Raw genomic sequence first — 230,686 nt, 5'->3', positions numbered from 1 at the left:
AGTTCCTTTTGAGCTAAACACTGTAGTTTAATAGCGGTGTGTGCAAATTTAATAGCTTCAACAAGCTCAGCTTCCTGAATTTCTTTTGATTCGCCTTCAACCATGTTAATGTCATGCTCGCTACCGGCAACAATAAACTCTAAAGTAGCTTTTTCTAACTGGCTTAAAGTTGGGTTGATAACTAACTGACCATCAACTTTAGCTACACGAACTTCAGAGATAGGACCATTAAAAGGGATATCAGAAACAGACAAAGCCGCTGATGCTGCCAAACCGGCAAGGCAATCAGGCATAATATCTTTATCTGCAGATATTAAGGAGATCATCACCTGGGTATCAGCATGATAATCTTCAGGGAACATTGGGCGTAAAGCACGGTCAACCAAACGCGAGATTAAAACCTCATAGTCTGATAAACGCGCCTCGCGGCGTAAAAAACCACCCGGGATACGACCGGTGGCAGCATATTTTTCTTGGTAATCAACAGAAAGGGGTAAAAAATCAACTCCCTCTTTCGCCTCGGGCGATGATACTACAGTAGCCAGTAACATGGTATCACCCATTTTAATTACTACAGAGCCATCGGCTTGTTTGGCCAGTTTACCGGTTTCGATCTCAATGGTGCGGCCGTCACCTAAATCAATAACCTTTTTAATTACGTTTAAACTCATCTTTTTTTGTTTGTGATGCACTTTTCATCTTTCGGAGCGCATCGGTTTTATGTGTGTGAATATTGTTTCAAAGTAAAAAAGCCATCCTCTTAATCAGGATGGCTTTTAAATAAAAAAGGAGAGAATTACTTAATGATATCCCTTAGCTGTAGCGCTTTGATGATAGCACGGTATCTTTCAATGTCTTTTTTGTATAAGTAAGCCAATAATGCACGGCGTTTACCTACTAATTTTTGAAGTGATAACTGGGTCGAAAAATCATGTTTGTTTTTTTTCAGGTGACCAGTTAAATGTGCAATACGGGTTGTAAATAAAGCTACCTGTCCTTCTGCAGAACCTGTGTCTGTAGCTGATTTACCGTGTTTTGCAAAGATCTCTGCCTTTGCTTCTTTACCTAAATACATTACTTGAATAATATTAAAGCGTGAATGATTAATTATTTGAGGTGCAAAGATACAGTTAGTGTTTCATATTTGCAAGGGATTTAGCAAGTTGAATTAGCGGATATTTACTTAATTACCTACCCAGCTTTTATAAATAGCCGCCTGCAAAGAGTCGGGCTTGGGCAGCGGACTTATCTTAAAGGTTTTCTCTTTTTTGGTTCCTAATACAATAGCAACATCTTGTTTTACCAATCCTTTTTGCACTGTAAGCTTCAGGGTATCGCCGTTATTTTTGGATTCAAATGAGTGATAAAGTAGCTGTTGTGTTGCAGGACTACCGTCTATAGTCAATATGATAGTCCCTCCTCTTATATTTTTGTTCCAGGCCGGCGAATTGGGTTCAACCGTAACTATTTTCAATGTATCTCGCTGCTGCCTTACGTTAATACCGATCCAGGAGTTAAGGGTCCTGGTTGCATTGGTATCTATGGACAGGCCACCGTAAGCAAAGTATTTTGGATAATCGGGTGGTTTAACGGTCGAAGCATATTCAAACAATTCAGGAAGCGGTATGCCGGCTATCTTTTCGCACCCGTTCCTAAACTCCTGCTCTGTAAAACCACGTTTTAACTGTTTATAGTATTTAAAATAAAGCAGGCGCATTACATCATCAAGCGTTTTTTTATTTTTGGTAGCATGACGTATGCTAAAATCAAGCATTAATCCAAGTACCGGCCCCTTATCATAGTAAGAGATGGTTTTATTAATATCTTCATTTACACGTCCGTTTGGCCCGTCGTTCCAGGTATTGTAGCTGGCCTGCGTAGCCGACTGGTAAAAATGCCCGGGCTTATTTTCATAGTTTTGAATATTGTTGCTGAAATCTCCCAGCATATCTTCATTACTCATTAAACCGGCACGCCTAACTATCAGGTATTCATAATAAACTGTAAACCCTTCAGATACCCAAAGCATATTGGTATGGTTTTCTTTTGAGTAATCAAAAGGGCCCAGTTCAATTGGCCTTATGCGTTTTACGTTATAATGGTGAAAATACTCATGCGCAATAAAATTGTACAGCTTTTTTCTGGCCTCCGGCGAATTAAAGCCTTCGCCGCCGCTAAAGCTTAATGAGGTAGAGTTTAAATGTTCAATTCCGCCGCCGCCTGCCCCTATTGATAAAAATGTGTAATGGGTATAAGGTATTTCGCCAATAATGTTGCTGCCTGTTTCCACAATCTTTTTCAGATCATCCATGAACGCCTGCCGGTCAAAAGCCGGAAGCTGATAGCCAATAAAATTATGCGGCTTATTTTTCACGGTAAACGGAGGCAGTACCTCCAAATTACCCATCAGAAAGGGGCTATCATATAATACATCAAAATCATCGGCTTTGTACACATGGTATTTGCCTGGGATGGTATCAAGCCCGGTTGCTACCCTATCTGCCCATTTGCTGTATGGTTTCATTGCAATAGTAACCGGGTGCTGCAGTTCCTGATCAAGGTACATGAACAAACCTCCGGGTGTGATGTATCCCCTTGTTTCATCAAGGTACACATTACCCACAAAGGCAATTGTAGCCTTAACATCGTATGAAACTTTTACTATACCTGTGTTATTGCGGTAAACACGCCAAACGTTTTTAGATGGTTTTTCCCACTTTAGCCCGGTGCCTTTAGCATCAGTAACATTGAAATTTTGAACAGCGCCTGCAAAATCAAGCAGTTGGTAGTAACCAGGTGTCCAGGCGCACATTTTAAAGTCGAGTGTTTTCCCCGGGGCCTTGCTTATTAGCTCCACATGGTAAAAATGGTCAGCCGCTTTTTCCATAGAAACGGCATATTGCATGTTTACCGGTTTTTGCTGTGCCTGTACAGCAAAATGTAATGATAAAAAAGCAAGTGGCAATAGTTTACGCAGTATTTTCATTGTAGTGATGAGAGTTTGTTCCGAAGATAAAAAAACCGAATAGATAAATAGAGATTAGTAAAGGAGATTATAAAAAAATAGCCGTTCATTGATCAACCACTCACTTAATAAACCAACTCGCTATCTTTGCCACATGAATACTCCTGCTTATTCCACTTTCGAAACCGAATTTCGTGTACGCCCTGATGATATTGACATGTTTCAGCATGTGCATAACAGTAAATATTTTGATTATGTACTGGCCGCCCGATATGATCAGATGGAACGTTGCTATGGGATGGCCATGGAAAAATTCATGGAGCGTGGCTTTGGCTGGGTAGTAAGTACGGCTCATGTCCACTACAAACGCGCCTTAACTATGGGCGACTATTTCATCGTAAAAACAGGTATCGAAACCATTGACAGCAAAGGCTGCCGGGTAAAATTCAGCATCACCAACAAAGCCACCAATAAAATTTGCTGCGACGGGTGGTTCGATTACACCATGATAGATATGGCAACAGGCCGCGGAGCAAAGATCCCGCAGGATGTAATTGATCAGTATTTGATATAGTAAGCTGTAATACTTACAATTCAGGTGGTAAAAAAAATTCTGATATATTACTAACTGGTATTATTTCGATACCGATCTTTTGCCAATCAGGTAGAATTGACAAAAATCTTGATTTAATATCTTCAGGATTACAATCTTGGATATAAATCTTTTTAAGATTAGTCATAGGTCTAATAATTTTCCTATCGACTTCGCGATTAAAAAATGGAAAAGAATATCCTATTACAACTAACACTCCCGTATCGTTAAAAAACTCTAATGCTTCATTGGAATGATTGCTGTACCATGCAAAATTAATATTTATATTTCCGTCATAAAAACGATTTTTCAACTTGACTTGGCTATATCCAAAAGACAATGCAAAATCTAAATCATCAGATTTACATTCGGGATCTAAAATATTTGTAACTACTGGATAGACTCTGTCAAATTTTCCTTTAAAATTACATGAACCATTAATTTTTAATGAAATAAATTTATTCCTTTCAAAATCCCTTAACTCTGTATTAAATAAATCAAAACTAACATCAAAGCTTCCTCTATTATTGATTTTTTCGTGAGCTATTTCCATTTGCAAATCATAGTTCCATGTTAAAAACTTCACGTTAGCTGGAAATTTATATGAATTTGAATTTAAAATTGATACTAAAAATGTGTCATACCTTGGGTCTAATCCAACAATTTTTTGTTCAATATTAAAATATAAAGCAAGAAAAAAACATAATTCGTTAACTTCTGATGACCTACTTGTTATATGAAGTTTTTTTGCGTAGGTATCAACAGTTGAATGATTTTGTGAATAAGTATATAACTTATCTAATCCCTCAAGTAAATAATTCTTTGCATCATTCTTTTTGAATTGCAAAGAATTAACCGTCAAAACCTCATCGTTTTCAAAAATGTAATTATTTTCAACAAATTGCCTTACGACTTTTATTCTTTCGGGTAGTCCCTTAATTGTTGGTAATGCTTGAGCACTTGCCCCAGCACCGAATAAGTATGTGACTTTAGGTAACGAGTCGTCCATTTTCCTTTAACAACTTTATTTTTTAGTTAAAACACTATATGCATTAATAATAGCTAAAATATTTGTAACCAAGTCGATTAAATAATAATCAATAAGATTAATTACTCATAACTTAACTCTTCTTACTCACCATCCCCTGATACCTGTAATAGTTATTATAAAAAAACAAATAAGCAATAACCAAATTCAGCGGTATCAGCAGCCATAATAAGTAGAACATAATAACCCAAAACAGCACCATAAACAGGCCGAGGATCCATTGCAGGTATTTATCCATATCCAAACCAAACCAGTACAGCAAACAATGAAACAGCATAGCTATGCTTAAACCGGCCAGTAACAACTCTGCAGCCATCAACGGCTGAAACCTGCTGAAAAGCCATACCCCCTCGGGCAGCAGCAAAAAGAAATAAACGCCAATAAAATTCAGGAATAGCCTGTATCTGCTATAAGGCAAATTCCTCGAAAAGCTTAGCAGGGTTTCCTCAAAACGGCGTTCCTCAAATATTAAAACAACATGCGCGGTTATTACCGCCAGGATAGCTATGCCCGCCACCCGCAAATCAGTTTTAACATCAGCAAACAAATAAAACACCCCGCTGATAATTAACCACGACAAGCCTTTAGTGATCAAATAAGGTACTTTTTTACTGTCGAAAATATGATAAATATACAGGCTGAAATAGGGTTTACGCCATTTACCGCTTAGTTTCAACAATAAGGATTGGTTACTGCCATCAACCAAACGGTTAACCATGCGCACATATAATAAAGCGCTGCACCAGATCATGGCTGTTAAAAACACCAGGATCACCAGAGGCAATATATAATAATGGTGTGATACCCCCACCATTACCGCCAGTAAAGCATAAATAATAACAGGCGCCAAAATAACAGCCTGCACATAATACCAGCTTTTACGCTGGGCCGACCGGCTTAATGATGTACTGCTATAAAATAAAAATTGCTTATCAGGCGCGTAAAACTGCCCAATAATGTAGTGCCAGCTTTTTAGAATATATAACAACCATACACCAATTACCAAAAGCAGCATCATGGGGCTGCTGGTCATGGCCAGCATTAATGATGAGTGATAGGTTATCAGCATATTGCCGGGCACCGTACCTACCATTACAAAAAAAACAAAAAACAATATGCCGGCATGTACCTGGTAAAAGCCGCTGGCAAATACTTTGAGCAATACTTTGGTTAGGGGCTGCTGCATCAGGCAATAAATTTCAGGGTTTGCTCCTCAACCAACAGTTCATGGGCTACAGGCAGTTCTGCATGTTCCAAAGCCTGGTGCGATGACAGCAAGAAACTTGTGCCCTCCTGCTGGTAACGTTCGGCAATCCAGCTGTTGAGTATTTTCAGAGATGCAGTATCAATAGTGATCAAAGGTTCATCCAACAGGATCAACTTTGGTTTACCCATAAATGCCAGTACCAACGATAGTTTTTTAAGCATCCCGCTGGAGTAGGTACCTACCGGTCGGTCCACATAGGCCTGCATCTGCATGGTTTCTATATAATGCCGCTCCTGCCCTGCCGGCGCGTCTTTGGCCTGTGCAAACAATGCTATCAGTTCCTTACCAGTTAAAAACTCGGGAAATATGGGCTCTGCTTCGGCAAAGTTCACCAGCTTGCGGTAAGCCACTGGCTGCTTTTTTATGCTGATGCTATTGCTCAGCAAAATATCGCCTTCAAAGGACAATATACCGGCAATAGATTTAAGCAAGGTACTTTTACCCGAACCGTTCACCCCTTTTATCCAGTATACTCCGGGATCAATGGATAGTTCATCAACCTTTAGCGCCGGGAAACCACCATATAATTTTTTGAATTTTATAAATTGAAGCATTGGTGATTTGATGCTGAAAGGATTACCATGTTACATTTTTATTTATTTATAAGACAACGAATAGACTCACCCCGTCTGCGCTTTGCTGGACGATCCTCTCCTCGCCTGCGGCGGAGGGTTGAGGAGAAAAATAATTTTGTCATGCTGAACAGCGTGAAGCATCTATTCAACACCACGTTAATTCGCGAATAGATCCTTCGCTATCGCTCAGGATGACAAAACCCTCCCCTCTTTCCGCCGCACGCGAAGAGAGGGAGACCAAGCGTAGCGATGGTTGGGTGAGTCTACTTTACACCTAATAAATCCAAAATCGAAATCCCAAATCCGAAATCAAATCGCCCCTTCTACCAGCGCTCCATAAAATTCGCCCAGATCCATGCCTGCTGCCCTTACCTGCTGCGGTATCAGGCTGTTGGACGATTGTCCCGGGGTGGTATTTACTTCGATAAAATAAAAATCATTGCTGCCCTCCAGCAGGATAAAATCAACCCGTACCATACCTTTGCAGTTAAGGCGCATGTATACTTCGGTCACAATATCAGCTATACGCTCATTTTGCTCTGCCGACAGATCTGCCGGGGTTACTTCTTTGGTTACGCCTGATGTGTACTTGGCCTCATAATCAAAAAAGTCTTTGGAGGTGATGATCTCTGTAGCCGGTAAAACGGTTATTTTACCATGCAGCCGGGCTATGCCAATGCTAAATTCACGGCCTTTTATAAATTCCTCTACCAGGATCTGCTCATCCTCATGAAATGCTTTTTTAAGCGCCTCGGGCAATCCGGCAACATTATAAACTTTGCTCATACCCACGCTACTCCCCCCGTTATTGGGTTTAATAAACAGCGGGAATTTTAAGGTAGCGGCAACAATAGCTACATCGTGCATATCTTGTTCAAACAGGCGCATGGAGTGGGCTGTATGCAAGCCATGAATGCCATTTACTATGGTTTTAGTATAAGCCTTGTTCATGGTAATGCCCGATGTGGTAGCATCGCAGGTATTATAAGGTATGCCCAGCATATCAAAATATCCCTGTAGTTTACCGTCTTCGCCTGGGGTGCCGTGTATGGTGATAAAAGCAAAGTCGAACTTTATTTTTTCGCCATGAATGCCGATCGTGAAATCATTTTTATCTACATCTACAGGGCCATTATCTGATTCATAAAACCACCTGTCGCGATTGATGAATATGGTATAAACCTTATACTTATCGGCCGATAAATTATTAGCAATATTTTTGGCGCTATTTACAGATACTTCATACTCGCCGGTAAAACCACCGGCCAAAAGGGCTATGTTCTTCTTCATATTTCGGATTTCAGATGTTCGATTTGGGATTTGTTTTTTCAAATGCCTTATTCGATTTCGAAATTAGAATAATAGTCTTAAATATTCTTAATCGAAATCATAAATTCAAAATTTTTAAATCCGAAACGGCAAAGCCATCCTGAGTACCTTGGGGATCAACGATCGTGAAAAATCGAACATCTGAAATCCGAAATCCAAAATAATCACTATGTTTGATACTTATTTGACTATAATTATCCTTACATATACTGATGAGCAAATTTGGGGCTTACTTAAAAACAAAATCATTTCGGACTAACATTATCATGGCTATTATTACGGTAATAGTTGTGGTTTTAATAGCTTTTTATAGTCTTGGATATTATACCAATCACGGATCGGGCATACCTGTACCAAAACTGAAGGGACAATCTGTTGACCGTGCTGTGGCACTGTTAAAAGAACAAGGCTTTGGCTATAAAATCGACTCGGTGTATGTACAGGATGTTGCTCCCGGAACCATTGTTGAACAAGATCCTGACGCCGGTACCAATGTAAAGGAAGGCCGGGTAATTTACCTGACTATGGTAACCCTGCTGGCCCCCAACATTTCACTGCCCGATCTGGAACAAAGCAGTTACAGAGAGGCTACTGCAACCTTACAAAATTATGGTTTAAAGGTTGGGGATACTACCTACCGCTCAGACATTGCCCGCGACCGTATATTGGAAGTGCGCTTTGGCGGCCAGGTAATTAAAGCCGGTACCAAAATACCAAAAGGATCACGTATTGACCTGGTTTTAGGTGATGGCGAAGGTGCCAGCGAAGTGGAGATACCTGAATTGGTAAACCTTGATCTGGATGCTGCACGTTTTGCCATCAAAGGATCGGGCTTAACTATAGGCACCATTACCTACCAGGGCACCATTACCGACTCGACCAATGTGGTTGTAACTGCACAATACCCTATGCGTACAGACTCGTTAAGCAAAACCAGTATTGGCACACGTATAAACATTACGGTTACACAAGGTACAAAAACAACAGATGCCCCAACAAATTAATGCAGCCGACTTGCTTACCCGCCTAAACAACGGCGAGCAATTAAACTTGATTGATGTAAGGGAAATCATGGAATACCACACCTATAATATAGGTGGACAAAACATTCCATTGTCAAAACTGGAGCAAGGCATAAATGAGCTGGGTTACAACAAAACCGACGAGATAATCGTTATTTGCAAGGTTGGTTTACGGAGCGAAACCGCTCAAACTATATTACAGCAAAATGGTTATCAAGATGTTAAAAACTTAGCAGGCGGATTAATTGCGCTCCAAAAACTAAAATAATCATTAAACATTCTATTTATTATGACTGAACAAAAGGCGCCGTCAAAGGGAATATTCAAAAAATTCATTATAGCCCTGGTGCTTCTTATTATTGTTTTACTGGGTTTTACAGCGGTAAACTATTATTTTAAATATTTTGGTCCCAATGTAACCAACAAACAGGAATATTTATACATACACACCGGTGCCACTTATGATGAGGTGCTAAAAACCATACAACAACAGGATATAGTTAAGGATACCGTTTCATTTAACTGGGCGGCAACCAATATGAACTATGTAAAAAGGGTAAAACCTGGTAAATACCGCCTGCACGCGGGTATGGGCAACCGCAAACTGATCAACATGCTGGCATCAGGCACACAGGAACCTGTACAGCTTGAATTTCATGGCTTAAGGCAAAAAGAACAGTTTGCCGGCTTTGTATCTAAAAAGATCGAGCCCGATTCAACTTCAATTATCAACCTGCTTGATTCTGCAAGTTATGTTGCCCAATATGGTTTTACTACCGATAATGTGTATACCATGTTTATGCCCAACTCCTACCAACTGTACTGGAATACATCGCCCGATAAATTCTTTAAAAGGATGTATGCCAACTACGAAAAATTCTGGACCCCGGAGCGCAAACAACAGGCTGCGGCTATTAACCTGTCGCCACCAGATGTATCTGTTTTAGCCTCTATAGTTGATGCCGAAGCCTTACATGATGATGAAATGCCCGCCGTGGCTGGTTTGTACCTAAACAGGCTTAAAAAGGGCATGAAACTGGAAGCCGACCCTACTGTTATCTTCGCCCTGAACGATTTTACCATTAAAAGGGTTTTAAATCGGTATCTGTCATACAATTCACCTTATAATACCTACCTGCATAAAGGTTTGCCCCCCGGCCCTATCATGATGCCGTCGGTTAGCGCAGTAAAGGCCGTACTTAACTATCAAAAAAGCGATTATATTTATATGTGCGCCAAGGCAGATTTTTCTGGCTATCATGCTTTTGCTACCAATGTTGCAGACCATTTGGTGAATGCGCATAAATTTCAGGAGGCACTTAACCAAAGAAACATCAAGCGGTAATGTTTGAGAATACCACCAAAATAAGGGTGCGGTACGGCGAAACCGACCAGATGGGCTACATGTATTATGGCAACTATGCCGAGTTTTATGAGGTTGGCCGGGTTGAAATGCTCAGGAGTCTGGGGTTGACCTATAGCGGCATGGAACAATCGGGTATTATGATGCCAGTATTGGAGCTAAAATGCAAGTATTTAAAGCCCGCCCTGTATGATGAGGAGATTAGCGTTAAAGTGATCATGGATAAAATGCCGGGCATACGCATCCATTTCAGGTATGAGCTTTATAATGAAAAAGCCGAACTGATAAACCAGGGTGAAACCCTGCTGGTGTTTATTAATATGACAACCAACCGCCCCTGCCTGCCACCGCAGGATTTCATAAATAAATTAATACCATTTTTTGAGTAAATTTGGCTTAAATGAAATGGCTACATCATTTTTTGCTCAGGTTTGCTTTTTACCGATACCTTATTGACTGGACAAAATTCATCATACTTCCAGGGTTTCGCCCGCTACCATTGTATACAGTTATTGATTTTTTTATTAAAGAGGTAAGCAATAGCTCATTAGTTAACCGGGCTTCGTCATTAGCTTATAACTTTATGCTGGCCGTGTTCCCGGCAACTATATTTTTATGTACGCTTATCCCTTATATACCCATAGATGACTTTCAAAGGGAATTATTGCGCGTATTGGCAAGTATTATGCCCACTAACGCTTATCTGGCGTTCAGAGAAACCATCATTGATATCATCAAGAACCAAAACGGAAAACTGCTATCGTTTGGTTTTTTGACAACACTGTATTTTGCTACCAACGGCGTAACTAACCTGATGAAAGCCTTTAATAAATCATCGCTCATTACAGACAGGCGCAGCTGGTTAAAAAAACGAGGCGTAGCGCTTGCGCTTACCGTAGCCATCAGTTTCGCGCTTGTGGTAGCAATAGGTATCCTGGTAGCCGGCCAGGGCTTTATAAGCTTTATAAAGCACCATTTTGCAAGCAGAAACTTATTCTGGTATTATTGTATATTATTATTTCGCTGGATTGTTAGCTGGCTTGTTATTATCATTATATTTTTTGCCACTATATCTGTTTTATACCGTTACGGACCGGCGCACAAAAAAAGGTGGAAATTTATAAATCCGGGATCAATTTTGGCAACAGGGCTGGCAATATTAACCTCATTAGGGTTCTCTTATTACATTAACAACTTCTCATCATACAATAAGGTATACGGCTCGATAGGAACATTGATCGTAGTGATGATCTGGATGTATTTAAACTCGCTGATTTTGCTCATCGGGTTCGAGTTAAACGCAAGTATTGAGCTTTCCAAACGCAATCTCAGGATCGTAAAACCCCGTTTTAACAGCTTTAGGAGCAAAAAAAATGATATTTCAAAAAATTAAACAACTGGCTCTCAAACGGTTATTAGCTAATATTAATTAAATGAAAAAAAACGGTAAACAGATTTGTCAATTCGGTTCAGATTTGTACTTTTGTCGCCGGAGAGCTGGCAGAGTGGTCGATTGCGGCAGTCTTGAAAACTGTTGAACTGTGAAAGGTTCCTGGGGTTCGAATCCCTAGCTCTCCGCCAAAAGGCAAACAAGAAAAATTACGTAATTCGTAGCGTACTTCTTTCAAAACTTGCTAAAAACAGCGTCAGTAAAGCGTAGAGGCACTTTAGTTCTAAAACTAACCCTTCGCAGAAGCATTTTAAAAGTGTAAAAAGCCCCATAATTGTGAAATTATGGGGCTTTTTCTTTTCCAATACCTACCAAAACTCGTATACAATCGCAAAACTCTATTGCGTCATTCGTTGCGTCTTTTTAAAATCAGTCAAAAAAATAAAAAGACGCAATGAAAGTCATGTAACAAACTGTATTACAGCATGTTTACGCCGTGGACATCTTGTTGTACAGCAAGCACAAACGTACTTTTGTTTAACTTTTTATTAATGTGTTATGTTGGAAAAAAGCTTTGGATTATTGTTTTTCTTAAAACAAACAAAAAGTCAAAATGATGACCTGATGTTCATCTATTTGAAAATTACCGTAGATGGTAAATCAACCGAACTATCTACAAAGCGTAAATGCGCCCAATCGCGATGGAATCCCGGTGCAGGAAGGGAAATCGGAAACAAGGAGTCAACTAAGGAACTCAATTACTACCTGGACAGTTTAGAGCAATTGGTTTATCAGGCTAAGAGGTCATTATTTGATACCGACAAGCCTATAACAGCCCAAGCTATTAAAGATGTATTAAATGGTGTAACTGAAAAGCCAAGGATGATCCTGGATGTATTTAAACACCATAATGACCAGATGAAAGCTTTAGAGGGAATAGACTTCGCTCCGGGAACGATCGGCCGGTATGAGATCTCTAAGCAGCATACCAGGGATTTTATCAAATGGATGTATAAGATGGACGATAAGCCTATCAAAGAATTAGATCATGAATTTATTTCGCAGTATGCATTTTGGTTGAAGACTGTAAGAAAGTGTAATCACAATTCGACAATGAAATACCTGGCTAACTTCAAAAAAGTTGTCTTGATCTGTGTAAAGAATAGATGGTTGCCTGGAGACCCTTTTGCAAACTTTAAGCTAACGAAAAAAGCAGTTGAAAAAATTGCGTTAACAGAGTCGGAGCTAAAACGGGTAATCGAAAAGAAATTCGATACGGAACGCCTAATCCTGGTGAGGGATATCTTCGTATTTAGCTGCTACACCGGACTTGCTTATGCCGACGTCAAGAACTTAAAAAGGTCAGATATTAAAGATGGTGTAGATGGTAAGGAATGGATATTTATTAACCGTCAAAAAACAAACTCAGCATCTCACCTACCGCTTTTAGGTCAAGCAAAAACGATATTGGCAAGATACGAAGATCATAGCAGATGCAGCGATTCAGGCTATGCGTTGCCTGTTCTGACCAATCAAAAAATGAACGCTTATTTGAAAGAGATTGCCGACACCTGCAAAATAAAATCGGAACTCACCTTCCACATTGCCCGGCATACATTTGCAACAACCGTTACCCTTAATAATGGCGTTTCGATGGAATCCGTATCTAAAATGCTTGGCCATTCTTCGATCAGGCAAACCCAGCACTATGCTAAATTGCAAAACTACAAAGTAAGCCAGGATATGCTGTTGCTGGAAGACGCTTTATCGGCTAAAAGCTATTAAAAATCGAACATTATAGGGTTAGCAATACAACACTGGCCCTATAATTTGATCTCAACTAGAGTTCCCTAATAGCAACTACCAAACATAAAGCAATACTAAATGTAGCTTCATAACACCGCCCTGTAAATTTGCTTTTAGCCGTGTAATTTGACCTTTAAATATATGGGCCTACTACACGTCAGAGCGCGAAAGAATTGCGACAACCTAATTGGTGTTTTTGACACACGCCACTATAGCCGCCTTATTCCGCATCGTTAGTATCAAAATGCCGAACAAATTGAAGTCTCTTTCGGGTTCGGGTGCGCCGACAAGCACAGTTTTCGCATGGCGAAAACTGTGCTTGCTGGTATCGCATTGAGGATAAAGGTTTACGCATGATATGAATAAAGATATGGGAACACTCTCTTTGTTTGGACTTCTGTTAACCCGCAGAGAATTACAATGATCGTATTATTTCAGAGCTGCTAATACTACAAATGATAATGTTCAGTTATCTGTTGTTGAATGCAAAAATGTATAGTTCGCCATTCATCGATATCGAATCATTCAGGAAAAACAATAGTTCGAGCCCAGTATTGAGCGCCTAACTGGGTGCTTATCGAACTATTCCATAGGAGATTTTAAAGAATCGCAGTAATATTAAGATTTAACATTCCGTTAATTAGTTCGAATGCCTTATCTACTATCCAGCTAAGTGGAGATTAGGTCAGTTTAAATGCTAAACAAATCCATGTGTTGAATTGGCCTATCAGCATGTTGCTGGGTTCGAGTACTGGTGAGTTATATCTTTTTGTTGTAACAAGAGTATGCCCAAAACACAGCGCAATTAAATATATGTAGAGGCTATGTTGTTCATCATCCTGCCTGAAAAAAAACAGTAGGCTAATTTTTATTTGATCAATTTTCTGACACGGTTGAATTTGATTGTCATGACGCTAGCAAAACTTTGGCATAATCAATAATAATATGCCAAAGTTTTGAAATGTCGGTTTCATTTTCTACTATTGTACAACCAGTAGAGAACCTAAAATTGAAAGCCACAATTGAACTTGACATTTTAACGAAATTTGCCAATAAAGACATTTTCACTAAAAGTGATTTAGAAATGTATTTAAGGCAGTATTTTCCGACCGCATCGGGAAGCACAATTTCGTGGCATATTCACAATCTTAAGTCAAATGGAACCATATCTCATGTTTCCAGAGGAGTATACTCCCTGGATAATAAGCGGGATTTTCAGCCTGAGATATCCAACACCCTTAAAAGAATAAATAATAAAATCAAAAAGGAGTTTCCTTTTATTCAGTTCTGCGTTTGGGAAAGCAAATGGTTTAATGAATTGATGGTGCATCAATTATTTAAAAACTATTTAGTTGTCGAAACTGAGAAGGATGTTATGGAATCTGTTTTCAATTCACTAACTGATTTCAGCAAAAAAGTATATCTAAACCCCGATCATGAGATTTTCGAGCGCTACATCGCCAATTTTAATGAAGTCATTATTATTAAACCAATGGTTTCCGAGGCGCCTGTCAACATTGATGAAAAAGGCCTGCACCTGGCCGTCCTGGAAAAATTACTTGTTGATGCCCTCATTGAAAAAGACCTTTTTGCGGCACAACAAAATGAGCTGGAATATATTTTCAAGACCGGTTTAAAAAAATACAAGCTCAATATCAATAAACTTAACAGGTATGCCAGGCGTCGCAATCAACTGGATGAACTCGGCAAGTATACAACCAAAACTTTGGCAAAATCACTTTAAATATGCCAATATACTAATATGATAAGTAAGAGGAATTTTGAACTGGAGTGGATTAAATCCGTTTCTGCAAAATTGGGGAGAAAAGGCGACCCAAAGATGTTAGAAAAGGTCATCTACGCGCTGTACTTATTAGAACAGTTAAAAGCTAATGGATTAGATTTAATTTTTAAGGGGGGGACATCATTATTATTAGTAACAGATCCTCCGCGTCGGTTTTCCATAGACATAGATATTATTATTACTGCCAACATATCTGAAATTGAAATGATAATAGCTAAAATTATAGCACAGGGGCAATTTACAGGCTGGGAATCAGATAACGAACGTAAACACGTAATTGATGCACCGGTAGCGCATTATAAATTATATTATAAAAGTCAGGTAAACCAGCATTTTGGTGAAGAGCCTATCTTGCTGGATATTTTATTTGGCGAGAATCCGTACCCCACCTTGCAAGAGCACCCAATTGCACATTCCTGGTTACATCAGGATGGCGAAGCAATAACAATACGCTTACCATCCTTTGAATCTATCCTGGGTGATAAACTAACTGCATTTGCGCCCAATACCACAGGCATTTTATATAGTAAAAATCGTCCTGTAGAAATTATCAAACAGTTATATGACATCGGTTTTTTGTTTGATCTTTCAAATGACCTCGCCACGATTAAAGCCAGCTATCGGAAGATAGTTCAAGATGAGATCGCAATTAGGAAACTGAAAATAGATTGGCAGGGGCCGCTTGAGGATACTATTGAAACTTGTTTTCTACTTGCATCACGTGAAGCAAAGTCAAAAGAATTTGGACAAATGCAAACGGGTATTCGCAATATAGTAAATTTTATTATTGACCGATTTACAATTGATGAAGCCGTTCTCGCGGGGGCTAAAACGGCCTACCTATGCTCTGTAATGATCAATGATGACGATAGCCTAAAGCGTTTCTCTTCTGCCGAACAGATTAGAGGACTGGAAATCACAAATCCCAGGTACAGTAAACTAAATAAACTAAAAAAAACAAACCCGGGGGCCTTTTTCTATTGGCAACAGGCTTTAAATAAAATCAAAATTGCATGAACGAAAAAGCATTAATTCAAGATAACAATATTTCTGATGATATTATCTTAGGAGACGGCCAGCTCGTCTGCGTTCTTACTGGGGAAGTCAAAATGACCAGTGGGAAAGAAATAATTTTGCAATCTGTTGCCCGAATGTTAAATGAGGAATATGGCTTTGATATATCAGATATGGAACGCGAATTTACCATAACAGGATATGATCCCGATTCTGGAAAACAAAAAAAACAAAAAATTGATATTGTAATTTTTGAAAAAGACCTAACACACCGGCAAAGTAATATTATTCGTCTCTGCATTGTTCAGGATGAAAAGACTAAGGAAAATGATAAGAAAAAGGGCGTAGAGATATTATTGCAAAATGCATTAAGTTCGGTAGACGGTTGTGAGTTTGGTTTGTGGACTAATGGTGCTACTTATAATTTCCTACAAAAAGAAGTAGACGCTTTTGACAATTTGCATTTTGCGGATCTCTCCGATTTTCCTGGTGAAGGCCAAACCATTGCAGATCTTGACCGTTCGGATAAAATTATTGCACGTAACCCTGCAAATGATTCACTCATTCGTGTTTTCAAACGTTGTCATGACTACATCTATGGCAATGAAGGCATGAAGAAAACCGCCTTTTGGGAGTTGTTAAATCTTATCTTCTGCAAAATTTACGATGAAAAACGTCGCTTTACATGCGCCGAAAACGGCGAAAGTTATCGGAGGGAATTCTGGGTCGGAGTAAAAGAACAAAATACACAAGAAGGCCGAGAGCGAGTAGCAAAAAGGATAAAAAGTATTTTCGAAAAACTCAGAAAAGACGAGATTTTTTCAGAGGTTTTTGACGGTAATGAACAAATAAATTTAACAGAAAAAGGACTTGCATTTATTGCTGCCGAATTATCTAAATATTCATTTCTAGAAGCTACGGTAGATGTAAAGGGTGTGGCCTATGAAACTATTGTTTCGAACACGCTAAAACAAGAGGCTGGTCAGTTTTTCACTCCACGAAATATCGTTAAATGCATGGTAAGTATGATGGACCCAAACGAAAATCAACGAGTACTAGACCCTGCATGCGGATCTGGCGGCTTTTTGGTCATGGTGCTTGATCATGTCAGGCGCAAATTTGCGAAACAATTATTTCCCGATTTAGACGGGGCGTGGTTGGAGGAAAAATTTAATTCCCTGGAAGTTAATAACCTAGTTAAAGATTATGCCGAGCAGTATCTTTTTGGGTTTGATTTTGACCCGGATTTAAAAAAGGCAGCTCGAATGAACATGGTAATGGCAGGTGACGGCCATGCAAATATTTTTCACGCTAATTCGTTAGCGTATCCTAACGGGGATAACGAGACAGAAATAAAGAAAATTAACGACGCCGTTCTTAAAAGTATTAACAATGGTTATGATGCAAGTTTCCCGTTTGATCAGCATTATAATGCGCTCGGAAAATTCGACCTTATATTTACTAACCCGCCTTTTGGTGCTAAAATACCCATTAACGATGTCGAAATACTTAAGCAATATGACCTGGGACACAATTGGAAGAAAAACAATAATGGGCAATGGCAAAAAGTTGGGATTAGTGGTAGTGAGCCCCCAGAAATCTTATTTATCGATCAATGCTATCAATTTTTAAAGCCGGGTGGAAAAATGGCAATCGTATTACCGGATGGAATTCTCGGCAATCCCAATACTGAATACGTTCGTTCCTGGATATTAGATAAATTTAGATTACTAGCATCAATTGATTTAGCCGTCGAAGCATTTCTTCCTCAAGTCGGGGTTCAAGCATCGCTTCTTTTTCTCCAAAAGAAAACTGAAGAAGAAAGATCTCTTGCCCTCATCAATAATGAAAACTATGATGTGTTTATGGCTATAGCTGAAAAGCTAGGTAAAGACAGGAGAGGAAACCAGATCTACCTACGGGACGATGAGGGCGCGGAACTTCTTTTTGACGAAGTAAAATCCTATTTAACTTTTAATAAGAAAGAAGGCAAAATATTGAAAGAAAGAAAAGAAAAACAAAAACGTTTGGACGACGATCTGCCCCTCATTGCCGCAGCTTATAAATCATTTTTAAATAAGGAAGTTTAAATGAAACTACTCACCATAAGCAAAAAATGGCTAATTGATCCAGGTTTACGCCTTGATGCTGAATACTATTTAAGCGAGGGTTTACTTTCAAAAAAAAGGTTGGAGTATTCCCCATTCACTGTAAAGACACTTGAATCTGTAACTCATAGAATCTTTTCAGGAAATATATTCAAGCGAACCTTTGTTGATAAACCTGAATTCGGTTATCCATACATTACAGCATCCGACATGAATAATGCTGATGTAATTGCTGATAAATATATATCAAAACGATATACGAATCAAAAAGAAAATCTTGAAATAAAAGATGGTTGGATTCTGGTTTCTTGTTCGGGAACATTAGGCAATACAGTTTTTACCACTAAAGATTTTTTAGGAATGGTTGGCACACATGATTTAATAAGAGTTATTCCAGATGAAAACAAAATAAAACCCGGCTTTCTGTTTGCATATTTAAATTCAAAGTTCGGCAATTCACTGTTGACCCAATCAAGTTATGGCGGTGTTGTTAAGCATATTGAACCTCATCATATTCAAAAGCTGCCGGTACCAATATTTACAGATACTAAACAAGCTGAAACCCATGAATTAATACTCAAAGCGTCATGGTATCGGGAGCAGGCGAATAGTCTCTTAAAGAATGCCATTAATCTTTTCGAGTCAAAAATACCACCAATTGATGTAAAAGGGGTTTATAATATGAAAGTGTCATTAATAAAAGATAATAACACTCGAATGGATGCCAGATCTTCTGTACCAGCAATTAACTCATTTTACAATCAAATTGCCGAGGAATATAGGTGTGAACTACTACAAGATTTGGCGGAAACTATATTTACTCCCGCAATTTTTAAGAGAATAAGAGTCGACAATCCGAAACAAGGTATCCCATTCCTAAGCGGTTCTGATTTGTTACAAGCAAGACCACCCTTTAATTCTTACTTATCGAAGAGTATGAAAGACATTGACAAATATATTTTAGAAAAAGGGTGGATTGCAATACAAGACGCTGGTACAATTGGGTATGTTTCAATTATAAATTCTTACTTACATGGTGTTAGTGCAACAAATAATTTAGTAAGGATAAAACCTTTGAAAGACATAAATTATAACCCATATATCTTTATATTTCTCAAAACGGCACAAGGGCAAACAATTTTAAAATCATTACAATATGGGTCAGTACAAAAGCACATAGATTTTTACCAAATCAGGGAATTGAAGCTTCCAATCATAGACGAAATTATGGCCGAGATAACGGAGAACGGAATCCAGTATCTTGAAAAAATGTCGCTGGCATGTAACTTCGAGAGCCATGCGATCAAACTTATCGAAAACGAAATTGAATCATGGCAAAATTAATGCATTGTGGTAATCATCAAGGTCCTGTTAATTCGGGCGAAGAACGCTTGTTGAAATACCTGGAAGTCAACCTTCCTGATGATTATCTGATTTTATCAAATATTGAACTCGCCTACCTCAACCCCAAGAATCACCAGGTTCAGTATTTGGAATATGATTGCATTATAGTTGCGCCACACGCCATATTCAATATTGAAAACAAAGATTTTAGTGGCCGATTAGAGGGAGACGATAATTATTGGTACTTGAATGACCGGGAGACTCGTAATCCTCATAAAACATTACGCTTCAAAACTTCGGTATTAGCTAGTAAGCTAAAAGAGAAAAACGCTTCCTGGAGCAAAGCCTGGATCCAATCTATTGTAAGCTTATCACACCCATACCAAACCAAAAAAGGGCTATGGGGTGCGCACATCAAAGCCACCTACATTCTTGATCAACAATTCATCGATAACCTAACCCAACCGGAACTTATTGGCCGCGAAAAAAACGAGCTTATTAGCATTTATCAGGATATAGCGGCTGAAATCTGCGGCACCGCAAGTCTGAAGACTGCAAACAAAAAGACGGAAGTCGAAGGTTATCAAATTATAGATATTCTTGATCAGGAGCCAAATTATACAGAATATTTAGTTAAACCCAAAGGAGTAACGTCAGCTATTAGAAAGCGAATAAGGGAATATGCTTTAGACGTACCTAATTTACCTTTAGCGCAACGCGAAAAGCGGAATCGCCTGATTCAAAATCAATATAACGCGCTGAATAAGATAAAGACAAATCCCTTTATTTTAAATGTACAATTTAAGCTGGATCAGGAAAATCATATCTTCTATGAGATCACAGACTACCTGGATGAAAACTCCTTACGAGCCGAATTAAAAAGAAAAACATTTACGATAGAAGAAAAAATAAATATCGTTTTCAATCTGATTAGCGCACTTAAGGCGGCACATGAGCAAAATGTTTTTCATAGAGACATTAATCCGGAAAACGTTTTTCTCGCTGGCGGATATGCCTGTTTAGGCAATTTTGGGAAATCCTATTTTGCAGATCACCAGGATGAGGGGTATACTGTAATGCCTACCATCAATGAATCAAACGCCACTCCTTATCATGCTTTAGAACTAAGTTTGCGGGATGCGTCGCGCGCATCGGATATCTATTCGTTGGCCATTCTTACCTATGAATTATTTGTCGATAAAGTCCCTATAGAAAGTCCATTTGAGCTTAATCGACTTGGGGGAAAACTCCCCCCTAACAGAAAAGCAACCCATGTGAAGCCAGGTGTGCCATCTTGGTTAGATGATTTTTGTGATCATACCATCTTAACTGATCCCGATGACAGGTGGGATAATCTGGAAGAAATGGAAGCATTTATCAAAAAGGCAACAAAGGTAGAAGAGGCATCCTCTGGCAGCGTTCTGCCCAAGCCGGATAATTGTGACTTTGAGATCGGAAGTAAGGTATCTGATTTTACGATATATCAACATCTGGGCCAAGGAGGCTATTCACAGGTTTACCGGGTGAAACATAACCTGCAAAGCAAGAGCGATTTTGCCATGAAGGTCTTTAACGAAAGTGTACACGGCTCCTCCGTTACCGATGAATATAACGCGCTGACGAACCTTAACCACGACAATATTGTAAAATTTAGATGGAATGGTATTCTACCTTCCGGACAATTTTATACATTGATGGAACTTCTGGAAGGTGAAAACCTTAAGGAGTATGCCAAGGGCGCAAAGAATTTACCTGTCTATAAAATATTTCAGGTTGCCAAGGATATTCTAAGTGCCTTGACTTATATGCAAGCGATTAGTCCACCGATTTACCATAGAGACATTAAACCTCAAAACATTGTCTGGGATAAAGGAAAGCGATTTGTTCTTATTGACTTTAATGTTGCTTCAGTTGTTGAAAATAACCTGGACTATGTGGGTACGAACCCCTACCTGGCGCCCGACTTGGTAATGGGAAACAACCGCGTAAATTGGGATGGATCGGCAGATACCTTTGCCTTAGGTATCACTCTTTATGAGCTTGCATGTAAAGTTTATCCCTGGTCAGGTTCGATGAAAATGCCCCAGGTTGGAAAACCAGCCGATTCGCCGCAAATTCATAATGCCAAACTTTCCAATGCGTTTTCTGCGTTCCTCTCAAAATCAATCGCTACCAAAAGGGAAGCTAGGTTTCAATCGGCTAAAGAGATGCTTGATGAATTGCTGACCATCGGCGAGCATAATTTACTCCAGATTGAAATGGAGACATCGTCGGTTTCCTTGGTAGCTAGTGGCGGTTCAGATCAGAACATTGTAAATTATATTAATTCTCTTTATAGTCAATCTCGTCATGGAAATGTTGGAACTAGAGCAGGAGATAAAAATTCCCTATATGATAGTTTAACTTACACCGAAACCAAGCTTGACAAGCAACTCATCCCGGATATTTTAGATGGGCGATACAGGTTAGTTATCATAACTGGTAATGCTGGTGATGGTAAAACAGCATTTATCAGAAAAATTGAAAGTAAAGCTAACAACGTAAAGAAACTTATAAATGGTAATGGCGTAACATTCGAAATTAACGGGACTATTTTTCAGAGTAATTATGATGGGTCCCAGGACGAAGATCAAAAAGCTAATGACGATGTGCTTTCTGCCTTTTTTAAACCCTTCGAAAATTTAACCGATTATAGCCTTGCCACTCAGGGTCGTATTATTGCGATTAATGAAGGCCGCTTGGTTGAGTTTCTTCATACTGTTGCCCCATACAGGCAGTTAGCCGACACCATTGAGAATTATTTTTACACCGAGGGCAAATCACAATTACCGGATGGCTTGCTTATAATTAATTTGAATTTACGTTCAGTTGTCGCCAACGGACATAATCAGGAAAGCTTGTTCAAGCAGCAGGTAAAATTGTTAACCCAGAAACCATTGTGGGCAAACTGTCAAACCTGCCCCGTAGCTGAAAATTGTTTCATAAAATATAACGTAGCATCCTTGAACGACTCTGCCGTAGGTAATGAAATCATTGACCGGATGGAATGGCTGTTACGCACGGTTAGCCTAAAACGGGAGTTACATATTACCATGCGAGACTTACGGTCGTTCATCGCATTTACACTAACCCGGGATTATCAATGTTCAGAAATTAAACATCAAATCGAAGTCGGCGACGAGGATTATTTGAATTGGTGGAAACATTACTACTTTAATATTAGCGATAATGCAGCTAATGACTCAGCACAATACGACCGCCTGATTAAGTTAGTTCGGGAGACTGATGTTGCAGAGACTGCTGTTCCCTCTTTAGATCGGGATTTGTATTTCGGAACACATCTACCGGAACAGTTTTTATATTTTGAAGAACGTAAGGAGCAGTTATTGAGCCAATTTAATGAATTCAAAATAAAAATACCCCTTCATGACCAAACCGAAGAAATTCAGCGAAGGATTTTGACTACCCAAAAGATTTTAGTGCGCCATCAGTATTTTGAAGGCAATATAAACTATCGTGCGCGTTTACCTTATCATTCGGTTTTTGATTTTCATGATCTATTGATCGGCATAAGTGCAAATAAAGAAGTCATGATGAACGACACGAAGCAAAGTATTGCAAAGGCGATCTCATTAAATGAAGGCTGCAATAACGAGGGAATCTACTCTAAAAACCTGGTGTTGTCCTCTGCTCAGGTGAAAGACCCCATTAGTAAGTCCTACAGACTATTCGAGTTGGCCAGTTTCGAATTGATTATAAATTCATCTGCACACCTGACAAATTATTTAGAGTATGAGCCTGACAGCTTAACGTTTAGAAGTTTAACAGATAAAAAAGTATCATTGACGATCTCGCTTGATCTTTTCGAAATGTTATATTTTATCAGTCAGGGATATAGCCCATCGCTTAACGACATTAGGGGCAGGTTTGTTGAACTTCAAATTTTCAAGAATTTACTGGAAAATCAGGAATACAAAGAGGTTATCGTGACTAGCGATAATGAATCTTTCTTTAGCATAAAAATAAATGATCAGTACAAACTGGAGTTGCAACCGTTAAACTAAACCTATGGCATTAAAATTAAACTCCGAAGAAACTACGTTTAGAAACGAACTCATTTTTGCGATTGATGCAAAGGCAGTTAACATGGACAATGTATTATTGAATCTATTCATGTTATTGAATCATAATGGTGTGAGGCCGAAACAACGCGCGACTAGCCTTGATAGAGGTGAATTGACTCTTGAAAAACTAAAAAACAACTTTTTGACACTGGAAAAGAAGCAGGATGTTCAAGGGTTTGCCACATATCCTCATGCAGCGGAATTATGGCTGAGAAGCAACCTGGTTAATATGGTGAATCGTGGTAACCCGGATAAAGAAAAGATATCGTCTTTACGTCCCATCCATCTTGAAAGCTATAGACTACGTAATGCACCTAATTCGCGTGATTATAACACTGCCGACCAGTTATATTCAATGCTTGGAGTAAATACAAAAACAAAAGAAGAACTTAAGTCCTTTTTGGCTGAGGGTTGGGATCGCACGTCCAAACGGATAACCAATCTCAAAGGATTGGATGTGGACAGTCTGGGCATTTTAACGCTGATCAAGGACATTGATCAAGGCGTTTTTAACAGCATAGAAACCATTAACCATATTGGTCCATTATTGAAGAAGCAAGCCGAACTTTTTTGCGAAGATATAAATTGCCTGTTGGCATATAAAAGAAGCATACCAAGAAACGTCTTGCTGGATTATCTTAAAACGTTAGTATCCTTTCACCTTTCGATTTATCTTCAAAAACTCATCTATCTGCTACCTAAAATGATTCAAGCCGGCACAACCGATGTTCCGGATGACTGGAGCGTTGTATTGGACGTTACTGGAAAGCTTGATAGCAAAGTGAGTATGTTAGCAATTGCTGATGCAGAAAGGATGCTTAATAGCCTATACGACTACATACGCGCAACCTTCAAGATAAATGCTGCATTGAAAAAACTTGGAAAACCGAGAACCAACTCCAATGATGTCAATTTTGCCTTAAATATCTTAAAAAATCCGCCGCAAGACTTTGAACCGTACTTTCAGGCGCGCTGGGATATTATGATCGATCAGATAGATGCGGAGGACAGGGAATGGATCGAAGACTTCGCAATGTTTGAACCAACTTATTTTGCTAAATACATCGAATTGGTGAACAATCAAAAAGGGAATTATCAATACCGATACCATTTTCAATTGATCGACAATCTCGCTCAAAAGAATTCCGAACGAGGCTTTATAGCTCAGGGGAGAACCAAAAAAAATCCACGGAGATTTGTATTAGGTACACGCTTGTTGGAAACCCTGGTCCAAATACTCCTGTTGAAATCAGACGGAAATAAGTTTACCACGCAGCCAATTTCTATCGAAGATTTAACAACCAATTTGCGTACCAGGTACGGGCTTATCATTAATGGAGTCGAAGAAACACGATTCGAAACAGCAGATTTAAATGTGAATCTCGCATTTAAGGAAAATGTCGAAGCCTTTAAAAATAACTTAAGGCAAATTGGATTTTACAATGTGTTAAGTGACGCTTACATCATGCAAAAAATACGGCCCCGCTATGAACTTTAACCAATATCATTTTATATGATCAACACTTACTTTCAACATATCATCGATATAATAATCGATAAATACGCCAGTGAATTTGAAAGCGCCTTGCCAGGGCACTGTATGAAAATTACCGGATTGGCGAAAGATCAATTAAATGTTTTGTTGTCAAAGGTCAGGATTCAATTTCCTGATTTAGAGACTTATATTCTTTCGGATAAGGAGGTTGGGCCGGATTATATTTCAGCGACAAAGTTGATCGAAATGCGCAATGAGGAAACCTCAGCATTACTGATTCTTATTCCCTCAAATAGCCGCACTGCAGCCGAAGATTCTTATGGAAATGCCACATTTAAGGATATTAACCTATCTGGTATTGAAAATTTATTATTGAGCAGATTAGTTGCCCAGATCCCTGCGGAATATAAGGCCTATATGCAGGAAATATTTAATTACACAAACTCCTACAACTTAAAAACCAATCAGGCAATTCAGTACCTCCTGGCGCTGGAGCAATCCTCCTATTCCAAGGAAAATATTGGGAATCATTTACACTTTTTAGGCATGATCCCTGATGAAGCTCTCCTAAATGATTTTAACAAAATCAGAGCCCGTCTTAATTTTAATCTTAATAGCATCGCAATTCTTTCGGATTATGGAAAATCGATCTACGAACGAATAAAACAACTGCCAATTGAAAAAAAATCTATTCAAAGTGAGATAGTTCTGTTTTTAAAAGGCTCAGAATCGATTAAAAACAGTAAGGAATTAGTTAATAGTATTGCTGAAAATGCACCTGCATTAAATTTTAAAAACTGGCTGATCCCCGACTTAAATCAGATTGATTTTAAACTATGGGTAACAAATATTAGCTGTCCCGAATTGAAATATAAAGACGGAGATACTTTTATCACTGCTAATCCTAATAAAAATGTTAAGGTCAAGGTTCGTATCCATACGTTACCGAAACCTAAGGATGTATCAGAATTAAAAAGCTTTCGATTATCCTTGTATTCCGTGAATGGTCATGCGGGTGAATTTGTTCATGATTTAAGAATTTGCAAGAACACCGGCACTGATAAACCGTATCGTGATCTAACAGTTGAATTAAATCCTTCCATTGTCGAAGAAGGAAATTACTTTATTAAGGTCCAGGCTGAAGATGAAAACGGCATTTTACTCAATGTTGATGATGACTTCAAAAGTGCTGACATACAGGAATATTGGCTGTCAGTAAAAAACACCGATGACGCTCCGGATAAAGCGTCATTAAATTATAAACTATCCAGCGACTCTATTGATTTCTATTTTAGTATCGGCGAAATAGAAATCGATGATAGTATACGAAAGGACAAATTGAGTAATGTTACTCAAGCCTATTTTAAGTGGCGGATCAACCAATTGAAAAACGCCATTCTGCCATCCATACCTGTGCCTGAAAACAACTCGGCAAATTGGCTGGATGATACGTTTAAAAAGACAAATTTAACTTTTCATATTCAGTATAGTTCGAAGGATAATTACCAGATAAATTTGAGTAGTAAACTAGTATCTCTGGAGCACTTGATACTAAACCATGGCGACACCTTAGGTTACGCCAAAGCCCATTTAGACTCAAATTCGGCTAAAATTGATTTAAATTCGGCGACATATATAGCCGCTTCTATCAATGATTTAGCCTCAGATGATTTAAAAAACTGCCGGACAGAATTATTTGAAGCGCTTTTAGCTTCTGCGCCTAATCGGACCGGCGTCTTCGAAACGACATCGAGTTATGAACTTGTCGATCTTGTGAAGAATTACCTGTGTAGTTTCGATGCATTCCTTAAGCATTTAAACAAACGTTTTGACGAAATTCCGGCAGAAAATATTCAGGAAAAGAATGAACTTCAGGAATTATTAACAGAACTGCAAAATCTCGATCTAATTCAGGTCAGTAGCAAATTGCCAGACGGTAAATCTTTAAATTTTCAATTACTTTCACCATTACACCCGTTGAGGCTTGCCTGGTTTTTAAATCTCTTTGATCTTTTCGGGGATTGGGAGGAAAAAACCATTGGGTATGAAGGCTATAAAAAAGATTGGTTTAAAAATCTTGAGAATTTCTTTCTTGGTGATTTGATGCCCGATAATAATTTGCCGGTAATTGTTGAGCCTGACACGCTTAAAAGTTTCCAATACGCGGGCGAAATTACTTATGGTTGGGGCATCTATTTAATGCCCTCTTCACTTTCTGAAACTGAGACCTTAACTTCTGTTAATCGTTTGGTAAAGGGTTATGTCTCCAGACTACTAAATATTGATAAACCCAATAGGTTAGATGACGAAATCAGCCAGGGGCTTATCGAAAGATATTTATTGAACTATATTAGACAGCACCCATATGCTGATAAAATTGTAATCAATCTTTTCAATGCAGGGGACGCGGTCACTTTTGCCAATGCTTTAGTTGAATTGGAAAAGAATCCTTCGTTTCAGAATCTCAAATATGAAATTCGGCTATTTAAAGGGAAAGAAACGATTATCGAACAGGGCGAAGGTTTCAAAAACCTATTAAATCCGGAATATACCGTAAGCGAACAAGCAGAAGCTTTTTCAAGGCCCTCAGAAAATCGATTATTTCCAAAATTAAGATTTTCAGTAAACTCTATTAAAAAATATCTGGAATCACCAGAAAGCTACAGCGCACATCTCAGCTTCTTAATAAGTCCATTTTCTACCAAAATAGAATTGTTCAAGCCCGTGTCAGAACGAAATTCCTTCTTCCTAAACGGTTTGATCTCAGAACCAATAACAGAAGTAAAGGAAACCGGTTCGGAAATTCGATGGGATAAGTTTGTAAACTATGGGGCGCAGGTAAGGCCAATAGGCGAAATTGCTAAATATTCCGTCAGTTTATTTTGTTACCTGCAAAAATTCGTTTCCAGTTCTTTAGCGGGAAAAACCTCCGACTCTTTACCCTCAATATCCCTGGTGCTTGGTGATGTAGACAAGGTTTTGATCAATAATGTGCATGATAATAGCGACTGGGTTATAACTTTTGATAAGCACCTTGGCCCCGAAGTCTTTGATTTACCTGGTAAAGACGGCAATATTCCTTTTTTACTTGACTACATTCCAAACGAAGAACTTTCCGGCATTTCAAGTTTTCTTACAACAAGGCCTAATTCTGAAATAATCGGTCTATTGGGTCCTCACTTCCAAGAATTTGATATCCCATTTGACCCGCTGGCTAATGATTTAACGATCACAATGTTATTGGAAGATTTACGCGCGATAAGCAGTTCGTTGGTGATGCAATTGAACTCTGGAAAGAATAAGGCTTTTGAAGTGATCGGCGCTGCTTTTACCAAGCGCGTTTTAGAAAAGAAAAAGATCCTGGAAGATGCATTCTTGATTCCGATTGACTTACATCAGGATCTATTTAAAGCACTTCCAACAGATGATAAAAGTCGTGCAGATAACATTTTGGTTAGAATAAACCCCGATAAAAAAATAATTGAAGTTACGGTTATCGAGATTAAATGCCGGAGGGCACTAACAGATGTGGATAGGGCTAGTCTAAAAATTAAAATGAAAAGCCAGATTGATAACACAATTCTAGCTTTAAAAACACACTTTGATCCTAATAATAATTTATCCTTCGACAGACTTGACCGCCAAATAAAAAATAAAGAGTTAAAATCTTTACTCGAATTTTATATAAACAGAGCTAAACGCTATGGTTTCCTCGCGGATAACACTTATCAACACTATATATTCTTCTTACAATCATTGGACAATGGCTTTTCAATCGAATTTAAGGAGCTTGGTATCATTTTCGATTTTGCTTCTGCAATTCGGCACAAAAAAGAGACTGTTGATTCTAACCTGACGTTTTTCACTTTTGGGGGCAAATTGATTTCAGACATCATAGATCCTAATTCAGACTTGAATACTTACAGATTAGAGAAAGTCGACGAGGATGCAGAAATAGTAGCTGCATTTGGTGGTAAAAAAGAACTTTCCCCCTTCGTGCGCCAATTTAAAATGTCAAAAGAGCCGGCCCCGGTCATTGTTAAACCGCAAGAAACAAATGAGCCGGAGATGGAGTCCAAGGGTGTAGAGACAGAAGGATTGAAAAAAGAGAACCGTGAAAATGAAGAGCCAGGAGATTCCCTGCCCCTTGCTGCTGAACCGATAGAACCCTATTTACCTGCTTCAAAAACTATGGCCCCTGATTATGATATCATGATTGGCAAGAATTCCGAAAGTCTCCAATATGGCATACTTGGAAAGACCATACATGGCAAGAAAATTGCTATTGATGCTAGCGAAACAAATACCATCAGTCTCTTTGGTGTACAAGGAGGTGGTAAAAGCTACACGATTGGCACCATCACCGAAATGATGCTCAAGCAGTATAATCAAGTGAATTTATTACCGGCTCCGTTGTCCGGCGTAATATTTCACTATAGCGAAAGCATGGATTATGAACCGGAGTTTACCTCCATGATATATATCAATGACCAGGAACGCGAAATAGCTCTGCTGAAACAGCACTATGGTGCAATGCCGGACAAATTAGAGGATGTCATACTTTTAACGCCTACTGATAAACTTGAGGACAGAAAGCGCGATTTCCCCTCAATTCAAGTTTATCCAATAAGCTTCAATTCGAATGAATTAAGTGTTCAGGACTGGATGTTTCTGTTAGGGGCAGTCGGCAATGATGCCACTTATGTTCGTCAATTAAAGGCTTTAATGCGTGAGAATCGAAATAACCTAAGTATTAATGGCTTGATCCAAAGCGTAAACGATTCACTTTTGCTTTCGAACGCACAACGTAGTTTAGCCTTACAACGACTGAATTTTGCGTCGCAATATATCAACGATAAAGATTTTTTAAATGATAAACTTAAACCCGGCCGATTGATCGTGGTCGATCTCAGGGATGAATTCATTGAAAAGGACGAGGCCTTAGGATTGTTCGTAATTATGCTTAATATTTTCTCCGGTGTTAAGGAAGTGAATGGCAAATCATTCAACAAGTTCATCGTTTTTGATGAGGCTCATAAGTATATGAACAATAAGGACCTTACAAATTCCATTGTGACAGCAATCAGGGAAATGAGGCACAAAGGCGTAAGTATTCTGATTGCCAGTCAAGACCCCCCAAGTTTACCTAATGAAATTATAGAACTTAGCAGTATTGTACTATTACATAAGTTTAATAGTCCACAATGGCTTAAACATATTCAAAAATCCATTACCCCCTTACAAGCATTAACCCCAGCTGATTTATCATCATTAGCGCCGGGGGAAGGTTTTCTATGGGCTACCAAATCAACAGACAAAGGAATTACAACAAGGCCGGTGAAAATCAACACGCGTCCAAGAGTTACAAAACATGGGGGAGCAACACTTAAAGCAATATAAAATTGAATACCAACAATTTTCTGAAATTGGCAAAAGGAAGAGTAATCAAGACAAGATTTCAGCACTCCAAATAAATGATGAAACTTCGTTATTTCTGGTAGCCGATGGAATGGGGGGCTACAGCTATGGGGATTTAGCAGCAGAGCTCGTTATACAAACACTAAATGAACAATTCAGTTATCAGTTAAACAATGCCAAAGATGACGAATTGCTCTCATCCGCGGTTTCAACCGCAAATGAGCGGATAAAAAAGCTGGTTCTTGAAAAGGGAGCTGAATCTGGTGCAACCTTAGGCGGCATATTAATTCATGGCTCAAACACTATTGTTTTTTGGGTGGGTGACGTCAAGTTAATGATTTTAAGAAACAATAAAATACATTTTAGCTCGGTATCTCATACGCTTGAAAATGAATTAAGAATTAACAACAAGTCCAAAGAAGTATATATAAATTCATCCGTACGCCATGTAGTGACCAGGAGCATTTGTGGGAAGGATAAAATTTATTACCCGGAGATCAAGCAGATGGAACTTGCCTACGGCGATAAGGTATTGGTAGCATCTGATGGATTTTATGAATTGTATACCGAAACTGAAATACTTAGGATCATTCAATCGGATAAAAACTGGTTATTAAACATAGTCAGTGGAGTTACCCTAAAATCTGCAGTCGGCAATGACAATTCTTCAGGATTTTTGATCGAATTAGGTTCTCCATTTAATTAATATTGATTATTAAACGGAAATGACTACAAAAAGAAGCACCAACAAACCCATTGAAAATCTTGGGGTGGAATTTATTAAGTCAATTGTTAAAAGCCACAACTGCATATATCAAGCAATAAGCTTGAATAATGACCAAGGCAATGACTGCTTCATCGAATTTATAGATAATAATATTGCGACCAGCTTTTGTGTATTTGCTCAAATCAAGAGCGGTAAAAGCTATAAAGATAAAACAGGATATAAAATACCAGCAGACCTTGATCATTTGCAATATTGGAATAATCATCTTTTGCCAATCGCCGGAATAGTTTTCGATGTAGAATTGGAAAGAGCTTACTGGGTTAACATAACTGAATATCTTAAGATCAACCCTCAAATTTTGCTAAACAAATCACATAATATACGGGTAGATAGAAACAACGAACTTTCGCTGAAAACCTTTCCGTTATTCAAAGAACATTTTACCAATTACAGCCGGGATTACAAAAACTACGAGAACTTTGGTAGAAGCTTGGAGGCATTTACAAATCTTTCTCAGCCAGACATCTGTTATACAGGGTTAAAGTCATTATTTGCAAACCATAGGGAAAGACAAGCATCTTGGTATTACATCATTTTAAATTTTGCTAACATTAATGAAAAAGGCATTCAAATTAATATACTTGGGATGCTAAGTAATTATTTGGACAATTCAACCGTTTTTTGGAATTCGGAGGATTATTTGCATTATCAAGCATCAAGCATTCGACTTAAAATTGCAGAATTTATCAACGAATTATTTACCCCAAAAGCTGTGGAGGTATCACTATGTTTTTTGAAAGATGGTATCGCGCAAGGTTCGTTTACTTACCTGGTTTTTTTAGTACTAAACCAATTAAATGATATTCATGATATTGTTTATCAATTTGCTTTGGCGGAGAATATCGAACTTGATGAACGAAATAATTTATTTTGGCTTTATATTCATTTCGCCCAACATCGCTCAGTAGATAAAACAATCGCTGCCATAGATGATTTTTTAATTAGGTATCCTAATAATGATGAAGCGTATTTGTTTGAAGGAATTAAAGAAACGATTCTTAAAGAAGGCTATATACAAACTGGATAAACAAATAAAGATTATAAATAATACAATACCGGCTCATGAAGCCTAAAGCTTTTCCTGTCTGAAAAAACTTGCCACTAAGCCGAATGGGGATCACGCAATGGACCTGTCAGATCATGTAAAAGCAATTGGCGTTAATCTAAACCTCGACAGAAATACTAATGGCCGGGTAAATGTCTTTTCCCGGCCATTGTTTAAGTCCCGCTATAATAGAAGCTTTTTCGCATCAATTAGGGATCTACGAAAAGCCTTTCGGCGCCAGCAAACCAACGTCACCAGCTGCAATGGCGTCGGGGAAACGATCAGAGATCAGCGGCAACTGGTCTTCGACGCCCCATTCCTTCAAGATGGCCTCGCAGCTTTGAAGGGTCTTCGAATTGCCATAATAATAGGGTGCGGTCCGGTCATCGAAATAAAACTCCCTATCGCTATAGCTGGTTTTCGCTGCCGGATCGATCCGTTCTATTAAACCGTCTTTGGATTTTGACCAGATCGGCGTGTAATCCCGGTTGAATAAGACCTCGCGGCCATCCTCACAAAACCACTTACCATACGGTACATAAAGTCGCTTTGGTTTGAATGCGCCAGGGTCAACGATATCCTTAACCGCAATTACCTCGTGGCGGCCTGCTACGAAATAGCCGGCATCGCTGAAACCCTCAATAACATTCCGGCTAAAGTTATGAGCGAATACCATGATCAGTTTTTTACTCCCTTTTTTGGTCACAAATGAACCAGCAGGCAACCGGGACTTCCTTTCTTTATGAGCAGGCAATTTAATGCTGGCCGGCCATTTGTCCATCATCTTCAGCGCTAGGTCAAATCGACCGAGCAGTTCCCGTACCGGCGCACAGTCATGGTAATTTTGTTCAATGATCACCCGGCCTTCACGAAACTTTCTTTTTAATCGTAATTGATCCCGCCGCCGGGTGACCAGCGTTAAGATCAGTTCCCGATGCCCGAGATAGATCTGGTTGAACTCTAGGGTCGGCAATTCGTCCTCGTTATACTCGTAACCCATCCAACGGTCCATGAGCAGAATGATCTCGTTAACGACTTTGTTAGCCCGCTTATGATAACGGGTGTAGTTCAATACTTCTTGCAACACCAGGCCGAGCGAACGGTGTTGTGAAACAGGCATCCGGGCGTTAGGCCGTTTACCCAAAGACTTGCCTCCAAAAGTGTCATAGCAATCAACTACTGCGGGCTTAGGCAGTGCCGGTCTGAGAATTGTTTCGGTCTTTTCAGGTGGACGGTCCGGATTTTTGAGTAAATGCTTCCAGTGGGCAAAGCCTTGAGTTACAGCCACACGGTCGAGTGCAGCGTGATAAGTAATGTCAAGCTCTTTTTGCAGTTTTCTGGCCTGGTGTTTAAGCGTGTCGGCACTAAGGCCATTAATTTTGATGGTCATCGATCCTCTAAACTCCCGTAGAAAAACGTCATTCGCCTACCGTTTTTCGAAACGAGAATAAGGGTTTCGATAAAGGTTAATTGTTAAAAGCGGCGCTATGGAGGGCTTAACTGAGACGAATGGGAAGCTTCCGCTCGAAGCTTTGAACAAATATAGCATTCATAACCTATCAAACAAAAAAAATTAATCTTGATCAGGGAGTGGATTTTTCGACGCTTTTCGTAATTGCTTCTGCTCGTGTTCTTTTAACAGCCGTTTAAACTCTAAACTATGGGCTGTTGCAAAGTCATTATTTGGATTAACGCTAACATTTTCGTCATTCCTGAATTCTGCACCATCCGACCAGTTATAAGAACCCGATACGACCACTTGGTTGTCGATCACACAAAACTTATTATGCATGATCCCTCCCCGTGAGCCCCGCATTTCCACAACATCAAATCCGGTCAGATCAACACCGTGCCTTTTATTAACGCCATCTTTAAAGATGATAATCCTGATTTCTAAGTCTTCCTGCAATTTCTGTAACAACTTCTGTTGCAGGCGTTCGTTGGTAAACCAGGCCATTGCCAGCCAGATCGATACTTTAGCCTTGTCCAATGCGTCGAGGACTTTTGCTTCAATTTGCTGAAAATGTACTTGGCTTGGCGAGATGCCTACGGGCGCTGCCACGTTGCCAAGGATCACATATTTGCCGTCTTGCGAACTGACAGAATAATGATCTTTCAAGATCAATTCATTGATCTCTTTTACCGTATCTTCACTTTCGGCTTCATTGACCACCATGGTCAAAAGCTGGATGATCGCTTGCTCATTGATCAAGTCCAGTCTTGAAGCGACATAATCTTTTTTATACATCGGTTGTTCACGCCCAGGGTAAAAAGGCAAAGTGCCTTTCCAGGCATCGCGTACACCCAAGTTTACAAATATATCTAAGAGCGCCCTTCCCTTTCGTTCCTCAGCATTCTGTTTGCCCATGATGTAGGGTATCAATTTTTGTTTTGTATCGTCTTTAAATGGCATATTGTCTGTTTAAGATCACTAAGTTAACAGCTTTGTTTCAGTATTAACCCATCCACGCTTTCCCCTCATCTATGTACTGCGTCAGCAACTAGGCTAACGCTGGAACTGGCTTCGGGACGTTTTAATATCGGAAATTTGCTTTTGGCCCAATTTCTCTTTGCTAAAAAAACCAAGCTAAGTCAGCAAGCCAATTTTTGGCCTGGCCAAAACGGCTTTCGAGAGCTCTCGAAGTGAGTATTCCACTATGTTAGTATTCAATAGATTATTTTTACGCATGAAGTGTATGGCTAGCAATAAACAACGGATAACTATTTATTATCACTTATAGGTGCCTACCTTAGAATTTCAGCTTTGAAGGATCTGTAATGATGATTTCGGGTTTTCCTCTATAATCGATCACCTCGCCTTCCACGGTGATTATTTTGTCACCGAGTTGATTTCCCAACTCCTTGGCTTTTCCTTTGAGTGCCACGGTTAGTAATTGGTTAGGATAGGCAGCACCTAAGTTTACCAATATCATACTGCCAATATCTTTGCTGCTGAAAACCTTGCCTTGTACCTTAACAGTTTTTCCAATTGCATTTTTAATTTCTTCCAGCTTTACTGAGGTAGCATTTTGCGCTATTGCAGGTGTCACTACAGGAGTTTCAGGTGCAACTTTCGCCTGCTCATTGTTAAATAATTTATTGAGTTCGCCTGCCAGACGGATACCGGCCTGATCGATACGCCTACGAATTACCGATATGTACTTTTGATAGTAAGCTTCATCAATTACCTGGCCCGGTTTAACCTGTGCATAAAGTTCGCTGCTAATCTGGTAGCTTTCCCAAATCCATTCCATTGGGCTATCCGATTGCCACTGCTTGATCTGTGCAGTTGTGGCCACGTCGTAAGTTTTGGCAATTTCCGGCTCGCTTAGGCCTTCATGGTCGACTAATTTACTGTCCCACAGGCTGTGCAGGTTGGTTCCTTTGTTGTCAAAACGTACCTGTATGGTATTGCCTCCCTTGTCTTCTTTACGGCTAATATGCATTGGCTGATGCGCATCCCCTACCAGATGAATCAGGTATTTTAGGGCCTCGTTCTTTTGATCGGGCGTTAAACTTTTATCTCTTAAGCTTGCTTCTGTTTTTAGGATAGCACTGTAAACATTATTGTCGCTTTCACTTACAAACTTTACAAATTGTTCATGTGTTAGGCCCAATGGCAGATTTAAAAAATGCCAGGGTGCAGTTTTATTATTACGATTCTCATCTGCCCAGGTTGCAATATCAGCCATGCTTTCACCTTTTAAGTAAGCTGAAACAACATAGGCTGTATTGCTGGTCAGGTGTTTTTGTGCGATGGTCGCGATTGCGCGGTGACCTTTAAAGCCCCACGATACCAGTACTACGGAAAGGGCTATCAAGCAAAAAATAAACAGTTTCTTCATGTTGCGAATATATGTGGAGGATAGTTTTAAAATTAAATAGTGTTGGTAAATATCAGATCACAACACGGAAGGTCAGGTTCACCCGGGCTTTCATGGGTTTAACCGACTTGGCAATGCGGTGCTCCCAGTGCTCCTGCAATCCACCTTTCATCAGGAGAAACGAGCCATGTTCCAACCGTACCGAATATTTTTCGTTATGGTCTGTTTTGTTGCGGATATCAAAGCTGCGAACCTGTCCGAAGCTCACCGACGCGATCACCGGATGTTTGCCCAGGATGCTTTCCTTGTCACTATGCCAGGCAACAGAATCATTTCCATCGCGGTAATAATTTAATAACACGCTGTTAAACTGAGTACCTGCTAAAGGCTCCACCATTTTTTTAATCGCCAGTAATTCCGGTGTCCATGGGGTTGGGTTAGCTATTCTTCCGGGATGGGAATAATCCGTGCCCAAGTCACCGTACCATGCGGTTAAGCGGGGCGTAATCACCTCTTTATCGTACATTTTTTGCACCGTTTGTTTCCAGGGTGCTGCCGCGATAAATTTTTGCAGAAAGAAGTCGCCCTCCTCCTGGCTAAGCAGTCCCGGAAAGTATTCTAAAAAATCAACAGGCAGGCCTTTACTCTGCCCTGCCTCCGGAAAAAAACATAATTGCTCCATCATCTTTTATAATTCACTGATCAGTTTATCCATCTCTTTATGATGACCGCTGATAAACCCTGCTACATCTTCCTGTTCATCTACGGTCAATACATTCCCGTCATAAATCCAATTATCATCAGCATCGAACAATATCCGGCCGATCGGAACCTCCCGTAAAACATCATATAGCATGTAGCCATCGCCTTTGTCCGGCATAACGCGCACCCATCTTTCATTACTTATTTTGGCCGTTTTCGGCCTCTCTTCGAACAGCTTACTTCTCATGAAAACAAAAGTGGAGAAAAAAATGTATAAAAGAGTGAGGTAATGCTAAAAATATTAGCATAACTTTATGATCTTCAAATTTGACAAGCATGGTACCATTTAATTTACAACTCGAAATCAATGCGCGGCTTTTGACAATTTCAGTCGAACAGCTCGACCAACTGGCTGATAACGTCGGTTTTATGCGCTATCAAATCAGAAGCTTCAATCATAACACAATGATTTTCGTGAACACTGAAGAAGAGCAGCTTCCGCCTGAAGAAGTGATCGGCTTTAGTGAAGATGATGTTTTTACACTGGATGAGGTTAAAGTAATCGCGGCGGCCATCAGGCAATATAATAGCGGCCGTAAACTCACTTTCGACCAAATGACATTTGACTTTTAGCGCCGTACCATGCAACCAACAAAACAAGATATCATTAGTAAGCTCCGCCAGGACATGATCCGCTGGGAAGGCTTTCGTCCCCCCCAGCCTGGCACGAACAATGACCTCGGCCTTGGCCCGGTAGCGGCGGCTTTCCCTGATGGGGTATTTCCAACCGGTGCCATCCATGAGTTTATCAGCAACAGTCCGGAAGCGACAGCAGCCTGTGGGGGATTTATCGCAGGCCTGGTTCAAAAATTATTGAGCGATGGCGGTGCCTGTCTTTGGATCAGCTATACCCGGCGCATTTATCCGCCGGCGCTAAAGCTCTTTGGTGTCGATCCTGACCGCGTTATTTTCGTGGACGTGCCGATGCAAAAAGACGTGCTTTGGGTGACCGAAGAAGCACTGAAATGCGAAGGTGTGGCTACGGTGATCTGCGAAACCAAAGACCTCAGCTTTACCGAATCTCAAAGGCTGCAATTAGCAGTTGAGAAAAGCCATGTGACCGGCTTTATACTGCGAAAGGATGTAAAAAAAGCCAATACGACGGCTTGTGTTACGCGCTGGCAAATCCGCCCTATGCGTAGCCAGTTAAGAACCGGCATGCCCGGCGTTGGGCATCCGCGCTGGCAGGTTGAATTACTCAAGGTCAGGAATGGCAGACCCGGAAGCTGGATAGTAGAATGGAAAAAGCAAAGTTTCCAGACAATCGTCACACCTCAAATTAAGGAACAAACCCGACAGTATGCCTAAGCGTTTTGCGTCCATATGGTTCCGACATTTACTCACAGACCAAAAGGCGATCCGCCAGCCTGGTCTGAAAGGGAAAGCCTATGTCTTCGCCGAACCCGATCATGGCCGCATGCTGATCACTGCGTTAACCGAAGAGGCGCGTAAGTATGGGGTGACGGAAGGCATGACCGTGGCAGACGCCCGCGTCATTGCACCCGACCTCCAGGTTTTTGACGGCAAACCCGGCCGTAACGTGAAGTTACTAACTGGCCTTGCCGAATGGTGCCTGCGCTATACGCCGCTTGTTCAGCTGGACCCGCCTGATGGTTTATTACTCGACGTAACGGGCTGTACGCATTTGAAAGGCGGGGAAAAAGCTTTTTTGCAAGAGATTGTCTCCCGCTTAAAAACCATTGGCTATGATGTTCGCCCGGCAATTGCCGATACCATCGGCACTGCCTGGGGTGTTGCCCGCTGCGCTTCCTCCGGCCTCATTGTAGCCGAAAGCGAACACCGCAATGCGCTTATGCCATTACCACCGTCCGCACTGCGTTTACCCTTAAACCAGTTATTAAAATTGCGAAATCTTGGTTTGCACCAGGTCAGCACTTTTATTTATATGCCGAATTCGGTACTGCGCCGCCGTTTTGGCAAGGATATGGTTCTTCGTTTACAACAAGCACTCGGCCAGGAGCCGGAATATTTATTTCCGCTTAAAGAGCCCGTACCTTACAATGAGCGGCTGGAATGCCTGGAAGCGATTAAAACAAGACCGGCCATCGAGATCGCGCTGAATAACCTGTTGGAGAAACTTTGCAAGAGGCTTTACGGCGAAGGACTGGGCTTGCGTTTGGCGATGTTCACCTGGTACCGTGTGGATGGTAAGAACGGTAACATCACCATTGGCACCAATCACTCCAGCAACCGGGTACAACACCTGTTCAAGCTTTTTTTTAATAAACTGGACACTGTTGCCCCAGGCCTTGCTGGTATTGAACTGTTTACGCTTGATGCGCTGAAAACCGAACCTGTCAGTGATAAGCAAAGCGAAATATGGTCGGCCAAAGGCGGGATCGATCACGAAGAAGTCGCTGAATTGCTTGACCGCGTGGCGGGACGCATCGGCGCAGCTAATATCCATCATTATCTGCCCGGCGAACATTACTGGCCCGAACGCACACCGAAACTCAATACCGATATTAAGAAAACGCCCGAAAGCGAATGGTGTACCGATAAACCGCGGCCTATGCAGCTACTGGATACACCGGAACCCATTGAAGCGATGGCGCTCACGCCTGATTATCCGCCGAAGCTTTTTATCTGGAAAGGCGAACAGCATGTTATAGTCGGTGCCGACGGACCGGAACGTATAGAACGGGAATGGTGGCTTGAACCGGGCGAACACAGGGACTATTATATAGCTGAAGACGAAGCCGGGCAACGATACTGGCTTTTCCGCTCCGGGCATTATAATGCGGAGAACAATCAGCACTGGTATTTACATGGATTTTTTGCTTAACACCGCATATGAGTTACGTCGAATTACAGGTGACCAGCAATTTCAGCTTCCGGCGCGGCGGCAGCCATCCGGAGGAACTTGTCGACCATGCGGCCGACCTGGGTTATGACGCTATTGCCCTGACCGACCGTAATACCTTTGCCGGTATTGTACGTGCATACCAGGTCGCAAAAGACCGTAACATCCGATTAGTTCCAGGTGTGCGTCTCGACCTGCTGGACGGTCCAAGTTTACTGGCCTATCCTACCGACAAAGAGGCTTATGGCCGGCTATCCGCGCTGCTTACCCTGGGTAATCTCCGGGCTGAAAAAGAGAAATGTCATATCTCTAAAAGGGACGTTTACCAGTATGCCGAAGGCAGCTATTTCATCATTATCCCGCCTGCCAAGATCACGCAGGATTTTGAATTTGAACTCGTTTTTACCCACCATGTGAAAGAATACAGGCAAAATTTGCCCAACCTCTATCTTGCGGCAACCAAGTATTATACCGGGGATGATGCGAAGCGCCTGTTCTTGCTGGCAGAATTGAACATTCCGCTTGTCGCTACGAACGATGTACATTATCACAACGTGTCAAGAAAGGAACTTCAAGATGTTTTGACCTGCATCCGGGAAAAATGCACCATTTTCAATGCCGGTTATAAACTGCATCAAAATGCGGAGCGCCATCTTAAAGAGAAACCGGAAATGGAGCGTTTATTCCGTAACTATCCGGAAGCGCTCACCAATGCCCGGGTTATCGCTGATTCCTGCCGATTCGACCTCAAATCACTGAAGTACAAATATCCCAGTGAACTGACCACGGATGGGCGTACGCCTCAGCAACAATTGGAATACCTGACATGGAAAGGCGCGAATAGCCATTATTCAAGCAATATCCCTGCAAAAGTTAAAAAAGCCCTCGAAGACGAACTGGAGATCATCGCGGAACTTGATGTGCCTGATTACTTTTTAACCGTTGAAGATTATGTGACCTGGGCACGCGGTCAACATATTCTTTGCCAGGGAAGAGGCTCGGCCGCTAATTCCGCTGTTTGTTTTGTACTCGGCATCACCTCGGTGCCGCCGGATAAATCTAATTTACTTTTCGCCCGTTTCTTGTCGAAAGAACGCAATGAACCGCCTGACATCGATGTGGACTTCGAACACGAGCGGCGCGAAGAAGTGATCCAGTATATTTATAACCGCTTTGGCCGTGACCGTGCCGCTATCCTGCCAACGGTATTCACCCTTCATTACAAAGGCGCGGTAAACGACGTCGGCCGCGCCATGGGCCTTTCGGTCGATATCGTCAAACAACTTTCGGACGCTTATGGAAACCTTTCTGATGAAGAAATTACTGCTGAGCAAATCGGTGCCTTAGGGCTTAATTTCCGAGATCCGCATTTGCTCAAAGTGATTGAATTAACCGGCCTCCTGATTGGTTTTCCACGCCAGCTTGGCCAGCATACCGGCGGCTTCGTGATTACCGATGGGAAGCTCAGCGACCTGTGCCCGATCTTTCACGCCCGCATGGAAAACCGTACCAATATCGAATGGAACAAGGATGATATTGATGCGCTCGGTTTTATGAAAGTGGATGTACTGGCTTTGGGTATGCTGACCTGTATCCGAAAGGCTTTTGATCTGGTGCAAAATCATTACGGTGTTAACCTGACCCTGGCCAATATTCCGCATGATGACCCAAAAGTTTATGAAATGATCACTGCAGCTGATACGCTCGGCGTTTTTCAGATCGAGAGCCGCGCACAAATGTCTATGCTGCCGCGTATGAAGCCCACCTGTTTTTATGATCTCGTGATCGAAGTAGCTATTGTACGACCCGGCCCGATACAGGGCGATATGGTTCATCCATATATCAGGCGACGGAATGGCGAAGAAGCGGTAGATTATCCATCCGAAGAGATCCGTTCCATTTTGGAACGAACACTTGGCGTGCCGCTGTTTCAGGAACAGGCGATGGAACTGGCTATTGTGGCGGCAGGGTTCACTCCCGGCGAGGCTGACCTGCTGCGCCGGACGATGGCTACCTTTAAGTTCAATGGGATGGTCAGCAAGTTCGAGCATAAATTAATTAATGGGATGACCACGCGCGGTTATAGCGAAGAATACGCACGCCGGATCTTCAAACAGCTGGAGGGATTCGGCAGTTATGGCTTTCCTGAAAGTCATGCGGCCAGTTTTGCCTTATTGGTTTATGTTTCCTGCTGGCTGAAATTTTACTATCCTGAAGTATTTGCCGCGGCCTTATTGAACAGCCAGCCTATGGGCTTCTACCAACCGGCACAAATCGTGCGCAATGCGCGGGAGCATGGGGTAAAAATGCTGCCCATAGATGTTAACCTCTCGCAATGGGACAGTACGCTGGAAGCTAAGCAAGGTCAGTATTTTGCGCTGCGCTTAGGCTTTCGCGAAATCAACGGCATTCACCAGGAAGAAATGGAAAAACTGGTTACCGGGAGAATCAAACCCTACACCGCTCCCCATCAAATTTGTGATGCAGGTGTCAGCGTTGCCACCGTGGAACGCCTCGCTAATGCCGATGCTTTTCGATCCATGGACCTTGACCGAAGACGTGCCCTTTGGGAAGTTGCCGCCCTGCATGACCGTCCGGTACAGCTCATGCAAGGCCAGCCGTCGGAAAGCTTACACGAGCCGGAAGTAGATTTGCCGGCTTTACGTTTGTCCGAACACGTCGTGCAGGATTACGCGACAACAGGCCTCTCGATTAAAGGCCATCCACTCAGCTTTATCCGGCATACGCTCGACCTGCTGCATATTAAAACAGCGAAAGATGCAAACCAAACAGAGAACAAGACAGTTATTAAAACCGCCGGACTGATCCTTGTCCGTCAGCGGCCCGGCACCGCCAAAGGTGTTTGCTTCATAACCCTGGAAGATGAAACCGGTACGACCAACCTGGTTGTATTCCCTAAGCTATTTGACAAATACCGTAAAGAGATCTTACATGCCCGCTTGCTGATGGTTGAAGGGGTAGTCGAACGTACTGAAGTCACGCATATTATTGTCAGACGTGTTTTTGACATCACCAAATTATTAGGTGATCTGACGGCAATCCGGAATGAAAAACAACCGGTGCTCACCCTATCGCGGGCTGATGAAAAGGCGTCACCATTCGTGCCGCTGGAAAAGCCGCTGAAGACACAGCAGCCGGAAGACCATTTCTTCAAGGGGCGGAATTTCAAGTAATTATTTATTTTGAAAATCACCGTCGATGAGCAGTCTTTTTAGAGGGATTCTGGTAACTGAAATGGCCGATCAAATTGCCGAACTGCAACCAGACCAGTTATTTACCATCATAAGAGACACCACGCGTCGAACCCGCCCAAAGTGCGAACGATCCGTCAATCTGACAATCAGCAGCGGTTATACCAAAACCGAAGATATCTTGAACACGAACTAAGCCAATACTTCTTCGGCCGGCCAATGATTGAACTGAAGTTCTTCCGCGGCATCCAAATACGTCATATCTAATGAAGCCAGTTCCGGGTAATCGCGCGGTGTAGCTTCTTTAGCTAAACGATAGTCAGGATCAATGGTACAAAAATCCAGCATTCTTGAAGGTATTTGTGTCCGTGCGATTTCGCTAAGGCGCTCTTCACCCGGCCTGCCCAACAACCATTCGTAAGCCAGATCTTCGGTAAGTATGGTTGGCATACGCAACTTGGAATTGTGAATTTGCCTCATTAAACTATTCGCTGCCGTTATCCCGATAGCTACAGTATTCACAAACTCGCTGGTCTCCGGGTCTAACCACTCGTTATACAAAGCAGGCATGTAAAAATAGTCACGACCTTTCACGGTTACGAAATAAGGATATTTGATCATTTCCTTTAATTCCTGTCCCTTTTTCCCGATTTTAGGAATATGCCTGGATTCGACGATACCGGTTGATAATACCAGGCAACGGCGGTTCTTGGCGGCATCGGCCCACATTGACCGTTTGCCGTCCTCTTTTACAAAAAGATTTTCCGATTTAAAGTTGAGTGTGGTATACTTCGCCCTGAAAATATTAGCCTCTGCCCTTGTCTTCACGAATCCGGGTACATAGCCCCATTCGGCCTGCACGATTTCAAAATCCTTTCCATCCGCTGAAGGAATCAAGATCGCGCAAGGCGCGTAATTGAAACCATTGTGAACGCCAACATTTAGAAAATTGTAGCGGCGAACTTCCTTTTCGAGATTTTTCAGTCGAATAAACTCGGTGCGGGTAACTTTTTGACCGTTGTAGTAGCACATATCTCTTTGTAATTTCGAATGTAAGTGGCAATAAGCCTGCCAACTTCGGCCGCCAGTTCCTGCCGTCCCTCAGGTATGGATGTCCAGAATTTTTTGTCTTCTGAATCGTGGGCGACGGTAACAACTAAAGGTTTTAAGGAGGCATCAGTAAATTCGATACGAAATACCCTGCCGTTTCGGAAACTGTATTCTACTACATTCGCCGCCGAACCGTTGTGGATGATCTCAAATCGCTGTTTAACTGCCATTTAAAGTTACAATTTATTTTACAAAACAAATATGCTAAATATTTTAGTAAAACAAAAAAAATATATGACTTTTACGATTTGATAATGGGCCACTGAATAACGCATGCTTTGCGATGAATTATTTAGGCGGGTGAAATAGAACGATTAATAATATTTGATGGAAATAAATTGAGGGAATGGTTGCCGGAAATGGCAATGATTTATAAATTGGGGGCATCTATGATTATACCAACTATTTGCCTGCAGAAGGCAAACTTCAGTGTACATCCATTTGGGGCGGATGATTTTTTGCGCTATGAGGACCTGGCAAAAGAGATTTACCAGATCCTATCTGATGAGGAAACGTTATATTTTATACCGGAAAAGCGACTGGTAAATATTGAGGATGCCAAGAACTGGCTTAACGGCGCAATCCTTAATTTTCATAATGGGAGGAACGCGGTTCATTTTATCACTTCAAATAGCACAGGGAAATTGGTGGGCATCATTGATCTAATCCCCCCTGCCGTTGCGAGGGAACATTACAGACTTGAGGACTACCCCTACTTTTTGGAGTTTTACCTGATTGGCGATGCGAAAGGTCAATCTATAATGACCAATTTATTACCTGCCATTGTGAAAAATCTCAGATCAAATGGTATTAAGAAAATAGCAGCAGTTGTAAATCGTAAAAATCATGCAGCAGGTAAAGTTTTGGAAAGATCTGGTTTTATACTGCGAAATAACTTCGACCCGTTTCAGGACTTATATGCGTTATCTGCTTGATGAGCTACCGCAAGCTATAAGATCAATTCTATGATACTGCCCTGGTAAGCATCATAAGTCGGCAGATAAATAATATATTCGAGTTCTTTAAGCTTGCTGATGCATTTATGGTAGGTAGTTATGCTGCTAAAATGTGCGCCCTTCATCAATTGTTTCCGCGATACTTTTAATTGTTTTTTATAGCCGCTTTTTTGCCAAAGCGAAAGAATAAAAGTATACAAGCTGATATGCCAGACATTGACGCGCGGATCATCGGCAATTTTTGAATATAGCAATAAGGGCGTTGATGTCTCTGGTTTCATAGTTATTGTCTTTTACCGCTGAGCATATTTTCAATATCAGTGAGTTTATAAAAATGGATACTGCCAACTTTCCGCGATTTGAGCTTTCCGGAGATTCTTAAATTTTGGACTGTACCAGTGGAAATTTTGAGGAGTCTTCGGACATCGGCACATCTGAGCCATTCTTTATTCTCGGGCTTATTGTTGGCTAACAAATCCTGGATGTCATTGAGTAATGATCGTCGAAATGCTTCTAAATCATCTTTGGTGATAACTTCTAACGGCATGGAATATAAATTAGATAATGGTATTCGCGAACAGGAAATGCTGTTCGCTCTACGGGAAGGGTTTCTTGAAACAAATACAGGTGTTGACCTTGCCCACAGACGGGTGAGCGGTAATACAGATTACGTTTAGGTTTTTTTTGAGAAGATTTATTCTATGGGGCTTAAAAATAAAATCCCCTGAGCGCTTGCCGCCAGGGGATTTCAACCTAAACCTTATCACAATACAGACGAGTTGTCTGCAGATGGCGCAAATTAATATTTAATCTTAAAAACGGTGCATCGTGCGCGCATTTTTCCGCATATGTTCATTAAACAAACGTTCCGCGTGGTTACGTTCATTTCTTCTCCTGTTCAGGATTGAAACCCGCCACACACAAAGTGCCCAGGCGGCAAAAGCCACCGCAAGACAAACCAATGTAGTCTTAGTGTCCTTAGAACCCAATGCGCCAAATAGGGCAAAGGTGGATATTAATGCGGCTAACAAGACGTTGCGAACCATAATTTTGTAGATTAATTTATGATTTAAATTTACTAATTCTTTTAGTAGCATGCAAGAATATCTAATTTATTTCATAGATACGGTTATCTTTTCTTGCTTCCTGCACATGCCCCCTGATCGTATCGATCAAATCGGATCGGGGAATACCGGCCAGCCAAAGAATTGGATTTTCAGGATCTGTGCTTTTCAAGGTTACGTTCATCAGACTAAAAAGTTGCAATAATAATGGCTGCGTAACAATGTAGTCTTTCACTCTGTACATTTCAACCTGGTCAATTCTTTTAAAGAATATCCCCCGACTAATCCGGATAACTTCCGGCGTAATGATATAGAGACTATTTCTAATGTACATAAAGCGATACCAAGCAGCTCCGATAGCGGCTATACTGAAAAAAAGAAAAAAAGGAGAAAGCCGCCACGCGAGTAGCAGGAAAGCGCCCCCCAAAAGTATTAGCGGCAATGACTTCACAAAAGCGAAGATCATAGCGGGTCTGAGTTCTATTTCAGGATTTTGCATAGTGTTTCAATTGATCTAAAAAAGTCTCAAATTCTTTGGATTTTGCGGTTCGTACCCCAGTTCTGATACCGGTCGCTTTTTCAAAGCTGTTTAAGGAAATTGTTTCCTGGTCAAAACGATAAACCTGCTGACCGCATAGAATCTGGATTTGTATTTCAGAGCGCAGCAGGCGGACAGGTTTATAAAACAAACCTGCCGCAACCCGTATATCGGCCAGTTTGCCCAATAGATCTTTACCAAAAACGAGCGTAAATTTCCGTTTAGGAAAGTGGGTTTTGATCCAGGTCAATTGTCCGGGGTGCGGCAGGTTGCCGATAGCAATAAAAGATAGCGATTGCAGATTGGGGTAGCTGTTCAGGTTAACGGTCAAATAGGCTATCGCTTCCATAGCGGTGGAAGCTATGATTACTTCACGGGTAACGGCACTTCCGGCAAGCCACAGGTTTTTAGTGGTGGGTACCCGGTGAAAACCCTTGCCGTAATGCTCAAAGTGTTCACCATAACTAAATACCAGTTCATCAATGTCAAAGAATTCCTGAACTGCGTTTGGAACACCCAGTGCTGTGAGCAGCGCATTCACTACCGGGAAGTTACGGGCTTCGCTTTGCGAAGATTATCGGAAAAGTCCGGGCGCTGGCTTTCCATTTCTAAAACAGTGTTGTAATAACCCTTACTTAGCGATTTGGCTGATTTCACATCAGGTTTCTCACCGAACATCGCATTAAGTCCGGTATATAACATATAAGAAATACCACCATCAATGATAATAGAAGCAATAAGCGCCAGCTTATTAGACCGGATACCAATCACGTCTTTGCCGGAGTAGTTGAGTTTGGTATCGTCCGTTAAGGCGACTTCTTTCCCTTTCCGGTAATTCTCCTTTTGCGCCGGTGTTAGCTTTTCGCCGTTGATCATATCAGGAGCCATGATCTTCTCCGTATCAGAAATAATAAATTCCCGTGTTTCCGGGTCGTATTCCACCAATACCTCTTTGGTATCGCCTTTTCTATCCTTGGTTACCTTCAGTAAACTGGCCACCTCTCCTTTCTCTAATTCTTTAGCTTCGAAATCTTCCAGAAAGTCCGGTGTCGCCGGCTTTCTGTAAATAGGATGCACCAGCAACTCTGTTTTGCCATTGCCTGCCGGTTGAAGAGATATTTTGGCATCGAGCGCTTTTATTTTGATATTTTCAGCTTCGAGGTTTTTAAGGTTGAGCAGGCCGGTTCGGCGACCTGAGAGCAACGCCTTCAAATCCTTCACATTGATCAGAAGCTGACCTTTTTCGGCCAGCCCTATCGTTTCCAATTCTTTCATTGGAAGATCTTGTTTATTATATTGGATCAGGTTCATGTCTATCTTCCTATTTTATTGGTTTGACCTTGCTCTTGCTCTTCAGAGATCACCATTTCCGGTTCCCTTGGGTTTGCTTTTGCTTCCAAGAGAGATTTATAAAGCACATCAGTTGGCTTGCCATTGATGCGCCCGCCGGTAGCATCCTCCACCTTGATATTTTTGTTTTTATAAGTTTCCAGCACTTTGTAGGTCGTATCTAAATAGGCGATCTCGTCGCCTTTTTTAAACCCGACCTCGACCGCTGCGCCTTCCTTAACTTCCTTCTTTTTACCAACGCCCAATAAGGTTGAGGCAATCCTTTGTGCATCATTTGCAGCTTTTGAAAGTTCATAAGGATCATCCTTTAAGGTTTTTGCCCAATTGGTTGCGTGGGCAGCATGCGGGCCAAAGTTGTGGCCAATTTTTAGCTCCCCGCCGATGAGCATGGAGGCGATTGCAGCGCGAAATTCTTCCCTTCCGTATTCCAGTGAGCCAAATCTTCCTTCCATCGGACGGTTCTGACGACTTTCGTGGCCTGTCCAATGTGCCAGTTGGTGGATCGCGGCCTGCAGGTATTTGGTTTCATTTTCAAACTGATCTTTCTCCGGCAGGTGGATTTCATCTTTGGCCTTATCGTAAAATGCTTCCTGACCGCCGTGAATAATGATGGCTTTGCTGTCGGCGATTAATTTTTCCGCTCTTTCCACCGGTGATAAAGGGTGCGCTTCCTGCTGTTTTTTCAGGAAATCATCCAGTGGCGGGTAGTCTTTGATCTGTTCTGCGTTGAAAAGGAAGGCAACCCCTTTTTCAGCCTTGGCAAACTCCACCGTTCTCGTTTGCGTTTTTCCATCTTCACCGACAACTTTTGCGCCATCAGGCGTGCGTATGGCCTGGATGTCACTGGTTTTCGGAAAATTGATTAGGGTTCCCTTTGCGCCTTCTTTAACATAATTCCCGGCGTAGCGTGCGGCCTCCGCTGACATCCATCTTGGGTCATCGTGACCTTTCAACGCTAACGAGATGGCATTTAAGGCGCTATAGCCTTTCCCGGTAATCGGGTTGATCGGGGTTACAAAAGCAGGCATCCCATTTTCCTTAATGGGTTTCTGCAAAGGCGAGGTACCTGCCCTAAGTTCTGCTGACAGCTTTTCTGCAAGCTGTTCAAACAGCGGTTTGAATTGTTTACTCATGATGATTTTTAATAAGTGTTTCGTATAAAAATTTAATTGGGTTAATGTATTTGCAGTGATCCCTGATGGCCAGGTGAAGATGTTCTCCGGTCACGCGGCCTGTTGCACCCGTAATTCCGATTGGCGTTCCGCTGCTTACCGTATCGCCAGGCAACACAAATACCTGACTGAGGTGTCCATAAATAAATTGGAGGTCGCCATGATCGAGTTTGATGTGAATGCCGAGATCTGGGTAATAGCCTGTTTCGCTGATCAGGCCATCGATGATGGCGAATACTGTATCGGCGTGGGCGTGAAAGTCCACGCCAGCATGAAAAGCGTATTTTCCGGTAACGGGATGGATACGGTAGCCATAGGAAGAATTCAGGCGAAGATTTTTAAGTGGCAGGCAAATCAGGCAGCAAGCTATCCAGGCTTTCACCTGCCAACGAATTGATCCATTTTTAATGGAATGCTATTTTCGACAGGCACAAGGCTCCGGCTCCATATCGCGGGGTTGTTTCCGGCAATTTCCAAAGCGTTCCAGATATCGATATTTCTGCCACGATCCTGTAAGAGGCTGATTTTGTAGAGGTCTTTATAATCCTCGAGATTCATCGATGCCGCTTCCTCCATCATTGCAGGATATAATTCACTCCGGTCTTTTAGTTGCAGCAACGCATTCGGGGAATATTTCCCTTCGGTTTGGTTATTGTCGAAACTGACAAATATTTCGTCGCTTGAATCTACATAAGTGAGGATGCCGACCTTTCCCTGTTGGCCGGCAGGGTCATTTTCAAGGCCGGGATGTACGAGCACAAGGGTGCCGTGAAGCTCATTCTTGTTCATCATATTACATTTAAAGGTTTGAAACTTGGGTTAATTAAGGGCTGCTCAGGCTCACCTTCCGCGGCTTTGCACCGTTTTCAGGTCGAGGCTATTTTCCAGTGAGATGGTGCCTATGGAGCGTGCTAACGCGCTTTTTTGAGCGATCTCAAATACCGTAGGGATTTGTTCGGGATAGCCATGTTTTTGAAGAAGCGCCATATTAAAAATGTCTTTGTAGTCCGACCAGTTTAGTTGAGGGGCATGCTGCTCGAGATAGCTAAATATCTTTTCAGGTTTTTGCAGGACTAAAAGCGCGTCAGCAGAGTAGACACCTACCTGGTTATCTTCAAAACGCACTTGAAAATTATCCTGCGCTATATCGGCAGCTTCAATCGTTCCGATTTGCCCGATCTTGTCAGCGGGATCAGCGATTAGTTCGGGATTTACCATGACAGTGCTCCCTGTAAGTTCGTCTTGCTGTGCCATCTTATTGATTTTTCATGGTTGCTTTTGGTGGTGTTGGTTTGGCTTCGGGTTTGAACAGCAGTACGATGTCCTGAATTTCCTGGCCGATCCTGAAAAAGTTCTGCGTGAGCTTTGCATCTTTTTTGCCGTCAAAGTCATAGTAAGTAGGCAGCACTTTATATCCCTTTTCCTCTAAAGCGATCTCTTTCATATTCAGGTTAATGCGGCAGTTAATGGCCGAAGTCTCGAACTGCCCGGTGAATTTCTCCTGTGCGTCGGCGGCTATGACGCCGACCATTTCCCCAGCGCTGAGCGAGGCAATTTTGCCCGCAGGTATGAGGACTTCCAGTTTCTCGTTCAGTGAGGTTGATGTTTTGTTCCGGTCAATAGAAAGGCCTTCGCCAAGTTGTTTTGATTTGCCGAAAATGCGTTCCAGCCATTCCAAAGTTTCCTTATTTCGTACCGAGCCGGATAGCACATTGCCGATAACCGAAGTAATTGTCGCAGCGGTATCTTTCCCATATTGCTGGTTAAACTGGGGCAATTCCTGCAGGCCCATCAATACAGCTACTTTATTACTCCTGGCGGTCGCAATCAAATTTTCAACCTTATGAACAAAAAGGGTGGGTACTTCGTCGACAATGAGCGCAGATGGTAAGTTACCCTTCGTGTTGATCAGCTTGGTCAGCCGGTTAATCACAATAGAGTAGCATGCGGAATTGATGTTTTGGGTATTGGGATCATTAGCCAGTACCAAAATTCCAGGTGAATCCTTACCGGATATTTTCAGGTTAAAATCATCACCGGAGAACACCCAAAAGGTTTCTTTCGTGGCCAAGCGGCTGATAAAAATCTTCAGCGTGCCTACCTGCCCTTCAAGCTGATCGAATGCTTTGGCATGAAATGCGGTCATAAAGGGAGATAGCAGGGATTTTAGTTCCGGTTCGGAAACCAGCGCATTAAATATTTCTTCGTAGGATCTGTTCAGCAGCGCGAGTACATGTGGCAAACTTGAATACCGGCCATCGGCATGTTTGCTGAGGAAATAGATACAGGATGCGAGGAAGTTAATGGCGGACTGGGTAAAAAACTGATCGCTTCCCCCCGACCGGTCCCCTTTTTTTAAGGCTTCAACCAGCGCTTCGGCTGTTTCTGCTGCATCTGCTAACGAACGGATATAGTCGGCCCGCCAGGGGTTGATACGGCGACTTTTTTCAATCTCATTCAGATTCAGCACATGAAAAGTGTAGCCTTTCATTTTGCCGGCCTGTTTGGCAAGCAGGTAGTGGTAATAAGCGATATGCCCGAGGTCGGGAAACTTAAAATCGTACAGGCATACCGCAAACTCTTTGGCGATCAGCTGCCTGATAAAGGGATTTACGATTGAAAAACTTTTGCCAGAGCCGGGAGTACCGATTACAATGGTCCCCCGAAAAACATTACAGATATTGATCCAGCCGTTTCTGACTTTGCGGTCATGATAAAACAGCATCGGAATATTCACCGAATAAGGGGTTTCTATCCGTTTAACGGGCTGCATGAAACTTTCGGCTTCGGTATTCCACTTATCCTTTCCAAGACCAGATTTAATCATTTTGGAGATATTGTCCATGGAAACACTAATCAGCAATGCGCCTAAGAAAGAGCAGATCAGGTAAAGCAGGTTAAACCAGCTGGTGTAAGGCAATGCTATGGGCGAAGCCCTTCCCATGTAAACGATACTGCCAAAAAATAAGAGCAGACCGAGGGCAAGCGGGTAGACAATATGCTTTTTTACATCAAGGTCTGTTTTCTTTTTTGCCAGTGTCCCTATACTGACTAAGCAGATCAGTAACAGGGTGGTCAGTTTGCTGAATATCAGCTGTTGATAAATGATGATGTGCCCGATCTTATCGAGGGGATTAATAAAAACGCCCCAGAAAGGGGCGTCGTGATAAATAGAGATGGCAGCTTCTAAAAGAATGGAGATATAGATGGCACATTGCAAGAAGCCGTGCAGCTTCTGCTGTTCTCGGGTCTCTTCCATACATATGGGGCTTAATGGCGGCGGGTGGTTGCCCGGTTTTATTTTTTCTAAAATCAGATAGCTGCCAGTGTGGCTATCTTAAAAACTTATCAGCGCTTGGGCGCACTGTAAACAACTTGTTCGGCTTCCTGATCTTCCGGCAGCAGGTCAATGGTATCGGAGGCAGTTTGCTTGTCAAGTATTGACTTGCTAATGGCTTTTTCAAGCCCTTCCAGTTTAATTTTCATTTCAACCAATTCGGCCTCATTATCGAAAGTTTTGAGCGTAAGTTCAAGAAGCTGCGGCATCTCTTTTTCGGCCTCCTCCAATTGTTTGGTATACTTTTCTACGAGCGGCACTACCCTATCGATTGCGTTCAGGAAATACCTGGCGGCAGCTTTAGGGTTATCAATGTTTGGTGCGCCGTTGTTAAGCATGTATTTGATACCGGTTACCGGGCTTTCGGCGTAAAGTGAAGTAACAAACTCCACTCTGGCCGAGGAGTCGTCCAAGCCGGAAAGCTTCCTCCGGATATACAGCTCAAAACCGTAAAGGAAGCCAAGTTTCCTTTCTGTGTTCTGCGGACTGTCCGGTGCCCAGTTTTTATATAGGTCAATCAATTTATTACCTATAATTATCGGGTCAGCTTCTTGAAAATCAGTTAGCTTCAACAGGTTCATCTTGACACCGTCCGGATCATGTTGCAGTACTTGCTTGTAGGCTTTTTCATCCATCAGCATCAGATCGAGGGTAGCGCGGGTATTGACGACTTTCCGTTCGAGGGATTCTAACCGGATTCGGTTCCTGCTCACGTCTTTGTAGTGTGCAGACCGGTAACTTTCCAGCACGGCTACCTTTTTTTCCAGTTTAGCTTTTTCAAGCAGCGAAGTATCTCCCGAAAGAATGGCGATATACTCAGAGAAATTCATGCCGCTTTGTTCGTCCATAGCACCCTCGTCGAGTGTGCGCACGCTGAGTTCCGAATTTTTCATCTGACTGATAAAAATCTGTTTATTTCGCAGCAGGTTAAACTTGTAGTTATCAAGTGACTTTTCAACGGCATAGATAAATACGCGCACCTTGTTCCCAAAGAACATTTTCGCCAGCCAGTTGCCCTGCCGTGCACCCCGGCCATCGCGCTGCTCCAATTCAGAAGGTTTCCACGGAATATCCAGGTGGTGCATAGCAACAACCCTTTTCTGAACATTTAGCCCGGTCCCGGCTTTTTCCGTACTGCCGATCAATATCCTGATTATCCCTTCATTCATCAGGCGAAACAGTTCCGGCTTTTGCTTATCGCTCCAGTCGTGAATAAATGTTATTTCAGAACGAGGAATGTTAAAGTCATTTACTAGTTTATCCAGTAAGGCGTCATAGATATTAAACACATTGGGCTTGGGCGTGCCGATATCGCTGAATATGATCTGCGTCCCACGGTTTTCCGTACTTTCCCGGTAAATCTCGGCAACGTTACGGCTGGCGATACTTACTTTATTGCCAGGATGATCGCCATAAGTTTCCTCGTCAACGAGCCGCATATCTACCGCCATCTTTTTGGCATAGTTGGTAGCGATGAGCATCCGTCCGATATCTTCATCCGGCGTAAGCGGCCTGCGGCCGATCAATGTAGCATCGCCGGTTTTTGCAAATGCCATTAGCCGGTTGATAAAGTCCTTCTGTTCCTCAGTAGGCGGGATATTGATCAGTTTTTCGTCTATTTCCGGTTTATCGAGATTAATGTGCTTGGCAGTTTTATAGTCCGTTATCTCGTTGTAGAACAAGGCAAGTTCCGGCACTTTTATAAAATGGCGAAATCGCTCTTTGGCCCGGATCTCGTTAGTGACCGTAAATTCAAAATCGACCGTTTTCCGGGCGAACACGGCGGCCCAGGCATCGAAATTACTGATACCCTGACGTTCCAGTTCGTTCGGACGGAGATACTTGAAAATCAGGTACATTTCCGTCAGGCTGTTCGAGATCGGCGTACCGGATAAGAAGGTAACGCAAAGATCAGCCTGGAACTTCTCTTGTAAGGTACGGATGGCAAAGAGCATATTGAGTGCCTTTTGGCTTCCTGCCATGTTGCCTAATCCCGCTACCCGGGTATGCCGGGTGGTAAAGGTTAGGTTTTTAAACTTGTGAGATTCATCAATAAAGAGATGATCCACGTTCATTTCCTTGAAATTGATTCCGGTGTCCTTCCTGTTTTCGAGAGCGTACAAAATACCTTTTAGCTTGCTGTCCAGGTTCTCTTTCCTGATCTGCAAGCCTTTCAGCATCGCCTGGCTGATCTCGCCGCCGAGTGATTGAAGTGTATCCAAATCCCTTTCGACATTATCCAGTTCAATGGTCAAAATTTGTTGCTGGATCTCCGGTGACTGCGGGATCATGCCGAATTGATCGTGCGTGATAATGATACAGTCCCAGCTATTATTTTTGATTTCGTGGAACAGCCTTTTCCGTTTAGCGGGCAGATAGTCATTTTCACCGGGAGCCAGTAATCTTGATTTAGGGTAAGCTAACCTGAACGTGTCCCTGATCTGGCCGATGTTAGCTTTCAGGGCCAGGATCATTGGCTTGCTGACGATGCCAAGGCGTTTCATCTCCATGGCTGCAACGATCATGGTCAGGGTTTTCCCTAACCCTACCTCGTGATCGATGAGCGCCCCGCGATTTTGAATGATGCGCCAGGCGGCATTTTTTTGTGAACTGTACAGGCCTTCAATTTTCAGCGCCTTCATGTCAAGGCCCGGAAACTGTAGATGGCTGCCATCATATTCCCGGAGCACGTAGCAATTGAACGTATCGTTATACAGCTTCTCTAAAAGCCGCTTTTCGGCGGGCGGCAAATCTAATAGCCATTCGTTATAGCGGTTTCGGATGGTTTCAATTTTCCGGTGTGCGGATTGAATAGCCTCGGTGTCCGGTACTCTTACTACTTTACCGTCCCTTTCAACCGGATAGGTAATATTCGGCGAAGTGTTTTCAAGTGCGTGTTCCAGCAGTGCATGCGCCAGAATTTTATTACTCGATTTCGGCACCACAACAAATTCATCCTTGGTGGTCGGATTACCCTTCTTAATTTTGACTTTAAAAGTGTCAACGGAACCAAAGTAATTGATGGAGGTTTCCGTTTTAAAGAGCTCCGTCGCGAAACGCTCATAAAAATCAAGTGGCACCCAGCGTTCACCAAGGTTAAAGTCGAGTAATTCGAAAGCTATTTTCTCGGGCTGCACCCGCCTGATAGCGGCAAGGCTTCGGGCAAATTGCAGATTCTCCGGATCGTTTTTTACAAACTCTTCGGCGGTCTTTAATTTAGCCACTACATTTCCGGACAAATAGTCATCTGAGGTTTCCCATATTTCCGTTTGCGGGTTATAGAGGATTTGCTTTTCAAGTCCGATTACTACATCTTCCTCGGTAAGGCCTGTCGCAGCAGCGATCATTCGAAGGTCAACACGACCTATATCGTTAAGTGTAATCGCCAGCGCCTCGGCAGGGTCTTCGGTTTTAAACTGTTCCGTTCTTGGAAATATCGGGCCCCGGAATATATCGGACTTGACAAAATGACTATCCTGCCTCAGCTCTAAAGAAGATATTGTTTTAAAGCCAAAGGCGGCATCATTCAGTATCCGCGCCCGGTTCTTACTGCTGTTTAACTCGCCGTATTTCGCTAAAAAGTTCCCGTAGGAAAGATTTAAGGAATCGCGCAACTCCGGAAATTGAACCAGATGCTCTGCCTCAAAACCGGAAAGCTGCAAATAGGTATCACGAAGCGTGATATAATCATTATAAAAGCCAACCTCTTCCTGAATTTGCAGCGGATTAAATTCTGCTTCATAATTGCGTACCGGGCCGATTAGTCCAACCCGCCCCTCAAACACGACAAGTGTATCTTGCTGATAATAGGGTCTCAGGTCTGTAAAAGCTTTAGGCCGGTCCGGCGATAATTTAAAAGCCTGTTCTAAGCTGGAATCGCCTTCGTAACGGAAATCGTGACCAAATCCCTTAAGCTTGGCAGCCAAAATATCCAGCTCATGTCCTAAGGAAACCCCGTTCAACCATTTGTTCGAAAAGGTAATCTCTGCAACATTGCTGTAAAGCTTGTACAGATACCTCGAATTAGGCTTCGCTTTGGCGGTAACCAGTATGATGCTATCATGTCCGGGTTTAGCAGTCGTTCTGATCGCACTGATTAATCTGGCTGAATTACTATCAATAACAGCTTTGTCGATATCCGTTAAATAGGCAGCGGCTTTGTTTGAATTTGCCGGGCCACCGGTATCGAATAACCCCAGCTGACCTACCGACGGTGCCGCAGCTTTTAATTGCACGGGCACGGGCAGGAACGTGAATTGCTTTCCAACGGCCTGCTGCTCGGTAAAACTAATGCCTTTCCATTTTTCGGCATTGAAGTTTGCTTTGATGCCTTCGCTGATCAATTTCCGCATGGGAGCAGCCAGATCTTCTATTTTTCCGTTTTGCCAGACTGTTAGCGTTGGATCGCCGTAAGCGTTGGTGCTTTCAATAATTTCATCCCCAAGTACGAGGTCGAAGCGATTGTCGAGGTAAGCATTGATGTGATATTTCCCGAATTCGTTCTCTTTTTCATTCGTATCGATCAGCAGGCTTTCCGCTTGGGACAATGTTTCCTTATTGTTGTTTTTTTGAACGATGAGCAAGTGCATGCCGACTTCCACCCCTGAACTTTCCTTCATTAAGTTTGCGGGAAGCACTGAAACGCTGATCAGGTCGGCAGAAGTAAAGAGATATTTCCTGGCTGTCGCATTGGATGGGCTGTTCAAAAAGGCATCAGTAGTCAGATAGCCTAATAATCCGCCATCAGCTATTTTGTCAAGACCCTTTGCAAAGAAATAATTATGTATTTTAGATACGACCGCGCTGCCGTTGTAAGCCGGGTCAAAGACCGAAAATTTACCGAAAGGAATATTGCTTACAATCAGGTCTGATCCTGCTTTTTCCGATGCGTCCGTTTCTTCCAGGCCTTTGATGGCGACTGTTACAGGTAAGCCCAAACCTGCACTTAGAGCGGTTAATACTTTGCCGGTTAAGACATCCTTTTCTACTGCTTTAATCGTTATTCCCGGAAACGCTTTCGCTGCACTGGTCACGAACACGCCAGCGCCGGCGCTGGGTTCGTAAAGCCTCCGCGGGCTGATGTTATTCTCTTTGAGAGCGGCATAAATCAAGTCCGGAATGAATGCGGGGGTGTAAAATGCCGTAAGCCTGCTCGCCATTACCGAATCAAATGCGACCCTGTAGTCTTTTGCAGAAAGTTTATCTTTCAAAAGCAGATGGAACTCCATGGCTTGCGGATGAAGCTTTAAATCGGCCTTGGAGGCATTCGCGGCTTTCCAGCCGTCAATCGGCCCGGGCTTGTTCAGGATTGCTTTAATTCCGCCGAAGCCGGCGTAGCGGCTTAGCGTTTCCAATTCTGCGGGAGTTAGCTGCTGTCCACTAAACTCCAGCGCAATGCGAATGGCCGATATGTTATCAGCCAGTTTACTGCTGGTGTTAAATGCCATTTTGTTATTCCTCCTCTAAATAAATTGCGATGGTGCCGACGATCTCATATTTCAGGTACCGGTCGTCTTCGTCGAGTCCCTTGAGTAGCGGGGCGCAGACCTCCAGAATGTTCGTTAGCTCGTAATGAAGAATGCCGTGATTGATAAACCGCAGGTAGGTTGCCAGAAACTCCTCTTCCAGTACCAGCCTAACATAATCGTAGGCGAGTAAATCTGTCATAACCATTAGTTTGGAAGTGTGTCGGCCGTAAGGATATCTTTATAAGAAATTTTAAGAGTGATCACCCTGCCGGAAATTTGTTTTTCACTCAGCTCAGCAAGAAACACTTTGTTTCCAGGAAAGGTCATTTTCTTGAAGACGAATATGTTCCGGTAATATTTGCCGAACGCCGGCACTTCCTGTAAGATGAACTCCGGCTTTAATTCTACTGACTGCACATTAGACGCTTTGGTAACTTTAGTATCCTCTACCTTAAAATGAAATTCGTCTATATCATAGGTGAGGCGCGTCTTGTTCTTATAGCTGATATCTAAAAAAATGTAGTCACCTAACGTATAAACATGATTCAGGTGGCCGGTCATGCCAAAAGCTTTCACCTTTTCCCGGTGTCCTTCGGGGCCCTTTGCAATCAGGTTGAGTGACATCGCCCTGAGTTGGTTTTGTGAAAAGCCAATGCCGGAAATATCCAATGGCTTGGTGTCAGCGGGCATAATATTGATTTCGGTTGGTACAATACCCGTGGATGGTATGATATGGTATTGTGCAATAAATTTCTCCCCTGCGATTGTGATAATGGCGTCATCAAACACTTTGCTTGAATCTTTTAATTTGATACGCAATACGTTTTTGAGAGGCAGGTCACCTTCCAGTTGTTTGGTTGAGATGTCAACATATTGGATTGGCTCCGGCGAAATGAAATGAACGGTAAACTTTGGTGAAAGTAAAACGGTGGGTAATGTATCTTGTGCCTGCACATGGATCGTTACCATCAGGGCGATGTAAAGAAAGATCTTTTTCATGTTGATTTTGTTTAATAAGTTTTTTGAGCGTTTTGTAGCGCATCGTTATCGATGAGATAGATATAGGAGTTGTATTTCATCTTCGCTTTGTTTTTGCGGATGAGATCGGCGATGGCGGAGGATGTAGACTGAAAGATTTTTCCGACCGAACTCATAACGAACTGGCTTCCGGAAGAACTGTTATCAATCGTAATCCCCTGAACGGAATTGGCGCCAAGGTCTTTGGTGAAATCGCGAAAAGCAGAAGAAGGAACATATAATCCGGGCATGCCGTCCAGGTCAAAGACTTCCAGTTTCACCGGCATGATCTTACCGTCGGTCAGGATACTGGTAATAACCAAGGTAACCCGCTGTTCCGAAAACCCGTTGATCAGGGCATACAAGTAGGTTCCCTTCCTGATGAGCGTGCTGCCTGCCCTGATGTCTTCCAGCAACCGCAGGCGTAATCTTGAACCGGCATAACCGGTAGTATTTTCATCAATTACAGCCATTATAAATTTTTCATTCGACGGCGGTTTTAGTGTATTGAAGTCATCTGAGGGGCCATCCGCTTTGACGACGGTAAACCTAATTTCCTTTGATTTTTGCAGGGCCGATTTTTCTGCGGCCTCCTTTTTCAACTTTTCAGCTTTATAGGCCGGATCACTCATTTTACTTACACTGTCCATATAGGACATTTGCTGTTTGAAAACCTCCATCGGGTCTTTGTCCTTCGGCTCCTGCTTTACAGGCGCAGCTGCCCGTTGCCGCTTACCTATATTATTGATTTCGCTGGTCAGTTGACGGTCGTGTGCGGAGGCCTGCGGCTGTGCATATTTGGCCTTCATTGCGCGGTCTATTGAGTCAAGGGTTTTCTTCTCCTGATTGCTATAATTATCCTTAAAGGAGGCATTGCTGGAATTCTCTTTTGGGATTACGTTGACCGCGGATACTCCACCAGCATCTTTATAGGCATTGCGATACGCGTCAAGCTTATCAGTAAGCTCTTTTTTGCGCACACCTTTAGACACGCTGCCGACGGTGCCGTTGAGGCCCGCTGTCTGAACTACTTCAGGTTTTGGCTTGGAAAAGCCGCTGTGCCAGGCATAAAAGAAAAGGCAAAGAAAGGGCAAAGCGATGACTGGCAGCACATATTTGGGCTGTTTATAATTAATTTCCATGATGGTTTGTTTAATGATTGGTGTTAATTCGCTGTAGTTGGCTAAGGGCGGTATCGAGCGTCATGCTGTCCGCCTGGGTAAGTGACCGGCGGCTGGTGATGCTGTCGACCAAATGCTTTAACCGCAGCGTTTCTTTAATTTTTGCAGTAGCTTCAAGGATCTGGTCAAAACCTTCATGTACAGGTGCTACCGACTCTCTCAACCCAGGTGCAGGCTGCCTGAACTCCTCGGGTTGACGGAAAACCGTAAAAGACAGCACCATAGATACCGCCATGAGGAATACCATTGCCCAATAGAAAAACCGTGGGTTTCCGGTTAATACCTGTTTGCCGTAGTTCGCCAAGATAATGAAGTAGGTTCCGAACTCTTTTCTAATTTCGCTTAACAGCGTATCCCTTGGATCGCGGTTAGAATGTATTCTTCTCCACATCTTCCAAATCTTTATTTTCTAATGTTTTCCAATTGGTTATCAGTACGCCGTGAGGGTTGTTATCGCTTCGGGGAATATCCTTTAAATAGCCTTCAGTAATCAACGAGCGGACAACCGTCGAACTTCGCCGGTCGATTTTCAACTTCCCGTAGAACCTGAAATACTTTTTGGTCACATCGAGCGAAATGGAGTCCGTTTGCAGGGTAAGCACGGAACTTGACGAAAGGATAGAGTTAAAAAAACCTTTTTCTTTCAGGTCGTTATACTGCTGCATTCCGGACTCGTCAACCAGGTACATGGCTTTTTTCATTTGATATTCCATGTAGTTATCATCGGGCGTTAATGAAAAGAACAGGGAGTGGAAAAGGTCGATATGCGCCCGGTATTCGGCTGGCCGGTTCATTTGCATATCGGTTTGCTTAGCAAGTATGGGTACATTGTTGTCCAGAATATAAATGCTCCGCTGCGCATTCGAGACGAGCCTGTAAGCATAAAAACTATTAATGGCGACAATGATAAGCGAGGTAACAAAACTGCCAATTGCAATAAAGGTCGCCAGCCTGATTTTTGCTTCGATATTTTTGATGATCATAAAATTTGGATTTAAAAAGATGGCCGGCCAAAGAATTGGTCAGCCATCTTAAACAGGAGAAAGGAAATGGATTAAAAGAAGCTGCCGGTCGCTGTGCGCGCAGCTGTCATCACCGTACTGGCACTGCGCCCGAATGTTGAGGTGGCTGAGCTGATCCCTGAAGTAGAAATGATCCAGGTGGAGATGCTTGGAACGGTGAACATGCAAATTGCACCGATCATAAATACGATAATGACCGTTCCGAATGACAAGATGCCGTTACCGGCAAAAAAAGCCATTTTCTCGATGTTGGCGGCAGTACCGTCTTTTCCAACCAGTTCCTGGTATTTGCTAATCTCTGAGGTCAGTGCATATTCCTGCATCAGGCCGCACAAATACATGATGAGATAAGCAATACCTGAATAAAGATTTACAGAAACGAAGCGGGCTATCCAGGTGCTGAAGCTATCCCGGAAAGCGGGCAGTATGCTCACGGCCACAGCGAAGGGGCCAAGAATCACCAATATGGAGGAATAGATAATTTGAAGCATGAAAATGATATACACCGCCAGTCTCAGAATCCATATTCCCAGCAGCTCCAGCAGCTGGGTCATTAGTAATTGCAACCCAACAGTGAGCCGGTTTTTCAATTCAATCAGCGGCGAAACTACGCTGCTGATCCCTTCTTTAACGGTACTGGTTACGGAGTTCCAGGCCTGCCCGTACCATGTATCGCTTTCTTTTTCTGCAACTTCGGTTTGGGCCTGAAAAGTGTAGAGTGAGTTCGCCACAGCTAACATTAAATTGCTTCGATTCATGCGCAGGTTGTTGACGGTGGTCTGCTCGCTACTGAACATCAGTTCGGTTTGGTTGGCGACCAGGTCTGTCGGAAAAGCGACTACTTTTACGAAAGTGCCCCACCACATGATGATCATCGCCAGGCCAAATGGTCTTAATAACGGCATAATCTCCATTCGCTTATCTCCTACCATCATTTCGTATGACTTGATCGCAAAAAAGATGATCATAAAAATGGCAGACAGTGCCTTAGCATCCGTGATAAACAAATCGAAATGTGTCCAGACGGAATTTTTGAGGCCTTTAAGAAATACCATAACCCCGGTTTCGTAAACGCCGTCACCCTGCAGATATTCCAGGGTCTTCGTATTATCAATTGCCGGTGCCGGGGTTTGGGAAAATCCTGCCGCTGCGATGAACAACAGCAGGAGAATACTGCATATTTTCTTTTTCATTGGAGATGTTGTAAGACTTTGTTAGCGATATCGATGTCTGTTTGCGGCGTCCATTGGGGAACGGCAACCTGCCCGGAATTGATCCTTTGCTGCTGTGCGGCCTTGGTCAGCGTCGACTGGGCGGTAGATGTACGAATCGCCCAAACCCCTGAAATGTTCCTGTAGTCTTGCAGGAGTCTGTAGTAAGCGAGGATGCGGGAACCGCGATCCATGTTGGTGGTGTGGGCACCATCAATGCGTTCTTTCAGCATATCGAGTTCATTTTTGTACCAGTTATAGGTACCCTCGGAAATGAGTTTGGTAACTACGTGCGGAGATAAACCGGCCAGGATGGATGTGGCAGAATTATTTAACACTGGCTTGAATTCATTGTTATAATAAAGGAGCCATAGCGGATCAGCATCTGAAATGAGACCTGTCTGTGAAGAAAGCTGCGACAAGGCGGTGTTTCGTACGGTATCGGATTGCAACTTATACTTGTCATCAGTTGAATTCATTGCGGCAACTAAAGCCAGCCTTTGTGTTTGCGGACCGCTTCCGCTCAGCGGCCGGAGATCTGTTTTGTGATAATTCGGATAGAAAAAACCCCAGGTTAGCCAGTAATATGGATTAAGTCCGAGGAAACCGGATGTGGGCTTAAATTTCTTTTGATCCCACTGTTGGTAGACCATCCGTTGTTCCTGATACCGGAACGCTTCGTCGTTGGTTTGGCTTTGCGCAAAGCAATTACTAAACAAGAGCAGTGGTGACACGATCATTAAGATTAAATATTTCATTGTCGTAGGTATTTGGCGTTTTGAATAATTTGAGAGACAAATGTTTTGTCCTGGTTAATAAAGTTCTGGAAGGGGTTCAGCGATGCGATAATGCCGCGTTCCTTTGCCCAGTACATGGCTTTCCAGGCGCCATAGGCAAGGGCATCAAGAATTTGTAACTGGGTAATGACCTTATGGAGAAGTTCGTCCCGCGCGTTGTAGTCGGCCAATACATTGCTACCGCTCTTCAGTACGAAATCGGACACATCAGTGACCATGGTTAACGAGCGGGTGCGCATTTCACCGGCAATGTTTTCGGCGAAGATCAGTAAGTAAGGATCGCTCCTGGCCATCGCGATAGCCTGGTTGATATATCCGGTCATATCTGCAATGATCACCGCCATATTTTTCACAGCAAGGCCATCTTTCAGCGCCGAGTTTACATTGGATAAGCCTTCGTATATCAAGGTTTGTGCAAGAACGACTGAACCAACATTGGTATTCAGGTTATTGATGTCGGTATTGATCTTACCTAAATATTGATCATGGGTGCCTTCTGCTGCGCTTCTGACAGCACCGTTACTGGCGACGGCAGCGAACCGCTGCGGGTCGAAAACGTAGGATTGGGCCAATAGCGTTAAAGGAAGCAGATTTAAAAAGAGTAAAGGAAAAAAAAGGAGATTTTTCATTGCTTCAGGTATTTAGCGTTTTGAATAATGTCGCTGGCGATTGATTTATCAGCATCTATAAAATTTTGAAATGGGTTTGCGGCTTTGAGTAAAGCCGCGAGATTGGAATACTGCATCATGTTGAGCATATTGCCCGAGAGATCCTGGATGATGCTCAATTCCGACAACACATAGTCGAACAGCGATTTTCGGTCTGAAACCCTCATTTGATTAACGTCCCCAAAAGAAAGGGTCAACCCGGCCACATAGCCGATCAGGCTTTTAGCCTTCTCCGCAAATTGAACTTCCGATTGGTAGCCGATGGCAATCAGAGCCGGCGTTTTTTCGGCGAGCTGAATAATCTGTGCCTGATTACTAATGATTCGTTGAACCATGGGAGTAGCGTAGATACCGATATCAGCGATATTGATGGCCGTTCCTAATGCATTATAGCGCTGTTGTAACGTTCGATAGGTTGCCTTCAGCTTTGCCAGTAATGTGAGGTTGGCCTGTTCATTGGTCGTGGCAATGGATTGCTGATTTCTCGCTTTTACCTGCAGCTTATTTTCTGAAATGGATTGCTCTACCAACTGGTGGATGCCGGGAATATTGAGGGTTTTCGACTGGCCGTAAAGGTCAGTTATCAGCAAGACGAGGCTAAGGGTGAGTAAAAGGCGGATCATGGTTTCAGGTATTTAGCATTGGTGAGTACATCGTTGGCGATGCGAATATCCTGGTTCTGCCATTCCGCCCAGGGGTTCAGGGACCGGAAAACACCATTGATCTTGGCCCAGTACATCGCCCGACCCATACCATACGCGATGCCGCGGAGGATACGCATTTCCTCAGCAATGTGGTTAAGCAGCCTTCCCCGTTCCCCTGAATCCATGAGGTTGTTTGTACCTCCTTTAAGTATAAATGCGCTGACGTCTGCGGCTAATGTGGTAGCCCTTGTTTCAAAATCTCTCGCGCCCTGCTCGGCAAAAAGCAGCAGCACCGGGTTAGATTTGGCGAGTGTAATGGACGAAGAAACATCGGTCACGATATCGCCGGCGCATTCTGCGATTTCTTTGATCGTGGTCAGGTTGTTGAGCACCGAAGCCACCTGGCTCAGTCCCGTATAGATTTTACTTTGCAGGTCATTGACGATCAGCAGTTGCCCGGTTACAGCGAGTTGCCCCTTTTGAATAAGGTCGAGTTTATTGTTGGTGGTGTTCAGCTGGCCATTGATAATACCGGCATTGACCGCGATTGCTGCCGAAGTCGCCGGATCAACAACCAGTACCTGACAGAAACCTGCTTTACAGACAAAGCATAAGCACATTATGATAAAGATTTTCATTGGTATTGCTTTTGATTTACTTGGTTAATAAATGCCGGAAGAGACATTTGACTGCTTTTAAAGTCTTCGATGAAGGCATCGAGTCCGTCAGCGTAAGAGCCATAACGAAGGGTATAGGATTCAACGGCAGATTTTTCCGGCTTTTCAGTGGTATAAGTGAGGTATTGCTGAATAGCCACCTCTACACCATAAACTTCACCGACAGCACCCCTCCGAATGTAAACCTCTTTAAAGCGGCCCCGGCTATCGGTGTTGTCGAGCTGATTGATCGTAAAGATTTTCCGACGTTCGGTTTCATTGATCGATAGCAGCGCGGCGATATCATTGTAATTATCTTTAAACTTGGTTTGATCAAGCAGACAGATGGTATCCGAATTATTAATGATACTGTCCTTTACGACGGCGTTACCGATGATGTCGCCTAATTCCTGGGTAACTACAATTGCTTCGCCCCAAAACTTCCGTACTGTTTTGTACAAATACAAAAGATACCCTGCCATCAGCGGGCTGGCGATGGCCTTCCACGCCTCCTCAACAACGAGGGCCTTGCGACGGTCAGACCGGTAACGCATCTTCTGGATGAATACGTCCATAATCGACAGCGTGACGAGGGGAAACAAAATTTTATTTTCCTTAATCGAGTCAATTTCATAGACAATGAAGCGCTCCGTGAAAAGCGATTTATCTGTCTCCTTGTTCAGGATGCTGGCAAATTCACCGCCCTTGTAAAATTTTTTAAGCACATAGCGGAATTCATCAAAATCGAATACTATTTTTTCTTCTGCTTTGATCTCCGGCACTTTGACCAGGGCAAACTCATAAAATGTATCAAATGTCAGCTCGCCATTATCCGCGAAGAATTTGCTGTAGTAAGCTGATATAACATTAGCAACGACATCTCTTTCAACTGGTGTAAACACCCCCTCCGCTCCTTTCCAGGCAACGCCGATCAGCGTACATAAAAAGTCTTTTTTCTCAATGTTATATTCCTCTTCCGAAATGCGAAAAGGATTCATAGTTATCGGGGTCTTATCGGTATAAGTGATGTATTTCCCCTTATAATAGGAACATAGTCCTGAATAGGAATGTCCCGTGTCCACGATGACGATGTCCATGTTGTAGAGCATGTACTGTTCGATCAGCGCATTCATAAAAAAGCTTTTACCAGAGCCGCTCGGGCCAAGCACGAACTTGTTGCGGTTATTAATCCTGCCTGTCCGCATCGGCAGGTCGGCGGGGTCCATGCCAACTGGTATGCCCTGGCGGTCTGTAAACCGAATCAGAAAATCGGACGGCTCATCTTTTGGCAGGGACTCTTTAAAAAAAAAGCAGGCGGCAGCATCACAGGTGGTCAGGAACCAATCGTAAGTTTTGAGTTCAACCGCATTACCGGGTAAAATAGTTCGGAATAGTTCTAATTGGTTATAAGCATTTTTACTGGGTATGATCCCCAATTGAAATAAGGAACTTTCCACGAAGTTTGCGGCCTTTTGTAAGGCCTTCTCCGGCGCGACAACGACAATATTAAAATGGCAGTTAACCAACATTTGATTATCCCTGGCCACATCATTTAACAACAGGTCAATGTCTTCCACACAAAGCTTATTGGCGGGATCAGGAATACCTGAATGACGTTTTTTCTTTTGTTCCAGCTTTCGCAGTGTCCCGACCTGGTTGGGTATCTCGATGACCTGATTAAAGACGATCACTTCACACCCGGGAACCTTAAAAAGAAAAGAAAGAAAGTCTACCGGAAACCCGCGCATGCTCTCCTTATCGTTCATTTCGATATGGGTGCCAACTTCCGGCGGCAGATCAATGCTATCAATATTGACCAGGCTGATATTTTTGAGTAATCGCTGCCCTATTTTAATTTCGTTGTCAGAGGGTGCCAGATTATTTAAGCTGATGTGCTTACTTTTAAAATCCATGCTGAGCATCTGCAAGACGAGCTGGTTGATCTGGCTTTCTTTGAGAACCTTTGCCGATGGTATAATGTCTAAAATCTTATTAACAGCCTGGCCGAAATCACGCAGCGTTTTGGAGTCGTATACATAGAACGCGCCTTTTTTGACCTGCCGGGTAATCGTAAGGTAAGTTTCGACGCGCAGGCACTCCCGCCCGTCGAAATGATCATTGTACTTCTGTTGAAGATATTCTGCTGCAGGCTTGCTTTGATAAGGTGAGCGGCTGATGATGTCCTCTTTTTGAACGATATAGCCATCGCCGAGAACTTTAACGATATTGATCAAAAGATGGTGAAACTCTTCGTACCCTGCGGGATAAGCTGAAAAGCGGATAACAGGGTTGGTCATTTGGATAATGACCGAACATTCACCCTGCAGGCCGATGAGAAAATCGAATTCGCCGTTTTTGTCCACCCCGGCATACGGGATGTCAAACATTGTTTTTGCGGCCATAATGATTGAGGATGTAAATACATTTGGCGCGGCTCTTATCATGTAAGCCGCCTTTTTGTTTTCCGGCGGTGAAAAGCAGGCCGCCGACGATGCAGCCAACGAGGACAATCGCCCCGAGCCACATATTGATGAGGGACATGGTTAAGGCTCCGAGGACAAGGCCGCTTAACAGCGAGCCCAATCCCCAATAAATGAATTTACCTTTGAAGCCTTTGAATATAAGGGGTCGCTGAAGCCCCTTATAAACAGCAAATTTCCTGGCCATTACAAGCCGAAGAAGGCTTTGATTACCAGTGCAGAAACCACGAGAAAGACGCAGCTTCCTCCCCATCCCATAAGCTCTTTGTTGATGTCTTGATCTCCGCTATTCCATTTTGAATAGACGCGAATGGCACCAACGATGCCGACGATACCGCCGATCACCAGGGTGATGTTGGTTACCGGAGCGACATAAGTTTTAAGTGTTGTGGTTGCGGTGTTCAGGCCATTGACGCCACTTTGCGCAAAGGCAGAAACTGAAAGGGCCATCAGGACTGCTGAAGCCAATAATTGTTTTGTTTTGTTAAACATTAATCAGGAAATGAAGAATGAGGCGGAGATCTTTTAAAGGCAATCGGAGTGGCTGCCTGGGTATGTTGAAGAGGCGTTCAGATCACGAACAACGCCTTAGCTTTACACCCGAGGGAGATTGCCGGGGAATGATGGCCGGCAAAGGATAGATAATGATAGAGAATCGTAAGACAGAGATCTTTTAAACGCCACCGGAGAAGTGGCCTAATCAGTAAGAGCGTTCAGATCCCGAACAACGCTCTTAGAAATGCTCCGGAGAGCACCATAAATAAAGCGGCAAAAAACCAAGCCGCTACATCGGAGTCAATGCGATCTTTACCCATCTGCCAGTTATGGTATATTTTAATGGCACCGGTCAGGCCTAAAATTGTGGCGATGACTAATGAGCAATCGAAGGCAGAGAAGAAATCATCAGATAGCGCACTTTGCGCCTGTTGCATTTCGGAAATGCCCGGCTGGGCGTTGGCGATCAATGGCAACAGGAGAATTCCCCATGCCATTAGCTTTTTCATGTACTAAAAGCTTACCGCACGGGTAAATTCGATGGCCTCCTCCCGGGCCAGCGAAAACATTTGTTTCAGGGTGACGCCGCCTGAAGACATTAATGACGAGCCTTTATATTCGTTTACGTCATCGCTTTTGAGCTTGATAGGTTCGACATCTTCAACAAATGTCAACTCGCGGGCTTCTTTGGTTTCGGGCGTTCGCCCGTTTCGGAGATAGTCCCAAATGATAATGATGGTATAGTAGGCAGCATAAATGCCGCACAGCCAGATGGCAAATTTAATCCAGGTCATAATTCTGTGTTTTGAATGAATTGTTTAATAATTGCTTTCAGTTCCGGGTTGGTGTCAAAAAGATGCTTGACAGCAAAAGAGACCAGCTTGGTGACATCGGTGCCTGTCGCCATTTTAAATTGGTTCATTAACCGGACGGTATTACCGTCGAAACGTACATGAACAAGGCTTTTATTAAGGCTGTTATTGTACTCGTTGATTAATACCAAAATGGCGGCGTCGATTTTTGGAGGTTTTGCCTTCTTCACAGCAACTCGAACAATTCCTTTAGCTTTTTTATTCCCCGGCTTAACCAGTTCCTCCCGTAGCTGGTCTGCCAGCGATTTCATATTTTCCATATAAGTGATCGATATAGATTTGTTCAAAAACAGGTATGATTACAGGCATCAGTGACAGTGGTGTCTGAAAGGTATTGGTACGTTGGAAGTCCACACGGTCAGGAAGAAATGAAGTTATCTTTCCAAATTTTGATAGCTGCTCGTTCACCTCCTGCATGATTTCAAATTTTGCGTTGGCTTTGATCCGGTTAGGCACAAATACCATTTGCATTTTCGGGTTGATCTTTTTGAGCACAACTGTAAAAAGCACGGTCGATTCAAAGCTGAACTCATCGTAGGCGAATGGGCATATTACCAAATCCGCGGAGTTGAACACCGGGATGAGCCCATCATCATCAAGTTTGCCCGGCAGGTCAATCAGAACGATATCATCTTTATTTCGGCTGAGAATTTCTTTAAGCACGGGATAGCTTTCGAGGCTTGCCGGTAGAACCTGGTAGGGTTCGGCATTTTCAAGAACTTTGGCTTTATCGAATTTCTGCGCGATTGATTGCTGGTAATCCATATCAATAACGGTTACGGTACAATGCTTTGCCAGCGTGAGGTAGTTGGCCAGCAGCAGCGTAAGCGTACTTTTTCCTGCGCCACCTTTTTGGTTGCCGATAATGATGATCATAAAAGTTGGGTGTTGGTTAACGGGTGTTGGTTCGTGCTTTCTTTTGGCGCCTTCGCCTCATACCGTGAATTTGCTGGTCGTCCACATCGTCAGCGATCCAGATCGATTGAATAGCGGCAGAGTGATAGCTTTCAGCCCGCTCTGCGGTTTCTTCAGTTTCCAAAAGTAAATCGCTGTTGGTTTGCGCTAAGAGTTCTTTAAGCGGTAAAACCTCGCTGCCTTTAAAAACCCGGAGGCTTTCATTGTCAATGATGGAATAACCGTAGGGCTTTTTACCCTCTGACGCATGAAAGATCAGTTCTATTTGGTAATGCTCTTTCAGTATATTACGGAAATCCGGTTGAAATTTGAATTGCTGAAACAGTTGCCTGATCTCGGCGGCGCGCCTTTTATCTGGTTGGTACTTGTCGATTCGTTCTTTAATTTCCGCTTCATCAGGATCGATGCCCTGGAAACCATTTGCTTCCAATACCATCAGAAACTGCGCGCGGGTGCTGAACTTATATTGAAAACCAAGATCGTAACCAAGAACTTTAGCAAGGTTCTGCACAGCACGGACATGTTCAAAACCGCTGTTGATCTTCCGGCCTTCCCTATCTACACGGGTGGTAACCATGTGCACATGGTTGTTACCGGTGTCTTTGTGGTAGACGATAAGATAAGGCTGCGCTCCATATCCCATCTCTTTTAGCCAGGCTTCAGAAATGGTGGTGAGTGTATGTTTATCATACGATTTGCCTTTGGCGGATATAATAGCATGAAATTGTGGTTTTTTTATGTTCGTGTTAAGTGAGGTGACCATTTTCAAGTAATTGATATAGTCCTGCGGCGTTAGCTTACCGAGGCGTTGCAGCGGTCCGAAGTTCGCCACTTTCATCAACTCGCCCCGGTTACGGTCAACCTTGTTGGTATTGTACCGGACACCGCCGAACGACGCAGTTGGTTTTAAGATGCGAACAATCATGATAGCGGTGTATCAAAGTAACTTTGTAACAATAGATCAGAATATGCGGCAGAACATGATAGCGCTCTATCGCTGTAACAATAGAACCGTATAGCTTTGTAGCAGTATAATGATGGAGACTTGTAGCGTTGTAGCAAGGCAACTTAGTAACAACCTATGTTTATAGCCAAGAACCTATAGAGCAATGTAGCTGTGGAACTTTATAGACGGATTAGCGACCACGTGCAAAATCATTTTATTAATGGTGCATAGCGTTCGACACTTGCGATTGTATCATGAATTGCACCGCCATGGCTGAACAGCGCTATTCGTTCCAGTTCAAATTTTCTGCCTTTACCCATCACAATAGAATGATAACCAAAAGTGATGGTTTGGCCGCCCGGCAATAAACAGTTTTCAATCTCGTCTTTAAGCTGCCTAAACGGGCTGCAAACGATGCCTTTATACAATTCCATACTTTTTCGGTATGCGTATGGAGGATCAAGCAAAATTGTTTGAAATGGAGGACCCTTCCAAGTTCTTAAAAATGTTAACGCATCGATATGAAAGTCTGCCGGCATTTCCGGATCAAGATCGTTGCGGGTTTCGGTGACGTTGAGCTTCGTTTGACCAGCAAAGAGATTCAGTACCGTTCCCTCACATGACTTTTCTACCCAATCCCGTATTGGTTTGACTGTGAAAGTGTACCGGTGCAGCGGGCAACGAATATGTTCGAAAATAACCATGTCCATTATTTTGAATTAACTACCTGAACAGTAAGTTTAAACATGCGTGCGCTACTCATCATCAGCATCTGAAGTATCGGGAAAGAGCCTTAGTTCACTGAATGGCACATCAATCGTTTTAAGAGAACCCTCTAAATCTTTGTAAAGGATTTTACGAAGTCCGTCAGGTACGTTCTGGAAATCGGGCCCGGTATAAATCAGTACTGTATCCCCTGTCAGACTAAACAGTGCCTTTTCGCAACCATCGGGTTGATCGATCAACCTATTCTCATATATCTTTGGCATATCGGCAACCGGGCTGAATGCTGCCATATCGGGCTCGTAGCTTGTATTCTGCCGCTTTGGATGATCAAAGTGAACTGTAAGGCCTATTGTCAAAGCGACTACGGGCAAAAGAATAACCGGAAGGTTGATTGTTCTGTAATAATGTTTGTTTCGATATTTCATTTTAAATGGTTTTTTAAATGTTGAATGGGATAGCTGTGTAGCTTTGGATCGCTGTAGCTCTGTAGCGATAGAGCGTTGTAGCTGGATAGCCATACACCTTAATTTCCAATGGCTCGAATAACCTTACGCAAGGATATTTGAAGCTCCTGCTGAATGCTGATATAATCCGCCAGCAACTCATTGAACTTAATAGCCACGGATGGCGGCACGGCACCCTGCAGTTTCAGCACATTAGCGTGCTTGGCCAGTTGATTAATGTTATTGCCCGAACGTCCCATTTCCGCACCTACCGCATCGAGTAATTGAATGAGATCACGGGAATTGATGACCATTTGCCGGGCGCCATTAAGCACCCGCATGCGGATCAATTCGGTTTTGCTGATACCCAATTCCTTTTCCAGCGCAAGCACCCGGTTATATTCCTCCTCGGTAAATCGCGTATCAATTTTTTTACTGCGTTTACCCTCTTTCATTTCAGGCCTGCCGGCCAATTTTTGAGACTTAACCATGTAAAAAAGGAGTTGCGAGTTTTTTCAAATCACCCCGTAGGGCAAGATTCTTTTTGGAAGGGTGAAAATTGCGAAGCCAATTTTTGTCCGACAAAAAGACATCTTGCCCTTACAAAATCAAGGTGATTTTGGGTTATTGAATTTGAATTTTGGCAGTCAGAAATAGGTCAATGCCAGGTAAAAGAAACCTAATGATCATCTTCTGGTACCTCTTTTTATGACGGGCTCAAGAATGCCGGATTCTTTCGAATCCTTTAATGTAAAAATCAACCTATCATTATAATCGTTGAATTTTTCATAGATCGCTGACCGGTCAATGGCATAAGGAAGTTTCGCAAGCAATTCTTTGCTTGCAGCGTGACCGCCAGCGTCCCTATCGAAATACATATTGATTTCGGTAAATCGCTTGGCCTTTTCTATACCTTCTGCTAATAATGAAAGTGTGTTTAAAATAATGATAGTGTGATTTGCTGAAGGGTTTTCTGATTTCCAGCTGAGGTAATTCATAAATCCCTCGAACATCGATACCTTTTTCGGATCGCCTGCGATCGTAGTGACTTCTTTTGTGCCAAGACAGCCCTTGAAATATTTATTTCTGACCTCCCAGCTTCCGTTATCGTTTTTCCAACCCGCTGAGTAAAAATGCTTCGACACTTTATCCTCACCTTTGACTGTATAGTACACTTCGCTCAACATGCTCAGCCCAATTTCGAATACACCTCGGCTTTGCAAGTACTCGGTTATTGCAGGATGAGTTCCCAACGGTTTTACACTTGTAATAATATATGTTGGTATTTTTGGTGATTTCTTGGCTTTTCTTTGATCCGCACGCTGATCTCCAGCGGTTGAATGGAGGGTGTGGCTTAAATAACCATTGATTTTAGTAACGACTTCTTTAAATGTATCGTTCGGCCAAAATTTGAGGCCAAAGTCGATGATGTTGCCACCCTCGCCAATACCATGATCGTACCATTCGCCGGATTTATCATCGACAGCAAACGAGGGTGTATGATCATTATCACGAAGCATGCTGTAAAACATCTGCTCCTTACCGGATTTTCTTTTGGGTTGATAGCCAAGTTGACTCAGGAGTTCCAATAATGACGCACTTTCCTTTAGTTCCTTTGCGTTAAATGTTTTCATGGTAAAAGAATTAAGGTGAACGTGAACTTGGTAGATTATTCATTTGCATAATTGTATACTTAGAACCAGCAGCGGGTAACGAGCCCGAAAATTCATTTCTGCCGGTTAAAAAATTCGGGACTACTTACGTCGGTTCCTACGAACCGGGCTCTCGCCTGCCAATGCGTTTTCGCTTGTTGATATAATCTCAGCTTCGCAAAATTTCCTGTGGCTTAACAGGATAATGCTTCATCCCCGTATGTCAAAGAGCGTAGCAAGCAAACGCCTGCCGTTTTCTAAGACAAAACTTGGATTTTAGGACGCGCGGAAACAGGGGAACAGGGTGAAAGAAGTTCTTCACCCCCTAACGGAGATTAAGGTAAATAATTGAAAATGAGTGATATAAATTACACAGTCGGAAAGTTCAGAATTTCTGAAAACTTATTTTTTCATTTATTACTAAAAAAAATAGTTCGACATATTTATAGAAGCTTCTTAATTCTTGCTTTAAAGGGCTTATGGGGTATGTCTTTGATAGGTAATATTAAATATGAGAAGTTGCAAAAAAGACTATTTTATCTGTTTTATACATAACTTAATAGCGTAAGTGAGGCCTAACCTTAGGTTAAGACCCTAAATCGCATGCGGTATGAAAAATAAAGAGCAAACAAAACGGAAGCTGATCCGGGCTGTTGGAGAGATTATAAGAAAGGAAGGGTTTGCCAATCTTAAGATAAGCCAGGTCGCAAAGCACGCAGAGGTAGATCGGAAGTTGATTTACCGATATTTTGGTAACTTGAACAGACTTGTGGAGGCGTATGTAACCGAGAATGACTATTGGATGATCTTTGCGGATAAAGTGCAGGATTTGATTAAAAAAAATCAATACGGAAGTATTCAACTACTTATTACTGATGTTTTGAAAAACCAATTCAAGTTTTTCTTTAGTGAGAAAGAAATGCAAAATCTTATTCTATTGGAACTCACGGGTGCCAACCCATTAATGAAAAGTATACATAATGCGCGGGAGAGTATGGGACAGACTTTTCTTGAGCTAACTGATCCCCATTTTCAGGGAAGCCGGGTAAACTTTCGGGCTGTTTCCGCGTTACTTGTTGGAGGAATTTATTATACGATATTACACACGGTATTCAATGGCGGCAACTTTGCTGATTTGGATATTAATTCTGAAGATGCAAGAGAAGAGCTTATACGCACCATTGAACAAATCATAGATTGGGCGTTCGTGGAAGCTGGTAATTCAAAAATTGACTAATGTCGATTAGCCAAAAATAACGCAGGGTGTCCTATTCTGTCGGAAGAGTTATGTCTTTATAAAGTTCATTTAAAAGATCGCCAGGAGGCACATTTATAGAAAGGGCAATTTTATAAAGTTCTAATGCCGTTACTTTTGAAGTTTCATTTAAAGTTAACTCCGAAATACGTTGCTTACTAATTCCCGAGCGACGGGAAATTTCCGCTTTATTTACAGAGCGCTTTGCTAAATATAAACCTAAGTCCGTCATTAATTCCGATATCCTTTACACTTATAAAGAATTAATGTACATCTGTAAATTTAATCTTAACAATATTTCTGAATTTGAACGACTTTTCCGTATACTTGTCAATAATTTCTTAACAAATAGTTTCATTTCCATTTTCTAATTTTAAAAAACCCTAATTTACTTTGAAATGGAAACCCCCTCAAAACCTACCAATCCTGACTTTAGTACATTAACTGGCATTATGGATCATTTCCAAAACGTCCCGTTCGAACAGTTTAAAAACGATTTAGATAATTGGTTTAAAACGGAATGGGCAGAAAGGCGTCAGACGTTAGCAAATTCTGCTGATTGCTCGTTACCTGACAATTTCGAAGAGTTTATTAAGAATATATATATGCTGGCTGAAAGAAAAGAGCAGCAGAAATTAAACTAAAGCCTTTTACGAGGCCTTTTCTTTTTCACCTCTTCAGACGACCTTTGTACTTTGTGATAGATTGCTCGGTTCTGGCGTTGATCAGATTGAGAAGGAATAATGCCTTGATCAATTTCATATTTATCGTCAGCTAACTTTACACTCATTTGTCTACTCCCAAATGTCATCCCGTTCAACGCTGCAATTGCACGCTACGAACCTGCTTTGTCCGTCATTGTGATAAATCCATAACCTTTGCTGACACCGCTATCCTTGTCTGTAATTATTGTTATTGAGTTAACCTGGCCATGTGCAGTAAATAATTCCACTAATTGTATCTCATCCATTTCGCGGGGAAAGCCAACGATAAAAAGTTTAGCCATTATTTTTTGAATTATCCACAATTGTGGGATTGATCAAATTTGAAATGTTACGCTTCTTGTAATTTTGTGATGCTTGCTTTTTTACAACTTTCCAAATTAATTCTATGTCTGTGTTTGATACGTCAGCCAGCTTAAACAAATCCTCGATAGTGAACTTTTCAGGGGCGTTAAATTTTGTGACATACCCATTTGATCCAATTCCTAAGGCGGCGATCAAACCAGTTGTGTACATGGAGCCGACTTCAGACATTTTTGAAATTTTCCCAGTTTCAAATCTCGATTGAATTGAAATTAACGTGCTTTTTAATTTCTCTGGATTAACCCGCAGTTTCTTAGCCATATTTTTGATTGTTATTCAAAAATCCGACTCATGTCAGTTAAATAATTCAATTAACACTATAGTGATTGATTATAACACTAAATTAGTGTTATAAAATTTGTTTTCGATGTTATTTATATTTAGTTTTGAGTTGTAAAGAGATAAAACGATGGAATTTCACATCTAATTTTTTTCTTTTCGCTTAATAGACTATTTAATTATAGAATATCGAAATAAGCATTTGAATTTTGAATCTTGCTTTGAAAATGTAGGAATTTTAGAAGTGCAAGATACAGGAGACAAGTGCCCATTCATTATCTTTGCGATAATGGTGGGCTCACTCTTGTATGCACTTCAGCCTCCTACAGGCCTCAAAGCGTACTCGGGTGAGTTCCATCATTATTGAATTCGCCCATAAATTGATTCATAATTTAGATAAAGTTATTATTTGAGTTATGTATCAAAATCAATGTTTCTCTTTTAAGCTAATAATTTGCGCCCCCGAATAAGGTCTCTCGACTAAGGTTCGATTAGAGCACATGTCTATTCAATTAGATTACCATTGCATCAATCGAAGAGAGGCTTTGGAAGTGGTTTACTGGGGGAATTTTCTCAAAAGAGTAATCGAGTTACGACTTAACTGAGAATCAATTCAAACAATTGTTGAGCAATTTAACAAACTACCTACGCTACCTACCGATTAACAAATTTACAGAACGCACAGATACCGAAATAACAATGGTGGCCTTCATGCTTATTAAAACTGTTCAAAATTGGTTCCTCCTAATCTCCCCTCCTGAATGAATATAGGGATGCGGCAATCTATCAGTTAATAGTTAAATTAATGATTGCCGCTATCTCTTCTTGATTATTCCATCCAAAAACTTAAGAGAACAAATGAAAAAACGAATAATTTATATCGTATTGGCTACGCTTTGCCTAAATTTTAATCTTAAAGCACAAGAAAAAATTACGATTTACGGTGTCGTTCTAGATTCGATAAGTTCTAAACCGATCATAGGTGCTACTGTGAAAGTTATAAACTCAAAAATATTAACTCAAACTGATGCTTCTGGAAAATTTTCACTTTCTATAACTGCCGACCAAAGTAAATTGCAAATAAGCACCATAGGCTTTAAAAGTCGGATGGTTGAATGGGAAAAGTCCCAAAATCATTCTCTACAGATCCTACTATCATCTGATTTAAGTGTCCTCAAAGAAGTAATGGTAATTTCTACCGGATATCAGTCACTATCAAAAGAGAGGATCAACGGCTCGGTAGTTCAAATAAATAATGAGTTATTAAATCGGAGTACGGGTGCCAACATTCTAGATAGGCTAAATGGCATTACGAGTGGTTTAAGGTTCAATGGGACAAATTATGGCAATATTGCAACTGGGGCTGGTGACCGCCAACTTGGAATAAATATACGGGGAGAAAGCACACTGTCTTCAAATGTTAGCCGTGATCCATTAATTGTATTGGATAATTTCCCCTATGAAGGCAATATCAATAATATAAACCCCAACGATATCGAAAGTATATCAGTACTTAAGGACGCTGCTGCTGCAAGTATATGGGGTTCTCGTTCGGGAAACGGAGTCATAGTGATTACAACAAAAAAGGGCGTTAAAAACAAGCCTTTAGCAATAGATTTTAGTGCAAATGTAACGGTCCGCAGAAAACCGAATTTATTTGCGGACCGAAATTACTTACCATCGAACGACTATATAAATGTTGAGACAGCACTCTTTAAGAAAGGTTATTTTGACTCATTCCTCAGCGATGCGCAAGATCAACTACCCGTATCACCAGTGGTGGACATCTTGGACAAAGAGCGCCAGGGATTGATCAGTAGTTCAACAGCAAATAGTCAAATCGACGCTTTCAGGCAAAAAGATGTTAGAAATGATTATACGAGATATTTATATCAAAACGCGGTAAAGCAGCAATATTCATTAGGATTAAGAGGCGGTAGTGAGCATAACAGCTATACTTTCTCTGCCGGATTTGATAGAAATCATGATAATTTGGTAAGAAATGGATTTGACAGGCTAACTATCAATGCATTGAATTTTTATAATCCGATCAAAAACCTTGAAATAACAACTGGAATAAATTACAGTGATAATACAACAGCTTTAAATAATAATTTAGGGTATGCAGGAAGTCTTAATGTTGGAGGTCCGATCACCGGAATATATCCCTATGCTGAATTTGCCAGCGCATCCGGCACTCACTTACCAATTGTAAAAGACTATCGTGCGGCTTACGCTAATAACGCCGTTGCGAATGGCTTTACCGATTGGAATTACAGACCGTTGGATGAACTGAACAATGCTGACAACACGACTAAGGTCAACGATCTGCTGCTTAAGGCCTCAGTAAAATACAACATAACGAATTATTTAAACGCGGAGGCACAATATCAAAATGAAAGGCAAATTGTCGATACCAGAAATTATCAGAATTCTGCAACTTATGCGGCAAGAAACTTTTATAATCAATTTACCATTGTCGATCCTGCAACGAATGTTGCTACCTATCAAGCTCCCAAAGGAGGGTTACTCAACCTCGGTAATTATGAATTATTGTCGCAGAATGCCAGGTTGCAGATAAATTTCCACCAGCTCCTGGCAGGTTCACATGAAATCACCGCATTAGCAGGTTCTGAGATCAGGCAGTTAAAAAGTACAGGAAGTAGCAAAAGCGCCCTTGGTTACGATGATCAATTTGGTACAGCACCCTCCAACTTAGATTATGCAAACTACTTTCCAATAAGTCCCAATGGATATGCGAACTTTCCAACACCAAACGATGCCGTTAGTGGTACACTTAACAGGTATGTTTCCTATTTCGCGAATGTTACTTATTCTTTTAACGATAAATACGCTCTGACTTTAAGTGGTCGAAAAGATGGCGCAAATATCTTTGGTGTGAAGACTAATGATAGAGTAACGCCTTTATGGTCAGCCGGATTGGGTTGGGAAATTAATAAAGAAGCATTCTACCAGATCGATTGGTTGCCTTATCTGAAAGGACGGTTTAGTTATGGATACAACGGGAATGTTTACAATGGCTCTGCGTATGTTACTGGAAATTACGGTAATTCTTCGTTAACAGGTGCCCAGCAAATCGCGAATTTAACAGCCCCAAATCCCGAATTACGATGGGAAAAAGTAAAAAACATTAATATTGGAATTGATTTTTCTACGAAAAATAACCGCATCTCAGGTACGATAGAATATTATGTCAAAGAAGGCAAGGATCTTGTAGAAAACATTCCGCTATTTACGTCAACAGGCTTTTTGTCTTTCTACGGAAACGCGGCAAGTACAAAATCCAGAGGATTTGACATCACGGTAAACAGCAAAAACTTAAATGGAAAATTAAAATGGAACACCATTTTGCTGTTCAGCACCTTACACGATAAAGTCACGAAGTATGATGCCCCATTTACTAATATTTCTATTCAACAAGGAGGTAGTCAAGGTATCCCGTCTGTCGGCAAATCGTTGTATGGGATTTATAGCTACAAATGGTTTGGCCTCGATCCTGCAAATGGCGATCCTCAAGGATATTTGAACGGGAAAATCTCGAAAGACTATACCGCCATTATCAATAATTACAAGCCTGATAGCCTGGTATATAATGGCTCAGCACGCCCAACTATTTTTGGATCATTGAGAAATGAGTTTTCATATTGGAACATTTTTTTTTCAGCGAATATTGGCTATGAGTTCGGTTATGTTTTTAGAAGAGGTTCAACAAGTATTAGTGAATCAGATCTGATTAGCGCCAATTACGGTCAAAACGTAGATTATTCGACGAGGTGGCAAAAGTCTGGAGACGAAGCCCATACAAATATCCCTTCCGTTATTTATCCTTCTGATCCAAACCGCAATACATTTTACCACTATTCACAGACATTGGTCAGCAATGCGGCGAATATTCGAATTTTAGATTTAAGGGTGGGTTACAATTTGAATAAAACCAATTGGCGTACGATGCCTTTCAATTCGCTTCAAATATTTTGCTATGCAACCAATTTAGGAATCGTTTGGAGAGCTAACAAATATAATATAGACCCGGATCTTTCGGCGTTTCAATCGCACGCATTACCCAATCCCCTATCAATCTCCTTAGGCGTTAATGGTCATTTTTAACTTTTAAAATCATGAAAAATTTAAATTTTAGTCAACATTATATTCTGTTTGCCATAGTCTTATCGATATCAATTGTTTCAGTGAGTTCCTGCAAAAAACAAGACAATTTCTTAGACGTCAAAAGCAATAAAAGCGATGTAACTCCGAAGACGTTGCAAGACTATCAAAGCATCTTAGACAATACTCAAGTGATGAATGGGTATGGCTCTATATTAGGGTTAGTCGGAACCGATAACATATATATCCCGGACGCGAACCTTGACGGATCAGCGCAAACGTCACGTAATTCTTACCTATGGCTGCAGGACATATACCAGGGCGGTATTGCGTTTGATTGGTACTATGCCTATCAGGAGGTCGAATATGCAAATATTGTATTGGACGGTTTAAAGAGCATTTCGAATAGTGAACAGCCGGCAATCTATAATAATATCAAAGGTTCGGCCTTATTTTATCGGGCGTATGCATTTTATCAGCTTTCCCAGTTGTATTGCAAGCAATTTGATTCCAATTCCGCTGCACAGGACCTCGGTATACCGTTAAGAACCTCGTCTGATGTCAATGCGAAGTTTACCAGAGCTACCGTAAAGGAAAGCTATGCACAAATTATAAATGACTTGCTTGCAGCGGAACAGCTGCTGCCAAAAGTTCCATTATTTAAAACGCGTCCTTCCGGACCGGCATCAGATGCATTACTTGCGAAAGTTTACCTATCAATGAGCGATTACACCAATGGTGGCATTTATGCGGACAAAGCCCTACAAGTCAACGCTAGTCTACTAAATTATAACAACCTCGTAATTGGAAGGGCCAATCCATTTCCAACCTTTCAAAAAGGAAATCCTGAGGTAATATTTCATGCTGCTACTTACGGATTGACGGAAGTTATCGGAGCATCCAGTGTTAAGGCCCGTGTAGATCCAGCACTATTTGAAAGCTACGAAAATGGAGATTTGCGAAGGGCTGCATTTTTTGTTGCCGATGGAGCAACAGGCCTTTATAAGTTCAAGGGTAGCTATACTGCCACGCCATACAATTTTTGCGGAATCGCTAATGATGAACTGATTCTAATTCGGGCAGAATGCTCGGCCAGAACAGGCAACCTTTCAAGTTCGCTTTCCGATCTCAACAAATTATTGCAGAACAGGTACACACCTTCAACCTTTGTCGCATTTAGCACTACAGCCAGAACAGAACTGATCAGTAAAATCATTACGGAGCGCCGGAAAGAAATGCCTTATACCGGAAATATTCGATGGGATGATTTAAAACGGCTAAACATGGAAACCTCGTATGCAAAAACACTGAACAGGACAAGTCATGGAATACTTTACACCTTAAATATTAACGATCCGCGGTACATCTATCCACTTCCAAACGACGAAATCCAATTGAATAAATTAATCCAAAACGCTAGATAAAATCTATTATGAAATACTTTTTTACTGCCCTAATTATATTTTTAGGGATCAATAATGCAAAAGCATTTAATACTATCGAAAAACTTAAAAGGACAAAAACTCGGGAAACTATTATCCGTATTTTTTATCCCAATACTACAAATGAAGACACCTTAGTCATTTACCAATCAGCATTGGGAGGCATTTTGGTTGATATTCAACACCTTGAATTAATGAAATCAGTTAAGTCAGGCCGGGACAAGCGTGGTTGGTTTAACTTCAAAATAACACCATTGAAGTCTGATGTCAGCCCATATTTTTATGTTTGTATCAGCCAACTACCCAGGAGAAAAATTGAATTACAATCAAAAAACACAAATTTTGGTTATGAAATGATACCCTTCTTTCTGCTTAAAAACGGCGACAATATCGTGATTCAAGTAACACCAAAGGCTGTTCTCGATTTGGGTCGTGGGTATAGGCACAATTTTTCGTACCGCATCTCAGGGAAAGGCGCGCTTATGCAACGACTTCGAATTTCATTAGATTCGATACAATATCACAGTTCACCAGATGTTTTGGTTGATTCGAATTTAATTTACAATAAGCAAAATTATGCAAATAAAATAATTGACAACTCGCTTTCCTATTTGAAGAAATATCAGCATGAGCTAACAGTAGCCGACTATGCACAATTGAAAGCATATTGTGTTTTCAGCAACAAGAGCCAGGAAACATTGTTGTTGCGACATTTATATAAAAAAGATTTCGCAAAAGCTACAGATAAACAGAAGAAAACCTTTTTGAACTCCTATGACAGCACCTATGATGCATTAAAAGGCCAGATAGCGCCAAAAACCTACTTTCGCTCGAAGGATTTCATAGAATCAGAATTCGAGAAGGTCATATTTCATTCCAAAGTGATGAATGGTGATCACTATCTGGATAGCCTTTTCAAACTCATAAAAAAGGAAAATAGCGGAGAAATACGGGATAGATTATACGTGGAATATCTAAGTTCTATTTATGGCACTGATATTCGACCTGAACAGCTCGAAGAGGCTATTATAACCGCGTCTAACCCAATTTGTAAAAAATATTTCATGCAAAGAGCTAAACGAATCCCAGGAAACTCAGCTTACAATTTTAATTTGCAAGACTCTAAAGGCAATATGGTAAAGTTGTCAGATTTTAAAGGCAAAGTTATACTCATTGATTTCTGGTACACGGGATGTAGTAGCTGCATCAATTTTTATCAAAATGTTTTATCCAAGGTTGAAGCAAAATTTGAATCAGATACGAATGTTGTCTTTATAACCGTATCCATTGATAAAGTCAGAGAAGTTTGGGAGAAAACCCTTATCAAAGGACAATATACATCATCAAAAGTCATTAATTTATATACCAATGGTCAGGGTGTAGCAAACGATGTTATTAAATATTACGGCATACATAGTTTCCCTCAACCCATTTTAATTGGAAAAGATCAGCGATTGAAGGTTTTCGATAGCACTCTTCGCGTGGAGGAGAACATTATGAGCGCTATAGGTAAAGCCAAAATGGAATAAGATTAACAACGGGGGAATTTCTATTCCCCCATTGTTTAAAGCTACTTCTGAAAAGCTCCATTCTCTACAGTACTTGCTCCCGATTTAGGTATTTGATGTGTTGTCGGGTCCGGGGTTGCTGTTGACTGAACTTTACAAATCCTGGTAGCAGCTACACAAAAAGAACCGGATGTTACTGCCGTAACCACATAATTATTTGCGTTGGTCTGCAAAACTCCCCAGGTTTGCAGGGCTTGAGCTTTGGGCGCGTTCATTGCGAATGCACCGCCAACGCTCATGATCGTTACGATGGCTACCATCGCAATACGTGCTCGTTGTAAGAGACTTTTTTGATTGTTTAACATATTTTATTTATAATGTAGACGCCTACTCTATTCCAGGTTTTCGGCTTTTCCTGATTCATTTGCGCATAGAATATTATTAAAGGCTGGACTCAGCCTTACTTGTCGATATCTTAACCTTTGCATTCAGCCCTAATCCAATAAGGGCAATTAAAGTAAATGCTATATTGAAAAGGAGATGCTCCGGCCATGTCATGTGTTTGAAAACACCGGCACAAGCGCAAGGTACTCTTGGAAAAAAATGGAAAGTCACCAGGCCCACATATATAGAAAACGTAGCCATCAAAATGAAAGAAAGCCATAATCCTTTAAGCCTATATTTGAAACGAAGCAAAAGAAACGACGCTATGATTTCTATTGTGGGCACTGCGATTATTAATATTGAGGCGAACAACTTGTTAAATACCTGATTGTTCATTTCTCTTACAAAATGCCTGAAATCCAGAATTTTACTCAATGCGGTAAAAAGAAACAAAAGCGCCAACAAGTAGATGCATAATTCATACAGCCATTCCGACTTCTTCATGGGTTTCAAGTTTTAAGTTTTCTAAATAATCAATAATGGCAGATTCTATCTCCGTAATTTCCGGTCTATCATTTCTTTTGATTTGGAGGCATCGATTTACGGTCGATGCCAAACTTGTGCTTCCGGTAAGCCTCGCCAGCTTTGCTTTTATATTTTGCGGAGTAGTTGCCAGGAATTCATGGGGTTGACAACCCGATAATGTAAAACTGAGTAATACCCCCAGTGAATAAATATCTTCCTTAATATCTGGCTTGGCATACTGCAATTGTTCGGGAGCTGCATATCCATAAGTACCCAGCAAAAATGGTGGATTCGGTCGTTGCTCAAGCAAGGAATACGACAACTCAAAGTCTATTATACACATGCTACCGTCAGCCATGACCAAAAAATTACTGTCGGTTATGTCACGATGAACAAAATTTCTTTCATGGATACTCTTAACAATCTCCAAAACCATTAAGTAATTCTCTAATAATGTTATTTTATTACTCTTCTCTAATTTCTTCCATTCCGTGCCATTTAAAATCCCTCTCACAACATGTCCAAAGGACTCGCCTTCTACAAAATTGAGAATAAGGTAACAGGTGTCATTTATTTCAAAATAGTCAACAACGCCAGGAGTTGGCACATCGGATTTGAGTGCATTAATGACCTCACGCTGCCACAATAAGCGATCACGCATATCCCTGTCGAAATGATCATCCAAAGCCACAGGTTTGCCTTCCTTAATTAAACACCAGTCGAATGCAAACCTTTTGAGATTTATCGCTTTCAATATATCTCCTTTGGGCGAAGACCTTATCAATTGTATGGGAACATAATATTTACCGACGATGGATTTCTTTCTTTTCCTTGTTCGGAAACGTTCAGGAATTGCGAATGGCAGCCTTTTCAGATCTGGCACTTTGATTTTCAATTCACCAGAAAATGTTTCAACATATTGCAAATAGAGAATTTCCCCTATTCTAAGTGCATTAGGAACGACAGGACCTTTGAAATTTTCGGAAATTAAGACAACCTCATTACTCACAGCTATCGCTTGTTCCACCGATATTGGGAAAATACTTAATACTTTCCCGACCTCGCTTTCACCGAATGAACCCGAATTAAGCCTGTATTGCTGAACCTGATTTTTTATTAGCCTGAATGAGATTGCTTGTTTTTTCAGCATTGGCAGTACCAGATCTAAAAGTCTAACGGTATCCAACGTTCTGCAGGATATCATGAGTAACCATCCGGGTTTGGTATCTGCAAGACCAACAGTTAAACATTTATCATCTTCCCGAAAAGATATCCGATAATTTTTTAGGATGGATGCATAAGAAACTAAGTTGACAGTGAAGGCTTTTTCCATTAGGCATTGTTTAAATAGTCAAAAGAGGTCATCAAACGATATAATCCTATTCCTGATTGACCGTAGTAAAATTATAGGTTGTAAACTGTTCCGAGTTGTGACCATAGCCACAACTTACCATCTCGAATGGCACAACTTTTAACAATGTTTCACGCAATTCCGTTGTGCGAAAAGCACACTATGAAGCTAAATCCTTATCGTTTGGCAATCAGGCGGGTTAAGGTCTCCCTTCCCATATGCAGGTAGGAAGCCAAAATTCTGGTGGGTAATTTCTGAAAAAGATGTGGTTTATTTTTTCTGATGATCTGGTATCGCTCTTCAACCGGCAAATCAATCAGCTTCTGTTTTTCATTTTCTTCACTTTGATATTTGAGGAGCATAAATTTGATAAGTACAGCAACCTCGCTATATTTTGAATCCAATTGGTGCAGGTTGAGGTAGCTCAGCGTGATCAGTTTTGATTCCTCGCGGATCTCCGTATAAAAACAGGATGGCACGTTGTAGTAGCCTTCGTAAGAAAAAATGATTTCACCGGGTTGCCAAAATCGGACTGTGTGCTCGTTGCCGTGGCTGTCGAAGTAATAGTTTCTCGCAAAACCTGACACCATGAAATAAATCCGGTTATCCAGCTGCCCGGCTGCATGGATAATTTGCCTGGCTTTAAAGATCTCCAAATGAAGATGTTGTTCCAACGAGTCTTCAAACTCTTTCGTGAGCGGTGTGATGTCGGATAAGAACTTATGAAGTTTGTCTGCCCACATATCAAATGGATTAAGTAAATACTGAGGTTCAGATTGCCGTTAAGAATATCATTTCCTATCCACTTCGACTAAAGTTTGCAAAGCTAAGGGGACATTTTCGCAAAAGTTGGGACATGCAAATTTATTTCTGAAAACTCAAGTTGCTCGTAAAATAATTTTACATGTCCCAACTTTCAATTTTTTCGTGACCTAAATTAGAGCACGTATGCATATAACCTTACTAACATGAAGTATGAAAATTTGAGTTTCAAAGACTTTGAAAATATCCAGGGGCAGGATATTTTCACCACCGCCGGACAGTTTAATAGCTACCTTGCTTATTTGCAGGGTAACGGCCATCTAAACTACCGGATCGAATCCCTAACCCCGGTCGGCCCGGAAATGAATTTGCTGATGCCTGGGAATAAAATTCCTCAATGGGCAGTATGCCTGGTTTCAAACGATTATTTAGGCTTTAGCCAGCATCCCAAAGTGAAGGAAGCGGTTATTCGTGGAACTGAAGTATTCGGTACCGGCTCCGGTGCATCTCCTGCTATCGGCGGACATTTTGTGTACCATCGCCAGTTGGAACGCAAGATCGCCGCTTTTTACAAAAGGACAGATGCCATTCTTTATACTACCGGGTATACCGCCAATAGCGCCACTTTCCAATGTTTGTTGCACAAAGAAGATATTGCCATTCTGGATATGGCGGTACACGCCAGTGTGTATGAAGGTTGCTTGGCAACAAACGTAAAAACCTTTCTGCACAATAACCTGGAACAGTTGGAACTGGTACTAAAAAATGCCCAGCACAGCTATCGCACTAAAATGGTCATTGTCGATGGCGTTTACAGCCAGGATGGCGATTTGGCCGACCTCGCGAAGATCGCCGAACTCACCCATCGTTATGGCGCTTACCTCGCCGTGGATGATGCGCATGGCGTCGGTGTAGTTGGGGATACCGGCCGCGGAGTGATTGAAATGTATGACCTTTTCGATCAGGTAGACATAATCACGGGCACATTCAGTAAGGCTCTTGGCAACATGGGTGGGTACGTGATCGCCAGTCCCGAGCTGATCCTATATCTGAAATATCAATCGAAACAGCATTTATTTTCAACGACTGCCACACCGGCCATCGCCGGAATTTTAAAGGCAATTGAACTCGTCGATGAAGAACCGCAATGGCGTGATGAACTATGGAATAATATCAATTACCTCAAAGGTGGATTGATCGACCTTGGTTTTGATGTCGGCACGACAGCCTCAGCCGTCATCCCGGTAAAAGTAGGCGATATAGCCAAAACGCTGGAAGCAGGCAAGCTGCTTCTGAAAATGGGCATTTTCAGTAACCCGATTATGTACCCGGCAGTCTCAAAAAAGAACGCAAGGATCAGAATGAATGTCATGGCCACGCATACCAGGGAGCATCTTGATAAGGTACTGAATGCATTTTCGGACATCGACCAAAAGTTGTCGATCTCTAAAAACAAGCTCGCCAGCTAATTACCCTTAACTAAAAAGAAACAGTGCAAAATGCACTGTTTCTTATCGATGAATCAATATCCTACAGTAAGTAATCAAGAAGAATTAATAGCAGATGAAATTATTATTAAAAACATTTTATGAACGTAACCACAGCACTCCAGCTTTTTGTGCGCGATTCCATAAATCCGCTGAAATTAGCTGACCAGACAATATCGAAAGAAGAATTTTCGAAATGGAAATCTTTCCTGATCGGCGAAACGGCGACAATAAAGTTGAATATTCAAACGCTCAATACCGTCCAGCACTACAAAGAAGTAAGGGAAATTCAAACATTGGTTTCCCAGGCCGGTTTGCTCAGCAATACTGTTAGCCGATACATGACCAAATACTTGCCAGTTTGGGAGAAGCATGCGCAGGCGCATGAAATAAAGGTGCACTACCTTTTGACCTGTACAGCAATAGAAGATCTGCTAACTGCTATCTACGAATTGTATCCGGCAAACGCAGCAAAAGCGAAAGTTACCTTATTTGCCCTTCCCCAGGTGAAAATGGAGATCAGACAATCACTATTCAGACTTTGCTTAAACTTTAAAGCGGCACCGGTTGATCCGGAATTGGAAGATCTCGTTTTAACAGGTATCAGTCAGCTCATTAACAAAAAGAACCTGGTCAACAGCGACTGCTCCTATCTGGTAAACTTACTCGGCAAATTGCTGACCCTGACGACCGCTGACAAACAGACCACCATCGAAATATTGATCCTCAACAATTTTAACCTGCCGGAATTTTTTTTGTATTGTGTGAATAACTGGCAAAGAGCCATGGCGGAAATACCGGGGCTGCACGAGCAAAAAGAAATGTTGCTGCGGGAAAAGAATAAGCTTTACGACTTGCAATTAAACAAAGCAAGAGCGGCACCAGGCACCTCGGAACTCTACCAGGATCTTGATCATTTCCTGAGTGAAAAATATGCTTTTGTAAAAGAGTTGGTAAAACTGCGTCGCGAGGCCGTGAAAGATCTGGCAGCTGCAAAGGCCGGGGCGCGATACCAAATCAATCTTCCCGTGCCCCAGTTTGGATTATTTATCAGGATGCAGATCGAGAGAGGTTTATTAGTCAAAGAGAATATCGGAGAACTATTCGGGTTTTTCGCAACGCATTTTTACACCGCCAACGCACCGTTTATTTCTGCTGAAAGCCTGCAAAAGAAATCTACTGATGTCGAGTTCTCGACCGCCCAGAAAATGAAAGGTCATTTAATAGGCATGCTGAATTGGTTAAACGCAAACTATAATTTATCGAATTACAACTGACCTTCCTGAAACTGACGGAGTAGGTTTTGCTCCTTTAAAAGGTTCAGCATATCTGCATACCAGGTATAGCTGAAGTGTTTGTCTTGCTTAAGTTTGGCGAGATTAACTTTCATGATGTCATTCAGATTGAAAATCCGTAAGCGTTCCGCCTGCTGAATAAACTGTGTATTCATGCCTAATTTTGTAAATGAAATTAACAAGTTAGCTTCCTCAACCATGACGTTTGCCTACCGTAAATAATAAATACAAATTAGGAATTAAATATGGTAAACTCAATTCAAGTTGCTAACAAAATTCAGGAAGTAAAAGTAACGATCCGGCGTTTGGCAGTCCGCGCTTATTCGTGAAATGACCAAATCTGAGATTATTTGGGACATCTCCATAAATAATTTTGAAAGAAAACTTTTAACTTTAAGGAATTAACCAACCTTAAAACATGCCTATGTTTGGATCACGGAAAGAAAAAATTCTACGCAAACTTCGCCGGAATGGTTATAACGAGCAAAATGGGCCGGACGAACTTTTCATCATGGATGTTTTAAGGAATACCGCTGACCTTGGCGAATTTATAGAGATCAGCCGGGTATTAGGTAAATCAGGCGGGTTGTTTTGTGTTCCTACACTTATGGCATTTTCAGTTGAAAAAGACTCGCCTAAAGCGATTCCGGCGTTTCTTGCCATCGCCGAAATTTATAACCGGGTTGACAAAACAGAATTAACCGAGCTTACTGATTTCTTCTCACCCGGATGGTGGCGACCAAGGTGGAAAGGCAGCCATAGCAAGTTCATCAGCTATGTGGCCTGCATCACAGAATTGGCCAATAACGAATCAATAGGCCATCCGGACAACTTCGACAGCATTGGTGAAAAAGTGCTCAAAGAGATAGATTTTAATATATTCCCTTTTGAATCTTTTCATGAGCTTCGCCTGTGTACATCGGGATGGGACGCGAAAGGTGATGTTAAAAGAATATTGGGCGAGATCGCAGCGGATACACTCATTCAATCAGTTCACGATCAAAATATTCCAAGCAGCAGTGATACGCTATTTGAAGAAAACATGCTGAATATGCGCTGTGATTATTTGTTGACGAGACTCAATTTAGGGACCCCCTACGAGCCGCTGCGTTACCTGCTGAAATCTGCCGAGGTATTAAATACCGCCAATATTTAATCCTGCCGCCCTTACCAAGTCGAGTAAAAGTCAGCAAAGCTATTTGCGCATGAAACATTGCAAGGTTGAGCAGTTCAGTCCGTACCTTGCAAAAAAAGCAAAACAGAAACGGTCCGTGCTACATGCATAGCCCCAAAATAAAAGACACTGATCCCTATTCTTTCAATCACAACTCCTATCCCACTCATGAACTGGCTGAAAAAACTACTAAATGCAATAACACCTGAAAATAAACTAAAAATAGAAAATGAAACTGAACAGGAAAAACCAAAAGAAGAGGATACACCTCAGCCGGAAAAACCGACCGTAATCAGGCCGACATTGTATGATTGCATTCATGAAAGCGGACATTACCTGGTTTCTCTCCTGTTTCCAAACGAGATCAGGATCAATTCGCTTAATCTTGATAAATCACAGTTTAAATCTGAGTGGAATGGTCAACTGCATATCACCAGGACAACACCCTACGAAAGTACTGACGATTCGGAAAAGCTGATGCTGATCTTCTGCGCTGGCATGGTGGCAACAACCATATTTTCTCACGGCAAATCATACGTCTTGGCCAATCTCAGCAACTTTCCGCGCAACCCGGCAATGATGCACACAAATGGCGGTGACGACGATAACATAGCGATCAGAAATCTTTCGGCAACAGTGGGACGTGACGCCAGGTTTCACCTGCAAGGCCGCTGGGTAATGTGGAACGGGTATCAGGCCATCTTCAACTACCTGATGGAACCTGCAGTGTGGAGTTCGGTCGAGCTGATCGCGCAAACACTATTTGAAAGCGACGCCTTTAAAATGTCGCATGACGAAATCCAGGCTTTGCTGGCTGATCATGGTAAATTGGAAGAACTCAATGGGCCGACAGCGGCATTCCTTGCAGCCCGTTACCCGTTGACCAAAACGAAACTTTCGCAGATGATATAAGACTTTGCAGCATTGCTCTGGACGCCGACCCGTAATAAGTGGTAATCGATATTATATTATCGTTAAGTACGACTAATACTAAATAAAACTTATTATTTTTATAATCAATTACTTACCACCCACAAAACCTTATTGACATGTCACCACTACCCTTTATAAAACCGACTGCGGTAACGGTCAAAGTCAGCTTTGCCAACAACTGCGACGATGTTCAGCTTACCTGGAGAACTTTAGATGGCCAAGACAAAGACAGTCCTGTTGAAGGCTGTATCGGCTTCATGATCGAACGGCAGCGCAGGATCGGCAGCGCCGATTGGACAGCTTCTGAAATCCTACGCAACCGTGTCGGCTTTGATGCCACCGGTATTGACCCGAATAAACCTGAAACGCTGTCACAACCTTCCAATGTATGGCCCTTTCAGCGTTATGACTGGACTGAGCATGGTGCCAACAACAATGAAAGTGTTCGCTACAGAATTTCCTGTATGGGCAAGAATGCCGCTAGTGCGATTGGAAAAACAGTCCTTGACGTGATCGCGCAGTCGCAATGGACGAATGAAATTAAGATAAACGCGATGGCGGATGATGATCTGGAGGTATATTTTAACCGTGGAGCGGTCATGTCGCAATATGTCGCACGTATTGCGCGTGAGAAAAACTGGAGCGCTGATGATATTTCTAAGAACGTCAAAATATTGCAGGAACCGCTTCGAATTTTTCTGTCAGGTGAACTCAGACTTGCCATCCTGCGATTATTGGACGCAGCCATCCAAAATCCGTTCTTGGACATCCATGCGTCTTTATTCGAATTGGGCGACCTGGAACTAATTAGTAAATTGAAACTACTCGGATCACGTGCCCATGTGATCCTTACCGATGGCTCAAATTCAAAAAAACAAGATGGACATACCATCTATATTGATGAAAACGAAGAAGTAAGGGGTGAATTAAAAATAGCCGGTGTGGATGTTTATGATCGCATACTGGCCAAGCTCGGCCTCGGGCATAACAAAATGCTGATTACCGTAGATAACCGGACAGATAAGGCAATCTCTGTGTGGACGGGCAGCACGAACTGGACACCTACCGGCTTATGTACGCAGCTGAATAATGGCATATTAATCAAGAATACGACTGAAGCCGGCCTTTATTACGAATACTGGAAGGAACTCAAAGCTGCCGGAAGCGATTTTCCTCCGGCATTGGTCACCTTCAACGGAAACCAACCCAAATTAGAGGGTAATATCCAAACCTGGTTCACGCGCACCGAGAAAGCAGCAGATGGGGTTACTCCTGTCGATATTAAATTTCTGCAAAACCTGGTGAACAACGCCAAAAGTTCCATTCTGTATGTGATGTTTCAACCGGGCGGCGAACCGCTGGGCAGCATTGTGGCGCAAAGTAAAAAAGCAGGCATGTATGTGCGCGGTGTTGTCAGTACGGTCATAAAAACCAATGAAGAAAATTTCAGCCTTAATGACGAACAGGGACAAAAGCCATATACCACTGATTTGAAGCAGCCTGACGGTATTGCCAAGGATTTTGCATGGTGGGTCAAGGAAGTCACCCGAGGCATTTTTATAAGTCAAATCGGTTATGCCATTACCCATGCAAAAATGATTGTAATCGATGCATTTGGTGACAACCCCATCGTCGTGACCGGATCTCACAACTTTTCTAAAAGCGCGAGCCAGGGCAACGATGAGAACTTTGTCGTGATCACCGGCAATAAAGCATTGGCAAGGCATTATGCCGTAGCCTGTATTTCCACATTTGAGCACTACCGCTGGCGGGCGTATAAGGCGGACAAAAAGGCTGCCAATCAAAACGTTTGGAGTCATTTGAATCCCGATCCCGCGTGGCAGCAAAGCTATTTGAAGAACGACCGCTTAATAAGGCAACTTCAGGAATGGTGTTAAAAAAAGAAGCGCTGCAGAATGCAGCCTTCCTTTTCTCAAATCCGGATTGTCTTTTAACGATAATATTGTCGATTTTCTAATTTCCCGATCGGGGTAATTGCTTATTTTTATTGTTAATATGACCATCCAGTATTGCTCCGATCTCCATTTAGAATTTAAAGAAAACGCCGCGCATATCAAAGCCCATCCATTGAAGCCGACCGGCGAGATCCTCGTACTGGCCGGTGACATTGTGCCCTTAGACCAGGTTGAAGCACATCACGGTTTTTTTGATGCGATCAGTAGGGATTTCCGTGAAGTTTATTGGTTACCCGGCAACCACGAATTTTACCATAACGATATCAGCTTATATTCCGGTGAGGTATTGGAAGAAATCAGGTCGAACGTTTATTTGGTCAATAATACTGCTTTCGAATGGGGCTCATTCCGTTTGATATTCTCTACGATGTGGTCTCAAATAAATTTGGCAACAGCCTGGCAAATAGAGCGCAGCATGAATGATTTTCATCTTATCAAAAACGATGGACAGCCTTTCACCACACAAAATTTCAATGACCTGCACAAAGAAAGCTTAACCTTTTTGGATTCGGAATTAGCAAAAGAGTTTAACGGAAAGACGGTCGTCATCACGCATCATGTCCCTACCCTGCAGCACTATCCAGAAGAATATAAAGGAGGAATTTTAAACCAGGCATTCGCAGTGGATTTGGATCAATTGATCGAAAAATTCGCGCCCGATTACTGGATATTTGGGCATCACCACAGAAACGTGGGAGATTTTAAGATTGGGGAAACTCAAATGCTGACCAATCAGCTTGGGTATGTTCATTTAGGAGAGAACAGAAACTTTGATAGCGGCAAATTGATTACTGTTTAGCTATCTCCATTACAGTTTGCTCTTATGGCACAAAAAATCAGGCTATATCCAGCTTAACCATTCGTATTCAAATTAAAAGAGCCTGTGTTTTGACGAAGCGAACGTGGCGAGAGCCAGCGGAAGATTGGGCGAAAGTCAGGCGCTCACCCAACGCTGAACTGCCTTTTGCGGATGAAAGCAGCAAGTGGCGGAGAGGCCGCGATTTTTTTAAAAGAGCCTGTGTTTTGACAAAGCGAGCGTGGCCGCGGCCGGCGGTCGATTTGGCAGAATTCAGGCTACAACCCAATGCCGAGCTGCCTGTTGCGGATGAAAGGAGCAAGTGGCAGGGAGGCCGCGATTTTTAGGATGGCCCGTAAATCGCTATTTGCATATCCAAATCTCCTATTGCGTTTACTATCATTGGTTTGACGATCTGCCAATCCAGTCCCCCATTTTCACAACCCAAAGCAGGAATTGCGATGCTTTTTATTTTTGTTTCGATCATCCAAGCCCTCAACTCAGCGAGGCCGGTTTCGATGTACCCGTATCTTGACGGATTGCGCCAAAGAGTTTTTGTTGGAAAATTAACAATGACTTTTTCACCATATAGCAAGCTAATATCCTTAACAGCTAGTATAGAACCCATGAAAAATGCGCCATTATTACAAGCATGTTTATATTGTGCATAATTATGAGGAAAAGCGTTTTTAAAGGCAAGGGCAATGCCCTTACCCATTACCCCTACTGTATTGACTGTGTTAACCAAAGCTTCGGCTTCGTCAGCCAATAGGTTACCTTTCTTACAAATTATCATATCACAAAATTTAAGCGGCCTGTTTTTCAGGTTCGTTGTACATGTTTACCACAGGCGCTTCGATTTTAATCGGTTGGGTACGGAACTCTTTCAGGTTCAGGAAGAACCCGTTATTAAATATCATCCCCTCCCTGAAAAGTTGCCAAAGCAAGGAAGAACCCATGTTAGCTAGCGTGGAATTGATGAACAAATCCTGTTTGGTCAATGCCTCCGCCAAAGAACAGCTTGGCGTATCGTCGGTGCTATCGGCATTCTCAAGCAAGCCTTTAAATTTATCAGTAACAAAGGGCAAGTCCTCGACAGGTGTAAACTTAGTAGATTTCGGCTGTTTTCGTTTTCCGATGGTCGATAACAGCACCTGTCCTGTATCCTTGCTGTTACCCAAATCAAGCCAGTAAAGCGGTTTATTACGGAGGTAGTTTTGCAGGTCTTTAAACTGTTTCAGCAGGTCAGCAATAGCAAAACGGGATGCAGCAGTATCTACGCAGGAAATAAAAATATTGGCGTTTCCATCATTTATCCCGCCTGAAAATACCTTACTATCAAAGCGTTTGGTCACTGCTTTCCAGTTCGTACCAAAAAAACGGTTGATCCTATTAATGAGTGCGGATGCCTTGTATAAACCGACTTCCGCTTCAGCAAATAATTGCCTGCCCAGATTGGCGGGGCTCACGGTATCATCATCATAAACCGTGACTACGATGCCGGGATGGTTGAGTGCAAGCATAGCCTGGTTCATTCTTGCCAAACAGGTTAGCATTTGGCTGCCCGTACCCCCTGCCCCAATTAGTGTGACGGTTATGGGATTGGTTGGATTAATTAAATAACTATCTGTAAAATGTACGGCGGTTGGATTTTTCATCGGATGAGGTTATTGAGTTGTGAGCGGTTATTGATTAATACATCAATCGGAAATTCTTCGCCCGTGGCGACAAGGTTTTGCCACAGCTGCACAATGTTGCCTTTAACAGGCTGGTGCTTTTCAAACAGGTGGCTGAAATAACTGTTAAAAAAGTAATCCTGCCATAATTCGATAAACTGCTCCAGTCCGCAATCTTTCGGGATACGGATTTGTACATTTCCCATACAAACCCTGCCATCCTCGTAAACGTTAAAAAACGGTGCATGGCAAAGGGGCGTGTCCTCGAAATAATCAACCTCCCTTACAGCAAATATTTGCAGGCTGTTTTTGCCTGCCCGCCAAATCAGGGCGGGCAGACCTGCCTCCCCCGATTGGATTGCGAGGGATGGCGTAAATAGCAATTTTACTTTTTGGGGTGGCGTGTGCCAAACGGCATAACCGTCTGCGGTGCTTTTCAAAAACAGCACATTTTTGGGTAATAACCCTTTTGGATTTAGAAAACCCTGCGGTTTCTTTTCGTTCGCCTGCAGCGATTTAGCCAGTTTTCCCGCTTCGTTAACCGACAGGGGGTGCGCATTGAACGGGCTACCCTGTTCGTCAATGTCAAAGCTTTCGATGTAATAATCATTTTTCATATTATGTTGGCTTTTCTGATAAATCAGCAAGGCTTTTACGGGATGGAATAAACTGCCAAAACTGTTGGTTAAATCTTTCATGGCTGTGTATAAAAAAGGGAGCATAAATCGGTTATCAATTCGAGCAACTGGTCTTCGCAGGCTAGTTGGTCGGCATATTGCGGTAGTTTTTCGCCAAAGCGGGTGGTTATTTCCGGCTCTTGAAAAGATGGTCTTTCATTAAAATCATCATTCACCATCCGGAATAAGGAGTCGCTCAGCACATCGGTTTCACTGGCAACAAAACCGATGTGTTCGTTCATACCGACATAATTGTTATCTGCATAATAAAAATCGTCGGCATCCTCATCATCAAGATTGCAGGGATTACTGGCATGACTGTACAGGGTGGCATCGGGATAAGTTTGCCATATTCGCCATGTATTTTTAGCGATTGCTAAACTTAGCGTTTCAAAATCCGTGACCGCCCTAAAATTATCAATGAGGGTATCAAGGCTGTGGCGAAAACCTTCGGCCATCATTTTCTGTTGAACAAAATCCCCGACTAAGTTTGCCGTATCAACGGCTTTTTTTTGATTTTGATAATCTTCTTCGTCTGCGCTGTCTTTATCATCTTCTACCCAGTCCGCCAAAATTTCGTAGTTGTAAAACATGTAAGTATCCTCGTCACGGTAATAGCTTAACCCTGCCTCGATATATAAATAGGCAAACACGGCGGTTAAAAGTTCCGCACAACTTTGTTGTTCAGGGATTTGCCACATTTTGTAAACAGGCAGTACCGGAATATAATACAGGCTGAACTCCCTGCGGAGGGATTCTTTGACAGTAATGGTCGTTTTTTCATTCTCCTTTACAATGAATAATTCCCTAAACCTGTATTCATCTTTCAGTTTGGCATTTAACTCCTGCCCTGCCATTAAGATGTTAAAAGGGTAAGGCAGCTTGCGGTAAGCAATCATATCAAGGGAGTAATGTTTTTTCAGAATGGAGAGGGACTTAAAAAAGTCCCCCTCTGTCTCCGAACGTTTGGGCATCTCCGCTCCTGTTTCGTACATGGGCGTAAAGCATTGCCTTAAAAAACCATCGGTACTAATTCCGGCGGTGCCGAGCGCGGGCTGCTCCGTCTTACTTCCTGCGCATCGGGCAGCCTGTCTAAGTCTTGGGCGAATTGGGCGATTTGCTGATGTATTTTCCATTGTGGTTGGGTGCGTTCCTTAATTAATGCTTGATTTGATTTTCTCATGGCTTAACCTTTTGTGCCGATGGTGGATACAAATTCGTATTCCCTGCAATCCCCGTTTATTTCGGGGCCTTTGATTTTGGCGGTGGTCAGTATGGCATACAAACCTGCGAAATGGTTGCAAACCGCTTCGGGGCTAAAATCTTCGTTGGGATCGGTTAAGACTATTCTTTGACCGTTTTCGGTATGGATAAAAACTCGTGGTAATTGTGTTGCTAACATGGCTTTGGGGATTAGGCGTTATAATTGGCAAATGCTTTCTCGTAGAAATTGATTTGTGTTTTTAAGAACTCCGTTTTCTTTTTGAGTTCGTTTTCCTTGTTGGGATAGTCTTCAATCACAGGCAGGATGGCAAGCGCATCACTAAACTTTAACTTTTTAATTAATTCATCTATTTGCAGCATGGTATCGTCGTAAGCTTTTTTCTTATCCTCCTTGCTCACTTTTGGTTCCGGTAGTTCCACACCATCCGTTTTCTTAGCGGTGGTAGTTGCTGTTGCTTGTGTCTTTTCTTTATTTTTTCTGTCTTGCTCCATTTTGGAGGCAAGTTTGGCAGCCTCTATACTTTTAAGGTGTGCTTCCAAATTGGATTGCAGGCCTGCGGATTTTGCAACGGGTGCGGTTATCATATCGAACCAACCGTTATCTAATTCCTCGGCTGTACCTTTCAGGGTGTAAGGGATAATCGTCTTGACGGCTTTGTCGCCACAGGTGGCGTTAAAGAGTTCGGAAACGGTAAGATTACCCGCTTCATCTGTGGTAATTACAATATTCCATGTGCCTGCAAGGTTCAGGCTTGCTATATTTTGAAAGAAATTAGTTGTCATTTTTAATATTTTATTGGTGAATTATTGGGGGATGTTTATTCGTCTTTCAGGATGACTAGGGTATTTCCTTTCATTTTGTAGATAAAACCGCCGTTTGATAAAATGCTCCTGCGGATTAATTCCGTGCCTTCGTCGTCCCATTTAAAATCGGGCTTGCTGTTGGCACGTTTGATTAATTCCTTATTGGAAAGATGCTTGAACATTTTTTTAACAGCCTTGCCCGATTCGTTCTCTATTTTTTTGAGGTATGAGATATAACGGCCAGTGAGATCTAGCCCCTTTTTAAAGGCATCCTTACTGTTGATATAATTTTCCTCATATAAAGTGATTTTTGAATTGGGCAGGTCGATTTCATAACGGTATGTTGCGTTAATGCGCTGTTCGTCCATGGTGCAATGCTCCCGAATGAGTGCTAATTCCTTTACCGCATCTTGTAAATTGAGCAAAGGCAGAATTACATTTTCGACGAAATAGCCTTGTTCGGGTGCGCTGCTGCTATCGGCAACGCAATTGAGATAGTCCCCGTTACTCAGGGTGATATGAAGATTTGAACGTGTCATGTTTTAATTACTAAAAGGTTATGGATTAAAGAATAGGTCAACCGCTGTCTTAAATTTCGGGTCGCTGTGTTTGCCTTTCGCGGTGTAGGTGGTCAGGCAATGGTGCAGGTATAATGCACCGTAACCCTCGAATAACTGGTCGGCAAACACGTTGCTGCTTTTCTCCAGTTGCTTACCGTACCGCTTTATTTTGCGGTCGGCATCTTCGGCAAGCTGAAACCAAAAGTCAACGCCAAACAACTGATTTTTCCAAACCTTGCGCACCTCATCAGGGTTGTCCCTCATGTAAGCGGACAGTGCTTGCGTGTGGGCTAAAAAGCCGGGTATTTCCTGTATAAAAAGGGCATGTATTAATTTTGCCTTATCGACGTTGGTGAAAGATTGCAATGTTTTCATGATATGATTAATTAGTTTGAGGAATGTAGGTGACCATTTTGCCTGTGATATTATCATGGTGGGAAATGGAGGTATAGCCGTGCCTTTCCAAATCGTCCAGATGGCTTCGAATAACCGCAAATTCATATTCGATGCCCCGCCCCGTAAACCTTTCAGATTTGCGGTATTTATAGGCGAACTCATACACATCTTTGCAATCTGCTACGGCCATGACGAATACCCATTTTGGGATTCTGTTCTTAGATTCCATTGCTATTAGGAATTTGGATAAACGGGGGAATTGCTCCCCCGTCCGGGTTTAGTTAAGTGTTAAAAAATTGGTGGTTAAGTGTTTGGAGAAGTCGCTGCACAGGTCAAAGGCGGTTTGCGCTCTTTGCTTGGCTGTTCCCTCGATGATGGACTTAAATTTTGCTTCCCCGTCTTTGTAATTGCGGACGTTTTGAAAATAGCCTGTGACCGAACTATATGCCCCAAACAGAGTTCCCGCTGTGGTTTCCATTTGCTGGGTTGGACTGCTCATGGCATATTCGTACACCTTGTCTACTATGTTGGTATAGGTTGTGGAAAGTTCATCGTTCTTGCCTGCCATCAGGTTATTTAAAACTTCCTTATTCGGCACCATAGCAACCTGTATCAGTTTTTTCACCTCGGCATCGGTAATGCGCACCTTTGACCAATGGTTGAAAACGTCCTTCAATTCATCGGCTAAATTGTTGCTGATTCCCATAAGTTTGTGCGCCTGTTTCAGGCGGTCGTTTGCAGATGCGGTATGACGAATTTTAATGGCATCAGTGTGGTTACGCATGGCAGCGTTAAGGGTATTGTTGCATACAATTCTAATCGGTGTAAATGCTGCGGTGATTGAGCCGAAACCATCGTGAGAGGTGGTTAAAAAAAGGTATTTTTCAATAAAGTCATCCTTGCCAACACGGATGTAACCCGGTAATTTAGCGGTGATGAAAATGCGTTCCCCGTTGCCTAAAGCACCTGCTGTTTCGTATAAAATACCATCACCACCGCCTACGATAGCATCAAAAAATTCAAAGGCATCTATGTTTTGCACGATTTGGTAATCCTTGCCAACTACCCCTAACACTTTTTCGGTGTCGGTTCTAACGTTGGCGAAATAATTAGGAACTTCGATTTCGGGTATTAAAATATCGGAATCGGGGTCGCCTGTATGGTTTTCTGTGTCGAAAGTGAAAAGCGGTCGTTTTTCGACGGTGTAGTCCAGTCCCGCATATTTGATGGCTTCAGCACTGGTCGGGTATTGCTCTACGATTTTTCCTAAACCGTGCCACGCCCTTTGCTTTACACTAAAAAAGGCGTATTCGTTGTTGTCTGCGTTGAAATTCAAGTTATGTGCCATAATCTTTTTGTTTTTTGCTTGTTGAAAATTTGGTAAGTAGATGGGATTAGAATGGTAAATCGTCGTCGTCGTCCTTTCCGGTGGTATCGAGGGCAGCAGGGGAATCGATCATAAATGTGCTTATGTCTTTACCCCCGGTGCTTGATTGCTTTCCCTTTTCGCCTGTGCCTGCGGGAGTGCTGAACAGGTTGATGTCGTTAACGGTGCAGTTGAGCCGGCCCCGCAGCTCCTCTTTTTTGTTTTGGTAGGCCTGCGCCTCCACCCATCCCGAAATTTCAACGATTGCTCCTTTGGTGAGATAAATTGCCAATTTGGGGTTGACCCAATAGGCGCAGTCCACGAATACGGATTTCTCCTTTTTTTCGCCTGCTTTGGTTTTGTAGCGTTGGTTGAGTGCTACGGTAAAATTGGTTACTGATTTGTCGCCCTTAACCGTCTTGACTTCTGCGTTTGCGGTTAACCTTCCTGTGAATAACATACTTTTAAGATTTTGAATGAATTAATTATTTGTTTGCTTTTCTCTCGCGCCCCTGCCCTGATTGATTATTTTTAAAAGAAAAAGGGAAAAAAGAAAGCAAATCGTAAAGCCCGGCAATGGGCAAAAGGAAACGGAATAATTGGAGGGGACCCTCTGGGGAGGCAGCCGTTTATGCCGTAGTCTTTTGCAAACCCCACGACAGTTCCGGGCTTGATTTTAGCTGCGCTTTTTACCCGTTTCGCCTAAAAATATTCATTGATTTAATAAAAAAATGCCGTTGGAGCCGTAGGCGATAAGCACTGCCCAAGAGCCAGAAAGATTAAACATCATTTACCTGAATAGCCTCCGGCTGCAGGTAATGTATTACCATTCACTTTTCGCAACAGCGATAGTGGGCATCGTGCGTTTGTGGATATTACCGGAAAGCCTGGCCTGAAGGGGTTGCCCTATTGCATATTATTTTTTATCTCATCATCGCTTTGAGATTTGCGGCCTAAATTAGAGAGCCACCAGTTATTTGTTACCCTGCACTTGTCCGACCCATTTGACCAATTCCAAAATGATCACCTTAATTGTAGCGATTGAACACTGAAGTACGTATCACATAAAAAGCAAATTACATTTACCGCTAAAAAATCTGTTGTATGAAAATCAGAAAATTACATAATTTGATATTGCTGTGTGTCTTAATTACCGCCGCCAACAGGGTGAATGCTCAAACGAAAGTTGGTATAAAAGCCGGGGTCAACTTTTCGAATGTAACGATGAAAGACGAAAACGGCAATCAGATAAACACCCAATCAGTGCCGGGTATTCTCCTTGGTCTCACGGTTGATATTCCTGTTAGCGGTAATTTTTATATACAGCCGGCAGCTCAATATTCCCGTAAAGGGTATAAGCAGGAAACCGGCGGCTTTTATGGCTCCGCCAGCAACTTTAAAGTTAATGCTTCTTATATAGAATTACCGGTCAGTTTACTGTATAAACCACGTCTAGGTGGCGGCAATCTACTGCTTGGTGCCGGGCCTTATATTGGCTATGGAACCGGTGGTAATTGGAAGTCGGACAGTGATGCAGCTATTGGGGATATCGTTGTAGGAAAAAAGGAGACGTTATTTTTAAAAACAATGCGATGGATGGCGGGGATATTAATTCATATATCTATGGAAAACCACTGGATTATGGATTGAATTTTTTAGCGGGGTATGAGTTCTTCAATAAACTAGCTGTTCAATTGGGCGCACAATTCGGGTTGGCGAATTTGCAGCCGCACATTGATGGTGTAGAGCGGGATGGCAAGCTCAAAAATTCAGGTCTTGGTATCTCGCTTGGCTACAAATTCTGACAGGAAAGTCAATTTTACTTTGCATGGGTCGCCCCAACCCATAATGGCTCAATAGCTGGTAATGCCTTCAGTTTGAATTTCACCAGCGCAGAGCCATTATTTCTCCGTGAAATGTATTGTTGTCACATCGTACTTTTTAACCGGGATAATAATTTTTGGCTTTAGCGTTGCGAATGTTTACCGGTAGTATCTGTATTGATTTCGTTGCTTGTCTTGTGAAAATAGTTCATAAGTGAACTATACCCATTGAGTTCTTTCGTTTTATTTTTAAATAACTTATTGAAAGATTGCGGGTATCCGAAGTTAAGTTGATAAGCGATTTTGCTTACTGTCTGGTGGGTTGTCGCCAACGGGCTTTTTTGCTTTTTTAATGGCAAAATTAAGGACGTGTTGCTGGATGCTTTGCGCGGAGGTCGCGCAGCAAGTCACTTAGGTAATAGGCCGATAAATTAATTATCTTTGACCGGTATTACAACATAGGGCGTCCTTTTTGCAATAATTCCGCATCGTAGTAATATTCCGCAATCAATTGCTCCAGCCTGGAAAGGATATCATGCCTGCCGCTCAAAAACTTGGCGCGACACTGAGCGGAATAGGCCGATCATCTTTCCTAGTGCAGAAAACCGGCAGTGACCGCGACTTATCAGCCTTATACGAAGCAATGGAAGGTCCGCATTTACTCGCTTTTTGCAAAAACACATTGAGGCCCCCCAGAAAACCGGTGCCGCAATAAAGCTATATTTGCCTTATGTCTGAAGACCAAAAGAAATTAAACCTTACACTGAAGGCCATAGCAGAACTCGTCAATAAAGCAGCTGAATATCCTTATATCCTGGATATCATCCGAAAAATGCCAGAAAACGATATTCGATTTGTGATGGATTCTGTCAGCGATGAAGACATTGGCGCTTACTTGGCTTGTTTCGAAGAACTAGATGAGTTCGAGTGGTGCCGCGTGATCCATTTAGTAATGGAAGAGCGACAACAAACTCAATAAGGTTTTTGGGTAGTGTTGTCAAAAAACATATGTCTATTTTTTGTTTGGGGGTCCAGGTTCTGGTAATAGGTTTCGACGAATGGCCGTCCGGAGTGGTTGAACTTGCAATAAAAGTGCGGGGACGAATAATGCTCATCGCCATTCAGGTCGTACTGGAGGATGTCTTCAAAAGCAACGACCTCAATTCTCGCTGCTTTGATAGTCATGGCTTCTTCAAGCGGCTTTTCGCTCGTCCATTGGCCGTCCTCGAATAAGTAGATATTGACGATGCCGGTCACAAAGCCCAGCCCATTATGACTCAACCTGCTGATCTCACCGCCGAACCATTGGGGTTCTTCGTAGGTATTGTAAACATGAGCGGGATAATATTGGTCGTCAATGGAGTGGATGATCATTTTGGAATTTCGAGTTCGTTTGCCGGTATCAAAATTCAGCCAAAGGCCAAAGTCACGCTCAATCTTTTGCTTCATTTCGACCCGGTACTTGATCAGGTCTTCCCGCGGTGCAGCGTAATGGGCATAATTCGGGTAGTAGATTTTGATCGTAGTCTTGGTATTGGCCAGCTTTTTCTGAATGGACTCCCAACCCCAGAAGATAACGGTTGGTTGAAAACCTTTCTCCAGCCTGATAGCTTCACAATATTCATCAAAATCAGGGTCTTCGCTTAAAGTAGTTACAATATATAACGTATCATAACTGAGTGTCGGCTGATGCCCCATCAGCTTATTAATCGTATCTTCAATATCCGCGAAAAGTTCCCTTTTGAGTATAGCTCGGTTCCTCGTCAGGTCTTTCAGTTTACACTGGATCACCGATCGCATGTGATTGGAAAATATATCGATACCCTTTTGCTGATGTCCGTTTTTACCGAATAATTTATAGGATGGTATATCCGTATTTTCATTAAACAGGTCACAGATCAAACTTTCGAATAGTTTAGGATCGTTTAACGGCGGAAGCTGGTAGTCGGGTGTCATGGTTGATGTAATTGTCTTTTTTCAATGATGCGTTCCAGTCGGTTAAATTTACGGACGTGCTCCGGACCCACCTCTTTGGCGATCAGGGCCATAATTTCCAGGTGGTGCCTGGGTAACCACATTTTAATGGCCTTGGTCATCTCCTTACCTTCTAAAAGATCGTAAGCATAGGTGTCATCGATGGGGTCGCCCTCGTAATTGAGGCTAAATATAATAACGGCGTTATGCGCATTGAAAAGTTCGATATACGCGTATAATAATTTGTAATAGGTATCTCCTTTGATATGGATTATATGGGAAACCTCCTGGTCGCCGAGATCATGTATGACGTAATGTTTCGGGTAATAAAAATAACCAATATCATTGAACTTTTTCTCGCCTTTGATGTAAGCCGTAACGTCCTGGCAATAGCTTAGGTCATAACCTTTGCTTAAATAATAATTAAGGCACATTTTCGCTGCCGCCCTGAAAAATTCCGGGCCACCGAACCAAGTGTTGCCTTCGGCATCTGACAAGCTGTTTTTGATCCGGTATTTTGTTTTATCGGGCTCGCGGATGTATTCCTCATCTTCTACCTTGAACTTTTTACTCAGTTCCTTTTTCTTACGATTTTTCAGGATCTCATAATTGGCCTCTGATTCAAAAAGAACAACCTTTTTATCGCCGGTGTCTAATGAAAGCTCATGCCATGGCTCCATGTTTTTTCCAACAACTTTAACAATTCCCGTGTCAGAAATCATTTCGATCCTTATTTTCCGGTCCTTGTTTTCGCGGTGCCGCTTGATACCCAGCAAATCTGTGACCTGACCGATCTGCTTTTCGATATCACTGTCAATGCCATGGCCGAACCGATCATTGCAAGGTTTGCATAGCAATTCGTGCGAGGTCAAATGGCCGCCCAAAGCATTGTTAATAATATGCTCTTCCGACCTGTTGGCATCAGTTAGCTCAGTTTCGCAATTATAACAACGCATAAACAGTATTTCCCATCGTAATATGTAAAGATGCAGGATAAAATGTATTTTTAGCTGCAATGAAATTAAATAAACTTGTAGAGAAGGGTTATTTTCCGGAAGAACTACCTCCACCCTTTAATACAAAGGGATACGCTGCGATCATCAGCATGCTTCTCCCGGATATGGATACTTTTGATCCGGTAACTAAAACACCAGCTAAGAAAAAATCAGGGACACTCACTAAGTACAGTCCCTATTCGATCCCAAAATCCAAATCATACCGCCGGAGTTTGGCTATCGTTCACCCCCTGAGTTTTTTGCGCCTGGCCCAGACGGTCTGTGACGGGTGGACAGATATCACTGCATTAACGGCAAAGTCTAAGCTATCCCTTTCTCCATTAAAGGAGGCTGCAACTTACCGCGCGATAGAACAGCCCTCATTTGATAAGATCACGAAAGAGCGGATACTGCGGGCAACAGGCAGGCGTTATGCTTTAAAAGTAGATATCCAGCGTTTCTATGGCAGTATTTACACGCACAGTATTCCTTGGACGTTGCATACTAAAATTGCCGGTAAAGCAAAAAGAGCCAGATACGAATTAACGGGGAACGCTTTGGACGAGGATGTGCGGAAGATGCAGGACGGTCAAACGATGGGGATTCCCATTGGGCCGGATACCAGCCGTATTTTATCAGAGATCATTTGTTCTTACATCGATCGGCACTTGCAAGATAAAATTGCCGACTTGAAAGGCATTAGAGTTGTAGATGATTATACGCTTTATTTTAAAAGCCTAAGCGATTTGGAAACAGCGAGGGCCGTCCTTTTTAAACTTTTAAAGGATGTTGAACTTGACCTTAACCAGGCCAAGGAAAAGATCATCGAACTTCCGGAACAAATCGAAACAGAATGGTACAATGTTCTCCGGGAATATCAATTTCGCGAAGACAAGGAGTTGCAGCACAAAGACATTATCGCTTATTTCGACAAGTTGTTTTTTTATGCCACCAAATTCCCGGACGATGCAATTTTAAGTTATGGCCTTTCTAAAATAAGCGCGACTATTTTTAAAGAAATTAACTGGCCGATACTGGAAGCTTTACTGTTGCAAGCCATTGTTAAAGATTCTAAATGCTTGCCTTATGTTGTAAAACTGATCATTAGTCATAATGATGAAGAATATGATTTGGATTTTGGGCTGATCGGCGAAGCGTTTCATGAATTTATCATTTATCACCAGGATCTCGACAACCATTATGAAGTGTCCTGGTCGCTGTGGCTTTTTAAAACGCTGGAAATAGACTTGCTGGAAAATGGGGCAAAAATCATCAGCGCCAGCCAGAACGCCGCGATAATCCTTACGGCTCTGGATATGAAAGCAGCCGGTTTAATCCCGAAGGGATTGGACACGACAGGATGGGAAAGCTTATTGGTGGCAGAAAACCTTTACAATGAATTTTGGCTGGTTGCCTATGAAGTAGCCAAAAAGAAATGGCTGCCGGTAAAAAAACCTTACCTACATACGGACCCTTTCTTTAAAATATTGAAAGATGAAGATGTTGAATTTTATGACATGTCACTGAGCATAGATACCTCCAGTGTAAAAATCACATCCTCAGAGATGTCTTTGGTTTCCATTAAATCATCGGCTAAAAAATCAAAAGGCCTGGATGAAGATGCGCTGGACAAGCTGATGGCTGAAATAGAAGACCGGGACACAATTGACCCAGATTATGATCTTGGGGACGATGATATCCCGTTTTAAGTAACCGTTTTTTTGCGATACACTATTTATTCTTTAACATTGATTTTTTATTTAAGTAACTTTAGATAAGCGAACTAGCCCGATTGATGAAAGCGTACTATCTTTATACGGACCAGGAATTTCGCGAACCTTTGCGTTCGGGGGATCAGTCTGCTTATACGGAAATCTATCACCGCTATAAGTTCATTTTGCACCAGCATGCCTGGAATAAGCTGCGGAACAAGGAAGAGGCGCAGGATATTTTACGGGAGGTCTTTACCAACGTTTGGCTGAAACGGGAAACCATTAACATCAGCAGTTATCTTTCGGGCTATTTGTACAGAGCGGTGCGTAACCGCATCGTGGATCATTTTTCGCATAATGAGGTGAAGCTGAAATATGTCAATAATTTAAAACCGGACCTGAGTGACGCGCCTACCGATCACTGGGTACGGGAGAACCAGTTAAATGCAATTATCGAAAAGGAGATCGCCGAACTACCGTCGCGGATGCGGGAGGTTTTCGAGATGAGCCGCAAGCAACACATAACCTATAAAGAAATTGCGGAACAATTAGGCACGTCTGAGGAAACCGTTAAAAAACAGGTTTCCGGCGCGCTGAAAGTACTGCGGGTAAACTTGGCATCCTGGCTTATATCCTCTTGTTTATTCATTATTAGCTTTAATGAGTTTAGCCGTTAAGCGAGCCGGTCCGGTAACCGTGCTGGAGTGGCGGCATGAGCCGACGGAAAAGTTTCTGGGCGCTAACCGAAGTCATATTTACTATGAGATCGGGCTGGCCCGGCCAAACGTGGACAGTACGTTTGATTTTGCAGTCAGGGTCAATATGGTTTATGAAAACCAGTTTAATGGACAGGTTTTTCATAGCCGGATAGAATACATTTTTAATATCGATTATCGGTACGAAGCGCCAACGGTGGAATTTTTATTTCCGCTCATTGACCAGGCAACTTTTGCCTTCGCGCAACTTTTTCATGAACGCGGCAAAGCGACCAATTTGCGTTTTCACCAAGTTCCAAAGCCAAAACTGGCCGATATCCGCGAAACCTTGCAGGAGTCGATCGACCGCTGGGATGCCTCGGCGAAGAAATTCAGGGAGCGCGGTGGCTTCCGGCTCGAACGGTTCAAACATCTACCTGCTATTCCGGAACATAAACAGTATGGTGAACAATACGCATCGACTAATGAACAACGGCTTACTTATAAGCTTTTCCGTAATGAACCGCTGGAAGCCGGCGAGATGGAGATTATTGCGTCCCTCGATGCATTTTACCAGGAATTGAATAAAGGATTAGCTTCGCTTGACTATTCGGCATTCAGCTTGCAGGATTTTCTCGATTTCCGGAACTATATCCACTTTGCCTTTAATTTCCATTTTTTCATCACAAACGAACTGGAAGTAACGTATGAATTATACCGCCTGGTCGTTAACGAAAGTGTTCTACTGCACGATGTCAGCATCACTAACCAGCGTTCGCTAACTTATCCCCCTTTAGCAGTGTTGCAGCGAATCGGTAAGTATAACCGGGCCAGCACCAAAGACAGCACTTTGCTTTACCTCACAGAAAGCGTGGATACTGCGTTAAAGGAACTCCGTCCGCCCGAGGGTAAATTAGTGACGGTTGGGATCTGGAGACCCAGGGAGCGGCGGAAATTTGTTTCCTACCCGATCGAGCACAACGTGGAAGCCGCCGCAGTGAACAGCGAAGTAGCGCAAGGCCGGTTTGCGGTAACCGCCCTAAGTCAGCATCAACATCCCCTTGGCGCACGTTACATGAATAATTATTTTGCATTACTGGCGCGGGAATTCTCCAAACCCGTTAGCCACCATTATGAATATCTTTTATCTGCACTCTTGTCTGAAAATATCTTTGACCTGGAAGACCCTAATCCAGATTTTGATTATGAATGTATCGTTTACCCCAGTGTCGGCAACCGGTTCAAAACGCGTAACCTGGCAGTCAAACCCGCTATTGCCGACAAGGAATTTCAACTGGTTGGGGCTATTGAGTTCCGGGTCGAACAAGGTCTTTATGACCGCGAGCCCTTGCTTACCGGGAACCCGGCCAGCATTTCCGTTGCAACTATTACCAGTTACCGGGAAACGAGAAACGTGAACAAGTCCGGCGATATTTTATGGTAAATCAGTAGCTTTGGTTAAAACCAGGCCTGCATGTATATTTCACAGTTTTTTGCATCCAATTACCGTAGCCTCAAAGAAGTTACGGTACGCTTTGCTAATGGCAAAAATGTCATCGTCGGTAAAAACAATTGCGGGAAATCCAATATCATTAAAGGTATTGAGATCCTGGTTGGCGAGAAGTTCCCTACCTTTCAACCTATCGGGGATAATGATTTCTACACGTATGAAAGTGTCGATGAGGACACGGGTGAGGTCAGCGAGGTGCCGGCTGAAAACCTGTTTCTGGAGGTGACGCTGGAAGGCCGAGATCTTGACCGGGATTTAATTCTCAGCATTAAAAAGCAATCGGCATTTTCGCGCATAAGAGGGCCTGGAGATTTCTATCAAAAAGATCCGGGCACAGGCGCAATCATGGTTAACTATGATTTGTTTCAGAGCTTGGACGACCTGGAGAACCGGCTCGAGGTCGAAGTAATCGATACTTTTTCAGGCGGCCGACAAAAAAAGACACAATGGATGCCGGCTGCGCAGCTGTATGCTTTTATACAGAGCGCGAGAAGATTAAAGGTTTTCTTTTGCAAATCGCGGGTCGATGAGGAAAAAATGGGATTTGGCCTAATCGTCCAGTGCGCGGACGGACATTTCTGGCTAAGCCATTTCCTGTCAAAAAAGTTGCGCGATTCTTTACTAACTACTACGGTGATCAGCGCGACCCGCAGCCATAAAACAGAACTCCGACTGGTGCACTATACCTGGTTTGGTAAACTTGTGGCCGGTATATGGAACAAAAACAAATCGCAGGTCGAAGAAGCGTCCGGTAAAACCTATGAGGAACTGATCAGGCACAGTGCCGAGGAAATCAAAAGCCGGGTGGATATCGTTTTTGCCAGTAACATACAGCTGGTCAAAACACTACTGGAAGGCGCCATTGCCCATAAAGCCATCTCTTTCAAATTCCTGGATAATGCCAAGGATGAACTCTATAAAAATGTCCAGTTGTTTGTCAATGACGGCATCGACCGCCCGATCCATGAAAAGGGAACGGGTATTCAAAGTGCCGTCATCATCGCTTTATTCTCGCTCTACTGTAATGAATACCATAATAATAGTTCGCTGCTGATCGCGGAGGAACCGGAACTATTTCTGCATCCGCAGGCCCGCCGGGTGATCTCCGCCGAGCTGAACAAGTTCCTGAACGGTTCGGAAACGCAGGAACGCCAACTGATCATCAGTACACATTCGACCGAATACTTAAAGCACGTCGATCTTTTTAATATTACGAGAGTATTTAAGGATGCAGCCGGTAACTTTACGATCGCTAAACAACTCGACCGGGATACCTCCGGGCTAGTGACCATGGAGCTCAAGCGTTTTCTTTGGTCGAACAACAGTGAGATCTTTTTTGCTGATAAAGTTATCTTGGTGGAAGGTGGTGAAGTTTTCCTGATACCGGCCATTGTCGATAAAGTCAGCGGCATCCGGCAGAAACTCGACTATGATAATATTTCCGTGGCCCGGGTGAATGGTAAAGGCGCATTTTTGATCTACGCCAGGATGCTGGATTGTTTCCAGATCGATTACCTCATCGTTGGCGACCTGGATTGTTTCAAAGACGAAGTGCGTAAACTGGCGGATCATCTCAAGTTGACCACGGTGGTGGAAGATATCGGGCGTATCAAAACTGCTATCGGTCAAATGGAGGTTGATTACCAGCGTATCGACGACAGGATCAAGAATGTCGAGAAGAATTTTGACGCGCAGGTATTGAAACAATTGTTCGAGCAAGTTCTCGACGGAACGGCCGATCCCGCCAGTACCGAACTATGCGATATCGTCAGTTATATGCAAACCCGTTATACCAAAGGCGACCGTGAAAAGGTCATTATCGACACTATGGGTGAAGAAGCCTTTGTGAGGCTACAGCAAACATTACGCGATAACAAAGTCTTTATCTGGTCAAAGGGTGAACTGGAGCAATATTACCAGCCCGGGGCCAGGCAACTGATCGGCAGTAAGGACATTAAAGCGCTGCAATTATCTTATATCCTGAATGAAGATGAACAACTCATCGAACAACACATGACCCATATCGAAGAAATCAAGGAACTGGTTGGACATATCCTTAAAAAGTAAGGCAGATGAATTTTTCGATCAACAATGGGAATGCCTTTCCATGCGATACCCGGGCTCGTATTCGCTGATCTCGACATCTCCAAAATCGACCTTTCCTGAATTATACAGAATATGGAGTGAAGGATTCGTATTCGCGGACACCATTTGCTCAAATTTCTCTTTGCCCAAGTCGGTTTTATTGAAAAATGCAAAAATTCCATACAACCTGTCATTGCCGTTACTCCTGGCACGAACGATATTTTGAAGCCGGCTGATTTTGTCAAGATCAGCCTGGTAAGTATTCACTTCTTCGTCCTGAATGCCCTTCGTATTCCGGCAAAACTTCAATTCAATGATGATCGTATGGCCGCCAAGTTCAAAAGATTTGGACGGAAGCTTGCCGAAATTACGGTTCCTGGTCGCCTCGATCTTAAATTCAACGGAGTGAAAAATACTCAGGTGCCGGGGATGAACAATAGTAATATCCGGTACCAGCGTTAAAAATCCTTTCTCGTCATAGAACTTGACTTCAGTATGAATGGGGCTGCCATAATTATCCTTGTTTATCGTTGGCATGCGTGAGGGCATCAGTGGTTTCAACCTTGCAAATAAGTTACATTTCAAATCATCTTCCGTCAGGATCATCGCCTGGTTGGACTGATATTCAATTTCAAGCAGCTTGATTTCTGTCAGGATTTTCGCTACTAAGGCTTCATCTATTTCCATGGCTAAATTTAGGCCTATAGTGCATTAACAAATCATTAATTTTATTTTAATTCCCGATACCCCACTCTATCAGCGCTTGCCGTTTCACTTTTATGGATGAGCAATGTAAATTCATCAGATCGACAAACGATAGGGGTGCTAGGGCAGTTCCCGTTCGCATTTGGGGCAGGTCCAGCTCGTAGTTTAACACGCATCCAGGATAACTATCCATTTGTTATCATCATCGAGCGCATAGGTCAGGCCATCGCTCATTTCGTAAACATGCCGACCGAATTTTTCGCTGTGAAAGCTTTTAATTTCGCGGATGATCTGACCGTTATTTTCCTGGCGGAGATAGAACAATAAAGCGCTCAATGAGGGCGACACGTCGTTCAGTTTTTGGTATTCCCCTTCTTTTACAAATGCTGAACTCATAATTTTATTTTATAATCATTAAACAGTATGCGCCTCGATGTTTAAGCCGATCTGGAAGATGACCTCTTCGTCGAGCCCGCCCGGATTATCGCATACGTGCAGGTATTCTTCCTCGTCCGGTTCAAATACAGCAACCAATGTGCCGTTCTCATAGACCTGATAGGCGCAATGTTCCTGCCGCAGAATACGCACCTCAAAATAAAAGACATCTTCTGCACCGTTGACCCTGATCTCAAACTTTTCCATCAAAAGATAAAACCCATTGATATTGAATTTGTTATTCTTCTAACTAAAAAAATTAACTAATATGGCAACAAGAGGCGCAAAAGTGGAAAGGAACTCCGTATCGGAGCAGCCGCACGAACTGAAATACGAAGCAAGGAAAGAAGGCACGACAGCGAAAAACGTAGAGGCCGCGAAAAAAGCGACCGGCAGCAATAAGCGCGCTGCGGTTGAAAAGAAACTTGAAGGGAAAAAATAACAAAGCGCTTTTCCGGTAAGGCCCCGCAAGGGGCTTTGCCATCTAAAAAGAAAGCCATGAAAGACAAAATTAAAAATCAGAGTCAGCACAAAAACCCGGCGGATAAGGACGAGCTGTCACAGAAAGAGCTGATCGCAGGCACCAGTACGTTTTCGTTGACTGGTCCGCCTCATGCCGCGCTCGAAACGCCTGATGGCAAGAACAATGGCGCGGAACCCGCCGTTTACCAAAACTAGCGCAAGTCCCAAACCTGATGTACGATGGCCGAACTGGAACAATACAAAGCCAAGCGGAATTTTAAAAAGACCGCGGAACCTGCCGGCGGTAAGGCCGGCACGGATAAGCTTTTGTTTGTCGTCCAGAAACATGACGCCTCGCATTTACATTATGATTTCAGGTTAGAAGTAAAAGGCGTACTAAAAAGCTGGGCGGTGCCGCGCGGCCCATCGATGGACCCCGAGGAAAGAAGGCTTGCTATGCCGGTTGAAGACCATCCCTACGATTATAAAGATTTTGAAGGCATTATTCCTAAAGGACAATATGGCGGGGGTACGGTCATCGTCTGGGACGAGGGCTGGTATGAACCGGCTGCGGATGAAAAGCTGAAAGATAAGGCCGCTAAAGAACATTGGATGATGTCCAATTATTATAAGAATGCGCTGAAGATCACCCTGCATGGTCATAAGCTCAAAGGCGACTTTATCCTGATCAAATTTAAAGAAGACAAATACGAAGGCGGCTGGCGGCTGATCAAAGCGGACGATGAATACGCCAGCAAACACGATATCCTTTTGAAGGACAAATCGGTCGTGTCTAAAAAGACGGTCGAAGAAATGGCCGGCGACCAGCAGGCTGATGTCTGGCAAAGTAACCGCGCGCCCGAAAAAGCAGAAAAGCCGACCTCTGGCATGGACGACCTGAAAAAACAAGGCATCAAAAAGATAATGCCGAAATCGGTCAAACCGATGCTATGCACCCTGACGAAAGAAGTTGTGCCGGATGCGGATTATTTGTACGAGGTAAAATGGGACGGCTACCGTATCATCTCTTACATTGAAAAAAAGAAAGTCCGTATGGATTCCCGCAGCGCGCTGGACTATACCAAAAAGTACCCGCCGGTTGCCAAAGCGCTGGAAGAATTTGGCCATGATGCGGTGCTGGATGGCGAGGTGGTGGTTTTTAACGAAGAAGGCAGGCCGGACTTCGATGCCCTGCAAACTTTTAACGGACAGGATACGCCCATCAACTATTGTGTTTTTGATATTCTCTGGATCGATGGTTATAATTTAATGGGTTTACCATTAACGGATCGCAAGACAATTTTGAAGGAATTGCTCAAAGGCAACGAAGTGCTGCGCTTTAGTGAATCGTTCGACGATGGCGAAGCGCTTTACCAGCAGGCGCTCGACCTCGACCTGGAGGGTATTGTTGCCAAACGAAAGGACAGCCCCTATGTGCCCGGCGCCCGCGATACCCGCTGGCTGAAAACGCCGACGCGAAAGCGGCAAGAGTTTGTGATCGGCGGCTGGGCGGAATCGGATAAAGTGAGATCATTCCGGTCACTTTTATTTGGCGCTTATAACAGCAAAGGAGAACTGGAATGGATCGGCCGTTCGGGCGGCGGCTATAAGCAAAGCGAAATGCCGGGTATCCTGTCCCAATTGCAAAAACTGGAGCAGGACAAAACACCCTTCATCAATAAAGTACTGGATACGAAGGGCGCCAAGATCCATTGGGTAAAACCTGAACTGGTCGCTAACTTCGAGTTCGCCACCTGGACAAAGACCGGGCGCATCCGCAAACCCGCTACCTTTCTCGGCTTTCGGCTGGATAAAAAAGCCTCCGCAGTAGTACGGGAAATACCACTCTCCGATGAGCAGGAACAGGAAATTATCGAGGAACCCAAAGTAAAAGAACCGGTAGTAGCCTCCGCGGACAGCAACTGGCCAAAAATCGAAAACAAAAGGATCGAATCCGAACGGGATTTCGAATTCGCCGGACAAACGGTGACCATGAGCAATATCGGCCAGGAACTCTGGCGCGGCGTTACCAAAGCAAGGCTCATCACGTATTACCACAGCATCTGTAATTACATCCTGCCTCACCTAAAAGACCGACCGCTTTCCCTCCATATCAAACCAGATGGGGCGATGGCACCCGGATTTTACATCAAGGACATGGAAGGCCACGAACCAGATTATCTGCATATTTTCACTGACCAGCGCCGGCATCCAAAAAGGGGTAAACGTAATGAGATCGATTACGCCGTCTGCGATAACGAAGCCGCACTGCTATACCTTATTAACCTCGGTAATATCGATCTTAACCCCTGGAGCTCGCGCATTAGCAGCCCGCAAGAGCCGGATTTTATCAGCATAGACCTCGACCCGTCTGATGAAGATTTCGGCAAGGCGATCAAAACGGCACAGGCCGCGAAAAAGGTCTTCGAAGAATATAAATTACAAAGCCTGGTCAAAACCTCCGGCAAAACTGGCATCCATTTGTTTTTGCCCTGCCAGGGTTTTACTTTTCCGCAAGCCCGCATTTTAGCTGAAAAGATTTGCCAACGAATTGCTGACGACGTACCGGACATTGCCACTACCGAAGTAACGATCGAACATCGCGGCACTAAACTGTTTGTAGATCCCAGCCAGAATGACTACGCGGATACTTTAGCCAGCGCTTATTCGGTGAGGCCCTATAAACACCCAACCGTTTCCACGCCGTTGGAATGGAAAGAGCTGAAAGACAAGGTCGACCCTTTTAGGTTTACGATGGATACCATACCCGAACGCCTGGAAAAAAAGGGCGACCTGTGGGTTAATTTGCTGAATAAAAAGATCCGGACAGCCAACAGTAAAGTGCTACTAAAACTGTAAGGTTATTCCTCGCCCTGCGCGCCATGACGGTGATGCTGTTCATCGCTTAATAACACAGACCCGTGCTTAAGGAACACATCATTATACCAACGGCAATAAAAATTAGCGGTCGCAGATAAAGCCGTCGGTTCTTCGGCTGCGAGGCCTTCCGAAAGGTTCGCGCCATACTCAATAAAGATCATTTCATCCTCAATCCAGCTGCGAAATTCTGAAACCGGTACATGGAGCCGTTCAGCGATTGTATGTAAATCAACCTGTTCTTCCTCCTTTTCCACCACCGCATCACGCTCCGGGCTCTGATCGATGATATGTTCCGGATCGAGTACCTCCGCAAACGCGTCATTCGCCAATCCGGTCAGCTCACTGGCCTTTATCCGGCTGATGCCCATCATCCGGCCGACATAGGCCAGTACATCGACGTTCGCTGCCATCACAGATCGAGGCTTTGATTAGGCTTATTTGTATCCTCGCCTTTATTTACATTCCGGTTCGGATGCCGCTCCGACACATTTGCCGCGGGTTCTTCGTTATCATCGGTATACCGGTCGGCTATTTCTTCTTCATTTTCCAGGTTCCGGCCGCCAAGGTCTTTTTCACCTTGCTGGTCACGTCCGTTACCGGACGGATTGCCTTTCGGCGGCGTAAAACCGCCATGCGCTGTCTTTGCCATAACATTATTGTTTACAAGGTTAACAATTGGTGGTGCCGTCGGTTTAGGATTTTTTGAAAAGTTCATTTTACTAATTTCAGGCAAAACGAAATTCCGGGGCAAGCGTTATCATCATATCAAGCCCCTTTTTTTACTTGCAAACTGCTCATAAGTTGATCGTAGAGATCATCACTTTTAGCCGCTTTCGGTTTCAGTTTTTTAATGGTCGGGCGTTTGCCTTTAGCTTTTTGCTCAATGATGTTCATCAGCTCGGTGTGATACTCATCTTTGTATTTCGACAGATCAAGCGGCTCGGCATATTGATTAATGAGCGCCAGGCCCATATCCAATTCTTTTTTGCTAACGGCAATATCATCATCCAATTTCAGTTCGCCCTGGTCGCGGATCTGTTGCTGAAAACGGATGCGGGTAACCACGATGTCCTTCTCTACCGGGTGAACGATACACAGACTTTCCGTACTGCGCAGGACAAACCTAGCCAGGCCGGCTTTACCGGATTTTTTCAAAGCTTCCAGGAGCAAGGCATAGGCTTTATTTTTTTTGGTAGCCGGTTCGGTGTAATAGGACGTTTCGTAATACATCGGATTAACTGAAGTGACATCCACGAAACTTTCGATCTCGATCACCTTGCTTTTCTCTGGGGCTGCCGCTTCAAAATCCGCATCTTCAATGATCACATAATCATCATCGTATTTATAACCTTTAACAATTTTATCATACGGCACTTCCTTTTTAGTATTCTCATTTATCCGTTGGAACCTGATATGCGCATGATCGCGGCTGTCCAGCATGTCCAGGTCAAGCCTGGTCTCCTGAACTGCGGAAAATAATTTGATGGGTATGCTCACCAGGCCGAAACCGATGGAGCCAGTCCAAATGCTTCTCATTTCTTTAGCTTTATAATGTTATCATTAACGCCGTGCGGGTGATGCGCTTCGATTTTATCGGCCAGCAAATGAAGGATATCCTCGGCTATTTCGCCGGGATTTTGGCAGATATGCAAAAAATCATGATTGTCGGGTGTAAAACTGGCTACATATGTGCCGTTCTCGAATACCCGGAACTTGCATTTGCCATCTTCGTGATGGGCGTACTCGCCCACTTCAAAATGATGCACTTCTTTATCCCTGGTCACGGTGATCGTGTAGTTTTCCATACCTATACAACTAATTGACCTCCTTATTGTTTATAGATATGCGCGCGAGGCTTAGCCGTGAAGGCTGCATTAAAAAATTGAGCACTGGGGTAACAAGCAGACGGAAAAATAAACGCTCGCTTATTTTATAAGTATCGGGGCCTGAAGATTGATGCTCAATTCGCTATTCAATTGTTTAATAATGTACTCGCACATTTCAGGGCTATTGTTCTCGTCTAGCTGGTGCACGAAAAACCAAACCGTCTGTAATCCCTTTTCTTTCCAGCTTTTGATCTTTTGCACCCATGCGTCCGCACGTGTGTAATCAGTCTGGTGTAGATTGCTTCCCACAAAACGGATCATCGTGTGGGGGGTTGGTAACTCCATGTGGACACAATCCCTCCGACCGGCGCTGTCGGTTATCACAGCACCGATTTTTAAGTTGTGCAGCGTCTCAAATAGTCTTTGCCTGGCTTCGCCGTCCTTAAACCAATCTTTATTACGGACCTCCAGGAATACGGGAGTGCTTGTTGGCAGTGCTTCCAGGTAGCTTTTCAGATTATTAAAGCTTTTGGGGCTAAAGTTATCTCCAAGTTGTAACATTAAAGCACCAAGTTTGTCACCAAACCCGTTTATAGATTCGTAGAACTGGGCCGTCTGCACTTCGGCATTTGCAAGCCTGCGTATATGTGTAATACTTTGAGGAAATCGGGGGCAAAACTTAAAATCGGGTCTGCCGACTACTTGCTCACACCATCTTTTTACATCCTCTGATTTGGGTATAGTGTAAAACGTAGCGTTAAGTTCCAGTGTGTTAAATTGTTTACTGTACTCATTCAGAAACTGTTTTTCGTCGGTTTTAGGCGGATATAATCGACCTATCCATCCCTTATTCCCCCATTTCGTACATCCAACATGAATACCTAAGCTATCACTAAGTTCGGATGCTGCAAGGGTTTTATTGGTTAAATCAGAATCAACCGGTAGCCCGAAGTCAATTTCCGCTAATTCTAAAGGGTCAACTCTGCCAAATTCCATATTGCAAAGTAAAGAGTAAAGAACACAAGTTGTACAATGAGTTGTTTTATATTTAACTTTATGTGGCTGCATAATATTTGAGCTATCGAATGAAACAAGTTCGTTTACGCCATAGTTTATGCTTAAGCAACCCGCAATTGCAATTGTGGCTGCAAATTTTTATTTTGGCAGTAATGGCAAACCCTGTTATTGGATTCGGGATAGTGTATGGCGATGAAATGATCTATTGTGAGGCAAGTATGGCCGAACGGAGTTATGACATATATTTTGATGGGACGTGGACCGCATCAGTTGCCTATACCGACCAATTCCATTGGATACAAGCGTCAGGGGTAATATTACCACAAAGTATTATCGACGAAATAGGGCAAAGAATCGAGAGCTACTATAATTAAAAGAAAACAGTAACCTACTATCAATTACATTTATCATATGCCGGAAATTCCAGACTTAAACATATTTGGTAAAAATTTGACCAAACGCCTTACAGGCAAACGGCTTAGAGAGATCAACATCCTTGTCCCCAGGAAACTTAAGGTTCCGGAATCCGATCTGAAAGAAGCCTTCGAAGGACAAACTTTAACAGCGATCACCAGGGAAGGTAAAGAGCTACATTTCGCATTCGAAAACGGGCATGTATTAGGCCTTCATTTGATGCTGCATGGAACGATGTATTGGTACAACGGCAAGAATGAAAATAAATTTACCATCGCGGAGCTCTTGTTTGCTGATGGGACCGGACTGGCCATTACGGACTGGCAGAAAGCGGTGATATTAACGCTCGACCCAAAACCCACAAAGGTTCCTGACGCATTAAATATCCCGGAAGGTTACCTGATTGGAGCATTAAAAGGTACGTCACACCCTATCAAAACAGTTTTAACGGAAGGAAAGGTGGTGCGAGGTATTGGCAACGCATATGTGGACGAAATCCTCTATGCAGCAAAGATATCACCGTTTTCTAAAGCGAATAAAATTCCCGAAAACAAAGTTGAGGTTATTGTCAATGCTATTAAGACTGTTTTAGCAGATGCCGAAAACCATATATCCAAGGTATTCCCTGATACCATCACGGAAAAGGAACGCGATTTCCTTCAGGTGCATCTACCCAGACATCCGCTGACACCTACAGGCGAAACTATTCTAAAGGCCGAGATAAATTCACGCAAAACCTATTACACAGAAAGTCAGGTACTCTTCGAGTAAATTGTATGTATCTGGAGGATGTTGAAGTTCGCCATGTAATAAAACAAAGGCAATTGTGCATTGTCTTAATATTAGATAACAATTAAGAACATGATCATTGCTACATCCTCACTCGAATTGATACGCGCGGACGGAACCAAATTATACATCGAAATAGAGCCTGTCACCTATCAGGAAGAAGGTAAGTATGTTTATACCGGTGTTTATCAATTGCAGGCGACGCGTCACAACGACCCGGCCGGTGAATATACTGAAGACAACCCAGGCGACACCACGGAGATCGGTTCATTTGCTCACAAACAGGACGATAAATACGAATGGGCTTATATAGGGGATTTTCTGGATGAGGAAGAGCAATCACAGATTGCAGATCATATCCAGCGTCTCGAAGATACGGACGCAGATACAGCCAGTTTTTATGTGCAGGCATTTTATCATGGGGGCATGAATAGCTTTGAGGTGAAAGCGCAGGAAGGCAGCTATACTGTTGCATACGACGGAAACGTGATCGCAGAGCTGCAGCATAACGAGAAATGGGAACAAGTGAATGGTGATCCCTTGGAAGAAGATGTTTTCGTTTCCATCAAACATGCGATTGAAGCAAAATTTGAATAAACAAAGGAGGAAGAATTATGCCCTGGTACAACGGCGAATTCCCGCCATCATATAAGAACCAACCCAAAAAGATTAGGGATAAGGCTACCGAAATAGCCAACGAAGTGTTAAAGACCACCGGTGACGAAGGTGAAGCCATCGCAACCGGCCTTAAACAGGCGAGATTACATTTCGCGAACCTTGAAAAAAAGAAAGAAAAAGATGAGTAACGATAACCTCAAACGCTTTTTAGATGCTCAACAACGTGATTACGCCACCGCTTTAACAGAAATAAAGGCTGGACGCAAGCGCAGCCACTGGATATGGTATATCTTTCCGCAGATTGGCGGGCTGGGTTATAGTGAAATGTCGAAGCGTTACGCGATCAGTGATCTGCCGGAGGCTATGGCTTATCTCGCCCACCCCATCCTGGGTAAGCGCCTGATTGAGATGGCAGCTGCCTTGCTGGAATTAAAGTCTATGAGTGCAACTGGTATCATGGGCAGCCCTGACGATTTGAAATTGCGTTCATCCATGACGCTTTTTGCACAAGTACCCGGAGCAGATTCTGTTTTTGAAGCAGTGCTTAAAAAGTACTTCCAGGGAGAAAAGGATAAGGCAACTTTGCAGTTACTGTAAATGAGTGTAGGATCAAAGATTGTTCACACTTTTTATACTTTGTATGACCACTCCGATCAATTTACAAATCAAACGTGCCGATAATACCTGAAATATTATCGAAGCTGGGCCTTGCTGAGCACCTTTAGGAAAGAATATGCTGAGCCTGTGATCAATTGCAACGGCATTTCCGGCAAAAAAAGAAAAACAAAGCGCCAAAGCCCAAACGGGCGGTTCAGCCGGATCAATCCATTCGAAGTTTTTTTTCAACTGAACCGATCAGCTCGACGCAAAATAGATATTATTGTCTATTTTAGGTCAAAAGGAACGGTGACTCGTGCTTATGTTATTATCTTGATAAATCTTTAATTACTATCGCAGAGATTTGATCTTTTCACATTATACACAAAACATCCAATATGGAATACAGACAATTAGGGGGATCGGGTTTACACGTGCCCGTACTGAGTTTTGGCACCGCTACCTTCGGAGGTGCAGGCGAATTTTTTAAAGCTTGGGGAAATACCCAACTCGATGAGGCAAAAAAACTGGTTCACCTCTGCCTTGAGGCGGGTGTTAACCTTTTTGATACTGCCGATGTATACTCCGGTGGTAAGGCGGAAGAAATTCTGGGCCAGGCACTGCAAGGCTTACGGGACAAAGTGCTCATTTCGACCAAAGCCACTTTTAAAACAGGTGAGGGGCCTAATGATTATGGATCGTCTAGATACCATTTGGTCAAGTCGGCTGAAGACAGTCTTCGACGTCTAAAAACCGATCATATTGACATTTACTATATGCATGGTTTTGATGCAGTAACGCCTGTTGAAGAGACTCTGCGTGCCCTTGACGACCTGGTAAGCAGTGGGAAGGTCCGATATATTGCAGCATCTAATTTTTCGGGTTGGCATTTGATGAAATCGCTGTCAGTTGCTGAACGTTATGGCTGGTCGAGATATGTTGGTCATCAGGCCTACTACTCGCTCTTGGATCGTGAATTTGAGTGGGAATTAATGCCGCTTGGAATTGACCAAAAAGTAAGCACCATTGTTTGGAGCCCATTGGCGTCTGGCCAATTGGGTGGTAAGTTCCGTCGCGGAGCGCCTATCCCACAGGATAACCGCCGCAGCCAGGGCGGTAGCCACGGTCCGGAAACAGATTTTGAACGCCTTTATACAATTGTAGAAGCTCTTGATGAAATAGCCGAAGAAACAGGCAAAACAGTTGCCCAGATCTCGCTGAACTGGTTATTACAACGACCGACTATCGCGAACATCGTCATCGGAGCCCGTAATGAGGACCAGCTGAAACAAAATCTTGCCGCTGTTGGGTGGAATTTGACTACCGACCAGGTTAAAAAACTCGATGCTGCGAGTGAGCGAGAACCTGTTTATCCGTACTGGCACCAGCGCCAGGATACCCGGCTTAATCCCCTCCCAAAGTTTTACTAATAAAAAGAGGCTGTAGGGTCAGCCTCTTTAAAGTTTACCTGTTAAAAATACAGCAACGAACCCGATCCGATAAGACAGCTCACTGTAAAAATAACGAGGGAAAGATAAAATCATCTTTCCCTCGTTCATATATTGCTGTTTACATAACAGCCATTTACATCATTACTGTGAACTTCTCCTGTGGACCAGCCACCGCTTTGTTACAGAACATAGGATTTGTTGCGTCTCCCGCAGTTACAAACATACCGTTGGTTCCACGTAACGATACCGTTCCGTCTTTATTGATCACATAATCAAATGCTTCCCAGGGACCAATAGCTGTCCGGTTGCAAGTTAATGCCGAAGCCCCGTTCTCAGAAGACACATATTTGCCCATGCTTCTTAAAGCGACCTTGCCGCTACCAACATTGATGACCGTGAATGTTTCCCATACATCGCCATGGGGCACGTTGCAATACATCGGGCCGTTGCCGTTTTCGCCGCCAACCCAAAGCTGGTTATAGCCGATTAATTTGATGTCCTGGTTATACGGAGGCAAATTCGAAGGCCCTGCCCCTACCACTGGTTCTGTCGGTCTGAGTGTAGTTAAAGGAATCAGTTTTTTAAACATTTTAGTTCCGTCACTCGTCAGCCGCAGATAATAGTCAGCCGAGCATTTCACGCCATCTTCGTCTAATGCCTGTAAACCAAGGCCAGCAGGCTGCAGCGAGGCATTTTCCGCAGTTTTAGCGATTTGATTCGCCTCATTATACTCGTCGAACATAGAGATATAAAGCCCCTGGGGGCCAAGCTTCGTCATATTATAAAACTGGTGCCACATAAAATCGCCATGCTGGCGCTGGCCGATTGACAGGTCACCCGGCAAGATACAAGGTTGATAGTCAATACCATTCAGTTTACAATAAGCCAGATCGGGCGTATTGTATGAATTAATAAAATCATCAGAAGTATGACTGTTACCAACGGCACCAACCATCCAGGGTGAGATCATATTCAGGGCCTTAAACATGGGTTCAAAATTCTTCGGCCCAGGTTGAATATTATCGTGCCACTGATGAGGAACCCCGCCAATAACGTAACAGCCCTGGCTTTTAAACCAATTCACCACGTCAAGCTCCGCTTCCGGCGTTTGAGCGCGGTCCGCGAATCCCAGGCCCCAGATACAAACAACCGGTTTGCCGTTTTGCATGGCATAAGCCTTAGATTTCGTGAATGCAGCCATCTGGGTTGTCCAGTCAGTCTTCATTTCCGTTTGAAAACCTTCCCATCCGCTGATATCATACATGATATAGAATTTGACATTATGCGCTTCGGCGGCCGTTTTAACTTTTGCCGTGATCATGGTACGCTGGTCCCTATAGTCCTCAAACCGCTGTAAAGCGGCCACTTCGATACCATTTTCCTGCATCCAGCGGAAATGAGTATCCACAGTTTGATCGCTGTAAGAGGAAAACAGCTTCGTTGGCTGTCCGTTACCCATTGCCGGCAGTAGCGACGGAAACAAGGTGGAATACTCCCGCATATCCGGCCAGGACTTCAGGTGATCGGAAATCGTTGGCGACTGGTTGCTTCCAGACCAATGCCACCAAATCGGACCTCCTAAGCCATCGCCTGGGACACTGAACCAGCCCTGGTAACCTACCGCCACCTTTCCAACTACATCTCCTGGTGGAGAAACAGCGCTGACCGCCCGGTTCCTGTCGTTGCTGACGGCCAGTAGCTTGCCATCTGGTAATTCCTTTTTTGCGCAACCCGCCAGGAAGATCGCCGTAACGAGTGAATAACGTTTCAATTGCTTGTTGACGTTTGTAAACATAAGATAGATTATAAAATAGACAAAATTATCTATTTCGTAAATCTAAGATTGAAAATTAATTAATCAAAGGAATATTTAGCTTTCATCGTATTAATTGAGAGTTAAGGTCTCAGGAAGGTAATGGATTGTTCCAAACAAAATGTTCTAGCTTAATAAAACAAATTGTTCCACCTTTAAAATTGCAACGCCGTTTTATAATGCTGCGTGAAATTATATGTCGTGGATTGTTCCAAACAAGTTATTCCAGATTAATAAAACAAATTGTCTACGTTTAAGATAAACCCAGAAGCAATAGCCTTTATAGAAATTGAACATTAACCCGTAGTCGTTGTAAGCAAAGCATCATCCCATTGAGAGTATTCTTTTTTGAATATGGCAGCACCAATCAGGGCCACAACAATTCCCAAAAGAACACAACTCAAAAAAGCCACTCCCGAATTTATGACCGCAAAATATTTGTGGCCAATTTCCAGCGCTTTATCTATTTGCTCCTGGGATAATCCCTGCTCTGCCATTTTCAATCGAGACGCGGCATAGGCTTTACCAATCATTTGCGGACTTAATATTGCATAATATACATAAGTGAATACAGCGGATAATAAACCTACGAAAATAGCATTCAAAAAGCCTGAAAGAAAACCTTTACCAAAGGTCATATGGCCGCCAAGCCGCTCCTTGTACTCTTTTTGCGTTAAAAGCAGGAAAGCGATAAATGGTATTAAATTTAAATACTTAACTGGTGAAGTAAGATCAATATTAAGAAACTGGTAAGCATATGTTAATACTATTGTAGTTACCAAGCCAATTAATGCCCATTTGAATGCAGGTTGCGAAGGACGTGCTTTTTTTATTTCCATGATTAATGGTTATGAATTATTAAAACTAAGATTATATAGGGAAATAAATCATATTTTATCTAATTATTACTGCGTGAATGAATGTTTATTTTATACTAATTGATTCATTGGAATAATTTGTTTTAATAACAATCGAAAATATTTCTAAAAAGGAATGATTTGTTTTCGACACACAACAAATCAAAAAGCCGGCTATAGGCCTCGTATAACTTTTTTTATTTGAAAATCGGCAATTTAAGTATTTGAATAACTTGTTTGGAACAATTCAGTAAGAACCAGCTTATTGGGCATCAACACTAATGGTTAATGTCAGTGAAAACAAGGTTCTCCCGCCTACCTGACTCTTTAATCAAGCGGCGAACTTTGTTTGGCCATGGTTTTGACCTGCTCGTAGCGCGGCAGCTTAAGCTCGGTTGTTTCTGCTCCAAGACAATCTTTTAAATCTTCACTGTCGACCCAGCCAGCATTTTCGGGTATCAGCGAAAACTGTTTGAGGTGATGAGAGAAATGCTTGTCCTGCCAGATGAACCACTCCCATTCATTAAGCGGACCGAACCTGGGGTGCATTTCCTTTTGCAGATCATTTTGGAAATGCCGGTCAAATTGAGTTAACTCTTCCATCAGCTGCTCAACGGCGTCCTCCAGGCCTATGGAAAGATAATGCTCCGGCAGATCACCGGCATAGAAATTCTTTGGCAAAGCGATGTCTGAGTGGATCATTGCATTTTTGTTACGCTCTGCCTGCTCCGCGCTGACGATACATGTGCAGGGACGCTTTCCGTTGCTCCATTTCACCTCATCCACTAAATGCGCCACCATCTGTTGGGGCTTCATCTTTCCCCAAAGCGGAAGATGGGCCGGCTGAAGCTGCATCAACAAATGACGGAGCTTTATTCTATCGATCACATATGCTGTTACGTGTTTCATTTATAAATAATTGATATAATTTAAAGTAATCACCTTAATCACGGGGTCGATCCCCTGCTTTAGCGGATACAATAGACTTGCCAAATATTAAATTATTCAACATCAATCACTTAAATAAATATATCTACACCTAAGAAACTGTATTTCGTGAAAATCAGCACCCCAGTAACGGCATTTAGGAAATCATGAACCGGATAGGTTAAGCCGGTACACGATGAACGAAAGTCAATCAGGAAGAGTCTTAATGAAATAACGCCAGTAAGATACCCGCGGAAAAGATGGATTCAAAAAGCACCGGCAATAGGAATCGGGTTAATGCCCGTCCGCAGATTCAGGACAAATGAGAGTTTTTTTGGAAAGAGGCCCCAAGCCGTTGACCACAAAATTCCAATGCGCGCCGGGCGTAAGCCTGCCGCTACATTGAAACCTGCAATTATCTCCCGGTAGTAAGAAACTACCTTTAAAGTACTTCAAAAATACTGTAGGTCGGGCCGGTAGGCTGGCGGTCGCCGATACCAATGGCTATAATATTGTTTAACCAGGAATACTTTTCCGAAGCGGTTTCAAAAACCGGTACGATACGCAAATAATACTCATCCGGACCGATAGGCTCCCCTTTCTCCATTTTGGAGAGGACAGCCGGCGGGTTTACCCGGATTCCTTTATATTTAATAGCAATAAGTTCGCCGTCGGTTGTTTTGAGGATCAGGCGGCAATCCATCAGGGTGCCGCCGTTCGTCCCGATCGCCTGCCAGTCGCTTCCGCCTGGCAAGACCTCTCCGGATAGGCGTTCGCCTTCAAAGCTGCCGCTTTCCGCCACGCCGACCAGGCGATTCACGTGCGGCCCTTTGCCAACGATCTGGGGTTTGGCTATAGAAAGGCGCAAAACAAAAAGCGGTTTAGTTTTCACCTCCTGCAACAAAACAGGTAAATTCTCTAAAGTTTGATTTGACATGATTAAATAAATAAATGATGGAAAATTTAGAGGAAAAATCACCCAGCGCTGATAGTTTCCAGCGCTAAGTGATTTCGTTACGGGCATAATCTGATTAAATGCCCGATCAGCAAATGATATGAACATGGCCACAAATCCTTGGAGAGATCTGTTTTAAAAGCATTAGTCATTGGAACATACCGGTGTCATAAAGGGTTAATATTGAATTACAGGATTAGAACCAGCAAGCAAATGATTATAAGCAATTGCGTATTCTGATGCCGATTGCTGATTTTGCCCGGTTATCAGTTTACCTGTTACGATCACGTGCAAACCCCAGGGCTCAACATGATCATAAAGGATACCTGCAGCTTCCATTACCGGCTGCGGGAAGTTTGGTATAAAATTAAGCCCGTAAAGTTGCTCCACCTGTGCGTCTTCCTCCCTTGAAAAGCCGGTGGCATGTACACCAGCAACTTTATCGGGTATATTCGCTAATGCGATCGAGCCGTGGCAAATCGTTCCGATAAATTTATTGGCCGTCCAAAAATGCTCCAGAATCCTTTTCACATCTTCGTTTGGATACAGATCGACCGCGGCACCACCACCTCCAACAATATGCACACCGTCATATAATGTTGGGTCAATATCCTTTAATGCGATCGTTTCTTCAATTTTAGCTACGAGCGCTTTATCTGACAAAAAACCTTTGCTAACCAGGTCATTTTTTTCCCAGGATGATTCAAAATAAGGATCGCTTGTCGGATCTATCGTTGTTTTGCCACCCTGTGGGCTCGCGACATCTATCTCGTGTCCGCGCTCTGATAAATGCCAGTAAGGATGTGTTAGTTCTGCCAGCCAGAATCCGTTCTTTGCAGAACTGGCGATAAAAAGAATTTTCATAAATGTTTTTTGTTTAGTTAAAGATTGTTCGTTTCAACAATCACTCAATGAACAAAAGTAGAACGCATTTCTTTCAAATCCACTTTTCTTTTTATCTAAATAGACATTATTATCTATTATTACAAAATCATGACAGCTTAACAAGACCGGAAATAGCTTTGTGTAAGAATGTATATTATTAACAAAAAAGCTAATACGATTTATTGTGACAATTGAAAAACAGGCCCCGCTGTCGCTTCCTTTACCCTTTTTAACGATTTAGCCAGAACAATGTCATTAAGCTGAACTTTTACTTGATTAAATGCCTGAACAATTCCTAATAAAGATATTTTTGTCTATTTATGCACTTCGCTACATGTTATACATGAATAGTATATGATGTTCAGGGATTAATCGGTTAACGATCAAATCACCATAATTCATGTTTGTTTATACCATTCTGACAAAGCGTGCAGCAAAATAATTATATCAAACTGAAGGCGTGACAACACCAGTTAATTCCAATTAATGATTATGCCTTTTAAAAACAAAACATCATGAAAGCTATCGTATTTGACCATATCGGCGCACCTGCTGATGTACTCTATTTAACCGACATTTCTTTGCCTGAGATCAAAGATGATGAAGTGCTTGTCCGTATGGTGGCATCTTCCATTATTCCCGGAGATTTCCTGTTCATTCAAAATATGTACCCCGAGCCAAAGAAACCTGTTTTCCCCCAACAGATAGGCGGAAACCACGGATCAGGGATCATTGAAAAGACAGGTAAGGATGTACGCCTACCTGTCGGGACATTTGTTTTCTTTACATTTTACAATTCATGGGCAGAGTATGCTATCATACCGGAAAAATGGCTCATCGAACTTCCACAGGCTTATCCCGCTTTAAAAGCAAGTCAAATGGTCAACCTGATTACTGCCTGGGATCTCCTTGAACTAACGGGAGTAAAAAAAGATGGCTGGCTTGTGCTCACGGCAGGATATTCATCCATATCACTATTGGTAGCACAATTCGCAAATACACTCGGGATCAAGATCATTTCTATCGTAAGAAAATTGAGAACTGGTGACAGCCATGACACGCTGCACGCCGATGCCGTTATAGACCTATCCGTTTCCCAGCAAACATTAAGAAGCGAACTTCTGCAACTGACAGCTAACCAGGGAGTCAATGGAGTTGTTGACAATGTGGGTGGGAAAGTACTGGAAGAACTAATCAGAACTACAGCCTTTGGCAGTAAGGTGATCATTAACGGAAATATGAGCGTTGACAAATTCGAGCTGCATAATAATGATATCCTTTTCAATAGCATAGAAATCAAGCCATACATCTACCGGTACCTTCTTGCCCCGCCGAAACCTGAGGACAAAGCATTTCTCGAACATATCATCCGAATCACTTCAAGCAGAGACTTTCATGTGAAGATCGCTGTGACCCATCAGCTGAAAGATTACGAGTTGGCAGTATCTGCGTCCCTTTACAAATCCGGGGACGGCAAGCATGTATTTATCTTCCCTGGCGACCACTAACATACTAACCGTCAGGGCCGGGCTTACCATGAGTTTTTATGGAAAGCATCATCGACTTGGCAGTTAAAAAGAACATGGCAATTGCCATGTTCTTTTTATTTACAGTACCCGGTCCCGCTCTTGCAAGTAGTTCGTTAAACACGCACCACCAAATAATCCAAGGTCTTACCATCCTTACTTTATATCGGTAAACAAAATTAAATTAACCGATATATCGTAAACCACACCAGGAAAATAATACCCAACTAACTGTTTTACAGCTGCTTAAATACAGGCACAGGGATTGAAATCAATACGCAATAGTTTGCCGGAATTGTCGATCCAACTTCAACCCTTCTCCGGTCTGCATTTTATAGTAATACGATGTCAAGAACAACAATGAATGAAAAAAAATTGATCCAAAAAAGTCGAAAATTCGTAACGCTGCGTTTCTCAAATTCTACTGCGCAGGGCTTGATGTACCATAACCTTGAACACACGTTATATGTCGCCAAGACCGCTGTAAAGATCGCCAGAACCTATAACCTGGGCAAAGAGGATCTGTGGACACTTGAAGTAGCAGCATTGTTTCATGATACCGGGGTAACAGAGCAGGTAGAGGGGCACGAAGAAATCAGTGTCCTCGTCATGAAAGCTTTTCTGGAAAAAGAACAAGTTGGAGATGGGCTTATCGCCAAAATATCTGCCCTGATCCTGGCTACCAAACTACCTCAAATACCAACAGGTCTCCTGGAAGAGATCATTTGTGATGCCGACCTCTCCCACCTGGCGAAAAAGAGCTTTTATGAAAAATGTGAAAACCTCAGAAAAGAACGCGAATTCATCCAAAAGAAAAGCATCAATCATAAAGAGTGGCTGAGTGCCACACTGGCTTTTATGGAGCAACACCACTATCACACGGTATATGGCATTTCAGAACTGGACCCCGGCAAAGCAAAAAATGCAGCGCAGATGGAAGAAAAGTTGAAAGGGATGGAAAAGCAAAGCACTGACGGAACAGAACAGGGTTCTGAAAAAAACCTGGAACCCCATAAAGAAAAAGACAGGGATAAACCAGAAAAAGGAATTGAAACGATGTTCAGGATCACCTCCTCCAACAACCAGCGGCTGAGCGATATGGCCGATAACAAGGCCCATATCTTAATAACTGTTAACTCGATCATACTTTCTGCGATCATCAGCTTAGTTTTAAGGAGACTTGATGCCTATGGTTACCTCGCCTACCCAACATTCCTTTTGCTGGCGGTCAGCCTGGTAGCGATGACCTTCTCTATCCTTGCCACCCGTCCGTCCATTCCGGACGGGACCTATACTCAGGTTGATTTTGATCTTAAGCAGGTCAATCTGCTTTTTTTCGGAAACTTCTATAAAATGCCCTTAAGCGAGTACATGGCGGGAATGATGAAAATAATGGATGACAAGGACTTTTTGTACAATACCCTGATCAGGGACGTATATGGACAGGGAGCGGTACTCGGAAAAAAATACCGGCTGCTCAGAATTGCTTACAACACTTTCATGTATGGCCTGATCGCATCAGTCCTTGCCTTTATCCTGGTTTCGGCTTTTCACGGCGGACAAGTCCCCCGATCCACTGCCATCATTCCGCTCACACACTAAACGCCAATAGATCAAAAATGAAAAAAAACAAATTCCTATACATTGTACTATTGAATATCCTGGTATCTACAACAGGTTTTGCACAGAACTGGAACGTCAACCTGCTGAAAAGTATCAATCCCGCACATCCGGATTCAAAATACTGGAAAAACACCAGCAAATCGGCGTTTTGGTTACCAGGCATCGCTTCTGTTGGAGGCCTCATTTATGGTATCGCTGCAAATGATGAAACCGCGCGAAACAATGTATACGAAGCGGCAATAAGTTTTGCCGCAGTCGCATTGACGACAGAAGCAATAAAAGTACCCTTCAACGAAAAGCGTCCGGAAGAGCGCTATCCGAATGATATCCATGTGAATGCTCCAAGCCGCGGTCACTCTTTTCCTTCGGGACATACCGCACTGGCCTTCTCCGCTGCCACAACCATTTCGTTGCAATACCATAAATGGTATATCACAGCCCCAGCTTATTTATGGGCTAGTTCTGTTGGCTACTCCAGGATGTACCTGGGAAAGCATTATCCTACAGACGTTCTTGCCGGGGCAGCCACCGGTATTGGTACAGGATATCTGAGCCATTGGCTTACCAAACAAATTTTTAAACCATACCTAACAAAGAAAACTAATGAATAGATTATTTACCTGCCTGTTTGTTACCATATTTTGCGCAGGCGAAGTTCAGGCCCAGGGGCCTGCAACCCGTGTGGAACATATCCCGAAAAATGCAGACAGCGTAAAAACAAGTGTGCATCCTTCGTATAATAACGTCAGCAAAACCCATAAAAAGTTCTTTGGTGAAAATTTCCGGAAAGAATGGGCGGCAAATGTTACGTTGCCCGTGATCAGGATCGATCAGGTCTCCGGAGGCCTGAAAGTTCTCCAAAATGGCGGCGGAATGCAAACCAAATCAGTCAGGCTGCAAGATAACAACGGCAAAGAATGGGTGATCAGGAGCGTTGAAAAAGCACCGGATAAACTGATCCCGGAAAACCTGAAGGGAACGTTCGCAGTGGATTGGGTCGACGACGAATATAGTGGACAACACCCCTATTCAGCGTTGATCGTTCCGCCACTTGCCGATGCGGTTAATATTCCCCATGCTCACCCGGTTATCGGTGTTTTAGCACCCGACCCCGATCTGGGCCAGTTTGGCGTTGATTTTGGCGGACGTGTCGTCCTGATGGAGGAGCGGGAACCAACCGGCAGTTCCATCAATACCTTAAAACTGTTCAGGGAACTCAAGGAAAGTTACAATAACCGCCTGGACGGGAAAGAATTCTTAAAAGCAAGAATGCTGGACCTGTTGGTCGGTGACTGGGACAGGCATGAAGACCAATGGCGCTGGACAGTGAGCAAAGAAGGGAAAGAACGCATCTATGCAGGTGTTCCCCGCGATAGAGACCAGGTTTTTCACGTTAACCAGGGGCTGTTTCCACATATTGCTTCGCTACCGTGGATCAACCCGGTACTGGGTAACTTCAGCAGCGATATTCCTCATGTTAAATATTCGCTGTATAAGACAAGGTTCATCCAGCAATTTATGGATTCGCAAATTCCTTACGATGAGTGGATGGCTATCGTCAAAGAATTTGTGACCGCAGAAAACGATGCCGTCCTGGAGGCGGCGATCAACAGGTTGCCCAAAGAGCTCTATGGCATTCGCAATAAAGAACTAATCGGCAAATTGAAAAAACGCAGGGATTGCATTCCCGCCGCCATGTCGGAATATTATCATTTCATCAACCGGATCGTGGACGTCAGGACAACGGATAAAGATGAATTTGTAACTGTGGTAAGCGGCAATGACAAGACCATGCACATTATCATTCAAAAGCAGGGTAAAAACGGAAATGCCGGTGATACGGTTATGAAAGCAGCATACCGGCCGGATATTACAAAAGAGGTCAGGCTTTATGTTGCAGGGGGTAATGATCATATTGTCATCAAAAACGCAAACTCCCCGGTCAACTTACGTATCGTCGGAGCTGATGGAACAAAAATCTATGACATACAGCAAGCCTATAAAAAGATCGATATCTACGGCAAAAAAGATAGTGTCACCTTCACCGGTCTAACCGGCAGAGTCGACAAGCACCTGTCCAGTGATACATTGAACACCCGGTTCATAACCAGTAACCCGTACAATACCTGGACCCCGCTTGCCACAGGAACACTCAATAAAGATGATGGATTTTTGCTGGGTCTTGGGTTCAGATATATCGGAAGAAGTGGATTCAGAAAACTTCCTTACTCAACCGTACAGGAATTTATGGTAACCCATTCATTTGCGACCAGTGCATTCCGTATGAATTACTACGGTCAGTGGATGCAGGTATTTGGCAAGACAGATTTCACGATGAAGGCGATGATCAATGCGCCGGACAACACGATGAATTTCTTCGGCCAGGGCAACCAGACGTCTTTGGATAAGACGGGCGACTACCGGAAATTTTACCGCACAAGATTTGATCTCTACCAATTTGACCCGGCGTTTCGCTGGCGGACCGGCGCAGGAAGCTTCATCAGCGCCGGGCCTTCTGCACAATTTTATCATTTCGACGCCGCCGGGAACGCCGGAAGATCCATTTATCAGCCTGGATTAATAAAAGGCTATGACAGCGCCAGCGTCACCAGTGACCGGGTGCATGTCGGCCTTGTTGTCAACTATACCAGCAATACCAAGGACAGCCAGGTATTACCGACAAAAGGATATTCCATAGATGTTAAATTGCAGGGCTATGTAGGATTGAATGATAATTCAAAATCCTTCGCGCAATTAAAACCGGAGTTCACCTACTTTCAAAAGATCGACCCGGATGCCCGTTTGGTGCTTTCTGACCGGATCGGCGGCGGAATCAGTTTAGGTAATCCAGCTTTTTATCAATCAATGTTCCTTGGAGGCCAGGGCAACCTATTGGGTTATCTTCAAAACAGGTTTACCGGTCAGCAAATGGCATTCAACGATTTCCAGGCCAGGCTGAAACTGGCCAAACTCGGAGGCTATATATTACCCGGGCAATTGGGCCTGACCGGCTTTTACGATATCGGTCGGGTATGGATCGATGGGGAGCATAATAACACCTGGCACTACGGTACCGGCGGTGGGATATACTTTGCACCGGCAAGCCTGACCGTTATACAGGTAATTGCGGGGCACTCCAAAGAAGGCTGGTACCCTTACATTGCCTTTAACTTCCGTATCTGATAACACATCGTTTATTCTATTCATAATCAAAAACGACAAAGCTCATGGAAAACACAGCAAATGACAACTCCGCAATGGCTCACATTAAGAAGCTTACTGCCAAAGAAGAAAGCCTTTACAGGAACGGGGACCATTCTAATGAAGATGTAAAAGAATTACATCATATCAAAACTGAACTAGATCAATACTGGGATCTTTTACGTCAGCGCCGGGCGCTCCGAAATGCCGGAGAGGACCCGAAGGAGGCAGAAATACGTTCTGCCGAAACCATTAACGATTATGTAAAATAAAGCATCGGGCATAAGGTCTGATAAGAAATGAATCAGCCGCACAGATGGAGATGATATTATCTACAGGTAAGATCTTACGATCAGGCGCTTCCATTACGGCTAAATTTAGGAACACCATTGCTATAGACCCGGCAGGCTCAATTTGATGACGCCTGGGGGTTTATAGTATTACTCATAAAAAAATGAAAGAACACTTTTGCGATCCGCTTATAGCGTACATCAGGAAAACTGTTGATCTGGGAGACAACGAGGCTGAACTCATCAAAGCGCAGTCGCGCGAGGTGACTTTTTCAAAAGGAAATTTACTTACACGAGACGGGCTTCATTCCAGGTACACTTATTTTATATTATCGGGCAAGGCCCGCTCCTATTATATTGATGATAACGGAAAGACGACCACCTGGTTCTTTCATTTCAATGAGCCCTTTAGCTGTGCCAAGAATTTTTTTGCAACTGATTATAAAAGTTTTCTAACCAATGCTCCGGGAAGTTTAACGATCGAGGCACTGACCGAGATCAAAGCTATTCAATGGAGCGCACCGAATATCGATCAAATGCTGGAGCGTATTCCGGTATTCGGCACCTGGATGCGGAAACTTGACGAAAGCTTTTTCCTCATCATCTATGACAGGATGTTTACCCTGATGACTATGTCCGCTCAGCAGCGTTATGAAAAAATGCTCAAAGACGAGCCGCATCTGCAACAGATGTTTTCCAACGATTATGTAGCGTCTTATCTAAGCCTGGCACCACAGTCGCTGAGCAGGATAAAAGGAAACGTCAATCATTCACATCTTGCCGTTGCCGTTTGACACCGGCAGGCAAAACAAACCAAACTCTTAAAAAAATAAAAAAATGGAACCAACGCAATTTACAGTAATCGCTGAATTAACCGCACTGAAAGGATTTGAAGATGAAGTTTTAGAATTAGTCAGTACCCAGGTATCGTTATCACGGAAACAAGAAGATGTAATTTATTATTCATCCAGTGAAGTAATCGGTGAAAAAGGAAAGTATGTTTTCTTCGAAGTATACCGAACGAAAGAAGCTTTTGAGATCAATAAAGCATCAAGCCATACCCAGGCCTTTTTCAAGGCAACCAATGGCAAATTAAAAGGAGACGGCGTAAAAGCCACCTTCCTGAAAGAGGTTAATATATAGATTTCTTTTAGCTTTATCTGTCAGAAAGGACAAAATCAGGAAACCAACCATTCCTGCTGGTAAATCAACCTGCTGCCGGAGTGGTTTTACCAGTTATCGCAGAAAAAAATGAGCACCATAACATTAAAAAGCACCGAAGGAAAATGGATCATGGTGGCCACGGTCCTCCCGTCGTCTATGGCGTTCATCGACGCTACGGCATTAAATGTCGTATTGCCATCTTTGCAACATCAATTAAAAGCCAGCGGAAGTGAACTGTTCTGGATCTTAAACGCCTACCTGCTCATGCTTGCTTCTTTAATGCTTATTGGCGGCTCACTGGGTGACCGTTTAGGCCATAAAAAAGTATTTATGTATGGGATCATTTGTTTTACCATAGGGTCTGCGACCTGTGGATTTGCTGCAGATGCTACGTGGCTGATCATATGCAGGCTTTTGCAGGGCGCAGGCGGCGCGTTTATGATCCCCGGAAGTTTGTCGCTGATATCGTCCTCGATCAACGAAAATGAACGGGGTAAAGCGATAGGTACCTGGTCATCATTCACTACACTCGTGATGTTAGGCGGCCCGATACTGGGTGGTGCGCTTGCAGATGCAGGGTTATGGCGATATATTTTCTTTATCAATGTCCCGATAGGAATTGCGGCCCTTCTCGTGCTGTGGCGCTATGTCAGGGAACCCGAAAGAAGTGCCCCTACCGGAGCGCTCGATGTAAAAGGTGCGCTAACCATTGCCGCTTCACTCGCCACGCTGACTTACGGAGCACTGAGCAGCGCCTCAGCAACCGGCAATCATTTACAAGCCTGGGGATCAGTGCTTTTAGGCATCGTGTTATTAGCTGCCTTTGTTGTGATCGAGAACCGCAGCAAGTCCCCGATGATGCCCCTGAACCTGTTTTCTAACCCGACATTTACCGGCGCAAATTTGCTGTCATTTTTCCTCTACGCGGCATTAGGCTCGGCCATGCTTTTTATCTCCCTGAACCTGGTTCAGATACAGGGATACGACCAGCTGCAATCCGGCCTTTCCTTTTTGCCCTTTACGATACTGGTTCTCCTGTTTACCAGGTTCTCCGGTTTCCTGTCAGATAAATTTGGCCCCCGTATTTTCCTGACTTTTGGCCCGCTGGTAGCGGGTGCAGGCCTTTTCTTCCTTTCTTTACAGGGACAAACCAAAGGGCCCGCCGATTATTGGGGAACTTTTTTTCCGGGCATGATCGTATTTGGTACCGGAATGGCCTTCACAGTTTCACCGCTTACCAGTACAGTAATGGGCGCGGTACGGAAAGAGCTTTCAGGAATAGCATCCGGGATCAATAATGCCATAACTCGAATTGCCAATGTATTCGCCTATGCGATATTCGGGGCGCTGGCTGTACTATTTTTCTCTACGCAATTGCGTAAAGAAATAAAGGCCGTTCCGCTTTCAGCGACGGAGACAAAACAGGTGATCAAAGAAGCCGAAAATCTTGGAAATGCGGCAGTGCCCGGCGTAATAACCGGAGTGAAGGCAACATCAGTTAAAAAAGCATACCATACCAGCTTTATCCATTCCTATCAACTTATACTTCGTTCATCTGCGGTACTTGCGCTGGCAGCGGCATTGATGGCTTTCCTGATGGTAAAGCCGGGAAAAATCGAAAGCAGCGAATTGACCCGGAATCAAAAAGTGGAATAATCAATCAAATTGTAAATGTTATTCTGCGAATTGTCTTCGCTTTTAAACTGTACAATATTAAAACAAGTTAGATGCGGCCCAGAAACTATGATCAACAATAGTAAAAAAAGGTATCTCGAAGCTGCGATTGAATACGAAGGAAATAACAGGTTCAATAATCATGGTAAAGCAATACCAATCCCGGGTTAAAAGTCGACCATGTATTCAGCATTTAAAATACAGATACCTTTAAGGCCAATCCATAAGATTTGCCTTTTTTTATTTTAAAACCCTGCGTCTTATTGATGACTGGAATCTACCTGGCGGTGATCAATTGCGTTCCTAAAACAAAAAATGGAGGCACGCGCCGATATTAACCCAGGTTAAACTTTTCCGGAGCGGCAGTAGCGACATTTGTATTATTAAATATTAAAGCGAAATCAAACATGAAAAATTTACAGATAGGCGATACAATCCCGGATTTTACACTACTTGACCAACAAGGAAAATTATTTAGATCAAGCGAGATCATAGGAAAGAAAAAATTAGTGATCTATTTCTATCCAAAAGATGAAAGTTCCGTTTGCACCGCAGAAGCGTGCGCTTTCAGAGATAGTTTTACAGACTTTACCGATATAGGTGCAGAGGTAATTGGTATCAATTCAGGCTCAGTAGAAAGCCACCATAAATTCTCGTTAAAAAACCGGTTGCCATTCCGCCTGCTAAGCGACCCTGAAAACCAACTGCTTAAAAAATTCGGTATTAAACCCTGGTTGTTTCTTACCGGCCGGGAAACCTTTATCGTAGGTCTGGATGGAAAGATAGTGTACAAATACAGAGCTTTCCTGGATGGCAACGGTCACTCCGGAAAAGTCATGGACTATTTAAAAAACAACTAAAAAAAGCCTCCTCAAAGTTATTTTGATAACGATGAGGAGGCTTTATAACAAATCTTAACAGACATTCAATTAATTAATGCATGACATTAGAGTTGGGCCATGTGAGGAGTTCCTTAGCCTTAGCAGTGCACTATCTTTTATCCGGCGGGTATGTTCAACAGAAATGCCCAGCTTACCTGCTATTTCCTCCAGCGGAATAGGGCTGGCTATATCCAGCCCAAAATACATAGTTAAGATCTGACGATCCCTTGGATTTAAGATAGCCATAGATTGCCTGATCACCAGCTGCCTGGAATCAGTGAGCAGCTCCTGATCGACACCATAATCCGGGGTAGAAATAATATCGTGAAGCGTCTGTCCGACCTCGCTGGTCAGCGGCTTATCCATAGAGATCTCGCTACCGGAAAAGGCAACAACGTCTGCCATTTTTTCGGTATCCAGATTCAGGTAACCGGAAACTTCCTCAAGTGTTGGCTTCCTTGCGAATTTTTGTTCCAATTTAGAGACTCCTTTATTGAATTTACCCATTACGGTCGTAAAATTGTATGGAAGATGAACCATACGTGACTGTTCAATCACTGCGGTGTTGATGGCCTGGCGTATCCACCAGATCGCATAGGAAATAAATTTACAGCCATGATTCTCATCAAACCGCTTCGCGGCAGTGATCAGACCAACATTACCTTCATTTATGAGATCACTGATCGACACACCGCGATGCTGGTATTGCTTGGCTACGGAAACAACAAAACGCAGATTTCCGGTAACCAGGCGATTAAGGGCATCCAGCTCGCCTTTCTTTATCCTGGAAACGAGTTCAGTCTCGTCTTCCGCAGATAATACGTCAATTTTTCTAATATCATTAAAGTACCTGTCCAGAGAGCCATCATCACGAACCGTAATGGACGGAGATATATTAAATGCTTTCATAATTGTTTATACTGAATTCTTTCTGCTTGCTTTAGTTGTACTGACTAAAAGGCAATGACCCGCATATTCTGCAATACATTTACAGGCCATTGCGGTTATTCATTCACGCAGGTCATTTAATTTTGTCACAGCCAGTGATTAAAAAAAATCTGTGGATTTTTCTTCCGGGGTGCCGACGATGTAAACGATGGCAATAACACAAGTCACCAAAATTGTTTTCGTGACGTAAAACACCAGTAGTTCCATTTGTTTTCCGTTTAAAATGAATTGACCTCATTGACAATCGTATAATATATTTCAACTACAATACCAATTATTAACTATTTAAATATCAACCTTTTATCCACAAGCTTTAAATATAAAAACATGGTATTTCGTGATTTCGAAATATAGATTACCGAAATAAAGTATTTGGAAACACCGTTAATCCGGATGCAAGCGCGTAGAAAAAATGAGATACTGAAGTTCCTGGGCTATATCTCTAAACATTTATGGATCAACAAGTTTCACACGGGCAGGATTACCTGGACCAGTAAAGCCCGCAGAGTCTTATTAAGCAAAATGGAACATTTCGAATAAAACTTCGGAGCAAGTCAACATGAAAACCGTTGCGAAACAAAAAAGGCCTGTCATACCCGAATAAATTTCTATCGGGGCATAACAGGCCTTAAAATACTTCTTCTTCCAAAAGGAACTACCGTTTTCCTAAAAGCACCTCAGCCATAAACTCGGCTATCATCAATGTAGGCGCATTTGTATTTGCGGTAGGTATCTGTGGCATCACGGAGGCGTCAGCGACCCGAAGACCACGGACGCCATAAACACTTAACTTTTCATTGACCACTGATTCGGACCCGTCGCCCATTGCGCAGGTTCCAGCCGGATGAAAGTAGGTTCCGCAGGCATCTTTGATATAAGAAAGCACTTCTTCCCTGCTCAGCGGCTTTGCAGGGGCTACCCATTGAGCGATCTGTTCTGCCAGCGCCGGTTCCTGGGCCAATGCCATACCCAATTCAATTGCACCAGCCAAAGCTTCCAAATCTTCCGGGTCTTTTACGAGATTGGGTTGAATCTCCAGCGGGCCATCGTATGCCATCGTTTTCATTTTTACATAGCCCTTGCTCTTAACACCAACAAGACCGACAAAAATACCAAACGAATATTCGGGGATGGGATGAGTGGCTGTGATCTCGCTACTTTGAACCGGAACTTCTATCGGGATCAACATGACATCAGATTTGATCTTATCCTCATTACTTTTCCAGTAGATGATCGTACCGCCGAGGTTATTGGTTAATTTTCCGATCGGTTGTTTTGCCTGAAAGGTCAACTGCAGCAAGGGATGATCCTGGAGGTTCTGGCCGACACCCGGCAAATCCACCAGGCATTGGATTCCCAAATCTTGCAGATCTTCTTTTTTACCAATACCGGAAAGCATCAGGATCCTTGGGCTTTCGAAAGCACCTGCGGAAAGGATAACCTCTTTCGCCGCCGTCGCACGGAAGGTATCGCCGTTCTTTATGTAATTAAGCCCGGTACATTGATTGCCTTCAAAATTCAGTTTAGTAACCGTGGCACCGGTAGACAATGTCAGGTTTTTATGTGTAAGTACCGGCTTCAGGTATCCCGAAAAAGCACTACACCGGATGCCATCTTTTACGGTCGTGCTTGTCGGGCTGACCGAGCCGGGCGCCCTGCTGTTCATATCAGGTTTAAATGGTATTCCGTAAGAAATGGCTGCTGCTGTGGAAGCTACATCTATGCGGTGCAGTTCTTTGGGTTGAGAAATATGAAGCGGTCCCCCGGTACCGTGAAAATCCGATGCGCCAGCGAACCAATCTTCTATTTTCTTAAACAGGGGCAAAACAGATTCAAAATCCCAGCCATTGTTACCGGCATCTGCCCAACTATTATAGTCATCCTCATGCCCTCTTGCCCAGATCATGGCATTGATACTCCCGCTTCCACCAACCAGTTTACCTCTTGGCGCATATATCGCGCGGTTGTTCAGGAGTTCCGATGGTTGATAAGGATAAAGGTAATCATGTCCCGATCCAATGTTTTCGATCCATCGTAAGGGGTTGTCAATCACATCCGCTTTTTCCTGCAGCTCACCTGCTTCCAGCAGCAATATTTTGGCATCAGTTTCATCCAGCAGGCGTCGTGCAATAACACAGCCCGCTGATCCGGCACCAACAATAATATAATCATATTGCTGATCTTCCGCTTTAATGCTCTCTTTTCCTTTTAACTCTTCAACTTCACTCATGACTTTTCAATTTTGATAGAAGCCAAAAGTCCGTCCTGATCCTGGAAATTACATTCACCTATGTTAAAAAAGACAAAATTATCTATTATGACAGGATAGAAAAATCGACTGCCGCAAATTTAAAGCGGGACCTTAACAAAATCACCGATAAGGGTCAATCCAATTTGACATTGAAATTACGACGCGGGCTGCTGCAAACTTTTAATTTTCTCTTCGGCTATGATCTTTTTGCGGTGATTACGACCCCATGTTTCCATTTGTTCGATCAGGTCTTTTAAGGTAGTTCCATAAGGAGTTAACTCGTATTTGACCATAACCGGCCTGCTGTCAACGACAGTTCGATTGACCAGCCCGTTCATCTCGAGGTCTTTTAGCTCCTGCGCGAGCATTTTAGAACCTATGCCGTTAACCCTGCGCTGCAGTTCCATAAAATGAGTTCCTTCAAAATACAGGATTGCCAGAATTTTGATCTTCCATTTTCCGCCCATAACATCCATCGTGTCCTGTACGGCCTGCATTTGTTCCCTGCAATGGGCGGATAGCTCCATGGGTTTTATCATAATAGATAGTTTCTCAAAAGTAAGTACTTCCTAAAAGGGAACTACTTTCAAAAGTAAAGGTATTTACCAAGATTTGCAAACACAGCATTTTGCTGTTGATAAATAATTAAACTTATGAAAAAAGTAATCTTAATTACCGGCTCCAGTACAGGTTTCGGCGCATTAATGGTCAAAACATTTTCCGGGGAAGATCACACTGTCATCGCGTCGATGCGGGACGTGAAGGGCAAAAATGCCGGAGCAGCTGCGACACTTTCATCTCTTCCGGGAACTGAAGTTGTCGACCTGGATGTAACCGACGAAGATTCTGTTCAAACGGCTGTGACCCGGATTATTTCCGCACATGGCAAAATTGATGTGGTGATCAACAATGCTGGAATTTACGGTGGTGGACTATTGGAAGCCTTTTCCGTATCGCAGGTACAGAAACTATTCGATGTCAACGTTTGGGGCGTACTAAGGGTCAACAATGCCGTATTACCGGCAATGCGGGCTGCTGGAGATGGTCTTATCATCAACATATCAAGTGGCGTGGGCAGAATCTCCCCTCCTTTCCAGGCAGCCTATAACGCCACTAAATTCGCATTGGAAGGATTGATTGAAGGCTCTTACCATGAACTGACAGGGCAGGGAATTGAAACGGTGTTGATTGAGCCGGGAGCCTTCCTGACGGAAATCATGGGCAAACCCGGAACAAATGCAGACCGGGATGGTATCCAGGAATCATATGGAAGCCAAACCGCCGAAATGGCCGCACATATCCAGTCCCTGTTTGTAAAAATCTTAACGGATGCAGCACCCGACCCTCAGCTGGTCGCCGACGCAGCCCTTTCACTGGTTAATATGAAAAAAGGAAAACGACCTTTCCGAACACCGGTTGACCCTAATGCAAAAGGCATGGATACCGCGTATAACAATGCTACTATAGAATGGAAAGATCGTTGGATGGCGGCTTATGGCTTTTAACTGATTAAAGATCAGGAAAAGGATCAGTCGTAATTGGCCTTTTCCTGAACTTTTTAACTTTCAGTAAAGGAACGTTAACGATCATTAATAAAGCCCACTCATCTCCAACCAGGTATATTTAAGATATTTTTATCTATTTATACGCTCGCTTCCTTTTACCACAAAACAGATTCATAAGTCATATCAACGTCTAATTATGATTATATAATCATTAGCGCGCTTTTTAGTTCTAATTTTGGTGATGCTTAATAAAGCTAAAGACAACGAAATCCGTTATCTCACTATTAGAAAATAGACATTTTTATCTTTTTTAGAATTCATCAATGACCACGCAGCGCTACTATATTTTAATATTTATCCTGGGGGCTTTAACGGCACTCGGACCTTTCTCCATTGATATGTATTTACCCGGATTTCCAGCAATAGCGAAAAGTTTCCATATCACAACAGCTGAAGTTACTTTAAGCCTTTCCAGTTTTTTTATCGGAATATCACTCGGACAAATCTTGTATGGACCGCTTTTAGACCGGTATGGAAGAAAAAAGCCGCTTTATGCCGGTCTGGTTTTATATCTTGTGGCATCTGCAGGTTGTTATTTCGCGCCCTCTATCCAAGCGCTTATCGCGCTTAGATTTATTCAGGCTATCGGAAGCTGCGCTGCCGGCGTAGTATCCATGACAATGGTACGTGATCTGTTTCCGGTCGAAGATAACGCTAAAATATTTTCATTGCTGTTACTGGTACTTGGCGCATCGCCCATGATCGCTCCTACTTTGGGTGGTTTTATTGCTTCGGCTTTTGGATGGCAAGCTATTTTTGTGGCCCTTTTTCTTTTAGCGTTTGTGATTTTGATAACGGTGATCATATTCCTGCCAGAGTCCCGGCAACCTGATAAGTCGCATTCTCTCAAAGCCAAACCAATATTATTGGGTTTTTGGGAAGTGATTCGGGAGCCCCAATTCATTACTTACGCGGTTGGCGGCGGCATCGCGTTATCGGGTTTATTTGCTTACGTTACTGATTCTCCGATGATTTTCATGGAAGGTTACGGCATATCAAACCACACGTATGGTTGGATCTTTGCCATTCTCGCCATGGGTTTTGTTTGTTCCAGCCAGCTCAACCGGATATTTTCTAAATATTATCAGCCTGATCAGATCGTTGGCGGCGCGGTGTCACTTATGGTTGCCATCAGTATCTTGTTTTTTGTAGGCTTGAACTATGGCTGGTTTGGTATAGGGGGAACAGCAGTTATCATTTTCATCTTTCTCAGCTGCATCGGCATCTTGAATCCGCATGCCGCCGCATTATCTATGGCTCCGTTTGAAAAAAATGCTGGTACGGCCGCATCACTGTTCGGACTTCTTCAATGGGGAATCGCAGGTTTATCCGCAATTGCAGTGAGCATGTTTAAAAGTACGACCCCTATCCCGCTGGCGATGATCATGTTTATATCTGCCCTGCTGGCATTGGTCATATTATACATTGGTGGGCGGTCGCTAAAGAATCACCCCAAAATGTCGCAGGGAAGTAACGTCCGGGTATTGCATTAAACCGATAGCAAACGCGAATCCTGAAAACTAGTTGCAGGATATCGGGATTCATTAATTAATTCAATTGATTAGATTTTAAAAACAAGATTAATATACTTCAAAACAATAAAATGTCAACACTCAATGGAAAAATAGCCCTGGTTACCGGTGGTAGCCGCGGAATAGGAGCAGCAATAGTCAGTAAACTGGCATCAGAGGGCGCAACGGTAGCCTTCACTTATGTGAATTCACCTGAAAAAGCCGAGGTGATCATCTCCGGGATAGAAAAGAGCGGTGGTAAAGCGCTGGCTATAAAAGCGGATAGCGGCAATCCAAAGGAAATCGCCGCTGCAGTTAAAAAGACGGTCGATCATTTCGGTGCGCTAGACATCCTGGTCAATAATGCAGCCCTTTTTGTTACCGGCCCCATTGAACAGGCCGATGAAAATGCCGCCCAGTATGACAAACAAATAGATGTTAATATCAGAGGTATTGCGGCAGCTATCCGCGAGGCTGCCAAATATATGGGTGACGGGGGTAGGATCATCACCATCAGCTCTGCGGTTGCAAACCACTTAGGTACCGCTTACCTGACAGATTATGCCGCTACCAAAGCTGCCGCGTCAGCCTATTCAAGAGGTTATGCATGGGATCTTGGCTCAAGGGGAATTACCGTAAACACAGTTCAGCCCGGCCCTATTGATACAGACATGAATCCTGATTCTGGAGAGTTTGCCGACTCATACCGTAAAAAAATCGCTTTGGGCCGATACGGTAAAACAACGGAGATCGCTGCCCTGGTTAACTTTTTAGCAGGCCCTGATTCAGGTTTTATAACCGGCTCTACACTTACTATCGATGGCGGTTTAACCGCTTAATTTCCCCTGTAATGAGCAATGGTTGCCCGAATATTTCTACACGGGCAACCATTTTATTATACAAAAAAACAAAAGGGAGCTGAGTAATGTGCAGGAGACCGGTGAGGATAGCTCCTTTTTTATACTTTTGTATCTATTATTGCCAGACTCATTTAAGAAACATTTTCGACCGCTTTTTTCATTGCATCTACAGCGCCCTGAAAACGTTTGCTTATCCTTTCACGTTCCTGCCCTTTTGTTTCTTCATCTAATAAAGCTTCATTATAGCTTAACGTGTATATGACCCTACAGGTTGATTCACCGGTCTCTTCTACCACGATACAGCCATGGTATTGATAAGGCGCCATGGGGCCTGCGACTTGCGCATAAGTGTAGGAATGCCGGCCGATCCCTACGAGCACCTCGAAAATCTCTTCACCGATCTGGCGAATGGAACCCAGGCCACCGATGCCGGATATCATTTTATTTATTACAGGAAGAAATTTCCGTGTGTCCGAAAAATTGCCGACGACCGACCAGGTTTCATCGGCTGACCTCGCGATCTCAGCTTTTAAAGCAACGGTAGTAAAATCCCACGCTGCAGTCGTTTTATTGATGTTGTCCATATGATATAATGTTAAATATTTAGCTTCGGGAATCGGGCGCGAAATGCTGCGGTGAATAATCGCCCGGTTTACCAAGCGCTATATTTGAAATAAATACAGCGCCATTTTGGTGTAAGGCATGACCCTGGAACCCGTTATCCAGTTCCTGTTTTAAAACTTGCACGTCGTCATAATCGCCGCCGTTTTGAGAACGAAAAGGAATAGGTTCTACCTGGTTTGCTTCAAGGAGATTTTTAATGTATGCCTGCGCCATTACCTCAACAGCTGCGTCATCGGCTTTTCCAACCTCATAAAAAATTGCTGGTGGTATAACAGTAAAACCTGGGTAAAATAAAAGTCCGTGCTGAATTGGCCAAAGCACATCATCCATCGCGCCATTGACGCCGCGGGGACCATAATGGGCCATTCGACCGCCTACGGTCATGGCTACCATTGCGCGGCGGCCCTTCATTACGCCCTCGCCAAAACGGTCTCCCCATTTATTGCCGCCGTGTTGGCCTACGCCATAGGCAAACCCATTAGCGTATACACGATCGAACCATCCTTTGAGAATAGCAGGCATACCATACCACCAGATCGGAAACTGGAGGATCACCACATCCGCCCACAGGAGTTTTTGCTGTTCTCCGGCCACATCAGGAGATTGGGTCCCTTCACTAAAAGCTTTACGGGATGCAGCAGCATAATTAAGCGGAGAGCCTGTATCGGTTTGCCGCCTGGGAAAGTCATTTTCATCGGCGACCGCCTTCCATTCCATCGCATAAAGGTCAGACACGATAACCTCATGCCCCGATGCCTGGAGTGACTGAACTGCCCTGGCCATTAAAAAGCCCGAAAGAGATGTTGGCTCCGGGTGCGCGTAAATAAAGAAGTATTTCATTTTTTGATGTAAATTTTGCTTGTGAATGATAAGTTCCTGCTATTAATTTGAGTTTGAAGCTGCAGCCAGTTGCTCTTTATGGATAATGGCCCACTCCCTGAACCGCAATGCCGGTTTTCCGGTGACAAAAGGCACATCATTCCGGATCGTTCCGATATACCCCATTTCACCGTTACTCACCTGCCTGGTAAACTCTATGGCGCCTTCTGCATACCAGCTTTCAACCGGTACAGTTCCACTGGTAAAAACCGCTTTAAACTTATCATGCGATTGTACTTCTCCAATTATTTCCTTTTCAAGTACTTCGCTAAGAATCCCGGCAATGTCTGAAGCATCCAGCACCTCGGTGCTCATCCAGTAATCTTTGCCAGCATGTTTTAGCGGCCCATCGTAGAGAACTTTTGATGCAACAGCTGCGATGTCATGTCCCGCCACCCAGCCCATCCGCTGATTTCCCCAATAAGTTGAAAATTTGCCATTCTTCGGAGCAAAGAAAGCAAGGACATTTTCCATAAACATGTTGGGATGCAGGTTTGTCCACACGATACCACTTGTTTTTATATAACTCTCTATTAACTGATGCCATGCGAAATGCGGGTCTGTACAATCCCATTCACCGAAGATACCCAGGTGCACAATATGTTCTACACCAGCCTTTTTGGCGGAATCAATTAATATTTTACTTTGAGTCAGCATCGCTACCGAATATCCCGTTAACAGGAAGACCCTGTCAACACCGGCAAGGGCCGTTGCAAAAGTTTCCGCACGGTCCAAATCAAGATAAACAACGTCTTCCCCATTGTCTTTTAAACGTTTTACTTCCTGGGGATGCCGGGATGTTACCCGGACATTTACGTCGTCCAGCGTATGCAGATTGTTTACGATTAGTCGGCCTATCTGCCCGGAAGCGCCTAAAACCAGTATGGTTGGTTTATTCGATGAAATTAGCATATTGTGTAATTTTTTTCGCTAACCAGTCTTTCCGAAAGGTTAGCTATTTAAGAATTTGGTGAAATGTATGCCCCACATTTGATGCGGAACGTCTGGGTACTAATCCGTAAAAATCATTAATCAAATTCTCTTCCGCATTCACCTATGTTAAAAAATGACTTTCGGTCAAAAATAATTTAAACCTCACAGACCATCAGTCCGATGGATGTCATAAAATAGATAAAATTATCTATTTTATGGAAATTGTAAATAACTTCGTTCGAAATAAATTCCGGTTATCTCCCAATTCTCTCACTAAACGAAAACTCATATGCCTTCAGAAAACAAGGTTCGTCAATACGAAAACTACACCAAAGCAAATACCGGCTTATTAATCATTGATCCTTATAATGACTTCATGACGGAGGGCGGTAAGCTTTTTGAACAAACCAAAGAGGTACGTGAGAAAACCAATACGCTGGAAAACATGAAAGACATTATTTCCAGGATCAGGGAAATCGGCGTTCAGGTGTTCATAGTGCCTCACCGCAGGCCAACTACTTCAGACAGGCAATTCTGGAAATTCCCTAACGCTACCCAGTTGAAAAACCTTGACCTGCAGATCTTCGGCAAGGGTACCTGGGGAGGAGAATTTAATCCGGAATACGGCCCCAGAGCGGGCGACGTTATTGTTCATGAACATTTTGGTCAAAGCGGTTTCGCAAATACAGATCTTGACCTACAGCTGAAACAGCATGGTGTATCCCATATCATTCTAATCGGCATGCTGGCCAATTCCTGCCTGGAGTCAACCGGTCGTTATGGAATGGAGCTTGGTTACCATGTAACGCTTGTCCGGGATGCTACAGCAGCATTTTCATTTGCTGGCATGCAGGCGGCGCACGAGCTGAACGGGCCAGCGTTTGCACATGCTATTTATACGACAGCAGAACTGCTCGAAAAACTACCCGAAAAGCTAAAAAAATAGCGTGACCTGTATGCTTTAGGAAGATATGCAGAGGGCCCCGTGATATTGAGCTAATAAAATTGACTGTTATAGGCGGTAAGCTTTCTTCTTTAATGATAAAAACTCTTTTATGAAAAATAACATCCAAATCGCAATACTTGATGACTATCAAAATGTAGCCCTAACATGTGCTGATTGGTCGGTTTTATCGGAAATGGCCGGTATAACAGTTTATAACGACCACCAGGATCAGGAAAGCGCTATCGTCGCCCGGCTTTTACCTTTCCAGGTCATCTGCGTCATGAGGGAAAGAACACCACTCAGCGGCAGTATGCTCAGGCAATTACCAAACTTAAAACTCCTGGTTTCCACCGGGCCCCGCAATCATTCCATTGATCATGAAACAGCCGCTGAGCTTGGGATAATCATCAAAAACACCGGGTATGTAAGTTCCGGCGCCCCGGAACTTACCTGGGCATTGCTACTCGCTGCCGCACGTCACATCCCGCAGGAAACCCATAATTTAAGATCAGGAAAGTGGCAGTCAACCATTGGTAAAGACTTGAGCAGCCGGACGATCGGCATTATCGGGCTGGGCAACATCGGCGCGAAAATAGCAGTCTATGCTCAAGCTTTTGACATGAAAATACTGGCTTGGAGCCCAAACCTGACAGAAGACACCGCACAAGCTGCGGGAGCATTGAAAGTTACTAAAGAGCAGTTATTTTCCGAATCAGATTTTATAACCATTCATGTACCGCTGAATGCCAGTTCCCGGGGATTAGTATCTGTTACTGAACTCAACTTAATGAAGCCTGCGGCTATTCTGATCAATACTTCCCGGGGGCCGATTGTAAATGAAGCCGCGTTGATCAATGCTTTAACGAACAACCAGATTGCAGGAGCTGTATTGGATGTTTTCGACGTGGAGCCGCTCGATGCGGGTCATCCATATACTCATTTACCGAACGTTATCGCGACACCACATATCGGTTACGTAACTGAAGACACCTATCAGGTTTTTTACGGGGATACGGTAAAAGCCATAACGGAATGGATCTCCGAAAATTAAGCCTATGAACGAGACATTAAGCAACATGGAAATTACGATTCCCAGAAATCAGACAATCCGAACTGTTTTATCTTTTGCACTGATCCCATTATCGGGTTTTGCCACTGACATTTATGTTCCCTCTCTTCCTACGATAGCAACCCAGTTGCACGTGCAGGCTTCCACTGTTCAGCTGACGCTGGTGGTATTTATGATCAGTTATGGACTAGGCCAGGTCTTTGTTGGCAGTCTTTTAGATAGCTTTGGACGCTACAGGCTCGGTACAGCTTCACTCCTTTTGTTCAGCCTCGCCAGTTTTGCGATAGCCTCTTCACATGACATTAACCTGATCCAGGTTATGCGTGTGCTGCAAGGCATCACTGCCGCACTTATTGTCGTCAGCAAAAGGGCCTTTTTCATCGATACTTTTGCCGGTGAAAAGCTTAAACATTACACAAGCCTGTTCTCCATCATCTGGGCGACAGCACCCATTGTCGCCCCATTTGTTGGCGCTTATCTGCAGAAACTTTTTGGCTGGCAATCCAACTTCTATTTTTTGGGTGCTTATACGTTGATCGTTATGTCGCTTGAACTGAAGTATGGCAGAGAATCTTTAATTGTGCGACATCCATTCAAAGCCCGGTCCATTTTGGCGGCTTATCGTAAGGTGCTGACGACTACTGATTACAGCTTAGGGCTTATCATCGTTTCCCTCAACTATTCCATGTTGGTTATTTACAGCATGAGCAGTCCTTTTATCATTGAACACCGTTATCTCTTATCTCCGATAGTGACCGGATACTGCTCGCTACTTTCAGGGATCTCTTTTATGGCAGGTGGTATCATTTCAAAATTACTGATCACCCGGCCATTCCTTAAAAAGCTGGTCGTAGTAATATTGCTGCAAACTTTGTTTGCCGTTGGCATGGCGGTGGTATCCCGCTACAAGAGCAATATTTATCTATTCATGGGTTTCACACTGGCCATACACCTGTTATCCGGATTTATTTTTAATAACATTTTCGCGTACTGCCTGCAGCGGTTCACTAAAAATACCGGTATTGCCAGCGGAGTAACCGGCGGGGGCCTATATTTTTTAACATCAGTATTCAGTTATGGACTAGCCACGATCTTCCTCATCAATGACCAGATGCTTTTGGCATCGGCCTATATCGCTTTTGCAGTTTTAACCTGTATCAGTTTCTACTTTTTTGGCGTGGCCCGAAAAAAAATTTTGGCAGCCGGATAGGTATTTGATAGTGTTGGTTTTATTGTGAAGTTCAAATTAAAAGCAAGTAAAAGCCTTTGACCTGGTTAATTTTAAAATGGCGCAGCGGTTACAGGGATATCCCGGGCGATTCAGATACTCATAAATTCATCTCATCTAATCATGAAGAACATCATAGCATTACTTATCATATTACTACCGGCAATAACTTATAACGGACATGTAGCCGCGCAGGATAGAAAGTTGAGGCTTGTCTTTATACGGCACGCGGAAAAGCCAGCCGATGGTGATAACCTTGACTGCCGCGGGTTAAACAGGTCTATGCTGCTCCCCACGGTTCTATATAAAAAATTTGGCAACGCCTCCGGGATCTATGTGCCCTCTCTCAAATCAGGTAAGTCTACAGGTCGCGCCAGGATGTTGCAAACCATAACGCCCTATGCAGTTAAATACAATCTGAATATTAACTCAAAGTACGCTGAGGAAGACGATGAAGGCGTTGCTCAAGCGCTTTTGGGAGAAACCGGAACGGTTATCATTATTTGGGAACACCATGCGATATTACCGGTATTGAAAGCGCTTGGCGTTAAGAAGACCAAAACAATGGTCTGGAATGATAGTGACTTTGACAGCATCCTGATTGTCACTTTTGCCGACGGGAAAGCAATATTGACCAAAGATCAGGAAGGAATCCGGCCCGCTGACGGATGTCTGTTCTAAACCTTGTTCTGCGATCTTTCCACCATAGCTATGTTTAGGGAATTTCAGAACAGCAGCATATGAAAGACAAGGAATTACTTGAATAACCAAATACCTTAATCGTTTTTTTATTGAATTGAATATGAAAAACATGACGCTTCCAGAATTCGAAGATAATCCTTTCCAGATCAGGCTCTCGTTTCATAAAATTATCGAACACCTGGAGCTAGCATATTCCGAAAAAGAAGATTCCGCAACCAGGAAGCTGCTTGATGAAATCCGTGAACACCCGGAACTCAAAGATGGGATTACCACCATTGAACAAATTGAAGATAATTCAGCATTGATTGCCAAAATTTCAGGGGTGCTTTTTCCTCCGTTACTGACCAATAATGAGATAAAGGCTTTAAGTATTCCCTATCAGGGATTGATCTTCAATTATTCGAAACGTTTCCGGGAGATCATCCAGGCTGCCGGGGATAATTTCGAAATCGCTATCCGCAATTTTGATGATCACCAGTTTTATGTTTTCAGCTGCTGCCTTATTTTAAATCAATTTTACGGAACCAGCATTGACTTCGCAAAACCATTATTTTGCGATATACCATCCGGAAAAGGCTATACCCGGCATTTTAGAATTCTATATAATGCTGATTTTCTGGAGATCGTAGCCATCAAAGAGACGCCGGTATTAACTAAAAAAGACATTAAAAGATTGTTAAACAATTACGATGATCTTGATTTGTGGAAAGAGAAGTTCCCACGTGAAACCTGGCTAATGAAAGGGTTTGCACTCATGAGCCTGATAGACGTAACGACTGAAAATGCGGTGTCGCAATTAAAAGGTGACCTCCTGGGAAATGGTGATGACCCGGAACTGCATTTAAAAATGGAATCTGTATTCAGATCCATCTTCAGGATCAGTGAGGTAAAGATCGGGTTTACCTCCTACGACGAAATAAACGGCAAATTCAGAAATATTACTTTTGGTCAGCAGATCCAAAGCTTTCTCCTCGCGAATGGCAATAACGAGGCCCTTACCCGGAATTTATTTAAAGAGGCATATGAAAAACTTGTGAATGATAACACGTATTTTGCGATCGCTGATGTAAGCGAATTTATACGTCACATCCCCGGCAGCGCCGTAGCAAAGAACTTTAAATCTTTCAAGATTGCAAGTTTCATCCTCGCTCCAATCGTTAAAAATGGCAGTATTCTGGGTTTCCTGGAATTAGCCTCTCCTCATAGGAATGTCTTCAACAGCGTCAATGCGAACAGGTTGGAAAATTTAATGCAATACCTGACAGACACAATAGATCGTAAGATTGCAGAATTCAGGAACCGGGTACAGGCTGTCATTCAAAATAACTACACCACGCTGCACCCTAGCGTAAACTGGAAGTTTGAACGGGAGGTTCACAATTTTATCCGAATAACGGCTTCTGGCAAGGGTTACGACTTGAGGGAAATAAAATTTAAAAATGTATATCCGCTCTATGCACAGTTAGACATTCAAAATTCATCCATAACGCGAAATAACAGCACACTAAATGACCTGACGGACCAATTAGGGCAACTAGCCCGCCTTTTTACCCTGGTCGGATCTGAAAATCATGAAGCGCAGGTCACGCCGGCTTTATCCCGTATCCAACTGATTTTGGATGATCTGGCATCCGGCTTAAAATCTGATTCGGAACAGCATATTCAAAAATTACTGGAAACTTTCTTTCATCCCTTATTGACTCAACAGCGAACATCTTCCCCGAAAACAACTTCAGTAATTGATGCCTATCTTGATCAGGCCGGTTCAGTTAGCGGAGCTTTTTCCATTAACAGGAGGAATTATGACAGGACCTTAGCTGATATGAATGGTATACTGGTAACGATATTAGATAAACGCCATGAGGAAATACAGCAACTTTTTCCTCATTATTTTGAAAGATTTAAAACCGATGGCGTAGAGCACAACCTGTATATTGGTGAATCTATTTATCCGGATCATGAATTTGCGGAAGCCGAACTGGAAAGACTCAGGATGTGGCAATTGCTGGTAACGGCAGAGATGGAAACAGCGCAGCGAAAACTAAAGAACACACTACCCTATCCCCTGGGATTAACTGCACTGATCCTCGTTTACAGCACGCCAATTAACATTCGGTTCCGGATGGATGAAAAACATTTCGACTTAGATGGTGCCTATGATATACGTTATGAGATTGTAAAAAAACGGATCGATAAAGCGCATATTAAAGACACTTCGTTACGTATCACAGAAAAAGAAAAGTTAACCATCGTTTACGCAAAAGACGAAGAGCGCGAGTCTTACTACCAATACATTAGTATATTACAAAACCTGGGCGTATTTTCGGGATCGGTTGAGGATTTAGAAATAGAAGACCTGCAAGGTGTTTCCGGTTTAAAAGCCCTCCGGATCGGGATCGGCAATGATAGATCAATAACAAGTTATGACGGCCTGTACCAAACCGCCTATGATATGCTTTCAAAGAAACCGGGCTGGAATTGATTTTCAAGAAATGAGCGCAGGCTTTGGAAAGCTATCTCCTGTTGAACCTGAAGTTTAATACCCGGTCATTTGGTTATCGGCATAGCAGTACAGCCATCGTTCGCCCGGCTCTGCTGAAATAACAACGGGATGTCCCGTATCTTCAAAATGCCTGGTCATATGCAAATTTGGTGAACTGTCGCAGCACAGTGTAGTCCCGCAGGTCTGACAGGTCCGCAGGTGCACCCAGGAAGTTCCATTTTCCATACACGTTTCACAGGCGTATGCCTTGGGGCGTATCAGGTGGTTGATCTCTTTGAGATGTTGGCAAATGTTTTCTTCCATGACAATTGGTTTATGGTCGCAGTAAAAATCGTTAAGTTTTAAAGGCTAAATTCCCGACCAGGCCACAGTTCTTCACCGGCTTGATCGGGAATGTATTGAGATTATTTCAAATGTGACCTTAACATCCAGGCCATTTTCTCATGAATTTCCATCAGTCCTGTTAAGAAATCGCTTGAACCGGTATCCTTGAGATCGATCGCGAACAAGTTGATATTTTCCCGGAGATGAATGATCAGGCTTTCATGATCCGTAAGCAGTTCCTTAATAAAACCAGCACTGTCGTTCTTTTCGTGAAGCTGTTCAGAGAAATGCGTCAGGGCTAAAAATCCTTTCAAAGACCCTGGTGCATAGTGACCCAAGGAACGAATCCTTTCCGCCACGTTATCCACCAATTCATCAAGCTGACCGAACTGCCCTTCGAAAAACAAATGTTTACTATGAAAATCCGGTCCCTCAATATTCCAGTGGGCGTTTTTTGTTTTAGTATACAAGACATACTCATCCGCCAGAATTTTAATCAATTCTTGTGCTACTTTGGACAGGTTCTCCTGTGTGATACCAATCTTTGCTTCCATTTTATTTGAATTATTTTATTATGTTTTTGCCTTATCATGGCTAATATGATACCATAAAGCATCCTGATCGTTATCAAACACTTAGCGCTGGTGCAACGCATTCAAATTATTTTATATCGTTAATTTTATAATGCGTTACCGAGATAAGGCAAATTTGAACTTCGGTTATCGTGCACTGATTAATTATATTTCACCTGTTAAGCAAATTGAAATATTTGTTTCGTCAACCGTAAAATACTGCAAGTCGTCATACTGAAAATACGACTAGATCCGCCCAGCCAAATTTTCCTGCGCTAACTCGGACGCCGCAGCAAAACAAAAGACTACCCCGAAATAAATCTGAATAGTCTTTTGTACCTAACGGTTACTGAGCACAGCGGCTCACTTTCAGTTAATTGTTCCGCGGATCGGGTACATTATGCCTGATTAAGGGTTTGGAAAGCTTCGGTTGGGTTGGAGAAAAAGAAATCGCGAAAATCTTTGGTCTGACCAACATGGATCTCATAAACATCATTTTCGATACCGTCAACAAGCGCCTGAGCAACAGTGTTAGAAGGCATTCCATTTGCTTCGCCACCAATATCTTTGGAAAACGCAGTATTTACCAAAGGAGGCATCAGCTCAAAAACTTTTACATCCGTATCTATAGCCAGTGTGTGCCTTAAGGTAAGCGTATAAGAGTGTAACGCAGCTTTGGTATCCGAATAGGTAGGGATAACTGTTACAGGAGCAAATGCAACTAAAGAAGTTACATTAACAATCGCTGACTCAGGCTGGCTTTTAAGCAATGGCAATAAAGCCTCGTTCAAACGGATAACAGCTAAATAGTTGGTGGACATCTCTTCGCTGGCCTTATCAAACGATAATGATTCCGCCGAATGTTTATAGACGTTTGCCGCTGCAGCGTTGTTGATCACTAAACTAAGGTCCCCAAAATCCGCTGTAATTTTTTTCACCAGTCTGAGGACATCCTTTGCGTTTGTGATATCGGCCTCAAAAGTGGAAACATTGCTTAGCCCTTCAGCAGATTTCTTTAGTTTATCACCGTTTCTGCCGATAATAAGCACGTTGTTTCCTTTGGCGCTTAGCAATTTGGCGGTTTCATGACCGATACCTGATCCCCCGCCTGTAATTAATACAGTCTTCTTTGAAATTTTCATTGTTGTTAATTTTAAATTGTTGTGCAACTCTTAAAATAGACAAAATTATCTATTTTAGAGAAGGTCTTTGTAATGGATAAATTACCTATCCTGTATATTTTTATGGCTGTTTTTACCGACGGACAATACAGCCTTTGTTTTCTTTCTGGTATCCGGGCGGCTTCCCGCAGCTCGCCTAAAAGTGTTTATGAAACGATCAATGCCGGTGAGGACTAAGTCTAGCTTCTGCTAAGTCAATCTGGGTTTCTTCCTTACGGATAGCGGCATCGCTAAAAATCTTTTCTTTCCGGATCAGATAAAGCTCGCTTCTTTGCACGTGATATATTTCTTTCAGCGTTTTATTATAAAATTCCAATTCCGATTCCTCTACATCGTCCCCCAACAATGATTGTAATTTTTCCGACGTCACAGTGACCCGTCTTTGCAGATCACTTCTCAATCCATTGATAAACCTATTGTGGTCTGCTTCTAAATAATAGCTGTCTTCGATTTTCTTTAGCGCGACATGTATAAGCCGAAGTTTTATGCCGGCCTCCTCTTTTTCGTCAGAAGCCACCGGATCAATTTCTTGTATCTTGATGGCCTTTATCACAAACGGAAGGGTAAAACCCTGTATTACCAGGGTAACCAGGATAACAACGAACGTTATAAATATGATCAGGTTACGGTGCGGAAATGGCTGTGCCTGGTTAATTACCGTCGGCAGGGAAAGTGCGGCAGCCAGGGATACTACACCCCGCATACCTGCCCAACTGAGTACAAATGGTCCTTTCCAACCCGGGTTGGCTTCTGATTGCCTGATACGCTTGAAAAGCATTCTGGGAACAAAAGTCCCGGGATAGATCCACAGGAAACGCACCAATACGACGATCAGACTGATAATAACCCCATACCGCCACGCCTCGGCTACCGAATAGCCCTGCAAGCCCTTGATAATGACGGGAAGTTCCAGCCCTATCAGGATAAATACCAACGCGTTTAACATAACCACCAGTGTCGACCATACGTTCACGGTCTGCAACCTGGTTTGTCCACTGGTAAATATTTCATGAGACCGGTAAGAAAGGAATAGTCCACCGCTAACGACAGCCATGACACCGGAAAAATGAAACTGTTCTGCAAGAAGGTACATAAAATATGGGGTGACCAGGGTAAAAGCGGCATCAATATTTGCCGTGGTGGACAAATACTTGTGTTTTAAATAAATAAGCTGCGCTACGACAAGACCTGTGGCTATCCCCATGAACGTAACCACCAAAAAGCTGAGTGCGGCCTGATGAAAAGAGAATTGACCAGTTATCACAGCCACCAGCGCAAACCGAAAAACGATCAGGCTGGACGCATCGTTGATTAGACTCTCTCCTTCCAGGATCGTTAATACCCGCTTGGGGACCTTCAAATTTTTCAGGACAGACGCTGCCGCAACCGCGTCCGGAGGCGCAACGATCCCGCCCAGTAAAAATCCAAGAGGCATTGTAAAGCCCGGAATGAAATAGCAAGCAGCAAACGCGACAATACTGGAGGTGCAAATAACGAGCCCGAACGATAAAAGGCCGATTGCCCGCTTCCATTTAAAGAATTCATTCAGGGATGTATACCAGGCAGCTTCATACAATAACGGTGGCAAAAAAATCAGAAATATCATATCCGGATCTATTGAAACTACAGGAATTCCGGGAATATAACTGATTACCAAGCCAGCCAGCACCAAAAATAAAGGATAAGAGATCCTTAGTTTTTGCGCAAGGATTATCAAAAAGAAAGCGCCGGAGAGCAAAACCAGGAATAGCAATAAATTATAATGCATATCTGAAACTTTAAATAAATAGCTAAACCTTATTCAACCATCCCGGCGTGGTATAAGCCCGCCGTAACCAAGTCATGAAATCCGTTATTAAAAAGACAAATTTATCTATTTTATCGACAACGACCGATGATCTGGAAGATAAATATGTAGAATAATTTAAAAATTTGAGAAATTTTTAAACTTCAAAAACATTTCTGTCTATATTAATAACCGTTCATCTGACTTATAAATATCCCTTCTGCATTTCATTTTTCTTTATTTAGTAAAACGCAGATCTAATTCACGATATACCATTAAATGAACGACAGGATATTTTTTCCATGTACTTGTAAATTAAGCGACTGACTTGCGGCATATCGATTGCAACTCCGTGTTTTTAAATTTAAAACACGTAATCATGAGTAATTTTCAAGCTGTATTTGACAAACAGAAGGCTTATTTTAATTCTGATATCTCTAAATCATATGAATGGAGAATAGACCAGCTTAATCGCATGGAAGCGATGCTGAAAGAAAACTTCCATGCCTGGTGCCAGGCACTGGGGGAAGATTTCAAAACAGGCAGCGCGGAGCAGGTGTCCGAATTAAACGGATCCATAGGTGCCATAGGTTATATCCGTTCCCATTTGCAAGAATGGATGAAACCAGTCGAGGTCAGTATTCCCAGGTTCCTATCCGAAGAAGGTGGTAAAGGAACGATATACCGTGATCCTTACGGGGTGGCACTGATCATCGGCCCTTTTAACGGTCCAATTATTTTGTTGGTCGAACCAGCGGCGACAGCGCTGGCTGCCGGAAACCCTGTCATGCTGAAAGTAAGTTCCGGCATCCCTGCAATCGCGGGTTTATGGATGAGCCTTATTCCAAGATATTTTGAACCGGAAGCGGTAAGCGTCTCTGATGGTGATCGCGAAGCAGTTACTGAATTACTGAAGATCCCATATAACTTTATATTCTTTACCGGCAGTGTCGCAGTTGGTAAGGTAATCATGCGCGCAGCTGCCGAAAACCTTACTCCAGTGCTCCTGGAATTGGGCGGTCAGAACCCTGCGATCGTTGACCAGACAGCCAATATTGCTGAGTCAGCCCGCAAAATTATCTGGGGTGCCATGGCCTGGGGAGGACAGTGGTGCACCTCGCCGGGATATGCATATGTTCATGAATCTGTCGTGGATGAATTTAATGCTGAAGCAAAAAAAGCGATCATCGAAATGTACGGCGACGACCCTAAAAGTAACCCTGATTTTTCCAGGATCATCAATTCGAAAGCCGTTAGGAGACTGGCGTCCTTAATTGACCCGGCCAAAGTTATTGCAGGTGGGGAATTCGATGAAGAGGCTAAATATCTTGCACCTACCCTGATATACCCCGCGAGCTGGTCTGACAAGATCATGGAAGATGAAATATTCGGTCCGATCCTGGCGATCATGCCTTACAGCGACCTAAAAGAAGCTGTGGGTAAGATCAAAGAAGCCCCCAAACCACTTGCTGCCTATATATTCAGTAAAGACGAGGCCACAATCCAGTATCTGCAGCATACCCTTTCATTTGGAGGAGGTGCTATAAACCATGTGAATATCCACCTTTATGTACAAACCTTACCCTTTGGCGGCGTTGGATCTTCCGGAATAGGAAGTTACTATGGCAAATTTGGTTTCGATTCTTTAACACATGCAAAATCGGTGCTCACAACACCTGCAGATTTTTCGATCGAACACCTGTATCCACCATATACCCCTGAAAAGATCAAAGCTGCTGACACCTGGGGCGATTATTAATTATTTAAAAATAAGATGGTGAAAGAAGATGCCCGCATTGCATTTTCGAATAGCGTCGTAAATGATCATAACAGCCTATATAAAAATAAGCTGTTATGATCCGGCGACAGCGCTAAGCGCCGATTGGCTCCTTCTGTATGATTCCATATTTCAGTCTTCCCGTTCCAAATGAAACTCCAGGTAAGATAACTTTAACACCGCCCGCATGACTATTACAAATAGTAAATGGTTTGCATTGACCATACTAATGGCTGCACCATTACTTTCCGTCCTTGACGTGTTTATAATCAATGTCGCCATCCCCTCCATCAAGCGTGGTATTCATGCCAAAGACGGAGAAGTCCAGTTGGTCATTGCATTATACCTGCTCGGATACGCATCTTTCCAGATCACCAGCGGACGTGCAGGTGATTATTTGGGACGAAAAAGGGTTTTTATAGCCGGAATGTTCTTATTTACTTTTTTTTCCTGCCTTTGCGGTTTTTCGCATACTCCTGTTGAACTCATAATTTTCAGGTTCTTCCAGGGCGTAAGTGCCGCGATCATGACACCACAAACGATTGCAATGATGCAGCTTATTTTTCCTGGGCCAAAAGAGCGGACAAAAGCGGTAGGCTTTTATGGCATGGTGATGGGACTGGCGACGATCATGGGACAATTTCTGGGTGGCTTCCTTTCCGACAACCATTTCTCCATTCCTGGGTGGCGACTTATTTTCTTTGTCAACTTACCAGTTGGCATAATTGCCATCGTTGCGGCAGCTATATTTCTTAAAGAAACGACAAAGAACAAGAACGACCAGCCGGATTATTATGGAGCGGGCATCCTGACTGCATGCTTATTTTCCCTGATCATCCCTTTAATTATCGGCAGGGAGCAAGGTTGGCCATTGTGGAGTTTTGGTTTATTGGCTTTCTCCCTCCTGTCATTCTGTTATTTCATAAAAGATCAGCAGGATAAACTAACAACAGGACTTGCGCCGCTGGTCAATATGAGTCTCTTTAAGATCAAAGACTTCAACAGGGGAATTATCACGGTAGTGTTTTACTTTACTATGCATACCTCCTATTTGCTGATGATCAGCATTTATCTTCAAAATGGGCTTCAGATCAATGCTTATCAAAACGGGCTGTTTTTTGTTGTATTCGGTTTATCTGCAAGCGTATCTTCATTCCTGTCCATCCGGGCGGTATCGGTATATGGAAAAAAGGTACTCCAGGCCGGCGCGGTGATGATGCTTGTTTCCTTTTTCTTGCAGAGTGTTTACCTCAACAAACAATCCTCCTACCTTAATATTTTTTTTCAAATGGGATTTTACGGCTTCGGTGGTGGAATTGTATTGCCGTCCCTATTAAATATGGCGCTCAGAAGCGTCCCTTTAAAATTCGCAGGGGCTGCATCCGGGATATATGCTACTGTTCAGCAAGCTTCTTCCGCTCTCGGGATAAGCATCATCGGCGGGATCTTTTATCATATTTTGGGCAATGCCGGTGGCAAAAGTGCCAATTACAATAGTGCATTTCATTATGGCCTTGCTGCCGAAATAGGCTGCATTCTCGTTGTGAGCTTTTTGCTGTATAAACTTCCACAAAATGAAAAATCAGCTGTAACCGATGCTACGAAAAGTGGGCAAAAAATAACTGCCTTAAATCATTAACTCTCTATCACATTTTAATTCATACATATCATAATTTATAAAACAATGGAAAATCAAAAAGTGGCTCTTATTACCGGGTCAAACCGCGGGTTGGGATTCGAGACTGCAAAACAGCTCGGAGAAAAAGGAATAATCGTTGTTCTTACTGCCAGAGACCAAAATGTTGCGGACGAAGCTGCAGCAAAGCTGACGAAAATTGGCATCAAGGCTTATGGCATTAAACTGGATATTACAAATACATCAGACAGGTCTGCAGCAGCGAAATTCATTCAGGAAAAATTCGGAAAGCTGGATATTTTGATCAATAATGCAGGGGTTGGCCCCAAAGGTGACTTCTTTGTCAATAAATCTGTAGAAACAGACGAGGATGAGTTCCAGTATGTTTTCGGGACTAATGTCTTTGGTCAAGTTTACTTGACAAATGACCTATTGCCGCTTTTGAAAGCAAGTGGTGCTGCAAGAATTGTCAATCTATCCAGCCGTTTGGGTTCATTGGGGACGCATGCGATTCCAAACGGACCGTTCGAGACTGTTAAAAGGCTATCTTACAACGCATCAAAAACTGCGTTAAATGCAGTTACAATACACCTCGCAGCTGAACTGAAAGCGTTTGGGATCAAGGTGAATTCAGCCGACCCGGGCCATGCTAAAACTGACATGGGAGGCCCTAATGCACCGATGGAGATCTCAGAAGGTGTCAGAACGAGTGTAGAATTAGCGCTGATCGGGGAAGATGGACCGACCGGCAAGTTTATTCATTTAGGTCAGGAAATACCCTGGTAGCCAAAAGACAGACCGTCTTATCAAAAGATGCTTTTATCAGTTTAATTGCGAATTATTAAATTAGAACTCAAAAAGAAATCATGCTGCCGATGCTGATCTTTAAATATTCGCTTTGGGCAAGCATATTCACTCACATTAAATAAAATGTCATGCAGGAATTTGAAGTATTGAAAACACATATAGAAGGCAAGATACTTTTCGCAGCGATAGACAGCCCGCCAATCAATCTGCTGGGCCCCGGCCTGGTTAGGGATCTTGTAGCACTCATACAACTTTTGGATAAGGGGGAAGAATATAAGGTGGTTGTTTTCTCCAGTGCTAATCCGGATTACTTTATCCCTCATGTAGATGTGACGAAGATCGCAGAATACAGGGAGATCGCAGGACAACTTACCGGAGAACCGTCCCTGTCATTATTATACAGGCGGCTAAGCGAAACAAAAGCTATCACCATTGCACAGATCTCGGGTCGTGTACGCGGTGCAGGCAGCGAATTTATCCTGGCCTGCGATATGCGTTTCGCATCCAGGGAACGCGCTGTTTTCGGACAGCTTGAGGCGGCTTTTGGACAAGTTGCGGGAAGCGGCGGTGTGCAGCACCTTACCCGGGCCATGGGCCGGGGTCGTGCATTTGAGGTTTTAACAAGCAGCCAGGATTATGATGCCGATCTGGCCGAACGATACGGCTGGATTAACCGGGCGCTCCCGGATGCAGAATTGGAAGCCTTTGTTACCAACCTTGCCCGCAGGATCGCCAAGTTTCCACACCAGGGGCTGCTGGATATCAAGGAGCGCATCAACGCGATCAGCCTCGCTCCCGTTGAAGATTACAGGAAAGACTCGGACCTTTTCGGAAAAGCGACGCAGAACCCTGAAACCAAAGAGCGCTACAAAACGATCCTGGAAAAAGGGTTTCAGCTTCCCGGAGATACGGAACTGAACCTCGGCGAAGTTTTAGGAACATTATAGCGGTATTTAAGCCCAGTATTAAAATCAATGTTTTAAATATCATAGCTTATAAAATCGCAAAAGGAAACCTGTTGAATATTATAGCAGGTTTCCTTTGTGGTTATGAGTTTAATCCTCGTTCGGAACCGGAATATCATAGGCATTAAGTAAAACGGAAATCAAACAATAGCATCCGATTAAATGAATAAGCTCGGCAAGCCCGTTATCCCCAAACTTATTTTTGGCCAGCCCGTAAAGTGACTCCGGTAATTGCGCACCTTTCGTTAAAACGGATGCGACATCGTGTGCCAGGCTTTCTTCTTCAGTAAGATCATCCGGGCGTTGACCCGCATTTATTGCGGCGATCTTATGCTCGGACATCCCCAATAAACGGGCTATCTTTTCATGAGCGTAAATCTCATAACGCGCAGTAAACCTTGCGCCTACAACCAGGATAGCTACTTCACGTACTATTTTCGGCAGCGTAGAATTAGTCGATAGTGCGATATTATACGCCCATAAAGCGCTGCCGAACTGCGGAAAATGAACCATTGGATTAAAGGGGCCTAAAAGGGCACCGTCCTCCCGCTTAGCAACAAAGCCTTTGAAGTTTTCATCGATGCCTTTATAAATATGGACATATAAACTGTGTTGTAATGCATCCAGCCCGTCTGGTTTAATTGGAGTTAGTCTCATTATTCTTTTTTTTAGGTTTAATAGAAATTGTTTAAAGCCGGCAATTATTGTTTTTGGTGAAGTTCCGTTCGATCAGCTGCTTTCTTAGTTGACTCAGGACGATATATCATCCTTAAAGATTGATCTTTCGAAAGATAAGCCACAACCCAACTCACCAAGGTTCTGAATTTATTAGCGGCATTCATCAAAGAAAGCAGATGAACTGTCAGCCATGCCATAAGTGCGATAAGGCCTTTTAAGTGATACCGGTGCTTAAAAAGATCAACCACCGCATGCTCCCGGCCGATAATGGCCATTTCCCCTTTATCGTAATAACTGAATTTTTGAAGCGGTTTATTGTCGGCCATCCCGGAAAGATTTGAAGCCAGCTTTCTGCCTTGCTGAATAGCGACCTGTGCCAGTTGGGGATGGCCTTTCGGGTATTTAGGATCATCGGTTTGAACGCTGCAGTCACCAATTGCAAATACACTTTCCATCCCATTAACCTCATTAAAACTATTTGTAAGTATCCGTTTTCCCGGGCCAATACTGGTTTCCGGGATTCCCGGGTAAATCGTAGCGGTTACTCCGGCGGCCCAAATCAGGATATTGGCCGGTATGATTGTCCCGTTTGAAAGAATAACCTGGTGGTCAATGAATTCATTTACGTGAGTACCCAAAATAACTTCGACATCAAGCCCCGTTAGTATTTTGTAGGCCTCCTCATGTGACTTATTACTCATCGGCGACAAGAGATGCTGCCCGCCATCGACGATGTAAATTTTGGAAGGGATATTCTTCAGTTCGGGATATTCCTTCTGGAATATATTTCTTTTGATCTCCGCAAGCATACCCGTTACTTCCACGCCAGTAGGACCTCCGCCGGCCACAACAATGTTTAGCAGCATCTCCTGTTCTGACTTGTCGGTCGAAACAGAAGCCTTCTCCATTGTTTGATAAAGCACGTTTCGCATACGCAGGGCATCATCAACCGTTTTCATAGGAATGGCATTTTCTTCAATACTTTTAATGCCGAAAAAGTTCGATTTCACGCCGGTAGCTAAAACAAGAATATCGTATGTGACCATTCCATTGTCCAGGCATAAAGTTTTTTCTATCGGGTCTATTTGGTTAACCGCTGCCATCCTAAAAGAGATGCGGTCGTTTCGAAAAAGTTTACGAAAGGGATAACTGATACCAGAAGCATCCAGGAATCCGGTTGCTACCTGATACAGCAGCGGGGGAAAATAATTATAATTATTCCGGTCAACAATAGTAATAGCGAATCTCCTATCATTCAGCAAATTTTGCGCGAGATTAATCCCGGCAAATCCACCACCCGCGATCACTACCCTAATCTTTCCGGAAATTTTTTCGTTGTTAATATTCATGCACTTATGAAGGTTAATATAGCTGTACACCTGTTCAGCGATATTTATTAATGCAGCGAATTAAACAATTGAGATACCACACTATACTGACCTGTTTACTAAAGCTTTAATACAAATTAAACTTTTGTATTTTTCTAAATATCGTTGATTTAAGAGCCTATTTACGATATAACATGAACGCTCGTTGTATTTCATCTTCACACGATGTCGAAATAAATAAAATACAATAATTCGCAAATTTCTTTGGGTGAAATCAGATCAAACTCCCAAAATGCCCGTTCCCATCAGCCTGCGGGATTGTTTTTCTATATATAGTTATTGAGACTTAAAATTTACGAAATCTAGTGAATGAGCAAGGTGAGAATATTCATAATTAGTTGATTATAAAATAGGTATCCATTGGCTTTAGTATTGCTAAACCTCTATCAAATTTTAAAGTTAATATTATGAATACAACAAATGAGCCTTTATCAGTAGAAAGGATGCCTGGGGCACCGCTGATAATTACCAAGCACAGCGCTTCTTTTTGGAGGGTGACGCTGGATAACCCGCCAATCAATTTAATGGGTCCCGACATGGTAGCAGGACTGCAGCGCCTGATGGACATTATTGAAGCAGATACTCAACTTAAGGTGATCGTTTTCGACAGTGTAAATAAAGATTACTTTGTATCCCATTTTGATGTGGTTAGAGGCGGTGAGCTGCCGCAGGTTTCCGGCAAACTTGGAGTAACACAATGGGTCGACGTCTCGAACCGGATTCACAATGCGGGCGTGATCAGCATCGCTGTAATTCGTGGCAGAGTCAGAGGTATCGGATCTGAGATGATTCTGGCTTGCGACATGCGCTTTGCCAGTAAGGAAAATGCCGTATTTGGTCATCTGGAGGTAGGAATGGGCCTGTTACCCGGAGGCGGCGCGGCTGAATACCTGCCGGCGCTGTCTGGTTACGCCCGGGCGATGGAAATTGCGGTGGGTGCCGACGACTTTTCAGCCGAGATAGCTGAAAAATATGGTTGGATCAACCGGGCGTTTTCAGATGCTGAACTTGATGCTTATGTGGATAATTTGGCCACCCGCATTAGCGGATTTGAACTGCCCGCCTTGCAGGCGACCAAACAAACCATGCTTAAACGCATAGGCGGCGGACCAAATCCGTTCGAAATTCAGGAATCGAGTAACAAGTTTTTTGAGCTGTACCAAAGGCCGGAAGCGCAGGCTTTGTTGGCAAAACTGATGGAAATTGGCTTCCAAACGGAAAGTGATACAGAATCAAGGCTGGGTCATTACCTGGGAACGCTTGCGACCAAATAAATTCAATTAACGCTTCATTTATTAATTATATACAAATATCATGATCACATCAACAGGAATATCTACCTGGAAAGGTAGCTGGAAAGAAGGAAACGGAACGATCTCAACTAAAACAGGTTATTTAAAGGATGCCCCGGTTAGTTATTCCAGCCGTTTTGAAGGGACAACGGGTGCAAGTCCGGAAGAGCTACTCGCAGCTGCACATGCCGCTTGCTTCAATCAGGCAGTCGCAAACAACGCCGTGATGAAGAATCTGGAAACAACCAGTATTTACACTACTGCAGACATTGTTCTTGGTTTCGACGAAACCACCGGATATCCACAGATCAAAAGCCTACACTTTAACGTGGAATCAGAAATTCCCGGTGCCACTCAGGAACAATTCGAGTACTTCTTAGAACGCGCCCGTGTAGGCTGCACTATTTCCAAGATCATCAACCAGGACGTATTGCCCCTAACAGTTAGCGGTAAGCTTATCAAAAGCTAAGTTAAATATCCAAAGTTGCAGGGCAAATAGTTGGTTTTTTCCTTAGCCGCTGACATCACTACAGCGATCTGTTGATGGTTAGTTTCCACTCCATTAATAGCAATAGTTAAAGGCAAAACAAATCCGGGAAGGTTCAGACATACTGTCTTTCCGGATTTTTTATGCCAAATGCTTTGCAGAAATCTACTTCTTGTTGAGTCGCTGTATGGGTGATCTATTTACATTTTGGTTCCTGTTGGCGCAATAAAATTACTTTCGAAAGTACTGCGATCAATTTATAATCCCCAAAAATGAAGCGTTTGAAAATTGTTTATCAAAGTATCTTATTCTCCGGTGTACTATTCAGCAGTATCAGTAGCCGCGCACAAAACACTCCTACAGCTACCTGGTTAATGCCAGGTGTTTCTTATCAGGCATCTTCAAAATGGCGATTGCTTGATCAATTCGGTATCAACCCATCTCAGCATTCACAATTCAATTTCGCACAGGGTTTTTATGATTTAAATAAAAACTTAAGCCTCAATGCCGGTTATTTCTTATTCAGGGCGTCGTCAGTCAATGGCCGTAGTTATGCTGAGAATGATGCGCTCCTCGGCGCTACCTATAGTGCATTTGCAGGGAGATTTGTTATTGATGACAGAAATATGCTGAATAGCGTATTTCCCAATATAAGCCAGCAAAAAAAATTTTACAGGAATCGGCTACGGGTTACCTATCCCTTTTCCTTCTGTTCTCACATTGCCAAAGTCTATGTGTTTGATGAAGGGTATTTTTTCATCAATAAAGGGCAGTGGTCGCGTAACCGGTCGGCTGCAGGAGTGAATTACAGCCTTGACAGATTGGTAAGTCTGGATCTGTCTTATTGGAGACAAAGCGATCATTATTCCGGAAACATCAATTTGTTTTTTGTTCAGCTCACCCTAAACTTATTTCATAAAAATATTCTTGATTAGCAAACTCACAGCGAATAAAGTGCCTCGGTAATGCAACCGCCCGGAATAAATGTCTATGGTTCGATTTTGGCGGATCTTTCAGCGTATATCCGCACTCCATCATGTAATACTTTGACCAGGAGAGCCGCCGCGACAAAGATTCCTAACAAGATGATATAGCCGGTTATTTCCTTGGCAGCGGCCATTGATGCCTGAGTTTGCATCGCGGTATAAAGATCTTTGGTTCCTGATACCGAATTAGTATTTGCGGAATCCGTTAGGCCTCCTAAATAATTAAAATGCCGTGTTTTTTGTGTATAAATAAAGTAGTTATAAATAGCGGTAAATACAGCAGTACCCAGGAATGACCGAAACAGAAACGCTACGCCAACGACGGTCAATACATCTTTAATCGTATGGGTACGGGTGATATAAATGCCAATCGCGATATATAATATGCCCAATCCGAACCCTTTAATGAGCGAAGGAAGCCAAAACCCGTTCATTTCAAACTGGTTTCCAAAGCTGTTATACATGATAATTTCATAGAGAACTATGGTTGAAAAACCGACGAGCATCAACAACTGATCATGGTATCCCTGATAAAACCAATAATAACAAAATATCGCTCCGGCGGTTACACCAGGTATTAAGTAAAGTGATAATTCTGCGTTCCTGTAATTTTCATAATGAAGCGTGCCGCCGCTGAACGACACCTGTAATGTGGAGGGTACGTAAATTCCTAAAAGAAAAATGTAAAAAAGTCCCAAACGGAAATTAGTAAGTTTGAACAAACCTAAGGGAAACACAGGCCTTTTAAAATTGAGTTCACGCTGAATAAACAGCAGCAGTGTCACTAATGCACTAGTTATAGCGAGTTTGATTGACAACGAGTTCGTCCAGTCCTCTACTTTTCCGTATACAAGGATGTAATTAACCAGCATCATAAATATTAATAAAAGAAGGATCCCGGTCCAGTCCATTTGGTAAAGGGGAACTTTTCTTTTTAAAGGATGCCGTTCTATGAACAGGACCGAAAGGATGATGCATAATGACAGAATCATAATAATGAAAATGTATGCATATCTCCAGTTATAAATAAATGAAAGTTTGGTGGTGAGCCATGTCATGGAATAAACACCGCCTAAAGCGATAAAATAGACAAACGGATATAACCGGCTGACGTCAAGCTTTTTGCTCCAGACCTGCAGCCATACCAAATATATTTCAGTTGATGCGGCAACTTTGCCCATACCAAGTAATAAACACGCTAAAATGGTGAGGTAAGGATTATTGGTGGTTGCACAAACGACGTTCATGACCAACATGACCATAAAGCCGGACAACACGAGAGATTTTGCTGAGAACCGTTCTCTGATCCTGATATTGGTCATACTGCCGATTCCCATGCCGATATACATAGCGTAATATGCCATGGTATAGGGCTCTGTATAAACGCCGAGGCTCGATGACATATCACCCGTATTTCCGATGTAGACCCCATTTGCGGTTAGCAATACCAGGTATAATAAAGTCAAGACAGGCACTTTTATGTAAAGCGGCACCCATTTATAAAACAGTTCGTAAAACTCCATAACTATCCTTAAAACTAATTTAACAGGCGGACGACGACATTCATGCCCGCTCTCAGTTGTGTGATCACCGGTTCGTATGCTTTTGCTTCTAAAAATTCTATGCGAACAGGCACGCGCTGTCTGACCTTAACAAAGTTGCCAGTGGCATTATCGGTTGGAATTGCCGAATACCTCGAGCCGGTAGCCTCGGAAATCGCTGAAACCTGACCGATAATCTCCTTATCGTCAAGGCCGTCCACGGTCAGCTTTACTTTTTGACCGATGTGCAGTTTTGCGACCTGCTCTTCTGTATAATTTGCGATCACCCATTTTTTATCGTTCCTAACAAAGGAAAGCAGTGTTTGCCCGGCCTGAAGGAGTTGCCCTTCCTGTACGATCAGACGTCCCGTTGTGCCATTATAGGGAGCTACGATAGTGGTGTAAGAAAGATTCAGGGCCGCCATATCCATCATGGCACGGGCGCGTTTAATTTCAGCATTGTTCACTAATATTTTTTTCGAAGTTTCATTTGTGGAAAGGTTCACCGTGTTCTTCTGTTCTTCCAACGCACTTGTTTGAGCGGACATAGCATCGTAATCAGATTTGACCTGGTCAAATTGCTGCTGTGTTGCGGCGCCTTCCTTTAACAGGTTCTCGTAGCGGACGAGGTTCTTTCTGGCATTGAGCAGTCTGGCTTCATTGGCACGAATATTGGCATCCGAAACGCTGATATTGCTATGGACTGTATTTACAGAAAATGATGTGACGTTTTTTGTCGCAAGTGCGGACAGGTAAGTGGCTTCGGCCCCCTCTAATTGAATTCTATATTCCCGGTCATCAACCGATATCAGCGTGTCACCTTTTTTTACCCGCTGATGTTCTTTAAAATATACTTTGCGAATGTATCCCGGGATTCGTGTATTCACGGGGTTGATATATTCTTCAACCTGAGCGTCGTTCGTATAAAGACCGTCGTTCAGGTTAAAATAGGTAAGTATCCCCCACCCGATTCCGCAAAGCGCGCCACATATCAGTAAGATATTCACTACCCTGACCATCCATTTTCCATCCGGGGAAATGTTAAAAGAATTTTTTTCACTCATATTTTCTATAATTTAAAGCGTTCCTGTAATGTGTAAAAGTTGACAATAGGTATATACGACATTGATCTGCGCCGTCGTAACTTTAAGCTCCGACTCAATTTTGGTGTTTGTAGCGTCGATCATATCTGTCAGTAAGGCAAGCTGATTGAAATACTTTTTTTCAACCACCCTGTAATTCTCTTCTGCTGACCGAAGATCTTTAGTTAATGTTAAAAGATCTTCTTTCGCCTCATTATACTTGATAAAAGCGGCGTTTATACCGACTCCCAGATTTTGTTGTTCTAGTGTTTGCCGGTCGCGAGCCAGCTGTAGCTCTATTTCACCACTTCTGATCTTTTTCCGGGCCTGATAATTAGAGGAAATATTATAATGTAAGCCGATCCCGGCCTGCCATATGTTTGAATAGATATCGATAGCAGGCACGACCGAAGTAAAAGGACGTTGAATATTTGATCTTGCATAAAGAAAGACCTGAGGTAACCTGTCACTTCCAAGCAACTTGATGTTGGTCTCTGCGATCCTGTTATTCACCGCTGAGATCTTTAAATCCTGGTTACTGTTTTCAGCTAGTTTCAGATAGTCCGCCATTCGTTTTTCCTGATGGTCTTTCGTTAGAAGCAGACTGTCAGGAACAAGCAACACGGAATCTGGCAGGCCAGTAACAACATTTAATTGCTTATTCAGTATGACGATATCATTCCTGGTTCTTCGTAAAGCAAGCTGGAAGTCGGATATCGTTAAGTCTGTCCGCAAAACATCGTTTTGGGTAACCATACCCTGTTTTTGCATAGTCAACACATTTTTAAGCCGTTTTTGGGTAAGCAGTATATTGTTTTCATAGATCTTCTGCTGGCTGATCAGCCTATAGATATCCAAATATTTAGCAGATACCAGCAACTTCACATCTTCTACATTCTTTTCATCAGCAAGGCTGGCCACCTGCTCCCGTAGTGCAGACTTTTTGATGGTGTTCTCAATTTCCCCGCCCTTAAAAACCACTTGCGAAGCCTGTACCGAAAACGCTGTAAAATGATGTGGTATGAGCGATGTCCGGTGGTCAGAAAAGAATGGACTCCAGCTATCTGCATTACTGAGGTATCCGTAGCTAAGATCAGAACTCAATGCAGGCAATCTCTCTAACTTGGAAATTTCTACCTGTTGCTTCGCATTTAATAAATTCTTTTCGGTAATTTTTAACTGGTAGCTATTCAATATGGTCAATTTATACACGTCTTCCAACGTTAATTTTCGATAAATAGGCGCGTCCTGACCATTTGCTATCTGTGAATAAAAACAGCTTATAAAGAATAGCAGCATAAAAACACTGCATCTAATCTTTCTATTTCCCGTACGAGGGTCAGGCTGGCCATATGGGCCAGGGTCTTTGTAAGATAAACCGGGAGTTCTAAATTTCATTTGTTCACAATTGAATTGACATCAAACAGAATTCAGTGCATTGTCTGAATTTTCTATTGCATCAATTCAATTTTGAGACCATCGTATAAATTGCTATTTGTCAACCATATGAGATAAAAACGGACATATAAATCAACGATATTTCGGAAATTACAGAAGCCATTTCCTATATAAAATAAATGGGTACTGAATGGGCAGTCCAAATTTGATTATACCGGAAGATAACTTACTCGCACCACAACGCGGCCAGTCTATTGATTTGCCGGCGATATTGATTAAAATCCTTAATCATGAAAAAGTCTTATCCCTGAAGCTCAATTTAATAGTTGTTCCACTGCTGTTCTCAATGGAGAAAACACCGTCGAGCTGATCGGTGAGCCCTTTGATGAGCAGCATACCAAATGACGACCGGTCGTCAGCACTGAATCCCTCCGGAAGCCCCCGGCCATTATCCTGAACTTCCAGGCATATTTCATTTGGTGAGGAACTGAAAAACTTGAGTGTTATACAGTCATGTTCCGAAAAAGGGAAGGCGAACTTCAGTGCATTCGTCAGGATTTCATTAAGAATGAGTCCGACAGGAACAGCATGAACCATCTGCAACCTGATTTCGTCGATCTGGAGATCACAGGAGATAATATCCTTACTGTTAAAACTGTCCATCAGGTAACTTACAAGCTCAGCTATATAATCCGGCATAAACACAGTGGCTAAGCTATCCGGCTGGTAAAGCTTTTTGTGAATCAAAGACATGGCCTGTATACGGTGCTGGCTTTCCATGATCGCATTGATCGCAGCATCGTCCTTTAGATAGGATGACTGAGAATGAAGCAGGCTGGTTACGATCTGGAGATTGTTCTTTACCCGGTGGTGAAGTTCCCTTATGAGCCATTCATTTTCCTTCAACAATTGCTCCAATGTGACGTCTTTGGACAAGAGTTCGTCCTGTTTTACCTTTAACAGCTTTTGGTTCCTGCTTTTTATCAGCAAGAAAAAGACGCCAAAAATGATCAATAGCGTTATCGCAACGAATGCTACCGTCGGGTAGATCAACCTGGAGAATAAGAGCGGCAACTTTGCAATTTGGTTTACAAAACGGAGATCAGCTTTTAAAATGTAAATACAACGCATGTGTTGGTTATAATGTACTGTTACTGAAAATTATACTTCCAGACAATTCCAAGTTTTCTCATTCTGGATGATAGTACTGCCGGTGTCATGCCCAGTATTGATGCGGCACCACCTGTTCCTGATATTTTGCCGTTGGTTTTTTTTAGCGCGGATTCTATTTTCTCTTTTTCGTTAGCCGCTATATCTTGCTCGGTTAGCTTTTTGGGTTTTTCAACGATCAATTCATCTTTTGGCAAGTCTATATCGGTGATGATCAGATCGCCCGTCATCAATACCTGTCTTTCGATCAAATTTTGTAATTCCCTGATATTACCTGGCCAGTTGTAATTTTTCAGCTGCTCCATTACCCCGGGCGATAGTTTCTTAGGCTTGCCCCCGGATGATTCTGCCGATTGGCGAAGAAAATGATCTGCCAGCAATGGAATATCTTCTTTCCGCTCTCTTAAGGGCGGTAAAAGTATCGGGAATACATTAAGCCTGTAATAAAGGTCAATCCTGAAGCGTCCGGCGGCAACTTCCATATAAAGATTACGGTTTGTTGCGGCAATAATACGGACATCAACTTTAATCGTAGTCCTGCCACCAATACGCTCCAGCTCTTTTTCTTGCAGTACCCTTAGGAGTTTACTTTGTACATCCAGCGGTATTTCCCCTACTTCGTCCAGGAATATCGTGCCGCCATTGGCCTGCTCAAATTTGCCGACCCGTCTTTCCGATGCTCCGGTATAGGATCCCCTTTCATGACCGAAAAGTTCTGATTCAATCAAACTTGATGGTATCGCCGCGCAGTTGATTTTAATAAATGGCTTCGATTTCCGGTCTGACAACATATGAATCCCGTTGGCCAGGCCTTCTTTACCGACACCTGTTTCACCGGAAATCAGTACCGTCGTGTCAACTGGAGCCACCTGACCTACTAATGCTAAAACTTCCAGTAATTTGGCGCTCTTGCCTACGACGCCTTCAACCTGGGACTGTTTCGGTGCATTGCGATTTACCTGTGATACCTTGTTGCCGGTAGGTTGCTTCCCTCCAGCTGTATCGATATGTTGTATGACATCCTGAAGAACAGGCAGCACTGACCTGGCAAATTCAATATGATCGTTATTAAAACCGTTGTCAAGCGTAGAAAAAAAAGAAATATAGGCCATACTATCGTTCTTACCTAATACAGGAATGTAAAGGCTGGACAAAACCTTATATTTTTCTTTGAGTTTATTAGGAAATACCCCTACAGCGTCACGATCATCACTGCTGAAATAGCTGTCAGTACTAACCTGATCCTGATCAAGGATGGCTTTTCTGAATTTTATATATTCCTTTGAATTTAAGGATACCTCCTCTAAAACATCCCAACCACTCATGAGCTTAAATTCATCGTAACCAGATCTTTCTAAAAGCCATGTACCTCCCATGCTATCTTGTCTGATGTTCAGATCCACCATCATAAAGCATAAGGGGATGATCGGTTCAAATGCCTTTGCCAATTGAATCAAATTATCTTCCTGACTTTCGTTTGAGGTGGTTATGTTTTGCAGCATGTTTGATAACCACTGTTCCTGCCTGGCGATTAGCTCACGTTGATTTTTATATCTATATCCCGCAATGTCAAGAGCGACAAGTATATCCCTTTCCCGGTATGGTTTGACTAAAAAACCGTAAGGCTGGGTGGCTTTTGCGGCTTCCAGCGTAGTTGCGTCAGAGTTCGCGGTGAGGTAGATAAATGGTATACGCATAGCTGCAAGCGTTTTTGCAAGGTCTATTCCAGTGAGGTCACCCTTTAGAAATATATCCAACAGCACCATATCAGGCCTTTCGTCATTTAGAAGCCTGATGGCCTGATCCACAGACTTCGCTATTCCTGTGACCGCAAAGGCAGAACTTTCCAAAATGATCTGTAGATCATTTGCTTCAATCCACTGATCTTCAACAATCAATATTTTATCACCCATTATCGTTACTTCCGAATATTTGATTTATCTTTTTAGCTTAGCCGTCTTCGGGCTTTATCACCAGCAAATGCCATACCTTTATATAAAATATTGATAAACAATAATTTATATAAATTAAACTATTTATTCTTAACGATAAATCGTTAATTCAATTGTTATTTACGAAATATAGTTAAGAACCGTATCCATCCGGTTTATTTCACTTCGGATAAGTACTGGTGAACAAAGCTGATGGCCATGGAGCCTTCACCAACAGCCGAAGCTACCCGGTTCATCGAACCTGATCTGACATCCCCGGCGGCAAAAATGCCCGGGCAACTGGTCTCCAACAGATACGGATCGCGGTCTTGTTTCCATATTTTATCAAAGGATGCATTTTGTTTTACGGCGTTGCCGGTTTCCAGGAATCCTCTTTTGTCTTTCATTATGTCCAATGCTATCCAGTCGGTGAATGGCTTAGCGCCGATAAATATGTACAATGCGCCAGCAGCATGGGTTTCATTCTTTAGCGTCCCCGTATCCTGGATAACCAGTTCTTCCAGTCTACCCGATCCCCTGGCTTCTATTATTTCGCATTTCCCTTTTACCCGGATATTTTTTGTTGCCTCCAACTGATCGATAAGATATGCAGACATGGTACTTACCAGATTTTCTTTTCGAATAATGATATATACGTTCTTTGCGAATTTTGACAGATACATAGCAGCCTGGCCTGCAGAGTTTCCGCCCCCAACAACATATACGTCCTGCCCATTACATGCAGATGCCTCCGTCATTGCCGCGCCGTAATAAATTCCTGCCCCTGTAAAATCGTTAATTCCTTTCTGCTCCAGCCTGCGGTAATTCACACCGGTGGTCACAATAACACTCCTGGTATTGATCGTGGCCCCATTATCCAGTAACAAAGACTTATAACCGTTATTGTTTTGGATCCCAGTAACGCCCACGGGTGATATGATCTCCGTCCCTAAACGAATGGCCTGCGTTGTCCCCCGCTGCGTGAGTTCTGCACCACTTATCCCCACCGGAAAACCTAGGTAGTTTTCTATCCTGCTACTGGTTCCTGCCTGCCCGCCCGGTGCGCGCCGTTCAATCAGTAAGGTCTTCAGGCCTTCTGATGAGCCGTAAACGCCGGCTGCCAGACCAGCGGGACCCGCACCGATAATAACCACATCATACATATCAAACTGGATTTGAGGGGTCAGACCGGCTTTTGCTGCCAGCTCCACGATTCCTGGCTTAACGATAAAAGTTCCGTCATCAAAAAACACGACCGGCAGATCTTCTTGACTTAAGCCGTTAAGATGCATCAGCTTTTCTGCTTCCTCGGTCACCTTTATGTCAAGCCATTGATAAGGCACCAGGTTCCCTGCCAGGAAGTCCTTTAAATTATAAGATAGTTCCGAATATTGATGGCCAATGATCTTGATACCACTGAACACGGGCCTGAAAGTATTCTGCCAGTCGTCCAGCAAGCCATCGAGCACAGGGAAAAGTTTTTCCTCAGGCGGGTCCCAGGGTTTGATCAGGTAATAATCGAGCCGGACAGCGTTTATCGCTTCAATAGCAGCACGTGTATCAGCGTACGCCGTTAACAGGACACGTTTTGCATCCGGAAATATTTTCATCGCCTTTTCCAGGAATGATACGCCCTCCATTTCGGGCATTCTTTGATCGGAAAGGAACAAGGCAATCGTTGTTCCCTTATTTTTCAATTCCAGGAGGCTGTCCAGCCCTTCGGCAACTGAGGTTGTACTTAATATCCTGTAGTCGCTGCGATAACGACTTCTCAGATCCCGCGTTAATGCTCTTAATACCTGGGCATCATCGTCAATACAAAATATAATAGGTAGGCTCATCTTTACGCATTTAATTTTTAAAAACAATTAATTAACCATTGATTGGGAAACAGACAAAAAAAACAGTGTTCCCGGCGACGGATTCAATTTTGACCCTACCCTTATGTTGCTTCAATATGCGCTGAACAACATCCAGGCCGAGGCCGGTTCCTTTTCCTACTGCCTTAGTTGTAAAAAACGGATCGAAAATTCTTGAACAGATTTCCTGAGGAATACCCGTTCCGTTGTCTCTGACCGTTACACAAACCAATTCATCCTCCCGGAATGTACTGATTTCGATCTCCCCTTTTTCTACATCCTCAAGAGCATCTATGGCATTATCTATCAGGTTCGTCCAAACCTGGTTCAATTCTCCGATCATGGCTTTCACCTTCGGCAGAGCATTGTCGTAATTCTCAATGACTTTTATTCCTGCCTTTTGAATCTTGTAATTCAGCATGGTTAGTGTATTTCTCAAACCATGATGAATATCCGCATACTGTTTTTCTCTGGCCTGATCCATATGCGTAAAGTTTTTCACAGAACCCACTATCCCGGCGATCCTGCTGGATCCCTCTTCAATGTCCTTTACGATCTTCTCTGAAACCAAGCTGTTGCTGAGCCAATTGAAAACAGCTGACAGCGTGCCGGCGGAAAGATCCCCGCTGATCTCTTCCGCTTCAGCTATCCCTATATTATAATCAACAAAATTCGATGCGACATCATCCGTATTTTCGATTTCCAGATCGTCAAGCCAGTCCCGGAGATCATCTTCCATGCGGCTTCTTTCCATCATGGTAATCGGTTTTATATCGTTGTTCCCTACAATTTCATCTAAAACACTGTTGATCCGCTCGATCTTTTGGGGACTAACCCCCAATCTGACAATGTTCTGAAAAGAAAACCTAACTTTTTGGATATGCTGTTTAAGAGACGTCGCCCCTCTTACAACAGCGGACACTGGGTTATTAAGCTCATGTGCAAGCCCTGCGGACAATTTCCCCAGGGACATCATTTTTTCATTCTGTTGTTGTAACGTGGTATAATCCCGGATCCTGGTAGTCATGACATTGACAAGCGCCTGAGTCAAGTCATAATGGTGACAGATCATATGGTGAAATTTTTCAGATGGCAGCGCAAGTATCTGGGTGTCAACACCGGCTTCGCCATGTGTCGTATTTGTCCATCCTCTGGAGAACGGTAAGTTACCTGTCACGGAACCGGCCTCGAAAGTGTAAAGATCAAGCATTTCGTCACGCTGAAGCAGATAAAGCCTTACCTTTCCTTCAATAATGATGTAGGTATCGTTAACGTCCTTTCCCGGCATAAAAAGAAACTCGCCCGCCTCCAAAAGAATTTCATAACTATTTTCGATAAGCCATTGCAGCTGTAATTCCGGTACTTTTTGAAAAGCCTCTGTAAGCTTCAATAACCCGGGAGTAACCTTCACTAAACTCATATTATATTTAATTTGCATAAATGTTCCTGATACCGCTGAGCGGTTATCATGGTATCGTCCCTGATATAATCAACAAGACGGCAACACATTCATACAGCAAACATGCCAGTAGATAAACGACTATATATTAAGAAGTTACAGATAAGCAGATATGATCCATTTACGACATTTCGGGGATTTCAATAGACTATTACGATATATAATTGGCTATGTATAAAGTATCAGATGATTCCCTCAGTAGTTCGCAGTTACGATGTTTTAAACCCTTTTCTTTGCAATAATGGAACGCTCTCAAAATTAATTGTCAGCGTAGTTCCCTTATTACTCGAAATAGTTAAATTCCCGCCAAGGTCTTCGGTAAGCCCACGTATCAGTTTCAGACCAAAGGATTTAATTTTTTTCAGATCAATATCCGGAGGTAGCCCCCTCCCATTGTCACTAATGGTCAATGATACCCCTAAAGGCAATTTCTGTGACAGTTTTATGGTCAGAACATCTGCTTCAGCAAATGGAAACGCGTACTTAAAAGCATTTGTAATGGCCTCATTTAAGATCAGACCAACCGGAACTGCCTGCGAAACGTCCAGGCTTATTGGCGCGACATCCTGATCGATGTAAACACTTTTTGCCGTTCTAAAGCTATCTTTAAGATAACCCACCAGATCACGAATATAGTCAGGTAAAAAGATGGTTGACACGTCTTCATTCCCGTATAACTTTTGGTGAATAAGCGACATAGCCTGCACCCTCATTTTACTTTCTAAAACCGCGTTCAGCGCCACTTCGTCGTGCAGATAGGCAGACTGAGAATTCAACAGGCTAATTACAATCTGGAGATTGTTTTTTACCCGGTGGTGCACTTCCCTCAATAACCATTGGTTCTCATTTAAAAGGTGCTCCAGTTCGTTGTTTTTCGCTGTTATCAGTTGTTGCTGACGTTGTAGTTCCTGGTTACTTTTGATCTTGAGCCGGTAACGACTGTAGCCGATTACAAGAAGTAAAATGAGTAAAATTGCGCAACCCGTTATCAAATTTCCCCTTAACTGACTTTTTTCTACCTGATAGTGTTCCAGCTGGTTTTGTTTGGTTAGCAACAATATATCCTTTTTCTGTAGTAATATATTTTTAGACTGAACTTGTATATCTCTGTCTTTTGCTTCTGTTTCAAACCGGGCCTGCAACGACGCCACCTCGTTGATCTTTGAGGCGTTAAAAACCGAATCATTAGTTCTTTCATATCGCTGATAATGCCGGATCGCTTGTAAATAATTACCGGAGGCAGAGTCTATTTTAAAGCGCAACAGCTGCCATTGCGCGAGCTGAATCGAACTGACCAGTTTCTTTGGCGATTTCTCCAATACATGCAAATAATACGCCGCCTTCTTAAACTGCCTGGTTTTAATATAAAATTTACAAATTAACTGGTAGGTTTTCACATAAACCTCCACTGGTAAGAATTTGCTTTTGAAATTCAGGTCATTGAGTGCAATCATCCTGCGGTATGCGTTCTCCGCCCTGGATATATTGTTCAAAGCCCAGTAACAGTCACCAAAAGCAGCGTACATTTGAGATTCGTCGAATGAATTTGCAGGCGGGTATTTCTTTTTGTACGCTGTCACAAATTCCAGGGCAGTGACTGCCTTTTTCTGAGCGATCATGACGCTGACAATTCGGTATACCGTACCATAAACGATGTCCCTGGCGGAATGATATTTATATAACGCTTCTTTATAACTGGCGAGGCTATTGTCCAGCATCCCAAGATCCAGATAGCAGTCGCCCAGTTTAGTGATCAAAAAGGCGGCGTCTGCAGTGTCCTTTGTCGCTACGATGCTTTTCTTTGCCTCAAGATCATAATAAAGCTCGCCCTTTAAATCACTGCGAAGTCTGCTTATTGCAGAAAGAAGAAAATAGGTATGATGAAGTTTTTTAAAGTTGATCGCCTTGTAATCAGTGAGCACTTTCAGCAATTCCTTTTCCGCAAGATCGAGCAAGCCTTCATTCAGATGTACATCGGCAACCTCCTTAAAAGCCCCGATCTGTTTTTCCTTGTTGCCTGTACTTGCGAACAATCGGCCGGCAATTGCAAAATCACTTTTCTTTTCACTGCGCCATCCGACGGTTTCAACCGGAATGACCAGACCAAGATCCCACCAAACCTGTGCCTCGTTATTAGTTTCCCCAACCTGGTGATAATAATTGGCAAGCTTCAGGTAACACGCTTTGCCCTTTCCAAGGTTACCGGTTAAAATAAAATAGGTTCCTTTAAATCTCAGGCAGGCCCGCTGCCACTTCTCCGAACGTAACTTATCAGCTAATAATTCAGCGCGTTTATAGAGAGCCCATGCACTATCTACTTCTGCCTCATTTCTTCCCCACTTGTTTAAATAATAATCACTGAGCTTTAGCAATATTTGTATGCGATTAGTATCGGGAAGGCTTCTTCCCAACTTTTCATATAATGGACCTGGAACATCCACTAACAATCGTTGGGATCTGGAAACTTCTGCCCAGAGTATCAGAATAAGAAAAATGGAAAGCCTTTTCAACATGTTTTTGATATCCAAACGACGTGGCGCATCTGCCAAAGAACAAAAATATAAAAACCTCCATTATCACTGCTATAAAAAAGACAATCTCGTCTATTTTTTTCATAAAACATCATCTCTCTGCAAATAGTCTTAAACATCCTTGAAATGTGGTTTCCAATAATCGGTTAAAAAAGTGTGTTTTAATTTAGTGCGAAGACATTAAATTATTTCATTTCGTTAATACTTTATAAAATTCCCGAAATATCGTCGAAGAAAAAACGATCAATAATTTATCTATCTGTAGATCAAGTTATTATTTACTGGCATCAGTTTTATCCTTATAAAGGATTGACGCATAAACTGAAAACACCGCTTAAAGTTGATGAAATTCGCATTTTAATTTTTATAGGTGTCATGGCCAATTGAAAAGCCTGATAACCTATAAAGAATCCGAAGGAGTAGCATAAAATATTTACCGGTTACTACATTGAGAGGTGTGAATTTTTTGCAGCAACAAACCAAATAGAATAAACAGTACATAATTATACACCGGATAAATGTGGTATTACTTTACCACGATATTTAGCATTACCAAACATTATGAATAAGTCAACCTGGAGATTTTCGGCTAAAGATTCTGCCATTGAATTTAAGATCAAATATTATAAGATAAGCAGTCTTACAGGATATATCAATGATTTCTGGGGAAATGTAACTGCTAATGATGATTTCTCCACCGTTGACATTAATGTCTCTTTAGAAACCGGATCGATCAATGCGAATAATGTGCTCAGGAACAAAAAGCTTAGGTCTCCGGATTGCCTCCATGCCAAAAAATATCCTAACATGGAGTTTACAGCCATCAATGGATGCAGGCTTAGCGAGGGAAATATCAGAGAAGTCAAAGGCAATTTGACCATAAAGGACGTAACTTCAGAAGTAACACTAGTAATCAACTACACACATGCAAAAAAGGGTGCCCACTCCCCGGTGATGGTACTTGGTCTTTTCGGCTGTATCAGCCGGAAAGACTTTAATTTACACCTGGAAGAAGACAATTTGGATGATGAAATTCACCTGACAGCAATGATCGAACTTAGCCGGTCCGAAACTGAATAACTTACGACATTTAGCGATCAAATAGACGATATATAGTTATATATTTCGACTGAATTTCGTTGTAAAATGAAATTTTAACTTAATATCGTAATTTTTATTGTCTTTAATAATTGTAAATCACTGATTTATAATTAATTATACACTGGCACAATAATAGCATATTGGGTTTAAATAAAAACTGTTAAACCAGGCTGCATGCTCACCATTGGAAAGTCACGTCACTAATCTGCAGGTGAGCCATTCGGTCCGAAATTTAAATTTAAATTCATTATGCTAAGTGATCAAACGCTTCAATTACAAGAAGACCTGACAGATGATCAGTTTATGTCCCAGGTCCTGTTATCCATCAGCAACGACATCGCAGCGACCCGCACCAAGGACGACCTCATAGAGGTACTTTTGGAAAGGTTTAAGGCCCTTGTAGCGTTCGATGATATACACCTGATGCTCTATGAGAAGGAAACTCATGCACTCTATTTTTGGGCGCACCGTTTTTATACAGAGCGTTTGATCCATGCTGATTTTGATCTTCGGATCGCGTCCGAATATCCGATCGATGACGGCATTTTAAATATTATCCATGCCCAAAAGGAACCCGTGGTTTTTGATATAGAAGATTTATACAATAGTGGTGAACCTGTTCCCGATTATGTCCCCTACTATAACAGTACTGGCGTTAAAGAACTGGTCGGTGTTGTCATGCGAAGCAATACCACAGATGTAGGCGGTTTCTTTTTAACAAGTACTATAAAGGGAAATTTCAAAAAGGAGCACCTGGCCATTATTAAGGGCATTTCGAGTCAGTTATGTATTGCTGTTTCGAATGTCCTGGCAAACGAAATTATCCTGAAACATCAGGAGGAAAAGTCCATCCTTTTAGATCTGAGCAACGCGATCTCCACGGTGAAAGCAAAAAAAGATCTGCTGAATGTTGTTCGTGCAACGCTGGAGATCAACCCGGCTTTTTCAGAAGTTATCGTTTCACATTATGAACCTAAAAACAGCAGGCATTATATCTATAACAATGACACAGGTTCGTTGATAGATAACCATACGGAGCCTGGCGGAATTTTGCCGGCTGATGAGATCTTTGGAAAGGAGATAAATGAAACGATCGTACACAATAGGAAGCCGGTCAGTTTCGACATAGCTGAACATCTAAACAAGGGACAGGCCACGCCATACATCGAAAGGATTTTCGAAGATGGGGCCAGGGAATTAACCGGTGTTGCAATGAGAGCCGGCGGTATGTTATTGGGCTGCGTTTACATGGCAACGAAAAATGATCCGCGATTCAAGAAGGATGATCACGGATTCATTCAGGGAATTGCAGACCAGCTGACGATCGCTTTGGTCAACATCAATACAAGCGACGAAATAATGGAACGTGAAAAGGAAAAGTCGATTTTGTTGTCAATAAGTAATGCGATGGCGGCTATACGTAACAAGAGCGATCTGCTTGTGATGGTGCAGGAACGACTAAAGAAATTATTCTATTTCAGTCACGCAGTAACCGCTGTTACAGATCTGGAAACCCAGACCTATAAAAGCCTGGTCGTGGATCCGGGATCAAGAAGCAAGAACCATGCGGAATTTCACAGGATCGCCTATGCTGAATATCCTTTAAATAATCCCCTTATAAAAACGGTTATCGCCTCCAAAGAGCCCGTTATTTTTAATTTGCAGGAACTTGATTTTTCCAAAGACATCCCGGAATGGATACTGATGAATTATCGATCCGGGATTAAAGAAATGGTAATGTCACCTTTATTTAACGGGAAAGACCTTATTGGAATCGTGATCGTATTTTCTGATCTCGAACATTTGCTACAGGAAAAAGAACTCAGACTGATACAGGGAATAAGCTGGCAGCTTTCCGTAGCCGTTGGTAATATACTGGCTAATGAGCACGTATTGGAGCAGGATAACGAAAAATCTACATTGATCGACTTAAGTAAAAACTTCGCGGTCATACGGAATAAAGATGAACTTCACCAGATCATTAACTTAAAGCTAAAAAAGTTACTCTCCATTAGCCATGTCATCACCTTTACTATTAGCGATGACGGAAAATGGTATACAGTTTATTCTCTTGATCCTAATTCTGCTGCAAAAGCCCATAAAGACTATGAAACGATAACCACCAGCCGATATGCCGTAAAAGATGGAATTCTTGATGTAGTTCTGGAATCTGAAATACCAATTGTATATGATCTTGATGAAGTTTTAGAGCGGCCATTTGTACCAAAATACCTTCGGATGAATTATGATGTCGGTATGAGGGGGGCCGTAATGGCACCGCTAAAGGACGGTGATAAAAAAAATGGCATCCTTGTCATTCTATTGAATGAAAAGAGTAAATTGAACAAGAACTACATCAGTCTTATTCAAGGGGTCTCCGATCAACTTTCTATTGCAGTGGCCAATATTAAGGCAAACGAAAGAATCGAGCAACAGTTGGTGGAGATCAACCAGTTTAAAAAACAACTGGAAGAGGAAAATCTTTATTTACAGGAAGAGATTCAAACAACAAATAATTATAGTGAGCTCATCGGGAACAGCGTTCCAATGAAAAAGATATTTGAGCTGGTGTCCAAAGTTGCCGAATCAGAAAGCTCCGTGCTGATTCTAGGTGAGACAGGTACCGGAAAAGAATTAATAGCCCGAGCCATTCATAGCACCTCGCTGAGAAAAGACAAAGTAATGATCAAGGTGAATTGTGCTACCCTGCCCGCCAATCTGATTGAAAGCGAACTGTTCGGGCACGAACGTGGTAGTTTTACCGGCGCTACAGAAAAGCGGATCGGAAAATTTGAACTTGCAAACAACAGCACACTATTTCTTGATGAGGTCGGCGAATTGCCTTTGGATCTTCAGGTTAAATTGTTACGAGTGTTGCAGGAAAAGGAAATTGAACGGGTTGGAGGCAGGACAACGATAAAAACAAATGTCAGAATCATTGCCGCAACCAATCGCGACTTGCATAAGGAGGTTCAAATGGGTAGTTTCAGAAGCGATCTTTTCTTCAGGCTCAATGTTTTCCCGATCAATATTCCCGCTTTGCGGGAACGTAAGGAAGATATTCCATTATTAGCGAGCCACTTCCTCGCCAAACATGCCAAGAAAAGCATGAAATCAAACATGACTTTATCGGGTAAAGTGATTCGGGAAATTACCTCCTACGAATGGCCTGGAAATGTCAGGGAATTAGAGCATTTAATAGAAAGAAGCGTGTTGCTTTCTAACGGCAGAATAATAGAACAGGTATATCTGCCAGCCGCCGTTTCTGAAGACGAAAGCCTGCTACCGGGCAGCCATGTAAAGACCATTGACGAAGTTGAAAGAGAACATATTATCTCGATATTAAAAAGATGCAACGGAAAAGTATCCGGGGCCGGCGGAGCCGCCGAGTTATTAAAAATTCCTGCAACGACACTTAGCTCCAAAATGTTAAGATTAAAAATCGGCAAAGGGCTCGCATCAGAAACAAACAATTAATTATTCTAAAGGTTAGGCCTGGCACAGATCTGCCTGCTACACACTGAAAGAGATTATTTATAACATCAGGTTGGACTTTAGCATCCTGGGGATCTAAGGGACACAGGGCGGTGGCGACCATCGCACAAAAACACCTGACCAGGTCATTGAGCTCAAAGCCGGCGCTGTTCTTCCGTTGTTCCATTCATATCGTGGCAAGCAATTTTACCTTTCGAACCAAATAAACGGCTATAGGATAACTTAATGATCTGACGAAGCCGGATTCTCCCTGTAGTTGATCTGCACATTAGGTAGGTCTGACGTGCCTTTTTCGGCTTAACGTGATATATAGTGTTTCTTTGACAAGGCAAAGGCTGTTATCATACATTTGATAACAGCCTTTGCTTTATTCGCCTATCTGGTAGCGTCCTGTAAAGCAGGCGATGAAAAAACGACCAATTAATTTAAGACTGTCCATCTTTCCTAACCCGCAACCCACTTTCAAGAACTTATTTACCGTAGGTGATTTTCAGAAATTCCTTTAATTCCATTGGTTTTCTTCCCAATAAATTTTCAAGATCACTGCGGTTCGTATCAAATTCACCATTTCTTATCGCTGTAGCAAACGCGCTTAAGAATCCAACAACCTCTTTCGGAACGCCGGCCTTTCCAAGCGCTTCGGCATAAGTATCAAGATCAGGATTAAGATACTTAACCTTTTTACCGGTAATATCTGATAGCATGCCTGCTATATCTTCAAACGAATAAGCGTTATTGCCGGTTATCGCGTATGTCTTATACTCATGTCCGGGAGTGGTAAGAACCACAGCTGCGGCTTCCCCAATATCCGTCCTGGGAATAAAGGGAACCTTTCCATCACCGGCTGGGAAGAAAATACCGTTTTCCAAAAATCCTTCTCCGGCAAACTTTCCTATCGAATCTGCGTAAAGCGTGTCGTTAAATATGGTAAAGGCAATCCCGGTCTTCTTAAGATATTCAGCTGTACCTCGATGAACCTGAATTACGAATGGAATGGCTGTTGTCTCATCATCCTTGATTTCCTGACTTATATAAACGATGTGCTGAACACCATTCTCTTTAGCGGCGTTGATGACATTCTTATGTTGCAAAAGCGTATCTGCCGCCACATCATTAGAAGAGATCAGAAAGAGTTTATCTACGCCCTCCAAGGCATCTACAATGGAGTTATAGTCATTGTAATTCCCTGTTTTTAATTGAACACCCTGTTCACTTAAATTGGCTGCTTTTTTTTCGTCTCTTACCAGAGCCGTAATTTCATGGGCGGGAACACCTTTTTTTAACAGTGATTGGATTGCTGTATTTCCTAAATGCCCTGTTGCACCTGTTACTAAAATCATAATTTCTTTAATTTATATTTAATAATTACATTTGTTACTCAAAGTTACCAATGATGATTTCAAAAAGTAACTGTTACCTTTTGGTAACAATGGAAAATAGTGGTAACCTAAATGTGACTAATGGAAAATAAAGTTGAAAATAAGCCTTGCCCGGTTACGGCTACGATAACTTTGATCGGAGGAAGATGGAAACCGATAATTCTTTATCATCTGTCGGACCATACCAGGCGCTTTGGCGAAATAGCCGCACGGATGCCGTCTATATCCCGAAAAGTGTTAAGCGAACAACTAAAGGAACTGGAAGCGGATGGATTAATCAATCGTCAGCAATTCAAGGAAATCCCGCCCCGCGTAGAATATTCTTTAACCGAACTGGGAAAAAGTGTGAGGCCGTTATTAATACATATGGCAACCTGGGGCCAGGAAATGGTATTAAATGCCCGATCGATCAATGTTGGATAATTGTTTTTTTTCAATACAATTTAATTTATATTCTGAACGGTTAAAGCTCGATACTATGGGAAACACTTGAAAAAGCATTTTTAAAGAACGAGGGGTTAATGTGCCGGAAAGACATCATAACCCCTCGATAACTGTTAAAGTTTAATGAACTGCCGTATGCAGGCATGAACGCTGACGCGACAGGGCAGGTAATGAAACAATCTTAGCTTCCCACCCGATTGATGATGATTTTATTTCGCAATCCTTATCAGCAGCGTGGTGACAGAATCCGGTTTGGAAATAAACGGGCTATGGCTTGTATTGAGTTGATACACAGATTTAATTCCTGCAGCAGCAACCATTCTATTCTGAAGATCAGGTGATATTGCGTGATCCTGTAGGGTATGGATATAATATTTGTCCACAGTGCCGTAGTTAGCAGATGTCAGGGTTACAGGTTGTCCGAATGGTTGACCCGGTTCAACTTTGTAATCGGTTAATAACTGGTTCTTTTCAGCATCAGTACCATCCTGAATAAAAATATTGGTGATCTTATCATGTTGGACATCCAGTGTATATGGTGTCGGCATTGATAAGGCGGGCGAAAGCAATGACCCAGGGTCTGTTTTGGCAAGGTCGATCAAACTTTGTCCGGAAGCCGGTATATATGCCGCCACATAAACCAGGCGTTTGATCTTTGCGGGGATTTTCTCAGCTACGGCTGAAATAACCATGCCACCAAGACTATGACCGACAAGAATTACTTTACCGCTGACACCGTTGATCGCTTCAACTACCTGATCCCTGTACACATCCATTGTTATTTTAGAAGGATCTGTTTGGTCTTTCTCGTGACCAGCCAGTTGAATTAAGATCACCTTTTGTCCCTGGGTTTCCAGGCCGGCTTTAACTTTCAACCAGGCTGAAGGCCCCTGAAAAGCGCCGTGTACAATGACGTAGGTCTTGGAAATAGATGGAGGGTTGACATGGTCTTTGGAGCATGATGACAAAACGAAGGAAACGGTTATCGCAAATAGTGCAAAATAAATTAACTTTTTCATGATTGTAATGCCTAATTGTTTAGACGCTCAAAACTATCGGCATCCTTCCATAAAACATTTCACCCAGGTTAAAATCGGCAGGTCCGTTAGAATTTTTACATAAATCAGTCAATATTTATGTTGTTATCTTTTTGAGTTCATTTCTCGAATACAAACGAAAAGCATCGGTCATTTTACATTCATTTTATTCAGTAAATGGTCTCTATAATTTACGAAATTTCGTTAAAAATTAAAGACTAAAAATTCACAAACGCTTAATTATCAATAAGTTAATCTTTGGTCTGAATATTGAAAACTGATGATTAAATTACCAGGATGCCAAAATTTCGTTAAAAGCGATCTGTTTTTTCCGGTAATCATTCAGTCAACTTAAAACATGGATATGTGTTTACAAAACGGTAAAACCAGGAAAGTAAATTACACACTTACCAACCTGATCATCAAACTGCACGATCGTGGTTACACAGAAGACTTTGTGACCAGGAGGCACGAAGGAAGGTTGGCTTTGGTATCAGATAATGATCGGCTGATCAGCGATTTTCAAATTTCCATTATCAACCAGTTTTTTGACAGGCTCGATTTAAAATTCACCTATCTACACGCGATAGAAACCAATTGCGGGCTTCGGGGGATCGTCCTTTCAAATGATGTGCTGTTTGCCAGTAACGTACAATATGTGCGCATGGAATCAACCTATAAAACGGAAACACCAATCCATTCTGCTATTAAACAACCGCTGCCGAGCACATTGCTAAACAGATTGTAACCCGATAATTATGCCGACAAAAACACAAAGCTTCCACAATGCACCAGGTACAAATTTCTGCCCTGATCAGCTCACTATGGAATTGATTCAAACACTTAAGCGGTTACTGATAACCAACCAGTATCTCACTTATAAAACAGCTTACAATACTAAAGATGTAAGGCATGAATTAAATATTGAAGGACAACTGGATTTTCATTTCCATCAGCCCATTGATAAAAACAGGATACATGCTATACGCCAGGCGAGCGATGCATGGAACAGCCTGGAATTAATATATCGTCTAACGGTGCTTGATGCCTACGCTACACTTTTCCGGGAAGTGCTGAACGATTATGACCCAGTCGAAAAAACAATATTGTTTTGCCAGATTTTCGTTAATGATTTTGTGGGAGTGATTACGAGCCACTGATACCGGTTGAGGGAAGCTGACAACGCTGCCTGAGTCCGACTTTTTATTAAAGTGAGCATAATTTCAAACTTCCAAAAACCGCTTTACTGTTTTGTTGAAAATAATTGTTAGATTCAACTATAGATAGTAACGGATATTTATACCAAACAATGTCATTAACCGTTACCGAATCAACATTAAATATGCCGACAAGCTTAGCTGAAGACAAATTAATTCATATTGATGCGGTTACGCAACAGGTTTTTTCAACCGTTTTTGAATTAACCGGTCGTGAAGGTGACAAAATACAGGAGAACAGGCCGGAACAAAAATTCCTTAAAGGCCTGAGTGTTAGCCTATCCCAGGTAAGAGATTGCTTGCAAATTGCGCAGGTTATCCATAATTCAATGGATGACCTGCCTTATTTTTCCGATTTCCTGATTGTGAAGATTCATGGAGAAACCCGTACAGTCGAAGAATTGTTAAGTGGTGGTCACCTGGCCAAGCCTGTTAAATTTAGACTTAAAGTTCGTGTTAAACTGCCTGATAACGACCCCTTTCTTTATTCGCTGATCACGGCTAATCAAATATCCGAATATAACGTTGAAGAGCTTCCACCAACATCATGGCTTGCAGAAAATCTAAGCAGATGGATCCAGCCAGGTGTAAAAAAAATGGTTGTCTCCAGTTTAAAAACAGCGAATGAATTTAACGGCTTGATTTTCTTCTTTTCAAAAAGTCAGGACACCGAATTAGCGCCCTATTATAGCCTCGTAAGAGGCATTGCAGCACAAATTTCAGTAGCATTCACTTGCTTTACAGCCGTGGACAAAATGAAGGTCATGGAGTGCCAGCAGGAAGTAGGTATTTTCCGACAGCAAATACTCGACCGGGACAGAGATAAATCCACGCTGATCGAGATAAGTAATGACATGTCCGCTATCAGGGATAAAAACGATCTGTTATCCGTGTTACATAAGAGGCTCAAAAAGCTATTTAATTTCAGTCATACGCTAATGACGCTGACGAATCCTGTTACCAAAACTTACACGGGATTAATTTTCGATTCGAAGTCCGCAAGTAAAAAGAAACACCCGGATTATAAACGTATTTGTGATGCCCATTATTCGATCAATGACCCTGTCATGGCTGCGGCATTTGCATCGGAAACGTCGTTAGTATTTGATCTGGACAAACTGATGCTGCATCCGGATGTTCCGGAATGGATCACCATGAATTATAACAGCGGCATCCGGGAAATGGTCATTACGCTGCTTGCTTCTGGAAGTAATCATATCGGATCTTTTGTTATATTTTCGGAAAAAAAACACAGTTTTTTAAACAAGGAGCTAGGACTTATTAAGGCAATATCTTCTGCATTGGGTAATGCGGTCGAAAACATTCTCGCCAAAGAAGAGATCATCGAACGTGAAAAAGAAAAAACCATTCTCCTTTCGCTAAGTAAGGACATGGCACAGATCAGGACTGCAGAGGGCTTACTAAAGTTTAATAAAGAAAAACTCAAAAAAGTGCTTCCCATCAGCCATCTGCTGATCTTTACAATGACGGATGATGAAAACCTGTATCTTCCATATCTGTTAGACCCGGATTCGGTTTGCCGGAGTCATCCGGAGTATGAAAGGATCACGCAAAATCCAATTCCTATCAGCGACTGGGTTTCTGATCAGGTGTTCCTCTCTGATCATATGCAAGTATTTGATCTTACAAAATTAGCACAGACGACCACCCTTCCCGACTATCTCAGGATGAACTATGAGTGCGGAAAGAAGGAGGTGATCTACCATGTCTTAAGTATAGGCAAAAAAAAGACCGGGTTGTTGGTGATCTTCACGGATGCAGCGGGTGGTATGGACAAAAATCAGCTAAGATTAATTCAGGGGATCTCTTCTCAGCTCTCAACGGCAGTGACCAATATCATTGCCAATGAAAAAATTGAAAAGCAGTTTAAGGAGATCTCCGAATATAAGCTTCAGCTGGAAAATATGAATGTGTATTTGCAGGAAGAAATACAAACGACCTACAACTACAGTGAGATCATCGGTAACAGCCAGGAAATGAATAAAATATTCCATCTTGTTTCCCAGGTAGCTGATAGTCAAAGTTCGGTATTAATCCTTGGCGAGACAGGAACCGGCAAAGAGCTTATTGCCAGGGCCATCCACAATGCCTCTACAAGAAAGGACAAAGCCATGGTAAAGGTCAATTGTGCGACCTTACCGGTTAACCTCATCGAAAGCGAATTATTCGGTCATGAGCGTGGAAGTTTTACCGGAGCGACCGAACGAAGAATAGGGAAATTCGAATTGGCTAACAATAGCACTTTATTTCTGGATGAGATCGGCGAATTACCGCTCGATTTACAGGTAAAATTATTAAGGGCGCTTCAGGAAAAAGAAATCGAGCGCGTTGGAGGCAAGACTGTCATCAAAACAAATGTCCGTATCATAGCGGCCACCAATCGAAATTTACAAAAAGAGGTAAAAGAAGGACAATTTAGGCCGGATCTATATTTCCGTTTAAATATATTCCCCATCACTCTACCGCCACTCCGAGATCGCAAAGAAGATATCCCGATGCTGGCATCGCACTTTCTTGCTAAATATAAAAAGAAGGGAAGTAAAGAAACCATGCACTTTTCAAACAAAGTAATGAAAGAGCTGGTAGCCTATAGCTGGCCGGGAAATGTCAGAGAGTTGGAACATGTGGTTGAACGCAGTATATTACTGGCTTCGGGGACAACCATAAAAGACAGTTCACTGCCCGTTTCGAGCCGGAAAGAAATGGAAGAAATCCTGCCGGATACCGTTATCCGGACCATAGATGAAGTAGAGCGTGATTATATAGTGTCGATACTCAAAAAAACAAACGGAAAAATTTCAGGGATTGGTGGCGCAGCTGATCTGCTGAAAATTCCTGCAACTACATTAAGTTCCAAAATGCTAAAATACAATCTCAAAAAGAGCGAAATCAAGCGAATATAAGTGTTTTTCATAGTTCGATACATAGCCATTTTACCTTTGAAGAATGGCTTTCTCCGTGGCTCTCGAGGCTGGTAATAACTTGTGCTTTTCGTATTGGACACATGCTAAAAAATATCCCCTCGCTAAACGATCAAAATAAAAGATAATTTTGTCTATTTTTACACCGTCATAATCATCCCCTTCCAACCATTACTATATACGAATAAACAAAACATATAGACAGCACCTGATTTGGGCAGGTTAATAATCAAACCCGGGAGATAACAACGATTTAAATTCACCATAGAATTAAAAAAGACAAAATTATCCGAACATTTCGAATTTATCGGTTACCATCACTTTTCAAATCAAAACAGTTGGCTTTAATCATAAGCCCCTTTAAAACAACATCAAATTTAAATCCCATGAAAGCAATACTTTTAAAAGAATTCGGCAGCGTAGGTAACCTGGAAATAACGGACATTCCAACGCCAAGAATACAGCAAGATGAAGTACTAGTGGAGGTGAAAGCTATCAGCATCAATCCAGTAGACTTTAAAATACGCCGGGGTGCAAAAATGGTAGACCGTGCGAAAGATCCGCTGCCCATGATACTCGGTTGGGACATTAGTGGCATTATTACTGAAACCGGAGCAGACGTAAAAAACTTCAAAACCGGCGACGAAGTTTTTGCGATGATTAATTATCCGGAAGCCGGCAAGGCATACGCCGCATTTGTAGTGGCCAAACCGGGACATCTGGCGGTTAAGCCGGTGAATGTATCGTTCTCTGAATCAGCAGCAGCTACGCTTTCCGCCCTAACAGCATGGCAGGCATTAACCGTCTGTGGGCAGGTTAAAAAGGGTGATAAGGTGCTCATACATGCGGCATCAGGCGGAGTTGGGCATTACGCTGTACAGATGGCAAAACATCTTGGTGCGTATGTGATCGGGACATCATCCGCCGCTAACCGCGAATTCGTTTTGAATTTGGGAGCTGATGAACATATCGATTATCAATCACAGGCAGTAGAGAAGCTTGTCATTGACCTGGATTTTATCCTCGACCCCTTGGGAGGAACAAATACCGCTCTTTCTCTTGATATCACCAAGAAGGGCGGAACAGTGGTCAGCATTGTCTTCGGTTTCACAGAAGACCTCTTCAATAAAGCAAAAGTTCTAGGTATAAATGCACATAACCTCCAGGTCCGGCCAAACGGCGATCATATGAAAGTTATCGCGGAGCTGTTGAATAAAGGTGTTGTCAAATCACATGTTTCACAGCATTTCAACCTGGCGCAAATAAGAGATGCGCACTTGTTGCTGGAAAGCGGCAGATCGGTTGGAAAAATTACTCTGGAGGTCTAAAGTGGCTCCCCAGCGGCCTGTTTTGTCATCAGATTATAACAAAATAAAGGTTACCGGCCCGCGCCTTCTTCATTTAGACAAAATAGACGTTTTATCCATCTCATAATCAATTTGTTATATAAAATAAAAAGCTAAAATAGAAACTTACCTGGCGAAGGGCAAACATCGATCCGATTTTAACATGGGTGAAAATTTATCCGGTGGGGCGCTCATAACTTTGTGGTATAAAAAATGATTTAAAAAACGACAACCATGAAAAAAGCAATTTTAATCCTCCTATTAATATCAGTTGGATTCAACTCATTCTCACAAAACAAACCCAATAAACAAATGGAAACAATAGTCTTAGTACACGGAGCCTGGTCTGACGCATCCGCATGGAACGCGGTAGTTCCGCTTTTAAAAGCAAAAGGTTTCGTTGTGATCGCAGTTAACCTTCCGGGCCATGGAACAGATACGACCTCCTTTGCCAATATTGACTTTCAATCGTACGTAAAGACAGTTGAAAATGCGATCGGTGATAAGAAAAGCGTCATTCTTCTTGGTCATAGTATGGCCGGACAGGTTATCAGCCAGGTGGCCGAGGAAATACCTGGCCAGATCAAAGAACTGATTTATCTTGCAGCATACCTGCCAAAAAGCGGCGAGAGCCTGCTTTCACTCGCACAGCAGGATGCAGGAAGCCATACCGGTAAGTACCTAAGTATCGATAAAGATCATGGCGCAGCGATCATAGCCAAAGAAGGTATCGTCGATGTATTTGCCGAGGATGCAAGGAAAGATGTACAGGACTTCATAGTAGCCAACTGGAAGACAGAACCCCTTGCCCCGCTTGCATCTCCGGTAACGTTGACGGAAGCTAACTTTGGAAGTGTAAATAAGGCCTATATTTATACTGTAAACGACCACGCGATCAGTTATGCTTTCCAACAAAACATGGTGAAAGTGTCTGCTGTTAATAAAACTTTTATATTGACCAGCAGTCATACCCCGTTCATTTCTATGCCGGGTAAGCTTGTTGATGCAATTGTGAAGGCATCGAAATAATTAAGAAATTACGTAAAGGAAAAACTCGCTCAATGCTATTCAGTGAGTTTTTCCTTTAAATCCAATATAAAATGTCGCCAATAACGCAAATAGAACAGGTATTTATCAATCAATTGGGCATGGACCGAGAAAGCTTCAACCTGTCCCTCCCCTATTGGGAATTAAAAACGTATAAAAAAGGAGAGTTTTATAATGAGTACAAAAACATCTGCAAACATTTGGGATTTATCATTGACGGTGTCTTTCGGATCTATCGCGTCAATGAGACAACGGGCGAAGAAAGAAACATGTTGTTTTTTGGCAATAACGAGTTCATCGCGTCGTATAAAAGTTTTCTGAGCCAAACCGCTTGTAATTATTTTACCGAATCCATGGTCGCCTCCACGATACTTTACATTCATATTGACTCACTTAATTTACTTTATGAAAAATCACATAAATGGGAAAGGTTTGGACGGATGGTGGCGGAACAGGCATTTCAGGCGGTGATGAGTGCTACTGAGGGTCTTTTATTCGATTCACCAGAAGGTAGATACAGGGACCTGCTTGCTCAGCATCCTGATATCTTCAATTCCGTACCGCTTTACCATATTGCCTCCTATCTGGGTATAAAAGGGCCCTCATTGAGCAGGATAAGAAAGCGAATGGCCCATCAACATTGATGTCCTGATGTAGGATCAAATGCCCGGACAGCTATACTGCGGATACTGGACAACACCAATACCCTCAGTTTCAAAGTGAATAGACTTGCTGACAGGTCTCATCCCTTTGCTTAGTAGCGCTGGTTTCATAACAGATAAAGTTAGTAAATACTCATTCCCTAATTACCTGATTGCCCCCTTATACAACATTATGGTTTGAGCCACTTTTTTAACGACCGTGTAAGGACAGGCATCACCAGCCAGGTCAGCATAGCCACCATCAACACTGCGATGATCAGCAAGCGGAATACAAGTGGAAGTGTTTTGATCAACGGGCCAGCAACGAGGTTTAAAAATATACTGGTTGGGAATACACCACATAAGGTTACTAAAGCCATTTTCCAGCGTGGCGGAGCGCCGGGGGATCTGAACCAGGCCTCCAACCCGTTCAGTTCCCGGTAAACCGGTTGTTCCGTTACTGTCGATGCATATTCCTCCCACTTTCTGAAATGTTCAGACTGATAGAAAGCATCCCTTTCTTTTTTGTTTTTAAAAGTTCGAAGAATACCAATCTCACGATCATCGTCTCCTTCCGGGCCGGTGATGATACTGGCACCATGCACGCCGTCGTGTTTGAACGATTCGCCCATGAATCGGTGAAGTGCTTCTTTAAATTCTTCTTCCTTACCGGGCAAAACTTTACGGGTAATAGCTACGTGTACAGACATAAGGTGGCGCGATATAGACAAAGTTAAAAAAACGAAATAAATTTAAGTAAGTGCTTGTCGCCGGGAATCATTATAAAAATTAGAGCACCTTGTTTAATTGTTTTTGAATACTTTCCTGCGATGCTTTGAAGGCGGGCATACTCTCATTGGCCCAATGATAAAGGATAATAAGCGGAGAGACAAGGCTTTTCACTGAGCGGCATCATTGTATTTATGATGGCGGCTTCGGCGACTGATAAAATAAGCGAAAGTGAACATGCGCTCGAAATGACGAAATCCTTTGGCATAACGCTTGCCACCTATCGCATATTGGGTATTATAGAACTGTTGTCAGTTATCCTGTTCGCCGTACCGCGGACCAGCATTTTAGGAATCTTATTACTATCATCCTATCTCGAGGTTAAATTGCAACGCATTTGCGGCATCACCGAAGTATCCTGTTGGGCATTGATATCGTAGTTTGGATAACGGCAACGATAAGATTCCCCGAACTAAGCGATCGCCTTTTCTCATCAGATAAAAATCGTAATGACGCCAAAAGTGCCGTTTGAGAATCCGCCCTTGATCAGGAGTTAGTTCAGCAATTGTTTTTTAAACAGATTGGGGCTAATTCCGACTTCTTTTTTAAACAGCCTGGAGAAATAAGAAAGGTTTTCAAAGCCTAATGAATAGGCGATCTCTGAAACGGATTTATCCTCGCTTCTGAGCTGGTTTTTGGCTTCTGATATTAAATAGATATGAATATGTTCCAGTGCGGTCTTTCCGCTTTCCTGTTTGAGTACATCGCTCAAATAGCCGGCAGATATGTTCAGGCGGGCAGCCATATCATGAACCGAAGGCAAGCCTTTAAGCGCAAGCGCCCCACTAGCGACATAGCGGTTTATCTCCTGATTAAACTTCGTGACAGTTTTTCCGGACAGTTCGCTGCGGTTGAGGAATTGCCTTTTGTAAAAGCGCTGGCTGTATTTTAGCAGGGTATCTACATTCGCAAGGATCAGTTCGCGGCTATATTCATCCTGGTTATTCTGATATTCGGTTTCGATCTTATGGTAAAGATCCCAAGTGGTCTTTTCTTCGGTCGGGGAAAGGTGCAGGGCTTCATTGATCTCGTAATCAAAGTAGTGGTACTTCTTAATCTCGTTATACAAACTATGCCCGTTCAGGAAGTCTTCATGGATAAAAATCAGGAATCCGTCCTCCTCCATCGCCAGGTTCTTCATTTCTATCACCTGCCGTGGTTTGAAGAAGGTCATGGAACCTCGCTCGTGATCATACTTGGTACGTCCGTAGAGAATATGTCCGGAAACGATCTTTTTGAAGCCGATCATATAAAAGTCAGAGGTAAATTCACGGTCACCTATCGAGCAAAGACCGCCGTTGCATTGGTAGATACTGAACAGCGGGTTTTCGGGCGGCGGAAAGCCGTTACCCTTATGCAATTCAGCTAAACGTTTATAATGTTTCATTTCGGTAAATACTAATGAATCACAAGCTACACAATTTCTTTGCGTAGCTTGTGATTCATTTTTTTAAATGATTTATTAATGACCGTGGGCTTCCGCAGCTACGTCTTTCCAGCTTTCAAATTCAGCCAAACGATCTGCATAGACCTGCTTAACCCCCGGATAGGCAATTTTTCCCAACAGGAAGTGTAAGGGCGGGTTTTCGCTATCGATTAGCGCTAAGACGGCTGGTGCAGTTGCTTCTGGTTTTCCCCAACTATCGGGAGTGGCAGCCTTAAAGAACGCTTCTTTTATCGGTGTGTACAATTCATTAGGTTCTGTTTGGAAAGCAGACGCCCCTGCCCAGTCGGTTGAGAATCCATTCGGCTCAATCAGGCTTACATTGATCCCAAATCCTTTTACCTCACTGGCTAATGTTTCACTCAAACCATTTACGGCATATTTCGAGGCATTGTATAAGCCTAAAACAGGCAAGGTTACCAAACCCAGAAAGCTTGATACCTGGATAATGTGGCCGCTCCCCTGTTCGCGCATGATTGGCACAACAGCCTGTGTTACCCAAAGCACACCAAAAAAGTTAGTTTCCATTTGCGCACGGGCTTGTTGTTCAGTGGTTTCTTCGATCGCCCCAAATAAGCCAAAACCGGCGTTGTTGATGAGCGTGTCAATACGGCCGAAGTGCTGCTTTACTTTGTTTACTACAGTAAGACAAGCATCCCGGTCATTCACATCCAATTGTATCGGGAACACCGCGTCACCATAGGCGGCTACCAAATCGTCCAGGTCCGCAGTATTCCTTGCGGTTGCAGCAACTTTATCGCCGCGTTCTAGAAGGGCTTTAGCCCAGATCTTACCGAAACCGCGCGAGGCGCCGGTGATTAAAATTATTTTTGACATCTGTTTCTTTGTTAAATATTAAGAACAAAGGTATCGGCCAGGTGAAATTAAGATTTGTCCAAAACACGGAATGATTAGCACATATCCAAGTTGAATCGATCTATACCCTTTCAGTTACTAATGCGATGATTTGATTTCAGACATTTAATCCAAGTGTTTGAATAGCTTTGTCAAGTATGTTTGAATTCTTTGAAAAGTACTTATGCGGGGGGCATTTCTGATGAACAGCTTCAAATCATCCGTGCCGCCAGTACTGAAAAGACGTTGCGGAAGGATCTGAATTACTGTTGTGCATTTTCATATACCTTGTTTTTTGATGTTCAAAATTCCAGCACTTAGACGATCAAGTGCCTGAACAAAAGCGGGCACGAATGGGTATCCAAAACGAAGCTATATGACACAATTTCGCGTTAACATTTGTCACGCTTTTTGAGATTTGTCCCGCGGGAGCCTTTTGGTAAAAGGAAATGCTGAAAGGTGAACAGAGGTAAAATAGATCATTTTATCTTTAAATAGATAAATTTAACCGGAGCATGTCAATGCCTCTTAAAAATGTCATTTTAGTTTTCCTGAAAGGGTCTATCTGTTTCAAAAGCCTGCAATTCGCTTTTCAGACTTTTTACAACACTTTGCATTGGCTGGCTTGAGCCAAGGACGCGACAGATCAAAATTGTTCCCTCGATAGAGGCAAACATTTTGTAGGCAAATGCGCTCGCATCAAGCGTCGGCAAAAATTCACCGTTTTTAATTCCATCTTTAAGGATGGACGTAAAAAAGCGATGAGCAGAAATCATTGTTTTTTTTACCTTTTCTTTAACGATCGGGTTATTGTCGTCAGCTTCAACCGCCAGGTTAAAAATTGGACAACCTCCTGATATATGGGTTTCCATTGGATTTTTGCCAAAATTCAGGTAAGCATGAATTTTATCCCTGGCTGTCTTTCCTTTACTGACAGCGCCAATAACCTTTTCATCGTTCTTCTTTAATAAGAAATCCGCAGCCGCATAAGATAACGCATCTTTATTTTCGAAATGATTATAAAGACAACCCCGTGCTACATTTGCTGCTTCTAAAACCTCATCGACTGTAGTCCCGGCAATACCCTTTTCGTTGTAGATTGGAGCGGCCTGTTCGATGATAAACTGCTTTGTTCTTTCTGCTTTTGTCATTTACCGAAATAGTTATTCAAATTTAGATAAAATTGTCTATTAAATCAGAAACAAATGTTTATAATACAAATTCCAATCACATTTTACATTACTGTGTTTCAGTCCGTACTGCTAAATATCTTGTTGCGTTGATCATTTTTGTTCAACCTGGTTGATTTTTTCCCCGATTAACAAGCAGGATTAGCATTGAACACTCGCAATCCTATAGCAACATACAGTATATCTGTATCGCCCTCATCTGCTCGTTACTGGTATTAGCAGCCTGAAAAACTAGAATATTTAACAACCTTTTTCTGTCCTTATTCGTAAGATTTGTTATATGCAGACGTTGGATGACTTTAATGCGCTTAATGAAACTGAACAAGCCGAAGCCATCTGGCAGGGGACTTTCCTAGCAGACCGCGAGGAAAATGGTTTGATCGTCCGGTTATATAGCTTGAATAGCTTCTATGGAGAGGTTTTTTATAATGCGCATACAAATAAGATACTCCGTTTAAGGGCATTTAAAGCCCTTAATGAGCTGGCGCCTTACCTCGCGCATATTAAGTTTAACCCGCGTTAAAACGCTGATTTTTCCGGTAAAATTATATACTAAGAAGATAGACAAGACATTTATATTTTGTATATTTATTCAACCAACACCAATGCTATTTCTACCGGTGTTTCTATTGTTTATTGATAAAAAATAAAGCTTATGGAAACGATCATGGTACAAGAAAACGATGCTGTCACCTTAGATGTGATCGGCACCGCGTTACAAATGGAAGGATTCCCGGTTTGCGGCCTGACCGGTCAAAGCGAAAACATCCTGGATATGATCAGGCGACACCATCCAAAGCTCGTATTGCTGGATTGCCGGCTCAGCAATTACTCTGGTAAGCAGATCTGCCCGTGGATCAAGGCGCATTTTCCAAGGCTGCCGGTCATCGCTTTAAGCTGCGATAACCATATTGATGTGCGTTATCAAGAACTGGGCTTTGATGATTATCTTAAAAAGCCTTTTGATCTGGATCAGCTTTACCAGGTAGTCAGGAAACAGCTGTCAGGATATAAACAAAAAAAGAAACACACCGAACTAAGCCTATAAATACCTGCTAATTTTGAAGGTCGTGGATATCAATTATTGGTTGACCGGCCTCTTTATCGTTCTAATGATAATACTAATGATCTGGCTCATCAGAAGAAACCGTAAGGACGAGAAAACCTTTGAAAAGGAAATGATCCAGTCAGAAGTCAAACTGGAGGACGACATGGATCATGATGAGTTTTCACCAGATTATGTTTAACCCAAGAACAGTAGATTATGTTGTTGCAGAAAAATCATACGCCTGCTCGTACCCAACAGCAGGTGCCCGTATTAAAAACTGAGGGGCCTCTTTGTGAAAAAGACGAACAGGCTTTAGCGATAGAGCGTACCAAAGTGCTTCAAAAGGAAGCCCTGGAAAAATGGCGGCGCTTGAAAAAAAACAGGTAAACGGGAGATGGCGTTTAACCAAAAAGCCGACACCGTTTTTCATGCAACACTTCATATTTGCAGGTATCGGTTCTTCCCGATTTCCTTTATTCTGATCTCATTGAGAGAATAAGGTGTACCGGATTCTGATGAGTTGCGGGAAAAGTCCAAACAAATACTCGAAAACAGGCCGACTGATTGGTGGCAGGCTATGCTTGATGTGGAGATTCAGAAGGCTTTGACCTGGCCATTCCGTGCTATTTGGAGCACCAATTTGTATATGTCCAAAGTTGGGTTCATTTACTTTCAATTGTTTAACATGATCAAATTGTAGCAAAATGGCCAACCCTGTATTTTCCGAACAAGCCGGTTAATGGCCCAGACGATTCAACTTATTCCTCAGATAACGGCTGAAGATGCCACATATCCTCCGGAATAATATCTTTCAATTGCTCATACATCGCATCCCTAAATAGTTCGGTTACAGGGAATGGCTTGAAAGCGACAGATCTGTACTTGATCTTTCCGTCCTGGTCATCCTCAATCAGTTCAAAACTGACCAGCTTATGCCCATCAATCTTGCCTTCCCAGATCAGCACCGTATCTTGACCCTCCTTAAATTCGTGTGTGAACTGCCCGTCCCGGACTGATGTAGAAGTCAGCATTACGAGCGCCACAAGGTCCTTGCCTTTCACTTCCCTGGAAAATATCGGACTCGAAAAAACCACATCATCGGCGAGCAGCGCTTTTAGGCCCGCTAATGTCGCACCCGGTGACTCTTTGAATTGTCTTAATGGATGTTTGTTCATTTTTATTTTGTAGCTGATGTTGTGTATTAATGAGTTTCTGCGGCATGTTCGTTAAGCTCACGTTTTAGGATGTCCATTAGCATTTTCATTTGGGAAATGTCCTGGGATACCCTTGCAACCAGGATGCCTCCCTCAATCATCGCATAGGCCTTCATCGCAAATTCTTTATAATTCCAGTTGGAGTTAAATTCGCCGTCTGCTATCCCTTTTTCCAGGATGTCCATGATGCCCTGCTGAACATCACATATAGTTTGGTACACTTTGTCCCGGATCACCGGACTGGTATCGTCCGCTTCCATCCCGAAATTCATCATGGGGCAGCCTCCCTGAACAGGCGGATTCAGCGGATCGCTCAGGTAATCCAGTAGTCCAAAAAACTTATTTTTTGCTCCCGTGTACTTTTCTGCCTCAGTCTTAAACTTATCCGTCAACTGGCGGAGGTTCCAGTCAACCGCGCAATGGCTCAGCTCTTCCTTGTTTTGAAAGTGTACATACAGACTTCCTTTGGCCATTTTAGTGGCTTCCATAATATCTGTCACAGCCGTTGCCGCTACCCCCTTGGTGTTAAAGACCGGAGCGGTCTTTTCAATGATAAACTGCCTTGTTTTTTCCGCCCTGTTCATTCTTTACGTATTTATACCAAGCAAATGTACAATGAACGATTGTTCATTTTTGTCATTAATAAGTAAACATCAATCCGGGCTAATCATAATGAACAATCGTTCATTCTATATTTGTCCCGTAGATGTGGCTAGCATGAACGCATCATTAATTAGTCAATAACACGGTTCAGACCGTACCCGACAGGATAGCCTGATCAACTGTCCGGCGGGTAAACACTTACTGATATGGAAAGAAAAGAATTTTTAAAACTTGGCTCAATAGCCGCTGCAGGACTTACACTGCTGCCAAAAAGCAAGCTGTTAGCCAGCTCCGTCGGCACTTATACGGCGAGAACGGCACCCACCAGCTTTGTCGACGTACAAGGCGTAAAATTTGCCTATCGCCGGTATGGTAAAAAAGGCGGCCTACCGCTCGTATTTACCAATTACCTGACAGGCACCATGGATAACTGGGACCCGGCCGTCATTGACGGCTTTGCAAAGGACCGGGAAGTGATCATTTTCGATAATGCAGGCGTGGCGGCCTCAGCAGGTAAAACACCTGATACCATTGCCGAAATGGCGAAAGACGTCGCCGCATTTATTGACGCGCTTGGCCTGAAAAAAATCGACTTGTTCGGTTTTTCGATAGGCGGAATGGTCGCCCAGCAATTGACCTACGATCACCCGGAACTCATTCACAAACTGATCTTATTGGGAACCGGCCCCCGCGGGGGTGAGCGGATGGCAGATTATTCACCGCAGGTTTGGGCACTGTTCAAAAAGCAGTATCTGCATCCTGATGAATTATTGCTGGATACTTTTTTTACACCGACCGCGAAAAGTCAGAAAGCCGGATGGGCTTATTTAAACCGGATCCGGGCGCGGGTCAACAAAGATTCTGCACTGACTGATAAAGTCGTGCCGGCACAACTGGCCGCTATCTTTAGCTGGGGCAAACCCGCGGAAAACAGCTTTGACTATCTCAAAGAGATCAAACAGCCAACCCTGATCATACACGGAGATCAGGACATTATCTGTCCTACTGTTAACGCCCTGATCCTGAAAGAGCATCTGCCAGATGCCTCACTGATCGTTTATCCGGATACCAATCATGCGCCGCATTACCAGTACCCCGCACAATTTCTGCAACAGGTAAACGAGTTCCTTCATCAAGCCTAATTCAATTAAACGCTTCAAATAAAAAAAACATGAATAATTACACCCATAATACTGCACCAACGCAGTTCGCAGATGTTAACGGAGTATCCTTCGCTTATCGCAGATTTGGAAACGGAGGCAGCCTGCCTCTTGTATTTTTCCAGCATTTTACCGGAACTTTAGACAACTGGGACCCGGCTGTACTCGATCCGCTTTCGGAAAACCGGGAGATCATCATTTTTGATACCAGGGGAATCGCTAAATCGGGCGGTGAGCCAAAGCACACCATTGCCGAAATCGCTAAAGATGCTGAAGCCTTTATTGATGCCCTCGGGCTTAAAAAGGTCGACCTGTTCGGATTTTCCATGGGCAGCTTTGCCGCACAGCAGGTAGCTGTGGACCGCCCGGAATTAGTTAACCGTATTATCCTGGTGGGATCAGGCCCAAGAGGTGGAGAAGGTCTGGAAACCTTCCTGCCGGAAGTTTGGGCCTTGTTCGACAAGCCCTACAATCAACCGGATGAGCTGTTACTGGATACGTTCTTTTTACCAACCGAGAGCAGCCAGGCTGCCGGCTGGCAATTTTTGGAACGCATCAGGGCCAGAAAAGAGGACCGGGATATCGCCATCAGTGATAAAGTGATACCGGCGCAGCTGGCCGCCATCGCGGAATGGGGCAAGAAAAGCGAAGGCTCATTTGAGTACCTGCAAAAAATAACCCATCCGGTACTGGTGGTTAATGGTAAGCATGACATTATTTTCCCCACAGTCAACTCCTACTTGCTGCAGCAGAACTTACCCAATGCGCAGCTGATCCTGTATCCGGATTCGAATCACGCATCACATTATCAGTTTCATGAACATTTCGTATTGCAGGCCAAATTATTCCTCGATGGCAAGGTTTAACAATCCCGAAAAACAACATAGTAATAAACATTTAAATTAATCTTATGAGCAATCAGCAAAAGTTTCTGATTACAGGAGCAACAGGTTACACCGCAGGGTATGTTATACCTGAACTACTAAAGAGAGGTGCGCAGGTACGTGGCCTGGTACACAAAATTGATGAACGATCAAAAAAGTTGGAAGAACTGGGTGTCGAAGTTGTACAGGGCGATGTCAATGACTTTTACGCGGTAAGCAATGCATTGAAAGGTATTACCGGCGTCTATTTTATTTATCCGATCCTTACCCCCGGCATACTTACCGGTACGAGTTATCTGATACAGGCTGCAAGGGAAGAAGGTGTTCGCAATATTGTGAATATGTCACAGATTTCGGCCCGCCGTGAGGCAAAAAGTAACGGCGCAAGGGACCACTGGGTTGCGGAGCGAATGCTGGACCTGTCGGGTCTTAATGTAAGCCATATTCGTCCGACGTTCTTTGCTGAGTGGCTGATATACAGCGACACGATCAAAACACAGGACAAAGTGATCCTGCCATTTGGGAAGGGCCGTTATGCACCTATAGCAGCAGAGGATCAGGGCAGGGTGATCGCAGAATTACTGTTAAACCCGGAGGGACACGAAGGCAAGATCTACCCGCTTTTCGGGCCGGTTGAGTACAACGTTTTTGATCTTGCCGAAATTCTGAGTGAAGAATTGGGCAGGAAAATTACTTACGAACCGATAAGTATCGAAACCTATCAGGCGGAAGCTCCTAAGCAAGGTTACCATCCGCATTTTATTCAGCATATATCAAGTGTGGCTCAAGACTGCCGGGACGGGGTTTTTGCAGGGACTAATTCAGCGGTAAAAGATATTACCGGCCGCGAGCCGCTGGGCATGCGGGAGTTTATCCGCAAGCACCGCGTTTACTTCGAATAAAAAACGCTTTTTTCTCATAACTCAATGACAATACAAACATTGGCATTTATCGTTATGGGCTGCCTTAGATATTCATAACGGCGAGTTTGTTTCTCGTCGTTATGAAATATTAGGTAAGATGGTTCTGAACTCTCCCTCTCCTTTCAACAAACTTCAGCGATACTTCTTCTCGAAAAATGCTCGAGAAAAGAGCATCATGATAGATAAAAATGGCAGCTTCTATGGACATATAGATGGCGCATTGCAGAAAGCCGTGAAGCTTCTGTTGCTCTGGCCTCTTCCATAAATAATTAGTAGGATTTAAAATGAAAAAAGCCAACAGCTTATGCGAATGACTTGAATATTAGTAATCTTCTTGAAAACTTTTCAGGCTTCCGTGAGCATGGCGAGAAAAATATCGATTTTTAAACCTTTAATAATTAGACGTAAAATTCTATTTTTGATTAAAGCAGGTCCGCAATCAATGATGAACGAACGGATAAATCCAGCGGCACTTCGAAGGAACTGAATAAATTCATTAATTTAAAGAACTCAAACCTACTATGAAATACATAAGCAAACGGCTCCTGCTACTGATATTTTTCAGCATCATACTTTTTAAAGCAAGCGCTCAACAAGTTGATACGACGAAAGAAAATGCCGCTGTCCGTCAACTAGTCAAAAATTACGAGGAAGCATGGAATAGGCATGATCCGCAAGGGCTGGCAGCAAATTACCGTATTGATGCTACCTGGGTAAATTGGTTTGGCGCTTATTATATAGGCAGGCAGGATATAGAAGATCATTACCGAGCAACACATAATACCTACTTTAAACTGAGTCATTATTATACGCGTAGCATAGAGGATATCCAATACCTTGCAGCGAATATTGCCATTGCCCATGTAAGAACCGGGTTAACCGATGATAAGCGCTATCCTGGCGAAACGTTTGAATTTCGGCGAATGATCGTGTTGACAAAAGAAGATGGCATGTGGTTAATACAGGCTGGGCAAAACGCGAAGCTGGAAAAGGGTATAAAATAAACTGATATTCCAGGCATCATCACGGTTGTTTATCAAACAGAATAACTTATCGTTTCATCGACACGTGGCTTAGCGGTTCCAACACAAATAGTGACCGAATATTTCCGTTACACCTATGCTGGGCTAACCGGAGCAAATATCGACGGAATAATATATCCTGGTTCTAAAATAAATGGTAAAAACGCTTGTGTATTGTTCTATGACCACAAGCAATCTCTGGATGCGCGGATTTTGACCCAAGTATGCTCTTATTGAAGATGTATAACACGAACGTCTTCTTTTTGAAACCTAACGATTTTTAGGTTTCATCATGTTTATGAGATAATACCCTTTAGTAACGCTTAAAATCCTTGCATATAGCTCGTTGCAATGTTCGATATAGCTTACTAGGGACATCTGTCTTCGCCCCCTTCCACCTTTTCCGGTCTTAAATGATATCGTCTGCGTATCCTTGTCAAATGTACTGGCTTTATGATGCGTACCATTCCGTATTCCCGAATCATAGAATTCGCCTAAGCCAACTAGTTTACTATTGGCTTTGAAGTTTTCTGCTTTACTGGATTTGTCGGCGTCAATATATTTATTCAGGTTGAAGCCGTCTGTGTTAAATTTATTAATATCATTTCTAGTAAGCAGATTGTTAAGCGAGGTTGGAATAAGCAACAGGTCGCCGTAGATTTCAAAAAAATCGCCATAAGCCATTTTTAACTTTTCCCAGTTTACAGAAGAAGAATATCCCTCCGGTACAAAACCACATTTTTGATGAAGCAGCGTAGGCAGCAGAACCTCTTCTAATTCTCTATAGCTTTTCATTACTTCATATAGCTTATTCATAAGAAAATCTTCTTTGAACTCAAGCAAGTAGTCACGCAAGCTAGGATAACTTGGGTGCTTATAAGCATCACCGACTACATCGAGAACATGATCTGAAAATTCGGCCCATTTGCCTTGTAAGAAGCGATCAGCCGCTTCAAATACCTCCATTAGAATTTTGTGCTCAGTTACCTTTTGATCAGTTCCATACTTTTCTTCAAGTAGTTTCCAACGCTTCTCTGTTAGGTAACGGAAATCCTTTTGAACCGCATCCCATTTTTGTTGATATAAAATACAGGATTGCTGGGCCGCCTGAAATTCAGCGATTCCATCTTTCCCATTTTGATGCTGGCGTACCATAAAATCTAAGGAGGGAAAATATAGCGGATCATTCTTAGATGCAACATCTAAGGTTAATTCGGGATGCAGGTTAACAATTTTTAAATCCATTTTGAAGGGAATCTCCCTTATGTTTTTAAAAATTTCTTTATCCGTTCCAACACCGAATGTTAAATCTTCACCGCAGGTATGGCATGGAAAGGTGGCACTTTGAGGATATTTATTCCCCAAATTATATCGCAACCGGTATTTTTCCTGGCAATGTTCGCATTGAACGCATTTAGCTAAAATCCCCATTTTTTTGTTTCGGTTGAACAAGGTAATATAAATCCAACTCAGAGTTAATAGAGATATTTTTTTAGAGCCCATCTCCTCTACTATAGTTCGGCTTTTTTGCGCTTGGATTTTGCGCGTTTATTATTGTTGGCTATGACGGTGCTTTACCAAAATGGCCTGATCAAAATTCACATGTGCTCCTTATTTACCTCCTACAAACTAAAGATAAAAAAACTGAAAAATTTTCGCTTCACACCGTTGTTGTTTAGGGGCAATATTGCCTATACACCTCGTCATTAATATTATTTATCTATCATTAGCAGCGAATTCACATACCATCGCCAAGGCGTTTGGCGAAGATCCGACGGTTACTAAAATGGTAAAGACGCTTGCAGAAAAACTAATAGAAAAAAGAACCATGGACGGCGCGGAATTCGCTGCGGTACTCGACTGTATCGAGTGCGATGCAAATGCAATCTTAAAAAAACTGCATGACAAATATTACCCATTATTTTCCAGATCAATAAAATCAAAAAGAATTAGCGGCACTCCTTCACCAGCAGACAGTCAACAGGTCTAACGGAAATTAGGACAACTTACCCGTAACGGTTTACGCTTTTGAAAAAATTCAGTTACCGAACCTCTAGTAAATTAATCCGTTCTAAGAATTTTACCTGATAATCACGTAGTTCATCGTAAGTCATTAAATAGATATTTGTCTGACCGAAATGGCGCATTCGTTTCTCAAGGATATCGCGGTGTTCTTCCTTATCGTCCTGTCGTCCGATCAGTAATTTATATTCGATCTTTTCCGGAACCCACCCATACTTTTGCTTTAAAATTTCTTGATATTGATCACTCTCCAAATAATCCTTATAATCATTTACCTGTCCGAGGTGATCAATAAGTTTTGAATAAAGCGTGGGATGAAAAGCGCGTTGCTTTACAAAGCTTTCATTAGGAAGCTTTACTTCTAAGATGCTTAAATCGGTCTCATAATTCATGTTAGGTTTAAGGCTGTAATCTGGCTCAAGGGACTTTGTTGCAGACAGCGGGAGTTCCATCTCATACCAAGACCGCGAGTAATTATCCCTTAATAAAAATGATTTATTACGGTTAAAAAACTTATGATATAGCTTTTCCTCCCGTTTCTTATTTAAACGATGTGTCCGTTTCAGCAAGGTAACAAATTCGTCTATTGCCATTTCGATCTGCCGTTGATTTTGGATTAACCAATAGTAATCAAGTCGCCTTGGGATTTGCTGAAAATTCTCTGAAAGTATGTGTGTATTTACAAATTTTCTTACCCTGGTAAAATAATATGAATAGTCAATTATACCTGAATTAAATTTTATTCCAAGATTGTCCAATTCATCTAAAACGCCTTTTCTCCAAATTTTGATAGGGTTCTTAAACTTGGTGATGTACTTATGAATATTCTCTGTACCAAGATCCGTCAATACATCAGAAAAGCCTTGACGGGAAAACATTCTTCGGTTTTCGGCAGCCCCAATCAATACGACTATCGGAATCTTATGCAAATTGAAATCCCTGTTTGAGTAGGTTCTTAGAGTATCTACTATTAGTTTATTTTTAAAATCAAGTGCAACCTCTTGAAAAATCTTATTGTGACAAATTATTAAATCCAAAGATTGCTGCTGACCTACAAGGAAAGTAGTAATAAAGTTTTCTGCTTCAGTAAAATCATGAACAAAATATATAGAATCCCTTTCCGCAAGCGCCCCCAAGGCATTGCGGACTATATCATCATCTATAATATTATTGGATACGTACAAGATTCTCATTAAAACAAAAGTACTTCATTATACTCCGCCAGATATCTAACAAGACATTAAATATTCTAATACTTTCCATCTCTCAGCGCTAAAAATAAAATCTCACAAATGGCTCTTTAATAAATGTTTCAACACATTTTTAGGCGTTTTTTCAATATGTTTGCTATGTACAAATTAACAATTTGTAATCTAAAACCAAGTCACAATGAAAACATCACCCAGTTGGGTAAGATATACGGTAGAACGCCGAATTGAAATACATCATTCGGAGCTGCTTAAAAACGTAAAAAAACAACAAACTCAGGATTGGTACGACAGTTGGTTAAAACCAAGCTATTGGCTGGTGCCAATATTGGGTGCTGTCGTTATATATTTTTTCCTTTTTCTCATCCCCCTTACAACTGGAACCTATTCACATGATTTCAAAGATTTTGTAAACGCCGTCGATCAAAGAACGGGTAATCTCGCCACGATCTCCGGAATGAGCTTGGCGGTAATTGCTTTTTTAGTCAGTAACTTGGCCATAAAAGAACCCTACGCATACCAATTACTTTTTCGCAAGACTAAACTATACGCTGTTATTATTTATGTTCTATCAGTTTTAGGATTATTCGTTTTTGTATCAACTGTTCACTACCTCTACACTCCCGGGAAAATTTACGAAGCATTTACGGTAACGGCAGGATTTGAGTTTCTGACAGTAATTTTTTTGATCGGATTTTTATTTATTAAGATAATCAACTTCATCGACCCTGAAAAAATTGATGAAATGATGAACGCCGAATTGGTCAGAGCTGGGAGTGTAATTATTTACGAAGGTCTTATCAGAAAATATAGTCTCCAAGAGTTCGAACGCGTTATGGCCCAGCAAGGGATAAAAATTTATAATTTTGGATCATATATAGATAGCAATTGGCTTAAAGCATCTATGCGAATAATGAATGGCGGAGAGGTCGCTGAAATCGAAAAGAAACAGAAATATATTGTAGATATAGATTTGATTGGACTTGCGCACTATCTCGATGCTAACAAGAAGAAAGGACAGAAATATACCCCGCTGTATATAGGACTGCAAACTGAGGAATCGGGCGACTATATTTTTGTGCCAGGAATTAGCAACACAGCAGGCATATCGAAAGCATTGAAAAAGTTCACTATTATGGATTCTAAAATCGAAGAGGTTATTCCTGTCAGTAAATTACGGGACCACTTTGACGAAAGATTATTGACCTATGCAGAAACGGGGAAGGAAAAAGAACTCATCCGTTTATTAAAGGGATTCACTTCTCTTTTCGAGCAACAATTAAAATATAACAGCGAGGGCAGTTTTGATTTAACTGAAAATTTCATCCCAGTGTTACGCTTGGGTATTCAGGCAGCAGTGAAGAAAAGGAATTTTTCCTGTTTTAAAGAACTATTTAAGTTTTATGCAGGCCTTTCTTTTACTTCTCTTATTGCTTCTAACATAAATATATTTATGCAAGTGGTTGCCTTTTATCCTGAAAACTATGCACTTCTAAAAGTCAAAGGTGCTGAAGCTGGTTACCAAGAATTTATTCCATTCACCCTCGATTCGACTGAGCAACTGGAACTATTATTATACAAAATCGGCGAACTCAAAAAGGAAAAAGGAGACAAGGCTAACGAATTAGACCAATTTAGTTACAATGCCTATTACCAGTTTGGAATGTTATTATTCTACATGGTTAGTTCTAAAGACTACCCGAGATTTAAGCAGGCAATAGGGCTGCTTGAACATAGAAATACGCATAGTACTTACAGGAGGCATACGTTGTTTGGTATAAAAGCATGGCTTATACATTTACGGAAGCACGAAAAAAATTCCTCTTCTGAAACCTCTGACTTACTTGAACAGATACCCGTTAGGTATAATTCTGCAACTGAGGCTATGGAAGATATTTTTGAATTCCGCCGTGGATTCATGGTACAATATATGGCATGGCTAACCTGGCGCTTTCCAGAATATCTATATAGTGGGGAGTTTAGTATTTCAAATCCATACGAATGGTTGACTTTTGGATTTATGGTGGAGCATATACGCGATTTTAACCTATCCCCATATTATAATGGACCTAAAATGCTTAGCTCCGATCAGATTACATTCCTGGTCAATGATCTTATAAATGCAAAAACTTTTTTCCTCAATAATTTCCATGAATGGAGTACTATTTTAAAAACTCCAACACCAGAAATAATGGCTACCAAAGCCGATCAGGCCATTCGTGTTTTTCAATTACTAAATGCTCGATTACAACGAGAGGAGCTTGATAGCATCGCAGGAACTGCAATAAATGTAAATCAGGTTATGAAGTACCGTGAAATTATCAGCAGGTCCTGGAAGCAACAGGCACACATTATAAATCAATTTGAACGGTCTGGTAGAAAGTTACCTTCAACTAACAATAATGGGCTTTCTTTCATAGGAAATAAAGTCTTTATAGGTAATATAAAACAATTTTTTCTTCCAAATAAGAGTGAGTCAGATCTTTATCTATTAAGTACAATTGGACAGGAAGCGGGAAAGCTAGCGGACAACGCTTTCTATGAAACAATCTTAGATGACCCTGAAATTTTTGAGGAAGGTTCGTTAGTGAGTATCGTTGAAAATGCCATTATTTTTTTGAGAGATTCCGGATACCATCCGGATTGTATTTTAGTGCCATCAAGTATGCTTTACTTAGATGAGAGTTTTACACATGATGCACGTTACATGTACGACCGAATACCTATAGCAGAAAAACCTATTGCTAATTCAGCGGGTAAATTCGATGGCATTCCTATTTTCTACACTTATAGTGACGCAATGGACAGGCAAATTATCATAGCGGAATTTGCAAAAGCGTTTGTGATGGAGTATGAATCTCAAAAAGGATGGTTTGATAAATTTTTGAACATAGATGTTAAATCAATAACTTATGAGGAAGCAAGAAATAAAGCCGAAGCTGAAAGTCCTTTTATGTTACATCCTGACGAGTTGGATATTCAGGCCAAAAACATTCAAAACGGGCTTAATACAATTACAGGGATAACCGCAAAATTTGCTATTTCGGACAAGGATGCGTTCCGAGTATGCCGACTAGTTACCTAACTTCCGGGGGATTAATCGGCTTTTCTTTTGCAATCTTAAAGCCGTTGAAATTTTATTCCAATATAATTATAGTGAGTGAAATTAAGATTTTATTGATAAAATATGGTATCCTCCAGCTTTGCGCTTGCTAGGCAGTTTGATAAGCGAAAGTATGGTACACCTTCCCCATGCCCGCGCTCATTGCCGAAACGACGTGACTTTTGAACCATATGGAGAAGGTGGCTACTGCGCGTTAACCGCAAAAGCGTGTGAAGTTTTGCCTTAAAAGCTGGATTCGGAGTGCCTTCATTCTCCATAATAATAGCATATATTGTTTATTGCTCGCTTGCAGCGGTTATCATTCTATTTGAGTAACGGTCCGGGCTGCCGCCATCAATATCAGCTCACCCGGCCGAAACAGTTAATATTTGTCAGCCACTAGGCAATAACAATAAGTCCTTTATTACTTATCCAAATTGTAAGTTAAGTCGAAAAAGCCAAAGACATTCCCCCCCTTTGGATCATATTTCAAGCTAAATTTCAGCCAGGGAGTAGTTGGCAGCCGAGCACGAAAATAAGCATCTAAATAAAAACGCTTATCATATTTAAAAACGACAAAATTGAACAATTTGAAAAACACAAAAAATCACTATATTTGGCTTAACAATTAGAGTAAACTTGCTTTTTGCGTCATTCGTAGAGTAAGGAACTTTTTAAATTGCAAATTACTGATAATTAATACATTAGAGCGATGGTTCTGAACCCTAGCTCTCCGCTAAAAATATAAAGCCCTGTAAATCAAGAATTTACAGGGCTTTTTTAATAAGTGAAAATCTCCCGAACCTAACTTGTTAAAAATGAAAAACCCCCTAATTCCGCTAATTAGGGGGTTTTTCATTTTTGAGTTTGCTTAAAAACACGAAAAAACGTTTAATATCGCAAAACTCATTAGCGTCTTTTGGGGCGTTTTTTTGCTTTAAAAAAGACTCACCAAGCTCTATTTTACAATAGCAAAAACTAATTAAATAAAGTGTTTCTCATATCTCCGTTAATACCCGTAAATTAAGATCTAAGGACTGTAAAATTACCTGTTCTTTTAATTCAATATAACCTTTGACAGATTTGCCGACATTTAAAAAGAACACATGCTAGAAAAAAGCTTCGGTTTGCTTTATTATTTAAAGCAAACCAAAAATCAAAAAAATGAAAACAGATATATTTATCTACGTATCACGGTAGACGGAGAGCGTCGGGAAATATCAACGAAAAGACAATGGATACTCAAAGAGTGGAACGTACAATTAGGCAGGACAACTGGTATCAGCGAAGAAGCGAAAGAATTGAATTGTTATTTAGATTTGATTTCATGTAAAGTTTATCAGGCGAAAATCAAACTACTTGAAGGCAATAAACCTGTAACTGCAGAAAATATAAAAGACGTACTCATTGGAAAAGATGAGAAAAAACACTTCATCATGGAAGCATTCCAGCTTCATAACAAACAAATGAAGGCTTTAGTAGGACGACAAATCGCTCCAGCTACATTAACTCGTTATGAGACCGCATACGACCATGTAAACAACTTTATTAGATGGAAGTATAGAAAAGATGATCTGGAGGTAAAGGAATTGGATTATGAATTTATATCGCAGTTTGTATTCTGGCTTAAAACAGAGAGACATTGCCGTAACAACACGGCAATAAAATACCTGGGAAATTTCAAAAAAGTTGTCTTGGAATGTAAACAAAAAGGCCTGCTAACCAACGATCCGTTTTTGGGCTTTAGAACAAAACGAGATGAGGTAACCCCAGTTGTTTTAACCAAAGATGAGCTAACCAGAATAACGCATAAACAATTCGACACAGAAAGGCTCAATCATGTCCGTGATATATTTCTCTTCAGCTGTTATACCGGATTAGCTTATAGTGATGTTTACAAACTACGCAGTAAGGATACAGTCATCGGGATAGATGGCACTAAGTGGATCATTACAACTAGGCAAAAAACAAAATCAGGTACAAGGCTCCCTTTACTTCCAAATGCCCTGGCTATTCTTAACAAATACCAAGACCATCCCAAATGTTTAAACAAAGGGACTCTCCTACCTGTCCTTACTAATCAAAAAATGAATTCTTACTTAAAGGAGATCGCGGACGTATCTGGTGTAAATAAAAAACTAACCTTCCACACTGCCAGGCACACTTTTGCTACCACTATTACCCTTACCAACGGCGTACCAATGGAAACAGTGTCAAAGATGCTTGGACATAAGTCACTTAAACAAACACAGCATTATGCTAAAGTCCTTGATGTGAAAATCAGTAAGGATATGAAATTATTAAGAAGACGTCTGGAGCAGGTGTAAGTAGATTAAATAACACTCATAGCTTGAAAAAACGTTTCGGGCTATGAGGTTGTCATCCCGCTTACTAGAAGCCTGTTAATTCATATCTAAATCCGGCAAATGACGCAAAGCCGTATCCATATTAATTTCTTCCTGCTGTCGATCATTATTACACAGTATAACAATTCGTGTTCCGGACGCATTTTTGAAGGTTATTTTTGCATCTATATCCTCACACAAACCCCGCATTAATTTCAATCCCATGCCGCTGTTTTTTTTAGTTTTCGCATGGCTGTCCATTCCTTTACCATTATCCGCGATTTCCAACCTGATTTGGTCCTTGATCATCCCAAATGCAACATAGACCTCACCATTTTTTTGGTTTGGGAATGCGTATTTAATTGCATTAGTCACTGCTTCATTGACAATAAGAGCTAATGGAAGCGCCAGGGAAACATCTATTAATAATTCTTCTACACTGATCCTGATATTTACCTGAGTTGACCCTTGAAAACTACCCTTGATATGTTCGATTAGCTGTGGCAGATACAGGCTCATATTAACCGACTTTAGCTTTGACGATTCGATCAATTGCTCATGTACCAGAGACATAGCATATATGCGGTGACGACTGATATTTACAGCATCGAGGGCTTCCCCTTCGAGAATTGCTGCCTGATTTTCCAATAATAACATAACCGACTGCAGGTTGTTCTTTACACGGTGGTTAACCTCTTTGAACAATAAGTCCTTTAATGATATTAATTCGTCTTTATCTTTCAATAGCTCGTTTTTATCTATTATCAGCTGTTGAAGGGCATTATTCTTACTGTCAATCTCCTCCTTTTGCAACGTGAGTAAAGCATTGCTGCGTTGCTTCAATCTGTAACGGCTGTAGATCAAACCGGTGATTATTAAAAGCATCGCAGCCCCGAAAATAGTCACCTTCTGAATAAGTTGATTACGCTTCAGTCTAATCTCCTTTATTTGAGCATCCAAGGTAAGGGAGTCAATATACCTGTTTTTTTCCAGTGTTTCATTTTCCATATCCAGCAGGAATATCTGGTAGGCTTTTACTTTATTATAAGCAGAATCTCTGATCTCCTGATCTTTAAAGAATTTTCCAATGTCGGTCCTCGACCTTTGATTCAATTTAACCAACTTATAATATCGGTCATCGGCGGCAGTAATTCCTTCAACATAATTTAATTGATGCGCCAGTGCTGCATATAAATCCGTATAATGGAAAGCCAGTTTCACCTGTTTTGTCTCAGAATAATAATAGGCGAGCGCATTATAAGCATCCATGATCACTGTGGGATTATCTGTTGGAATTCCCGCTAACAGTTTTTTTAGCTCCTGCACATATTGACCAGCCTGATAGTATTGTTTGGCATAGGTCAGGTTATTCAGAAAATCAACGCTTACAGACAGCTTATCCAGATCACTGCTGGCCTTGCTTTTCAGTTCATTAAGTATGCCTAATGCTTTGGATAACCGGTTAGTGTGCGTAAATTCAAAAGCAAGTGCCGACGATGCCATCTTGATGCACCACGTATCGTTGTAGCGTTTTGCCATCTTCAATACCTCGATGGAATATGGAATTGCCCGATCATAATCTTTAGCTTTTATATAGGTGGCGGCAATCAAATGTTTTATATAAACCACCTGCATAGTTGTATCATTAACCTCATTGGCTGTTTTTACTGCCAAAAGATTGTACTTTAAAGCATTGGAATAATCGCCTATACCCATTGATATTCTGCCAATGTTCCAATAAATTCCTTCGACAGTCCTGCGACTTACACCTTTTCCCTGGTTCAAAGCCTCAAACAGCATCTTCAGCCCTTCCGTAGTTCGTTCAGCTTGAGATAGCAGATCTGCGTTTTGTGTCAGCAAATCGGAAAGCCAATGGGTATTTTTGTTTTTCCTGAATATGGCAATCGCCTTGTTCATGTAAATTATCCTGTTCTGAAGCGATACAGGATCAGAAGCCGGGTAATACTGAGCTATCAAATGATATGACCTGGCCTCGCCGTCACTGTTATGGAGCACTTTAGAAAAGGTAAGTGCTTTTTGTGCGATTGCTAAACCTTCTTCCCTGTTACTTCGGGCATAAAAAGTTTCTGCATTTAGAAGCATGGCATTGATTATTCCAAACTGATAGTTCAGCTTACCACTGAGCACCGCTGCCTTAGCCGAAAATGTTTTTGCAGAATCAATGTCTCTTTCTCCTCTTATTGCTTTTAAAAGCATTAAATGTCCTACGGCGAGCTGTAACTTGACTGTATTCGTATCGTTCGTACTTATGGAGAGTTTTTGTCTTAATACGGACAAAGGAAATTCATCCAGATTGCTTGTTTGTGCAAAAGATGATTTAACAAAGAATAGCAGCAGTATAAACAGTTGGAACTTTTTCATGAAGGTGTCTTTGATAATGTTCATCGACCGCGTAAACTATATATGAAAATACGGATAAATGATGAATTTCAGTTATTTTAAAAATTTGGCGATTAGGTACCCGCCATTGTTGTGCGATGCCGGTAAAACATTACACGGCGATGAAAAGTGCATTGATCACCGCCACCAAAGAACTTATAATGTAACGCTTAATTTGTGTCAACCGCGTATGTTTTTGGATCAACGGCCATGGGCGACCATTTTTTGAAAAAATACATCACCTTTGCCTTGCTAAATCCCTTGTCATCTTCCACGTAAAGCGGAGATATGGTATTCAACCGGTTGCCTTTATCATCAAGCACTACAAACACCGGGTAACCAAAACGCTGCGGGTATCCTAAGCTGGCCATAACAGCTTCGTTTTTATTTTCCGGACTCCAGTTTACGTGCAGTACCACATAGTTGTCAGTCATGTATTTATTTAAATCAAGATCCGTAGTAACCAGGTCATTGAAAATTATGCACCATTTACACCAGTTACCGCCAATTTGCAGCAGCGCATTCTTATGTTCCTTAGCAGCTTTTTTAACCGCCTCATTTATTTCGGCACGCGCATCGGCAGCAGGGTTGTAAAGTTTTACGCTGTCTTTAGTTTGGGCTTTGGCACCAATGGCAAATGCAGTCAGCATAATTATAAAAATAGATTTTTTCATAGCACGATGTTTTGATTATTTAGTGTTTACTTATTTAATGTTTTGATTAAAAATGCTTCAAGGTCTGCACCTATAATATTCTTGGCAACAGTAATACCCTCCGGTCTGTGCTATAAAAACTGAAGAAATTAATAATCTGGAGTAACGCATTTATAGATGTTAGGTGAAAAAATTAAAAAATAGCAGGTGCGAATAGCTAGTTCACTTACATCCGTCCAAATAGAGACTGAAGTGGAAAGAAATGTTTGAAAGGGCCGGTGGCGGTATACACGGCGGCCAGGGTCAGGGGTTGCGCGGTGGTCAATGAAGAAGTCATAAATGTTTTTATTGAGAGATGCAGAACTTTATTAAAAGTTCGGGGCTGAGATAATAAATAGTCCAAAGTTTTGATAAGTCAGGATAGAAGCCGGGTAGTCGATAACTTAATTTGAGCGTGAAGTGCATATATGCCCAGCCAGATACAATACACCTTTTGGTATGTTAAGCCTTAAAATAGTGATGTTCGTCCAAACGTTACATCTAATCGTCCATTTCCTTTCCACAAGATGAAAATTACCTTTACCGCCGAAAACCAACGAAAAGACAGGCCTTATATGGACCCATTAAATCACCAATCTATGTTAAAATCTACAACCCGCTTTAAAAATGCATTGCCCGGACGGCGCCCGAACCCGGTAACAAAAATGCAAGGAAAATACAACGGTAAATTAAAAAGCATGCTTTCAGTTACCGTCTTTAGTGCTTTGCTGATGGCCTTATCGTCTTGCGGTCCCCAACAGGGTAGCGTTGCGCAATCGCAGTACTTTAGCACCGAAACCGGGCTACAAACGGGCGGTATTAAGATCATACCAATCGAAACGACGAAAGGCAGCTTCAGGGTCTGGACTAAAAGGATTGGCAATAACCCCAAAATCAAAGTGTTGCTGCTAACCGGAGGTCCCGGGGCGAGCCACGAATATATGGAGTGCTTCGAAAGTTTTTTTCCGAAAGAAGGCATCGAATTTATCTATTATGACCAGTTGGGCACCGGTAATTCAGAAGCTCCGAAAGATGCCTCAGTGTATGACCTGAACAGAAGTGTTGAGGAAGTGGAACAGGTCCGGAAGGCACTCAATTTAAGCAAGGACAACTTTTTCCTTTACGGCCACTCCTGGGGAGGGATCGTAGCTATTGAATACGCCCTCAAATACCAGCAGAACTTAAAGGCACTGATCATTTCTGACATGGTTTCGAGCGCGTCTGACTACAATAAGTATGCGAAAGACGTCTTGGCCAAACAAATTGACCCCAAAGCATTGTCCGAGATAAGGGAGATCGAATCCAGGGGTGATTTTTCTAATCCCCGTTACATGGAATTATTAATGCCAAATTTTTATGCAAAGCACATTTGCAGGTTGTCCGAATGGCCGGAACCGTTAACCCGTTCTTTCAGCAAGCTGAATCAAACGTTTTATACCATGATGCAGGGACCAAGTGAATTCGGGCTTAGTGGTAAGCTCACCAATTGGGAGCGGAAAGGCGATTTGTCCAAAATTACAGTACCGACGCTCACGATTGGGGCAAGGTATGATACGATGGACCCCGAACACATGAAGTGGATGGCATCACAGGTAAAAAACGGTTCATACCTCTTTTGTCCCAATGGCAGCCACATGTGTTTTTACGATGATCAAAAGAACTATTTCCAGGGATTAAATAAATTTATTAAAGGAATAGCCTCCGGAAAGCAGACCGTTAACCTGTAATTTGTTTCGAGATATCATGAATACCCTGATAAATCGGCCGAATCACTATCGCTTAAGCCGCAGGGTCTTTCTGTTCATTTTTAGCCGGTCCACATTTATATATTAGGTAGATCAATCCCGCTCGAATTGAGCGGGATTTGTAAAACTATAAACGCAGACCTGGACTACCATTAAACCCTGTTGGCACGCATTTTATTTTTCATGCACCTTGCGGCATTTGTATATCCGCCGTCAGCCCCGTCCACAAAATGAATGTGGCCTTTTTCCAGGTTTCGTACATAACAGGACATCACTGATGCCTGGCTGATATTATTAAATAGCCAATACAATGATGTGTTTGACTATTCCATTTTAACAAACTAATTCAATGAAAAATCAAGGGAATGTTCAGCACGAAGAAGCCCATTTAAATATTAACATTTTGTTTCAAAAGTTTAATCCGTTCGTTCAGTCACTGGCGCTAAAACTCTGCGACAATACAGCGGAAGCAGAGGATGCAGTTCAGGATGCCTGGATCACCGTATTTACTCATAGCCATCAGTTAAGGCATGCAGATTCATTTTTACCCTGGCTAAAGCGTATTGTGATCAATTCATGCCACCAGTTAACACGGAAAGGAAAACGAACGGTTTTCGTTGAGGAATTGCCGGACAGCGACAAAATGATTGAGGATAGCGTTGAATTAAAATTTGAAAAAAACGGCGACCGGGATGCATTATATGGCATATTAACTGAGCTGCCCCTTCAGTTAAGAGAAACGGTGATACTGCGATACCTCACGGGTTATAACTCTTATGATCAAATTGCAGCTATTACCGGAGTGCCGGTTGGAACGGTGCGTAGTAGGCTTAGTGACAGCAAAAAGAAGTTATCAAAATTATGGAAACGATCTGATGATTTAGATTCCTCAGCGTTCGAACTAAATCAATATTGGAACAGCTACTATCAGGAAATCTGTCCTAGCGCCTACACAGATAAAAATTTGTTGGCGGATCTTTATTCTCATGTAGCCAGGGATTTAAAACTTGTTTTTACAAGCGGAAAGACGGCTGTCGGTCGTGGCGTTTTTGAATGGGGAATTGAAGACGACCTTGAGCATGGAAGTTCGATTAAAACCGTTGATGTTTGTAGTACGAGCGGAGATCTGACTGTACTTAAAGTAACGTTTTCCAATAGTCAGGATTTTCCTGACCATTGTCCGCCGAACTCATTTATGACATTTTTACGTAAGGAAAATGAATTGTCAGAAATCAGGTTATATCATGCTGAACGGGAGGTTAAGAGTGAATTTTGTTAAAACATCTTCCTGTCCGAACTTTTCGGCGACGGTCTGCATCTTAAAATAAAACTTATGATTGATCTATTAGCCAACTTGCAGCCCATAGTGCTGATTGTAATGCTTATTCTAATGTACTGCATAGAAAATATGCTTCCCTATTTAGGCCCTCCACCCAACAAAAAGAGGCATTACGGAAGAAATTTAATTATTTCGCTGGTTTCGTTTCTGTTAAATGCCGTACTCGGAACGTTAATGGTTATGATCGTTGAAATCACGGCCGAAAATCATTGGGGATTATTAAATCACATACAACTTCCTTTGACTATCAAACTGCTTACCGGCATATTGCTGTTCGACTTCGGCAGTTACCTGACACATAATTTACAACATAAAATACCGTTTCTATGGCGTTTCCATCGCATTCATCATTCAGATAATCATTTGAACGTTTCATCTTCCTTGAGGTTTCATCCGGTTGATGTCATCGTTTCCCAGTTTATCTATCAATGCATAGGTGTTATATTAATCGGTTTGCCCATCACTGCCTTCGTTATTTACGGATCAATCGCCATTCCATTACTAATTATGCAACATAGCAATGTTCGTTTTCCGCGAAGCTTTGAGCGATTTGCAAGTTTGGTTTTTGCAACACCTGGCTGGCACAAGATACACCATTCATCCGAACAAAAACTCACGGATTCCCACTACGGAGATGTGTTTACTTTCTGGGACCGGATTTTTGGTACATGGGGTAAAAAACAACCGCATGAAATTGAGTATGGTCTTACAGAGTTTAACCAGGACAAACATCATCGGGTAGGTCATTTATTGGTCTCACCTTTTAAAAAAAGCACGTGAATCGTTGCTTAGGAAAAGCAATCAGTTTCCTGCTCACGTACTCATTTTAATAAAAAGTGTCTTACTTAGTCAAACATATTGGGCAAGAAAAGGCCGTAAACACGGTATGCAATATGCGAAGTAAGTAGAAACTTTTATGAGTGACTGCTCCGATTTTCCGGAGCAGTCACTTTTTTAAAATCAACATACTTTCGATATTAATTCCAGATTCATCCCTCTCCTCCGCTAACCCGCGAGTGTCCGCCTGTTTTATATATCTCGCTACTGAAAATAGCTATTTCTTCGCCTTGTAAAATAGCAACTTAACCCTGGCTGTCGATTGGCAAAAGCTCTTTATAGTTATCAGAATTGGTTTCAATTCAATCTTTCGCGGCCACTCTGTATTCGCCAAATTTAAGATTATTTCACCTGCGATGGATGATCCTAAATTGTTTATATATCATCAATCTTAAAAACTATTTGCGACATGCGACTTTGTTTTGAATTACTGCATGTCGCTAATTCTTTGATTTATTGAATGTTGCGCCGTTGGTATAATCCGTGCATAAAAAGGATGTACCCACAGATCGGGTATTGTAACTACATCCATTAATTTATAAAACAATGAAAACAAAAAACAAAACTATTGCCAAAAGATTCATTACGGCGTTAATGTTGCCCGTGTTATTAACAGCTGCATTACTAATTACAACAAATGCTCAGGCTCAAAAAACACACATAAAGAACGTGGTACTTGTACACGGCGCCTTTGCTGATGGCTCCGGATGGCGGGCCCTCTTCGATATCCTGACAAAAAAAGGGTATAACGTAACTATTGTTCAAAACCCTTTAACTTCACTTGAAGCCGATGTCGAGGCGACTAAAATCGCTCTTGACAAACAGGATGGCCCCACCATTTTGGTCGGACATTCCTGGGGCGGTTCAGTAATTACGGAAGCCGGAAACCATCCTAAAGTTGCCGCACTGGTGTATGTATCGGCTGTTCAACCGGATAAAGGCGAATCGGCATTAACTCAACTTGAATCCGCACCGGCTGCAAAAGAAAGCGGGATACTGCCTCCGGATGCAAATGGGATCGTTTATTATGAAAAATCCAAGTTCCATGGCGGTTTCTGTGCCGATGTACCGGCCGCGCAGGCAGCCTTTATGTATGCCTCACAGGGCCGCTTTTATACCAAAGCCTTCGCAACACCTGTCACCGATCCCGCCTGGAGACATAAACCAACTTATGCTTGCGTAGCTACGGAAGATAAGACCATCAATCCAAGTATTCAGCGCAGGATCTATGCCCGCTCAAAATCAAAAATCACCGAGATCAAAGGAAGCCACGTGATCTTCATGTCACAGCCTGCGCAGGTTGCTGCTGTTATAGAGAAAGCTTCCGTTGAGACCAAATAATAGCTGCGGACACAGCCGGCAATTAAAACAGGTGAGTTAATTACCAAAAGATTTCGATAAAATGAAAACACCAATTAAAAATATCGTGCTGGTACATGGCGCGTTTGCAGACGGATCAGGCTGGGAACCATTATTCCATGTTTTAACTGACAAAGGTTTTAATGTATTGGTTGTACAGAACCCGCTTAGCTCGCTGGAGGATGATGTACGTCAGACCAATTTAGTCCTTGACAGGATAGGAGGACCAGCTGTCCTTGTGGGCCACTCCTGGGGTGGGGCAGTAATTACCGAAGCAGGAAACCATCCGAATGTTGCCGCCCTCGTTTACGTAGCTGCCTTCCAGCCGGATAATGGTGAATCTGCCCTTCACTGGATCCAGACCATTGAACCATCGCCGGAAAGCGGGATACTGCCACCTGATGATAATGGTATCGTTTATCACGAGAAATCAAATTTCCACGACGGCTTTTGCGGTGATATCGATGCTAAAAAGGCCGCGTTCATGTACGCCTCTCAGGGTGCATTTTATGCAAAAGCTTTTACTTCCCCGATCACCAAAGCTGCATGGAAAACGAAACCATCATGGGGCTGTATAGCGACCGAAGATAAAACAATCAACCCGGATATTCAGCGTAACATGTATGGGCGCTCTAATACCAAGACAAGGGAGATTCAAGGAAGTCACGTGATCTTCATGTCGCAGCCCGAATTGGTAGCCGAAGTTATCATTGAAGCAGCCGAAAGCGCTGCTAACTAATTAATCATATTCAACAAATCCATGTTCCGAGAGATGCTAAATTCTTTAGGGCATACCATATTTATTAAACAATTATTAAAAATTAAACATTATGAACACACCAAAAAAACCTTCAATCGTATTTTGCCATGGCATTTGGGCAGACGCTTCATGCTTCAGCAAGGTAATTCCAGGGTTAATTGCCGCAGGGCATGAAGTAATCTCGGTTCAGTATGGACTGACCTCCTTTGAACACGATGTTGCAGCAATCAAACGTACAATCAGTCGGGTAAGCAGCCCTGTAATCCTTGTCGGCCACTCGTATGGTGGTGCTACAATCACAGCTGCCGGAACTGATGAGCGTGTCGCCGGACTCGTGTACATTGCCGCGGTAGCGCCTGCTGTCGGGGAAACGGTTAATGATCAACTCAATAAATTCCCTTCAGATATCTTCGGTCGTATTGAAGTTGCAGACGGACGCGTCTGGATGCTTCCCTCAGGAACCGAGTTCTTTGCCGGTGACCTTTCTGACGAAGAACAAAAAGTGGTATGGGCTACACATTATGCACCCGACGTTGATCTGTTTAACCAGCAAAAAATAACAAGTACCTCCTGGGATACTAAACCGAGCTGGTATATTTTATGTACAGAAGATCACACGGTACACCCCGATTTGCAGCGCTGGGTTTCTAAACGCATGGGAGCAACAGTGACTGAGATAAAAAGCAGTCATGTGCCTATGCTGTCAAACCCTCAGGTTGTTATAGATGTCATCTGTCAGGCGGTATCATCCTGTCAGGCGGTATCAGCTGTTTAGAAAATTATTCCATTCAAAGCGATGTCGAATAAAGTAATTATTACATTTAATTACATTTTTTGCAGCCTGGTGGATGAAGGGATCGTAGAAGCAGTTGAAGCGGTAGCATAACCACCGTTAAATTAATAAATCCGCGTATCACTAAGATGCGCGGATTTTACTATATTATAACTACAGTGTTAATGGAGGCTTTTGGAATTTTTGCCGGAAAGTTTCAAACGAACTTTTTCAATATTGAGTTTCTTCAGCCGGGAATTGAGGGTAGGTACTTTAATTCCCAATATTTCGGCAGCTCCCCCAGGTCCGTATACCTTCCAATTGCACTTTTCTAAAACAGCAATAATGTGTTCCCTCTCCACTTCCTCTATCGTTCTCATGTAGCCACCCTCGGCATTTGGCCTGGCTGGTTGTTCCATAAGCGTTCCGAATGTAGATATTATCGGTTCTGTACTAAGTAAGATGCTGCGATGAACCAGGTTTTCCAGCTCACGCACATTTCCCGGCCAATCATAATTCAGGACCTCCTGCATTGCCCGTTCACTTACGCCCGTAACATTACTATTTTCAATTTTACTTAGTTTGGTTATAAAATGGTTTATCAGTAAGGGAAGGTCTTCCTTTCTTTCACGCAACGGCGGTGAAACCAGCGGGAAAACATTCAACCGGTAATAAAGATCTGCCCGGAATCTTCCCGCAACTACGTCTTCCTGCAAATTGCGATTTGTAGCCGCAATTACGCGGACATTAATCTTCTTATTCTTTCCCCCGATCACCTCAATTTCTTTTTCCTGCAAAACTCTCAAAAACTTACTTTGAACATCCAGCGGTAATTCGCCGATTTCGTCCAGGAAGATAGTTCCACCTTCTGCCTGCTCGAAACGGCCGATTCGTTTATCCAGTGCACTGGTAAAAGCGCCTTTTTCGTGACCAAAAAGTTCTGATTCGATCAGACTTGGAGGCAATGCCGCGCAGTTGACGGAAACCAGGGCCTGTCTGGCGCGGTTGGACATCAAATGAATATTGCGTGCAATCAATTCCTTACCGGTTCCGCTTTCGCCAAAAATCAGTACAGAAACCTCTGATGTAGCAATGCGTCTCATGTGCTGTTGCAGCGTAAGCATTGGGTTTGAATGCCCGATCATGTCAGAAAAGGCGTGGTTATTGCCTCCTGCGTCTGCAGATGGATTCAGACGTTGCCGGGTTAATGCAAGATTTTCTCTATGCGTATATAAGGCAACTTCAAGCATAATGAGTATATCCTTTTCACGAAAAGGTTTTGCCAGAAATCCATACGGACGGGTAATTTTTGCGGCATCAAGAAATTGCTGCTTCGAATTTCCCGAGAGGTAAATGAAAGCAATATTTTTCCGCGACAGTAATTTTGCCAAATCTATCCCACTTAATTTGCCTTTTAGCTGGATGTCGAGGAGGACAAGGTCAGGATTTTCTTTTTCAATTATCTTAACGGCTGATGAAACGGAACGGGCAATGGTACACACACGATAATCAGCCCTCTTCAATAGGACTTCAAGATTATTAGCTTCAAAATATTGATCTTCTACGATCAGAATTTTAGCCTTGTAGTTCATCCTGATAAATTCTTTAATTTTTTATATAGGAACGCACTCATTCGGTGCAACACTATTTTAAACGATATTTTAATGACTCATCGATTAATTTTCGAGTAATTATAATAAATTTTAAGCATTAATTCAGGGCCTGATTTTATACAAAAGTACTTTTCAGACCAGCAAAATTATTCAAATCTTCTATTTGTTCACATATCACTAAATGTCAAGTGATATTTGATGCTATATCATCAAACCAATTAATTTAATGTAACACAAGACTCTGATTACCAGCATTTTACTTTAAGGCATACTGTTTGCAAAACTTATCTCAAAATAGATATAGTTTATTGGTAAAAAATGAGTCGGAAAAGGCTAAAAGTGGAATTAATGCAGCATCCACAGGAAGCTTTTTTAGAAATATTGGTTATGAAAGAGCTTACATATGAAAAAAAAGGTATCTACCTAAATTTTGTTTCAGAATTAAGGAAACAGATTGCAGCAGTCCGGGAGCGCAATGACCTTCTTAACTTGCTGGCCACATCGATGCTGCGCCTAAATGAATTTACAAGCGTCAGTATTCATTCGGTCGATCACCATACGAACACATACTTTCCCTTTTTTTTCAATCAAAAGTCAAGTGGTAGAAACCTGATCGAATTTAAGGCCCTATCAAACGCTAGGGCGCCGTTGGACGATATCATTGTACGTGATGCGATATTGGCGGACAAAAGTTTTGTAGTTTCTTTGAATGACATTGTTAAGTCGGAATCAATTCCATTCTGGCTCCGGGTTAATTTTGATTATGGCCTCCGGGAAGTATTGGTCACACCGCTAAAGATTAAAAATGGGATGGTAGGGATTTGCTATTTCTGGTCGAAAAGAGCAGGGTCATTCGGCGACAGGTTTATCCATGTTATAGATCATCTTTCAACAGAACTTGCCTACGCAGTATCGAACACCATTATTCATGAAATGCTGGATCCACGGGGATGGATCAACGAACTGCTTTTAACGTTCAGTCATGACCTTTCAGAAGTACGAACGCGTGAAGGTTTGAACAGCGTTATTGAGCGCGATCTCAAGAATTTTTTTCATTTTGACGAATTTCTGATCACAGCGATTGCTCCTGAAAATAGCAACGAATGCATTTTCCTGACCAGTCTAACTTCCCACCCGGATTTATTAGACTGGATCCGGTCAAATCTGGCCCGCGAGGGCGTGTGGGCAAAGGCAACGGATACAAGCACTCCGGTAATCATCAATGTTGAGGATTTTGAATTCAATTGTATTCCTCCATGCCTTGATCCTGTCGATGTCGATAAAAGCGGTGAAATTATGCTGAAAATACTTTCAGAAGGTAATGAGCCGAACTTTGGCCTTATCCTGATTTCTTACAGACAAAATGTATTCGATCCGGCCGACAGGCAAATCATTCAGTGCATATCGCGTCATTTATCCACCGCTATTTCAAATATACTGGTTAATGAAAACCTTGAGCGCAAAGAAAAACATAATGCGCTATTGCTTTCTTTCAGCCACGATATTGCAGCAGTCCGTAACAAAGATGATCTGACCATGGCAATAGAGAAAGCTGTGAGCCAATTATCAAACATATCGAGATTCGTCATTCGCGGAATAAATGAAGATGAAAAAACAATGAGCCTTTTTCTCTTCGATCATCACGTAAAAAGGGCCATTGAAGAATTGGGACATCATTTTGTGCTTGACGCTGTCTATCCGATAGCGGACGGCATATCTGATGTCGTTCTAGCCGGCAACGAGACTATCGTTTATAAGCTGCAAGATTGGATCGATAGCGGTAATGCCCCATCATACTTTCACTTTTGGAGGAGCATGAATGTAGAAAAGTGTGTAGCAACGCCCCTACAGACCGGAACCAGAAAACTGGGGATCTTTTGGGTCGATTCAGATGAACCTGACGTCAAAATGATCGACAGCATGTGTGCTCAGATCTCCATAGCGATGTCAAATATTATTGCAAATGAACAGCTCGTTAAATATAAGCAGCAACTGGAGATTGAGAACGAGCATTTACAAGAGCAAATACGCTCAATCTACAATTTCTCCGATATCATCGGAACAAGTACGCCCATGCAGCGGGTCTATCAATTAATGTCATTAGTGGCGCATTCAAATGCAACAGTACTTATCCTGGGGGAAACAGGGACAGGTAAAGAATTAATCGCCAGAGGTATTCATGAATCATCGCCCCGTAAAAATAAGCTAATGGTAAAAGTGAATTGCGCTGCACTTCCTGTAACACTTATTGAGTCTGAACTTTTCGGATACGAGAGGGGCGCTTTTACAGGCGCATTTGAAAGAAGAATAGGCAAGTTTGAACTGGCTCACAACGGCACACTTTTCTTAGATGAGATCGGCGAATTACCTTTAGAAGTACAGGTGAAACTGCTGCGCGTAATACAAGAACGGGAGTTCGAAAGATTAGGAGGAAAAGTTACTGTAAAGGTTAATGTCCGCATCATTGCAGCAACTAATCGCAACCTTTTCGCAGAAGTAGGTGCCGGAAGATTCCGTTCAGATCTTTATTACCGGCTGAATGTTTTTCCGATCCTGATGCCTCCGTTGCGTGAGCGGCGTGAAGACATTCCTTACCTCGCTCATTTTTTCCTGGAAAGATATAATAGAAACCACCTATGTAAAGTCACCGGGATTTCGGCAGGCGCGATGAATGAGCTTAAAGCTTACAATTGGCCCGGGAATGTTCGCGAACTCGAACATATGATCGAACGAAGCGTGCTGCTTTCAGACAGCAAAACGCTGACCAAGATATTTCTTTCTGATGGCAATGGACCAAATTATAGCGAGCAGACGAATGAAGTTACCAACCTGGCGGGCGTTGAAAAACAGCACATCATCGATGTTTTGCGTCGCTGTGGTGGAAAGATTTCCGGCAAAGGGGGCGCTGCAGAATTATTGAAGCTCCCTGCCTCCACACTGAACTCAAAAATGAGAAAACTTGGCATCACAAAAAATTCCAATATTGAATAATTCAGGACGTACTGAGCGCGAACAACTCTACCATGCTCATTTTGGGCGCAAACTGGATATTCCGCTCCATATGGGACCATCGATTCCGACGCATATAGGGCCAGTGATTCCGCTGCAAAAGGGACCAGTCAAGAAAGAGAAAGTGTGT

At 42.5% G+C, this 230,686-nt stretch carries 216 protein-coding genes and 1 tRNA gene (1 of these 217 cut by a window edge); 100 read left to right on the top strand and 117 right to left on the bottom strand.

All coding sequences use genetic code 11. The annotated features are described in order from the left end of the window. From pnp to M2273_RS01075, 3 genes are all read right to left on the bottom strand, one after another. Positions 1 to 671 carry the 5' portion of a polyribonucleotide nucleotidyltransferase gene (gene pnp / locus M2273_RS01085; RefSeq protein WP_429391907.1) on the bottom strand. It extends 1,465 nt beyond the left edge of the window, so only the first 671 of its 2,136 coding nucleotides appear in the window; it begins with the start codon at positions 669 to 671; its stop codon lies off the left edge, out of view. Between the two features lie 125 nt (positions 672 to 796). Further along, a complete protein-coding gene (gene rpsO / locus M2273_RS01080; protein ID WP_112571906.1) occupies positions 797 to 1,075 on the bottom strand; it encodes a 30S ribosomal protein S15 in 279 nt (92 codons plus the stop codon). A 108-nt stretch (positions 1,076 to 1,183) separates the two neighbouring features. Beyond that, positions 1,184 to 2,986: a M61 family metallopeptidase gene (locus M2273_RS01075; protein ID WP_429391903.1), complete on the bottom strand. Its 1,803-nt coding sequence runs from the start codon at positions 2,984 to 2,986 to the stop codon at positions 1,184 to 1,186. Positions 2,987 to 3,119: 133 nt separating this feature from the next. Between M2273_RS01075 and M2273_RS01070 the strand changes: the two genes are divergently transcribed. After that, positions 3,120 to 3,539, top strand: coding sequence for an acyl-CoA thioesterase (locus M2273_RS01070; protein WP_429391901.1), 420 nt, complete (start codon positions 3,120 to 3,122; stop codon positions 3,537 to 3,539). A gap of 13 nt (positions 3,540 to 3,552) precedes the next feature. Here M2273_RS01070 and M2273_RS01065 read toward each other — a convergent pair whose 3' ends face one another. From M2273_RS01065 to M2273_RS01050, 4 genes are all read right to left on the bottom strand, one after another. After that, positions 3,553 to 4,566 (bottom strand): hypothetical protein, encoded by a 1,014-nt coding sequence (locus M2273_RS01065; RefSeq protein WP_429391899.1) that lies wholly within the window; start codon positions 4,564 to 4,566, stop codon positions 3,553 to 3,555. A gap of 112 nt (positions 4,567 to 4,678) precedes the next feature. Then, complete coding sequence (locus M2273_RS01060; RefSeq protein ID WP_429391897.1) at positions 4,679 to 5,791, bottom strand: hypothetical protein; 1,113 nt, start codon at positions 5,789 to 5,791, stop codon at positions 4,679 to 4,681. Next, positions 5,791 to 6,426 (bottom strand): ABC transporter ATP-binding protein, encoded by a 636-nt coding sequence (locus tag M2273_RS01055; protein WP_429391895.1) that lies wholly within the window; start codon positions 6,424 to 6,426, stop codon positions 5,791 to 5,793. Before M2273_RS01055 ends, M2273_RS01060 begins: the two co-directional genes overlap by 1 nt. Before the next feature lie 330 nt (positions 6,427 to 6,756). Further along, positions 6,757 to 7,737, bottom strand: a complete 981-nt coding sequence (locus M2273_RS01050) for a D-alanine--D-alanine ligase (RefSeq protein WP_429391892.1) — start codon at positions 7,735 to 7,737, stop codon at positions 6,757 to 6,759. Positions 7,738 to 8,042: 305 nt separating this feature from the next. Here M2273_RS01050 and M2273_RS01045 point away from each other — a divergent pair, with 305 nt between their 5' ends. The 16 genes from M2273_RS01045 to M2273_RS00970 all read left to right on the top strand — a co-directional run bounded on the left by M2273_RS01045 (position 8,043) and on the right by M2273_RS00970 (position 32,478). Further along, positions 8,043 to 8,780: a PASTA domain-containing protein gene (locus M2273_RS01045; protein ID WP_429391889.1), complete on the top strand. Its 738-nt coding sequence runs from the start codon at positions 8,043 to 8,045 to the stop codon at positions 8,778 to 8,780. Further along, entirely contained in the window at positions 8,764 to 9,066 is a 303-nt protein-coding gene (locus M2273_RS01040; RefSeq protein ID WP_429391887.1) for a rhodanese-like domain-containing protein, read from the top strand. The genes M2273_RS01045 and M2273_RS01040 overlap by 17 nt, the downstream gene beginning before the upstream one ends. A 21-nt stretch (positions 9,067 to 9,087) precedes the next feature. Next, complete coding sequence (mltG, locus tag M2273_RS01035; RefSeq protein ID WP_429391884.1) at positions 9,088 to 10,143, top strand: endolytic transglycosylase MltG; 1,056 nt, start codon at positions 9,088 to 9,090, stop codon at positions 10,141 to 10,143. Next, complete coding sequence (locus M2273_RS01030) at positions 10,143 to 10,550, top strand: acyl-CoA thioesterase (RefSeq protein WP_429391882.1); 408 nt, start codon at positions 10,143 to 10,145, stop codon at positions 10,548 to 10,550. The genes mltG and M2273_RS01030 overlap by 1 nt, the downstream gene beginning before the upstream one ends. A gap of 11 nt (positions 10,551 to 10,561) precedes the next feature. Beyond that, positions 10,562 to 11,554 (top strand): YihY/virulence factor BrkB family protein, encoded by a 993-nt coding sequence (locus tag M2273_RS01025; RefSeq protein WP_429391879.1) that lies wholly within the window; start codon positions 10,562 to 10,564, stop codon positions 11,552 to 11,554. Positions 11,555 to 11,652: 98 nt separating this feature from the next. Continuing rightward, positions 11,653 to 11,742, top strand: a tRNA-Ser gene (locus M2273_RS01020). A 367-nt stretch (positions 11,743 to 12,109) separates the two neighbouring features. Beyond that, a complete protein-coding gene (locus tag M2273_RS01015) occupies positions 12,110 to 13,336 on the top strand; it encodes a phage integrase SAM-like domain-containing protein (protein WP_429391876.1) in 1,227 nt (408 codons plus the stop codon). Between the two features lie 982 nt (positions 13,337 to 14,318). Next, on the top strand, positions 14,319 to 15,101 hold the full coding sequence (locus M2273_RS01010; protein WP_429391873.1) for a DUF6577 family protein: 783 nt from the start codon (positions 14,319 to 14,321) through the stop codon (positions 15,099 to 15,101). A gap of 18 nt (positions 15,102 to 15,119) precedes the next feature. Then, entirely contained in the window at positions 15,120 to 16,178 is a 1,059-nt protein-coding gene (locus tag M2273_RS01005; protein ID WP_429391871.1) for a nucleotidyl transferase AbiEii/AbiGii toxin family protein, read from the top strand. Further along, complete coding sequence (gene mads2 / locus M2273_RS01000; protein ID WP_429391869.1) at positions 16,175 to 18,265, top strand: methylation-associated defense system DNA methyltransferase MAD2; 2,091 nt, start codon at positions 16,175 to 16,177, stop codon at positions 18,263 to 18,265. The genes M2273_RS01005 and mads2 overlap by 4 nt, the downstream gene beginning before the upstream one ends. Then, complete coding sequence (mads5, locus tag M2273_RS00995) at positions 18,266 to 19,627, top strand: methylation-associated defense system restriction endonuclease subunit S MAD5 (protein WP_429391867.1); 1,362 nt, start codon at positions 18,266 to 18,268, stop codon at positions 19,625 to 19,627. Continuing rightward, the gene (gene mads6 / locus M2273_RS00990) at positions 19,615 to 23,691 is read left to right on the top strand and encodes a methylation-associated defense system protein kinase MAD6 (protein WP_429391865.1); all 4,077 of its coding nucleotides are present in this window, start codon (positions 19,615 to 19,617) and stop codon (positions 23,689 to 23,691) included. Before mads5 ends, mads6 begins: the two co-directional genes overlap by 13 nt. A gap of 4 nt (positions 23,692 to 23,695) precedes the next feature. Beyond that, on the top strand, positions 23,696 to 25,249 hold the full coding sequence (gene mads7, locus M2273_RS00985) for a methylation-associated defense system protein MAD7 (protein WP_429391863.1): 1,554 nt from the start codon (positions 23,696 to 23,698) through the stop codon (positions 25,247 to 25,249). Between the two features lie 15 nt (positions 25,250 to 25,264). Further along, positions 25,265 to 30,646, top strand: coding sequence for a methylation-associated defense system ATP-binding protein MAD8 (gene mads8 / locus M2273_RS00980; protein WP_429391861.1), 5,382 nt, complete (start codon positions 25,265 to 25,267; stop codon positions 30,644 to 30,646). Beyond that, positions 30,618 to 31,370 carry a PP2C family protein-serine/threonine phosphatase gene (locus M2273_RS00975; RefSeq protein WP_429391858.1) on the top strand — a complete coding sequence of 251 codons (753 nt, stop codon included), beginning with the start codon at positions 30,618 to 30,620 and terminating at the stop codon, positions 31,368 to 31,370. Before mads8 ends, M2273_RS00975 begins: the two co-directional genes overlap by 29 nt. Positions 31,371 to 31,389: 19 nt before the next feature. Next, entirely contained in the window at positions 31,390 to 32,478 is a 1,089-nt protein-coding gene (locus M2273_RS00970; protein WP_429391856.1) for a DUF4365 domain-containing protein, read from the top strand. A gap of 235 nt (positions 32,479 to 32,713) precedes the next feature. Here M2273_RS00970 and M2273_RS00965 read toward each other — a convergent pair whose 3' ends face one another. From M2273_RS00965 to M2273_RS00945, 5 genes are all read right to left on the bottom strand, one after another. Next, complete coding sequence (locus tag M2273_RS00965) at positions 32,714 to 33,886, bottom strand: DUF5623 domain-containing protein (RefSeq protein WP_429391853.1); 1,173 nt, start codon at positions 33,884 to 33,886, stop codon at positions 32,714 to 32,716. Positions 33,887 to 34,069: 183 nt separating this feature from the next. Continuing rightward, positions 34,070 to 34,909 carry a phospholipase D-like domain-containing protein gene (locus M2273_RS00960; RefSeq protein ID WP_429391851.1) on the bottom strand — a complete coding sequence of 280 codons (840 nt, stop codon included), beginning with the start codon at positions 34,907 to 34,909 and terminating at the stop codon, positions 34,070 to 34,072. Positions 34,910 to 35,246: 337 nt separating this feature from the next. Then, the gene (locus M2273_RS00955; RefSeq protein ID WP_429391849.1) at positions 35,247 to 36,341 is read right to left on the bottom strand and encodes a S1/P1 nuclease; all 1,095 of its coding nucleotides are present in this window, start codon (positions 36,339 to 36,341) and stop codon (positions 35,247 to 35,249) included. A 52-nt stretch (positions 36,342 to 36,393) separates the two neighbouring features. Beyond that, a complete protein-coding gene (locus M2273_RS00950) occupies positions 36,394 to 37,005 on the bottom strand; it encodes an alpha-ketoglutarate-dependent dioxygenase AlkB family protein (RefSeq protein WP_429391846.1) in 612 nt (203 codons plus the stop codon). A 3-nt stretch (positions 37,006 to 37,008) separates the two neighbouring features. Then, entirely contained in the window at positions 37,009 to 37,269 is a 261-nt protein-coding gene (locus M2273_RS00945; protein WP_429391844.1) for a hypothetical protein, read from the bottom strand. 89 nt (positions 37,270 to 37,358) lie between these two features. Between M2273_RS00945 and M2273_RS00940 the strand changes: the two genes are divergently transcribed. From M2273_RS00940 to M2273_RS00925, 4 genes are read left to right on the top strand one after another with little or no spacing between them, the layout of a single operon-like run. Continuing rightward, positions 37,359 to 37,655: a hypothetical protein gene (locus M2273_RS00940; RefSeq protein ID WP_429391842.1), complete on the top strand. Its 297-nt coding sequence runs from the start codon at positions 37,359 to 37,361 to the stop codon at positions 37,653 to 37,655. Positions 37,656 to 37,664: 9 nt separating this feature from the next. Further along, complete coding sequence (locus tag M2273_RS00935; RefSeq protein ID WP_429391840.1) at positions 37,665 to 38,390, top strand: ImuA family protein; 726 nt, start codon at positions 37,665 to 37,667, stop codon at positions 38,388 to 38,390. Beyond that, positions 38,383 to 39,888, top strand: a complete 1,506-nt coding sequence (locus tag M2273_RS00930; RefSeq protein ID WP_429391837.1) for a Y-family DNA polymerase — start codon at positions 38,383 to 38,385, stop codon at positions 39,886 to 39,888. The genes M2273_RS00935 and M2273_RS00930 overlap by 8 nt, the downstream gene beginning before the upstream one ends. An 8-nt stretch (positions 39,889 to 39,896) precedes the next feature. Next, a complete protein-coding gene (locus tag M2273_RS00925) occupies positions 39,897 to 43,100 on the top strand; it encodes an error-prone DNA polymerase (RefSeq protein WP_429391834.1) in 3,204 nt (1,067 codons plus the stop codon). A gap of 210 nt (positions 43,101 to 43,310) precedes the next feature. Here M2273_RS00925 and M2273_RS00920 read toward each other — a convergent pair whose 3' ends face one another. Together M2273_RS00920 and M2273_RS00915 are read right to left on the bottom strand one after the other, a co-directional pair. Continuing rightward, the gene (locus M2273_RS00920) at positions 43,311 to 44,150 is read right to left on the bottom strand and encodes an SOS response-associated peptidase (RefSeq protein WP_429391832.1); all 840 of its coding nucleotides are present in this window, start codon (positions 44,148 to 44,150) and stop codon (positions 43,311 to 43,313) included. Continuing rightward, entirely contained in the window at positions 44,099 to 44,398 is a 300-nt protein-coding gene (locus M2273_RS00915; protein ID WP_110582475.1) for a hypothetical protein, read from the bottom strand. The genes M2273_RS00920 and M2273_RS00915 overlap by 52 nt, the downstream gene beginning before the upstream one ends. A gap of 219 nt (positions 44,399 to 44,617) precedes the next feature. Between M2273_RS00915 and M2273_RS00910 the strand changes: the two genes are divergently transcribed. After that, the gene (locus M2273_RS00910; RefSeq protein ID WP_158286707.1) at positions 44,618 to 45,163 is read left to right on the top strand and encodes a GNAT family N-acetyltransferase; all 546 of its coding nucleotides are present in this window, start codon (positions 44,618 to 44,620) and stop codon (positions 45,161 to 45,163) included. Between the two features lie 14 nt (positions 45,164 to 45,177). Here M2273_RS00910 and M2273_RS00905 read toward each other — a convergent pair whose 3' ends face one another. From M2273_RS00905 to M2273_RS00745, 33 genes are all read right to left on the bottom strand, one after another. Beyond that, positions 45,178 to 45,465 (bottom strand): hypothetical protein, encoded by a 288-nt coding sequence (locus M2273_RS00905; protein ID WP_429391829.1) that lies wholly within the window; start codon positions 45,463 to 45,465, stop codon positions 45,178 to 45,180. A gap of 531 nt (positions 45,466 to 45,996) precedes the next feature. Next, positions 45,997 to 46,281 carry a hypothetical protein gene (locus M2273_RS00900; RefSeq protein WP_429391827.1) on the bottom strand — a complete coding sequence of 95 codons (285 nt, stop codon included), beginning with the start codon at positions 46,279 to 46,281 and terminating at the stop codon, positions 45,997 to 45,999. Between the two features lie 10 nt (positions 46,282 to 46,291). After that, the gene (locus M2273_RS00895) at positions 46,292 to 46,747 is read right to left on the bottom strand and encodes a PH domain-containing protein (protein ID WP_429391824.1); all 456 of its coding nucleotides are present in this window, start codon (positions 46,745 to 46,747) and stop codon (positions 46,292 to 46,294) included. After that, the gene (locus M2273_RS00890) at positions 46,734 to 47,327 is read right to left on the bottom strand and encodes a hypothetical protein (RefSeq protein ID WP_429391821.1); all 594 of its coding nucleotides are present in this window, start codon (positions 47,325 to 47,327) and stop codon (positions 46,734 to 46,736) included. Before M2273_RS00890 ends, M2273_RS00895 begins: the two co-directional genes overlap by 14 nt. Beyond that, positions 47,327 to 48,097 (bottom strand): DUF4099 domain-containing protein, encoded by a 771-nt coding sequence (locus M2273_RS00885; protein WP_429391819.1) that lies wholly within the window; start codon positions 48,095 to 48,097, stop codon positions 47,327 to 47,329. The genes M2273_RS00890 and M2273_RS00885 overlap by 1 nt, the downstream gene beginning before the upstream one ends. Positions 48,098 to 48,099: 2 nt before the next feature. After that, entirely contained in the window at positions 48,100 to 49,269 is a 1,170-nt protein-coding gene (locus M2273_RS00880; RefSeq protein WP_429391816.1) for an ArdC family protein, read from the bottom strand. Then, complete coding sequence (locus M2273_RS00875) at positions 49,262 to 49,690, bottom strand: M23 family metallopeptidase (RefSeq protein ID WP_429391814.1); 429 nt, start codon at positions 49,688 to 49,690, stop codon at positions 49,262 to 49,264. The genes M2273_RS00880 and M2273_RS00875 overlap by 8 nt, the downstream gene beginning before the upstream one ends. Further along, entirely contained in the window at positions 49,687 to 50,100 is a 414-nt protein-coding gene (locus M2273_RS00870) for a hypothetical protein (protein WP_429391812.1), read from the bottom strand. The genes M2273_RS00875 and M2273_RS00870 overlap by 4 nt, the downstream gene beginning before the upstream one ends. Before the next feature lie 48 nt (positions 50,101 to 50,148). Then, positions 50,149 to 50,562 carry a hypothetical protein gene (locus M2273_RS00865; protein ID WP_429391811.1) on the bottom strand — a complete coding sequence of 138 codons (414 nt, stop codon included), beginning with the start codon at positions 50,560 to 50,562 and terminating at the stop codon, positions 50,149 to 50,151. Position 50,563: 1 nt separating this feature from the next. Next, on the bottom strand, positions 50,564 to 52,567 hold the full coding sequence (locus tag M2273_RS00860) for a type IV secretory system conjugative DNA transfer family protein (protein ID WP_429391809.1): 2,004 nt from the start codon (positions 52,565 to 52,567) through the stop codon (positions 50,564 to 50,566). A gap of 89 nt (positions 52,568 to 52,656) precedes the next feature. Continuing rightward, complete coding sequence (locus M2273_RS00855) at positions 52,657 to 58,092, bottom strand: helicase-related protein (RefSeq protein ID WP_429391807.1); 5,436 nt, start codon at positions 58,090 to 58,092, stop codon at positions 52,657 to 52,659. 4 nt (positions 58,093 to 58,096) lie between these two features. Beyond that, entirely contained in the window at positions 58,097 to 58,312 is a 216-nt protein-coding gene (locus tag M2273_RS00850) for a hypothetical protein (protein ID WP_146230552.1), read from the bottom strand. Between the two features lie 5 nt (positions 58,313 to 58,317). After that, on the bottom strand, positions 58,318 to 59,112 hold the full coding sequence (locus tag M2273_RS00845; protein WP_429391805.1) for a DUF4138 domain-containing protein: 795 nt from the start codon (positions 59,110 to 59,112) through the stop codon (positions 58,318 to 58,320). 11 nt (positions 59,113 to 59,123) lie between these two features. Continuing rightward, positions 59,124 to 60,272 (bottom strand): conjugative transposon protein TraM, encoded by a 1,149-nt coding sequence (traM, locus tag M2273_RS00840; RefSeq protein ID WP_429391803.1) that lies wholly within the window; start codon positions 60,270 to 60,272, stop codon positions 59,124 to 59,126. A 10-nt stretch (positions 60,273 to 60,282) separates the two neighbouring features. Further along, positions 60,283 to 60,702: a hypothetical protein gene (locus tag M2273_RS00835; protein ID WP_429391802.1), complete on the bottom strand. Its 420-nt coding sequence runs from the start codon at positions 60,700 to 60,702 to the stop codon at positions 60,283 to 60,285. Continuing rightward, positions 60,680 to 61,294 carry a conjugative transposon protein TraK gene (gene traK / locus M2273_RS00830; RefSeq protein WP_429391799.1) on the bottom strand — a complete coding sequence of 205 codons (615 nt, stop codon included), beginning with the start codon at positions 61,292 to 61,294 and terminating at the stop codon, positions 60,680 to 60,682. Before traK ends, M2273_RS00835 begins: the two co-directional genes overlap by 23 nt. A 71-nt stretch (positions 61,295 to 61,365) precedes the next feature. Further along, a complete protein-coding gene (locus tag M2273_RS00825; RefSeq protein WP_429391797.1) occupies positions 61,366 to 62,526 on the bottom strand; it encodes a plasmid transfer protein in 1,161 nt (386 codons plus the stop codon). Further along, positions 62,523 to 63,302 (bottom strand): hypothetical protein, encoded by a 780-nt coding sequence (locus M2273_RS00820; RefSeq protein WP_429391795.1) that lies wholly within the window; start codon positions 63,300 to 63,302, stop codon positions 62,523 to 62,525. Before M2273_RS00820 ends, M2273_RS00825 begins: the two co-directional genes overlap by 4 nt. Continuing rightward, positions 63,299 to 63,970, bottom strand: coding sequence for a hypothetical protein (locus M2273_RS00815; protein WP_429391793.1), 672 nt, complete (start codon positions 63,968 to 63,970; stop codon positions 63,299 to 63,301). Before M2273_RS00815 ends, M2273_RS00820 begins: the two co-directional genes overlap by 4 nt. After that, complete coding sequence (locus tag M2273_RS00810; protein ID WP_429391791.1) at positions 63,967 to 64,632, bottom strand: hypothetical protein; 666 nt, start codon at positions 64,630 to 64,632, stop codon at positions 63,967 to 63,969. The genes M2273_RS00815 and M2273_RS00810 overlap by 4 nt, the downstream gene beginning before the upstream one ends. Then, a complete protein-coding gene (locus tag M2273_RS00805) occupies positions 64,629 to 65,291 on the bottom strand; it encodes a hypothetical protein (RefSeq protein WP_429391789.1) in 663 nt (220 codons plus the stop codon). Before M2273_RS00805 ends, M2273_RS00810 begins: the two co-directional genes overlap by 4 nt. Then, entirely contained in the window at positions 65,288 to 67,711 is a 2,424-nt protein-coding gene (locus M2273_RS00800; protein WP_429391787.1) for a TraG family conjugative transposon ATPase, read from the bottom strand. Before M2273_RS00800 ends, M2273_RS00805 begins: the two co-directional genes overlap by 4 nt. Beyond that, a complete protein-coding gene (locus tag M2273_RS00795; RefSeq protein ID WP_429391785.1) occupies positions 67,689 to 67,976 on the bottom strand; it encodes a plasmid transfer protein in 288 nt (95 codons plus the stop codon). The genes M2273_RS00800 and M2273_RS00795 overlap by 23 nt, the downstream gene beginning before the upstream one ends. Continuing rightward, a complete protein-coding gene (locus M2273_RS00790) occupies positions 67,976 to 68,281 on the bottom strand; it encodes a DUF4134 domain-containing protein (RefSeq protein WP_110582450.1) in 306 nt (101 codons plus the stop codon). The genes M2273_RS00795 and M2273_RS00790 overlap by 1 nt, the downstream gene beginning before the upstream one ends. A 221-nt stretch (positions 68,282 to 68,502) precedes the next feature. Beyond that, positions 68,503 to 68,793 (bottom strand): DUF4134 family protein, encoded by a 291-nt coding sequence (locus tag M2273_RS00785; protein ID WP_110582449.1) that lies wholly within the window; start codon positions 68,791 to 68,793, stop codon positions 68,503 to 68,505. Between the two features lie 3 nt (positions 68,794 to 68,796). After that, positions 68,797 to 69,078: a hypothetical protein gene (locus M2273_RS00780; RefSeq protein WP_110582448.1), complete on the bottom strand. Its 282-nt coding sequence runs from the start codon at positions 69,076 to 69,078 to the stop codon at positions 68,797 to 68,799. Then, complete coding sequence (locus M2273_RS00775) at positions 69,075 to 69,407, bottom strand: hypothetical protein (RefSeq protein WP_429391783.1); 333 nt, start codon at positions 69,405 to 69,407, stop codon at positions 69,075 to 69,077. Before M2273_RS00775 ends, M2273_RS00780 begins: the two co-directional genes overlap by 4 nt. Further along, positions 69,367 to 70,032: a ParA family protein gene (locus tag M2273_RS00770; RefSeq protein WP_429391780.1), complete on the bottom strand. Its 666-nt coding sequence runs from the start codon at positions 70,030 to 70,032 to the stop codon at positions 69,367 to 69,369. The genes M2273_RS00775 and M2273_RS00770 overlap by 41 nt, the downstream gene beginning before the upstream one ends. 16 nt (positions 70,033 to 70,048) lie before the next feature. Beyond that, on the bottom strand, positions 70,049 to 70,996 hold the full coding sequence (locus M2273_RS00765) for a relaxase/mobilization nuclease domain-containing protein (RefSeq protein ID WP_429391777.1): 948 nt from the start codon (positions 70,994 to 70,996) through the stop codon (positions 70,049 to 70,051). 230 nt (positions 70,997 to 71,226) lie between these two features. Beyond that, complete coding sequence (locus tag M2273_RS00760; protein WP_429391775.1) at positions 71,227 to 71,727, bottom strand: hypothetical protein; 501 nt, start codon at positions 71,725 to 71,727, stop codon at positions 71,227 to 71,229. A gap of 45 nt (positions 71,728 to 71,772) precedes the next feature. After that, positions 71,773 to 72,261 carry a hypothetical protein gene (locus tag M2273_RS00755; RefSeq protein WP_429391773.1) on the bottom strand — a complete coding sequence of 163 codons (489 nt, stop codon included), beginning with the start codon at positions 72,259 to 72,261 and terminating at the stop codon, positions 71,773 to 71,775. A 5-nt stretch (positions 72,262 to 72,266) separates the two neighbouring features. Continuing rightward, a complete protein-coding gene (locus M2273_RS00750; protein ID WP_429391770.1) occupies positions 72,267 to 72,677 on the bottom strand; it encodes a plasmid mobilization protein in 411 nt (136 codons plus the stop codon). Positions 72,678 to 72,872: 195 nt separating this feature from the next. Further along, positions 72,873 to 73,820 carry a toprim domain-containing protein gene (locus M2273_RS00745; RefSeq protein ID WP_429391768.1) on the bottom strand — a complete coding sequence of 316 codons (948 nt, stop codon included), beginning with the start codon at positions 73,818 to 73,820 and terminating at the stop codon, positions 72,873 to 72,875. 628 nt (positions 73,821 to 74,448) lie between these two features. On the opposite strand from M2273_RS00745, the gene M2273_RS00740 reads away from it, so the two are divergent. Next, positions 74,449 to 75,075, top strand: coding sequence for a TetR/AcrR family transcriptional regulator (locus tag M2273_RS00740; RefSeq protein WP_429391766.1), 627 nt, complete (start codon positions 74,449 to 74,451; stop codon positions 75,073 to 75,075). 31 nt (positions 75,076 to 75,106) lie between these two features. Here the strand turns inward: M2273_RS00740 and M2273_RS00735 are convergent, their stop codons facing one another. Beyond that, a complete protein-coding gene (locus M2273_RS00735; protein ID WP_429391763.1) occupies positions 75,107 to 75,325 on the bottom strand; it encodes a helix-turn-helix domain-containing protein in 219 nt (72 codons plus the stop codon). A 166-nt stretch (positions 75,326 to 75,491) separates the two neighbouring features. On the opposite strand from M2273_RS00735, the gene M2273_RS00730 reads away from it, so the two are divergent. Beyond that, positions 75,492 to 75,737, top strand: a complete 246-nt coding sequence (locus tag M2273_RS00730) for a hypothetical protein (protein ID WP_429391760.1) — start codon at positions 75,492 to 75,494, stop codon at positions 75,735 to 75,737. Positions 75,738 to 75,928: 191 nt separating this feature from the next. Here M2273_RS00730 and M2273_RS00725 read toward each other — a convergent pair whose 3' ends face one another. Continuing rightward, positions 75,929 to 76,099, bottom strand: a complete 171-nt coding sequence (locus M2273_RS00725; RefSeq protein ID WP_429391758.1) for a hypothetical protein — start codon at positions 76,097 to 76,099, stop codon at positions 75,929 to 75,931. Continuing rightward, on the bottom strand, positions 76,092 to 76,439 hold the full coding sequence (locus M2273_RS00720; protein ID WP_429391755.1) for a hypothetical protein: 348 nt from the start codon (positions 76,437 to 76,439) through the stop codon (positions 76,092 to 76,094). Before M2273_RS00720 ends, M2273_RS00725 begins: the two co-directional genes overlap by 8 nt. Before the next feature lie 876 nt (positions 76,440 to 77,315). Between M2273_RS00720 and M2273_RS00715 the strand changes: the two genes are divergently transcribed. Genes M2273_RS00715 through M2273_RS00705 form a run of 3 tightly spaced genes read left to right on the top strand, consistent with a single transcriptional unit; the run spans position 77,316 to position 83,553 of the window. After that, positions 77,316 to 80,585: a SusC/RagA family TonB-linked outer membrane protein gene (locus M2273_RS00715; RefSeq protein ID WP_429391753.1), complete on the top strand. Its 3,270-nt coding sequence runs from the start codon at positions 77,316 to 77,318 to the stop codon at positions 80,583 to 80,585. An 11-nt stretch (positions 80,586 to 80,596) separates the two neighbouring features. Next, complete coding sequence (locus M2273_RS00710) at positions 80,597 to 82,006, top strand: RagB/SusD family nutrient uptake outer membrane protein (RefSeq protein WP_429391751.1); 1,410 nt, start codon at positions 80,597 to 80,599, stop codon at positions 82,004 to 82,006. An 8-nt stretch (positions 82,007 to 82,014) separates the two neighbouring features. Then, positions 82,015 to 83,553, top strand: coding sequence for a TlpA family protein disulfide reductase (locus tag M2273_RS00705; protein WP_429391749.1), 1,539 nt, complete (start codon positions 82,015 to 82,017; stop codon positions 83,551 to 83,553). Between the two features lie 41 nt (positions 83,554 to 83,594). Here M2273_RS00705 and M2273_RS00700 read toward each other — a convergent pair whose 3' ends face one another. From M2273_RS00700 to M2273_RS00685, 4 genes are all read right to left on the bottom strand, one after another. Then, on the bottom strand, positions 83,595 to 83,852 hold the full coding sequence (locus tag M2273_RS00700; protein ID WP_429391747.1) for a hypothetical protein: 258 nt from the start codon (positions 83,850 to 83,852) through the stop codon (positions 83,595 to 83,597). Positions 83,853 to 83,973: 121 nt separating this feature from the next. After that, the gene (locus M2273_RS00695; protein WP_429391744.1) at positions 83,974 to 84,420 is read right to left on the bottom strand and encodes a MauE/DoxX family redox-associated membrane protein; all 447 of its coding nucleotides are present in this window, start codon (positions 84,418 to 84,420) and stop codon (positions 83,974 to 83,976) included. After that, a complete protein-coding gene (locus M2273_RS00690) occupies positions 84,395 to 85,774 on the bottom strand; it encodes a serine/threonine protein kinase (RefSeq protein WP_429391742.1) in 1,380 nt (459 codons plus the stop codon). Before M2273_RS00690 ends, M2273_RS00695 begins: the two co-directional genes overlap by 26 nt. A gap of 194 nt (positions 85,775 to 85,968) precedes the next feature. Next, positions 85,969 to 86,535 carry a Crp/Fnr family transcriptional regulator gene (locus tag M2273_RS00685; RefSeq protein WP_429391740.1) on the bottom strand — a complete coding sequence of 189 codons (567 nt, stop codon included), beginning with the start codon at positions 86,533 to 86,535 and terminating at the stop codon, positions 85,969 to 85,971. A 225-nt stretch (positions 86,536 to 86,760) separates the two neighbouring features. On the opposite strand from M2273_RS00685, the gene M2273_RS00680 reads away from it, so the two are divergent. Then, complete coding sequence (locus M2273_RS00680) at positions 86,761 to 88,023, top strand: aminotransferase class I/II-fold pyridoxal phosphate-dependent enzyme (RefSeq protein ID WP_429391738.1); 1,263 nt, start codon at positions 86,761 to 86,763, stop codon at positions 88,021 to 88,023. A 119-nt stretch (positions 88,024 to 88,142) separates the two neighbouring features. Beyond that, complete coding sequence (locus tag M2273_RS00675; RefSeq protein ID WP_429391736.1) at positions 88,143 to 89,318, top strand: hypothetical protein; 1,176 nt, start codon at positions 88,143 to 88,145, stop codon at positions 89,316 to 89,318. Here the strand turns inward: M2273_RS00675 and M2273_RS00670 are convergent. Next, positions 89,309 to 89,491 carry a hypothetical protein gene (locus tag M2273_RS00670; protein ID WP_429391735.1) on the bottom strand — a complete coding sequence of 61 codons (183 nt, stop codon included), beginning with the start codon at positions 89,489 to 89,491 and terminating at the stop codon, positions 89,309 to 89,311. The two genes, M2273_RS00675 and M2273_RS00670, sit on opposite strands and share 10 nt — an antisense overlap. A gap of 269 nt (positions 89,492 to 89,760) precedes the next feature. Here M2273_RS00670 and M2273_RS00665 point away from each other — a divergent pair, with 269 nt between their 5' ends. From M2273_RS00665 to M2273_RS00650, 4 genes are all read left to right on the top strand, one after another. After that, positions 89,761 to 90,492: a hypothetical protein gene (locus M2273_RS00665; protein WP_429391733.1), complete on the top strand. Its 732-nt coding sequence runs from the start codon at positions 89,761 to 89,763 to the stop codon at positions 90,490 to 90,492. A 186-nt stretch (positions 90,493 to 90,678) separates the two neighbouring features. Beyond that, the gene (locus M2273_RS00660; protein ID WP_429391730.1) at positions 90,679 to 91,422 is read left to right on the top strand and encodes a hypothetical protein; all 744 of its coding nucleotides are present in this window, start codon (positions 90,679 to 90,681) and stop codon (positions 91,420 to 91,422) included. Between the two features lie 137 nt (positions 91,423 to 91,559). Further along, positions 91,560 to 93,341 carry a phospholipase D-like domain-containing protein gene (locus M2273_RS00655; RefSeq protein ID WP_429391728.1) on the top strand — a complete coding sequence of 594 codons (1,782 nt, stop codon included), beginning with the start codon at positions 91,560 to 91,562 and terminating at the stop codon, positions 93,339 to 93,341. A 118-nt stretch (positions 93,342 to 93,459) separates the two neighbouring features. After that, positions 93,460 to 94,218: a metallophosphoesterase gene (locus tag M2273_RS00650; RefSeq protein ID WP_429391725.1), complete on the top strand. Its 759-nt coding sequence runs from the start codon at positions 93,460 to 93,462 to the stop codon at positions 94,216 to 94,218. Between the two features lie 340 nt (positions 94,219 to 94,558). On the opposite strand, the gene M2273_RS00645 is transcribed toward M2273_RS00650, so the two are convergent. From M2273_RS00645 to M2273_RS00595, 11 genes are all read right to left on the bottom strand, one after another. Further along, positions 94,559 to 94,984 (bottom strand): macro domain-containing protein, encoded by a 426-nt coding sequence (locus M2273_RS00645; RefSeq protein ID WP_429391723.1) that lies wholly within the window; start codon positions 94,982 to 94,984, stop codon positions 94,559 to 94,561. Positions 94,985 to 95,021: 37 nt separating this feature from the next. Next, entirely contained in the window at positions 95,022 to 95,873 is an 852-nt protein-coding gene (locus M2273_RS00640) for a PRTRC system ThiF family protein (protein WP_429391719.1), read from the bottom strand. After that, positions 95,870 to 96,589, bottom strand: a complete 720-nt coding sequence (locus M2273_RS00635; RefSeq protein WP_429391716.1) for a PRTRC system protein B — start codon at positions 96,587 to 96,589, stop codon at positions 95,870 to 95,872. Before M2273_RS00635 ends, M2273_RS00640 begins: the two co-directional genes overlap by 4 nt. Beyond that, positions 96,586 to 97,704, bottom strand: a complete 1,119-nt coding sequence (locus M2273_RS00630) for a hypothetical protein (RefSeq protein WP_429391714.1) — start codon at positions 97,702 to 97,704, stop codon at positions 96,586 to 96,588. The genes M2273_RS00635 and M2273_RS00630 overlap by 4 nt, the downstream gene beginning before the upstream one ends. A gap of 50 nt (positions 97,705 to 97,754) precedes the next feature. Beyond that, complete coding sequence (locus M2273_RS00625; RefSeq protein WP_110582421.1) at positions 97,755 to 97,970, bottom strand: PRTRC system protein C; 216 nt, start codon at positions 97,968 to 97,970, stop codon at positions 97,755 to 97,757. Between the two features lie 11 nt (positions 97,971 to 97,981). Then, positions 97,982 to 98,575: a hypothetical protein gene (locus M2273_RS00620; RefSeq protein ID WP_429391712.1), complete on the bottom strand. Its 594-nt coding sequence runs from the start codon at positions 98,573 to 98,575 to the stop codon at positions 97,982 to 97,984. Between the two features lie 35 nt (positions 98,576 to 98,610). Continuing rightward, the gene (locus tag M2273_RS00615; protein ID WP_429391710.1) at positions 98,611 to 99,135 is read right to left on the bottom strand and encodes a hypothetical protein; all 525 of its coding nucleotides are present in this window, start codon (positions 99,133 to 99,135) and stop codon (positions 98,611 to 98,613) included. 18 nt (positions 99,136 to 99,153) lie between these two features. Then, on the bottom strand, positions 99,154 to 99,531 hold the full coding sequence (locus M2273_RS00610; RefSeq protein WP_429391708.1) for a hypothetical protein: 378 nt from the start codon (positions 99,529 to 99,531) through the stop codon (positions 99,154 to 99,156). Positions 99,532 to 99,538: 7 nt separating this feature from the next. Then, positions 99,539 to 99,742 (bottom strand): hypothetical protein, encoded by a 204-nt coding sequence (locus M2273_RS00605; protein ID WP_429391706.1) that lies wholly within the window; start codon positions 99,740 to 99,742, stop codon positions 99,539 to 99,541. Between the two features lie 87 nt (positions 99,743 to 99,829). Beyond that, entirely contained in the window at positions 99,830 to 100,900 is a 1,071-nt protein-coding gene (locus M2273_RS00600) for a DUF932 domain-containing protein (RefSeq protein ID WP_429391703.1), read from the bottom strand. Between the two features lie 46 nt (positions 100,901 to 100,946). Beyond that, positions 100,947 to 101,378, bottom strand: a complete 432-nt coding sequence (locus M2273_RS00595; RefSeq protein ID WP_429391701.1) for a single-stranded DNA-binding protein — start codon at positions 101,376 to 101,378, stop codon at positions 100,947 to 100,949. Between the two features lie 644 nt (positions 101,379 to 102,022). Here M2273_RS00595 and M2273_RS00590 point away from each other — a divergent pair. Both M2273_RS00590 and M2273_RS00585 read left to right on the top strand, forming a co-directional pair. Beyond that, positions 102,023 to 102,568: a porin family protein gene (locus tag M2273_RS00590; protein WP_429391698.1), complete on the top strand. Its 546-nt coding sequence runs from the start codon at positions 102,023 to 102,025 to the stop codon at positions 102,566 to 102,568. Between the two features lie 903 nt (positions 102,569 to 103,471). After that, the gene (locus M2273_RS00585) at positions 103,472 to 103,720 is read left to right on the top strand and encodes a hypothetical protein (RefSeq protein WP_429391696.1); all 249 of its coding nucleotides are present in this window, start codon (positions 103,472 to 103,474) and stop codon (positions 103,718 to 103,720) included. On the opposite strand, the gene M2273_RS00580 is transcribed toward M2273_RS00585, so the two are convergent. Continuing rightward, positions 103,714 to 104,697, bottom strand: a complete 984-nt coding sequence (locus M2273_RS00580; RefSeq protein ID WP_429391693.1) for a hypothetical protein — start codon at positions 104,695 to 104,697, stop codon at positions 103,714 to 103,716. The two genes, M2273_RS00585 and M2273_RS00580, sit on opposite strands and share 7 nt — an antisense overlap. After that, positions 104,694 to 105,731, bottom strand: coding sequence for an HNH endonuclease (locus M2273_RS00575; RefSeq protein ID WP_429391691.1), 1,038 nt, complete (start codon positions 105,729 to 105,731; stop codon positions 104,694 to 104,696). The genes M2273_RS00580 and M2273_RS00575 overlap by 4 nt, the downstream gene beginning before the upstream one ends. Between M2273_RS00575 and M2273_RS00570 the strand changes: the two genes are divergently transcribed. The 4 genes from M2273_RS00570 (at position 105,731) to M2273_RS00555 (ending at position 111,694) form a co-directional block, all read left to right on the top strand. After that, positions 105,731 to 107,419: an RNA-directed DNA polymerase gene (locus tag M2273_RS00570; protein ID WP_429391689.1), complete on the top strand. Its 1,689-nt coding sequence runs from the start codon at positions 105,731 to 105,733 to the stop codon at positions 107,417 to 107,419. The genes M2273_RS00575 and M2273_RS00570 overlap by 1 nt on opposite strands. Positions 107,420 to 107,505: 86 nt before the next feature. Next, positions 107,506 to 108,099 (top strand): RNA polymerase sigma factor, encoded by a 594-nt coding sequence (locus M2273_RS00565; RefSeq protein ID WP_429391686.1) that lies wholly within the window; start codon positions 107,506 to 107,508, stop codon positions 108,097 to 108,099. A gap of 109 nt (positions 108,100 to 108,208) precedes the next feature. Continuing rightward, on the top strand, positions 108,209 to 109,561 hold the full coding sequence (locus M2273_RS00560; protein WP_429391683.1) for a hypothetical protein: 1,353 nt from the start codon (positions 108,209 to 108,211) through the stop codon (positions 109,559 to 109,561). Between the two features lie 30 nt (positions 109,562 to 109,591). Continuing rightward, the gene (locus M2273_RS00555; RefSeq protein ID WP_429391681.1) at positions 109,592 to 111,694 is read left to right on the top strand and encodes an ATP-dependent nuclease; all 2,103 of its coding nucleotides are present in this window, start codon (positions 109,592 to 109,594) and stop codon (positions 111,692 to 111,694) included. 18 nt (positions 111,695 to 111,712) lie between these two features. Here the strand turns inward: M2273_RS00555 and M2273_RS00550 are convergent, their stop codons facing one another. From M2273_RS00550 to M2273_RS00540, 3 genes are all read right to left on the bottom strand, one after another. After that, a complete protein-coding gene (locus M2273_RS00550) occupies positions 111,713 to 112,399 on the bottom strand; it encodes a hypothetical protein (RefSeq protein WP_429391678.1) in 687 nt (228 codons plus the stop codon). Between the two features lie 183 nt (positions 112,400 to 112,582). Beyond that, on the bottom strand, positions 112,583 to 112,813 hold the full coding sequence (locus M2273_RS00545) for a hypothetical protein (protein WP_429391675.1): 231 nt from the start codon (positions 112,811 to 112,813) through the stop codon (positions 112,583 to 112,585). A gap of 18 nt (positions 112,814 to 112,831) precedes the next feature. After that, positions 112,832 to 113,059, bottom strand: a complete 228-nt coding sequence (locus M2273_RS00540) for a hypothetical protein (RefSeq protein ID WP_429391672.1) — start codon at positions 113,057 to 113,059, stop codon at positions 112,832 to 112,834. Between the two features lie 61 nt (positions 113,060 to 113,120). Here M2273_RS00540 and M2273_RS00535 point away from each other — a divergent pair, with 61 nt between their 5' ends. The 3 genes from M2273_RS00535 to ligD are packed head-to-tail and all read left to right on the top strand — an operon-like array spanning position 113,121 to position 116,173. Continuing rightward, complete coding sequence (locus tag M2273_RS00535; protein ID WP_110582408.1) at positions 113,121 to 113,294, top strand: DUF3606 domain-containing protein; 174 nt, start codon at positions 113,121 to 113,123, stop codon at positions 113,292 to 113,294. A 35-nt stretch (positions 113,295 to 113,329) separates the two neighbouring features. Further along, complete coding sequence (locus M2273_RS00530) at positions 113,330 to 113,530, top strand: hypothetical protein (RefSeq protein ID WP_429391670.1); 201 nt, start codon at positions 113,330 to 113,332, stop codon at positions 113,528 to 113,530. A gap of 24 nt (positions 113,531 to 113,554) precedes the next feature. Then, positions 113,555 to 116,173, top strand: a complete 2,619-nt coding sequence (gene ligD, locus M2273_RS00525) for a DNA ligase D (RefSeq protein ID WP_429391667.1) — start codon at positions 113,555 to 113,557, stop codon at positions 116,171 to 116,173. 2 nt (positions 116,174 to 116,175) lie between these two features. On the opposite strand, the gene M2273_RS00520 is transcribed toward ligD, so the two are convergent. From M2273_RS00520 to M2273_RS00500, 5 genes are all read right to left on the bottom strand, one after another. Beyond that, a complete protein-coding gene (locus M2273_RS00520; protein WP_429391665.1) occupies positions 116,176 to 116,604 on the bottom strand; it encodes a hypothetical protein in 429 nt (142 codons plus the stop codon). Then, positions 116,604 to 116,843: a hypothetical protein gene (locus M2273_RS00515; RefSeq protein WP_429391662.1), complete on the bottom strand. Its 240-nt coding sequence runs from the start codon at positions 116,841 to 116,843 to the stop codon at positions 116,604 to 116,606. The genes M2273_RS00520 and M2273_RS00515 overlap by 1 nt, the downstream gene beginning before the upstream one ends. A gap of 116 nt (positions 116,844 to 116,959) precedes the next feature. After that, complete coding sequence (locus M2273_RS00510) at positions 116,960 to 117,730, bottom strand: Ku protein (RefSeq protein ID WP_429391660.1); 771 nt, start codon at positions 117,728 to 117,730, stop codon at positions 116,960 to 116,962. After that, on the bottom strand, positions 117,727 to 117,999 hold the full coding sequence (locus M2273_RS00505) for a hypothetical protein (protein ID WP_429391657.1): 273 nt from the start codon (positions 117,997 to 117,999) through the stop codon (positions 117,727 to 117,729). Before M2273_RS00505 ends, M2273_RS00510 begins: the two co-directional genes overlap by 4 nt. A gap of 120 nt (positions 118,000 to 118,119) precedes the next feature. Continuing rightward, positions 118,120 to 119,016, bottom strand: coding sequence for a DUF72 domain-containing protein (locus M2273_RS00500; RefSeq protein WP_429391654.1), 897 nt, complete (start codon positions 119,014 to 119,016; stop codon positions 118,120 to 118,122). An 89-nt stretch (positions 119,017 to 119,105) separates the two neighbouring features. Between M2273_RS00500 and M2273_RS00495 the strand changes: the two genes are divergently transcribed. From M2273_RS00495 to M2273_RS00470, 6 genes are all read left to right on the top strand, one after another. Further along, a complete protein-coding gene (locus tag M2273_RS00495) occupies positions 119,106 to 119,411 on the top strand; it encodes a hypothetical protein (RefSeq protein ID WP_429391652.1) in 306 nt (101 codons plus the stop codon). Positions 119,412 to 119,448: 37 nt separating this feature from the next. Continuing rightward, entirely contained in the window at positions 119,449 to 120,222 is a 774-nt protein-coding gene (locus tag M2273_RS00490; RefSeq protein ID WP_429391650.1) for a DNA-formamidopyrimidine glycosylase family protein, read from the top strand. 90 nt (positions 120,223 to 120,312) lie between these two features. Next, positions 120,313 to 120,837: a hypothetical protein gene (locus M2273_RS00485; RefSeq protein WP_429391648.1), complete on the top strand. Its 525-nt coding sequence runs from the start codon at positions 120,313 to 120,315 to the stop codon at positions 120,835 to 120,837. A 17-nt stretch (positions 120,838 to 120,854) separates the two neighbouring features. Continuing rightward, entirely contained in the window at positions 120,855 to 121,046 is a 192-nt protein-coding gene (locus M2273_RS00480) for a hypothetical protein (protein ID WP_429391645.1), read from the top strand. Then, positions 121,018 to 121,455, top strand: a complete 438-nt coding sequence (locus M2273_RS00475) for a DUF1810 domain-containing protein (RefSeq protein ID WP_429391644.1) — start codon at positions 121,018 to 121,020, stop codon at positions 121,453 to 121,455. Before M2273_RS00480 ends, M2273_RS00475 begins: the two co-directional genes overlap by 29 nt. 434 nt (positions 121,456 to 121,889) lie before the next feature. Then, positions 121,890 to 122,885 carry an aldo/keto reductase gene (locus M2273_RS00470; RefSeq protein WP_429391641.1) on the top strand — a complete coding sequence of 332 codons (996 nt, stop codon included), beginning with the start codon at positions 121,890 to 121,892 and terminating at the stop codon, positions 122,883 to 122,885. Between the two features lie 154 nt (positions 122,886 to 123,039). Here M2273_RS00470 and M2273_RS00465 read toward each other — a convergent pair whose 3' ends face one another. The 5 genes from M2273_RS00465 to M2273_RS00445 all read right to left on the bottom strand — a co-directional run bounded on the left by M2273_RS00465 (position 123,040) and on the right by M2273_RS00445 (position 128,322). Then, positions 123,040 to 124,407 (bottom strand): hypothetical protein, encoded by a 1,368-nt coding sequence (locus M2273_RS00465; RefSeq protein WP_429391639.1) that lies wholly within the window; start codon positions 124,405 to 124,407, stop codon positions 123,040 to 123,042. A gap of 608 nt (positions 124,408 to 125,015) precedes the next feature. Further along, entirely contained in the window at positions 125,016 to 125,558 is a 543-nt protein-coding gene (locus M2273_RS00460) for a DUF4199 domain-containing protein (RefSeq protein WP_429391636.1), read from the bottom strand. A 345-nt stretch (positions 125,559 to 125,903) separates the two neighbouring features. After that, positions 125,904 to 126,485, bottom strand: coding sequence for a hypothetical protein (locus M2273_RS00455; protein ID WP_429391634.1), 582 nt, complete (start codon positions 126,483 to 126,485; stop codon positions 125,904 to 125,906). 460 nt (positions 126,486 to 126,945) lie between these two features. Further along, a complete protein-coding gene (locus M2273_RS00450) occupies positions 126,946 to 127,527 on the bottom strand; it encodes a DUF3237 domain-containing protein (protein WP_429391632.1) in 582 nt (193 codons plus the stop codon). A 108-nt stretch (positions 127,528 to 127,635) separates the two neighbouring features. Next, positions 127,636 to 128,322, bottom strand: coding sequence for a type 1 glutamine amidotransferase domain-containing protein (locus M2273_RS00445; protein ID WP_110582391.1), 687 nt, complete (start codon positions 128,320 to 128,322; stop codon positions 127,636 to 127,638). Positions 128,323 to 128,858: 536 nt separating this feature from the next. On the opposite strand from M2273_RS00445, the gene M2273_RS00440 reads away from it, so the two are divergent. Then, positions 128,859 to 129,851: a quinone oxidoreductase family protein gene (locus tag M2273_RS00440; protein ID WP_429391629.1), complete on the top strand. Its 993-nt coding sequence runs from the start codon at positions 128,859 to 128,861 to the stop codon at positions 129,849 to 129,851. 4 nt (positions 129,852 to 129,855) lie between these two features. Here M2273_RS00440 and M2273_RS00435 read toward each other — a convergent pair whose 3' ends face one another. Continuing rightward, positions 129,856 to 130,023, bottom strand: a complete 168-nt coding sequence (locus tag M2273_RS00435) for a hypothetical protein (protein WP_429391627.1) — start codon at positions 130,021 to 130,023, stop codon at positions 129,856 to 129,858. Between the two features lie 191 nt (positions 130,024 to 130,214). On the opposite strand from M2273_RS00435, the gene M2273_RS00430 reads away from it, so the two are divergent. The 8 genes from M2273_RS00430 to M2273_RS00395 all read left to right on the top strand — a co-directional run bounded on the left by M2273_RS00430 (position 130,215) and on the right by M2273_RS00395 (position 138,681). Next, on the top strand, positions 130,215 to 131,471 hold the full coding sequence (locus tag M2273_RS00430; RefSeq protein WP_429391625.1) for a Pycsar system effector family protein: 1,257 nt from the start codon (positions 130,215 to 130,217) through the stop codon (positions 131,469 to 131,471). Positions 131,472 to 131,488: 17 nt separating this feature from the next. After that, positions 131,489 to 132,103 carry a phosphatase PAP2 family protein gene (locus tag M2273_RS00425; RefSeq protein ID WP_429391622.1) on the top strand — a complete coding sequence of 205 codons (615 nt, stop codon included), beginning with the start codon at positions 131,489 to 131,491 and terminating at the stop codon, positions 132,101 to 132,103. Beyond that, the gene (locus M2273_RS00420) at positions 132,096 to 134,675 is read left to right on the top strand and encodes a BamA/TamA family outer membrane protein (RefSeq protein WP_429391620.1); all 2,580 of its coding nucleotides are present in this window, start codon (positions 132,096 to 132,098) and stop codon (positions 134,673 to 134,675) included. The genes M2273_RS00425 and M2273_RS00420 overlap by 8 nt, the downstream gene beginning before the upstream one ends. A 44-nt stretch (positions 134,676 to 134,719) precedes the next feature. Then, positions 134,720 to 134,965 (top strand): DUF2630 family protein, encoded by a 246-nt coding sequence (locus tag M2273_RS00415; RefSeq protein WP_429391618.1) that lies wholly within the window; start codon positions 134,720 to 134,722, stop codon positions 134,963 to 134,965. 182 nt (positions 134,966 to 135,147) lie between these two features. Further along, a complete protein-coding gene (locus tag M2273_RS00410) occupies positions 135,148 to 135,777 on the top strand; it encodes a Crp/Fnr family transcriptional regulator (RefSeq protein ID WP_429391616.1) in 630 nt (209 codons plus the stop codon). 43 nt (positions 135,778 to 135,820) lie between these two features. Then, the gene (locus M2273_RS00405) at positions 135,821 to 136,126 is read left to right on the top strand and encodes an antibiotic biosynthesis monooxygenase (RefSeq protein WP_110582384.1); all 306 of its coding nucleotides are present in this window, start codon (positions 135,821 to 135,823) and stop codon (positions 136,124 to 136,126) included. 108 nt (positions 136,127 to 136,234) lie between these two features. Continuing rightward, complete coding sequence (locus M2273_RS00400; RefSeq protein ID WP_429391613.1) at positions 136,235 to 137,803, top strand: MFS transporter; 1,569 nt, start codon at positions 136,235 to 136,237, stop codon at positions 137,801 to 137,803. A 425-nt stretch (positions 137,804 to 138,228) separates the two neighbouring features. After that, on the top strand, positions 138,229 to 138,681 hold the full coding sequence (locus M2273_RS00395; protein WP_110582382.1) for a peroxiredoxin: 453 nt from the start codon (positions 138,229 to 138,231) through the stop codon (positions 138,679 to 138,681). A gap of 69 nt (positions 138,682 to 138,750) precedes the next feature. On the opposite strand, the gene M2273_RS00390 is transcribed toward M2273_RS00395, so the two are convergent. From M2273_RS00390 to M2273_RS00380, 3 genes are all read right to left on the bottom strand, one after another. Then, positions 138,751 to 139,611, bottom strand: a complete 861-nt coding sequence (locus M2273_RS00390) for a sigma-70 family RNA polymerase sigma factor (RefSeq protein ID WP_429391611.1) — start codon at positions 139,609 to 139,611, stop codon at positions 138,751 to 138,753. A gap of 694 nt (positions 139,612 to 140,305) precedes the next feature. Beyond that, a complete protein-coding gene (locus M2273_RS00385) occupies positions 140,306 to 141,880 on the bottom strand; it encodes a GMC family oxidoreductase (RefSeq protein WP_429391609.1) in 1,575 nt (524 codons plus the stop codon). A 176-nt stretch (positions 141,881 to 142,056) separates the two neighbouring features. Continuing rightward, positions 142,057 to 142,440, bottom strand: a complete 384-nt coding sequence (locus tag M2273_RS00380) for a winged helix-turn-helix transcriptional regulator (RefSeq protein WP_429391606.1) — start codon at positions 142,438 to 142,440, stop codon at positions 142,057 to 142,059. A gap of 114 nt (positions 142,441 to 142,554) precedes the next feature. Between M2273_RS00380 and M2273_RS00375 the strand changes: the two genes are divergently transcribed. From M2273_RS00375 to M2273_RS00365, 3 genes are all read left to right on the top strand, one after another. Further along, positions 142,555 to 143,406, top strand: a complete 852-nt coding sequence (locus M2273_RS00375; protein ID WP_429391603.1) for an SDR family oxidoreductase — start codon at positions 142,555 to 142,557, stop codon at positions 143,404 to 143,406. A 323-nt stretch (positions 143,407 to 143,729) separates the two neighbouring features. After that, positions 143,730 to 144,959 carry a multidrug effflux MFS transporter gene (locus M2273_RS00370; RefSeq protein WP_429391600.1) on the top strand — a complete coding sequence of 410 codons (1,230 nt, stop codon included), beginning with the start codon at positions 143,730 to 143,732 and terminating at the stop codon, positions 144,957 to 144,959. A gap of 110 nt (positions 144,960 to 145,069) precedes the next feature. Beyond that, positions 145,070 to 145,816, top strand: a complete 747-nt coding sequence (locus M2273_RS00365; protein ID WP_429391598.1) for an SDR family oxidoreductase — start codon at positions 145,070 to 145,072, stop codon at positions 145,814 to 145,816. Positions 145,817 to 145,968: 152 nt separating this feature from the next. Here M2273_RS00365 and M2273_RS00360 read toward each other — a convergent pair whose 3' ends face one another. Genes M2273_RS00360 through M2273_RS00350 form a run of 3 tightly spaced genes read right to left on the bottom strand, consistent with a single transcriptional unit; the run spans position 145,969 to position 148,252 of the window. Continuing rightward, a complete protein-coding gene (locus M2273_RS00360) occupies positions 145,969 to 146,421 on the bottom strand; it encodes an SRPBCC family protein (RefSeq protein WP_429391596.1) in 453 nt (150 codons plus the stop codon). A 19-nt stretch (positions 146,422 to 146,440) separates the two neighbouring features. After that, positions 146,441 to 147,301: an NAD(P)H-dependent oxidoreductase gene (locus tag M2273_RS00355; protein ID WP_429391593.1), complete on the bottom strand. Its 861-nt coding sequence runs from the start codon at positions 147,299 to 147,301 to the stop codon at positions 146,441 to 146,443. Positions 147,302 to 147,343: 42 nt separating this feature from the next. After that, positions 147,344 to 148,252, bottom strand: coding sequence for an NmrA family NAD(P)-binding protein (locus M2273_RS00350; protein WP_429391591.1), 909 nt, complete (start codon positions 148,250 to 148,252; stop codon positions 147,344 to 147,346). A gap of 310 nt (positions 148,253 to 148,562) precedes the next feature. On the opposite strand from M2273_RS00350, the gene M2273_RS00345 reads away from it, so the two are divergent. From M2273_RS00345 to M2273_RS00325, 5 genes are all read left to right on the top strand, one after another. Next, positions 148,563 to 149,219 (top strand): cysteine hydrolase, encoded by a 657-nt coding sequence (locus M2273_RS00345; protein WP_429391590.1) that lies wholly within the window; start codon positions 148,563 to 148,565, stop codon positions 149,217 to 149,219. A 109-nt stretch (positions 149,220 to 149,328) separates the two neighbouring features. Then, a complete protein-coding gene (locus M2273_RS00340; protein ID WP_429391587.1) occupies positions 149,329 to 150,270 on the top strand; it encodes a D-2-hydroxyacid dehydrogenase family protein in 942 nt (313 codons plus the stop codon). Positions 150,271 to 150,274: 4 nt separating this feature from the next. Then, positions 150,275 to 151,498, top strand: coding sequence for an MFS transporter (locus M2273_RS00335; protein ID WP_429391585.1), 1,224 nt, complete (start codon positions 150,275 to 150,277; stop codon positions 151,496 to 151,498). Between the two features lie 141 nt (positions 151,499 to 151,639). Continuing rightward, positions 151,640 to 152,197, top strand: coding sequence for a histidine phosphatase family protein (locus M2273_RS00330; RefSeq protein WP_429391582.1), 558 nt, complete (start codon positions 151,640 to 151,642; stop codon positions 152,195 to 152,197). A 130-nt stretch (positions 152,198 to 152,327) separates the two neighbouring features. Next, a complete protein-coding gene (locus M2273_RS00325) occupies positions 152,328 to 154,700 on the top strand; it encodes a GAF domain-containing protein (RefSeq protein ID WP_429391579.1) in 2,373 nt (790 codons plus the stop codon). A 54-nt stretch (positions 154,701 to 154,754) separates the two neighbouring features. Here the strand turns inward: M2273_RS00325 and M2273_RS00320 are convergent, their stop codons facing one another. The 3 genes from M2273_RS00320 to M2273_RS00310 all read right to left on the bottom strand — a co-directional run bounded on the left by M2273_RS00320 (position 154,755) and on the right by M2273_RS00310 (position 156,759). Next, the gene (locus M2273_RS00320; RefSeq protein ID WP_429391576.1) at positions 154,755 to 155,024 is read right to left on the bottom strand and encodes a UBP-type zinc finger domain-containing protein; all 270 of its coding nucleotides are present in this window, start codon (positions 155,022 to 155,024) and stop codon (positions 154,755 to 154,757) included. A 101-nt stretch (positions 155,025 to 155,125) separates the two neighbouring features. Beyond that, positions 155,126 to 155,599, bottom strand: a complete 474-nt coding sequence (locus M2273_RS00315; protein ID WP_110582368.1) for a Dps family protein — start codon at positions 155,597 to 155,599, stop codon at positions 155,126 to 155,128. A 416-nt stretch (positions 155,600 to 156,015) separates the two neighbouring features. Continuing rightward, positions 156,016 to 156,759, bottom strand: a complete 744-nt coding sequence (locus tag M2273_RS00310) for an SDR family oxidoreductase (protein WP_429391573.1) — start codon at positions 156,757 to 156,759, stop codon at positions 156,016 to 156,018. Between the two features lie 72 nt (positions 156,760 to 156,831). On the opposite strand from M2273_RS00310, the gene M2273_RS00305 reads away from it, so the two are divergent. Next, a complete protein-coding gene (locus tag M2273_RS00305) occupies positions 156,832 to 156,975 on the top strand; it encodes a hypothetical protein (protein ID WP_429391571.1) in 144 nt (47 codons plus the stop codon). Here the strand turns inward: M2273_RS00305 and M2273_RS00300 are convergent. Beyond that, positions 156,956 to 158,566 carry a Na+/H+ antiporter gene (locus tag M2273_RS00300; protein ID WP_429391569.1) on the bottom strand — a complete coding sequence of 537 codons (1,611 nt, stop codon included), beginning with the start codon at positions 158,564 to 158,566 and terminating at the stop codon, positions 156,956 to 156,958. The two genes, M2273_RS00305 and M2273_RS00300, sit on opposite strands and share 20 nt — an antisense overlap. Positions 158,567 to 158,963: 397 nt before the next feature. Here M2273_RS00300 and M2273_RS00295 point away from each other — a divergent pair, with 397 nt between their 5' ends. From M2273_RS00295 to M2273_RS00280, 4 genes are all read left to right on the top strand, one after another. Beyond that, complete coding sequence (locus tag M2273_RS00295; RefSeq protein WP_429391567.1) at positions 158,964 to 160,343, top strand: aldehyde dehydrogenase family protein; 1,380 nt, start codon at positions 158,964 to 158,966, stop codon at positions 160,341 to 160,343. Between the two features lie 205 nt (positions 160,344 to 160,548). Beyond that, positions 160,549 to 162,000: an MFS transporter gene (locus M2273_RS00290; protein WP_429391565.1), complete on the top strand. Its 1,452-nt coding sequence runs from the start codon at positions 160,549 to 160,551 to the stop codon at positions 161,998 to 162,000. A 45-nt stretch (positions 162,001 to 162,045) separates the two neighbouring features. Further along, positions 162,046 to 162,783, top strand: a complete 738-nt coding sequence (locus M2273_RS00285; RefSeq protein ID WP_110582363.1) for an SDR family oxidoreductase — start codon at positions 162,046 to 162,048, stop codon at positions 162,781 to 162,783. Positions 162,784 to 162,932: 149 nt separating this feature from the next. Further along, positions 162,933 to 163,751, top strand: coding sequence for an enoyl-CoA hydratase/isomerase family protein (locus M2273_RS00280; protein WP_110582362.1), 819 nt, complete (start codon positions 162,933 to 162,935; stop codon positions 163,749 to 163,751). Positions 163,752 to 163,859: 108 nt separating this feature from the next. On the opposite strand, the gene M2273_RS00275 is transcribed toward M2273_RS00280, so the two are convergent. Together M2273_RS00275 and M2273_RS00270 are read right to left on the bottom strand one after the other, a co-directional pair. Then, the gene (locus M2273_RS00275; protein ID WP_429391561.1) at positions 163,860 to 164,426 is read right to left on the bottom strand and encodes a carboxymuconolactone decarboxylase family protein; all 567 of its coding nucleotides are present in this window, start codon (positions 164,424 to 164,426) and stop codon (positions 163,860 to 163,862) included. Positions 164,427 to 164,470: 44 nt separating this feature from the next. Continuing rightward, entirely contained in the window at positions 164,471 to 165,796 is a 1,326-nt protein-coding gene (locus M2273_RS00270; RefSeq protein ID WP_429391558.1) for an NAD(P)/FAD-dependent oxidoreductase, read from the bottom strand. A gap of 446 nt (positions 165,797 to 166,242) precedes the next feature. On the opposite strand from M2273_RS00270, the gene M2273_RS00265 reads away from it, so the two are divergent. The 3 genes from M2273_RS00265 (at position 166,243) to M2273_RS00255 (ending at position 168,549) form a co-directional block, all read left to right on the top strand. Then, positions 166,243 to 167,109 (top strand): enoyl-CoA hydratase/isomerase family protein, encoded by an 867-nt coding sequence (locus tag M2273_RS00265; RefSeq protein ID WP_429391557.1) that lies wholly within the window; start codon positions 166,243 to 166,245, stop codon positions 167,107 to 167,109. A 40-nt stretch (positions 167,110 to 167,149) separates the two neighbouring features. Then, a complete protein-coding gene (locus M2273_RS00260; RefSeq protein ID WP_429391554.1) occupies positions 167,150 to 167,596 on the top strand; it encodes an OsmC family peroxiredoxin in 447 nt (148 codons plus the stop codon). Between the two features lie 290 nt (positions 167,597 to 167,886). Continuing rightward, positions 167,887 to 168,549, top strand: coding sequence for a DUF2490 domain-containing protein (locus tag M2273_RS00255; RefSeq protein WP_429391551.1), 663 nt, complete (start codon positions 167,887 to 167,889; stop codon positions 168,547 to 168,549). A 53-nt stretch (positions 168,550 to 168,602) separates the two neighbouring features. On the opposite strand, the gene M2273_RS00250 is transcribed toward M2273_RS00255, so the two are convergent. The 8 genes from M2273_RS00250 to M2273_RS00215 form a co-directional block, all read right to left on the bottom strand. Continuing rightward, on the bottom strand, positions 168,603 to 170,123 hold the full coding sequence (locus M2273_RS00250; protein ID WP_429391549.1) for a hypothetical protein: 1,521 nt from the start codon (positions 170,121 to 170,123) through the stop codon (positions 168,603 to 168,605). 14 nt (positions 170,124 to 170,137) lie between these two features. Beyond that, positions 170,138 to 171,205: an HlyD family secretion protein gene (locus M2273_RS00245; protein ID WP_429391546.1), complete on the bottom strand. Its 1,068-nt coding sequence runs from the start codon at positions 171,203 to 171,205 to the stop codon at positions 170,138 to 170,140. A gap of 12 nt (positions 171,206 to 171,217) precedes the next feature. Then, positions 171,218 to 172,621 carry a TolC family protein gene (locus M2273_RS00240; RefSeq protein WP_429391543.1) on the bottom strand — a complete coding sequence of 468 codons (1,404 nt, stop codon included), beginning with the start codon at positions 172,619 to 172,621 and terminating at the stop codon, positions 171,218 to 171,220. A 288-nt stretch (positions 172,622 to 172,909) separates the two neighbouring features. Beyond that, a complete protein-coding gene (locus M2273_RS00235) occupies positions 172,910 to 173,752 on the bottom strand; it encodes a sensor histidine kinase (RefSeq protein WP_110582354.1) in 843 nt (280 codons plus the stop codon). A gap of 20 nt (positions 173,753 to 173,772) precedes the next feature. Beyond that, complete coding sequence (locus tag M2273_RS00230) at positions 173,773 to 175,704, bottom strand: sigma 54-interacting transcriptional regulator (protein ID WP_429391541.1); 1,932 nt, start codon at positions 175,702 to 175,704, stop codon at positions 173,773 to 173,775. Positions 175,705 to 175,898: 194 nt separating this feature from the next. Next, positions 175,899 to 177,563 (bottom strand): FAD-dependent oxidoreductase, encoded by a 1,665-nt coding sequence (locus tag M2273_RS00225; RefSeq protein ID WP_429391538.1) that lies wholly within the window; start codon positions 177,561 to 177,563, stop codon positions 175,899 to 175,901. Positions 177,564 to 177,594: 31 nt separating this feature from the next. Continuing rightward, entirely contained in the window at positions 177,595 to 179,001 is a 1,407-nt protein-coding gene (locus M2273_RS00220; protein ID WP_429391536.1) for a sensor histidine kinase, read from the bottom strand. 248 nt (positions 179,002 to 179,249) lie between these two features. Continuing rightward, positions 179,250 to 181,451, bottom strand: coding sequence for a tetratricopeptide repeat-containing sensor histidine kinase (locus M2273_RS00215; RefSeq protein ID WP_429391533.1), 2,202 nt, complete (start codon positions 181,449 to 181,451; stop codon positions 179,250 to 179,252). A 681-nt stretch (positions 181,452 to 182,132) separates the two neighbouring features. Here M2273_RS00215 and M2273_RS00210 point away from each other — a divergent pair. Further along, entirely contained in the window at positions 182,133 to 182,651 is a 519-nt protein-coding gene (locus M2273_RS00210; protein ID WP_429391531.1) for a YceI family protein, read from the top strand. Between the two features lie 270 nt (positions 182,652 to 182,921). Beyond that, positions 182,922 to 186,149 carry a sigma-54-dependent Fis family transcriptional regulator gene (locus M2273_RS00205; RefSeq protein WP_429391528.1) on the top strand — a complete coding sequence of 1,076 codons (3,228 nt, stop codon included), beginning with the start codon at positions 182,922 to 182,924 and terminating at the stop codon, positions 186,147 to 186,149. A gap of 488 nt (positions 186,150 to 186,637) precedes the next feature. Here the strand turns inward: M2273_RS00205 and M2273_RS00200 are convergent, their stop codons facing one another. Next, the gene (locus M2273_RS00200; protein WP_429391526.1) at positions 186,638 to 187,507 is read right to left on the bottom strand and encodes an SDR family oxidoreductase; all 870 of its coding nucleotides are present in this window, start codon (positions 187,505 to 187,507) and stop codon (positions 186,638 to 186,640) included. A 120-nt stretch (positions 187,508 to 187,627) separates the two neighbouring features. Here M2273_RS00200 and M2273_RS00195 point away from each other — a divergent pair, with 120 nt between their 5' ends. Further along, a complete protein-coding gene (locus tag M2273_RS00195; RefSeq protein ID WP_429391524.1) occupies positions 187,628 to 187,969 on the top strand; it encodes a winged helix-turn-helix transcriptional regulator in 342 nt (113 codons plus the stop codon). Between the two features lie 230 nt (positions 187,970 to 188,199). Here M2273_RS00195 and M2273_RS00190 read toward each other — a convergent pair whose 3' ends face one another. Then, on the bottom strand, positions 188,200 to 189,009 hold the full coding sequence (locus tag M2273_RS00190) for an alpha/beta fold hydrolase (protein WP_429391522.1): 810 nt from the start codon (positions 189,007 to 189,009) through the stop codon (positions 188,200 to 188,202). A 376-nt stretch (positions 189,010 to 189,385) separates the two neighbouring features. On the opposite strand from M2273_RS00190, the gene M2273_RS00185 reads away from it, so the two are divergent. From M2273_RS00185 to M2273_RS00160, 6 genes are all read left to right on the top strand, one after another. Continuing rightward, entirely contained in the window at positions 189,386 to 189,775 is a 390-nt protein-coding gene (locus M2273_RS00185; protein ID WP_429391519.1) for a hypothetical protein, read from the top strand. A 10-nt stretch (positions 189,776 to 189,785) separates the two neighbouring features. After that, positions 189,786 to 190,187, top strand: a complete 402-nt coding sequence (locus tag M2273_RS00180) for a hypothetical protein (protein WP_429391516.1) — start codon at positions 189,786 to 189,788, stop codon at positions 190,185 to 190,187. Between the two features lie 149 nt (positions 190,188 to 190,336). Further along, on the top strand, positions 190,337 to 193,168 hold the full coding sequence (locus M2273_RS00175) for a sigma 54-interacting transcriptional regulator (protein WP_429391514.1): 2,832 nt from the start codon (positions 190,337 to 190,339) through the stop codon (positions 193,166 to 193,168). Positions 193,169 to 193,572: 404 nt separating this feature from the next. After that, positions 193,573 to 194,514 carry an NADP-dependent oxidoreductase gene (locus M2273_RS00170; protein ID WP_429391511.1) on the top strand — a complete coding sequence of 314 codons (942 nt, stop codon included), beginning with the start codon at positions 193,573 to 193,575 and terminating at the stop codon, positions 194,512 to 194,514. Positions 194,515 to 194,844: 330 nt separating this feature from the next. Continuing rightward, entirely contained in the window at positions 194,845 to 195,561 is a 717-nt protein-coding gene (locus tag M2273_RS00165) for an alpha/beta fold hydrolase (protein ID WP_429391509.1), read from the top strand. A 71-nt stretch (positions 195,562 to 195,632) separates the two neighbouring features. Further along, entirely contained in the window at positions 195,633 to 196,223 is a 591-nt protein-coding gene (locus tag M2273_RS00160) for a Crp/Fnr family transcriptional regulator (RefSeq protein WP_110582340.1), read from the top strand. Between the two features lie 188 nt (positions 196,224 to 196,411). Here M2273_RS00160 and M2273_RS00155 read toward each other — a convergent pair whose 3' ends face one another. Beyond that, positions 196,412 to 196,930, bottom strand: coding sequence for an antibiotic biosynthesis monooxygenase (locus M2273_RS00155; protein ID WP_110582339.1), 519 nt, complete (start codon positions 196,928 to 196,930; stop codon positions 196,412 to 196,414). A gap of 192 nt (positions 196,931 to 197,122) precedes the next feature. Between M2273_RS00155 and M2273_RS00150 the strand changes: the two genes are divergently transcribed. Further along, positions 197,123 to 197,389 (top strand): DoxX family protein, encoded by a 267-nt coding sequence (locus M2273_RS00150; RefSeq protein WP_429393985.1) that lies wholly within the window; start codon positions 197,123 to 197,125, stop codon positions 197,387 to 197,389. Between the two features lie 113 nt (positions 197,390 to 197,502). Here the strand turns inward: M2273_RS00150 and M2273_RS00145 are convergent, their stop codons facing one another. From M2273_RS00145 to M2273_RS00135, 3 genes are all read right to left on the bottom strand, one after another. Continuing rightward, on the bottom strand, positions 197,503 to 198,396 hold the full coding sequence (locus tag M2273_RS00145) for a helix-turn-helix domain-containing protein (RefSeq protein WP_110582337.1): 894 nt from the start codon (positions 198,394 to 198,396) through the stop codon (positions 197,503 to 197,505). A gap of 75 nt (positions 198,397 to 198,471) precedes the next feature. After that, positions 198,472 to 199,290 carry an SDR family NAD(P)-dependent oxidoreductase gene (locus tag M2273_RS00140; RefSeq protein ID WP_110582336.1) on the bottom strand — a complete coding sequence of 273 codons (819 nt, stop codon included), beginning with the start codon at positions 199,288 to 199,290 and terminating at the stop codon, positions 198,472 to 198,474. Between the two features lie 560 nt (positions 199,291 to 199,850). Then, positions 199,851 to 200,459, bottom strand: coding sequence for a TetR/AcrR family transcriptional regulator (locus tag M2273_RS00135; protein ID WP_110582335.1), 609 nt, complete (start codon positions 200,457 to 200,459; stop codon positions 199,851 to 199,853). A 319-nt stretch (positions 200,460 to 200,778) separates the two neighbouring features. Here M2273_RS00135 and M2273_RS00130 point away from each other — a divergent pair, with 319 nt between their 5' ends. From M2273_RS00130 to M2273_RS00120, 3 genes are all read left to right on the top strand, one after another. Continuing rightward, complete coding sequence (locus M2273_RS00130; protein ID WP_429391507.1) at positions 200,779 to 201,021, top strand: hypothetical protein; 243 nt, start codon at positions 200,779 to 200,781, stop codon at positions 201,019 to 201,021. Positions 201,022 to 201,153: 132 nt separating this feature from the next. Next, positions 201,154 to 201,546 (top strand): response regulator, encoded by a 393-nt coding sequence (locus M2273_RS00125; RefSeq protein ID WP_429391505.1) that lies wholly within the window; start codon positions 201,154 to 201,156, stop codon positions 201,544 to 201,546. A gap of 64 nt (positions 201,547 to 201,610) precedes the next feature. Beyond that, positions 201,611 to 201,745, top strand: coding sequence for a hypothetical protein (locus tag M2273_RS00120; protein ID WP_429391503.1), 135 nt, complete (start codon positions 201,611 to 201,613; stop codon positions 201,743 to 201,745). Positions 201,746 to 201,760: 15 nt separating this feature from the next. On the opposite strand, the gene M2273_RS00115 is transcribed toward M2273_RS00120, so the two are convergent. The 3 genes from M2273_RS00115 to M2273_RS00105 all read right to left on the bottom strand — a co-directional run bounded on the left by M2273_RS00115 (position 201,761) and on the right by M2273_RS00105 (position 203,344). Beyond that, entirely contained in the window at positions 201,761 to 201,976 is a 216-nt protein-coding gene (locus M2273_RS00115; protein ID WP_429391501.1) for a hypothetical protein, read from the bottom strand. A 328-nt stretch (positions 201,977 to 202,304) separates the two neighbouring features. Next, a complete protein-coding gene (locus tag M2273_RS00110) occupies positions 202,305 to 202,721 on the bottom strand; it encodes a hypothetical protein (RefSeq protein ID WP_429391499.1) in 417 nt (138 codons plus the stop codon). Positions 202,722 to 202,747: 26 nt separating this feature from the next. Continuing rightward, positions 202,748 to 203,344 (bottom strand): TetR/AcrR family transcriptional regulator, encoded by a 597-nt coding sequence (locus M2273_RS00105; RefSeq protein ID WP_429391498.1) that lies wholly within the window; start codon positions 203,342 to 203,344, stop codon positions 202,748 to 202,750. A gap of 225 nt (positions 203,345 to 203,569) precedes the next feature. On the opposite strand from M2273_RS00105, the gene M2273_RS00100 reads away from it, so the two are divergent. The 4 genes from M2273_RS00100 to M2273_RS00085 all read left to right on the top strand — a co-directional run bounded on the left by M2273_RS00100 (position 203,570) and on the right by M2273_RS00085 (position 207,334). Beyond that, the gene (locus M2273_RS00100; RefSeq protein ID WP_429391496.1) at positions 203,570 to 204,505 is read left to right on the top strand and encodes an alpha/beta fold hydrolase; all 936 of its coding nucleotides are present in this window, start codon (positions 203,570 to 203,572) and stop codon (positions 204,503 to 204,505) included. Positions 204,506 to 204,534: 29 nt separating this feature from the next. After that, positions 204,535 to 205,389, top strand: coding sequence for an alpha/beta fold hydrolase (locus M2273_RS00095; protein ID WP_429391494.1), 855 nt, complete (start codon positions 204,535 to 204,537; stop codon positions 205,387 to 205,389). Positions 205,390 to 205,433: 44 nt separating this feature from the next. Beyond that, positions 205,434 to 206,309: an NmrA family NAD(P)-binding protein gene (locus tag M2273_RS00090; RefSeq protein ID WP_429391492.1), complete on the top strand. Its 876-nt coding sequence runs from the start codon at positions 205,434 to 205,436 to the stop codon at positions 206,307 to 206,309. Positions 206,310 to 206,851: 542 nt separating this feature from the next. Then, the gene (locus M2273_RS00085; RefSeq protein WP_429391491.1) at positions 206,852 to 207,334 is read left to right on the top strand and encodes an SgcJ/EcaC family oxidoreductase; all 483 of its coding nucleotides are present in this window, start codon (positions 206,852 to 206,854) and stop codon (positions 207,332 to 207,334) included. 288 nt (positions 207,335 to 207,622) lie between these two features. On the opposite strand, the gene M2273_RS00080 is transcribed toward M2273_RS00085, so the two are convergent. After that, the gene (locus M2273_RS00080; protein WP_429391488.1) at positions 207,623 to 208,855 is read right to left on the bottom strand and encodes a hypothetical protein; all 1,233 of its coding nucleotides are present in this window, start codon (positions 208,853 to 208,855) and stop codon (positions 207,623 to 207,625) included. Between the two features lie 539 nt (positions 208,856 to 209,394). Next, positions 209,395 to 210,558, bottom strand: coding sequence for a Shedu anti-phage system protein SduA domain-containing protein (locus M2273_RS00075; protein ID WP_429391486.1), 1,164 nt, complete (start codon positions 210,556 to 210,558; stop codon positions 209,395 to 209,397). A gap of 205 nt (positions 210,559 to 210,763) precedes the next feature. On the opposite strand from M2273_RS00075, the gene M2273_RS00070 reads away from it, so the two are divergent. Together M2273_RS00070 and M2273_RS00065 are read left to right on the top strand one after the other, a co-directional pair. Continuing rightward, positions 210,764 to 213,667 carry a hypothetical protein gene (locus M2273_RS00070; RefSeq protein ID WP_429391483.1) on the top strand — a complete coding sequence of 968 codons (2,904 nt, stop codon included), beginning with the start codon at positions 210,764 to 210,766 and terminating at the stop codon, positions 213,665 to 213,667. A 1,124-nt stretch (positions 213,668 to 214,791) separates the two neighbouring features. After that, positions 214,792 to 216,012: a site-specific integrase gene (locus tag M2273_RS00065; protein ID WP_429391481.1), complete on the top strand. Its 1,221-nt coding sequence runs from the start codon at positions 214,792 to 214,794 to the stop codon at positions 216,010 to 216,012. A gap of 75 nt (positions 216,013 to 216,087) precedes the next feature. On the opposite strand, the gene M2273_RS00060 is transcribed toward M2273_RS00065, so the two are convergent. Together M2273_RS00060 and M2273_RS00055 are read right to left on the bottom strand one after the other, a co-directional pair. After that, positions 216,088 to 218,412 carry a histidine kinase dimerization/phosphoacceptor domain -containing protein gene (locus tag M2273_RS00060; RefSeq protein ID WP_429391479.1) on the bottom strand — a complete coding sequence of 775 codons (2,325 nt, stop codon included), beginning with the start codon at positions 218,410 to 218,412 and terminating at the stop codon, positions 216,088 to 216,090. Between the two features lie 188 nt (positions 218,413 to 218,600). Beyond that, positions 218,601 to 219,104: a thioredoxin family protein gene (locus M2273_RS00055; RefSeq protein WP_429391478.1), complete on the bottom strand. Its 504-nt coding sequence runs from the start codon at positions 219,102 to 219,104 to the stop codon at positions 218,601 to 218,603. A gap of 617 nt (positions 219,105 to 219,721) precedes the next feature. On the opposite strand from M2273_RS00055, the gene M2273_RS00050 reads away from it, so the two are divergent. Continuing rightward, on the top strand, positions 219,722 to 220,849 hold the full coding sequence (locus M2273_RS00050) for a proline iminopeptidase-family hydrolase (RefSeq protein WP_429391476.1): 1,128 nt from the start codon (positions 219,722 to 219,724) through the stop codon (positions 220,847 to 220,849). A 170-nt stretch (positions 220,850 to 221,019) separates the two neighbouring features. Here the strand turns inward: M2273_RS00050 and M2273_RS00045 are convergent, their stop codons facing one another. Then, positions 221,020 to 221,178, bottom strand: a complete 159-nt coding sequence (locus M2273_RS00045; RefSeq protein ID WP_429391474.1) for a DUF3095 family protein — start codon at positions 221,176 to 221,178, stop codon at positions 221,020 to 221,022. Positions 221,179 to 221,216: 38 nt separating this feature from the next. Between M2273_RS00045 and M2273_RS00040 the strand changes: the two genes are divergently transcribed. The 5 genes from M2273_RS00040 (at position 221,217) to M2273_RS00020 (ending at position 225,937) form a co-directional block, all read left to right on the top strand. Then, complete coding sequence (locus tag M2273_RS00040; RefSeq protein ID WP_429391472.1) at positions 221,217 to 222,146, top strand: RNA polymerase sigma factor; 930 nt, start codon at positions 221,217 to 221,219, stop codon at positions 222,144 to 222,146. 54 nt (positions 222,147 to 222,200) lie between these two features. After that, positions 222,201 to 222,986 carry a sterol desaturase family protein gene (locus M2273_RS00035; protein WP_429391469.1) on the top strand — a complete coding sequence of 262 codons (786 nt, stop codon included), beginning with the start codon at positions 222,201 to 222,203 and terminating at the stop codon, positions 222,984 to 222,986. Between the two features lie 603 nt (positions 222,987 to 223,589). Continuing rightward, positions 223,590 to 224,384, top strand: a complete 795-nt coding sequence (locus M2273_RS00030) for an alpha/beta fold hydrolase (RefSeq protein ID WP_429391467.1) — start codon at positions 223,590 to 223,592, stop codon at positions 224,382 to 224,384. Positions 224,385 to 224,445: 61 nt separating this feature from the next. Then, the gene (locus M2273_RS00025; protein ID WP_429391465.1) at positions 224,446 to 225,141 is read left to right on the top strand and encodes an alpha/beta hydrolase; all 696 of its coding nucleotides are present in this window, start codon (positions 224,446 to 224,448) and stop codon (positions 225,139 to 225,141) included. 91 nt (positions 225,142 to 225,232) lie between these two features. Continuing rightward, a complete protein-coding gene (locus M2273_RS00020; RefSeq protein ID WP_429391464.1) occupies positions 225,233 to 225,937 on the top strand; it encodes an alpha/beta hydrolase in 705 nt (234 codons plus the stop codon). Between the two features lie 179 nt (positions 225,938 to 226,116). On the opposite strand, the gene M2273_RS00015 is transcribed toward M2273_RS00020, so the two are convergent. After that, positions 226,117 to 227,526, bottom strand: a complete 1,410-nt coding sequence (locus tag M2273_RS00015; RefSeq protein WP_429391462.1) for a sigma-54-dependent transcriptional regulator — start codon at positions 227,524 to 227,526, stop codon at positions 226,117 to 226,119. A gap of 369 nt (positions 227,527 to 227,895) precedes the next feature. On the opposite strand from M2273_RS00015, the gene M2273_RS00010 reads away from it, so the two are divergent. Together M2273_RS00010 and M2273_RS00005 are read left to right on the top strand one after the other, a co-directional pair. After that, positions 227,896 to 230,538: a sigma-54-dependent Fis family transcriptional regulator gene (locus tag M2273_RS00010; protein ID WP_429391460.1), complete on the top strand. Its 2,643-nt coding sequence runs from the start codon at positions 227,896 to 227,898 to the stop codon at positions 230,536 to 230,538. Then, positions 230,507 to 230,686: hypothetical protein (locus tag M2273_RS00005; RefSeq protein WP_429391457.1), on the top strand; the 180-nt coding region annotated here is incomplete at its 3' end. The genes M2273_RS00010 and M2273_RS00005, both read left to right, overlap by 32 nt.

This window comes from Mucilaginibacter lappiensis, from assembly GCF_050433765.1.
GTDB lineage: Bacteria > Bacteroidota > Bacteroidia > Sphingobacteriales > Sphingobacteriaceae > Mucilaginibacter > Mucilaginibacter lappiensis_A.
This window is presented reverse-complemented; position numbering and strand designations above follow the sequence as displayed.

What these genes read in the sequence shown, in the direction of transcription:
- rpsO (WP_112571906.1), bottom strand. Translation starts at nt 1,075, where the DNA reads ATGTATTTAGGTAAAGAAGCAAAGGCAGAGATCTTTGCAAAACACGGT.
- M2273_RS01075 (WP_429391903.1), bottom strand. Translation starts at nt 2,986, where the DNA reads ATGAAAATACTGCGTAAACTATTGCCACTTGCTTTTTTATCATTACAT.
- M2273_RS01070 (WP_429391901.1), top strand. Translation starts at nt 3,120, where the DNA reads ATGAATACTCCTGCTTATTCCACTTTCGAAACCGAATTTCGTGTACGC.
- M2273_RS01065 (WP_429391899.1), bottom strand. Translation starts at nt 4,566, where the DNA reads ATGGACGACTCGTTACCTAAAGTCACATACTTATTCGGTGCTGGGGCA.
- M2273_RS01060 (WP_429391897.1), bottom strand. Translation starts at nt 5,791, where the DNA reads ATGCAGCAGCCCCTAACCAAAGTATTGCTCAAAGTATTTGCCAGCGGC.
- M2273_RS01055 (WP_429391895.1), bottom strand. Translation starts at nt 6,426, where the DNA reads ATGCTTCAATTTATAAAATTCAAAAAATTATATGGTGGTTTCCCGGCG.
- M2273_RS01050 (WP_429391892.1), bottom strand. Translation starts at nt 7,737, where the DNA reads ATGAAGAAGAACATAGCCCTTTTGGCCGGTGGTTTTACCGGCGAGTAT.
- M2273_RS01045 (WP_429391889.1), top strand. Translation starts at nt 8,043, where the DNA reads ATGGCTATTATTACGGTAATAGTTGTGGTTTTAATAGCTTTTTATAGT.
- M2273_RS01040 (WP_429391887.1), top strand. Translation starts at nt 8,764, where the DNA reads ATGCCCCAACAAATTAATGCAGCCGACTTGCTTACCCGCCTAAACAAC.
- mltG (WP_429391884.1), top strand. Translation starts at nt 9,088, where the DNA reads ATGACTGAACAAAAGGCGCCGTCAAAGGGAATATTCAAAAAATTCATT.
- M2273_RS01030 (WP_429391882.1), top strand. Translation starts at nt 10,143, where the DNA reads ATGTTTGAGAATACCACCAAAATAAGGGTGCGGTACGGCGAAACCGAC.
- M2273_RS01025 (WP_429391879.1), top strand. Translation starts at nt 10,562, where the DNA reads ATGAAATGGCTACATCATTTTTTGCTCAGGTTTGCTTTTTACCGATAC.
- M2273_RS01015 (WP_429391876.1), top strand. Translation starts at nt 12,110, where the DNA reads ATGTTGGAAAAAAGCTTTGGATTATTGTTTTTCTTAAAACAAACAAAA.
- M2273_RS01010 (WP_429391873.1), top strand. Translation starts at nt 14,319, where the DNA reads ATGTCGGTTTCATTTTCTACTATTGTACAACCAGTAGAGAACCTAAAA.
- M2273_RS01005 (WP_429391871.1), top strand. Translation starts at nt 15,120, where the DNA reads ATGATAAGTAAGAGGAATTTTGAACTGGAGTGGATTAAATCCGTTTCT.
- mads2 (WP_429391869.1), top strand. Translation starts at nt 16,175, where the DNA reads ATGAACGAAAAAGCATTAATTCAAGATAACAATATTTCTGATGATATT.
- mads5 (WP_429391867.1), top strand. Translation starts at nt 18,266, where the DNA reads ATGAAACTACTCACCATAAGCAAAAAATGGCTAATTGATCCAGGTTTA.
- mads6 (WP_429391865.1), top strand. Translation starts at nt 19,615, where the DNA reads ATGGCAAAATTAATGCATTGTGGTAATCATCAAGGTCCTGTTAATTCG.
- mads7 (WP_429391863.1), top strand. Translation starts at nt 23,696, where the DNA reads ATGGCATTAAAATTAAACTCCGAAGAAACTACGTTTAGAAACGAACTC.
- mads8 (WP_429391861.1), top strand. Translation starts at nt 25,265, where the DNA reads ATGATCAACACTTACTTTCAACATATCATCGATATAATAATCGATAAA.
- M2273_RS00975 (WP_429391858.1), top strand. Translation starts at nt 30,618, where the DNA reads ATGGGGGAGCAACACTTAAAGCAATATAAAATTGAATACCAACAATTT.
- M2273_RS00970 (WP_429391856.1), top strand. Translation starts at nt 31,390, where the DNA reads ATGACTACAAAAAGAAGCACCAACAAACCCATTGAAAATCTTGGGGTG.
- M2273_RS00965 (WP_429391853.1), bottom strand. Translation starts at nt 33,886, where the DNA reads ATGACCATCAAAATTAATGGCCTTAGTGCCGACACGCTTAAACACCAG.
- M2273_RS00960 (WP_429391851.1), bottom strand. Translation starts at nt 34,909, where the DNA reads ATGCCATTTAAAGACGATACAAAACAAAAATTGATACCCTACATCATG.
- M2273_RS00955 (WP_429391849.1), bottom strand. Translation starts at nt 36,341, where the DNA reads ATGAAGAAACTGTTTATTTTTTGCTTGATAGCCCTTTCCGTAGTACTG.
- M2273_RS00950 (WP_429391846.1), bottom strand. Translation starts at nt 37,005, where the DNA reads ATGATGGAGCAATTATGTTTTTTTCCGGAGGCAGGGCAGAGTAAAGGC.
- M2273_RS00945 (WP_429391844.1), bottom strand. Translation starts at nt 37,269, where the DNA reads ATGAGAAGTAAGCTGTTCGAAGAGAGGCCGAAAACGGCCAAAATAAGT.
- M2273_RS00940 (WP_429391842.1), top strand. Translation starts at nt 37,359, where the DNA reads ATGGTACCATTTAATTTACAACTCGAAATCAATGCGCGGCTTTTGACA.
- M2273_RS00935 (WP_429391840.1), top strand. Translation starts at nt 37,665, where the DNA reads ATGCAACCAACAAAACAAGATATCATTAGTAAGCTCCGCCAGGACATG.
- M2273_RS00930 (WP_429391837.1), top strand. Translation starts at nt 38,383, where the DNA reads ATGCCTAAGCGTTTTGCGTCCATATGGTTCCGACATTTACTCACAGAC.
- M2273_RS00925 (WP_429391834.1), top strand. Translation starts at nt 39,897, where the DNA reads ATGAGTTACGTCGAATTACAGGTGACCAGCAATTTCAGCTTCCGGCGC.
- M2273_RS00920 (WP_429391832.1), bottom strand. Translation starts at nt 44,150, where the DNA reads ATGTGCTACTACAACGGTCAAAAAGTTACCCGCACCGAGTTTATTCGA.
- M2273_RS00915 (WP_110582475.1), bottom strand. Translation starts at nt 44,398, where the DNA reads ATGGCAGTTAAACAGCGATTTGAGATCATCCACAACGGTTCGGCGGCG.
- M2273_RS00910 (WP_158286707.1), top strand. Translation starts at nt 44,618, where the DNA reads ATGATTATACCAACTATTTGCCTGCAGAAGGCAAACTTCAGTGTACAT.
- M2273_RS00905 (WP_429391829.1), bottom strand. Translation starts at nt 45,465, where the DNA reads ATGAAACCAGAGACATCAACGCCCTTATTGCTATATTCAAAAATTGCC.
- M2273_RS00900 (WP_429391827.1), bottom strand. Translation starts at nt 46,281, where the DNA reads ATGCTACTAAAAGAATTAGTAAATTTAAATCATAAATTAATCTACAAA.
- M2273_RS00895 (WP_429391824.1), bottom strand. Translation starts at nt 46,747, where the DNA reads ATGCAAAATCCTGAAATAGAACTCAGACCCGCTATGATCTTCGCTTTT.
- M2273_RS00885 (WP_429391819.1), bottom strand. Translation starts at nt 48,097, where the DNA reads ATGAACCTGATCCAATATAATAAACAAGATCTTCCAATGAAAGAATTG.
- M2273_RS00880 (WP_429391816.1), bottom strand. Translation starts at nt 49,269, where the DNA reads ATGAGTAAACAATTCAAACCGCTGTTTGAACAGCTTGCAGAAAAGCTG.
- M2273_RS00870 (WP_429391812.1), bottom strand. Translation starts at nt 50,100, where the DNA reads ATGATGAACAAGAATGAGCTTCACGGCACCCTTGTGCTCGTACATCCC.
- M2273_RS00865 (WP_429391811.1), bottom strand. Translation starts at nt 50,562, where the DNA reads ATGGCACAGCAAGACGAACTTACAGGGAGCACTGTCATGGTAAATCCC.
- M2273_RS00860 (WP_429391809.1), bottom strand. Translation starts at nt 52,567, where the DNA reads ATGGAAGAGACCCGAGAACAGCAGAAGCTGCACGGCTTCTTGCAATGT.
- M2273_RS00855 (WP_429391807.1), bottom strand. Translation starts at nt 58,092, where the DNA reads ATGGCATTTAACACCAGCAGTAAACTGGCTGATAACATATCGGCCATT.
- M2273_RS00850 (WP_146230552.1), bottom strand. Translation starts at nt 58,312, where the DNA reads ATGACAGATTTACTCGCCTACGATTATGTTAGGCTGGTACTGGAAGAG.
- M2273_RS00845 (WP_429391805.1), bottom strand. Translation starts at nt 59,112, where the DNA reads ATGAAAAAGATCTTTCTTTACATCGCCCTGATGGTAACGATCCATGTG.
- traM (WP_429391803.1), bottom strand. Translation starts at nt 60,272, where the DNA reads ATGGAAATTAATTATAAACAGCCCAAATATGTGCTGCCAGTCATCGCT.
- M2273_RS00835 (WP_429391802.1), bottom strand. Translation starts at nt 60,702, where the DNA reads ATGTGGAGAAGAATACATTCTAACCGCGATCCAAGGGATACGCTGTTA.
- traK (WP_429391799.1), bottom strand. Translation starts at nt 61,294, where the DNA reads ATGATCATCAAAAATATCGAAGCAAAAATCAGGCTGGCGACCTTTATT.
- M2273_RS00825 (WP_429391797.1), bottom strand. Translation starts at nt 62,526, where the DNA reads ATGAAAAAGAAAATATGCAGTATTCTCCTGCTGTTGTTCATCGCAGCG.
- M2273_RS00820 (WP_429391795.1), bottom strand. Translation starts at nt 63,302, where the DNA reads ATGAAATATTTAATCTTAATGATCGTGTCACCACTGCTCTTGTTTAGT.
- M2273_RS00815 (WP_429391793.1), bottom strand. Translation starts at nt 63,970, where the DNA reads ATGAAAAATCTCCTTTTTTTTCCTTTACTCTTTTTAAATCTGCTTCCT.
- M2273_RS00810 (WP_429391791.1), bottom strand. Translation starts at nt 64,632, where the DNA reads ATGATCCGCCTTTTACTCACCCTTAGCCTCGTCTTGCTGATAACTGAC.
- M2273_RS00805 (WP_429391789.1), bottom strand. Translation starts at nt 65,291, where the DNA reads ATGAAAATCTTTATCATAATGTGCTTATGCTTTGTCTGTAAAGCAGGT.
- M2273_RS00800 (WP_429391787.1), bottom strand. Translation starts at nt 67,711, where the DNA reads ATGGCCGCAAAAACAATGTTTGACATCCCGTATGCCGGGGTGGACAAA.
- M2273_RS00795 (WP_429391785.1), bottom strand. Translation starts at nt 67,976, where the DNA reads ATGGCCAGGAAATTTGCTGTTTATAAGGGGCTTCAGCGACCCCTTATA.
- M2273_RS00790 (WP_110582450.1), bottom strand. Translation starts at nt 68,281, where the DNA reads ATGTTTAACAAAACAAAACAATTATTGGCTTCAGCAGTCCTGATGGCC.
- M2273_RS00785 (WP_110582449.1), bottom strand. Translation starts at nt 68,793, where the DNA reads ATGAAAAAGCTAATGGCATGGGGAATTCTCCTGTTGCCATTGATCGCC.
- M2273_RS00780 (WP_110582448.1), bottom strand. Translation starts at nt 69,078, where the DNA reads ATGACCTGGATTAAATTTGCCATCTGGCTGTGCGGCATTTATGCTGCC.
- M2273_RS00775 (WP_429391783.1), bottom strand. Translation starts at nt 69,407, where the DNA reads ATGAAATCGCTGGCAGACCAGCTACGGGAGGAACTGGTTAAGCCGGGG.
- M2273_RS00770 (WP_429391780.1), bottom strand. Translation starts at nt 70,032, where the DNA reads ATGATCATCATTATCGGCAACCAAAAAGGTGGCGCAGGAAAAAGTACG.
- M2273_RS00765 (WP_429391777.1), bottom strand. Translation starts at nt 70,996, where the DNA reads ATGATTGTTCGCATCTTAAAACCAACTGCGTCGTTCGGCGGTGTCCGG.
- M2273_RS00760 (WP_429391775.1), bottom strand. Translation starts at nt 71,727, where the DNA reads ATGGACATGGTTATTTTCGAACATATTCGTTGCCCGCTGCACCGGTAC.
- M2273_RS00755 (WP_429391773.1), bottom strand. Translation starts at nt 72,261, where the DNA reads ATGGCTATCCAGCTACAACGCTCTATCGCTACAGAGCTACAGCGATCC.
- M2273_RS00750 (WP_429391770.1), bottom strand. Translation starts at nt 72,677, where the DNA reads ATGGTTAAGTCTCAAAAATTGGCCGGCAGGCCTGAAATGAAAGAGGGT.
- M2273_RS00745 (WP_429391768.1), bottom strand. Translation starts at nt 73,820, where the DNA reads ATGAAAACATTTAACGCAAAGGAACTAAAGGAAAGTGCGTCATTATTG.
- M2273_RS00740 (WP_429391766.1), top strand. Translation starts at nt 74,449, where the DNA reads ATGAAAAATAAAGAGCAAACAAAACGGAAGCTGATCCGGGCTGTTGGA.
- M2273_RS00735 (WP_429391763.1), bottom strand. Translation starts at nt 75,325, where the DNA reads ATGACGGACTTAGGTTTATATTTAGCAAAGCGCTCTGTAAATAAAGCG.
- M2273_RS00730 (WP_429391760.1), top strand. Translation starts at nt 75,492, where the DNA reads ATGGAAACCCCCTCAAAACCTACCAATCCTGACTTTAGTACATTAACT.
- M2273_RS00725 (WP_429391758.1), bottom strand. Translation starts at nt 76,099, where the DNA reads ATGGCTAAACTTTTTATCGTTGGCTTTCCCCGCGAAATGGATGAGATA.
- M2273_RS00720 (WP_429391755.1), bottom strand. Translation starts at nt 76,439, where the DNA reads ATGGCTAAGAAACTGCGGGTTAATCCAGAGAAATTAAAAAGCACGTTA.
- M2273_RS00715 (WP_429391753.1), top strand. Translation starts at nt 77,316, where the DNA reads ATGAAAAAACGAATAATTTATATCGTATTGGCTACGCTTTGCCTAAAT.
- M2273_RS00710 (WP_429391751.1), top strand. Translation starts at nt 80,597, where the DNA reads ATGAAAAATTTAAATTTTAGTCAACATTATATTCTGTTTGCCATAGTC.
- M2273_RS00705 (WP_429391749.1), top strand. Translation starts at nt 82,015, where the DNA reads ATGAAATACTTTTTTACTGCCCTAATTATATTTTTAGGGATCAATAAT.
- M2273_RS00700 (WP_429391747.1), bottom strand. Translation starts at nt 83,852, where the DNA reads ATGGTAGCCATCGTAACGATCATGAGCGTTGGCGGTGCATTCGCAATG.
- M2273_RS00695 (WP_429391744.1), bottom strand. Translation starts at nt 84,420, where the DNA reads ATGAAGAAGTCGGAATGGCTGTATGAATTATGCATCTACTTGTTGGCG.
- M2273_RS00690 (WP_429391742.1), bottom strand. Translation starts at nt 85,774, where the DNA reads ATGGAAAAAGCCTTCACTGTCAACTTAGTTTCTTATGCATCCATCCTA.
- M2273_RS00685 (WP_429391740.1), bottom strand. Translation starts at nt 86,535, where the DNA reads ATGTGGGCAGACAAACTTCATAAGTTCTTATCCGACATCACACCGCTC.
- M2273_RS00680 (WP_429391738.1), top strand. Translation starts at nt 86,761, where the DNA reads ATGAAGTATGAAAATTTGAGTTTCAAAGACTTTGAAAATATCCAGGGG.
- M2273_RS00675 (WP_429391736.1), top strand. Translation starts at nt 88,143, where the DNA reads ATGAACGTAACCACAGCACTCCAGCTTTTTGTGCGCGATTCCATAAAT.
- M2273_RS00670 (WP_429391735.1), bottom strand. Translation starts at nt 89,491, where the DNA reads ATGAATACACAGTTTATTCAGCAGGCGGAACGCTTACGGATTTTCAAT.
- M2273_RS00665 (WP_429391733.1), top strand. Translation starts at nt 89,761, where the DNA reads ATGTTTGGATCACGGAAAGAAAAAATTCTACGCAAACTTCGCCGGAAT.
- M2273_RS00660 (WP_429391730.1), top strand. Translation starts at nt 90,679, where the DNA reads ATGAACTGGCTGAAAAAACTACTAAATGCAATAACACCTGAAAATAAA.
- M2273_RS00655 (WP_429391728.1), top strand. Translation starts at nt 91,560, where the DNA reads ATGTCACCACTACCCTTTATAAAACCGACTGCGGTAACGGTCAAAGTC.
- M2273_RS00650 (WP_429391725.1), top strand. Translation starts at nt 93,460, where the DNA reads ATGACCATCCAGTATTGCTCCGATCTCCATTTAGAATTTAAAGAAAAC.
- M2273_RS00640 (WP_429391719.1), bottom strand. Translation starts at nt 95,873, where the DNA reads ATGAAAAATCCAACCGCCGTACATTTTACAGATAGTTATTTAATTAAT.
- M2273_RS00635 (WP_429391716.1), bottom strand. Translation starts at nt 96,589, where the DNA reads ATGAAAGATTTAACCAACAGTTTTGGCAGTTTATTCCATCCCGTAAAA.
- M2273_RS00630 (WP_429391714.1), bottom strand. Translation starts at nt 97,704, where the DNA reads ATGGAAAATACATCAGCAAATCGCCCAATTCGCCCAAGACTTAGACAG.
- M2273_RS00625 (WP_110582421.1), bottom strand. Translation starts at nt 97,970, where the DNA reads ATGTTAGCAACACAATTACCACGAGTTTTTATCCATACCGAAAACGGT.
- M2273_RS00620 (WP_429391712.1), bottom strand. Translation starts at nt 98,575, where the DNA reads ATGACAACTAATTTCTTTCAAAATATAGCAAGCCTGAACCTTGCAGGC.
- M2273_RS00615 (WP_429391710.1), bottom strand. Translation starts at nt 99,135, where the DNA reads ATGACACGTTCAAATCTTCATATCACCCTGAGTAACGGGGACTATCTC.
- M2273_RS00610 (WP_429391708.1), bottom strand. Translation starts at nt 99,531, where the DNA reads ATGAAAACATTGCAATCTTTCACCAACGTCGATAAGGCAAAATTAATA.
- M2273_RS00605 (WP_429391706.1), bottom strand. Translation starts at nt 99,742, where the DNA reads ATGGCCGTAGCAGATTGCAAAGATGTGTATGAGTTCGCCTATAAATAC.
- M2273_RS00600 (WP_429391703.1), bottom strand. Translation starts at nt 100,900, where the DNA reads ATGGCACATAACTTGAATTTCAACGCAGACAACAACGAATACGCCTTT.
- M2273_RS00595 (WP_429391701.1), bottom strand. Translation starts at nt 101,378, where the DNA reads ATGTTATTCACAGGAAGGTTAACCGCAAACGCAGAAGTCAAGACGGTT.
- M2273_RS00590 (WP_429391698.1), top strand. Translation starts at nt 102,023, where the DNA reads ATGAAAATCAGAAAATTACATAATTTGATATTGCTGTGTGTCTTAATT.
- M2273_RS00585 (WP_429391696.1), top strand. Translation starts at nt 103,472, where the DNA reads ATGTCTGAAGACCAAAAGAAATTAAACCTTACACTGAAGGCCATAGCA.
- M2273_RS00580 (WP_429391693.1), bottom strand. Translation starts at nt 104,697, where the DNA reads ATGACACCCGACTACCAGCTTCCGCCGTTAAACGATCCTAAACTATTC.
- M2273_RS00570 (WP_429391689.1), top strand. Translation starts at nt 105,731, where the DNA reads ATGAAATTAAATAAACTTGTAGAGAAGGGTTATTTTCCGGAAGAACTA.
- M2273_RS00565 (WP_429391686.1), top strand. Translation starts at nt 107,506, where the DNA reads ATGAAAGCGTACTATCTTTATACGGACCAGGAATTTCGCGAACCTTTG.
- M2273_RS00555 (WP_429391681.1), top strand. Translation starts at nt 109,592, where the DNA reads ATGTATATTTCACAGTTTTTTGCATCCAATTACCGTAGCCTCAAAGAA.
- M2273_RS00550 (WP_429391678.1), bottom strand. Translation starts at nt 112,399, where the DNA reads ATGGAAATAGATGAAGCCTTAGTAGCGAAAATCCTGACAGAAATCAAG.
- M2273_RS00545 (WP_429391675.1), bottom strand. Translation starts at nt 112,813, where the DNA reads ATGAGTTCAGCATTTGTAAAAGAAGGGGAATACCAAAAACTGAACGAC.
- M2273_RS00540 (WP_429391672.1), bottom strand. Translation starts at nt 113,059, where the DNA reads ATGGAAAAGTTTGAGATCAGGGTCAACGGTGCAGAAGATGTCTTTTAT.
- M2273_RS00535 (WP_110582408.1), top strand. Translation starts at nt 113,121, where the DNA reads ATGGCAACAAGAGGCGCAAAAGTGGAAAGGAACTCCGTATCGGAGCAG.
- ligD (WP_429391667.1), top strand. Translation starts at nt 113,555, where the DNA reads ATGGCCGAACTGGAACAATACAAAGCCAAGCGGAATTTTAAAAAGACC.
- M2273_RS00520 (WP_429391665.1), bottom strand. Translation starts at nt 116,604, where the DNA reads ATGGCAGCGAACGTCGATGTACTGGCCTATGTCGGCCGGATGATGGGC.
- M2273_RS00515 (WP_429391662.1), bottom strand. Translation starts at nt 116,843, where the DNA reads ATGGCAAAGACAGCGCATGGCGGTTTTACGCCGCCGAAAGGCAATCCG.
- M2273_RS00510 (WP_429391660.1), bottom strand. Translation starts at nt 117,730, where the DNA reads ATGAGAAGCATTTGGACTGGCTCCATCGGTTTCGGCCTGGTGAGCATA.
- M2273_RS00505 (WP_429391657.1), bottom strand. Translation starts at nt 117,999, where the DNA reads ATGGAAAACTACACGATCACCGTGACCAGGGATAAAGAAGTGCATCAT.
- M2273_RS00500 (WP_429391654.1), bottom strand. Translation starts at nt 119,016, where the DNA reads ATGGAATTTGGCAGAGTTGACCCTTTAGAATTAGCGGAAATTGACTTC.
- M2273_RS00495 (WP_429391652.1), top strand. Translation starts at nt 119,106, where the DNA reads ATGAAACAAGTTCGTTTACGCCATAGTTTATGCTTAAGCAACCCGCAA.
- M2273_RS00490 (WP_429391650.1), top strand. Translation starts at nt 119,449, where the DNA reads ATGCCGGAAATTCCAGACTTAAACATATTTGGTAAAAATTTGACCAAA.
- M2273_RS00485 (WP_429391648.1), top strand. Translation starts at nt 120,313, where the DNA reads ATGATCATTGCTACATCCTCACTCGAATTGATACGCGCGGACGGAACC.
- M2273_RS00480 (WP_429391645.1), top strand. Translation starts at nt 120,855, where the DNA reads ATGCCCTGGTACAACGGCGAATTCCCGCCATCATATAAGAACCAACCC.
- M2273_RS00465 (WP_429391639.1), bottom strand. Translation starts at nt 124,407, where the DNA reads ATGCGGGAGTATTCCACCTTGTTTCCGTCGCTACTGCCGGCAATGGGT.
- M2273_RS00460 (WP_429391636.1), bottom strand. Translation starts at nt 125,558, where the DNA reads ATGGAAATAAAAAAAGCACGTCCTTCGCAACCTGCATTCAAATGGGCA.
- M2273_RS00455 (WP_429391634.1), bottom strand. Translation starts at nt 126,485, where the DNA reads ATGAAACACGTAACAGCATATGTGATCGATAGAATAAAGCTCCGTCAT.
- M2273_RS00450 (WP_429391632.1), bottom strand. Translation starts at nt 127,527, where the DNA reads ATGCCCGTAACGAAATCACTTAGCGCTGGAAACTATCAGCGCTGGGTG.
- M2273_RS00445 (WP_110582391.1), bottom strand. Translation starts at nt 128,322, where the DNA reads ATGAAAATTCTTTTTATCGCCAGTTCTGCAAAGAACGGATTCTGGCTG.
- M2273_RS00440 (WP_429391629.1), top strand. Translation starts at nt 128,859, where the DNA reads ATGAAAGCTATCGTATTTGACCATATCGGCGCACCTGCTGATGTACTC.
- M2273_RS00435 (WP_429391627.1), bottom strand. Translation starts at nt 130,023, where the DNA reads ATGGTAAGACCTTGGATTATTTGGTGGTGCGTGTTTAACGAACTACTT.
- M2273_RS00430 (WP_429391625.1), top strand. Translation starts at nt 130,215, where the DNA reads ATGTCAAGAACAACAATGAATGAAAAAAAATTGATCCAAAAAAGTCGA.
- M2273_RS00425 (WP_429391622.1), top strand. Translation starts at nt 131,489, where the DNA reads ATGAAAAAAAACAAATTCCTATACATTGTACTATTGAATATCCTGGTA.
- M2273_RS00420 (WP_429391620.1), top strand. Translation starts at nt 132,096, where the DNA reads ATGAATAGATTATTTACCTGCCTGTTTGTTACCATATTTTGCGCAGGC.
- M2273_RS00415 (WP_429391618.1), top strand. Translation starts at nt 134,720, where the DNA reads ATGGAAAACACAGCAAATGACAACTCCGCAATGGCTCACATTAAGAAG.
- M2273_RS00410 (WP_429391616.1), top strand. Translation starts at nt 135,148, where the DNA reads ATGAAAGAACACTTTTGCGATCCGCTTATAGCGTACATCAGGAAAACT.
- M2273_RS00405 (WP_110582384.1), top strand. Translation starts at nt 135,821, where the DNA reads ATGGAACCAACGCAATTTACAGTAATCGCTGAATTAACCGCACTGAAA.
- M2273_RS00400 (WP_429391613.1), top strand. Translation starts at nt 136,235, where the DNA reads ATGAGCACCATAACATTAAAAAGCACCGAAGGAAAATGGATCATGGTG.
- M2273_RS00395 (WP_110582382.1), top strand. Translation starts at nt 138,229, where the DNA reads ATGAAAAATTTACAGATAGGCGATACAATCCCGGATTTTACACTACTT.
- M2273_RS00390 (WP_429391611.1), bottom strand. Translation starts at nt 139,611, where the DNA reads ATGAAAGCATTTAATATATCTCCGTCCATTACGGTTCGTGATGATGGC.
- M2273_RS00385 (WP_429391609.1), bottom strand. Translation starts at nt 141,880, where the DNA reads ATGAGTGAAGTTGAAGAGTTAAAAGGAAAAGAGAGCATTAAAGCGGAA.
- M2273_RS00380 (WP_429391606.1), bottom strand. Translation starts at nt 142,440, where the DNA reads ATGATAAAACCCATGGAGCTATCCGCCCATTGCAGGGAACAAATGCAG.
- M2273_RS00375 (WP_429391603.1), top strand. Translation starts at nt 142,555, where the DNA reads ATGAAAAAAGTAATCTTAATTACCGGCTCCAGTACAGGTTTCGGCGCA.
- M2273_RS00370 (WP_429391600.1), top strand. Translation starts at nt 143,730, where the DNA reads ATGACCACGCAGCGCTACTATATTTTAATATTTATCCTGGGGGCTTTA.
- M2273_RS00365 (WP_429391598.1), top strand. Translation starts at nt 145,070, where the DNA reads ATGTCAACACTCAATGGAAAAATAGCCCTGGTTACCGGTGGTAGCCGC.
- M2273_RS00360 (WP_429391596.1), bottom strand. Translation starts at nt 146,421, where the DNA reads ATGGACAACATCAATAAAACGACTGCAGCGTGGGATTTTACTACCGTT.
- M2273_RS00355 (WP_429391593.1), bottom strand. Translation starts at nt 147,301, where the DNA reads ATGAAATACTTCTTTATTTACGCGCACCCGGAGCCAACATCTCTTTCG.
- M2273_RS00350 (WP_429391591.1), bottom strand. Translation starts at nt 148,252, where the DNA reads ATGCTAATTTCATCGAATAAACCAACCATACTGGTTTTAGGCGCTTCC.
- M2273_RS00345 (WP_429391590.1), top strand. Translation starts at nt 148,563, where the DNA reads ATGCCTTCAGAAAACAAGGTTCGTCAATACGAAAACTACACCAAAGCA.
- M2273_RS00340 (WP_429391587.1), top strand. Translation starts at nt 149,329, where the DNA reads ATGAAAAATAACATCCAAATCGCAATACTTGATGACTATCAAAATGTA.
- M2273_RS00335 (WP_429391585.1), top strand. Translation starts at nt 150,275, where the DNA reads ATGAACGAGACATTAAGCAACATGGAAATTACGATTCCCAGAAATCAG.
- M2273_RS00330 (WP_429391582.1), top strand. Translation starts at nt 151,640, where the DNA reads ATGAAGAACATCATAGCATTACTTATCATATTACTACCGGCAATAACT.
- M2273_RS00325 (WP_429391579.1), top strand. Translation starts at nt 152,328, where the DNA reads ATGACGCTTCCAGAATTCGAAGATAATCCTTTCCAGATCAGGCTCTCG.
- M2273_RS00320 (WP_429391576.1), bottom strand. Translation starts at nt 155,024, where the DNA reads ATGGAAGAAAACATTTGCCAACATCTCAAAGAGATCAACCACCTGATA.
- M2273_RS00315 (WP_110582368.1), bottom strand. Translation starts at nt 155,599, where the DNA reads ATGGAAGCAAAGATTGGTATCACACAGGAGAACCTGTCCAAAGTAGCA.
- M2273_RS00310 (WP_429391573.1), bottom strand. Translation starts at nt 156,759, where the DNA reads ATGAAAATTTCAAAGAAGACTGTATTAATTACAGGCGGGGGATCAGGT.
- M2273_RS00305 (WP_429391571.1), top strand. Translation starts at nt 156,832, where the DNA reads ATGGATAAATTACCTATCCTGTATATTTTTATGGCTGTTTTTACCGAC.
- M2273_RS00300 (WP_429391569.1), bottom strand. Translation starts at nt 158,566, where the DNA reads ATGCATTATAATTTATTGCTATTCCTGGTTTTGCTCTCCGGCGCTTTC.
- M2273_RS00295 (WP_429391567.1), top strand. Translation starts at nt 158,964, where the DNA reads ATGAGTAATTTTCAAGCTGTATTTGACAAACAGAAGGCTTATTTTAAT.
- M2273_RS00290 (WP_429391565.1), top strand. Translation starts at nt 160,549, where the DNA reads ATGACTATTACAAATAGTAAATGGTTTGCATTGACCATACTAATGGCT.
- M2273_RS00285 (WP_110582363.1), top strand. Translation starts at nt 162,046, where the DNA reads ATGGAAAATCAAAAAGTGGCTCTTATTACCGGGTCAAACCGCGGGTTG.
- M2273_RS00280 (WP_110582362.1), top strand. Translation starts at nt 162,933, where the DNA reads ATGCAGGAATTTGAAGTATTGAAAACACATATAGAAGGCAAGATACTT.
- M2273_RS00275 (WP_429391561.1), bottom strand. Translation starts at nt 164,426, where the DNA reads ATGAGACTAACTCCAATTAAACCAGACGGGCTGGATGCATTACAACAC.
- M2273_RS00270 (WP_429391558.1), bottom strand. Translation starts at nt 165,796, where the DNA reads ATGAATATTAACAACGAAAAAATTTCCGGAAAGATTAGGGTAGTGATC.
- M2273_RS00265 (WP_429391557.1), top strand. Translation starts at nt 166,243, where the DNA reads ATGAATACAACAAATGAGCCTTTATCAGTAGAAAGGATGCCTGGGGCA.
- M2273_RS00260 (WP_429391554.1), top strand. Translation starts at nt 167,150, where the DNA reads ATGATCACATCAACAGGAATATCTACCTGGAAAGGTAGCTGGAAAGAA.
- M2273_RS00255 (WP_429391551.1), top strand. Translation starts at nt 167,887, where the DNA reads ATGAAGCGTTTGAAAATTGTTTATCAAAGTATCTTATTCTCCGGTGTA.
- M2273_RS00250 (WP_429391549.1), bottom strand. Translation starts at nt 170,123, where the DNA reads ATGGAGTTTTACGAACTGTTTTATAAATGGGTGCCGCTTTACATAAAA.
- M2273_RS00245 (WP_429391546.1), bottom strand. Translation starts at nt 171,205, where the DNA reads ATGAGTGAAAAAAATTCTTTTAACATTTCCCCGGATGGAAAATGGATG.
- M2273_RS00240 (WP_429391543.1), bottom strand. Translation starts at nt 172,621, where the DNA reads ATGAAATTTAGAACTCCCGGTTTATCTTACAAAGACCCTGGCCCATAT.
- M2273_RS00235 (WP_110582354.1), bottom strand. Translation starts at nt 173,752, where the DNA reads ATGCGTTGTATTTACATTTTAAAAGCTGATCTCCGTTTTGTAAACCAA.
- M2273_RS00230 (WP_429391541.1), bottom strand. Translation starts at nt 175,704, where the DNA reads ATGGGTGATAAAATATTGATTGTTGAAGATCAGTGGATTGAAGCAAAT.
- M2273_RS00225 (WP_429391538.1), bottom strand. Translation starts at nt 177,563, where the DNA reads ATGAGCCTACCTATTATATTTTGTATTGACGATGATGCCCAGGTATTA.
- M2273_RS00220 (WP_429391536.1), bottom strand. Translation starts at nt 179,001, where the DNA reads ATGAGTTTAGTGAAGGTTACTCCCGGGTTATTGAAGCTTACAGAGGCT.
- M2273_RS00210 (WP_429391531.1), top strand. Translation starts at nt 182,133, where the DNA reads ATGAATAAGTCAACCTGGAGATTTTCGGCTAAAGATTCTGCCATTGAA.
- M2273_RS00205 (WP_429391528.1), top strand. Translation starts at nt 182,922, where the DNA reads ATGCTAAGTGATCAAACGCTTCAATTACAAGAAGACCTGACAGATGAT.
- M2273_RS00200 (WP_429391526.1), bottom strand. Translation starts at nt 187,507, where the DNA reads ATGATTTTAGTAACAGGTGCAACAGGGCATTTAGGAAATACAGCAATC.
- M2273_RS00195 (WP_429391524.1), top strand. Translation starts at nt 187,628, where the DNA reads ATGGAAAATAAAGTTGAAAATAAGCCTTGCCCGGTTACGGCTACGATA.
- M2273_RS00190 (WP_429391522.1), bottom strand. Translation starts at nt 189,009, where the DNA reads ATGAAAAAGTTAATTTATTTTGCACTATTTGCGATAACCGTTTCCTTC.
- M2273_RS00185 (WP_429391519.1), top strand. Translation starts at nt 189,386, where the DNA reads ATGGATATGTGTTTACAAAACGGTAAAACCAGGAAAGTAAATTACACA.
- M2273_RS00180 (WP_429391516.1), top strand. Translation starts at nt 189,786, where the DNA reads ATGCCGACAAAAACACAAAGCTTCCACAATGCACCAGGTACAAATTTC.
- M2273_RS00175 (WP_429391514.1), top strand. Translation starts at nt 190,337, where the DNA reads ATGTCATTAACCGTTACCGAATCAACATTAAATATGCCGACAAGCTTA.
- M2273_RS00170 (WP_429391511.1), top strand. Translation starts at nt 193,573, where the DNA reads ATGAAAGCAATACTTTTAAAAGAATTCGGCAGCGTAGGTAACCTGGAA.
- M2273_RS00165 (WP_429391509.1), top strand. Translation starts at nt 194,845, where the DNA reads ATGGAAACAATAGTCTTAGTACACGGAGCCTGGTCTGACGCATCCGCA.
- M2273_RS00160 (WP_110582340.1), top strand. Translation starts at nt 195,633, where the DNA reads ATGTCGCCAATAACGCAAATAGAACAGGTATTTATCAATCAATTGGGC.
- M2273_RS00155 (WP_110582339.1), bottom strand. Translation starts at nt 196,930, where the DNA reads ATGTCTGTACACGTAGCTATTACCCGTAAAGTTTTGCCCGGTAAGGAA.
- M2273_RS00145 (WP_110582337.1), bottom strand. Translation starts at nt 198,396, where the DNA reads ATGAAACATTATAAACGTTTAGCTGAATTGCATAAGGGTAACGGCTTT.
- M2273_RS00140 (WP_110582336.1), bottom strand. Translation starts at nt 199,290, where the DNA reads ATGTCAAAAATAATTTTAATCACCGGCGCCTCGCGCGGTTTCGGTAAG.
- M2273_RS00135 (WP_110582335.1), bottom strand. Translation starts at nt 200,459, where the DNA reads ATGACAAAAGCAGAAAGAACAAAGCAGTTTATCATCGAACAGGCCGCT.
- M2273_RS00130 (WP_429391507.1), top strand. Translation starts at nt 200,779, where the DNA reads ATGCAGACGTTGGATGACTTTAATGCGCTTAATGAAACTGAACAAGCC.
- M2273_RS00125 (WP_429391505.1), top strand. Translation starts at nt 201,154, where the DNA reads ATGGAAACGATCATGGTACAAGAAAACGATGCTGTCACCTTAGATGTG.
- M2273_RS00120 (WP_429391503.1), top strand. Translation starts at nt 201,611, where the DNA reads ATGATAATACTAATGATCTGGCTCATCAGAAGAAACCGTAAGGACGAG.
- M2273_RS00115 (WP_429391501.1), bottom strand. Translation starts at nt 201,976, where the DNA reads ATGAAAAACGGTGTCGGCTTTTTGGTTAAACGCCATCTCCCGTTTACC.
- M2273_RS00110 (WP_429391499.1), bottom strand. Translation starts at nt 202,721, where the DNA reads ATGAACAAACATCCATTAAGACAATTCAAAGAGTCACCGGGTGCGACA.
- M2273_RS00105 (WP_429391498.1), bottom strand. Translation starts at nt 203,344, where the DNA reads ATGAACAGGGCGGAAAAAACAAGGCAGTTTATCATTGAAAAGACCGCT.
- M2273_RS00100 (WP_429391496.1), top strand. Translation starts at nt 203,570, where the DNA reads ATGGAAAGAAAAGAATTTTTAAAACTTGGCTCAATAGCCGCTGCAGGA.
- M2273_RS00095 (WP_429391494.1), top strand. Translation starts at nt 204,535, where the DNA reads ATGAATAATTACACCCATAATACTGCACCAACGCAGTTCGCAGATGTT.
- M2273_RS00090 (WP_429391492.1), top strand. Translation starts at nt 205,434, where the DNA reads ATGAGCAATCAGCAAAAGTTTCTGATTACAGGAGCAACAGGTTACACC.
- M2273_RS00085 (WP_429391491.1), top strand. Translation starts at nt 206,852, where the DNA reads ATGAAATACATAAGCAAACGGCTCCTGCTACTGATATTTTTCAGCATC.
- M2273_RS00080 (WP_429391488.1), bottom strand. Translation starts at nt 208,855, where the DNA reads ATGGGCTCTAAAAAAATATCTCTATTAACTCTGAGTTGGATTTATATT.
- M2273_RS00070 (WP_429391483.1), top strand. Translation starts at nt 210,764, where the DNA reads ATGAAAACATCACCCAGTTGGGTAAGATATACGGTAGAACGCCGAATT.
- M2273_RS00065 (WP_429391481.1), top strand. Translation starts at nt 214,792, where the DNA reads ATGCTAGAAAAAAGCTTCGGTTTGCTTTATTATTTAAAGCAAACCAAA.
- M2273_RS00060 (WP_429391479.1), bottom strand. Translation starts at nt 218,412, where the DNA reads ATGAAAAAGTTCCAACTGTTTATACTGCTGCTATTCTTTGTTAAATCA.
- M2273_RS00055 (WP_429391478.1), bottom strand. Translation starts at nt 219,104, where the DNA reads ATGAAAAAATCTATTTTTATAATTATGCTGACTGCATTTGCCATTGGT.
- M2273_RS00050 (WP_429391476.1), top strand. Translation starts at nt 219,722, where the DNA reads ATGTTAAAATCTACAACCCGCTTTAAAAATGCATTGCCCGGACGGCGC.
- M2273_RS00040 (WP_429391472.1), top strand. Translation starts at nt 221,217, where the DNA reads ATGAAAAATCAAGGGAATGTTCAGCACGAAGAAGCCCATTTAAATATT.
- M2273_RS00035 (WP_429391469.1), top strand. Translation starts at nt 222,201, where the DNA reads ATGATTGATCTATTAGCCAACTTGCAGCCCATAGTGCTGATTGTAATG.
- M2273_RS00030 (WP_429391467.1), top strand. Translation starts at nt 223,590, where the DNA reads ATGAAAACAAAAAACAAAACTATTGCCAAAAGATTCATTACGGCGTTA.
- M2273_RS00025 (WP_429391465.1), top strand. Translation starts at nt 224,446, where the DNA reads ATGAAAACACCAATTAAAAATATCGTGCTGGTACATGGCGCGTTTGCA.
- M2273_RS00020 (WP_429391464.1), top strand. Translation starts at nt 225,233, where the DNA reads ATGAACACACCAAAAAAACCTTCAATCGTATTTTGCCATGGCATTTGG.
- M2273_RS00015 (WP_429391462.1), bottom strand. Translation starts at nt 227,526, where the DNA reads ATGAACTACAAGGCTAAAATTCTGATCGTAGAAGATCAATATTTTGAA.
- M2273_RS00010 (WP_429391460.1), top strand. Translation starts at nt 227,896, where the DNA reads ATGCAGCATCCACAGGAAGCTTTTTTAGAAATATTGGTTATGAAAGAG.